This is a genomic window from Myroides marinus (assembly GCF_900109075.1).
GTDB classification, from domain to species: Bacteria; Bacteroidota; Bacteroidia; order Flavobacteriales; family Flavobacteriaceae; genus Flavobacterium; species Flavobacterium marinum_A.
The window spans coordinates 288,357-477,916 of record NZ_FNYS01000002.1 but is presented as its reverse complement, the minus strand read 5'-3'; the positions used below and the strand labels follow the sequence as shown (position 1 = coordinate 477,916).

The following is a 189,560-nucleotide window of genomic DNA, read 5'->3' as shown; positions in this document are numbered from 1 at the left end:
AGTACTTTTTAGGAGATAATGAGAATGCTATTAAAATACAGATATACTGTGTTTTGATAGTAAATTTACTCATATCTGTGATTAAGAAAAAGCTTACAAGAAGTTGGGCTTTCTCAAATTTGGTAAGTTTTTGTAAGATCCATCTGTTTAACTATATTAAACTATTACATTTCTTAGAAAATCCTGAACAAGATTGGATTATTGAGGTTCAAAAGATAAAACAACTCTCTTTGTTCTGAGAGCCTATTTCTAGGTTTAGTATGAAATTAAAAGTATATAAAACTGATTATCAATATAATATGATTGAAAATTCTATTGATAATAAGTTTTATCGGACACTAATGATTCAAAATATATATTTTTTCTATTTTTGATTTTTAAATCAACATCGAAATAATACATGAAAGTTATCTCATATAACGTAAACGGTATTCGCGCTGCTATAAACAAAGGTTTTATAGACTGGATACAAGAAGAAAATCCTGACATCATCTGTCTACAAGAAATAAAAGCTAAAGAGGATCAAGTACCTGTAGCGGATATCGCTGCTGCTGGATACCCATATCAGTACTACTACCCAGCCCAAAAAGCAGGATATAGTGGAGTAGCTATCTTATGTAAACAAGAACCTAAAAATGTAGTGTTCGGGACAGGTATAGACTATATGGACTTCGAAGGTAGAAATGTACGTGTAGATTACGACGGAGTATCAGTGATGTCACTATACTTACCATCTGCATCTAATATAGAAAGGCTAGATTTTAAATATAAGTATATGGATGACTTCTTTACTTATGTAGATAATCTGAAAAAAGAAATCCCTAATCTTATTATCTGTGGAGACTACAACATCTGTCACGAAGCTATAGACATTCACGATCCTATACGCAACGCTAAGGTATCAGGATTTTTGCCAGAAGAACGCGCGTGGTTAGACAAGTTTATCAACAACGGATTTATAGATAGCTTCCGTATGTTTAACCAAGAGCCACATAACTATAGCTGGTGGACATATAGAGCTAATGCTCGTAATAATAACAAAGGATGGAGGATAGACTATCACTTAGTGACAGAACCTCTAAGAGCTAAGATAAAACACGCTACTATACTACCTGATGTAAAGCACTCTGACCACTGCCCTATATTAGTAGAAATAGACGCATAATATATCCCCCTAAAAACCCCAATACTATGTCAATTAAAAGAATTTGCTTAGGATTGCTAGCGGTAACCCTGTTGTCTTCATGTGTGACTAGAAAATTATACAATGAACTAGACCAACAATACAAAGATACACTAGCAGAAAACGAAAAACTGAGTGGTGAACTAGATCTAATGAATAGTTCGAATACTGACTTAGAGAATATCAAACGCCAACTAGCTGATCAATTAAAAGAACTTCAACAAGAAAGAAGTAACCTTAATGCAGAAATAGCTGCTGCTCAGAACAAGTTAAAAGATCTAGAGAGTTCGTATAACAATCTAGAAAAGCACAGTGCTGAGACGCTAAAAGCTGAAGCAGCACGTCTAGCTAAGGCTAAGACTGAGCTAGAAGAGAAATCTAAACGAGTAGCAGAGCTAGAGAGTATCTTAGCAGCTAATGATAAACAGATGCGCACTCTAAAAGACAATCTATCTAAAGCACTAAATGCATTCGAAGGTAGAGGACTGACTATCGAGCAGAAAAATGGTCGTGTGTATGTATCTATGGAAAACAAACTCTTGTTCAAATCAGGTAGCTGGAATATCAGTGACGAAGGTAAAGATGCTGTAGTAGAATTAGGAAAAGTACTAGCAGACAACCCAGATATCACTGTACTAATAGAAGGGCATACTGATAACGATAAGATATTAGGTAATCTAGGTGATGGCGTGAAGACGAACTGGGATTTATCTACTAAGCGAGCACTGACTATAGTATCTATATTAGAGCAGACACCGAGCATAGATAAACGCAATCTAACAGCTGCAGGTAGAAGTGAGTTCGCTCCTCTAATGAGCAATAGCACTCCAGAAGGAAAAGCTAAAAACAGACGTATAGAAGTAATCTTGACTCCTAATCTAGACAAGATCAACTCTATGCTTAATCAGCTGTAAGACGGCATATAATAACATAAGAATCAAGAGACTATAACATATCTCCACATATACTAAAAGGTGAAGTACATCGTACTTCACCTTTTTTATTTTTCCTCCTTGCCTATTAATTACTCATAACAACCCTAATAAAAAAGTAAATAATCCTATTTTAGTTCATATCCTAACATACTTTTTCCACAATGTAAGTATAGTCTAAGTACAATATCACCGTATTTTGGTACTTGCACTATACTTACACTATACTAGCATTGTACTAGCACTCCCATTCGAATACGCAAAAAAGTAATTTCAATAAAAAGCTAAAAAAGTCAATAATAACTAGAGTGAACCTGTCTTGAACAAGCCCATTATTTCTCATTATGAACAACAATCAAACTGTATAAATAAGGTCAAGAAAACAATAAAAGTCCTGTATACTAAAAAAGCTCCTATTAAATCTCTCATAAAAACATCTTTAGTATGAGGTAAACTCTTTAAAAATATTTAATTTTCGCAGAGCAATGTAGCAGCCGATTTGCAGTTGTGCTACATTATCCTTATATTAATAAAAATCATCAACTCAAGTAGCATTCATATTATGAACAATGACTCTATAGTAAACAACATACAGGATATCTTAGATCCAGAGAACTACAGTGGCCTATATATGTGGTTCTTTAATCTGTTGGATTTTCTAAATCTATCAGAATATGGTACCCATGTAGTCACAGCTATACTACTAGTACTCTCATTCAGTATATGTATGTTCATACTAGATTATGTGCTGAAGAATTTCTTTATCGTATTAGTCAAAGCTTTTTCCAGTAAGACTAAGACTACGTTTGATGATTTGTTAGTAGACAATAAGTTTTTTCACAATGTCACTCACCTAATACCCGTGGCATTAGCTAAGATATTGTTCCCAATATTCTTTTTAGGGTTTCCACATTTGACTAATTTTATGATGTCTGTGACAGCTATTTTACTGACTGTGACGATAACCTTAGTACTGAGATCTCTTATCCGAAGTCTTAGAGATTATATGAAGACTAAACCTAAACTGATAGACAAACCATTAGACAGTTATGCACAGGTGTTTAGCATCTTCTTATACTTCTTCTCAGGAGTGACTATCTTCTCTATTGTCACAGGTACAGACCCAGTGAAGTTTTTGATATCTCTAGGAGCAGCATCAGCTATCTTAATCTTGGTATTTAAAGATACGATTATGGGGTTTGTGGCGAGTATACAGGTATCGTCTAATGATATGGTACGCGTAGGTGACTGGATAGAGATGGCTAAGTATGGTGCAGATGGTACAGTACTAGAGATGAACCTAAGTACAGTGAAGGTGCAAAACTTCGATAAGACCATCACCACTATCCCTACACACTTATTGATCAGTGATTCGTTTAAGAACTATAGAGGGATGCAAACTTCTGGAGGTAGAAGGATAAAGAGAAGCATTAATATCAAGATATCTTCTATACGATACTTAGAGAAAGATGAAATAGAACTATTAAAAAAGATACAGATACTGGCTCCTTATATAGAAGAACGTCAAAAAGAAATAGAGGAGTACAACGAGCTGACAGGTGCAGATCAGTCTATGCCTATTAATGGTAGAAGGATTACTAATATAGGTATGTTTAGAGCTTATGTAACTAGATATATACAGCAGAATCCGAATATACACAAAGAGTATCCACTGATGGTAAGACATCTACAGCCTACAGAACACGGATTACCGGTAGAGCTATACATGTTTACTAATACTACTGTATGGGCTGTATATGAGAATATTATGGCTGATATCTTTGACCACGTATTGGCAGCTGTAGATTACTTCCACTTAGATGTATTCGAGCTACCGTCATCTGATGATGTACGCCAGTTCATACACAATAGTGCATTAGGAGAGAATGTGAAGAATAAAAATCTTCACTTATAATATAAGGCATAATACATAGGTAGCTACTCAATAGACCTTGTCTTTCCTTAGACATGAAAGGAAAACTAAAAATTAGCAAACTACATACGACTAACGAGGCCTTTAGCATCTGCTAAAGTCCTCGTTTTTTATAGTCCTAATTTTTCTATAATACCTTCTACTTGTTGTTCTGTAGAAGTAAGTTTCTCTTTACAGAATACGATCAGTTTAGACGCACGTTCTACTTTACTCGCTAGTTCGTCTACTGTTACTTCATCGTTCTTTAAGTCATTTAGAATTTCTTCTAACTCTAATGCTGCTTTTTCGTAAGTAAGTTGTTCCATTGGTTGACTTCTTTTATTTCTGCTAATTTAATTATATACTTTTTATTATAAACCGCTATTTCTAGTTCATCACCTATCACTAGTGTACTGTCTTCGTTCAGAAGTTGACCATTGTGCATTACGATAGCGAAGCCTTTGCGAAGGATGGTACTTAGATCATAAGCTGTAGTTATCTCTTCATAAGTAGAGAGTTTGATCTGCTCTCTCTTTATTCTACCTTTAGTTTGGTACACTAATCGCTCTAGTGAAGTAGAGAGTTTGTGTTTATGTACCTCTATACTCTGCTGAGCTAAGAAGGTCACTAATCTAGCCTTCTCATTTATGGTCTGTTTCTCTTTATGCGTGATTCGTTGAGCTCGATAAGATACAGATTGGGTTGCCCCTTCTATAAATGATTCTTCTCTATTAATGTGTTTTCTGACTTCTGTTATCAGTCTATTAGACAGTGTATGTAGATATTCCTTTTTCTGCTTAGAATGAGCTAGTCCATATAAGCGTATCTCACGTTCAGATACTTCTATAAAGTGATTCTCTTCTCTGACTCTATTCTTATACAGCTGTAAGATATTATCATAAGTCTGACAGACATATACATAATACTGTGTAGTGCGTTCTACTATATAAGCTGCTACAGCACTAGGCGTTTTAAAAAAGAAAGCTGCTACATAATCAGCCAAGGTACTATCTGTCTCATGACCTATACCAGAGAATACAGGTGTATGACATGAAGCTATAGCTACTGCTAACTCATAGTTATTAAACACATCTAGGTCTAATGCTGATCCTCCTCCTCTAATAATTACGACGATATCATAAGTATTAGCAGGTATAGAGGCTAATGCTCCTAGAATAGATGATACAGCATTATCACCTTGTACTTGACAATTATAATGATCAATCGCAAACTGAAAGTTATTTTCGTTTACCTGTAGTTGTTTCATAAAGTCTGCATGGCCTGCTGTATTCTCAGAGCTCACTAAGCCGATACGTTGTAAAACTAGGGGGATTGTCAATTGCTTATTTAGATCTGTATAGCCTAGTTTGATAAGTTTATTTAGGTTCTCTTGTTTGATTCGTTCTACCTCTCCTAGTGAATAGGATAAATCTATCTGAACAATATTGATAGACATCCCGTACAGGATGCTATATGTCACTTCACAATAACACAAAATCTCTGACCCTTCTTTAAGGATGTCATCAGCATTATTGCCTAGTGTATTCTTAATAGCTCTGGCATTAGTCTGCCAGATATTCGCTCTACTTCTAGCTAATACTACTCCCTCCTCATTATCTACTAACTCTAAATAGATATGCCCCTTACGATCTTCTCTTATCTGAGCTATTTCTACCTTTAACCAGAAGTAGTGATTAGATATAGCTTCATCCACTAAAGTCTTTACCCTAGAGAGGATATTGCTAAGTCGATGATATTTATACTCTACATTCATAACTATTCGGTCAAAACTGTTTTGCCCAAAAATACAATCTTTCTGATAGATATGCACTTAAATATAGACTTCTATAAATGAAAAAAGAGAGCCTAAAGGTTCTCTTTTATTTATCATTATAATGTCCTATAGCTGCGATAATATAAACAGTCACTAGCTCTTCTCTAACAGAATAAACTAAACGATGTTTACTATTAATTCTCCTAGAATAACACTCTGCATAATCATACTTTAAAAGTTCTGGTTTTCCTGTACCTGAATATGGGTGTTCAGTCAACTCTCCTAACAGTTTCCTTAATTTTTTAAAGGCAATAGGGTCTGTCTTCTTTAGGCTGGAGATATCTCTATCTGCTCTCTTAGAAAATTCTAAACTATATTTCATAAAGAATCTAGATGGCGGTCTAATGCTTCAATACTTTCTATTCGCGTACTATTTCCTTCTTTTATTTCATCTAATGATTCTTTTATTCTTAACTCCATTTCAGCAGTTAATTGTAAGTCATCAATAGAAACTGGAGTTAGTATATAAGCCTTAGTACTACCTCTTTTTATAATTACTCTCTCACCTCTATCAGCTAGATCAAAATAATCTTTTTGTTTCTCTCTAAAATCTCTTGCTGTAATTTGTAAAACTGACATATCTTATGTTTTTAAATGTGTACACATAAATGTACACAAATATACTTATTAAATCGCTAAAACAATCAATATCAACAGTTTTAACTTCAAAATAACTAACATACAATTTCTTAGCATTAACCCTCTTGATAGAAACACTACTGTAGAAGTATTAAAATACTCAGTGCAATACAGTATATAGATAGTCTTATTAATTGCTCATAATCATTATATCTTTTTTATATTTGTTATCCAATAAAAAAGATATATGACTACTGTAAAAATCATCAATAAATCAAAGCATGCCTTACCTAACTATGAGACTAGTCAGTCTGCAGGTATGGACTTAAGAGCTAATATCAGTGAGCCTATCACCTTAAACTCGTTAGAAAGAGCAATAGTACCTACAGGTTTATTCATCGAACTAACGGACGGATATGAGGCACAGATAAGACCTAGAAGTGGGTTAGCTGCAAAAAAAGGAATTACCTTACTAAACAGTCCTGGTACTATTGATGCAGATTATAGAGGTGAAATCGGAGTTATCTTAGTGAATTTATCAAAAGATCCGTTCGTTATCGAGGATGGAGAGCGAATCGCTCAAATGGTAATAGCTAAATATGAACAGATCCAATGGCAACCAGTAGATACGCTTTCTGATACAGAGAGAGGTACAGGAGGTTTTGGAAGTACAGGAGTAAAATAGTGAACGAAATACAATAGAGAGTAATAAGATGAAAATTATCGTACCAATGGCAGGTCGTGGATCTAGACTACGTCCCCATACATTAACAGTACCTAAACCATTAATTCCTATCGCAGGGAAGCCTATCGTACATCGATTGGTAGAAGATATCGCAAAAGTACTTAATGATACAATTGAGGAAATCGCATTCATCATTCACGAAAGCTTTGGAAAACAAGTAGAAGAAGACTTAAAAGCTATCGCTACTAAGCTGGGAGCTAAAGGAACTATCTGCTACCAAAATGAAGCTTTAGGTACAGCTCATGCTATCTTATGTGCTAAAGAAGCGATGCAAGGGCCTATCGTAGTAGCTTATGCTGATACGCTATTCCGCGCTGACTTTAACTTAGAGAAAGATGCAGACAGTGTAATCTGGGTAAAACAAGTAGAAGATCCTAGTGCATTCGGTGTAGTACAATTAAATGAGAAGAACGACATCGTGGATTTCGTAGAGAAACCAAAAGAGTTCGTATCTGACTTAGCAATCATCGGTATCTACTACTTTAAAAGTGGAGAGACATTGCGCAAAGAATTAGAATATCTATTAGACAACAATATTATCAAAGGTGGTGAATACCAACTGACAGATGCTCTAGAAAACATGAAACAAAAAGGAATGCGTTTTGTTCCTGGTCAAGTAGATGAGTGGATGGATTGTGGTAATAAAAATGTTACTGTAGATACTAATAATAGAATGTTAGGATTCTTAGAACAAGATAAAGAGAACTATATCTCTGAGAATGTAGTGTTAGAAAACAGTACTATCATTCGTCCATGTTATATCGGAGAGAATGTAGTATTAGTAAATGCTACTGTAGGTCCTAATGTATCTCTAGGTGATAACTGTAAAGTAGAAAACGCTACAATCAAAAACAGTTTGATCCAAACAAACTCAACAATTAAGAATGCTAATCTAGATAATGCGATGGTAGGTAACCACGCTACTTATGATGGTAAACATACTAGTATCAGTATAGGTGACTATTCTGTATTAGACTAAAAAATTCCTAAATCCGTTTTAAACTTATTTAAAACGGATTTTTTTTATCTATCTTGCTCCTATAAATAGGTTTATAACAATTATGAAGAAGATATCTTTACTAATTCTATGCACATTATTCTTAGTAGTAGGGTGTAAAAAGAAAAACATAGACAATGTATTAGATGAGGGAGAAGCTAGTAATGCTAAGACTGTATTAACTATACTTAATAATCACAGCAAACAAAATCTAGACTTTCAGACTACTGCTATCCGTACTACATCAACTTATGATGACAATGGCGATACGAAGAAGGTGTCAATGGATATCTTTATAGAAAAAGACAAACAGATACTTCTTAACGTACGTTTTATAGGTATTCCTATCGCTAAGGTATATGTGACTCCTCAAGGAGTACAGTACTATGAGAAATGGAACAAGGTATACTTCGAAGGTGACTTCAGTATGCTGAGTAAGTGGGTAGGTACAGATCTAAATTTCAATAAATTTCAGAATATATTACTAGGACAAGCTTTAGACACTAAGTCTGAAGCTACTAAATATGTAGCTACTATCGAAGATGGATTACACAAAATAAAATCAAAGGTAGAAGAGGATATTCAGTCTGCTTACTTCTTCGAGGATCAGAATGGTTTACTTAAAAAAGAAGAGATTTCTCAACCTTCTAGTAACAGATTAGTAACTATATCTTATCCAGAATATAAAAAAGTGGGTAAATATACTGTTCCAAGTGAAATAAATGTGAATGCAAGACAAGAAAAAACCCTACATTTGAACATCCGTTATGACAATGTTACTTTTAATGAAAGTTTAAACTTTAATTACAAGGTACCAGCAGGTTATAAAAAAGTCGGAATCAAATAATAAGATCAAACAAGAAGTAATCTACCCATGAAAAAAGCGTATTTATCCTTATTTTTAATATGTACCTTTTTAGCCCACGGCCAAAAGAAAGAAACGCAAGAGCAACTGGAACGTAGAAAGCAACAGATACTTGTAGAAATTAATATTGTCCGAGACTTACTTAAAAAGGAAAAAACTAAGGAGCGTAATATCCTATCTGTCATCAGTGAAAACAACAGAAAGATTAACTTAAACAGACAGTTAATCAGCAATGTACAGAAGCAGATAGCAGTAACTAACGCTAATATCTCTAAAACTCAAAAAGAGGTAGATTCACTAGAAACTGAACTTGCTAAACTTAGAAAAGAATACGCTGATCTAGTACTGAAGTCTTATAAGACGAAGTCTAGTCAAAGTAAACTTATGTTCGTATTATCATCTGACAACTTCTTACAGGCTTATAAACGTGTGCAATATATGAAGCAATATGCTGACTATAGAAAATCACAAGCAGAGGAAGTAAAGGAGAAAGCAGAGGCTCTTAAAGCTGCTCTAAGTAAACTGAGCTCACAAAAAGCTACGCAACAAAAGCTATTAGTAGAGCAACAAAACAATGAGAAAGAATTACAAGAGGACTTAGGTGAACAACAAAACTTAATGTCTGTAGTACAACAAGATCAGAAGAAGTATAACGAACATATCAAAAAGAAACAGGAGGAGACTAAGGCTATCGATAGAAAGATTAAACAATTAATCAAAGAAGCTATCGAAGAGGCTAACCGTATCGCTAGAGAAAAAGCTGCTAGAGAAGGTAAAAAGACTACTAAGTCAACTACTTCATCTAGTAGTGCTACAGCATTCGAGCTTACTCCTGAAGGAAAAATAGTAGCTGATAACTTTAGATCTAATCAAGGTAAACTACCTTGGCCAGTAAGTAAGGGATATATATCTCTTCCTTATGGAGATCAGCCACACCCTGTACAAACGCAATTAACCATTCACAATAGTGGTGTAGAAATTACAACTGAAGCTGGTGCGAGAGCAAGAGCTGTATTCGGAGGAGAAGTACTACAAGTACAAGTACTGCCTGGAGGAAATAAAGCTGTATTAATACAACACGGAGATTACATCACTGTATACCAAAACTTAGCGGATGTATCTGTGAAAAAAGGAGACAAAGTAAGTCTAAAACAAGATATAGGCTCTATTAGTACGAATAGTACTGGACAGACTGTACTTAAGTTCTTACTGTCTCGTAATACAGATATATACAACCCACAAAGTTGGTTGAGCAGAAGTAATTAATTCATATAATAATCTATGGATACGAAATCATCTTTCAATATATTTAACTGGATAAAAGAAAACAAAGACTTATTAAAACCACCTGTAGGTAATAAAAATATCTATCCTGAGGCATCTGATTATATCATCATGGTAGTAGGAGGCCCTAATGCTAGAAAAGATTTTCATTATAATGAGGCGGAGGAGTTCTTCTTTCAATTAGAAGGAACTATATATATCGATATACAAGAAGATGGCGAACGCAAACGTATCACTTTAAACGAAGGAGATATTTACTTACTCCCTGCTAAAGTACCGCACTCTCCTATCCGCACAGAGAACTCTGTAGGGTTAGTAGTAGAGAAAAAAAGAAAAGACCCAAATGCAAAGGATGGGCTTATCTGGTATTGTGAAAACTGTAATCACAAGTTATATGAAGTATACTTCTTACTAACAGATATCGAAAAAGACTTCTTACCACACTTTAAACACTTCTATTCTTCAGAGAAATTGAGAACATGTGAGTGTTGTAATACTGTAATGCCTGCAGATGCTAAATTCATAGAATAGTAATACTCTGTACAATAGATAGCTCCACTGTCATATTTTTTTTTATATTAGCAAGTAACAATCAATTACAAACTATAAAAAATTAAAAATGACGACATCTAATAACCAATTTGGTATTTCGGAAGTACTAGAGAAGTTAGGACTAACAGCTGAGAACAATGGTTCTTCTACTGGTCTTAACTCTTTTTCTAATGGAAAGATTATCGAATCATATTCTCCTGTAGATGGTAAACTTATCGCTACGGTAAAAACTTCAACAAAAGAAGATTACCAAAAAGTAATGGCTACTGCTGAGGAGGCCTTTAAAAGCTGGCGATTAGTACCTGCTCCTAAAAGAGGAGAGCTGGTAAGACAAATAGGTGAAGAACTGAGAAACAAAAAAGAGTACTTAGGGAAACTAGTGTCTTATGAGATGGGGAAAAGCCTTCAAGAAGGTCTAGGTGAAGTACAAGAGATGATAGATATCTGTGACTTCGCTGTAGGACTATCACGTCAATTATATGGACTTACAATGCACTCTGAGCGTCCTATGCACAGAATGTATGAGCAATGGCATCCTTATGGTATCGTAGGTATTATCTCTGCGTTTAACTTCCCTGTAGCTGTATGGAGCTGGAATACTATGTTAGCTTGGGTATGTGGTGATGTATGTATCTGGAAACCTAGCTCTAAAACACCATTATGTGGTATAGCATGTCAAAATATTATAGCTGGCGTATTTAAAAAGAACAATATTCCTGAGGGGGTATGTAACCTAGTAACAGGTAACGAGTGTGGAGATCTTATCAACACTGACCCTAGAATTCCTTTAGTATCATTTACAGGTTCTACACGTATCGGAAGACACGTATCTAAAACTGTGGCAGAGCGCTTCGGTAATACTATCTTAGAATTAGGTGGTAATAATGCTATCATCGTATCAGAGCACGCGGATATCAATATGGTATTAGTAGGTGCTGTATTCGGTGCTGTGGGTACTGCAGGGCAACGTTGTACATCTACTAGAAGATTAATAGTACATGAGAGTGTGTATGACAAAACAATAGATGTACTACAAAAAGCTTATGCTCAACTAAAAATAGGCAATCCTCTAGATGCTGAAAACCACGTAGGACCACTTATCGATAAGGGTGCTGTACAAGATTACTTAAACGCTATCGAAAAAGCGAAGTCGGAGGGTGGAAAAATCATCGTGGAAGGTGGTGTATTAGAAGGTGCTGGATATGAAAGTGGATGCTACGTAAAACCATGTATCATAGAAGGTAAAAACAGTTTTGAAATCATACAAGCAGAAACTTTTGCTCCTATCTTATATGTAATGAAATACAAAGAGATCGAAGAGGCTATCGCTATGCAAAACGATGTTCCTCAAGGGTTGTCATCATCTATCTTTACAAATAATATGAGAGAGATGGAATTATTCTTATCACACGCTGGATCTGACTGTGGTATCGCTAACGTAAATATTGGTACTTCGGGTGCTGAGATTGGTGGTGCATTCGGTGGAGAAAAAGAAACTGGTGGTGGTAGAGAGTCTGGATCAGATGCGTGGAAAGCCTATATGAGAAGACAGACTAATACAATCAACTATGGTACTCAGTTACCGTTAGCTCAGGGTATTAAATTTGATTTTTAATAAGATTATACTCAAAATATAAATCATAAAAAAAGGTGCTTACTGATGTAAGCACCTTTTATATTTTATGTTTAAATCTCTTAGAATCTGTATCCTAAATTAACTCCAGCGTTAAACTCAATAGCTGAGAATCTATCATTCACTTCACTACTGAAGTTTCTAGAGATAGACGCAAATGGATTAATCGTAAATGAATCTCCTAAAGTCCACTTATACCCACCAGCAACACCGAAGATAAAGCTATCCATGTCAGTTTTATGAGTTATAGCTATGTTATCACCTGCACTCCAAAGATCTTCTTTAAAATCTCCAAAACGGTATTTTAAGAATGGTGATACTACATATCCACTTCCGTGTTCTCCATTCTTACCACCAAAATAATAATTGTAGTTAACTACTAAACTGTTAGTATTAAACTTTTGATTCTTTCCTCCTTTTTCTTTGTGATAAGAAAAACGATCATTGATATTAAAGTTTGCACCAATTGATTGGTTGTGTCCAATAAAGTGCTCGTAACCTAATTCTACAGAAGCTAAAGCTAAAGTATTAAATACGTTAATTTTTACCTCATTAACAGCTTGGGCTCTAGCCCCTATCGTACCTACAAGAAGTAATAGTACTAGACATAATTTTTTCATATAACCTTATTATTTTTGACAAATATAGTAAAAGCGTTTCTTATTTATGGTTCCTACCCTCCTCATTTGGGTATAGACTAGCTACTGAATCACTCTGCCAAAACTCTTTAGTAGCAACATCTAGAACAGATATACATCCAAAAAAAGCAGCTCCAGTATCTATGTTCCACACATTTGCAAAGTTCATAGGATGCTTAAACCCAAAATTAGTGACAGGAGTATGGCCTATATATATTTCACTGTGATGAAGTAATCTTCTAGGGTAACGTTTATCTTCTGTGTTAATCGTACTGTCTATCGACATTACCATCTCCCATAGTGTGCGGTCCCAATATAGATATTCCTCAAAGAATTCTGCTTTTACCCCTCTGGGATTAGTGAAACCTGCATGTACAAATAATCTATTCTGTTCGTCTATATGGTAGTTCTGTAATCCCTTAAAGAATGCTAAATGTGTATCTCTTTTCTCTTGTGTAATATTATCTAAAGAATAAGACTTGATAGAAGCGTCTCCTCCATTGCCTTCCCACAGTTTATTCTCTATTCCTGTTTCTAACCACTTTACTAATAGTGTCTCGTGATTACCTCTTAAAAAGATACAGTTATGTGTCTGTCTCAATTCTAATAAGTAATCTACTACTTTATCAGATTCACTCCATCCGTCTACATAATCTCCTAAGAATATTAAATGATCACTAGGGGTTACCTTAGCACGTTCCATCACTTGTAACAATGCTTTATACCCTCCGTGAATATCTCCAATAACTAATGTTCTACTCATCTACTTCTGTTTCGTATTTCAACTTACGCAAGATACGCATTACTTCTTTAAAGGCTATAAATAGCTGAGGGTCATCTGAGTATTTTAAATAATCTTTAACGGAGATTAGTTCATCTTTAGCATTCTCAAAACCATTAAGATAACATAGCATCATATTAAAACACAGCTTACCTAAGGTTCTTTCTTCTTTAGTCGAAAGTTTTAAGTCATTATGTAGTTTATAAATAACATTCAGACTACTTCCGTAGATATGCCCTAATATATTCTTATTATATGAGGGAGCCTTAAATAATACAGTATTAGTCATCGAGTAAGTACCGTTCTCTGAAAAGGAGATCATCACTTCTTCGAAAGGGTAATAACTAGTCTTATCATTTAATCCCAAATTTAAATACTCTGTAATCACAAACTTGTGTCCATTATATGCTATCGTCACTGAGTCTAGATCAGAGTAAAAAAGCTTAATATGCTCGTTAACAAACTCTACATCTACTCTTGAGTACAAAGGCATACCTCTGACCATCTTCTTATTACCTGCCCAACAAATGATGAATTGCTCTCTGAATACATTATACCTAGGCTTCATATCTCTATGAGAATCAGTCATAAAAGTAATCACGCTATCTAAAATACTTGCTAGGTCATTCTGTGAGTTTTTTTCTATACTCTTTACAATATCTCTATTAGTACTACGTGGTACCACTGCTTCAGGAACAGAGGTGCTACCTATGCGAACAAAATAGCTTCCTTCTGTTACTTCTCCAATATTGCGTTTAAAGGTGGTCAATCCATTAATAGAACGAATAGATACTAAGCCAACTACTTTATCTTTAGGAAGGTCATTAAAGGCGACGTTGTCATACGTAATAAATGGAGGATTGTCTAAATAGGCATTGACAAGATTCTGTATCTTGCTGTCATCGTAGAAGTCAACTCCAACTATTTCGTTATCTTCGTCTTCTATCCCAACTAATAAATAAGAGTTATTCTCTGGGTTAGAATTGGCTAAAGCGCATATATGCTTAAGAAATTTGGCTTTACCCGACTTACTATGCAAGTTTAATTGACGTTTCTTGTCGTAAAAACTGTTTTCATCATAATGTGCTAGTAAATTTTTGATAAGTAATCTCTTATTAATCACAACATTTTAGTTTTTGTTCTTAAAATTATAAAAAGAAACTCACAATTCAAGCCTAAATCAAAAATGCCTATGTTATATTTAACCATACATTAACAACTAGATACAGAATATTTTTTGAATTTGCGGTAAGAATCAAAAAAGTATATTACTTTAGAAAAAAACTATAATATGGACACAGCAGGATCTAATTATGATATCCGTGAATTAAACGAATTAATAGAAAAGGAAAGTGCCTTTATCGACATTCTAACAATGGAGATGAATAAAGTTATTGTTGGTCAGAAACATATGATCGATAGACTTCTGATTGGGTTATTAGGACAAGGACATATTCTGTTAGAAGGTGTTCCTGGTCTAGCAAAGACCTTAGCCATTAATACTTTATCTAAAGCTGTACACGGTTCTTTTAATCGTATCCAGTTTACTCCAGATTTATTACCTGCCGATGTAATCGGTACGATGATTTACAATGTAAAAGAAAATGACTTTTCGATTAGAAAAGGACCTATATTCGCTAACTTCATCTTAGCCGATGAGATTAACCGTGCTCCTGCTAAGGTACAGTCTGCATTACTAGAAGCAATGCAAGAAAAACAAGTTACTATCAGTGATGACACGTTCAAGTTAGACAAACCATTCTTAGTAATGGCAACTCAAAACCCAGTAGAACAAGAAGGAACTTATCCTCTACCAGAGGCTCAGATGGACCGTTTTATGCTAAAAACGGTTATCGACTATCCTAAATTAGAGGATGAGAGATTAGTAATCCGTCAAAACTTAGCTGGAGAAAAGCCTCAGGTTAATGCTGTGGTTACTTTAGAGCAGATACAAAGAGCTCAAGAAGCAGTTAAGAAAGTTTATATGGATGAGAAAATAGAGAAATATATCTTAGATATCATCTTCGCTACTCGTTATCCTGAACAATTTAAATTAGAAAAGCTTAAACCAATGATTAGCTTTGGAGCGTCTCCTCGTGGAAGTATTAACTTAGCTTTAGCTGCTAAATGTTATGCTTTTATCAAGAAGAGAGGTTATGTAATACCTGAAGATGTTAGAGCTGTAGTAATAGATGTACTACGTCACAGAATAGGTGTTACTTATGAAGCTGAAGCCGAAAATATTACTTCTGTAGATATCATTAACCAAATCGTAAACGAAATAGAAGTGCCTTAGTAGTAAGGAAACTTTATATACTCAAGACCTATTTATAAACTAATGTAAATAGGTTTTGATGATTTTGTTAATTAGAAAGCTGTATAGTCATGGAAACTAAGGACATCTTAAAGAAGGTCAAAAAGATTGAGATCAAAACAAAGCGCTTAAGCGACCATATTTTTTCAGGAGAGTATCACACTTCTTTTAAAGGGAGAGGTATGACCTTTTCTGAGGTTCGTCAATACCAATTCGGTGATGATGTAAGAGCTATAGACTGGAATGTAACTGCGCGCTATAACGAGCCTTATATCAAGGTATTCGAAGAGGAACGCGAGTTGACGATGATGCTTTTAGTAGATGTTAGTGGATCTGAAAATTTCGGTTCATCTGATCAGTTTAAAGAAGATATTGTATTAGAGATTGCTGCTACATTGGCTTTCTCTGCTACTCAAAACAATGATAAAATAGGGCTTATACTATTCTCTGACCAGATAGAGTTATTCATTCCTCCGAAAAAAGGAAAAACACATGTACTTAGAATTATAAGAGAGCTTATTGACTTCAAACCTAAAAGTAATAAGACAGATGTAGGCTTTGCTTTAGAGTATTTATCTAAAGTGCTAAAGAAGAAAGCTATTGTTTTCGTCTTATCTGACTTTATTACTCACTCTTTTGAACAGACACTTAAGATCTCGGCTAAGAAGCATGATATTACAGGAATAAGAATCTATGACAAAAGAGAAAAAGAGCTACCTAATGTAGGTCTAATCAATGTATTTGATGCTGAATCTCATACAGAACAACTAATAAATACCTCAGATGCTTCGGTAAGAAATGCTTATGCAGCTCACTTTAATAAGCACGAAGAGGACTTTAAAAAAGTATTTCAAAAATGTGGAGCAGGAACTATCAATATTGAGGTAAATGATAGTTATGTAAAGAAATTATTAGGATACTTTAAATCAAGATAAGTGACATGAAATCTAATTTTCTACATATCGTTATTGTTTGTTTAATAGCTACTTTTTCTTCTCTAGCACAACATAGAGTAGAAACACAGGTAGATACTACTGCTATTAAATTAGGAGATACATTCTTATACACTATAAAAACTCAAGGTAATGCTGGAAGCCGCGTTACATTTCCGGCTACAGAACAAATTGGTCATTTTAGTGTAGTGGAGTCATTACCTATCGATACGATTAACAGTGATAACACTCAGGAATTAATCAAAAAGTACTACTTAACACAGTTTGATCCTGGAGACTATACTATTCCAGCTGTACCTGTTATAGTAGACGCTAAGATGTTTCATACTGATTCTATACAGATACATGTACAAGATGTAGAGGTAGATACCATCAAAAAACCTTTGTTTGAGATTAAAAATATCTCTAAGGAAGGGGCTTCTTTCTCTACTTATTGGTATTACATTCTATTTGTTGTTTTTGCTATTATTCTTGGTATTGCTATCTATTGGTATATCAAAAGACAGCAGGATAAAAACTTAACTGAAGACGATAAGTATAAAACACCTTTTGAGAAGGCTGTAAAAAAACTTAAAAAGCTAGAAGAAAAGAAAAACTGGAATCGCGGTGATGCTAAGCCTTATTACTCAGATATGAGTATTATCACTAGAAGTTTTATAGAAGAGACTTTTGGTATATCAGCTAAGGAACTTACTACATTTGAGATTATTACGATTCTTAAGGCTACTTTAAATGATAAGAATATCAAGCTTGACCCTAATATCATTAAAGATTTAAAACGCGTACTAGAGGCGGCGGACTTAGTTAAATTCGCTAAATCACAACCTACGGAAGGTGAGATAACAGCAGATACGACTAAAATACAACAGATAGTAGATGGTATTAATACTGCTTACCCTATCTCTGCTGCTACACAGACAGAGTTAATCAGGCTAAGAGAGGAACGCAAAAAGAAAAAGAAAAGAATACGCATATGGATACCTACTATAGTAACTTCTGTACTAATATTAATAACTGGTATTGTATACTTAGTTAATATTACTTCAGAAGAAGATTATCACTGGTTTACATTTAATAATACTAAAAAGTTAATGAACAAGGAATGGATTACAAGTACTTATGGTACTGATCCTGGATTAACTATATCTACTCCTGATGTATTAACGCGTAAGAATGAGCCTGTACTAGAACAGACAAAACCTGATGGGGTAACTTCTATTAATCAGTTTAGATTTGGAGTACTAGAAGATCCTATCCACATCGTTGTAAACAATATCGTTACTACTAACGAATTTAAATATTCTCAAAAAGAATTAATCACTTATTCTATTTCGTTATTGACTCAGAACAATAAGACGGATAATATGGAATTTAAGGATGAGGAATTTGAGAATGCTAATGGTATTACAGGAACTAAGGTAAAAGGAAGCTTTACATTTAAAAACAGTGAGAACAAGAAGGAGGAGAAAATAGCATTCCAAGGAGTTCTAGTCGGTCATGGTGAGAACAAAGATCAAGCATGGGTATTCTACCTAGCAGATGATGAGAATGCACCTACATTAGTAGAGCGCATATTTGATTCTATACTTTATAAACAAGAGCAGAAATAATAATGATAAAGAATATAACTTTTGCAAACCCTGAGTTCTTTTGGCTGTTCATTCTATTGCCTATTGCAATATTTGTATGGATTAGAAATAGAAAGAAACAACGTGCTACAATCAAACTTAGCACTATAAAAGGAGTACAAGAGCATACTTCACTATTAGTAAAGTTACTGCCCTTATCTATCGTATTGAGAGTACTAGCTCTTAGTGCTATTATTATCGGGATGGCTAGACCTCAAACAGTCAATGTGAACTCTCAGATACACTCTACGCATGGTATAGATATCGTGATGGCGATGGACGTATCAGGTAGTATGCTGGCTAGAGACTTAAAACCAAACAGACTAGAGGCTTTAAAAACAGTAGCGGCTGACTTCGTATCTCAACGTATGACTGATCGTATAGGTACTGTTATCTACGCTGCAGAGGCTTATACAAAGACTCCTGTAACTAGTGATAAAATATTAATCTTAAACGATCTTAGAAGTATCAAATATGATAATGTACTAAGAGATGGTACTGCTATAGGTGTGGGATTAGCTACTGCTGTTAATAGACTAAAAGACAGTCCTGCTAAGAGTAAGGTGATCATCTTACTTACAGATGGGGTTAATAATACGGGTACAGTAGATCCTAAACTAGCTGCAGAAATTGCTAAAGAATACAATATCAAAGTATATACTATCGGTATCGGTACTAATGGGCTTGCAGAGTCTCCAGTAGGTATCAAAGAAAACGGAGAGATCGTATACGAAAGAGTACCTGTAGAACTAGATGAAGCGTTGATGAAATCAATAGCTAAGACTACAGGTGGTAAATATTTTAGAGCTACTGACACAAAGAAACTTAAAGATATTTACGAAGAAATCAACCAATTAGAAAAGACCAAAATAGATGAACAGAAGTTCGTTAATGCGAATGACCAATTTCAATTAATTGTACTTTTAGGATTTATTCTATTATGTATTGATTTCATTTTACAACGAACTATTTTCAGAGGATTTATATAATAGATTATGTGGGAGTTAGACAATAAAAAATATCTTTTTCTTTTACTTATAGTAGCAATACTAGTTCTAGTATTCGTTGCTGATATGTTGTGGAAGAAAAAGAAGCAACAATCTTTTGCTACTTATAAAGCAATGAAAGCTTTAGCACCTAATAGATCTAAAAACAAACCTATCATCAAGGCTACTATTTATCTTTTAGCGTTAGCTTCTATTGTGATAGCATTAGTTAATCCTAAAATTGGAACTAAGGTAGTTACTGTTAAGCGTCAGGGGGTAGATATTGTATTTACTTTAGACGTATCTAAGAGTATGTTAGCTCAGGATATGGCTCCAGATAGATTAAGCAAGATGAAACAGTTAGTTTCTCAAATCATCAATAATCTAGGACCTGATAGAATTGGTATAGTAGGGTATGCTGGAACAGCTTTCCCGATGTTACCTATTACGACAGATCACTATGTGGCTAAGATGTACTTACAGACGATGAACACTGATATGGTGTCTTCTCAAGGTACGGCATTCGAAGATGCTATCTATGTAGCTAGTAACTTCTATGACAACCCTAATACAAGTAAAGTAATGATCCTTATCTCTGATGGTGAAGACCACGGGGAAGAAATGGATAGTGCAATCAAGATAGCTAAAGAAAAAAACGTTAAGATTATCACTATTGGAGTTGGTACTGAAACTGGTGGGCCTATTCCTATTAAAACAGCTAAAGGGATAGAATACAAAAGAGATTGGGATAACGAGATAGTAACTACTAAACTTAATCCTTCTACGCTTAAGCATATCGCTGATGCTACTGGAGGTAAGTATTACTATGGTTCGAATACACAAGAGATTGTAGATCTAATTAAAAACGATCTTAGTAAAATAGAAAAAACAGACTTCGAGGATCAACAGATAGCTGAATACCAAGCTCAATATCAGTGGTTCTTAGGTTTTGCTTTCTTACTAATCTTTATTGATTTATTCATACTAGAAAGAAAGACGATTTGGATGAAGAAACTTAATCTGTTTAATGAAAAAGAATAGCATGCAACTAATTATGAAAAACTCATTATACGTACTACTTTTCTTATTATTCTCTCTTAGTACTTTCGCTCAATCAGCGGGTAGAGCATTAAGTAAAGGGAATGAAGGATACGAAGGCAAACACTATAGCCAAGCAGAGGCGTCTTACAGAATTGCAAATTCTAAGGATGCTAAATCTACTGCAGACTATAACTTAGGAAATACGATGTATAAACAGAAGCTAAATAAGGAGGCTGAAACTGCTTATTTAAGAGCTGCTCAAAAAGCAACTACTAAGGAGGCAAAACACATTGCTTACCACAACTTAGGAAATGCTTATATGAAGTCTAAAAATTATCAAGCTGCTGAACAGGCGTATAAGAATGCCTTACTAAACAATCCTAAAGATGATGAAACTCGTTATAACTATGCTGTAGCGAAAAAAATGAATAAGGATAATCCACAAGACAACAAGGATAATAAGGATCAAAACAAAGACCAAAACAAGGATAATAAAGATAATCAGGATCAGAATAAAGACAATAAAGATCAAGATAACAAAGACAATAAAGACAACCAGAAAGATCAGAAAGATAAGAACGATAAAGGAAAAGACGATCAGAAGGATAAAGACAATAAAGATCAGGATAAAAAAGACGGAGATAAGGACAAGGATAAAGGAGATAAAGACAATAAGGATAAAAATGACAAAGGAGATGGTGAACAACCTAAACAAAACAATCCTAATGCACCTAGTAAGGATCAAATAGATCGTATATTAGACGCGATGAATAAGGATGAGAAGGGTGTACAACAAAGATTGATAGACAAGAATCCTAAAGGTGGTGAGAAAGGCAAAGCTGCTGGACAAGCCGAGAAAAGAAAAAAAGACTGGTAGAATACAATGAAAACACTTCGTTACTACATATTATTAATAGCTTTAATCTGTACGCAAGCTATCTTAGCCCAAGTAAGCTTTGAAGCTGCTGTAAGTAGAGAGAACATACCGTTAAATGAGAATATCCGTGTTGACTTCGCTATGAATCAAGATGGAGACAACTTTGCCCCACCGCGTTTTGACAACTTTACCGTTGTAGGTGGGCCTAATCAGTCTGTGAGTTACTCATGGGTAAACGGCAAAAAATCATTTAATAAAACGTACTCTTACTTCTTACAAGCGAAGAAGAAGGGAACGTTTACCATTGGTGCTGCATCTATAGAAATAGAAGGACAGGTGTATAAGACTAAGCCTATCTCTGTAACTATTACTGATGCTGTAGTAAGACAAGATCCACGTCAACAACAATACAATCAAGTACAACAACAAGCATTAGCTGATATACATCTAGTAGCAGAAGTAAGTAATACTAATCCGTATATCAACGAACCTCTGACTATCACGTATAAGCTGTACTTTAATACTAACATTGCGGGCTTCACAGGACAGAAAATTCCTAACTATGAGAAGTTCTGGGTGCACAATGTAGAGCTACCTAAGAGGCCTGATGTTAAGGTAGGTAAGTTCAAAGGAAAGGAGACCAACTTCATTGTACTTAAACAAGATGTACTAATGCCACAAGAGGCAGGTACACTTACAATAGCCCCATTAGTATTATTAATCCAAGCTGAAATACCTACAGGACGTAGAGACTTCTTCGGTTACCCTGAGTTTGGGTATATGGAGAAAGACTATAGCACTGGTAAGATTACCATTCAAGCTAAAGATTTACCAGAAGCAGGTAAGCCAGCTAACTTCTCTGGGGGTGTAGGAACTTTTGACTTTAAGGTAACTCCTACTAAAACTAGTCTTAAAGCAGGTGAACAGTTAAACTTAAAACTAGAAGTATCTGGTAAGGGTAACTTGAATCTACTAACTATGCCTACCCCTACTGCACACTCAGCACTAGAGATGTATGATCCTACTACGGCAGATAAGATTACATCTGGTACTGGAGGTATGCAAGGTAGTAGAATAAGTAACTATACTATCATCCCACAGTATAAAGGAGACTATGCTATAGACCCAATGGAGTTTTCATACTTTGACTTGAATAGCAAGAAGTATAAGACTATCAATATCGACAGCTTAGCTATACATGTACTAGACGGACCGATGTTACCTAAAAATAACGAAGCTAAAAATACTACTGTAGTAGATAAGAATGAACTGTTCCAAGCAAATGCTACTAAAGCTTCTATTGTGAAGCCATACAGCAGTACTTATTGGGATACGACTCTATTCTATATTCTTACAGCATTACCATTTGTATTAATACCTTGTTTTATTCTGTTTATTACTATTCGTCGTAGATCAGCATCTGACTTAGATGGTATTAGATTGAGAAACAACAATAGATTAGCAAAGAAATACTTAGGTGAGGCTAAGAAGAATATAAATAACAAAGAGCTGTTCTATGAAGCTTTAGAACGATGTCTACACAATTTCTTAAAGGCAAAACTAGACATGGTAACAAGCGAAATGAGCAATGATAATATCACAGAGATACTAGTAGATAAAAATATAACAGAAGAAGCTATAAAAGGCTTTATGGACTTAAAGAACGCTTGTGAATGGGCTAGATATGCTCCGACTGATCAAGTAAATATCAACAAGGACTATGATACTGCTATAACAGTTATCTCTGAGTTAGAAAAACAATTCAAATAGAACCAAAATGAAACACATCATCACTCTTTTTATATTTGTTTTGAGCTTTCATACATGGGCACAAACGGATTCGTGGGAAAAGCAATTTGACAAAGCCAATGCTCTTTTCCAAAAAGAAAAATACAGAGATGCACTAGAGGCATATAAGGGTATAGAGGAACAGGGAATATCATCACCAGAAGTGTTCTTTAACCTTGGAAATACCTATTATAAAACACATGATTATGTCAATGCTGTTTATTATTACGAAAAGGCATTAAAGCTAACTCCAGAGAATAAAGCTATTGATACTAATCTTAACTATGCTCGAAAAGAACTAGTGGACGATATCACTATTATCAAAGAATATGATAACCAAGATATCTTACACCAGACCTTAGGCAAACTATCTGTAGATGGCTGGGCTACATTCGCTACAGTTATGGCCTTTGTAGTGTTGTTGTGTTTTATCGCATATTACTTAAGTAGTAGCAGTATGGTTAAACGTATAAGTTTTGTTTTAGTTATACTATCTTTAGTAATAATCGGAGGGTGTAGTTATGCTGCATCGTTTGAAAAGAAATATGCAACTAAGGAAGTAACAGCTATCTTATTTGATAAACAGGTAAACCTAAAAGAAGACGCAAAAAATACTTCTAAAACAGTCAAAGAGTTACATGCTGGTACTAAAGTGTATATCTTAGAAAAGAAAGCTCTTTGGGTAAAAATTAGATTAGACAATCAAGAAATAGGATGGGTAGAAGAGAGTACATTGAAGTATATCTAATCATCTTACATAAAAAAAGACCTGATTATACACATTGATATAATCAGGTCTTTTTTTATACAATTATTCACTCTTAAATACTTATGCTTGAACAGGCTCCTGTTCATTAGCTTCTTTAAGTAGGTCAATACTCTTACTGAATAGTGATTTAACCAAATCGTATAGACTAGGTAGAACAGACTCTGATAAGGTTAAATATATTTTATAACTAACAGAGTTCATCAATGTCTCGTGCTCCACAAACGTGAATATATTATTGATCTCATCAAAAATAGACAAGAATACACTACCTACTAATACAACAATCAATATCTGAAAAACTGCTCCGAAAACCCTATTAAAAAACCCTAAGAACACAGTCTCAAAAAACTTAGTAACTACTTTAGCTACAAATCTAGCTGCTAGTATGGCTAAAAAGAAAGCAACAACAAATGCTAAAAGTGGAATAGATGCAGACTCCCACCCTAGCGAATTCATCAAGAAGTTCTTAATAATATTTGAGAACTTTAATGCTCCTATCATCCCTATAAATAATGACAAGAAAGAAACTACAGAGATGAATAAACCATCTTTAGCCCCTGTAAATATGGCAAAACCAATAGCGATAAGAAAGATAAAATCAAAAAACATAATACTCTAAATCTGTTTAGAGTGCGAAGATATTATAAATCTATTAATTACAATAAAGCAATAATAGTATCTTTGCTACTATACAAATTACAATATGGCAAGAGACGAACAATTAAAAGGTAGATGGGACGCCGTGGTTCAGAAGGTATCAGACCGTTTTGGAGACGGAGAAACACTAGACTTAGAAGCTATCATATATTTAATCGGAGTACAAGAACTAGGTAAAATCAAAAAGAGATATAAGAAAGACGACAAAGTCAATCTAATGCACATCGCTATATGTCGCTTATTAGAACCTTATGGATATTACGAGTTTGACCACTTTGACCAAGATGGATGGCCTCACTACAACGTAAAGGAGAGCTTACCTAGTCTTAAAGCAGGTGAACAGTCTGTTTTAATGAAAGAAGCTATCGTAAATTACTTTTTAGAAAGTAAGTTTATTAACTAACTATAGTAACAATTAATAAAATTATAGGGCTTTATAATTTTGTGTCTAATTGAAAAGCAGTAAATTTGCTTTTTACTTTACTTAAGATGATAGATAAAATAAAAGAATATATCGGTGAAGCGGAACAGTTTAACACTGATAACAAAGAAACGCTTGAGACATTTAGAATAAAATTCTTATCTAAAAAAGGAATTTTAAACGACTTATTTGCACACTTTAAAACTGTGCCAAATGACCAAAAGAAAGAGTTTGGACAAGCTATCAATCTATTAAAAAGCACTGTCGAGAATAAAGTAAAATCTATTCAAGATGAACTAGAATCTAAAGATGTACAAGGTCTTTACGGAGACTTGACACGTCCTGGATATCCTTTAGAGATAGGATCTAGACACCCTATTTCATTAGTTAAGAACCAAATCGTTGATATCTTCAATAGCATTGGTTTTAATATTTCTGAAGGTCCAGAGATTGAAGATGATTGGCATAACTTCTCTGCATTGAACTTCCCTGAGTACCACCCAGCTCGTGATATGCAAGATACTTTCTTCGTTCAGACTAATCCTGAGCAGTTATTACGTACACATACCTCATCTGTACAGACTCGCTATATGGAGAAAAATACACCACCACTGAGAACTATATCTCCAGGACGTGTATTTAGAAACGAAGCTATTTCATCTCGTTCACACTGTATATTCCACCAGGTAGAAGGTCTTTACATTGATAAAGATGTGTCTTTCGCTGACTTAAAACAAACATTGTTATACTTCACGAAAGAGATGTTTGGTAAATCTAAGATTAGATTACGTCCATCATACTTCCCATTTACTGAGCCTAGTGCTGAGGTAGATATTTACTGGGGACTAAAAACAGAAACTGACTACCGTATCACTAAAGGTACTGGATGGTTAGAGATTATGGGTTGTGGTATGGTTGATCCTAACGTTCTTAAAAACTGTAATATCGATCCTACTGAGTACAGTGGTTTCGCGTTCGGTATGGGAATAGAGCGTATCGCTATGCTTTTATACCAAATCGGAGATATCCGTATGTTCTTTGAGAACGATGTTCGTTTCTTAGAACAATTTAAATCGAACTTCTAATAAGAATAAGATATATCATAAGCACCTCATCAAATACTGATGAGGTGTTTTTTTATGCCTTAACCCAAAATAAAAGGCTCTGCCATTACCACAGTAACAGCAGAGCCTTCATCATTACAGATTATCTATAACTATCTAAAATCCCTTCTTAATACCAATCATAATACCTTCCTTAGCAAATGCCCCTCCATTATATGAACGTACATAGTCTATACGGAAGAAATTAACCTTTCCGAAGCCGAAGTTAGACAACCCTGCTGTAAACTCCTGGTAAGGCTTATAATCACTCACCATAGCATTGTGATATCCTAATACTACATTCCATCCAGTCTGCCTAAGTAGTGGAATCTTATTAATCAAGAACCCTTTAAAGTCATACTCTAAATGTGTTTCTACATAAGACTTATTCGTACTCAATGCATAATAAGGCAATAGATTAAATGAAGCTAACCTATCGTTATTAATCGTTAAGTGTGTCTCATTACCTGTAAAATGCTTTCTATCTACATAAGAAATACCATCTGCACCGAAGTATTTCCCCATTAATATATTGTACTCGAATGTTCCTTTATTGCTTATTGTAAAGTCTTGAGTGAATCTAGCTTCCAACTTGTCATAATCAATGCCTTTCTCACTACCACTAAATCCCTTCTCGTAGTTCACTTCTATCAATGGATACTTGCGATTGCGCATATAGATACGCTTATCAGGATAAGTTACATAGTTCATCCCTAATAATAACTTAGTACCTAATCTAAACTTGTATAGATGATGATTATCTATAGGGCTGCTCTCCATGTCTAGAGGAGCTAGAGGATCATTAGAGGTATAAGCTCTACTCCCCTTATAAAACGAACCATTTGCATTATTATACAACGGGCTTCTATCTTCATACCCAATAGACGCATTTACTTTTAGAGCCTCGTTGATAAACTGACCTCTATATCCTACATACACATCATTGTGATTGTAATACTTTGCGTAATTCTTACGAGCTAATAGAGAGAATGCAGTATTTAATAGCTCAGGTATATTCTCTTTATTGTACTGATCTATCTTACTTCCCCCTTCTATAAACACAGCAGACTTAGTCTCTCCCTTAAACTGGTGTACTAATTTACCATATACTCTAAGTCTATCTGAAGCAAAGCCGTAGTCAAAACTTGCTTTACCAAATGTATATCCTTTCTTATCCTTGTCATTAATAGTAGCATATACATCAGCTTTCATATTAAAGCCTTGTACTGTATTAAACCCAGGTCTATCCAATCCTACTAATCCGCTATATCCAATACTGTACTTATCCTCTTTACCACGATAATTATACCCTCCAAAGATATCTCCTAAACCTAGCTTATTATGTTTCTGACGGATACTATCCTTATACGCAGGAGACTCTTTGACTAATCTGATACTATCCTTTACATGATAATCCTTTATTTCTTCTTCTGTCAAAGCAAACAATCTATTCTTCTCCCAGAACTCATCTTCTCTCTTATTAACATCCTTAGCGAATGACAATACCTCTTTATCAAAACTCGCTCTTGTAAAGTTAGGAGTGAAGTTATAGTTGTTAAACACACTTAAAAATACACCTTGTATCTGTACTCCAAATGCTCCGAAAGTCAGATCAAGGTTCTGCGAACGCTTGACCCAGCTCTTATTATTCTCATCATAACTAAAGTTCTGACTGATATTGACTTCCTCTATTAATGGCTGTTGTAGACTTACTCCTGTAGTCTTAAAGTCTACACCATAGATAGCACCTGTGCCATCTACTAGATACAGATCACCTGAGAATACAGGCTGTACAGAAGATTTAGGAGTTACCTTAATCTTATTAATCAGTACTCCTTGGTCTCTGAAGGTAGCCTCTAGTGTATATTTATAGTATGAAAATGCAGCATCTGCTATAGGTGATATTAATTTAGTATCCATCTCTCCTATCACCACATGGTTATCATAAAAGTCATAGAACGACTCATCAGCCGTATTAAAGCTATATCCATTATTATTACCACTCACCTTAGATGCTATGATATGTTCTTTTAGTTTATTTGGTTTTTGATACTTTAAGTTAGATACAGTCTCTGACAGATACACTATACCTCTACCTAGAGAATCAAGTCCAGATATTCCTCCTCCATTGACACTAACTTTACTTTGAATAAACTTAGACATCTTCAATGTCTTTAGCATTCCCTTAGAATAGAAGTCTGCATTGAAGGCAGACATTCCATCTGTATTCTTCTTTTTGTTCTTGATTGCATTTCGGATTAAATCATCAGCTGGATTCTTTCCAGCTGTTATCACGATATCCTCTAAAACGAACTCTTCAGTATCTAAGACTACATTGACCTCCTGAGGGGTACCAGCATAAGTGATATGCTTGCGTAAAGTTTTATATCCTAAGAACTGATATACGATAGTATACTCACCTTTATGTGGTAGAGCTAGCTCATACATACCTTGTTCGTTACTTATTGTATTCTGTTGGCTTTTCTCTACATATACCGTTGTATAGCTGATAGGCTTACCCGCCGTATCCTTGATACTTCCCTTTAGCTGGCCGAATACGACATAGCTAAACAGTAACATAGAGAGTGTAATAAAGTGTTTCATTGGGTGGTTTTTATTGTAATTATATCTATTAGTATATTAAGTTATTGTCTTGTTACACAAGCCTGTTATATAATTCTACAGATTATAAAACTTACACCTCATCACTAAAATCGAAGTACTGAATGTCCTAAAGCGTTAATTATCTGTAAAGAATTGCTGATTATAGTATTTAATGTGCTGTTAACTCAATCACTTTCGTATTTTTGTCCGTTCAAACTAAACTAACTATGTCAAGATTCAACCTATTAACTGTAAAAGAAGTTCGCAGAGAGACTCCTAATGCAGTATCTATAGTATTTGATATTCCGACTAATCTAAAAGAAGAATATCTATTTAAAGCGGGACAATACCTTAATATCAAATTTCAACACGAGGGTAAAGAGATTCGTAGAGCTTACTCTATCTGCTCTACTCCTACTAGTGGTGAGGTTCGTATAGCTGTAAAGAAAGTAGAACACGGTGTATTCTCTACTTATGCTAACGAGGTACTAAAGGCAGGTGACCAGCTAGAAGTAGATGCTCCAGAAGGAAGATTTACACTAGAACCTAATGCTACTACAGCTAATAACTATGCTGCATTCGCAGCAGGTAGTGGTATCACACCAGTGATGTCTATTCTTAAATCTGTATTAGAACAAGAACCTAATAGCAAGTTCGTATTAGTATATGGTAATAAGAATGCTGAGGAGACTATCTTCCACGACGAGTTATATAAACTACAGGAGCAATATGCAGACCGTCTATTTATCCATTTCGTATATTCTCGTATTAGAGAGAACGACTCTATCTTCGGACGTATAGATAAGGCAGCTATTAACTTCGTAGTTAATAATAAACATAAAGATACAGCATTCGAACAGTTCTACGTATGTGGTCCTGAGGACATGATTAATACAGTAAGTGCTACTCTACAAGACAGAGGTGTAGCAAAAGAGAAGATTTCGTTTGAGATCTTTACTCCTAACACAGATGGTGTTGACCCAGTACAGGCAGAAGGAGGTACTACTAAGGTAACTGCCCTAGTAGATGACGAAGAAGCTACTTTCGAAATGCCTAAAAGCGAAGTATTACTTAATGGTGTGCTTAAAGCAGGTATTGACGCTCCTTACTCATGTCAAGGAGGTATCTGTAGCTCATGTATGTGTAAGATCATCAAAGGATCTGCTGTCATGAAAAAGAACAGTATCCTATCAGATGATGAGATTGCTGATGGATTAATCCTATCATGTCAAGCTATCGTTACTTCTGACGAAATATACGTTGACTACGACGACGTTTAATAGATATACAATACTAAGGGCTGTCTCAATATTAAAAGAGACAGCTTTTTTATCTCTACCTTTCACTAACATACTTATTCCAGTAGTCTAGTACAAAATCCTGCACTGGCTTAGGGAGTTCCTTAAAGTTATCGCTAAAATAATTCTTCTTAAAGTCAGAATCTGCGCGTACAGTCACAGTGTATAACTGATATTTATAAAAGAGCAATCCTATCTCCTCATTAGGGTTATTAAGGTCATCTTTATCATGCTTTGCGTAGATGTAAAGTGCATCCACTTGACCATTCTTCTCTACATCCTTAAATGCTTTTCGATTATTATAAGTCACAGTGATTATCCCTTCATCTGCGACCTCCTCACTTACCTTTGACTCCCATTTACCATCTACCTTAGTAAACTGTTGTATATAGAGTCTATCCTGCTCAGAACCTTTCTTATTCTTAGCGAATACAAATATATTTTCCTCTTTACTTCCATCTATTTTGTCCACGATAAGCACTCTATCTCCTTTATAAGGGAAATCAGACTTCTCAAACTTATCTTTATTAACAGCTGTATCAGTAATCTGAGCTGATACCATCGTAGAAGCACACATAAACAATAGGCACAATAATCTCTTCATAGCATTCATTTTAAACACATTAAAGATAAACAATAAAAAAAGAGCAATACAAAAAACTATCTTTTGTACTGCTCTATTCGAATTATAGATGATATAGCGTGCTATATCGGATGTTAATAAATAGCAAGAGGCTCGACCACCGCGTGGAAGAACCTCTTTCAATCTATCACAACACTAAACTTACTAGTTTCTCATTTACTTGGTCAAAGCCAAATGACGCATATACACGGTCAAACTCAGCTTTGATTGCATCATTCATCAGGTTACCTACACTACCTTCGTGTGTATGGTTAACCTCTTTTGACGGTTGATAAGTACCTGCCTCTATAGACAGACCTATCTCTTTATACGCTTCTCTAAAAGGCATTCCCTTTAGTACGTAATCATTCACAACCTCAACACTAAACAAATAGTCATATTTTGGGTCGCTTAATATATCTTTATTTACCTCGATATTGTCTAACATCAACTTCAGAATGTCCAAACACTCCTTTAAAGAAGTAAAAGCTGGAAATAAATTCTCTTTCAACAATTGAAGATCCCTATGGTACCCAGAAGGCAAATTAGTAGTCATTAAAGCTATTTCGTTAGGCAAAGCTTGTATCTTATTACATCTTGAACGAATAAGCTCTAAAACGTCTGGATTCTTCTTATGAGGCATAATACTCGAACCTGTAGTCAAATGATCTGGGAATTTTATAAAACCCATATTTTGACTCACATATAGACATCCATCCATCGCGAACTTAGCTAAAGTAGCAGCTATAGAACTTAGCCCTTGTGCTAAGATACGCTCTGTCTTACCTCTCCCCATTTGAGCGTAGACTACATTGTAATTCATAGACTGAAAGCCCAATAAATCTGTAGTCATCTGTCTATTTAGAGGGAATGATGAACCATAACCAGCAGCTGATCCTAATGGATTCTTATTCGTCACCTTCCACGCTGATAACATCATCTCTAAGTCATCCACTAAACTCTCTGCATACGCCCCAAACCACAAGCCAAATGACGAAGGCATTGCGATCTGTAAATGCGTATAGCCAGGTAGTAAAACATCTTTATACTGGTTACTTAAACCTTGTAATGTCTCAAATACCTCTTTAGTTTTAACAACAATCTCTTCTATCTCATGGCGGAAATATAACTTAAGATCAACTAACACTTGGTCGTTTCTTGAACGTCCTGAATGTATCTTCTTACCAGCTTCACCAATTCTTCTTGTCAATAACAACTCTACTTGTGAATGAATATCTTCTACATCATCCTCTATTGTGAATTGTCCTGCTAATATCTCTTGGTAAATCTGTTTTAATTCTTTCTGTATGATTACTAAGTCTTCAGCCTCCAGTAATCCTATGCTTTCTAACATCTGTGTATGTGCCAGTGACCCCATAACGTCAAAAGCCGCTAAGTTCATATCTAACACTCTATCTTGTCCTACTGTGAACGTATCTACTGATTGATCCACTGTAGTATTCTTTTGCCATAATTTCATTTGCTACACGATTTGCGTTAACATCTCTATATACAAGGCTATTCCCTCTTTTATCTCCTCTACATAGACGAATTCGTCTGCTGTATGTGAGCGAGCAGAGTCGCCAGGTCCACACTTAAGCGATGGAATACTTAACAAGGCTTGGTCACTCGTAGTTGGTGATCCATAAGTCTCTCTTCCTAATGCTATACCAGCCTTTACGATTGGGTGGTCTTTTGCTATAGACGAAGGTTTTAATCGAGTAGAACGAGCATTAACATCACAGTCCACATGCTGTCTTACCATTTCTAATACTTCTTCGTTAGTATACGCATCTGTCACACGTACATCTACTACGAAGTCACATGTAGAAGGTACTACATTATGCTGTGTACCCGCATTAATCATCGTTACACTCATCTTAATAGGTCCAAACTCTTCAGATACCTTTGGGAACTGATATGTATTGAACCATTCTATATCTTTAATCGCTTTAAATATTGCATTATCTCCTTCGTTACGTGCTGCATGCCCAGAGCGTCCTTTAGCTACACAGTCTAAGACCATCAGTCCTCTCTCTGCCACAGCTAAATGCATTTGTGTAGGTTCTCCTACAATAGCGAATTCTAATTCTCCTAATTTAGGAATCACATACTCTAAACCATCATTACCAGATATCTCCTCTTCTGCTGTTGCTGCAATACAGAAGTTATATTTCATTCCTTCCTTATCATAAAAATAAAGGAATGTAGCAATAAGAGATACTAAACATCCTCCTGCATCATTACTCCCTAATCCAAAAAGCTTGCCAGCTATAATCTCTGGTTTAAAAGGATCACGTGTATAATCCTTATTCGGTCTCACTGTATCGTGATGAGAGTTTAACAGAATAGTAGGCTTACTTGGGTCATAGTGTTTATTGAAAGCCCATACATTGAATAACTCGCGGTGTATCGCCACTCCGTGTGACTCTAAATATGCAGCGATCAAATCAGATGTAAGATGCTCTTCCTTACTAAATGAAGGAGAAGCAATTAATCTTTCTAATAAAGCTATAGCCTCTTGTGTTAGGTTATCTTTCATGTCAGTGTTTATAGTTAAGTAGTATTGTGTCTTATTGTTTTATTATCGTTGAATAGTAGTACCAGCTTCTGCTTCTAATAAATCCTCTGCTTTCTTGATACATACTTTATCCACACCTTGGTCGATAGCAGCCAAAGCATTCTCTATCTTTGGCAACATACCATCTGCTATCACTCCTTGTTCTTTTAGTTGTGTAAAGTTCTCTCGATTAATGGTACTAATCACAGAGTCCTCATTGTTAATGTCCTGCAACACACCTTTGCGTTCAAAGCAATATATCAAAGCTACTTTATACTCTGTAGCCAGAGCCACTGCTAAGTTAGACGCTATAGTGTCTGCATTCGTGTTTAGTAATTGGCCTTCCTTATCCGCCGTAATGGCAGAGAACACAGGACTAAGTCCTATCTCTACCAATTGCTTTAATCGAACCACATTCACATCGCTTGCCTTAAAGTCTCCTACATATCCATAATCTATTGGTTCAGTAGGTCTTTTATGACTCTGTATCAGTTTAGCATCTGCTCCTGAGATTCCTATCGCGTCACAACCTCTTGACTGAAGTTGTGCAGTAATCTGTTTGTTGATTAATCCAGCATACACCATTACAGCTATAGGCAACATCGCTTCGTCAGTGATACGACGTCCATTGACCATCTGAGTCTCTATCCCTAACTGAGTAGCCATACGCGTAGCTAATTTACCTCCACCATGTACTAAGACCTTAGGTCCTTCTATACTTGCGTAAGTATCTAAAAAAGCTTGTAACGACGACTCATCATCTACGATATTACCCCCTATTTTAATAACTGTAAGGCTTTGCATAATCTATTGGTTTTTTAGCATTTCTTTTAATACTGCTTGGGCAGCCCAAACTCTGTTTCCTGCTTCTTGTACCACGATAGAGTGCTCACTATCTAATACCTCTGATGCTATCACTAAATCACGTCTTACGGGTAAGCAGTGCATCACTTTAGCATTATTAGTAGCCTCTAACTTATCAAGAGTCAGCATCCACGACTTATCAGTACAAGTAATCTGCCCATAGTCTTCATAACTTGACCAGTTCTTTACATATACGAAATCTGCATCAGCTAAAGCCTCATCTTGATTAGTAGTAACTGTAGCTCCAGTAGTAAACTCTTCTTTTAACGCATATCCTTCTGGATGTGTTACTACGAAATCTACCAATCCTTCTGCCTGTGCTCTACACATCCACTCTGCAAATGAATTAGGTACTGCCTGTGGCAATGCCTTAACGTGTGGAGCCCATGTCAATACTACTTTTGGTTTCTTACCTTGAGGTACTAACTTCTCTTGTACACTATCATACTGATAATCGAAGTGTTCTACTATTGTAATTAGATCTGTGAAACTCTGTAGTGGGTGTCTTGTAGCGCTCTCTAAACTCACTACTGGTTTACCACAGTACTTAGCGAACTTACCAAACAACTCCTCACTATAATCTTCATCAGCATCTTTTAACCCTGGGAAAGAACGCAATCCTAAAATATCACAGTATTCTCCCATCACAGCAGCAGCCTCTTTAATATGCTCTGCTGTATTTCCGTCCATCACTACACCGTCTTTAGTCTCTAAAGCCCAACCGTCTGATGTCATATTCATCACCATTACATTCATCCCTAAGTTCATAGCAGCCTTCTGTGTGCTCATCCTTGTACGTAAACTTGGGTTTAAGAATACTAAACCTATTGTCTTATGCTTACCAAGAGCCTCATCTGCAAAAGGGCTCTGTTTAGATGTCAATGCACTCTGTACTGCTTGAGATAGAGATGTTATATCGTTAACGGAAAAAAATTGTTTCATTGTTTAATCAAATTTAAAATTGTTGTAATCTATTGCTGAACTTGTCCAAGAATAAATCTGCATCTGCTTGACTCAGATTTAAAGCTGGCAACAGCCGAATTACATTAGGGCTTGCAGTCCCAGTGAAGATGTAATCTTTCACTAATAGTTCTTTACGAACATCCTTTAACTCAGGAGCAAGGTCTATACCAATCATCAATCCTTTACCTCTTACTTCCTGTATCTTGTCTAATTTCTTTAACTCGTTGATTAGATAGTTTCCTATCTGAGCTGTATGAGCCATTAAGTTATCCTGCTTCATCACTTCTAATACAGACAGCGCTGCAGCACATGCTAAGTGGTTTCCACCAAATGTAGTACCTAATTGTCCATGCCAAGGCTTAAACTGCTCTCCAATAGCAATAGCTCCAATAGGAAATCCATTCCCCATACCTTTAGCCATTGTATAAATATCAGCTTGTACTCCTCCATCATTTACTGCGTAGAATGAACCTGTACGACCATATCCACACTGAACTTCATCCGCGATAAATACTGCTCCATACTGTGTCGTTAGCGTTCTGATTTTTGCTAAGAAACTGTCTGTAGCTACCTGAATCCCTCCAACACCTTGTATTCCTTCGATAATCACTGCTGTTACTTCATCCCCATAAGAAGCGAAAGCTTGTTCTAAAGCCTGCTCATCATTAAAAGGTAAGAACACAATGTTATCAGTTTGATTAACTGGGGCAACTATCTTTGGGTTATCAGTAGCAGAAACCGCAAGAGATGTTCTTCCATGAAAAGCTTTATCAAAAGCTATTACTTTCTTCTTACCATTGTAAAAAGAAGCAAGCTTTAAAGCATTTTCATTGGCTTCTGCTCCTGAATTACACAAAAACAATTGATAATTGTCCAACCCAGCCACCTCTCCTAACAAAGCAGCTAACTGCTGTTGAAGAGGGATTTCTATAGAATTAGAATAAAATCCGATTTTATCAAGTTGGTCTTTTAATCTCGCTACATAGTGCGGATGAGTATGTCCGATAGAGATTACTGCGTGACCTCCATATAAATCTAAATACTCTTGACCATTGTTGTCATATACTTTACTCCCTATCCCTTTTACTATTTCGATAGGATTAAGTGGGTATACATCATATAATTTCATCATAATAAACTTTTTTAGAAAGCCGAAGCTTTTAGTTGTAAACCTGTTTTTTCGTCTAACCCGAATAACAAGTTCATATTTTGAACAGCCTGTCCACTTGCCCCTTTTAACAAGTTATCTATTGCACTTGTTATCAACACATCATTTCCATCCTTCACTATAGATACAAGACACTTATTTGTATTAACTACTTGTTTTAAATCTATTCCCTTAGCACTAACATGTGTAAATGGGTGTGACTCATAGTAAGTATTATACAGTCTGTATAACTCTTCTTCAGTCAATGTAGACTCAAACATTACACTTGCAAAAATTCCTCTACTAAAGTCTCCACGCTCAGGGATAAACTTAATGTTCTTAGCATACCCTGGTTGTAGCTGTGTTAAACTCTCTCCTATCTCATTAAGATGCTGATGAGTGAAAGCTTTATACACTGATATATTATTTGCTCTCCAACTAAAGTGAGAAGTAGTAGATAGGCTCTGTCCTGCTCCTGTAGATCCAGTCAAGGCATTGATATAAATAGACTCAGGTAATTTCCCAGCACTAGCTAATGGCAATAAAGCCAACTGTAGCGCTGTAGCAAAACAACCTGGGTTAGCGATATAACTTGCCTTCTTAATCTGCTCTCTATTTAGTTCTGGCAATCCATATACAAACTTTCCTGCTGTCTCTTTTAATCTAAAGTCTTGGCTGAGGTCGATAATCTTTATTTCACTATCTATCTCGTTCTCTGCTAAGAATACTTTAGAGTCACCATGTCCCATACACAAAAACAGAACATCAATATCTTGTGTCAATGACGCACTGAACTTAAGATCTGTATCACCAAAGAGATCAGTGTGTACCTCATATACTGGCTTGCCTGCACTACTATTAGAATGTACAAAGGCAATCTCTACTGCTGGATGAGGTAGTAATAATCTTAATAACTCTCCTCCAGTATAGCCAGCCCCTCCAACTATTCCTGCTTTAATTGTCTGCATATCTTATTGGTCTTGGTTATTTACTTTGTGCCAAATCATTACTTGGTTACCAAAGATTTTAGAGAACCCTTTTACATCTTCTCCTGTCCACGCATTGTTCATCTCTCCGTAGCTACCAAATTTATTAGACATTAAGTCGTGCTCTGACTCTATACCTATTACTACAAAACGGTGTGGGTGAAGCTCTACGATTACCTTACCACTCACAGTCTGCTGTGTGCTACTTAAGAATGCTTCCATATCTCTCATCACTGGATCGTGGAATTGTCCTTCATGTAGATAGTTACCATAGAATGATGCCAACTGTTCTTTCCAACTTAATTGCCATTTAGTCAATGTATGTTTCTCTAAAGTATGGTGAGCTTTTACCAAGATAATTGGACCAGCAGCTTCAAAACCAACTCTTCCCTTAATACCAATAATCGTATCTCCTACGTGGATATCTCTACCGATACCAAATGGTTGAGCTAAGTCTTGTAATTGTTGGATAACCTCAGTAGGTTTTAGTTTTTTACCGTTTAAAGCTACTGGCTCCCCTTTCTCAAAAACAATCTCCACTGTCTCAGGAGTTGTCTTAGTCACAGGCGTAGGCCAAGCCTCTTCTGGTAAATATAGATTAGAAGTTAGGGTTTCTTTTCCTCCTACTGAAGTACCCCACAAACCTTTATTAATTGAATACTTTGCTTTCTCTGCATTAATTTCGACACCGTGTTTCTGTAAGAACTCGATCTCTTCTTCTCTACTTAATTTTAAGTCTCTAATCGGTGTAATGATTTCTACATTAGGCACCAAAATATTAAAGATCATATCAAAACGCACTTGGTCATTACCTGCTCCTGTACTACCATGAGCAACTGCCTGTGCACCAATCTTCTTAGCATAATTAGCAATAGCTGTAGCCTGACATACACGCTCTGCACTTACTGATAATGGGTATGTCGCATTCTTTAATACGTTACCGAATATCAAGTACTTAACGCTATCGTTATAGTAATCTTCTGTCTCATCGATAGTCTTATGAGAAGCTACGCCTAAAGCATATGCTCTCTCCTCTATCGCTTTTACTTCTTCTGCATCAAATCCTCCTGTGTTTACTGCTACAGAGTGAACTTCATACCCTAATTCTTCTTTTAAATAAATTACACAGAAGCTAGTGTCTAATCCTCCGCTAAATGCTAATACAACTTTTTTATTATTCATGATTGATGTGTTTTAAAATTAAAATAGATGTGTTTTTTTGACTGTTTTTTTCAATTGCATTTGCAATCGTTTAAGCAAAGAGTACTTTTTCTGCATGTTTTTAAGACGCTCTTTTGCTTTGGTCTTTTGGTCTATTTTAGTACGAAGCTCTTTCTCTTTTTCTTCTGGATTCCAAAGCATTGCAGTACATAAGCAATTCTTTTTCTCCTTACTCTGTAAGATTTGGAAGTTCACACAACTCTCACACCCTTTCCAGAAACTCTCATCTTGAGTTAGTTCTGAGTAAGGTACAGGCTCATAACCTAAGTCTGAGTTGATCTTCATTACCGCGAACCCCGTAGTTAAACCGAATATCTTAGCCTTTGGATATTTCTCTCTCGATAATTCAAAAATGCGTTTTTTAATAGCTTTAGCCAGTCCCTCTTTTCTAAAAGTAGGGTTGACTATCAGTCCAGAGTTGGCTACATAATCACCGTGACTCCACGTCTCGATGTAACAAAAACCAGCCCAAGTACCATCTACGTGTAGAGCGATAACAGCCTTACCTTCAACCATTTTATTGGCAACGTACTCTGGTTTTCTTCTAGCGATACCAGTCCCTCTAGCAAGAGCCGACTGAGCCATCTCTTCACAAATTTGTTCCGCATATCCTACGTGTGATTCATTCGCAGGAATTACGATAAACTGTTTTGCATTCATTTCAAAAACAAATGATTAGAAATCAAACGAGCTAAAATACTGATACCGAATAGATACAATAATTCATAACTGTCTGAAAAGCATTAAAAAATTCAATGATATATACACAGATATAATGCCAAAAAAGCATTATAATCAAAAAAGGCTAAAAAAGATTAAGCCCGGACGCGAGTTACCCGCGATGTAGAAGTATAGAAAACCGCAACAGTTGCTAAAGCAATGTTGTTAGAGATAAAAGTAATATTTAAATCGGTTTTCTTCATAAGTTTATTATCTGCTTAAATAAGCATTGACAAAGTTTTCTAATTAAATTTGGATTATGCAAGCTTTTTTATAAAAAATAAAAACACCTCTCAAGACTTTATAGAATAAGACATTAACCCTTATTTTAGAATATATATTTTTTGGACATTTTAAAATTATCATCTTATAAACGTCAAATCATCCTTATAACCTCAGTTTTAGTTATGCAAAAATACACTCTAGATACAGTTCTATTTCTCTTCTATTTAAATGCTATTTTAAGAGAAGAGTTCTTCATTTTTATAGGCTAAACTTTATACTTCGAGCCAATTGCTCATTGCTATCAATACTAATATGATATCTGTGTTGATGCAGATCATAGCTATATAATTGCATAATTAGTACGTCATGACTCCGTTATAAACCTCATTTTGACGGACTCATAACGGACTCATAACGGACTTACAACGGACTCATCTTGGAGAAAACAAAAAAGAAACCCTATCAAAAGCCAACTAAAATTTGACCGTTGATAGGGTTTAAAAAAATAAAATAAATATGTTTAGTAGCTCATTAAGCTTTTTACTTCATACTGAGCTAACTTATCTCTACCGTGTAAGAAAGACAATTCCATCAAGAAATTTACCTGTACTATCTCTCCTCCTAAACGTTCTACCAGTTTACATACAGCTTCTGCAGTACCTCCTGTAGCTAGTACATCATCGTGAATAAGTACTTTCTCTCCAGGTTTGATCGCATCTACGTGCATCTCTAAGATATCTGTACCATACTCTAGGCTGTACTCCTGTGAGATCGTATCAAAAGGAAGCTTACCTGGTTTACGTACTGGTACAAATCCTGCACCTAACTTCTCTGCTAATAAAGTAGCAAAGAAATAACCTCTACTCTCCATCCCTACTACTCTATCTACCTTCTTATCTCCTACTAATGCCAATAACTGCTTAGTAGCTTCCATCATCGCTGCGTGGTCGTTTAAAAGAGGTGTGATATCTTTAAACCCAACACCTTCCTTCGGAAAGTCTTGTATATCTCTAATATAGTCTGCTATTCTCATAGTCAATATTTTATGTTGTAAAAATACGATTATTTATCTGAATTTATTATTTCTATTATCTTATCACACACTACTTGTGGATCTATTGTACGCATAGCGTCTTCATATCCTTCCACTATCTTATTACCATATACAGATGTAGGCAGTAATGGATACTTCGCTCTATCTGCTGTGATACAATAATCAGCTGGCTGATTAAATGGTGCAAAGCCTGCATAAGGATGCGTTGCTCCCCAAAGTGTCACAACTTTCTTGCCAAGCATGGCTGCTATATGAGCATTTCCAGAATCCATAGATAACATAACATCTAAATGCTGGATTAAATTGATTTCCGCATCAAACTTAACCTTACCTGCCATAACGATTACGTTATAGTTATCACGCTTTAATTGATTAAGCAATGCTATCTCTTTCTCTCCACCTCCAAACAAGAAAATAATAGACTTCTCACGTTCTGCTAATGAGTCTACTACTTGCTGCATTAAGTTAAGTGGATACACCTTAGTATCATATTGTGCAAAAGGGGCTATACCTATCCACACTGTATCTTTCTCCTTTACATACTGAAGTAGCTCAGGAGCTAATTCTGGTACAGCTGGAAACTGAGGATTAGCTAGATCAACCTTAAACCCTAAACGCGCTAAGGTCTGTTGGTGATTAGAAAACATAGTGGGTAGCTGCTTGAATACTTTATTCTCTACACGAGTAAGTTCTTTCTTTCCTTCTCTACCTTTGTCTAATGCTGCTACCTTAGTTCCTGTTAAGCTAAATAATGAACGGATGAGCTGAGAACGTAACACATTGTGAAAGTCTGCAAAATAGTCAACCTTAAGTTTCTTTAAATCTTTAAATAACTTAATCAGTCCTAAAAAGCCTTTGTGTCTTTTCTTTATATCTATAGAAAAGAACTCCACTCTATCTATATCTTTAAAAAACGGTTTGAAAAATGGACGAGATACTATAGTCACTCGAACATCAGGATGCTGTGCTATTAGAGCACGAACTACAGGAACAGTCATAGCGACATCTCCCATAGCAGACAATCTAAATACCAATATATGTTTCAACTGTGCCACAACGAGTTAAATTAGGTTATGAACAAGAAAAGCGTGAATACTCACGCTTTCTATATTTTTTATCAAAGATATGATTATTTCTTGTTTTGGTACAATACAGGGTTTAATTCCTCATCATTGTACATTTTCATTTGTTTGTACACTTTCATGTACTTATCTCCATTAGCGATGTCATTTAACAAATCATCAATCGCTGTTGTTAAGTCTTTCTTTTGTTCTAAAAGTACGTCTAATTTAGCTTGACATTTATCTCTGTGATCTTGAGTAGCTTCAGCTCTAGTAGCTTCCTCATTCATATGATAAATTTTAAGAGATAAAATAGAAAGTCTATCTATAGCCCAAGCTGGGCTTTCAGAGTTAATCTTAGCACCTGCTTTTACTTGCACATCTTTGTGTTTTTGTAAGAAGTAGCTATCGATATATTCTACCATATCCGTACGCTCTTGATTAGAAGCATCAATTCTTCTTTTCAATGTTAATGCTGCTACAGGATCAATCTGTGGGTCGCGGATAATATCTTCGAAATGCCATTGAACAGTGTCAATCCAATTCTTTAAATACAATAAATGTTTGATATCATCTTTTGGATATGGGTTGTTGATTGGTTGATCAACATTATCAAATTTATGATAGTCGCGAATACTCTCTTCGAATATTGGAAATGCTAATTCTGAAAACATACTAATTATTTTATTTACAAATATAGTTTTTATACCTTTATCGTACTAATTATACCGAGATGAAAATTCATTATATTTCCGCAGAAAACAGTATCCTAAACCACTTTTTAGCCCAACTACGCGACGTAAATATCCAAAAAGATAGTATGCGTTTTAGAAAAAACATCGAACGTATCGGTGAGATTATGGCGTATGAATTGAGTAAAAAGTTACCGTATAAGGATATTGCTGTACAAACTCCTCTAGGAGTAAAACATACAACATGTATCGAAGATAACGTAGTACTATGTTCTATCTTACGTGCTGGACTAGCTCTACACACTGGATTTATGAACTTCTATGACAATGCTGAGAATGGATTCGTATCAGCTTATCGCCGTCATGGAAAACATGGAGAGGCTAGTGAGATATTAGTTGAATATCAAGCAGCACCTTCATTTCAAGACAAAATACTAATTCTTATTGACCCAATGTTAGCAACAGGGCAGTCGTTAGTAGCTGTAATCAACAAGCTAATGGCTGAAGAAAAACCTAAAGAACTACATATAGCTGTAGTAATTGCTGCTCCAGAAGGAATTCAATATTTAGAAGAGAACCTTCCTGATAATGTGAACTTATGGGTAGCTACATTAGATGAGAAATTAGATGACCATAACTACATCGTACCAGGTCTAGGAGATGCTGGTGATCTAGCATACGGTCATAAATTATAAGATTAACTGCATGATATAGAAGAAGACTCCAAGTCCGAATACACTGTATACGACAGCTTCTCTTCTCCATCTCTGAGGTATAGCTTCTATGTAATTAGCTCCTAATACCGCTAATGGGAAGAAAGTAAATAATAGAGTTCCATTATTCTTATCTGCAGATACAATATATATTGCAACACCTATAAGGAAAGAAAGTATGATTTTCTTATAGGTTCCTTGCATATTAAATGGCTTAGATGATACTGTGAGTGCTTGACTCACAAAGAATAATAAAGCTATCGGTACAAAGACTGCTAGTGAAATGTTCTGATATATATTCTCAAAATACATAAAGTCAAAACTCACTCTACACTTATCCCAGAACCAATCGTAATAACTTTCGTTAGCCATTATTAGGTATAACTCTAAGAATATAGATACACAGAAAAAAGCTATAATAGGTATAAACCAGTTTCTGTAGTCTTTACTTCCAAAGAAAGTAATCGCAAAGAATAACAGTATAAAGAATAATACACTCCAGAAGTGGAATAAACTAGCTACAAATATCCATAAAGAGGTATCGAATATTTTCTCTTTTGACTGTTTTAATGAATGTAAAGCAAATATTCTTCTCAAAGCAAGCATAATAAAGTAATTAGATATAATTACTTTACTGTGAACTAAAACTGTTGGAAAAAACATTAAAAAAGAGACGAATAATAGAGGTACATAAGCGTTATCTCTTACAAGTCTATTCCTAGTAACGACGAACTGTGACAAAAACATCATTACCATTAACAAGCCTAGTAAAACTGTTCTTTTCCCAAATTCATAACTCGTCCAAACCAATTGGTCTTGATCTATAAACAAGTACAAAACACTAATCATTAAGATTAATATGGTCAGTATAATGTAATTAATTGGTTTTGTTTTACTAAAAATACTTGCTAACATTTATATATTTTATATTTTTGTACATATTAAAGCTAATCTCTCTCTTTTTAGAGAGAGCTAGCTTTAGTAAACGGATTGATAAAATAATTTTATTTAATTTAAAATAAAGTACGATGACTTCATTTTTTCTTGGATTAGGATTCCTATTTGAAAAAGTTCTATTTATTCCAATGGACCTTTTTGCAAAATTAGAATTAACAAACTGGTGGATTGCTAATATCATTACTTGGGCATTTATCCTTATTACTTGCTACTATTTCGTTTTTTGGTTAAAACAACTAAAAATCTTCAAAGCAAATAATGAAGATAACCAAGATACTACATCTCACTCGTTTTTAAAATAGTTTCGATTTTTACAAATCGAAACCTATATCTGAACGGTAATAAATCTTATCGAAATTTAGCTTAGCTATGTTTTGATAAGATTTTTTTAATGCCTCATCGTAACTATTACCATATGATGTAACTGCTAATACGCGACCTCCATTAGTAACTACTTCTCCATTTTTTAATGCTGTTCCAGCGTGGAATACGATAGAGTCTTTTACATCTTCTATACCAGTTATTACTTTTCCTTTCTCATAATCTTCTGGGTATCCACCAGACACTAACATTACAGTCGTAGCAGTACGCTCATCTAACTCTATATCCATAGTATCTAAAGTTTCATTAGCTACAGCTTCAAAAAGATCTACTAAATCAGTCTTAACTCTAGGCATTACTACTTCAGTCTCTGGATCTCCCATACGAACGTTATACTCAATTACGAATGGATCATCTCCTACCTTAATCAATCCAATAAACACGAATCCTTTAAAGTCAAGATTATCTTCTTGTAATCCTTTTACAGTAGGTATTACTACACGCTCTTCTACTTTCTTTAAGAAGTCTTCTGTAGCGAATGGCACTGGAGAAACTGCTCCCATACCTCCTGTATTTAATCCTTTATCACCTTCTCCAATACGCTTATAGTCTTTTGCAGTAGGTAATAATTTATATGACTTTCCATCTGTCAATACAAAACAACTAAGTTCTATACCTGATAAAAACTCTTCGATAACAACTTTAGAACTAGCATCACCAAACTTAGCATCTACTAGCATATTCTCTAACTCTGCCTTAGCTTCATTGATATCTTCCAATATAACTACTCCTTTACCTGCAGCTAATCCATCAGCTTTAAGTACATAAGGAGCTTTTACAGTCTCTAAGAATGCTTTACCTTCTTCTACTGTATCTTTTGTAAAAGTTGCATATGCAGCAGTTGGTATATTGTGCTTAAATAAGAACTCTTTAGCAAAGTCTTTACTTCCTTCTAATTGTGCTCCTTTCATTGAAGGACCTATAACAGGAATATGACTTACTTGTGCATCTTTCTTAAAGAAATCAACAATACCTTTTACAAGAGGGTCTTCTGGTCCTACTACCACCATATCAATACCCTTCTCTAAAACAGTAGCCTTTACTGCCTCAAAATCATTTGGGTTAACTGCGACATTCGTAGCTATCTTAGCTGTACCTGCATTTCCAGGACCTACAAATAGCTCTTCACATTTAGAACTTTGAAGCATTTTCCAAGCAAGTGCGTGCTCGCGTCCTCCTGAACCTAATAGTAAAATTTTCATTAATTGTGTTGTTTGTTATTAAGCATCAAAAATAAATATAATTAAGTCAATAAAGAAAGTATGTACAAATAAAAAAGCACCTAATTAAAATTAGGTGCTTTACAGTTATATTTCTTTAACAATATTGTAGTCAATACTATAAATAGACTAACAACTAGTTAGTCTTCTTAATAAATATACTTAGAAAAATCCTTATGTTCCTCTTTCAATAAATCAGTATCAGAAAAAGTTTTAAAGTACTCATAAGTCAACTTCATTCCTTCACTTCTTCCTACTTTAGGTTCCCATCCTAAGATATTCTTTGCTTTAGTAATATCAGGACATCTCTGCATAGGGTCATTAACTGGTAGATCTTTATAAATAATCTTTTGATCTGAATTAGTCAATGCTATAATCTCTTTTGCAAAATCAAGAATCGTAATTTCATCTGGATTACCAATATTTACTGGCATATGATAATCTGAAAGCAATAATCTATATATTCCTTCTACTTGATCATCTACATAACAAAAAGATCTAGTTTGGTTACCTTCTCCAAACACCGTTAAATCTTCTCCTCTTAAAGCTTGTCCAATAAATGCAGGTATTACACGGCCATCATTTAATCGCATACGAGGCCCATAAGTATTGAATATTCTCACTATTCTAGTCTCTACTCCATGGAATGTATGATAAGCCATCGTTATAGACTCCTGAAAGCGTTTAGCTTCATCATAAACACCTCTAGGTCCTATTGTATTAACGTTCCCATAGTACTCTTCTGTTTGAGGATGAACTAATGGATCTCCATAAATCTCAGAAGTCGAAGCAATTAATATTCTAGCTCCTTTAACACGAGCCAAACCTAATAAATTATGCGTTCCCAAAGAACCAACCTTTAAAGTCTGAATTGGAATCTTTAGATAATCAATAGGGCTTGCAGGAGAAGCAAAATGTAATATATAATCTAATTTCCCAGGAACATTTACAAACTTAGTTATATCATGATGATAAAACTCAAAATTCTCAAGCTTAAAAAGGTGTTCTATATTCTTTAAGTCACCAGTAATTAGGTTATCCATTCCTATTACGTGATAACCTTCTGCAATAAATCTATCACATAGATGAGACCCCAAAAAGCCCGCAGCTCCAGTTATTAATACTCTCTTCATTATATACTCTCTTTTAAATCTACTCCTTATACCTATCCCAACACACTATACTTAGGTCTCCTAGCTCTAGTAGGATACTCTTCAGTACTAATTGGGTTTACTTTTATACTTATATTATTCTCTTTAAATATCGATATAGCAAAGTCATACCAGGAACAAACTATTCCTCCACTAAAGTGATAAATCCCGTAAGCTTTACTTCCTTGTATCAAGGACAATAAGAAATGACATAAATCCATAGCATCAGTAGGACAACCTATCTGATCATTTACTACGCTAATCTCATTTCTTGTCTCTGCTAAACGAAGCATTGTCTTCTTAAAGTTGTGCCCATAATCAGAGTACACCCATGAAGTACGAACTATATAATAACGCTCCATATTCGCTTTTATATATAATTCACCTTGCAATTTTGACGCCCCATATACATTAATAGGGTTAGGGATATCACTAACAACATAAGGAACACGCTTCTCTCCATCAAAGACAAAATCTGTGGAAATATGCATTAAAACACAATTGTATTTATTACATACTTCTGCCAAGTACAATACAGCTTCGGCATTAACCTTAAACGCTAATTCTTTATCATCTTCTGCTTTATCAACTGCTGTATAAGCAGCCAAATTAACACAATAGTCAGGGCGTTCTAAGCCGAACACTTCATCTAACTTAAGTTTATCACTAATATCAAGGCTAGTTGAATCAAAAAAAACAAAACTTACATCACCATAATCATCTACGAGCGACTTCATACATTGCCCCGTCTGTCCTGCAGCACCAGTAACTAATACTTTTTTCATATAGGTAATGCATTTATAAATAAAGGAAGGTCTTTATCCTTATCAGAAACAATAACTTCATTTAAATCATATTCCCAATCAATCCCAAGACTTGGATCATTATAAATGATACCTCCTTCAGATTCTTTATTATAAACATTATCACACTTGTAAGAGAAAATAGCAGTTTCGCTTTTAACAATAAAACCATGTGCACATCCTCTCGGGATATAAACTTGAGTAAAGTTCTCATCAGATAATACTTGGGTAAAATGCTTACCATAAGTACTAGAGTCTTTACGTAAATCCAGCACTACATCTAACACTTCTCCTTGTAGAACACGTACTAACTTTGCTTGTTGATACTTCCCACGTTGATAGTGTAACCCTCTAAGAACTCCCTTAGAAGACTTCGACTGATTATCTTGAATAAAACGTACATTTAACCCTGTCTTTTCTTCAAAAACACGCTCATTAAAACTTTCAAAGAAATATCCTCTTTCATCAAAGAACACTTTAGGTTCTATCACGATACATTCATTTATTGGTGTATTGAATACTTTCATTTTTTACAAGTGATTTCTAGACTATAAAATTACGCTTAAAATAGCAATTTAACATATAAAAAAAACAAAAAGCCATAGTAAGAGATCTTACTATGGCCTTCTTATCTTAATCTATTTAGATTCTAATTACTTAATATTAAAGATTTGCTCTAATATCTTGATTGTGATTAGATATGTTGGTTTTACACCTGTTGTACCTAATCCTCCTGAAGCTAATGTACTACCCGTTTCTAATGGGTTATCTGATGCATAATATGCATATCTAACTTTTACATTAGGGTTAATACTCTTTCTAATCTTAGAGGCAGACTGGATTGCTTTTTGGTAATGCGCACCTTCCATCTCTAGACCTATAACTCCCCAAGTAGAATCGTGGAAGAACTTTAATAAATCCTTATTCTGAAGAGAAGTACCTAGCACAGTTACCATCGTACCTCCAAACACAGGAATATCATCATTCTTAAACATATCCACTGTCAACTCATTATCAAAAGGATAGTTATCCCCTGTTCCTTCATTAATATGAGCGAAAGGAATCATAATATCTCCTTTATCTCCCACTAAGATACCTGCTTTCCCCATGATAGATACAGACTCTACATCAATCATAGTTGTCTTTTTATAAGGCTTAAGAAGTTCATCGATAGTCTCATAAGCCTGCTCACCGAATGCATAATCCATTACGATGATTACAGGATATTGACCTTCTATTTGTTGAGCTTTAAAGTTAGTATCTGCAAAATTAATCTTAGCTGTATCAAATATCTGTACATCAATATTAGTACCTGACTCATCTTTTAAGAACACCATACCTTCATTCTCTGCACGCTCATTAACTAGCGTTCTTAGATGTTTGTTTTCAGGTTTACTTAACTCCTCATATACCTCAAGTTCAGACTCTACCTCAACCTCATTTTTCACTACTGATGGAGCAAATATAGAGTTCATCACACTGTGCATATTAGCACTGATAACATGAATAGGGCGATCTAATAAACCTTTATCAGTCAATACCTCTTTAATTCTATCAGACCACATCTCACCATAAATATGGTGACCTAAACGCTCTCTTAATAATGGGCTAAAAGTAATCGTACGTTTATCATTGTACACATCCTCTTCTATAGCCAATTTACCTAACCAGTAGATTACATCTAAGAAACGATCTGGATTCTCAGTTATAGCGAATTTCTCATATACATCTAGCACCTCTGCAAAAGAACGTCCTAATACATTAGCTAAGTGAGACATAATTACCTCTTTCTCTTCTAATTCTAATGGTTCTTTTTTATTAGCCGCAGTTTCTATTTTTTTCCAATCGCGAGTTACTTTACCTTCCTCTCCGATTAACACACGTTCTTTAATCTTGTGTGATTCAATGAAGATAAACGTCAAGTGAGTAAGCACGTCATAAATATCAGATCTACCTCTAGTAATCTCGATGTTCATTTGCTCCTCATCTATACGATAACAGTTTCTTCTTCTCTTAGGTGGTACGATAGCAGTAAAGTGAGAGAAAGAATATCCTTCATCTGATGTTAAGTTAATATAACGACACTCCTCTATTCCTATAGGAAGACGCTCTATAACGTATAACAAACCATTTAACTCTACTTTTTCCTCTGCGATTGTACCATATATTTCTGGACGCAATTCTAATAACGCTTCTCTTAACGTATCCCCTGACACTCCCATTGGTTTATAGAAACCACGGTTAAACAAATGGCGCATTGTTATATACATACGCTCCACAGCTGCAGACGATACTTGCGCTCTCGTTCTAGATATATTTTTTATCTCTTTCATATACTTCTCCTTTTTACGTCTTATTATTTCTTGTTACTAATATAATTTTAATCGATCAGCAATGTTTCTATCATTACTTAATCTAGGCAATTTATTTTGCCCACCCAGCTTTCCTATACTCTTCATATAATCCTGAAAGCCTTCTTGTTTTACTTTAGAGATTACTAATGTTCTTAATACTTTCCCTACAATTAAATCATCATAGTACATATTCTGTTTTCTAAGAGCATTATCTATCTTTAAAGCAAAAGTTTCTAAATCCTCCGGTTCATTGCCAAACTCTATCAACCATTCATGGTATGGCAATCCTTCCGTTGGGGTAATCTGTGGAGCCACTGTAAACTCATTCACAGTCACAGTAGTACCTTCCATCGCTTGCTGTATAGCAGATTCCACCTCTTTACCTATCACATGTTCTCCAAAAGCAGATATATAATGCTTAATACGGCCAGACACTACCACTCTATAAGGTTTTAAGTTAACGAACTGTACCGTATCCCCTATATTATACCCCCATAGACCAGCATTAGTAGAGATAATTAATACATAATTCACACCTAACTCTACCTCTCCTATTGTATATCTTCTAGCATTGTCAGAGAAGAACTCCTCTGCTTTTATAAACTCATAAAATATACCCGCATTTAGCAGCAATAGCATTCCTTTCTCTGTCTGTGTATCTTGATAGGCAAAGAAACCTTCTGAAGCAGGAAACAACTCAATAGAAGGTACTTTACGCCCTATCATCTGTTCAAACTTACTTCTATAAGGTTCGTAATTCACTCCTCCGTATATAAACAGATTAAAGTTCGGGAATATCTCTCCTATTGGCTTGCCCTTCTTTTCTTTCAGTTTCTCAAAGTACATCTGTACCCAACTTGGGATACCCGAAATCAAACTCATATTAAGATTTACAGTTTCCTCTACTACAGCATCTACTTTAGTTTCCCAATCCTCTATACAGTTAGTTTTATAACTAGGAAGTCTATTCTTTTGCAGATACGCAGGTACATAATGTGCCACAATACCAGATAACCTACCTAATTTTATGCCATTCTTTTCATCTAGTATAGGGCTTCCTTGTAAGAATATCATCTTGCCATCTACGAAGTCAGCTTTACCAGTCTCGTGTACATAAGCTAAGATAGCATTACGAGCTGCCTCTATGTGATACGGCATAGATTCTTTTGTTAGAGGTATGTATTTAGCACCAGACGTGGTTCCAGAAGTCTTAGCGAAGTACAGAGGTTTTCCCTTCCATAGTACATCGTTTTCTCCTGCTACTACTCTATCTACATAAGGCTTTAATTCCTCGTAATCTCTAACAGGCACATGCTTTACGAACTCCTCATGTGTGGTAATAGACTCAAAATTGTGGTCTTTACCAAAGGCAGTTTGTTTAGCCTCATTTATTAATTGTTCGAACACCCTTTTTTGGGTATTCACTGGGTCATTTGCCCATTTTTGTGTCTTCTTATGTATAATTGAAGCAAATATCTTAGCTCCAAATGATTTTATTGACATATTCTTTTATTCTAGATCTATAAATAATGAACTATCTAATGGATACGAATCCTTCCATAGTTCAAAGTGAAAATATTTAGTAGAAGCATTTAAAGCAGAAGCTTCACTACTTCCATCAAATAAACCGATAACCTCTCCAGATCTTACACTCTCATATTCTCCTTTAGTAAGAGAAGTCAAATGCTTATATACTGATATCAATCCTTCATCATGCAATAAGATGATTGTATATCCATCTTTTATAGTCCAATCTACAAAGAGTACTGTACCTCTACCGATTGCCTTAACAGGTGTATTAGCAGGAGCTCTAAAGTCAATACCAAAGTGCATAGATCGACTATCGTATTTCTTAACTATCTCTGCATTGATAGGGCTAAACAGTACTTGACTAACCTTAGGTTTACTTTCTTCGAAAATATTATACTTATCTTCAAGTCTAACCATTTCGCGTAACTTCAAATCTGTCTCACTAGGATCTTTATGCTCTATTTGATTTAATGGCTTCTGTGTCAAAGCTAGCGAATCTACACTTGCCTTAGTCACTTGGATCTCTCCTAGTAAAGCACTTTTAATAGCGGATAAATACTGTTGATTCATTCTAGACTCATTCTCTAGAGAGTCCACCTTTAAAGCGAGCTCTACTGCTCTCTGTTTAAGTTCAGCAGACGAATATCCAGGTATATATTCTTTAAGAGGAGTCAGTACTAATAATAATACTGTCGAGAGAATAAATAAAAACACCAATGTAGTACTAGCTCCAAAAACATTAAGCAGATTAAGCTTAAAAGACTTCACGTCTTCAAAAGTCTTATCATTAACTATAACAATACGATACTTACTTAGAAGTGTGCTTTTCCACTTTTTCCTTTTATGTCCCTTTCCTAACATCTATACATGTTTTACTACACAAATATAATAATTATAAAACTCAGCTTAAATTCTTTATATAAATATTCACAATATAAAAGAAAAATTTAGAACAATAAAAACGTTAAAAGTTAAATAAAACCTTTTATGAATAAACGATTTATATTTTTCTTCCTATATTTGTCGCTACTTAATGTTTCAAAAAGATTATTATGAACTCATTACACATATTTTTAGGAGTTGTAGGTCCATGGCAAATTATATTAATTATTGCTATTGTACTATTATTGTTCGGAGGTAAAAAAATACCTGAATTAATGAGAGGACTAGGGTCTGGTATCAAAGAATTCAAAGACGCTACTAGAGACGAGAACGCTCAACAAACTACTAAAAAAGAGAATACTCAAGACAATTCTAAGACAGAGTAACCTCTGATCTTATATCATATATAGACGCGTTATATAGCTATTTGCTGTATAACGCTTTTTTTATGCCCTTACTTCACATCGAGATAATAGGTTTGACTACTAACAATGCTTACAGTAAACATACTAGTCTTGTATAACTTACTCTTTTTAGGCCTTCTATAATTTAGAGATTACTATAATCTAACTTTAAGGCACAAAAAAAGAGCCTATCTTGACAATAAAAGATAGGCCCTTCACTTATAAAACATAATAAAAACACTACTTACCTGCTTGTTTTCTTTTTCAATAACAATGTATTGTTTCAAACTCAAGTTATTTATCTAAAAACAACTATCGTGCCAAAAACAAAAACCAAAGTAGTTTTTTTATATTAATCTCAATATTTTTTTAATCCCATATTATACAGTAGACCAATTGACTAGAATTGACTAAAAATACAAGCTTATTAATCTAAAATCATAGATAACTGTATTCTCTTTTTAGCCACATCTACATCAGTCACTTTAACTTGTACATGCTGATGAAGCTTCACTACTTCATTTACATCGGATACAAAGCCTGCCTTAAGTTGAGAGATATGCACTAATCCACTCTCCTTAATTCCCACATCAACAAAACAACCAAAGTTGGTAATATTATTTATAATACCAGGTAACACCTGCCCAATCTTTAGATCTGTAATTTGCTTCACATTAGGGTCAAACTCAAATACCTTAGCACTACGTCTAGGATCTAACCCTGGCTTCTCCAATTCTTTTAAAATATCTTGTAACGCTAGTACACCTACCTCTCCAGTAGTATATTTATTAGCCTCTACCTTAGCGATAAGCTCTTTATTAGAGATCATCTCACCGATAGACACCTTCATATCCTTAGCTATCTTTTCTACCACACCATAAGCCTCAGGGTGTACAGCCGAATCATCTAATGGATTCTTAGCATTCTTAATCCTAACAAAGGCTGCTGCCTGCTGAAAAGCCTTATCTCCTAATCTAGGTACCTTCTTAAGCTCTGTTCTACTCTCAAATGGCCCATTCTCCGTTCTATACTGCACAATATTCTCAGCCATCTTCTCCCCTATACCAGATACATAGCTCAATAGCGACTTACTAGCTGTATTCAGATTTACTCCCACAGAGTTTACACACTTCATCACTACATTATCCAGCTCTTTTTTAAGCAATGTCTGATCCACATCATGCTGATACTGTCCTACCCCAATAGACTTAGGATCTATCTTTACTAACTCTGCTAACGGATCAGATAATCGACGTCCTATAGACACAGCTCCTCTTACAGTCACATCATAAGTAGGAAACTCCTCTCTAGCTATCTTAGACGCAGAGTATACAGATGCCCCTGCCTCATTTACTACGAATACCTGTACTGGTTTATCGAACGCTATCTTTTTAATAAAGAACTCCGTCTCTCTTGATGCAGTACCATTACCTATCGCGATAGCCTCCACATTATACGCATTTACCATAGAGCGAATCTTCTTCATTGCCATAGTAGTATCCTTTTGAGGAGCGTGTGGAAATATAGTTTCATTATATAGCAAATCTCCTTGTTCATCTAGACACACTACTTTACACCCAGTCTTAAACCCAGGATCGATAGCTAATATACGTTTCTCACCTAATGGCGAACCTAACAATAGTTGAGTCAAATTATCAGCGAATACTTGAATAGAGTTTAAGTCAGCCTTTTCTTTAGCTTCAGCCAAAGCCTCGTTTGCTAATGCTGGCTCTAATAGACGTTTATAACTATCAGCTACTGCCTTCTCCACTATCTTACTACATTCTCCTTTGCCCTTTACTACATTGTCCTCTATAAAGTTTATAGCCTCTTCTTTTTCTATGCCCACATTAAACTTAATAAAACCTTCATTCTCCGCCCTAAGTATAGCTAACAGACGGTGTGCAGGAATCTTATATACAGGCTCAGCCCAATCAAAGTACTGCTCAAACTTCTGTGCAGCCTCATCGTCTTTCTTTGCTTTAACTACTTTTGTACTTACTACACCACTTCTCTGAAACTTACGTCTCAGTGATTTACGCACATACATATTCTCATTAATCCACTCTGCTATGATATCAGACGCCCCTTGTATAGCCTCCTCTTCACTTCCTATCTTGTCATTAATATATCTAGTAGCTATAGAGTCCACATCACTAGCATTCTGAGCCATAATCACCTTCGCTAGAGGTTCTAACCCATTTTCACGAGCTGTATCTGCCTTGGTCTTACGCGTCTTCTTATATGGCAAGTATAAATCTTCTATTTCAGTTAGGTCAAAGCTATTAGAAATCTTAGCCTTAAGCTCCTCAGTTAACTTTCCTTGCTCTTCTATTGAATTTAGTATAGACTCCTTTCTCTTCACTATTCCCTCGTACAGTTCACTATACTTCATTATCTTTTCGACAACTACTTCATCTAAGTTACCCGTTCTGTCTTTTCTATATCGAGCGATGAATGGTATAGTACACCCTTCTCCTAGTAGAGATAAAGTATTCTCTATACTCTTCGCACTTGCATTCACAGCCTGTTGAATAAACTCTATCAACGTCATATTTTATTATTTTAAGAATAGCTAAAATACTACCTTTGCGACAATAAATAAATCACATGAAGTTTTTATTACTATATCTATTCATTATTAACTACTTAGCCTTTACGATGTTTGCCTATGATAAAGAGCAAGCTCTTAAACATGGTCGTAGGGTATCTGAGAAAAATCTATTGACACTATGCTTCTTTGGTGGTAGTCTAGGTGGATGGTTTGCTATGAGAAAACTGAGACATAAGATATCTAAAGACTCTTTTAAAGTTAAGTTTTTTGCTATTGTAGCGATACAGGTAGCTGTATTCTTTATGGTCTTTAAGAGGTAACAATACAGTATATAACTAAAAAAAGACCTCTAACAGGTCTTTCCTTTTACTAAATGCTACCTATCCTCAAAAACTTTATACTTATTCTTGTCTTTAATCGTAACAGTAGAAGTCATTGCAACAGCCTCAATATTACCACATGCGCAACTATCCTTATACACAGGATAACTATACACCACTACCTCACAATTAGTACATTCATAGTATATATACTCTCCCACAATATACCCTATAGCATCCTCTGTAGATAAATACTTTCTCATTTAATTACTTATTAGAATTATTCCTCAAAATAAGCATACAACTGTGGGCATATCACTTGCATTGATTCATCATCATCTTCCTCCCAGTCAAAAGTAATATCATCATTGTACTCAATAAGGGAATCCTTATACTCAAATATTTCTTCACCTGTCTCCTTTTCAAATACATCCCATGCAACACTTTCAAAGCACTCAAAACTATAATACTCTCCCTCTCCAAAATTTACCTCGCTAATCAAGGTATCAGGATTATCTTTAGCTTTATAATACACCTCTTTACCACGAGATACTACCCAGTCTCTAAAGTCCATAAATCCATCATCAGAACAACCACTATTCATGATATAACCTGCACACCACATATGAGAACTATATATCTCATTCGTTAAGTGACTTGTAGTTAAACTAAAACCTATAATCTCTTCTAAAGTCAGTTTTTCTAACACTTTAGTAATATACTCAGATTGTCCACTCTGATCTTTACTATTCTCTAATGAAGCTTCTATTATAGCCCAGTATTGCTCCTCATTCATCAAAGTAGAGTAAGGTTTAAGGTCTTTTACTAATTCCTTCTTATTCATAGTTTCATTAGTTTTCTAACAGTAATACAAACTATTTTTTATTATAAAATTCATCCTTTTCTACAGATCTTATATCCAGATATACCATTGTTCCAGGAGAACTAGCTGATAATTTAGTGTCCAGTACAGAGAACATATCATTCTTAGACTTACTCCACTGGCTAGGATTTAATACAGTAAAACTTGCATTATCTAATATCTTACCATATTCCCCACCGATATTTACATTGCCATTCGCTCTATAGTAATCATAAGCAGTAATCATAGCCCCTTTTAAGTCATCATAGTCAGCCTTACTCTCTACAGCGATATATGTAACTGGTGTTCCTCTAGTAACTCTCTTGATATAATAAAGGTTCTTTACATCTATAGAATCCTTAAAGATACCATCAGAAGAAGTTTCAAAAAACTCATCATAAAACACCTTCCCTACTCTCATTAAGTAAATAGACTTATATCTATTATTACCAGCATTCTCTTTCATCTTTTTGACAAAGACCTCTCCTAACTTCTTATTATTACTAAACGACTTCACAACATCGTTATAAGTATAACATTCAGTGAAATATGAATATTCAGACCCTTTACTATTTCTAGCTACTTCAGATCTAAACTCTTCGCTATCTACAGACTGATTAAACACTCTATTATAAGTTACGATGCCACTCTTAGCCGCAATATCATTTACAATAAGAGGTCTATAATACATAAACATCAGATCATACGGGTTCCTTTCAGCCCTAATCTCAGCATCATATTTACTCTCATCAATACTCTCTTTAGGAAAAACCGCTCCAGGATATGCCAGAACAGAACCACTATAATTAACTATATCTCCATCTACTAAGTACTTGCTATCATCGATATAACGCATATCTCTTTTTAAATGAGAACTCCAATCCCATGTAAAAGCAGTTTTATCAAATCTACCTTCTCTCTGTTCTACAGGTTTGATATTATCCTTATTATCATCATTACTACATGAAGTTATAAATACTCCAAGCATAGCTATTGCGATGCCATATACATATTTTTTCATAGTTTTTTTTCAAAACTACGTATATTAAAAATAATAACGGTGTCCAAAAAAGTCACTTTTGACCTCATTTGGTGATAATGGTCTAATTATCCCTTTTTGATCAATTATGACCATTCAAAAAACACACAAAACACTATAAATCAGTACACAACAAATAATTATTTTTATTTTGTTTTGATACTGTTCGGTAATTCCCTGTGTTTACTTGGGATAAGAGGCTGTTTTCAAAACGATACCAAACTCGTACCCAAACAATCTACTAACTAAACAAATAGAAACTAACTCAAAATAGGGTATAAGTACCCAATAAAAAAGGTTAGACTTTCATCTAACCTTATAATTATGCCACTACATACCAAAATCCAAGATGCATACTACTCTCATCAATTAAACTCAATAGAGAAAGACAAGCCTCATTGCCAAAATAACCATAGCAAATCTCCTTAGTATATCCCAATGTCTGACCAATGACTATTTCTGAATACAGATTCTCTCCACGAGTAGTGATAAAGTGTCCTTTAGTATTGTCATATAGATTTAAGTATTGATCTTCTACTGCATCAGAAGCGAGAAGGAGAGTGCTGTGCTGTGTAGCATCTTTAAGCGAGAACTTTCCATTCTCTATACAGCCGAAATGCTCTGGTAGGATAAAATCTGGCTTCGTAATCTGGTGATACTCTACCTGTACAGAGCTCATCTCTACCATATTAAAGAACTCTTGTGTCTCAATAGTATTCCCTATAATCTCTGTTAATGATTTAATCGCCTCCATTGAGGTAGCGAATAGTACATTAGCATATTCGTTGTCATAATTGCGAACCAACGTATGGTAAACAATTCCTTCTACTTGTATCAATTGACGTTCGAATCGCAATACCGCGAATAACAATTCGTCGTCACTCACATATTCTTTTTTCTTAAAACTGGTAAACTCCATTGCACCTACAGATGCATTACTAATGCGTATCATAATCGCTATTTTTATTGTTATAGTGCAAAAGTAGAGTGGAGGACTGACAGCCTTTTGTCAGGGGTAAAGAAGAAGTATTAATTTTTATTTTTTGACTTTTGGATACACTTTCATAATATCAAAATAAGAATTTCTAAATGCGACTAGGCTCTTATACCCAATCTTATAGGCTATCTCGCTAAGAGTTAATTCGCCCGTATCTAAGAGTTCTATACTCTTCAGAATACGAAAGACCTGTAGATATTTCTGCAGGGTAATACCTGTTTCTTGCTTAAACAGTCGTTGTAAATTGCGCACAGACATGGTTGATCTCAAAGCTAGTTCGTCCAAATCTAAATTAGAAGTAAAGTGCTCATTGATATACGCACATACAGGAACTAATCTATGATCTACAGGCACAGGAAGCTGTAGAGATTGATTCTCGTCACAAAATGATTTTAAACTAACCAATATTGCTTGTAAGAACTGCTCTTTTTCTTCTTCATTACCCACCATTCTATTCCACTTACTAGCATACTGTAGCATCTCTCTCAGCACAGTAGGAGCAGGGAAGATATGTACTCGCTCATAAAATTCATCTTTAGGAACATCTCTATACAGAAGTACTTTCAGATTAATATCTTTTGCGGTAGATGTCGTTGCATGTTGTTGTCCAGACGGAATCCACGCTACGTGATATTGAGGTACTAAATATATACAGTTATCCACATGTAGGTACTGGTATCCTTGCTCTACATAAGTGAGTTGATAGCGCTGATGAGCGTGCTGATATTCATCGTGTACATAGTTGTTTTCATACCACACATAAGCCTGTACTTCAGTAGTATCTTCATACACTCCAAGCAACTTCTCTGTTAAACCACATTTGATATTGGCGTTCTGCATATATTTTTTGACAAATATAATATAAACGTCAATAATACATTTGTATAAATAATAAATCATAACAATGAGAAAACTATATACTCTAGTAATCGCTTCGATAGCCTTACTAATTACATCTTCTATTATGGCAAAAGAACAACCTACGCAGATACTAGTACTTATCCATTCTGACAATGGAGGAACGTATAAAATGGCTAAAGAATTAGCCAAAGGAATAGAAAGTCAGCCCAATACTAAGGCGACAATAAAATTAGTTACTACTTCGTCTAACTCATCTTTATCTACACTCCCTGTCGCTACTGTAGAGGAGTTACCTACTTATGATGGGATCGCCTGGGGATCACCTGTATACTTTGGCAATATTAGTACTCCTATGAGTGCATTTATGAGCAAAACAGTAGACTTATGGACAGCGCATGCCTTAGAAGGAATACCTGCTACTGTATTTATGTCTGCAGGAAGTGGAGCAGGTAGAGAACTCGCATTACAAGCCTTTGCTAACAGTCTATCTGTTCATGGTATGATATTAGTTCCTAATGGCATAAGAGCTACAGAGATGATAGATAATAGTGTGCCACAGGGCAATAGTGTATTAGGTGCGAGTAGCTTAGCCTCAAACAAAACAGTAGAACGCCCAAGTAAGAGTGAATTAGCTATCGTTTACGCTCAAGGGGCTAACTTCGCTAAAGTTAGTACTGCTCTTAAAGGTACATTCGTTAAACAAGATATACCTGATAATAAGACTACTGCTGTAGATATAGAAACTGTCTTAAAACAAAAAAATATCACACTTCCTATAGCGCCAAATCCTGTAGGAAATTACACTCCATACTCACAGGCGGGTAACTTAATATTTATCAATCAGGTAGCTCTAAAAGATGGCAAAATACTTTATCCAGGTAAAGTAGGAGTAGATATCACTGAAGAGCAAGCAAAAAAAGCTACTGAACAAACCATGCTAAACGTCATCGCTGTGCTAAAAACCGCAGTAGGAGGGGACCTTAATAGAGTAAAGAAAACGGTACAACTAACAGGGATATTTAATACTACTCCTGACTACTCACAGCACGCTAACCTAATGAATGTAGCTTCTGATTTATCTGTGGAGATATTCGGAGAGAAAGGTAAGCATGCTAGAGGTACATTAGGGGCTACATCTATTCCTGTAAATTCCGCAGTAGAGATACAAGCTATATTTGAAATAGAGTAAACATAAAAAAACTATTCAAAAAGAGGCAAAAAAATAATAGGGTGCCCTTTTGGGCACCCTATTATTTTATAATAAAATACTTGTTATTAAGAACAAGCAATCTTGTTAACTCTATTCTGATGTCTTCCACCTTCGAAAGCTGTGTTTAAGAAAGCTTCTACCATCGCTACAGCTTGTTCTATAGATGTGTAACGCGCAGGAATACTAATCACATTAGCATCATTATGCTGTCTAGCTAACTCTGCAATCTCTTTAGTCCAACACAATGCACAGCGTACACCTTGATGTTTATTAGCTGTCATAGCTATACCATTTCCACTACCACAGATTACTATACCAAAGTCTGCTTTACCTTCTTCGATATCAGTACCTACCTTATGAGCAAAGTCAGGGTAATCTACTGAGTCAAAAGTATCAGTACCGTAATTAGTCACTGTATGTCCTTTTTCTTCTAAATACTTCACGATAGCCTTTTTATACTCTGGTCCAGCGTGGTCGTTTCCAATTGATATTTTCATGATGTGTTGTGTTGAATAATTTGTACAAAGTTAAGAATAATTCCTTTTTACAACCCTAATTCTTCTACAGCTATTTGTCTCATTTCTACTTTTCTCACTTTTCCAGAAATAGTCATCGGGAACTCAGTCACGAACTTCCAGTACTTCGGTATTCTGAAGTGTGCTATCTTCTCGTTGCAGAATGCCTTTAACTCATCTCCTGTGACACTAACTCCTGGTTTAAGAATTACCCAAGCCATAATCTCTTCTCCATACTTCTCATCTGGTACACCTATTACTTGTACATCAGCTATATGTGGATGTGTGTATAAGAAGTCTTCTATCCACTTAGGTGAGATATTCTCTCCACCGCGAATGATAAGGTCTTTAATACGGCCTGTGATAGAGATATACCCCTCGTTATCCATAGTAGCTAAGTCTCCTGTATGCATCCATCTGTTCTCGTCTAGTACTTCACTCGTTAGCGTACGATTATTCCAATATTTAAGCATTACCGAATAACCACGTGTACACAGTTCTCCTGCTTCTCCTCTAGGTACTATTCTACCTGTTTCGGGGTCTATAATCTTTATTTCTAGGTGATCTTGTACAGTTCCTACAGTTGTGGTTTGTTTCGTTATATCTATACCTATATGTGTCTGTGTAGATACAGGAGAGGTCTCTGTCATACCATAGCAGATACTTACTTCTTCCATATGCATCTCTGTCTTCACTCGACGCATTACTTGTTCTGGACATAATGAACCTGCCATAACTCCCGTTCTAAGTGAAGTAAGGTTATACTCTTTAAAGTTTGGCAATTGTAGCTCTGCGATAAACATAGTAGGTACGCCATAAAGTGAAGTACACTTTTCATCTTGTACTACCTGTAGTGTCTTCGCTGGATCAAAGCCATCGTTAGGAATTACAATGGTAGCTCCGTGTGAAGTACAACACAAATTACCTATAACCATTCCAAAACAGTGGTAAAACGGCACTGGAATACACACTCTATCTGCAGTAGTATATTTTAAACGTTTACCGATGAAGTATCCGTTGTTTAATATGTTGTGATGAGTCAATGTTACTCCTTTAGGAAAACCAGTAGTTCCTGATGTATACTGTATATTAACTGCTTCGCCAAACTGTACAGAATCTTCGATAATAGCTAACTCATTATCGGTAATCAGATCGCTATCTGATAAGAAAATATCCCATTCTTCCCCTAAGAATACTACTTCTTTTAATGAAGGACAATCCTCAAAGATGAGAGAGATAATCTTTCTATAATCGCTACTCTTAAAGCTAGGTGCGGATACGATTAGAGCTATTTCTGACTGATTGACAGCGAACTCTATCTCATGTGCTCGATAAGCTGGGTTAATATTCACTAAGATTACACCAATTCGCGCTGTAGCGTACTGCATTAGTACCCACTCATAGCAGTTAGGTGCCCATATGCCTACTCGATCTCCTTTCTGTATATTATGTGCTAATAATGCTTTGGCCACCTTAGTAGTCAGGTCATAAAACTGTCTATAAGTAGCTCTAAACCCTTGATGAACGCTTACTAATGCTTCGTGTTCTGGGTGCTTATCTGTAATTCTCTTTAGATTCTGTCCAATGGTTTCTCCTAACAATGGTGTGTTAGACGCACCATGTACATAAGAAATAGTGTTCATAAATTATAGTTTTTTGTTGGTTTTCCTAAATTACAAAATTTTAAATACAATTAGAATTATATAAGCATTTGTCAGAAATATTATCTAATTATAATAAAAAAGCATGCAGACAGTATGAGGTTAACAACAAAATCAGCACTTTAAAAAAACATCTAAATAAAATAGAGAGTGTAATCAGAACAGCCATTGGTTCATATAATAAAGCGCAAGACTAGAGTAGAAGATAGGTAACATGTATGTTATTACTTTTTTTTTCTATTTTTTATGGAAGCTTTTGGTTGACTTTTTGGAAAATAACTTTGAGCTACATAACTTTGCACTACCAAAAGTACCGAATACTCTAAGGTACAAAACATTCAATGAGAAAAGAAAAATAGTAACTCCACCTTCCTCCATGTAAGGAGTTATTTAAATAAATATTCCTTCGGAACTTAGCTAAAATTGAAGAAATAACATCATTGAAGTAAGACAATCAAATTAAAATATTGCTAAAAATAGGATAAAACAGTTAGTAATTCGTACATTTAAGGATAATTACCAACCCTATTTTAGGTAAACAAACGAATTAGAAAATGGCAAAAAAAATCAAACATAAAAAAAGTAAAGCTTTTGACTTTGCGCCGAAAATATTAAAGTTCTTATCAAAGAACACAACAAAATCATTTAACTATAAACAAATAGCAGGTCAGCTAGAAGTAAATGATACACAAGGTAGAAATGAAATTATCAAAGAACTAAAATACTTAGTATCTAAAGAAAAAATAGAAGAGGTAGAAACTGGTAAATACCGCTTTATCCCTAAAGCTAATTATGTGGAAGGTTATATCGATATGACCGCTCGTAAAACTGCTTATCTAGTAGTAGAAGGAGTGGACGAGGATGTATTTATCCCTACTAATAACTTAAACAAGGCGCTAGATGGTGACTTAGTTAAGGCTTATATCTACAACAAACGTAAAGGTAAAAAACCTGAAGGTGAGGTAGTAGAAATTATCGAGAGACACAAAAAACAGTTTGTAGGAGTTATAGAGATACAAAAGAATTTCGCATTCGTATCTACTGCTGATGCTAAGATGTATACAGATATCTTTATTCCTAAAGAAAAAGTGGGTGATGCTCGTGATGGTGATGTAGTAGTGGTAGAACTAGAAGATTGGCCAGAGAAAGCAGATAGCCCATTCGGTAAGGTTATGAAAGTCCTTGGTAAACAAGGAGAACACAATACTGAGATACACGCTATCTTAGCTGAATATGGTCTTACTGCAGAATTCCCAAAAGAAGTGGATGACTATGCTAATCACTTAGATACGTCTATCACTGAAGAAGAAATAGCTAAACGTAGAGATATGAGAGATATCTTGACTTTTACTATTGACCCTAAGGATGCAAAAGACTTTGACGATGCCTTATCTTTCCGTCAATTAGAGAATGGATTCTACGAAATCGGTGTTCATATTGCTGACGTATCTCACTATGTAAAAGAAGGAACTATCTTAGACGAGGAAGCTTATAATAGAGCTACTTCTGTATATCTAGTAGATAGAACAGTACCAATGTTACCAGAGGTGCTATCTAACTTTGCATGTTCATTAAGGCCTAATGAAGATAAATATACGTTCTCAGCAGTCTTTGAACTTGATGATAAAGCTGAGATTAGAAACAAATGGTTCGGACGTACTGTAACGCACTCTGACCAACGTATGGCGTATGAAGAAGCGCAGTATATCATAGATTCTAAAGACAGAGTTATACCTGCTGATATCTCTCTTACAGGAGAAGATCAGGAGATAAGTGAAGAAGTAGCTAACGCAGTACTTAAACTAAACGAACTAGCAACTATTATGCGTAAAAACCGTATGAATGATGGGGCTATCTCGTTTGATAAAGTAGAAGTTAAGTTTAACTTAAACGAAGAAGCAGAACCAGTAGGGGTATTCTTCAAACAGTCTAAAGAGGCGAATCACTTAATTGAAGAATTTATGCTTCTTGCAAATAGAAAAGTATCTGAGTTTATCGGTAAACAAAAGAAAACATTCGTTTACCGTATTCACGATGAACCAGATCAAGAGAAGTTATTTGCTCTTCAAAATGTTATTTCTCGTTTTGGGCATAGTATTAACTTTAAATCTAAATCTAGTATTTCTAAATCAATCAACAAATTACTAAAAGATGTTGAAGGAAAAAGAGAACAAAACTTAGTAGATACTTTAGCCATTAGATCGATGAGTAAAGCAAGTTATTCTACGAATAATATTGGTCACTATGGATTGGCATTTGACTACTATTCACACTTTACTTCTCCTATTCGTCGTTATCCTGACGTAATGGCTCATAGATTACTACAACACTATCTAGATAATGGTGCTAATGTTAATCCAGAGTTGTTTGAGGTAAAATGTTCTCACTGTTCTTCAAGAGAGAACTTAGCCGCTAATGCAGAGAGAGATAGTATCAAGTACATGCAGGTTAAGTACATGCAAGACCAAAAGGATACAGAGTTCTTAGGTGTTATCTCAGGTGTTACTGAGTGGGGTATCTACGTAGAGATAGTAGATAACAAATGTGAAGGTATGGTACGTATCAGAGAGATAAAAGAAGACTACTACGTATTCGATGAAAAGCAATATGCTTTAGTAGGACAAGCTACTAAAAAGATATTACAACTAGGAGACGAGGTTATCGTTACTGTAAAAAATGCAGACCTAGTTAAGAAGCAATTAGACTTTAACTATATCAAAAAAGTAAACTAATACATGAGAAAACTAGCTTTATTCATAGCGTTAGTAATGAGTACGATTACTTTCGCTCAAACGACAAAGACAGTAGGTAACTTTTCTAAAGTAATCGTCTTTGACCAAATAGCATTAACCTTAGTTCCTGGAGAAGAAGGAAAAATGGAAATAGAAGGGGATAAAGAAGGCTATGTATATGTGGTAAACAAAAATGGTCTGCTAAAAGTAAAGATGAACCTTACGAAAAGCTTCCAAGGTGAAGATATCAAAGTGAAACTGTACTATAAAGATCTTGCAGAGATAGTTGCTGAACAAGGTGCTGGTATCACTGCTGATAATGCTATTAAAGCAACTTCACTTATCGTGAATGCAAAAACAGGTGGAGTTATAACTGCTAAAGTAGATACAGATAAACTAATCGTAAAATCTAGTGCAGGATCAATAGTAACACTAACTGGTAAAACAAATGTACAGGATGTACTAAACAGTTCTGGTGCAAAGGTTAAGAATAAAGATCTTGACTCTAACCAAGCTATTGTAACAGTAAATGCTGGGGGTGTAGCTGAGGTTAAAGCTACAGAACTAGTAGAAGCTAAAGTGAGAGCAGGAGGAGAAATTAGAATATTCGGAAACCCTAAAACAATCAATGAAAAGAATGTTTTAGGAGGCGTAATCACGAAAGTAAGTGAGTAATAGTACTTATATTATTTAAAAATAATGTATCTTGCAAAAGATTATGAATAAATGCCAATTCTAGAATTGGCATTTTTTAATTATATGAGATGTTTGATGGTTTGTTAACAGGTATCACTCTTGGATTCTTTCTAAGTTTTATGATAGGCCCTGTTTTTTTTATCCTTATTGAGACAAGTATAACTAGAGGTTTTAAAGCTGCTATCGCCTTTGATATGGGCGTAATACTAGCTGATGCCTTATTTTTTGCTATTGCCTTTTTCAGTAGCTTTAGATTAATCAATGCAATAAAAGACGACCCTGCTTTATTTATCTTTGGTGGTATCATCATGTTAACCTATGGTATCATTTCCTTTATTAAGCTCAAAAAAGTACAAGTACAAACGCTACAATTAGCTCCTCCAAATCTAAGAAGGGAGTACTTAAATCTCTTCGCTAAAGGGTTCTTATTAAACTTTATCAATGTGGGAGTACTAGGCTTTTGGTTAGGTATAATAATCACTCTAGGCCCTCAAATGGACATGAACCCGAATAAGATGTTTACTTTCTTTGGTTTCTGTATTTTAGCTTACTTTATTACAGATTTATTCAAAATATTCTTGGCTAAACAATTGCGTAAGAAATTAACTCCTCACAATATCTTAAAGGTCAAAAAGATTAGTAGTATCGTGATTATGGTCTTTGGTCTAGTGATAATGATTAAGGGAGTATTACCTAAATCAGCAGATAACAAAATAAATATTCCTCTCCCTAATATGGAGAATACGAAATAAACAAAATAGGCTTAGTGAATCACTAAGCCTATTTTGTTTTATATAACTCCGTTGAGTTTATTCCATAAAAAAAGGATAGTGAAATCACTATCCTTTAGTTTGAGGCTTCGAGCGGATTCGAACCGCTGTAGACGGTTTTGCAGACCGCTTCCTAGCCACTCGGACACGAAGCCTTGTCCTTGAATTGGATTGCAAACTTACTAATAATTTTGATATTTCAAAACCATTTGATGTACTTTTTTACAACAATTCAAGTAAGTTTTATCTAACTCCCTGCATTTCAACAGTTACATATTCTACATCTCCGCCAACAGGAGGGTTAATTTTTGAAACAAGTACAGTAATTTCTTCAACCATTGTAATTTCTAACAATACTCTATCAATAATTCGTTGCGCTACATGCTCTAATAATTTAGATCTGATAGCCATTTCTTCCTTGACAATAGTATTTAAAGTAACATAGTCTATAGAATACTTCAAATCATCTGTAGCAGCAGCCATAGTAAAGTCACCTTTAGCTATTAAATCTACACGATAGTCTGATCCTATTTTAGCTTCTTCATCCATGCAACCGTGGAAAGAAAAAGTTCTGATATTATTTAATTTAATTATTCCCATAACACATCCGTTTGTTTTAATAATGGCTAAAAGTACAAATAATTTGAGTGCATTTATTCATAAACTACTAAAAGACTATCAGCTTTTGATTACTTTTTTGATACCTTTGTAGTTATAATAATTATTTCCATGTCAACAAAAGAGAAATCATTAAACTTTATTGAGCAAATCATTGAAGAAGATATCAAGAATGGTTTGCCAACAGAAAAACTTCATTTCCGTTTTCCGCCTGAGCCTAATGGTTATTTACATTTAGGTCACGCGAGTTCTATTTGTTTAAACTTTGGATTAGGTATTAAATATAATGCGCCTGTTAACCTGCGCTTCGATGATACCAACCCATCTAAAGAAGAACAGGAGTTTGTTGACGCAATCAAACATGACGTAGAATGGCTTGGGTACAAATGGGCAAATGAAGTTTATGCATCTGACTATTTCCAGCAGCTATACGACTGGGCTGTCCAAATGATTAAGGATGGTAAAGCATACGTAGATAGCCAATCTTCTGAAGAAATGGCTCAACAAAAAGGTACTCCATCTACAGTAGGTGTAGATAGTCCATATAGAAATCGCTCTGTAGAAGAAAACCTAGACTTATTCGAAAGAATGAAGAATGGAGAATTCGAAGAGGGAACTCATATTTTACGTGCTAAGATAGATATGGCACATACTAATATGCTTATGCGTGATCCTATCATGTATAGAATTATGAAAAAGGCACACCACAGAACACAAAATGACTGGTGTATCTATCCTATGTATGACTGGGCACACGGAGAAAGTGACTATTTAGAAAGTATCTCTCACTCATTCTGTACATTAGAGTTCTTACCTCATAGAGAATTATATGATTGGTTCTTAGATCAAGTTGTTACTGATGAAAACATTAGACCTAAACAACGTGAGTTTGCAAGAAGAAACTTATCTCATACTGTAGTAAGTAAACGTAAACTAGCTCGTCTAGTGAACGAAGGGTTTGTAACAGGATGGGATGACCCACGTATGTCTACTATCTCTGGATTGAGAAGAAGAGGTTATACAGCTGCATCTATCAGAAACTATGCTGATACTATTGGTATTGCTAAACGTGATAACTTAATTGATGTTTCTTTATTAGAGTTCTGTGTTAGAGAAGATCTAAACAAAATTACACCTCGTGTAATGGCTGTATTGGATCCAGTAAAACTTGTAATCACTAACTATCCAGAAGGGCAAGAAGAGTGGTTAGATGCAGAGAACAATCCAGAAGAAGAAGTAATGACTTTCCGTAAAGTTCCTTTCTCTAAAGAGCTTTATATCGAAAGAGAAGACTTCAAAGAAGAAGCTAATAGCAAGTTCTTTAGATTGACTTTAGGAAAAGAAGTACGTCTTAAGAATGCATATATCATCAAAGGAGAGAGTGTTGTAAAAGATGAGAATGGAAACATTACTGAAATACACGCAACTTATGATGCTGATAGTAGAAGTGGAAGTGGAAGTGAAGCTAGTAAGCGAAAAGTAAAAGGTACTATTCACTGGGTATCTGTACCTCACGCTGTAGAAGCTGAAGTTCGTATCTATGATCGTTTATTTGTAGATGAAAATCCTGACGGTAACAAAGAAGTTGATTTTATAGACTTTATCAATCCAAACTCATTAGAAGTAGTAAAAGGGTACTTAGAACCAAGCTTAAGCACTGCTGTAGAAGGTGATAAGTTCCAGTTCCAAAGATTAGGATACTTCTGTGTAGATAAAGAAAGTTCAGCTAATGCATTAGTGTTTAATAAAACTGTTGGTTTAAGAGATACTTGGGCAAAAGTTGAACAGAAATAGAATATTTCTGTTTAAAATATAATTAATAAACGGCATTTTAACTAAGCATTAACGGTTAAAATGCCGTTTTTTCTTTAAATTTAAAGTATTATTCATTTTAAAAAAACAATTGTTATGGCAAAAAATTTAGGAAATACAGCTATTGCAGTATTAGCTGGAGTAGTAGTAGGAGCAGGTTTAGGAATTTTATTTGCTCCAGATGAAGGAAAGAAAACACGTAAGAAAATTAAAAAAACATTTAATGATTCTAAAGATGATTTAAGTGATAAAATTGATGAACTAAAAAAACAAGTTCGCAATACAGTAGCAAAAAAAAAGCATGATTTCGAAACAGGATTCAATGAATTCTTAGCAAATACAGATGACAAAAAAGACGATGTAATTGCTAACTTAGAAAAGAAATTAGCTGAATTAAAAGCTAAAGCTGATTCAATAGCTGATAGCGTTAAAAAATAATAAGTGTAGATAATGGCATTTGAGGATATTAAAGACAATCTGAGTGATATTAAACAGAACTCTGAAGAACTAATCAATACTACTATTGATTACTATCGTCTGTGGGGGTTTAAGGTTACTGCAAAGGCAGGTAGTAAGTTTATGACATTATTACTTGTTTCCATCTTTATTATGATGTCTCTTTTTTTGTTCTCACTAGCTGCTGCTTATGCCTTAGCTGTATATTTTGATAGTACTGCTCTTGGTTTTCTATTAATGGGATTATTCTATTTGGTTATCGCCTTATTAGCCTATTTATTTAGAACATCATTAGTTGAAAGACCTTTCATTAAGAAACTATCTGAAATCATTTTTAACGACTAAATATTTATTTGATGAAGAAGTCTTATTCCTCTATTGAAGAGATTAATGCTGATTTAGAGATTCTAAAAGTTCAGAGAGACATACACTACTATAAGATTACTCAATCTTTAGACAGTATTAAATCCGAACTAACACCAAATAATCTCGTTAGAAATACCTTCGGATCAGTTACCTCATTTGTAAAAGGTTCTAACAATGTTCAGGCCTTTCTAATATCAGCAGTAATGAAATACTTTTTTAAGAAAGTAAGAAAAAGAAATACTGATAATCTATAAAAAAAAGCTCCAGTAATACTGGAGCTTTTTTTATGCTATTTATTCATCTTCTAAGGCGCTATCGTACCCTTGATGACTATCATTATAATTTCTAGAAGAAACATCATCAGAACGCTTAGAAATAACTTCTGAAGCACTCATCTCCTTTATCTTACTACTCGCTGCGAATGAAGCAACCATATTTGTCAACATATCACTTGCTGCAGACGGAGCATTAGGTAGTAAAATCAAGTTAGATCTACTATCAGCACCTACTGACTGTAATGTATCATAATGTTGAGTAACTACAATTAGAGCAGACGCTTCTTGTGAATTGATACCTACTTTATTTAGTACATCAACACTCTCTACTAACCCCTGAGCAATCTCTCTACGTTGATCTGCAATACCTTGTCCTTGTAAACGTTTAGACTCAGCCTCAGCTTTTGCTTTCGCCACAATACGTATTCTACTTGCTTCTGCTTCGTACTCAGCAGCTACTTTCTCTCTATCCGCCGCATTAATACGGTTCATTGCATTCTTCACTTGAATATCTGGATCAATATCTGTAATCAATGTATTGATAATATCGTATCCATAAGTAGTCATCGCTTCGTTCAATTCACGCTTTACAGCTACAGCAATATTGTCTTTTCTTTCGAATACATCATCTAAGATTAATTTAGGAACTTCAGCACGCACCACATCAAATACATACGATGTAATCTGATCATGCGGATATTCTAATTTATAGAAAGCATCTTCAACTCTGTCTTGGATAACTTTAAATTGAATAGACACTTTTAATTTAACGAAAACGTTGTCCTTCGTTTTCGTTTCGATTAAAACATCTAATTGTTGGATACGAAGATTTACCACTCCTGCTTTTCTATCTACAAGAGGAATCTTTATTTGCAGTCCAGAATGTCTAATACTGTTAAACTTACCGAAACGCTCAATAATAACAGCAGACTGCTGCTTTACTGTAAAAAAACCTAATAGAAGTAATACAATTAATACCCCTACTATAATATACATTGGTGTCATAGTGCAATTTTTATGATTTATTCTGTTAAAAATAAATATAATTTCGCGTATTTAAAAATTCTGTACGAACTTCTTATTTTACAAGTGTAATATTAGCAAAAAGCAAATTCAATTGACTCTCTTCTATATACTCAATCTGAGGAAAAAGAGGAATCAAATATTGCTTAACTGCTTTAGCTGGTACAGCAAGTACTAATACTTTCTCAGATTTCTTTAATAAGATCATTGGTATATCAGTACCATTCTCTAGTTTAAAACTAAGTTCTCCTAATCTGTGATTCCATTTAAAATTAGTTGCTCCCATCTGACATCCTTGTACATAGTGATTAAAGTTTCCTGTAAAGTCATTCTTAAGCACTAATAAGTCTTTATTACAGCTAGGTGTATGTGGATAAGGAGAACTAAATACAGCCTCACCAATGATAGGTTTGACATCTATCTGGTATGGTGTCCATTCACCTATTAAGTGTTTCTGCACGAACTTTATCCATTCTTGTTCGGCCTTAGAACTACCATTATCATCACTTGAACATCCCGTAAAGAACAAACCAGTAAATAGGATTAATACGATACAACTTAACTTTTTCATAGAATTAGGTTTTAATTGAGTAATAAAATTAATCAATTTATTCAAAACAGAGGTAGTATTCTACTAAAGAAGCTACCCAATAAAAAAGCCCTGAGTAATACTCAGGGCTTCTGTTTATATTATTTATTAGCCTCTACTGCGATAGCTAATCTTTCTACTGTTTCATCCTTACCAATCATCTCGATGATATCGAATAAGTCTGGACCTTTTACTGCACCTACAAGGCTTAAACGCAATGGTTGCATTACTTTCCCCATTCCGATACCTTGTTCATTAATCCATCCTTTTACAATTTCCTCGATGTTTTTAGCTTCGAATAGCTCGATACCCTTAATCACCTCAGATACTTGCTTCATAATATCAGATGTATCCTCTTTCCAGTTCTTTAATGCCTTAGCATCATACTCTGTTGGTTTCACGAAGAAGAAATCACTTAATTCATAGAAGTCTGCCACGAATGTAGCTCTCTCTTTAATTAATCCCACTACTTTCTCTACATAAGCATCAGCAGCATTAATACCTTTCTCTTTCAAGATTACTTGGTACGCTTTAGCTAAGTCAGCATCACTTTGTAGTTTTAAATAATGTTGGTTAAACCACTTGTTCTTCTCAGGGTCAAACTTAGCTCCTGCTTTGTGTACACGAGTTAAATCAAACTTCTCAACTAACTCTTCTAAAGAGAAAATCTCTTGATCAGTACCGTCATTCCATCCTAATAAAGCAAGGAAGTTCACTACTGTCTCAGGGTAGAATCCTCTCTCTCTGTATCCAGAAGATTTCTCTCCAGATGTAGGATCTTGCCAATCTAATGGGAACACAGGGAACCCTAATTTATCTCCATCACGCTTAGATAACTTACCGTTACCAACTGGCTTTAAGATTAAAGGTAAGTGAGCGAACTCAGGAGCTTCCCATCCGAATGCTTTATAAAGCAATTCGTGTAATGGAAGAGAAGGCAACCACTCTTCACCTCTAATTACATGAGACGTTTCCATTAAATGGTCGTCCACGATATTAGCTAAGTGATATGTTGGCATACCATCACTTTTGTACAATACTTTATCGTCTAATAAACTTGTTTCGAACTTAATATCTCCTCTGATGATATCTTTTAAGTGCAATGTCTCTCCCACAGGAGTTTTAAAGCGTATTACATAAGCATCACCATTAGCAATCTTATCAGCTACCTCTTCTTTACTTAAATGAAGAGAAGTGCTTAATTGCTCTCTATTTGTATGATTGTAGATAAATGTCTTTCCTTCAGCTTCAGCCTCGCTTCTCAATTTATCTAATTCTTCAGCAGTATCAAATGCGTAATATGCCCAACCGTTCTCGATTAATTGATCAGCATATTGTTTGTATAACTCCTTGCGTTCACTCTGTCTATAAGGTCCGAATTTCTCATTCTTACCAATAGTTTCATCAGGTGAAATCCCTAACCATTCAAGAGCTTCTAAAATATAAGCTTCTGCTCCTGGTACAAAGCGATTTTGGTCAGTATCCTCAATTCTGATATAAAATACTCCATTGTGCTTTTTAGCGAATAAATAATTGAATAACGCGGTTCTTACGCCACCAATGTGTAATGGTCCTGTTGGACTTGGTGCAAAACGCACACGAACTTGCTTAGCCATTTTGTTTAAAATTTTTTACAAAGATAAATACTCAGCGTATTTATCTACTGTATTTTAATATAATATTTTCATTGTTTCCCCTTAGTAGGAGACTACACTCTCTTATCTATAAATGTAATTGGTTTGCGACTCATCGGATTAAACACAATAGGTTGTAATACCTCAACGCTTTCTATCACCACCTTAGGAGCCACTCGTAACTTTGCTCTAAAAGTATCTTTGATATTCTTAGAGAACTCTTGACTATCATCCTCCGTCACTATTCTGATTACTATCTCATCCGTACCGATTTCATTTGTACTCACTTCGATTAAGTGCATCTTAATCTGTGGAAACGAATTCAATAGATCTACAATAGCAGGCGGATACAGCGTTGTCCCTTTATACTTTATCATATGGCGTTTACGCCCCTCTACAGGTCCTAATCTATAAGTATGTCTACCACAGCTACAGGTAGAAGTATGTTTGCGTACCATATCACCAGTTTTAAAGCGTATCAATGGCAATGCCTCCACACCTAAAGTAGTCACTGTAAGCTCTCCTAATTCTCCATCAGCCACTACATTATTCTCTTCATCCAATACCTCAGTGATAATCAACTCTGGGTTTACATGCCCCCCTTGGTGGTACTCACATTCTGTAAAGGCAGCTCCCATCTCTGTAGAAGCATAAGTAGAGAATAGCTTTATATCCCATTTCTCTGTAATTCGATCTGCTAAGATAGACGGAGTCAAATCTGCTTGACGCAATGCCTCACCGATACAGATTACCCCTTTCACACTACAGTTATTATAATCTATACCATTCTTCTCAGCATAGTCGATTAACTTTAGTAAGAATGAAGGTACAGCTATCAGATACTTTGGTTGATACTGTAAGATAGAGTCCCATTGTAGTTGTGGAATTCCAGCACCTACACGAATTACCCCAGCACCAAGCTTTCTCAGTCCTAAGAAATAAGCTAATCCTGCCATAAACCTTCTATCGATAGTAGTCATCAGTTGTACCACATCACCCTCTTGTACACCAGCACACTTAAACGATTGATACTCGTTCTCCGCTAATCGATCCAAATCACTATCAGTCAACCCAAAAGTAACAGGATCACCAAGCGTTCCAGAAGTAGTAGCATAGTCAATGATTGATGTTTTAGGGACACAAAAGAATGCATCATTCTGCCTTTGTAAATCATCTTTAGTTGTCAATGGAAGACTTTTCAAATCCTCAATTGTTCTAATCGTACTAACATCAATTCCTCTTTCAGCGAATAACGTTTTGTAAAAAGGAGAATGCTCATCTACATAAGCCAAGACTTCTTGTAGTCTTTGCTCCTGATAAGTCATTATTTCTTCTGTCGATTGATAATCTATTCGTGAGAACCCCATTACTTATTTCTTATTTTCTTTAAATACTTATTTATCTTTTTCTCCGCAGGTACCGTTGTCACCTCCTTAGTCAAGGCAAGGTTAAACTGTTCTTTAGCTTCCTTATACTTCTTCATTTGCATATAGTACAGACCAGCTCTGTAATAGACTACCCAGTACTCTGGATTGAGCTTTTGGTACATCGCTATATACTCTTGAGATACCTCTTCTTTTTCTTTTATCTTTTTCTGAAAGATATGATCTTCCTTTCTATAGCGTTCATAATCTATAAACGCTTTTGTATCTATAAACGTGTCTTTCGCTATCGTAAGGCTGTCAACACCTAAGTGATGCTCTGCGTTTTTCTCTTTGAATATCTTATTCAAATCATAGGCTACGAACTCTCCTAATTGGTACGGATTAGACGATACCCAGACCATTCTCTTCTCTGGTTGAAAGACAATACCATGATGTGCCAACAGTTGATTTAAAGCCTTCTCATTGCCATATCCGATATCTTTTCCGTTCAGCCCTTTCGTATCCCTCAGTATATCCACCATCTTCTCAGGAGTCAGTACCTCAGCATTATTCACATACTCATTGACTTTATCCCATCTGTATTGTGAGTGACTCTCTTCTATTTGTTTTTGATTGCGTTTATCACTTTGGAATGCCTCGCTTTGAAAGTGGTTCGAGCAGATAAGTGCACTGCTATTTGCCACCTCGTATACCCCAAAGTTTTTAGGTGCTATCTCAATCAGTACCGCTTTTCTATCTGCCGCACTACCCACCATAATAGACTCAGACACGAATACCTTCTTAGTTTTTGCTATACTAATTGCCTGTTCTATATTATCCGCATATTGCAGTATTTCGCGTGCCACTACAGAGATAGGTGTCTTTGCTTTTAGAGGAATAGAAGACTTACCAGCATTTAGCGTTACTGTAAGCCCCTTCTCATTCATTCCTGATACCACACCAGTCATACCTCCCCAAGTCACAGACATAAATGCATTTCCTTTCTCTGGCTGTATAAAAGCGATTATCTTATTCTCTGCAAAGTCATCCCCCACATAGAAGTCAAAGTTTCGTCCTATCAGCAATCCTCCATCTGCAGAATTCTCACCCCATACTGCCAACGAAGTACACCCAACTAAAGCTAAGTCTTGAAAGGCGTGCCCAATATCATGTGCTCCGTGTAAATACAGACTGCGTTGATAAGCAGGTCCTAAAAAATCAAATCGATTAGTAGCATACTTACTCAGACCATAGATTTCAGCTTTATACTCATTTGGGATATACTGATATAAATCTCTATTGTAGTATTTCAATAGTTTAATAAGCATCTTCTGCTTAAACCCAGAAGGAACGAACTCTTCTACTTTAGAGAAAAATACAGTCTCTTGTTTCTGATACAATGACTCTGTTAGAGCCCCTGTATTCAGTCCTATTTGATAAGGATCACCAGTTACATATAATTCCCATAACTGTTGCTTATTCTTGCTTAAAAAGCCCTTATCTGTAGTGCGTACACTATCACTAAGTATATTTACCTGAGGTATTGTAGTATCCCATGCAGTCAAGTTAGGTACATCCTTTAGTCCTTTCTTTACTCCACAGCTCGCCATCACAGCACATACTACTAGAACCCCAATATATCTATACCAGCACCTCATCATCTCTAAATTTGTTTAGTTTAGTCATCAGAGACTCCTTGTCTACCATCTCCAGACAAGTCACAAATGCTCCTATAGTCACTCCCATCACCCCATGCATACGCACGTTCTGACCAGAGAAAAACAAGTTACCTATCTTAGATCGAGGCGAGATAAAAGTCTTCATAGGACTATTAGCATCTTTGACAAAGCCATACATATTACCTCCCTCAGAACCGATAAAATCTCGATAAGAAAGGGGAGTAGATGAGTGAACACTCTGTATAGCGTCACAGATACCAGGATACTTACTCTCTAATTTAGCGAGTAGTAACCTTTCTTTTTCTTTTTTAAATATCTCATAACTTTCTCCTCTACTGCCTAAATGTTTTATCGTAGATACGTTATAAGTATCTTTCCACTGCTTCACCTCTTCATAATCCATATAAGTCATCACAGTCATACTATCAGCCCACTTCTGCGTAGGAGTAGTACAGTTCATAGACGCCACTAATAAATTGGGCCATCTACCTTCAGACTTACTATGCGTATCCCATACATCATCAAGGCTGTTATAGTGATATATATTGCTATTCTGATAAGGATAAGCATCCTTTTTAAATACTATATAAAGCGAAAATACAGAAGGTACTTCCTCTAAACTCATAATACGCTTCACGAATGGCTTAGAGAAACTCTCTGCACCCACCATGCGTATAGTATGTTTTAGATTGATATTAGAGACGAACTGTTCTCCGTAATAATGTTCTCCTTCTGAAGTATAACACGAGGCTAACTGTTGATTATCGAAGGTAAAACCAACTACTTCCTTGTGTTTATATATCTCTCCTCCATAACTCTTAAGCACCTTAATCAGTGCTCTACTAATCTGGCTACCGCCATGTACACATCTCCACGCACTCTGTATATAAGAGTTAATTGTCAATGCGTGTACATACAGAGGAGTTCTCTCCTTATCTGCTACATATAAGAAGTTAGACCCGATAAGTACTGCCTTTAACTTCTCATCAGTAGTAATCTCATCTAAAAAATCACTCAGCTTAATACTGACTATACTGTCATCATATCCTTTACCATCTTCAAGATTATACATTGGAAATCTATGACAGATATCGTTTATCTTATCACAGTATTTACGCAGTACTTCTTCTTCATTAGGGAAGTGTATTAATAGTTGCTGTACGAAGTTTTCATACCCTTGAGCATGCGGATACTCTATTCCTTCTCCTTCAAAAGAAATCATATCATACCCATCACTATCCAGTCTGTGTAGCTTAAGCATATCCATAATCTCAAGGTAAGAGAAGTACTTGTATAAGTTCTCTCCTTTATCTAATCCTCCGATATAATGCACCCCTGTATCGAATACAGACTTATCACGAGAGAACGTCTGTAGGTTACCTCCATACTGAGTATTCTTCTCCAGTACACAGACCTTCTTTCCTTCTTTCGCTAAGATTACAGCAGAAGCTAATCCCCCAAGACCACTTCCTATCACCACAACATCATACTTCTTCTCCATTCACTTATTTTCTTAAATATACACTGATATACTCATTCTCTACAGCTAGGTCAAACCCATGTTCAGGTTCATAGCCATTCGTCTTGCGTCTCAGTACTACTATCTTATTGATATGTTCGCCTACACTATGCTCTACAGCAGCAGACACTAATAGCGTAGTTACACTACTATCCACAGCATCTATATCCTCCACATACACCACAGATCTACACTTAGTCACATAGTTAGTCTGAGCTACACTACGTTTATAACTATCACTTAAATAAGCATATACTTTTCGCTTGCTTTGCTGTAAAGTTACTAAGAAATTTATTTGTCCATAGTCATCTCCTAGATGCACTATCTTCTCTTTATCACTCAAGTGATTATTAAGTTCATAATAATCATCTGCATATTGTTTAAAGTCTTCTTTGACCTCCTTCAGTATATTCCCCTCTTTATAGTAGTAACTTAGAAGCAGCTTGCGTCTGAAGTAATTCTTATCCTCTAGCTCAGTTCTAATCTCCTTAAACTGCTCTTTAAAGAATCTACTGATTTTTTTCGTTCTCTCCGCATAGTTACTGCCATAGCTACTATCATCATAAGCGATACGCTCACCTACAGTAGTGATGATATGTCCTCCATAGATTACATAATCTCCCTTAGGTATTACCTCAGAGTTACCGTGTATATACATTGGTAATATATCTAACTTTAAAGTCTCTGCTAAGAAGAATGCCCCTTTGTGAAAACGTTGTACGTCATTAGTCATAGAACGTGTCCCTTCAGGGAATATCATTAGAGAGAACCCCTGTTTTACTCGTTCTTCTAAGTGAGCTACACTGTTATCTACACCATTCGATACAGGGTAAAAGCCCGCCATCTGTACAGCCCTACCAAATATAGGAGACTTATACACCCAGTCATTGACTAGATATACGATATTCGAATTAACCATTCCTATCGTCAGTGAGTCTAAGAATGAAGTATGATTAGCTATGATAATAGCAGGTTTTTTAAAATCTTCTTTGTGTTTATTAATTATACCTTTTTTCACGAATGGATTAAGGTATAACACAGAAGTCTGATACAACGACATCCCTTTGCCAAACCATCTTAACTTCACCACTTTTGGCATTGGCAATATCAACATCAATACTCTCGCGATACACGAATACAGTATACCAAATAACCCAAAATAGGTAAATGATACAACACTAAACAGTGTAAGACGCAACGTGATAGGAGATAACCCCTTGCGCTGTCTATTCGTAAAGCAGAATCTGTATAATCTAGGATATAACACGAAGGCTACTATAGCAGATACAGATAACCCTATCAGCGATACCATAGAGATAGAACGCAGTGCAGGATGCTTAGCGAATATCAGTGTACCGATAGCTAATAATGTAGTCAATACTGCTAAGATAATAGACGAACGGTACATCACACTTTCGTCTTTACCTGTGGTATATTCCTTCTGTAATGCGTTAGTCATAAAGATCGTAAAGTCTACGCCCTGACCGAATACTAATGTACACACGATAGAACTAAAGATATTAAACTCTATCTGGAACAGCCCCATCAGTCCTGTAGTGATAAACCCAGTAATCATAATCGGTATCATACTCACGATCACCATCTCAGCACGTCTAAAGAAAAACCACAGAATCAATAATACTGCTATAAAAGAATAGTTGACTAAGCTAGTGAAGTCATTCACTAAGTTGCTTAAGAACGTTTCGTTTATAGCCTTTCTATCGATCACTAAGTACTCTTTAGGTCCTTTAAGAGCATTGACAAATGTAGCCCTATCACTCTCTTTTACTTTTACTAGAGTATTGATTGTGTAGAACCCATCTTTCTCTATAAAGAATTCGTCCATAATCTGAGGGTTTAGCTTTACATATTCCTGAATAGGAATTACACTAAAGCTAGTTGCTAACAGATTGTAGAACCCTGTATAAGTACTCTCCATAAAGTCATACTTAAGTCCCTCTCTGATCAGTGTACTCTTTAAGGCTGTTATATCTTGTTTTGCCCAGAACTCATTCCAGCGCTTTATCTTCTGCTCCTGTTGACTCTTAGACAACACTATATTTCCTAGAGAGCTATACTGTAGTATATTTCCCTCTGATTGTTCTAATTGTAAGTGCTGAGCTAGTCTAGCGTTATCCTCTACTACCTCATCTACATCCTCCCCATAACAAGTAATATACAGTGATTTACTATTGCTATCTAAGGTATTGTTTAGTTTCTCTTCTGCCTGCTTTAATTCCTCTGGGAAATAGTTCATCGAAGACAGATCTTTATTAAAAATAGTGTGATTAAAAGCGAAACAACTAACCACAATCGCTAATAGACACAACCCTAATAACCACTTACTCTTGTCAAAAGGATACTTAGCTACCTTATCTAACACAGTACTAGATTCACCTACTAAGTCTTTAGCAGATGGTTTATACAGATGAGGAATAAATAGTAGTGAGAATATCCCTGCAGCCATCACAGTGATAGAAGCAAATATTCCCAAATCCTTTAATGCCTCAGAGTGTACGAATACTAGACATAAGAATGCTATAGCTGTAGTAGCACAGCTCATAATGATAGGTCTAGTGATCTCTCTATACACCTCCTTAATATCACCACTGTGCTTATAATGCGTCATAATGTGTAAGGCATAGTCTATAGTAATTCCTATCAGGATAGCACCTACACTCAATGAAATAGCAGATATAGAATCCTTAATAAAATACAAGACAAACAGCGCTACTAATGCAGCAAAAACAGTAGGTATAAATAAAATAATAGGAATAAACAGCTTGCGGTAAAACGCTATTAATAGCAACATTAATACCGTCACTGATATCGCTACAGTCTTTTGTATATCGCTCTTGATCTGTTTTGCGTTAGCTACAGCTACGAACGAGGCACCGAAGTAATCTACACTCACCTTATCTAGATAAGTCTTATTTAGGTCTTCTTTTACACCATTTAAGTAATTGACGAATATTGTATTGTGCTCCGTCTCTGTTCCGTCATATACAGGATCTATAAACAGGAGCAGCTTATCTTCGTCCTTATTCATAATATACCCATCTACTAGATGAAAATCATCACCGATATTGAGCTGTTGTAATTTTTGTAATGCCATAAACCCGATACCCATCGGATCACGTTGAATAAACTGCTTAGCTACCATCCCAGTAGGAGAGATAAGCGTTTTATAGTTGCCCTCTACTACTTGCTTCAGGCTATCGTTATTAAGCTTAGTCGCTATCTTATCATAATCGGTCTCTTCTAAGAATAAAGGCAAATGATCATATACAAAGCTGATTGCTTCATTAATATTCTCATCATCTACCTTGCCCTGTATAGACTTGACATATTCATTCTTTACTGCTAATGAATCTAAGAACTGATTAGCCAGCTCTACCATATCATCAGTAGTTCCATCCTTTTGTTTTTCTATGATAACAGATACTTTATCCGAAAATCTCAGTTGACCTAGTATTTTAGAAGTAATACTCGTCTTTTCATTTTTAGGCAATATACGTGTGATATCTTCTTCGAACTTAATGTTCAAAGCTCCATAGGCAGTCAGTACTACAAAGAGTATTGACAGAATAAAGAAGATTACCTTGTTCTTCTCTCCCCATTTATAGATATGATAGAATACACTAGACATTACTTTTCTTTTTTATTAAATACAGATAATAATATATAACTCCCGACACCAAATAATACACTCATCACACTCGCTAATACTATGCTCCCCACTAGATACTGTACTAAGTGAGCTGACATCGACTCTATGGTATACTCATCTAAGATAATATCTTTAGTCCCATGTGGCACTAGGTAATATCCTGTCCTTAATGATGCGAATACGATAATAGGTATCATAGGAGGTATACTGACATTAGAGAATGTAAAGGCTAATACCTTATTTAACCTAAATGTGATGGCTAAGAATATAGATAAGAACGACTGTAGCCCCCACAGTGGAGCTATCCCGATGAATACTCCTAATCCTATAGATACAGCCTTGACCTTATTAGAATCATCACTTCCTAAGATATCCTCTCTCAAGAAATCTTTAAAACTTTTTTTTTTAAATCGTCTAAAGAAGTTTCTAGGAATAATATATAATAACAGCAAGGTTACTAATACCGTATTCAATATACTAATACGGGTAAAATCCTTAAATGGTCTGAAGTGAGATACGCGTTCTGACTCATCGTATAATACCTGTATAGGTACATTCTGCACAGCCACATCATTCCACGCTGCACGTACGATAACCTCTATCTCAAATTCAAATTTATTAGTAAAATATCTCTTTGCTAAAGACTTTAATGGATATAGTCTGTATCCAGATTGAGTATCTGTCAACTTAATCCCTGTCTCAAACCAAAACCAAAAGTTAGAGAACTTATTACCGAAGCTACTTTTCTTCGGTATGCCGTCTTGCTCCATATTACGAGAGCCGATAAGTAATAGGTTTTTCTCTTCACTCTGCATTAGAGCTTCGACGAATACAGGTATATCACTAGGGTAGTGCTGCCCGTCGCTATCTATGGTAATGGCATATTGATACCCTAACTGTATAGCTTCCCTAAATCCGACAGTTAGTGCATTACCTTTACCTTTATTCTCAGGTAAATTAATGATATGTACACTAGAGCTATACTCCTCTAATATCGCTGAGGTAGCATCTGTAGAACCGTCATTAATGATAATCACCTTATCTGTATAAGACAGTACTCCGTCTATCACACGTCTTAAGGTCCGGTGGTTATTATAAGTAGGAATTAAGACACAAATGCCCAATTCGTCAATGGTATTATGTATGTTTAGTAAGGTAAGGTTGTCTTTCATTTATTTGTCTTCCATTACAGAAGTTTTTTTCTCTCTTTGGCAGTAAATGCTTTTGACTCTTTCGCATAGCTGCTTATCCATTTCTTTATATCAGCAGACTGACTGCTGTAATTCTCTATTATTACCTTTTTATCCTCTTGTATATTTGATTTATACTTAACGATATTTGGTACGTGTTCCTGTATAATTAGTCTCACGAGTCTAATCTCTATATCCTTAGGCTTATTAGCCACAGATGCGTCTAATAATCCAGCTCCTTTTACGATAAGAGCTTTCTTGTTCTTAACTCCTTTTTCGAACTTTGCTTTAGTGATTAAGGCTCCTCCTACATAAGCATTTGCCAAGTCTGAGTCACCTAGTTTAAGCGTTTGATTATAGAACGCCTCTGCTTGTTCTACAGAGTTCCCCGCATGCTCAAAGCTCTCTCTAATCCCCTTAGTAGAGGTCTGAAAGAACATCATCATACTCGCGAAAAATACAGTTAAAAACTTCATTGCTATTTCTTTTTATACGTACTACTCATCTTTAATGCTACTGCTCCTTCAAAGTCGATCGCACTCTTCACCTTCACAGCTCCGTCTACCTCATCTATTTGTAGCGAAAAAGTAAGTTCGTTACACTTCTCAGGATTGATTAGCGTCATAAACTTAACATTAAGTACTTGCTCCATAAAAAGCTCATACTTTAAGATCTCCTCTGACAATTCTTTAATAATCTGAATCATACATATACCAGGCATTACTGGATTATTTGGGAAGTGCCCCTTAAACACATCATGAGAAGTATTTAATCTTACTAAAGCGGTATGTTGATTAGTGTTAGCTGTCTCCAGGCTAACTACTTCATAAAAATTGTCGATAAGCATAAATACCTATATTATTTCTTAAAAATATTTAATGCAAAACTAATTAAAAAAAACATATTCTTATTTAAACGCCATTTAACTTATTTACAAAAAACACAGTACTTCAGCCAACTATTTTCTTATATATCTGTTTATTATCTTCTTTTTATAAAAGAATTTCTCAATCCATTAGGTTAATTTTTAATTATAGCCCCTGCTATATAATAATACATGGAAACTCTTTTTTTAATTTTTATTCTTTATAGAGCTGTAATATCTACTAATAAACAGTGTAATGTTACACTACATTCCTCTAGTACTGAATCTCTACCGAATCTTAATTCTCTCTTTATTCCCGCTTTACCTATTAGTTCTTTCTGCTTTATTGCTTATTAACCAAATCATTACTACACGATTATCACCTACTTACTCTCTGTTTTCTCTCTCTTTCCCACCCCTGTACCTACTAAACACGACCTCCTTTCTCTCTCCTTTCTACCTCTTTAAATCATTTAAAACATTCGCAGTATATACTATTTATCATTAATACTATTCCATTGATTTCATAGCATTTTATATACATTGCTAGTATAGTCCTAGTATAATGCAAGTATAGTGGAAGTACCAAAACACTGTAAAATGGTACTTAGACTACCCTAGCATTATACTAATGCTATACTTACATATGCACGCAAATAGCGATTATATGAAAAGAAAAATCCAACCTTGATATAAGGTTGGATTTGCTGTAAGGATGAGGTATAAAAAAAGGTTTAGATAGCTCTCTCAAGCCCTCTAAACCTTAATCAATATTTTATTATACTAGATTAGAACTTAAAGTAAGCTCCAATCTGGAATGTGTTATTACGCATATAATCGTCATAGATGTACTGTACCCCGTTATAATATGTATCTGCTCCATTATTAATACTAACAACTCCAGGCATCCATCTAGCTTCTACTCCTAGACGACTAGTTATATCTAATCCGAGACCAAAGTTAAATGTTAAGTCTATAGGAGTGATGTTCTTATTACTACTATTAGTTGCAATTGCTAATCCAGGTCCTACTTGCAAGTTAACTCTACCAAAATGGAATTTATTAATCACGTTAATATCCACATAATCTAACTGTAAATTACTTCCACTGCGGTCATAATTATAGTTTACTAGTGATGGGTTTATATTATCTGCCCCCTGACGAGAGTATACTAACTCAGGTTGTAACTCATAGAACTTTGCTAATCTAATAGGAAGTTGTACCCCTAGATAAAAATTAGTACGATAATCTCCTTCTGTACCAGTCACGGTACTCATATTCCATCCTCCACGGATACCAGGATTGATTCTTCTCGTTTTCTCTTTAGCATAAGTCTGGCTTATACCTGCAAGTAATAATAGGGCTAGTAATAGTTTTTTCATAGTAATAGTGTGTTTGTATTTGGTTACTTATATTTATTCATCAGTCATAGGTGTAAGCTTTATACTCATCGGGAAGTTATAGTGTTCTATGGATAAGATAGGCTTGCCTTCCTCTGATTTAGTATAATTATATGATGCCTTAGCTTTATTAGGTGTTCCATAGATTAAACGCGATACACGCTCTAATGGAGTGTCCCATATCACTACAGTCTTTAGCTTATTATAACTCCCTAAGTATACGACCTGCTGTCCATCTGCTATCTTCTTAGATACAGGTAGATGCGCAGCTGTAAACAACTGAAAATCTTTAGCTAAAATATTCAAAATAAACTTCTTATTTATATCACTCATCACATAATTAGCTACGTATTTATCCTTATAAATAGAGAAATCAAATAATGTGTTACCGAAGTCTGAGGTAAGTACTACTCTGTGTAGCTGATCATCTATGCGCTTAACGACTAATAGACCACTAAGCTCGTTCTTAAACACAGTGATATTAGCTCTAAAGATGTGTTCTTCTCCTATTGTTGCAAAATAAGTATTCTTTACTACAGCCTCATTCGACACATAGTTGTCCTTAGGAATATCATCTATCTTGATACTCTTACACGAAAAAGCTAATAAAGAGAAAATACTAATTATTAAAACTCGAATCATTTAGCTTGATATTAGTTTTCTTATTCTTAAACACGATACGGGTATAGTCAGCCGATGGTTCTACTAACTTTACTTCTGATACTGTACTCTGTCCTTCGTCGAAGTATAGTTCTATCTGAGAGATGTACTGAGAGATATCCTTACTCTGAGGGATTAGTTTGGCTATACTGCGTTTACCATTTTTAAAATAAGATATTTTAAACTCTTTCTCATCAAACATATTGCCGCTAATACTACCTACTATTAAGTTGTTAATCTTAGCGAACTTCTTGTTATTTCCTATGTCTACCTTGTTTTTCTTTCCTTGGTCATTGATGCTAATCTTATTGTCTTTAAAGGCAATACTGTATTCAAATGGCGTACTGTACTTCCACAGCAATTTATTAGGCACCTGTAACAGCATTTCGCCTTTAGACTCGATGTCTTTAGACATAAAGCTCATGTGCTTATACTGTGTAAAATCTGTAGATAGACTTGTTATTTCTTTTGTTTTAGAGATAACTTCTTTCTTAAACGAAGTTATTTCTGATTGAGTCATTGCTTTCTCTTGTGCCAATGATATAGTAGTCACAACTAACATTAACAATGCACTTAATATCTTTTTCATACGCTTAATGATTTAATAATTCATCTAGAGTTACCATTTCATAGCCTTGTTTAGTCAGTTCTATCAATAGTAATTCTAATGCCTGTACACTTCTCTCTGTCGTATCGTGTAGCAGGATTATAGCTCCAGGTTTAATCTTGTGTTTTATACGTTCAAAAATACGTTGTTCTTTTTCAATAACGGTATCTAAAGACCTAATATTCCATCCTGCTATTTTATAATCTGTCTTAGACAAAGCTTTCGCTATCTTAGGATTAGTCACCCCAAACGGTGGTCTATACCACATCGGTCTAATGCCTGTGGTATTCTGAATTGTCTGTTCTGCTAATATTATCTCTTGATATACCTCATCTGCCGAGAGAAACCCCATACGTGTAGTGTGTGTCTGTGTATGGTTGCCGATAAGATGCCCTTCTGCTAAGGTCTGTTGAAGTATAGAAGGGTATTGTTGTACTTGATTTCCGATACAAAAGAAAGTCGCTTTCGCATTGTATTTACTCAAAAGTTCGAGCACCATCGGAGTGAATAGAGTAGGACCATCATCAAAGGTAATAGCGATGCGCTTTTGACGCTCATTTCTTTTAGAAGAAATAGCCTTCACAAATATATTCAAACGAATATCAAATGCTCCCCAAGCTAACATACCTACCCAAAGTAGTCCGCCTAAAACGAGCCACCATGCGCTAATATGATGTGTGTAAATAAGAATAACAACTGCTGTGAAATACAAGATTCCAAAGGAGTTGATTACTTTAAATCTCAACATTTTTTAAGTAAAGTTAAACTGTGGTCTTTTCCGTCAAACTGATTATATACTAAGATGTACTCTATCGACTTAGATTCTCCTGTGCTAAATAGTTGTTGGTATTTAAGCATTTCGCAGGCGTTTAAAAGACCAAAAGCCGAAGCAGTATGATATTCTCCACTAAACTCTTTAAACGTCTCTACAACGCTATTAGAGCATATATTCTGAGCTTCTGAATAATAAGTTCCATCGTTAGCAGTCTGGTTGCTACCTACTACTAACACCTCTATCTGATTAGGGGTTAGTGATTGTCTAGCTAAGAATGTCTTTATATAGTCAGGTACGGAATCTATTCTATTGCTAATATCAGTATCGACTACCTCAGCATAAGACTGAGCTGTTAGTCTATTCTCAAGAACCATAAAAGTAGCTCCCTCTCCATAGTTAACTCCTTTAGTGAATACTTCGTCTGTAGTATTAATCTTCTTCGCTAGTTGAAGGAAGTGCATTGTCATATCACCTATCTCATCTACGCCTCCAATTAAAGCATTGTCTAGTTCTCCTGCCTGTACTTGTAGAAGTGCGTCTAATAATGCTGATTCAAAAGAAGTATTTTGGTGTACATAAGTAAAGTTATATCCCATACATTGTAACTGTAGAGCTATTTGTCCTCCCACAGTATTATGCGTAGACTGGATAAAAGAAGTAGGAGTAAGGTAACTCTCATTGTTCTCTAACATCGCACATAAGAACTTCTCAGAATCTATTAAACATCCAAGTCCTGTACCTGTAATTACAGCGTCAGGCACTGTTATATTCGCCTCTTCTAAAGCAGAATGAGAAGCATATATCCCCATCTTAACTCCCTTAGCCATACGTCTAAGCATCCCAGCTGGGATAAGATCTTTATACGAAGGTTGAGTTGCCTGGTTTAAACCTTGAGAAACTTTAGTCAAATCTGCAGATTTAAAGTTTCTAGTTCCCTCTTGACATGAGACAGAACCAAGTCCATTTATATAAACTTTCATAGCTTAGAATTTAGAAAATATAACTGTTGAACAATTTCCTCCAAAACCAAAAGAGTTAGATAATACAGTGTTTATCTCTTTGTGTACTAAAGTAGTCTGAGGTCTAATAGATAACTCCTCCATCGGAGTCACAAAGTTCTTATTCGGGAACACTACACCGTGCTGTATAGCTAGTAAACTATATACAGCCTCGATAGCACCTGCTGCTGCAAGTGTATGCCCTGTATATGGTTTAGTAGAGCTAAAGAGAGGCATCTGATCTGTGAAGATACGCTGCATAGCTCTCCCTTCTGACAAATCATTATTAGGAGTAGCTGTACCGTGAGCATTGACATAATCAACTTGATTAGAAGACAGATTAGCCATCTTCAATGCTTTTTGCATAGCTAGATAAGCACCTTCACCATTCTCAGATGAGGCTGTCTGGTGGTATGCGTCATTTGCGTTGGCATATCCACTCACTACGCCTAGTATAGTTCTCCCATCAGCAATAGCAATATCTTCGCATTCTAATACTAAATAAGCTGCAGCTTCACCTAGATTTAATCCTTTTCTATTTTGATCAAATGGTGTGTTATACCCATCCGTAAGAATCATCAGTGTATTAAATCCATTGACTGTAAACTTAGACAAAGCATCTGTACCTCCAACGATAACACGATCTAGCTTACCTGCTTTTAACAGTCTAGCTCCCATCATTACCGCATTAGCCGCAGATGAGCACGCTGTACTAATCGTAGTCACAAAGCCCTTAAGCCCTATGTAATCCGCTATCTTATCTGTAGAATCTCCAGCTCCTTGTGCATCTATATATTTTCGACTAGCTTCTGTAGTCTCGTACTCAAAGAAGTACTTCTCTGTGTAATCCATACCTCCTACAGAAGTAGAAGATATCAATCCCGTCTTGCGGTCATTGATATCTCGTATTCCTGCATTAGCAATTGCTTCTTTAGCTGCATAAGCACCTAATAGAGCTGTACGCGTATAATTATTATCACTGCTCAATTCTAGTTCTGCTATTAATTGTTCAGTCGTCTTTTTGACTTGTCCAACTTTAATAGTTTCGCGGTGAATAGACTCAAATAATGTCAATTCTCCCACACCAGATTGACCTGATAGTAGAGCATTATAGTTCTCTTCGACAGTGTTACCTATCGCAGAGATAATTCCCATACCTGTAATAACGATACGCTCTTGCATAGTATATTATTTTGTTCTGTTAGCAGCAATATAAGTTGCCATTGTTTCAACTGATTGGAAGATACTACGTCCTTCTTTTGGATCACTTAATTTAATACCGTAATCTTTATCCATCAATACAATTAGTTCTAAAGCATCGATAGAGTCTAACCCTAGACCATCACCGAATAGAGGATCGTTATCCTGAATATCCTCGATTGTGATATCTTCTAAATTCAACACTTCAATGATTTTTCCTTTTAATTCAATCTTTAAATCTTCCATTACCTTTTATATATATTTTTAATATTCTCTCTTGTGTGTTCTACTTCACCTTGTTTATACGGGCTTACCATATAGCCAAAAAATTGATATGTTCCCTCTAGGTATTCCACCCAAGCACAAAGTACTTGCTTTGCTCTATTGGTCTCTAGAATATAACTAGCTTGAGCGTACATCAAATCAATATCGAAACGAGGTGAAACAAAAAACGTATTCTCTGACTGTAACTTATGTTTAATACTTACCTCAGCTAAGCATATATTCGCTAATGTATATACAAAAACTGCTGGACTAGGGTAGAAGCTTTCTTTTTCAACTATCGACTCACAGTGCTTCAAATCTGTATCTAAACTAGAACTAGCATTGCTAAATAACAAAGCGATATCACTGCTAGGCTTCTCGAACTCTTCATCCATCAGTAAGCACTCTGAACCAATAAAGGCAAGCTTACTCAATGCATCCATTTTAAAGAACTTCGGATAGTCTATTTCATTTGCTTTATAATAAGCTTTAGCAAAGGCTGCAAAGTCTCCCTTCTCACCTTCGAACACTACCTGGTCTAAACGACTAACCGTCTCGTCTGATACAGTACACCATTTGCTGATGCTATATTTGTGCTGTTCCATCTTACTTAATTTCGTTTAGCGATTAATAATGCAGTATTTGATCCACCAAAACCTGACGCTGTCTTTAAGGCTATGTTTAGAGAGAGTTCACTAGGTGTTGTTATTATATTCAACGGTCTAGAGACACCTGATACTTCATATCCCTTAGAAACGACTAATTGATTGTGAAGCATACTCTCTATCACTACCACTAATTCTAATAGTCCTGCCGCACCTAATGTATGTCCAAAGTATCCTTTTAAACTATGTGTAGGTACAGAAGCTAGTTCACATCTATCAAAAGCGATAGACTCCATCTCATCGTTATAGTTAGTGGCTGTTCCGTGAGCTGATACTAAATCTATTTGCTCTGCAGTGATACCTGATTCTCTAAGTGCTCCTTGTATACTCTGATATAGCCCTTCTCCTGTACGAGATGGTCCTGATATATGATTGGCATCTGCAATAGACGCTTCTCCTATCACTTCGAATACAGTATCACCTTCTAATCGGTTGGCAGATAAATGTACAGCAGCTGTTGCTTCACCTAAAGTTACTCCTTTGCGATTAGCATCAAAAGGCTTACACGGTTCGTCACTCATTGCCTGAAAACTATTAAACCCAGACACAACGAATGGCGTCAATTCATCACCTGCTATTACATATGCATCTTCACATACTCCCATCTGTATCATACGCTTCCCGACTGACACAGCTAAGATACCCGATACACAAGCATTACACACCACAATAGGTGTAGTCTTAAAGCCAAACAAGTCTGCTATACGCTGTATCATATCATTGATATTCGCTCCTTTAGCTCCTGTATTAGCTAGGTCATTTATATTTCCTTTGGTTGTCGCTAGTATTAACTGAGATGTATCAGTAGGTTTATTCTGATCAATCAACGGCTTAAGTGCTATAATAAGCATCTTCTCTAGTCGTGTAAACACTCCTGAGATATTTAGCTTATTCCACTGAGTATCTATTACCTCATCAGCTATCTGACCTGCATAGATGTCCTCTATAAAACCGAGTTGTCTTACTTTCTTTATTCCTGACTGCCCTTCTTGTATCCCTTGCCAAGTAAGATGCTTATCAGCTCCTACACTGCTCAAACAAGAAGTAGATGTGATATATACTTTCTTCATACTACAACAAACCAACTGTTCTTTTCCATTCTTCGTAAAAAGCAGGTAACTGTAAACACAGATTCCCCTCTTTATCTAAAAATACCTGTACAGTCTCACCTGTACAGACTACTTCATCTTTCTGATTATATATCTTAAACTTAAAGATAATCTTAGCCGCTTGCGTATTGATATAACTAGTCTCTACTCTCAATACATCTCCGTACTTAACTGTCACTTTATGCGAGCAAGATGAAGATACAATAGGAGTAACGTATCCGTTATCTATGGCGTCTAAGTAAGATATCTTATACTTACGACCAAATGCTTCTCTACCATCTTCAAAGTAAGTTAGGTAGTTACCGTGCCATACTATCCCTAATGCATCCGTCTCATTAAAACGAACCCTTACTTCTGTGACCTCCACTAGCGGAGATACCTCTTTATAAAGATCTTTTTTTCTTATCATAAAACAGTGCAATTAATAGTATTAGTAATGAAAACAAAAGTAGCAAAATAATCATATAGCGCGTTTGCCATATACCTCCATCCCTTAACAGGATAGTGTAGTACCCCTCTAATGCCCAATTCATCGGCGAAGCTTTAGCGATGTACTGCATAAAGCTAGGCATTGCAAATGTAGGTACCCATACACCACTCACTGCGGCTAGGATAACTACAAATGTAGCACCGAAAGGTGATGACTGTTCTTGTGTCTTAGCTATTGTTCCTAATAGCACTCCTAAAGACACAGCTGCTAACCCTGAAAACAGAGTCACAATAGTAAGCCCTAATAGGTTACTACTAAACTCAAATGAAGCTAAACCTATCAAAGGGAATACAAACTTCCCTACTAAAATGATTAGATAGAACTGCAATAGACAAATCACTAAATAAGTAATTACCTTACCTCCTAAAGTAATGATAGGAGAAGTGGGCATTGTATATAATCTAATATTTGTTCCTTGATTCTTTTCTTTGACAATATTCATCGATAGAGGTACGATGATAAAAAAGATTGCAAACAAGCTCCACGCAGGTACATTGTGTTGTACTGCATTTGGTATCTTGTTATACTCTTCGTCTTTAGGTGCTATCTCTTTAAAACTAATTAAGTTCTCCTGAGCGAATAACTCCTGAGGTTCATCACTCTCACTTAATTGAGAAGCAAAAGCACTGTAAATCGTCTTATTCTCTATCGTGGCTACTATCTTATCAATAGCACCTTTTATCCCTTCCTTAAACGAAGTCTGTAAGGCAGGATCAAAGTATAACTTTACTTCCTTAGGTGTAAATGGGGTAGTAGTACTCAAAGTATCTCCATCTACAAAGTGAGCTAATACACGATTAACATTACCATCTATACGCTCCGTAAGGCTACTACTTAAATGCTCTGGGATAACGATAGCTAACTGATACTGTCCTTTTCGCACAGCTTCTTTGGCTGTTTGTTCTGTTAGAGGGTTATTGTCTAATGTATTTATAAACTCGAATGTTCCTGAACCCCTTACTTCAGAGACTAACTTATTCGCTATCTCACCGCAATCAAGATCTACTAAGAGTATCTCCATCTTCTGGTTTGTGATATTCTCATACGTATTGTTCTGTATTAGCGTAACAGTGATTACTAGAAATACAGGCATAACAAAAAGTATCGCCAATCCACCAAAGTCGCGAATTAACAACAAGAACTCTTTGCGTATGTTCATCCACAATTTATACATCATCTCTTAGATTAGTACCGGTAAGAGCTAAGAATGCTTGTTCTAAAGTCTCTTTTCCAGTTTGTATTTTTAATTCTTCACTTGTACCCAACGCATAGATAGTACCTCTGTCTATAATAGCTATTTGCGTACACAGTTCTTCTACTTCAGCCAAATGGTGTGAAGTATATATAATCGTTGTTCCCTTTTGGTATAATTGCTTTAAGAAGTCAACAATAACTAACCTTGACTGCAAATCAACACCAACGGTAGGTTCGTCTAAAAACAAGAGACTAGGTTCGTGTAATATACCTGCGATAAGGTTCACTCGTCGCTTCATACCACCAGAATATGTCTCTATCTTTTTGTGCTTAAAGGCTTCTAACCCCAAATAATCTAAATAATGATTGACTCTCTCTTTCAGTATTTTTCCTTTAAGTCCATACATACTTCCCAAGAAACACAAGTTCTCATAAGCAGTAAGAGTAGGATATAAGGCATACTCTTGAGGAACCACACCTATCTGTTGTTTGATTGTATAAGCATGCGTGCTATAAGGCATCTCATTTACTAAAAGCTTACCTGAAGTTGGCTTAATCAAACCACATAACATAGATATCAATGTCGTCTTTCCTGCACCATTAGGTCCTAAGATGCCAAAGAACGTTCCTCTATCAATACAAAGTGATAAGTCCTTCACAGAAAAGAACTCACTTCCTTCATACTTCTTATAAAGGCATTCGATATCTATTATTTTATCTTGCATTATATAGCTCTTTTCAGTTTTTTAAAGAATTGTTCTTCCCTATCAGCTAAACTCATTAGCTCTTTAGATAAGGCGATGTACACATCCTCACCATTCTTTCTTTTCTTATATACTCTAGCTGCATTAACAGCGAAGTCACGCCAGCTATCACCTATTGTAGTCATTTCTTTAGACAGGTCTATTAATCTAGTATTTCCTATCTTGTTACCAGCCTCTTGTAAGAACGCAGCATAGATAAATCTAAAACCACCTCCACCAGTACCGATCTCTTCCTGCATACGCACCATCTGTGCTAGATAGTGATTAGCTTTAGGCACACCTACTTTCTTCGGCCACTTCACTATTGCTCGAGCTACCATACGCATCCCTTTTACACCCACTATAGGCACAGGAGCTAACATATCTGTACAGGTTTTCTTTATTGCTTTCCTGATTGCTACTTCCCAATCTATAGACTGAGGTAATTCTATCGGATAATATATCTGTCCTTTAGGAGCAAAAGCCCCTTGAGCAAAGCGCACACGCTCTAACTCAGCCGGAGTTAATGTAGTAGTAATTTCCATTACAGGATCACTCACTAAGAAATTATCTCCCTCTTTACCATACACCACTAAGTTATGGGCGTTAAAGTGAAATCTATACTCCTCTGGGAAATATGGTAAGTGATACACACCTACTTGTAATCCACAAGGTATTCCTTCTGCAATCTTCTGTTCTAGTACTTGCTGAGCTTTCACTCGATTAGAGAACTTGATACGCTTAACTTTTAATCCTAATCTCTTAGCCAAACGATTAAATATCAATCCAGGTAAAGGACGATAACTAATCGCAGGTGCGTGATTTACCTTCACAAAAGGCAAATACACATAGAACAACCCTGATCCTAACCCAAAAGCCATTGGCTCACTAATAGGTAGTCCTTGATTAATTAATAAATTAGAAGCAACACCATTTTCACAATGTGCTGATTGATGATGTTTAAAATCTACTATCATACTTTATTCCTTTCCCGTAAATGCTTTTAATTCCACTACCGTGATCCCAAAAGCATCTGCATATCTCTGTAATACTTTATCATTAAGTTTATTATATACTGAAGGTTTGAAGTGTCTTTTGACTCTCCATTTCCACATAGACACATATGCACATAGCGTCTGCATATCCATTCTATTTACCTCCATGAAGTAAACTATAGGGCTATAAATACCATCACTTACCTGCTGCTTCGCTTCGCGTATGCGCTCTTCTATTTGACTAAGTGTTGCTTCTTGCACAATAGTTTTAGTCTCCCAACCCGAACTAAGTGCAGTCACATACTCACCATCATCATTTACAGCATAGCACAGTTCTTTTATATCGTTCTCCTTTAGACTACTCTTGTCTTGTGGTACTTCAGACTCTTTCATAATAATCTTATTGTTTTTGTAAGAATAGATTTAACTCAGCATTCATAATCTCTATATCTCCTAGTAGTGTACTTACCTGCATCACACAGATTACAGTCTCACCACTATCTACTTTAGAAACCAATATACCTTTAGTCACAATCTCTTCACCTACTTTAGGCAATCTCTTTATACTAACTCGCTTTATTGAACTAATAAAACCTAGTACCCTGACATTTTCCCTTTCATTATCATTCTCATCAAAGAAGAATGATTGTCCTACTATAGCTGCACAAGTCTGTGCTGCATTTTCTATCAATGCAACCTCTTGTAACTCTCCTTTAGAAACGAAAATATTATCCTCCTCAATTAGAAAAGTCGTACTTACAGCCTCATTAGATATCTCGCTAATGATATCTACCATCAACATCGGATCTCGATGAGGTAGATAGTTCTGTATCGCTATAGATCTACTAGAACGTCCCATCTATTCTTCTTTAGCTAGAACAGTCTTCATCGAACCTGAAGCTATTATTACTTCGTCACAATATGTAGTTAACTCCACTAAAGTGACTCCCATAAACTCTTGTAATATATTTACTTTAGTATAAATCGTATCACCTACTTTAGGTAACCCATTTATATCTATCTTTTTTATAGAACCTATATAACCTACAGGAGCAGGCTCTTGGCGTAAATAAAACTGGTATCCTGTATGCAGTGCTACAGACTGAGCCATATGCTCTATCAGTCCTACCTCTCTCATGATACCATTACTCACACACAGATTATCATCTGCTATCGTTAGTCCTGCTGTTATCGTAGTCTCTGTATACTCATATAAGGCATCTACCATCACTATAGGTTCTCGTTGAGGTATCAACCCCTTGACTAGACTTCGATCTATTATATCTACTAATTTCATCATCTATACTACTTTTAAATAAGCATACGCATAAGAGAATCGTCCACTCTCTGGAACAGATAACATAATGCGATCACCTGATTTTAGTTTACCTGAATTCATCAGTTCTTCTAACATTAGATAGATAGAAGCAGAACCCACGTTACCTACGCGCTTAAGATTCATAAACCATTTATCCTTTGTTATTTCTAGACCTGCTTCAGCAAACTTAGTATATAAATTGTCCACAAAATAATGAGATGACACATGTGGTAGAAAATAGTCGATTTCACTTGTTTTGACCTTATGTTTTTCCATTGCACGCTTCATACTATCCACACCTCTCTCTAAGATATTTTCGTTTAATACCTTTACATCTTGCTTCAGAGAGAACACAGATTCAGTCAACCATTCACTAGCATTATAATCACTCCACGGCTTGATAGAACCATCCTCTAGTTTATCTCCACCAGCATACATACAAGCTTCTAGCTCATAAGCATAAGAGTAAGCATCCATCCACAATATCTCTAAAGAAGTCGTGTCTCTAGGTTTATCTTCTAGTAATAGTGCTGCCGCACCATCAGATAACATCCATCTCAAGAAATCCTTTTTAAACGCGATAATAGGAGTTTGTTCTAACTCTTTAAGGTTGTCTACTTCTGCTTCAAAACGATCTGCCTTCATCCACGAAGACACACGCTCAGAACCTGTACATACTGCATTAGCAGAGTTTCCAGATTTCACAGACATATATCCATACTTAAGCGCACTCATACCAGAACAACACACTCCAGAAGCAGAGTTAAGCTCTACAGACTTAGTCTTCATCAGACCGTGTACCATAGCAGCATGAGAAGGCAATAAATGATCTGGTGTAGAAGTACCACACGACAATACCTCCATATCTGATAAAGCGAATTGCTCATCACATAATCCCTTAATTGACTCGAAGGTAAGATCACTATTATTATGCGTCACATTACCACTATTATCGATAGCATAGTATCGTTGTTCGATACCATTATTGCGCAATACGATACGTCTAGCTTTTGATTCTTTATTGTCTATCTTACCTAATTTAGCTTCCATCTCATCGTTGCTAACAGCTTCATTCGGTAAAAACTTTGCACTCTTGGTTATATATACTTTATTCATAGTAGTAACTAATCTATTCCTTGAAAATACTTTTCTTCTCTCTTAATTCTTCTGTAGTTTAGAGGATATAAGAGCAGATGAATAATATGCACGATAGGCGACACAAGCCATATCGCTATAAATAAATAATAATTAAATATTTTTAGTAATGTTCTTCTATTCTTACTTTTATAGATCAACGTTGACCACACTTTAAATATTCTATTGGCCTTCTTATCCATAGATACTAAAAAGTGACGTACTTCTACTGCTCCAGAAGCAACTAACTCTGTCTGCATACCCTGATAACTGTCTTTCAATAAATAATCTCTTAAAACAACTCCAAAACGATTGCTATTCGCTATTTCTTCTTCGGAGATACCTGGCTTAGGCAAAAAGCCCCAGACTTTGCGTTGTTGACCACTGAACATCCAGTCAACGATGGTAATCACACTCACTAAATTAATATGTCGATCTACTAGAGCTATATTACCTACTAGCTTAGCATTGACTTCTTTTAGCAGTGTTTTAATCTTTTGTTGAGCCATTACCCACATATTACGACTACCACTCACTGTTACTACAGGAGTATCATTAAAGATAGTCTGAGCATAAGGGCCCTTTAAAAACGAATTAATTGGAATAGATGGGGATAAATACCAAACTTGGTATCCTAAAATAATTAAATCATACTTAGTATTCAGTACTTCAGCAGGAGGGGATAAGACAGTCTGAGGTACCTGTTTATACGATTCAGGGAAAGCATTAAAAAAAGCTTCTTTCTTCCAAGGAAACAAAAACTCGTGTTCTAACTGTATCTCACAGTAAGTCACTTCTACATTACCCTCTTGCCGTATAGGCTCAGTAAGACGGTCTAAGACCCGCTTAAGCTGTCCCGACTGAGAATAATATAAAACAAGTACTTTCTTCATTTCTTTTTACTTACTATCTGAATCCCAAAAATCATAATAGTTAAACCACTGTAACGGATACTTCTTCACAATCCGAGTAACACTATCACAGTAGGATCTCAATAGATGCTGAGCATCTCTATGCTTAACCTCTGCACGTCGCGTGTAAAGGTGGTAATGCAAATTAGATTCCTTCATCACATACACGTATGCAACAGGAACTTTCATGCGAGAAGCAATACTAAATGGACCAGCTGGAAATACAGCTTGCTCACCTAAAAACTCCTCAGTTAAGACCTTTATTCCTGGAAAATATCTATCTCCAGTAAAACAAATAATCTCATTATTAGACAAACAATTATTAATCTCAAAGATATGAGACATATCATCCTTCACTATGATAAAGTTAAGGTTTGTCTTAATAGATATACTCTCAAAGTACTCCTTGATAAACGAGTGTTCTCTATCGGTTGTCACTAGATTAATCTGACAGTCAAAATCAATATCAGCAAAGAAATACTCAGCTACCTCAAAGTTCCCAACATGAGCACTTATCAGTATAGCACCTTTCTTCTCTTCTAATAATTGTTTTAATATTTCGATACCATCAAACTCATATGTAAAACGGTTGCGTAAACCTAAAGAAATAGCTGTTTTATCTATCAGAACCTGCCCAAATCTAAAGTAACTCATATACATCATACCCCAAGTCTTCAGTACTGAGTACCCCTGTCTATTATGTAAATAATAGTACAGAGAACGATTAGATTTCCACGCAGTGATTAAATAATAAAAAGCTACAAATACTAAAACGCTATAAGCAGTCCTAATACCTAGCTTCTTTATACAAAAAACAAATATTCTATATCCTAAAAGCGTTCCTTTAGATTTACCTTGCCATTGTGTCATTTGAACTACTTTGCTGCAACTTTTGTTTCTATCAGTGTATAGAAATCATTAAATGTTACAATATTAGCAAAATCAGCTTCTACTAATTTTACTCCAAAGTTTGACTCTATTAATACAACTAAGTCTACGTAATCTAAACTATCCAAATCAAGACTTTCTTTCAGATTATTGTCATTAGCAATAACATCCGCATCTACTTCAAATTCTTCAATTAAAATTTGATTAATCTTTTCTAAAATCTCTTCGTGGTTCATTTTTTATTTATATTTTTTTAACTACTAATGCTGAATTTGTTCCACCAAATCCAAAAGAATTAGACAAATATATATCAAATTTTTTATCTAGGGTTTGGTTAATTAGATTTAATCTACTCGAATCCTCATCCGCATTTTCGAAGTTTAAATTAGGAGCAATAAAATCGTTATTCATCATCAAGGTAGAATATACAATCTCTGATGCACCCGCCATCCAACACTCATGTCCTGTCAATGACTTAGTAGAACTAACTGCTGGCGAATAGCCTTTAAACACTTCATAAATAGCTTTAGCCTCATTAGCATCTCCAAGTGGAGTAGAGGTAGCATGTGCATTAATATAGCCTATCTCATCTATAGCAACACCTGACTGTATAATAGCTCTACGCATAGCTGTAGCTGGTCCTTCTACATTAGGAGTAGAGATATGCCCTCCATTAGAAGAGAAACTATATCCTACTACTTCTGCTAAAATAGTAGCACCGCGCTTCATAGCAGACTCATAACTTTCTAATATTACTGTAGCACCACCACCACTAGGTACCAACCCGTTTCGGTTAGCGTCAAATGGTCTAGATGCCTTATCTGGAGACACTCCCTCTTCAGCGAATACTCCTAAACCATCAAAACTAGCCATCGCATAAGGATTAATCTCCTGTGCACCACCACATATTACGATGTCTTGTAGTCCTCCTTTTATCATTAGATATCCTAAACCTATAGCGTGTGAGCCACTAGCGCATGCAGCACTAATAGTCATATTGATCCCTCTAAGTTTAAATATAGTAGATAGATTCATCGTTACAGTAGAATTCATTGACTTAAAGATAGCCCCCGAACCGATTAACGCTGTATCCTTCTTCTCTCTAAAGATATCTGTAGCCTCTATGACAGCATTAGATACACTATCATTACCATACAGAATACCTACTTCATGCTGTTCTAAATAAGCATCACTAATACCTGCATTCTTAAGCGCTTCTACAGTAGCTACATAAGCATACTCAGTCTCTTCACCTATAGATATACGTTGTCTTCTACTTAATTCACTCTTTAAATCAGGACGAGGTACCATACCTGTATAAGCAGATCTAAATCCCATATCATGACGCTGTTGGTCATAGATGATACCAGACTTACCTGTATAAAGAGATTGTTTTACCTCGTCTAAGTTCAGCCCTAGACAAGAGTAAATCCCCATACCTGTGATAACTACTCTATTCTCCATATATTATGAATATATACCTCCGTTAATATTAATCACTTCTCCTGTGATATACCCAGCCTTATCAGATGCTAAAAACCCAACTAAATCAGCTACTTCTTCTGCTTTACCAAAACGGTTAGCAGGTATCATCTTTACTAATTCTTTCTGATCTAACTCTGCAGTCATATCTGACTCTATAAATCCTGGAGCTACCGCATTCACCGTAATATTTCTCTTCGCTACCTCTTGGGCTAATGCCTTAGTAGCACCTATCACACCTGCCTTAGCAGCCGAATAATTCGTTTGTCCAGGTGTACCTTTTACTCCTGATACAGATACGATATTAATTACACGGCCATATCTATTGCGCAACATCTTTTGCATAAAGAACTGAGTCACGTTATAGAATCCATTTAGACTCGTCTGTAATACCTTATTCCAATCTTCTAAAGGCATCCACATAAACAGTCCGTCACTAGTGATACCTGCATTATTAACAATAACCTCTACCACAGCTGACGGATTAGCCTCAGTCCACTGTGTTAATGTAGTGACTACATTCTCGTGATTACTCACATCAAAAGAGATGATCTCTCCTGTAGCACCTAATTTTTGTACTTCAGCTAATGTATCTAGAGCTGCCTCTTTATTAGACTGATAATTGATTAATATATGATACTTCTGATCTGCTGCTAGACGCATACATATCGCTCTACCTATTCCTCTTGATCCACCTGTTACTATAGCAGTTTTCATATACTTATTGCTTATTAAATAATTCTAAATTGTCATACCAAGTATTTCCTAATACGTTTCCTTGCGTATCTATATATCCCCACTTCTTATCTTTCTTTACCCTCGCTAAGCCATTGATAAAGCCTTTCACCTGTATTTCTGCAGAAAAATTTAAAGCAGTAATCTCGTATTCAAAAGGTATTACTACAACACCTTTCTCATCTATAAAGCCCCATTTTTTACTCTTGACTGCTGCTAATCCATCTTTAGAGAATCCAATAGCATCATCGTATTTAAATGGAACAATAGTTTCGTTCTTAGCATTGATAAATCCCCATTTACCACCAGTTCTAGCAGCTAATAAGTCACCATTGCCTTGACGTATATTCTCATATATAGAAGGTATAATCCACTCTTGTTTCTCATTAACCAATCCCCAAGTCTTCCCTATTCTAGCGATTACTCGATTAGGATTAACGATATCCTGTATCTTATCTGCTCCTTCTATAGCCTTAAACTCTTCATTATAGATCACTCCAAAAGCACCTTTATACTTAGCCCAAGCATATCCATCAATATAGTTACCGATCTCTTCATACTTAGTAGGTATAACCTCGTTTCCCTTAGTATCTATAATACCCCAACATTTATTGACCGCCACTTTAGCATAGCCATTAACGAATGGTCTTATCACATCATATTTTGGCTCTACTACTACCTGTCCTTTAGCATCTATAAGCCCTACTTTAGTATTGCTCTTATAGATAGCTACTCCTTCTGGGGTAAACTCATATAACTTATCTGCTCCAGCTATTCTCACCTTGCGGCCATCTCTATCTATATACGAATGAATACCTTCTTTAGTCACTATAGCTATACCACCTCTAAACTCATTCGCACCTTTAAAATTAGGTTGGATAACGAACTCTCCAGAGGTATTAATATACCCATAATCTTTACCAGAATATGCTACTGCAGCCAACCCTTCAGAGAAACTAGTTCCCTTATTAAACACTGGTTTTATAACTACTTCACCTTTTTTATTGATAAAACCTATCTTCCCATTTTGTTTAAACAAAGCCAACTCCTGTGCATAACTACATAAAGCTAAACCTGATATACCTAATGTTATAATAAACCTTCTCATACATTATCTTATTTACTAAACAGTTCAGCATTGCTAAACCATTTATTTGCTAATACTTTACCCTGGGTATTAATAAATCCCCACTTATTCTTGTATTTAACTCGCGCAAAACCACTAACAAAACCTTTCTCTTGCTTCTTAAAACTAAAATCTAAAGCAGTGATATCATAAACGAATGGAACTATTAGTTGTGCTTCTTTATTAATAAATCCCCACTTCTTATCCTTAACTGCTGCTAAACCATCATCACTAAATGGCAAAGCATCATTATACTTAAAGTCTATGATTACCTCATTACTCTCATTGACATATCCCCACATCCACTTATCTTTCACAGGTATTAATCCATGGTTATACTCGCGTACATCGCTGTATGTAAAAGGTAATAATACTTTTCCTTCTGCATTAATCATTCCTTTTCCTTGCCAACCTTTAACGATAATATGCTGGCTATCTAAATTAGAGATAACATCTGTTACGTTAGGTAAATGTAGTTCTATCCCATTATTTAATAAATAGAAACTTCCTTCCTTAAATACCCAAGTAACACCCTCTACATAATCTCCTATATTATCATACTTAACTTCTATGACAACCTCTCCTTTTGTATTAATAATCCCCCACTTATTACCCAGTTTTACCTTAGCATAGCCATTATTAAACGGTTTTATAATATCATAAGTAGGAGGTAGTATCATCTCTCCATCCGTATTAATAAGTCCTAACTTACTCATCGGCTTATATAATGCTACTCCTTCATTAAAGTCGTATGCTTTACTACCTACATTAATATTAGATAAGGCTTGTCCCTTATCATTGATATATTGCCACTCTTTACCTGTATTTACAAGCGCTATACCAGAGCTAAAATCTCTGGCTTTAGCGAATGTAGGTTTTATCACCCATTCTCCTTTTAAGTCTATATATCCCCAGTTAGTACCATCATATACGGCCGCTAACCCTTCAGAGAATGGTCTAGCATCCTTAAACTGAGTATCTATTACTATCTTACCTTCTTTAGACATAAATCCTTTGCCATAGCTGTTTCTTACCACTGCTAACTCCTGAGCAAAGCAACCTATGCTTAACATAATAAAACTGATACTCAAATAAAGGGCTTTCATATATCTATGCTTTTAAATAATCTTTTACTTTCTGTAAGTATGGATACATAACTACATCTTCTGCAAATGTAGGAATGATAGCACGTACTTCATTATACCACTCTTGTGTAGGTAAAGATAACTTTTCTTTACAATCAAGAGCATCTATAGCCTGAGCTAATGTTATCATCTGTATAGATAATACCTCAAAGCTGTTCTCAATCACCTTATCACACAGTACAGCAGCATTAGTCCCCATACTCACGATATCTTGATTATCGTTATTATTAGGTATACTGTGTACATACATAGAGGTAGATAATGTCTGACACTCTGCTGTAGTAGAGGTAGCAGTAAACTGTACTCCCTGCATACCGAAGTTAAACCCAAGTTTACCAAGGTTTACGAATGGTGGTAACAGTTCATTAATCTTAGCATTTAGCAGATAATTTAGCTGTCTCTCAGATAACATAGTCAGTCTAGTCATCACTAACTTTAACTTATCCATCTCTAGAGAAACGTAGTCACCGTGGAAGTTACCACCGTGATATACCTGCTTAGTTTCCATATCTACGATAGGGTTGTCATTAGCAGAGTTAATCTCATTCTCTAATACCTTCTTCACCTCCTGTATAGTATCGTATACTGGTCCTAGTATCTGAGGTACACATCTGATAGAATAGTACTCCTGTACTTTATCCTTAAAGATGCTCTCTTGATTCTCACCTGTATATAAATGTTCTTCTCTTTTGCGTACCATCTTACTAGACTCTAGCGTATCTCTCATCGCTCTAGCGATATACTGCTGTCCTACGTGTAGCTTAGCCTGATTAAGCTCTACAGAATAGTGGTCATCATATGCACTTACTATCTCATTAATAGCACAAGACATCTTAATAGACCAGTCTAATAATCTATTAGCATTACTCCAGTTTAATATACCTATACCGGTCATCACAGAAGTACCATTCATAAGTGATATTCCCTCTCTAATGCGTATTTCTATAGGTTGTAATCCTTCTATTTCGAATACTTCTTTAGTACTTCTACGCTCACCTTTATAGAACACCTCTCCTTCACCGATAAGCACTAAAGCTAAATGCGCTAACTGCACTAAATCACCACTAGCCCCAACGCTACCATGAGCGAATATAAGTGGAGTGATCTCACGATCTAGTAGCTCTTTCATCAGTGTGATGACAGATAGATTTACTCCTGAATATCCTAGTGATAGGGTATTAAGTCTAGCTAATATAGCTGCTCTCACCTGTGCTACTGATAGAGGAGTACCTATACCTGAAGCGTGACTTCTAATCAAGTTATACTGTAGTTGAATACATTCTTCTTCTTGTATTCTATATTGAGCCATCGGCCCAAAACCAGTATTCACTCCATAGATTACTTTGTTTTTAGAAAAATCAAGTAAAAAGGAGAAGCTATTCTCTACACGTGTTACTAACTCATTAGATAGAACTATATTCTCTTTATCACTTAAGATAGTTATAAAATTCTCTAGGGTTAAGAAGTCTTTTAAGATATTCATTATAAGTCTATTAATATTTTTTGTTTAAATCCTTTCAAGTATTGAATAATGTCAATAACTTTGATAGTCATAATTTTAAGGCAAATTTAATACTATTAACAAAATAACAATATAAAATGTTAATTGAAAATGTAGATGTTCTAGTCATTGGCGCTGGACCGTCTGGTAGCGTAGCTGCAAGTTATCTACACAAGATGGGGGTGAGCGTAAAAGTAGTAGAGAAAACTAAGTTTCCTCGAATAGTTGTAGGAGAAAGCCTTATACCTAGAGTGATGGATCACTTCGCAGAAGCTGATCTATTCCCATCACTAGACAGTATGGGGTTTCAGAAGAAACCAGGGGCACGTTTTATACGTGGCAATGAGATCTGTATTTTTGACTTTAGCGATAAGTTTTCGGAAGGATGGGACTGGACTTGGCAAATTCCTCGAGCTGACTTCGACTTAGCTATAGCTAACGAAATGATAAGAAAAGGAGTAGATCTAGAATTCGAAACAGAAGTAACTAATATCGAATTTAATGGTACTGACTCTATCACTACGGTAGTAGATAAGAATAAACAGGACAAACAGATACACGCTAAGTTTCTGATAGATGCTAGTGGATATGGACGTGTATTACCTCGACTATTAAAGCTAGATGCGGCGTCTAAATTAAGTCCACACTCAGCTATATTCAGCCATATTAAAGATGTAAGAAGACCAGATGGAGTAGAGGGTACTCAGATATCTTTTGATATACTAGAGACTAAAGTATGGCTATGGGTAATCCCGTTCTCTAATGGTAATACTAGTGTAGGTATAGTAGGACCTACTGACTTTATAGAATCACTATCTACTAATAATTCGACTAAAGAAGCACTAGAGAAAGCAATTACCTTATCTGACTTCTACATTAAACGCTTCGGTAATTTGCCTTTTGAGTTTGATCCTATAAAGCTATCTAATTACTCTATTAGCGTTCAAAAAATGTTCGGAGAAGGATATGTATTAACAGGTAATAGTACAGAATTCTTAGATCCAGTGTTCTCCTCTGGAGTGTGTTTTGCTACAGAGTCTGGTATGTTAGCAGCTAAACTAGCGCTTAAACAGATCAATGGTGAAACTGTAGACTGGCAAGAGAAATATAGTGATCATATGAATAAAGGGATAGATGTATTCACTACTTATATACAAGAATGGTATACTGGAAATCTACAAGAACTATTCTTTCACCAACCCGAAAATCCAGATGTAAAACGTAAGATATGTTCTGTATTAGCTGGATATGTATGGGATGATGAAAATCCATTCGTGAAGAAACATGACAATGTAATCCGCAATATGGCTCACCTAATCAAGATGGAAAAAGAGAGCAAAAACGCTTAAAAATATAGAATATCATTAGCCACTCTGTACAGAGTGGCTATTTTTTTGTACCTATATATATGTATATAGAGAACTCTATTATCATTAAATATGATCATAATGACCTCCTATGGAGATAATGCCTCTATTTGGTCAAAATGCCCTTAAATGAAGCTTTAAAATAAATATAAAATACTGATAAACAACAATATACAACTTATCATTTTCTTTTTGTTTGGATAGTGTTCGGTAATTTCTAGTGTTTACTTGGGATAGAAGGCTGTTTTCAAAACCGTAGCAAACTCGTACCCAAACCATCTACTAAGAAAACTAATAAAATACCTCCAATTTATAAAACAAAAAGAGGTCAATATTCTTGATAATATTGACCCCTAATCTCTCTTATAAAAAGGATTTATACTAATAATATAACAACTTAAATTAAGTAGATATATACAGTATCTATCCTATTATTTTAACTGTTTAGACATTATTTTCCCTAATGTTTTACCAGTTTTAGCAAAGCTTTCTGCTATACGTGTCTCATTATTAAAGTTACTACCATACTGATTACCTGGCGCATTTAAGAATGTATAAGTAGCTAATACTTCCTCAGGTTTACTTCTCTCTGTTAGGTTTACGACAGTATTTAGTTTAGCAGGTTGACGCATAACAGCTGCATCCCATCCTGGATATATCCATACTACATGAACAGTGATAATATACTTAGAATTGGTTATGCTCTTACCGAAATTCATCTTTTGTACTTCACTAGTATATTTATTTAATAAAGTTAGAAATTTAGGTTCCCAAAAAGATTCCTTACTCACCTCCCAAGTCTTCTTCCAGTTATCACCTGACTCGAATTGTTTCTCATTCATTTTTCTAACTTTCTCTGTTACATAATCTGTTTCAGTCAGATTATCATTCATCAATTTTAGTTTGTCATAAACGAATACAACTTGTACATTTTCTTCTCCATTTAGAGCTTTAAAAGTACCTGTTTTTGACGATATTTTTTGTCCAAAACTTGTCCCAAAAGACAGTAATAAAAAGACAAAAAAAGTAAATATTTTTTCATTTTATAAGGTTTATTTTATCTGCTAAAACAAGTTTTAGCTAAGGTTTTTATTGTGTTAAAAGTAGAGCAAATAAAGATAAATAACTACAGAAATGCATCTTTTAAAACTATAGAAATTGAAATATAATAGGTCGAAAAATATCAAAAATCCTCAATTTATATACAGCCTTAGATCCATAAATAAGAACAAAGTTATGAGGAAAAAAACTGTAAATCATTAATCGAAACTCTGTTTATAACCTTAAATATAGGTCAAAAACTACTCAAAAATGAGATAGTAACCAAATTTACTATATTCCATAATAGCTTAAAATACAATGATTTATATCTATGATACCCAATGTTAATAAGAAACAGTATAATGCTGATATTAAACAAACTAAGAACTAACACTTTCTGTTGATAACTGTAAAAAGTTTGAAAAAACTTTTTTTTGTTTATTTCGAAAAAATAACAATACAGCTCATCTACACATATTTGCAAATTTATTTTCTAAAACATATTGTATGGATATTAAGATCAAAAGTATAGGTTGTTCACAGTTTTACACACCCTCATTTATCTAAAAATAGCTGTTGATAACCAAAATAACCATTGTTGATAACCATTCTAAACTATTTATTTTAAATGAATTATGAATTAACAACGTGTTGATAAGTATTAATAATCAACTTTAGAGAATTTATAGAGAAAAGTTATTGTACATATTAACAGACAATACTATACTATTAGTTTATTTTAAAATTTTAAAAAATCTATTTATATATATTATAGTTGTTAATAACGTTGATAACTGAATTTGTTTTTTATATTTGGTATTATGTATTGTTGAGTGTGAAATATCGAAATTATAAGGCGTTGTTTTTTTTGAAGATTTATGTAAAGTGTATATTTAGTTTTTTTGAAGCTTCTGAGATTCTCGTATTTTTTTTGGCCTTGGGGTTTGTTCGATATATGAAAAATATAAGACGTTCTTTTTTTTAAAAGTACGATTGTTCCTCGTGGAACATTTTAAAATATCGGGCTGTAGTTTGCGTATTTTTTTTGGTGTTAGGACTCGGTCAAAATATGCGAAATATGGACGGTGATTTTTATTCGTTTTTACCTGTTATTTAGGTGGATCTTTTTAGCTTCTTTTTTAAGCTTTTTGTTTTTCGTTTTTTCTTTTTTTAGATTTTAAATATGAGAAGTTGATGAGGATAATTTTTTGATTAGATTTTTGAAAATCTCCGTTTCATTGATCCTATGTATTTTTTGGTTTGGCCTTTGATTATTTTCTAATATTTATTTCTTGATTTGCTAATGGGAAGAGAGGGTTTTTAATATTGATGCAAAAGACCAATTTCTATTTTTAGAAATAAGCTTGAATATTTTGCTTATTTATCTTTTGATTTGATGTTTTGTTTAATATCAAAAATTTCAAGGTTTGTTTTAAAAAGGTAGAATTGTTCCTCGTGGAACATTTTTGGATTTTTGTTTTCTGAATTTTAGTAGAAGTTATTTTTCCTTGAATAAATATTTTGGCTTTTATTTTTTGTGATATTATTTTTAGGTTTTTCTTTGGGGTGAAATTCTTTTTGCTGTTTGATTCATTTTTTTGTCTTTTCTCTTTTTTTTGAACGCCCTGAGATTTGCGTATATTTTTTTTCCTGGAGGATAGTTCGTTTTATCGAAAATATGCGTGTTGTATTTTGTTACCTTTTTTTGAATGTATTTTAGCTTAATCTTATGCTTTTGAGATTTTAGAACATTTTGTTGTTTTATCTTTTTTTTGAACGGCTGAGATTTGCGTATATTTTTTTTTCTGGAGGATAGTTTGTTTTATCAAAAATATGTGCGTTGTATTTTTTTGTCTGTTTTTGAGCTAGTCTTATATTTTTGGGATTTTGGAGTAGCTTGTTGTTTTCTATTTTTTAATTTACTGATGCAAAATATGAGAGTAGTGCACTGATGTTTTTTGTGGAACATTAATTTGTAGTGAGAGTTTGAGATTTTATCTAGTGAGTACGATTGGTTTTGTTTAACTTTGCTCCAGAATTAGAATGATTATTTGTATATCTAATTTTTTTACTTTTATCATCGCATTATAGTTTCGGTATTTTGTTTTGTACTTAAATAATTTAGGAATATCGAAAGCTAAGAGCGTTGTTTTGTTTTGAGGAACGTATTTTAAGTGTTTTTAAGAGCACTAAAAGCTAAATGATTAACTATCTGAGTTTTTAGTGTATTAGATTGATATTTTAAGGGCTTTTTAAGTCTATTTTTTATTTTTCCGTGTACCTTTGCAACAATTATTTTTAATAGAGAAAAAGTATGATATTTTTTAACTATGAAACTGATTTTCAATTAGTTGATGAAGCTAAGTATGAAGATTGGATTGAAGAGATAGTAACTTCAGAAGGGTTGATCGCTGGAGATATCAGTTATATATTTTGTGATGATGAGTATTTACACGAGATAAATGTGAAGTATTTAGATCATGATACATTGACAGATATTATCAGTTTTGACTACTGTGAGGGGAAGATCGTCTCTGGAGATATCTTTTTGTCTATAGAGAGAGTTCGTGAGAATGCAAAGGAATTCAATGTATCTTTTGATACTGAATTACTGAGAGTTATGTCTCATGGAGTATTACATTACTGTGGTTATAAAGATAAATCTGCAGAGGATGAGCGCATAATGCGTAGTAAAGAAGAGGAGAAAATGGCAATGTTCCACGTGGAACAATAGTCATTTTTGATTAAATTAATTTTAATGTTTCACGTGGAACAATGAGTATATTCGCTGATAAATATGATGTAATAGTAGTAGGTGGTGGGCACGCTGGTTCGGAAGCTGCTGCTGCTGCTGCAAATATGGGTTCTAAAACTTTATTGATTACAATGAGTTTACAGAACATCGCTCAGATGTCGTGTAATCCTGCTATGGGAGGTATCGCTAAAGGGCAAATCGTAAGAGAGATAGATGCGTTAGGTGGATATTCTGGTATCGTGTCTGATAAGACTGCTATCCAGTTTAAAATGCTTAATAAATCTAAAGGTCCTGCTATGTGGTCACCTCGTGTACAGTCTGACCGTATGCGTTTTGCTGAGACTTGGAGACTAATGTTAGAGGGAACTCCTAACCTTGATTTTTATCAAGATATGGTTCGTTCTTTAATCATAAAGAACCACAAGATAGAAGGTGTGGTGACTAGTTTAGGAATAGAGATTAAAGCTAAGACTGTTATTTTAACTAATGGTACATTCTTAAATGGGCTTATCCATATCGGAGAAAAACAGTTCGGTGGTGGTAGAGCTGGTGAGGGTGCTGCTTATGGTATTACAGAAGATCTAGTAAAAGCTGGATTTACTTCTGGAAGAATGAAGACAGGAACTCCTCCTAGAGTTGATGGTCGTTCTTTAGACTATAGTAAAATGGAAGTACAAGGCGGTGATGTTAATCCTGCTAAGTTTTCTTATCTGGATGTAACGCAACCTTTAGTACAACAGAGAGACTGTTATATGACATATACTTCGCCTGAAGTACATGACTTATTACGTGAAGGTTTTGATCGTTCTCCTATGTTTACTGGTAGAATTAAAAGTATAGGACCTCGTTATTGTCCTTCGATAGAAGATAAGATTAACCGTTTTGCTGATAAGGATAGACATCAGATTTTTGTAGAACCAGAGGGATGGAATACATGTGAGATCTATGTAAATGGTTTTTCTACTTCACTACCAGAGGAGGTACAGTTTAAAGCTTTACGTTCTGTAGCAGGTTTTGAGAATGCTAAGATATTTAGACCTGGTTATGCTATCGAGTATGACTATTTTCCACCTACACAACTTAAGCATACTTTAGAGACTAAGTTAGTAGATGGTCTATTCTTTGCAGGACAGATTAATGGTACTACAGGGTATGAAGAGGCAGCTGCTCAAGGGTTAATGGCTGGTATGAATGCACACTTAAAAGTACATGATAAAGGTGAATTGATTCTTAGAAGAGACGAAGCTTATATAGGTGTTCTTATAGATGATTTGATTACTAAAGGTACAGAAGAGCCTTACAGAATGTTTACTTCTCGTGCTGAGTATCGTACATTACTTCGTCAAGATAATGCTGATTTTAGACTTACACCTATGTCTTATGAGTTAGGTTTAGCATCTGAAAAACGTATGAGAAGAATGGAACATAAACAGGTAGAGTCAGAAAACTTCGTTCAGTTCTTTAAAGAAACTAGCGTTAAAACAGAGGAGGCAAATCCTATTTTAGAAGAGAAAGGATCGTCTTTAATGAGTCAACCTGATAAGATGTTTAAGGTGTTCTCTCGCCCTCAAATAGAGTTAGAAGATATCCTTAAATTTGAAAAAGTTAAGACTTATATTGAAGAACATAATTTGGATCAAGAGATACTAGAGCAAGCTGAAATACAAGTTAAGTACTCTGGTTATATCGAGAAGGAGAAGAATAATGCTGATAAATTAACTAGGTTAGAGGACGTAAGAATTCCTGAGAATTTTGACTATGATAAGATAGTTTCTTTGTCTTTCGAGTCTCGTGAGAAGCTTAAAAATATTAGACCAATTACGATATCTCAAGCATCTCGTATCAGTGGGGTTACACCTACAGATATATCTATACTGCTTATACATATGGGTAGATAGAAGCTTATATATCGAATATATATAGAACGGTGATTTGTTCCACGTGGAACAAATCACCATTTTTTTTATGTAGTATGGTGAGAGGTATATTGATATTTATACTAGATAATAAGGAGAAGGAAAGAAGGTGTTTTAGTCTTAAAAAAGTTTATCTTTAATAGTAGTGGATAGATAATCTGTTAAGTAGTATTTATAGTATTAGATTAATTTTGTGTGGTTTCGTTTTCGTTTTGTAGAGCTTATAAAAACAGTTTTTTGACGTTGCAGAAATAGTGTTGTATGAAACGTAAAAGTTATATTATAGATTAATTTTCAGGAATTAGATTTTACTCAGAATACTATATTTTAGAAATAGGTGTAGGTAATTATTGAAGAGTGTTATTGTTTGGTTTTCTTCTTTAGAAAGAAAATGTTAGTTACTTTTATTGAATGATTTTTTATTTTAATGTAATAAGATCTTAGCTGTTTTTTCTTTGTGTTGTTATTTTATACTGCTATTATTTTTAGGTTCGTTTTTTGTTTTTTATTTTGTTATTAGTTTACAGTTAGGGGTTAGCTTGAAGTTGTTTTCTGTAATATTTTAGTATTTAAAGTAGTTTATGTAAACTGTTATTTTTTTGTTGTTTTGAGATTGTGCCCCATTAATGTTGTTTATATTTGTGAGGCTTTTAAAACTTCATTGATGAGAATAAATGCAAATATTAAATATATAGAGGTAGAGGATTTCTCCGTGTCAAAAGAGAAGTTTGAACTTTATATGGATGAGAATTATCAATTGCTAAAAACAGAACCTTTTCCTGAATTAGATAAATTGGGTTCGTATTATGAAAGTCCTGATTACATTTCTCATACTGATAGTAAGAAAACTTTTTTCGATAAAGTATATCAAGCTGTCAAATCTAAAGCGATACAAAATAAGTATAAGATATTAGAAGATATCAATATTACTAAAGGTGTACTTTTAGATATAGGATGTGGCACTGGTGAATTTTTAGTTGAGGGAAATAACAGAGGTTGGAACGTGCTAGGATATGAACCTAATGAAGGAGCTAGAAAATTAAGTATAGAGAAAGGAATTTCTATAGTTAATGAATTAAGTGAAGTAGAGGATCACTCTGTAGATGTGATTACGATGTGGCATGTACTAGAGCATGTAGTCGATTTGGATGAACAGATTAGTACACTTAAACGTATATTAAAAAAAGGAGGTACTCTTATAATTGCTGTTCCTAATTATAATTCTTATGATGCTAAGTATTATGGTAAGTATTGGGCAGCTTATGATGTTCCACGACACCTTTGGCATTTTTCTCAAATGTCTATTCCTTTACTTTTTAATCCTTATGGTTTTGAACTTGTAGAGAAGTACCCAATGTTGTTTGATAGTTTTTATGTTTCGCTTTTATCTGAGCAATATAAAACTGGAAAGAAGAATTGGTTTAAAGCTTTTCGCGTTGGATTAAAATCAAATATTGAGGCTAGAACTAATTTAGAGTACTCTTCTCTTATTTATTACTTAAAAAAGAATTAGTCGGTATTTTATATAAAGGAAGGGCATTTAAAGCGCTTAAAACTGATTAATATGTATTTTAAAGCGTTTTAAGACATTATCTGATATATAGTGGGGTGTTTGTATTCAATATTTTAGATAATAGTTCTTTTATAGCTTAAAAAAAGACACTTTTTATTAGGTTTATCTATTTAGTTAAAGAGTAACTATAGATTTTTATTATATCATAATTATTTTTATTTTACTGTAAAAAGTTTATTACATTTACAACTGGTTTAAAAAAGCGAAAATGAAAAAAACTATTTTAATGCTAGGTTTAGCTGGGTTATTATTTTCTTGTAATGGAAATAGTGATGCTAATGCTGCTGCTGAATTCAAAACTGCTTACGTTGATTCTGCAAAATTGATGAAGGAGTATGAAGAGATGAAAGACATGGAATCTAAATATAAGATTCAATCAGAGGAGAAAAGCAAAAGCTTAGAAGCTGAAGTTGCTAAGTTCCAACAAGAGGTTCAATACTTCCAAGCTAATGCTCGTCAAAAAGGTCAAGCTTGGGCTGAACAAACTGCTGCTGGACTTCAAAAGAAAGAGCAAGAATTACAGTTTAAACAACAATCTTTAATGCAATCTTTACAAAAAGATAGCGGTGAAGAAATGGAAGCTGTAGTGAAAAAAGTAAAAGAGCACATCGCTGATTATGCTAAGAAAAACAAGTTAGATTATGTATTTAATACTGAAGATGCTTCTACAGTAATCTACGGTAAAGAAGGTACAGATATCACTGAGTTAATGCTTAAAGAATTAAACGCTAAGTATAAAGGTAGTGCTACTCCTGCTAAATTAGAGGAGACTAAGCCTGCTGAAAAAGCTGAAGATAAAAAGTAATCTCTTTGATTTACTTTAGAAAAAGCCTCTGTTTTGCAGGGGCTTTTTTCGTATAGTACAGTTTTATTATCGTATTTTGTAAAAAAAAACAAGGATGAACAATTTTTCAGAAGAGGCAGAGTATGTGCTTAAGTTTATAAATGAGACGAACAGGTCTATATTTCTAACAGGTAAGGCAGGTACTGGTAAGACTACACTGTTAAAAGAAATAATCAATACTACCCATAAAAATGCTGTGATTGTAGCTCCAACGGGTATTGCTGCTCTTAATGCAGGTGGTGTAACGATACATTCTTTCTTTCATTTGCCTTTTGCTGCGTTTGTTCCTGATACTAAAAATCCTCCAATCTTTAGCGATACAATCAAGTTTGAAAATAGAGTTTCTCTAAAACGTCATATGCTCATGAGCAATGCACGTAGAGCATTGTTTTTAAACATGGATTTATTGATTATAGACGAGGTAAGTATGCTACGTGCTGATGTACTAGATGCAATGAACTTTATGCTGCAAACAGTGCGTAAAAGTCAGCAACCTTTTGGTGGTGTACAGGTATTGTTCATTGGTGATTTATTGCAACTACCTCCTGTGGTAAAGAACCAAGAGTGGGATGTGCTTAAACGTTATTATGACGGGGTATATTTCTTCCACTCGGAAGTAGTGAGACAGTATCCTCCTCTTTATATTGAGCTAGAGAAAGTGTATAGACAGTCTGATGATGTGTTTATTAATCTACTTAATAACCTTAGAAATAATCGTGTGTCTAGAGAAGATGTAGCTCTACTTAATCAGTATACTAATCCTACATTTAATATAAAGGATCACCCAGGGTATATTATGTTGAGTACACATAATGCAAAGGCAGATAAGATTAATGAGGATGCTCTGAGAGGTCTGTTTACTAAAGAGTTTAGTTTTATGCCAGAAGTAGTAGGAGACTTCCCAGAGAAGATTTATCCTATAGAGGCTAAAATGACATTAAAGGAGGGAGCTCAAGTTATCTTTATTAAGAATGATATATCACCAGAAAAACGCTTCTATAATGGTAAAATGGGGATAGTAAAGACACTTACTAAACACGAGATTTTTATTGAGTTTGAGAATAAAGAAGTGATAGAAGTAGAGCGATATGAATGGCAGAATATCAAATATACAGTTGATCCAAATACTAAAGAGATAGTAGAGGAGGTTATGGGAACATTTAGCCACTATCCGCTTAAACTAGCTTGGGCTATAACTGTACATAAAAGCCAAGGATTGACTTTTGATAAAGCTGTTTTAGACGTTTCTAGAGTGTTTTTACCTGGTCAGGCATATGTAGCACTATCTAGACTTCGTTCGTTAGAAGGATTAGTCTTATTATCGCCTATTCAGATGAATGGATTAGTCAATGATGAAGACGTGATGAGTTATGCGGAGAATAAGGCTGGTTCTGAAGAGTTAAATCTGCAACTGCGCCTTGAGACTAAGAATTTTCTTAGAAATTATCTGATACAGACTTATTCATGGTTTAATCTAAGTACACAGTGGCATACGCATTTGTACAGTTATCAAGCAGAGACAGAGCGAAGCAAGAAAGGTGCTTTTATGGGATGGGCACAGAAGATGACTAACAATCTTGATGATATGGTAGTGCATTCAGAGAAGTTTGTTAATCAGTTAAGAGCTTTGTTTGAGGAAGAACCTTTTAGGTTTGAGTTTGTGAAGGAACGTGTGATAAAGGCTTATGATTACTTCTTTCCGCGTATGGATCACATGGTGTTCGAATTGTTATTTACTATTGCTCAGGTTAAGACTGCTAAGAAATCTAAGGCTTTTTACGAGGAATTAGTACCGCTAGAAGAGTCATTGTTAAAGACAGTAATACAGATGAAAAAAGCGTGTATTATGCTTAAACTTATCGAAGAGGACAAGAAAATATGCAAAGAGAATCTGCGTTCACTAGAGATTAGTGAGTATAAGATAAATCACTTAGTGAATATAGCTAACCTCATCAGAAGTACTAAGTTAGGAGTAGAAGAGGAGGAAGACATTGAGGTGTATTCTTCAAGCCCTAAGAATAAGACGAAAGAGAAGAAGAAGTCGACATTCCTAATCACATTAGAGATGTGGCAGGATAAGAAGAGTGTAGAGGATATCGCTCTTACACGTAAACTGACAGTGACGACTATTTATTCTCATTTAGGTAAGTTGATCATGGATGGACAAATAACTTTAGATGAAGTACTGCCTAAAGAAAGAGTAAGTGAGTTAGATGCATTATTTGAGAGGAGTAGAGGTATGACGCTATCTGAGATTAAAGCGTATACAGAAGAGGAATTCTCGTGGGAGGAATTAAAGTTGTATCAACGTGCTATGACTGCTAAAGAAGTAGAATAGTGATAGGTAGTGTTAAGATATGTGCGTGAAATGAAGTATGAGATAGATAGTGGTATCTATGTAGCATTCTTGTAAAAGGGATGTTTTGGTACTATAAACCTTAGAATACTCTTAGTAATCTTCTAGCAAGTAGCAGGCATATAACGTAGTAATAAATATAAAAATAAGGGCTGTCTTACGCGTAAGACAGCCCTTATTTTATTTCTTATGGATTAATCTAGTTAGTTTAATAGAGAGATCTGTAAATATCATTTTAGCATTACCATTTCGTTCTATATGGTAAGTTGCATCACTTAACTCTTGATAGATTTCAGTAATATTACTTCCATTTACAAAAGGAGCAAATTTCTCTAGCTTAAAGTTGTCTACAGTTGTTTTATAATATACTAAATCAGGAGTCTGATAGTTAAGTAACAATGCTTGTCTAAACATTTCAATACAGAACTCAATGAATTGTTTCTGTTGTTCACGACCTAGAGCTGCAAGTTCTTCACTCCATTCTATTAGTTCCTGTATTACAGCTGCATTACCTTTAGCTCTAAAGGCCGCCCTTACCCATTGTACAAACCATTTCTCGTAAGGCAGTGCGTTAGCCTTATTGTGTAATAGCTTTAATGCTTTATTATAACTTCCTTGAGCTTGATTAGCTATCATGATCGCTTCTTGAGGATCACATTGTTCACGTTGTATCAAAGCTTCTTGAATCTCACTAGTGTTAAGTGGAGGGAATTTTAATACTTGACATCTTGATAGGATAGTCTGTAGTATATTCTTCTCGTTCTCTGCAATTAGGATGAATACAGTCTTTGCAGGTGGTTCTTCTAGTAGTTTTAGCAACTTATTAGATGCTTCTGTGTTCAACTTATCAGCCATCCAAATAATCATAATCTTATATCCTCCTTCGAATGATTTAAGTGCTAGTTTCTTCAGTACTTCACTTGCTTCATCAACACCTATTTGACCTTGTTTATTTTGAATATCTATATGCGTATACCAATCGAATAGATTACCATATCTGTTAGTCTTTAAGAAAGAACGCCATTGTTCTGCAAATAGATCACTAGTAGCATTCTTTTTGACAGCTTCAGTAGTCGCTACCGGATATACGAAGTGTAGATCAGGGTGTGATAGATTAGCGAATTTGATATTACACGCTTCGTTACCACCAGTATTTTCATTTCCTACATTCTTACATAGTAGATACTGTGCGTATGCTATAGCCATCGGTAGTGTACCTGTACCTTCTGCTCCGATAAATAGCTGTGCATGAGGTACTCGACCAGATGCAGCAGACTGTATTAAGTGATTCTTTAAAAAGGATTGCCCTATGATATCTGAGTATTGCATAAGGCAAAGATAAAGTAATTATCAAGTGATTAAAATATTAGCAATTATTATTGTGGAAGTATTTTCTGTCTTTTTAAGTATCTTTTGTATCAAGATATAGCTGTGCAATTATTAAAAAGTACCAGTAGTTAATCTGTATTTGTGGTGATATTGTTATTTCTATTTATTCCTGCTAATCTTACTTTATACTGTTTTATTGACTTTGTTGTGTGATAAACGTGAATGTGCTACAAAAAGAGTGTATTGAATACGAATTAATTTAAATATTTACTTATTATGTATATTTTATGTTTATGTGTGTAAATGTTGTAATTATGAAATTTAAATTCATAGAACTCGTTTAATTATTGATTAATATTTTGTTTATTGGCTTTTTTACAATAGAGTAGTGAGTGTAATATGTTAAAATTATTGCTTAACATTATAGAAATCAAGTAGTCTGATATCGAAAAAGATTTATATTTGTGTATCTTATAGTAAAATAAATAAAAAAGTAAAGATGAAATCTATTGATAGCTTTGATTTTAAAAATCAAAAGGTACTAGTACGTGTTGACTTTAATGTTCCATTAGATGAGAACTTTAATGTTACAGATACGAATAGAATAGAAGCTGCTAAACCTACTATTGACAAAATTGTTAATGATGGTGGTGTAGCTATTCTAATGTCACATTTAGGGAGACCTAAAGGAGAGCGAAATGATAAGTATTCACTACGTCATATCGTTAGTAAGACAGAAGAAATCTTAGGTAAGAAAGTTACGTTCGTAACTGACTGCGTTGGAGCTACAGCTGAAACAGCTGTTGCAGCTAGCAAGCCTGGAGATATCATCTTATTAGAGAATTTGCGTTTCTACGCAGAGGAAGAAAAAGGAGTCGAGGCATTTTCAAAACAATTAGCTGACTTAGCTGATTTTTATGTGAATGATGCTTTTGGTACTGCACACAGAGCTCATGCTTCTACTACGATTGTTGCGAAGTACTTCGGAGAGAAAAAATGCTTCGGATATTTGTTAGCAAAAGAGATTGAGAGTTTAAACAAAGTACTTAACAGTACTGAGAAACCTGTTACAGCAGTGTTAGGAGGATCTAAAGTATCTTCTAAAATCACTATTATAGAGAATATTCTAGATAAAATAGACCACATGATTATCGGTGGAGGTATGACGTTTACGTTTATCAAAGCTTTAGGTGGTAAGATAGGTAATTCTATCTGTGAAGATGATAAGTTAGAATTAGCTTTAGACATCTTGAAAAAAGCAAAAGAGAAAAATGTACAGATACATTTGCCTGTGGATATATTAGCAGCCGATGCATTTGCAGCTGATGCTAATGTACAGATTGTACCTGCTAACGAAATACCAGATGGATGGCAAGGACTAGACGTAGGACCTAAGACTTTAGAGAGTCTTAAACCTGTGGTAGCTGAGTCTAAAATTATCTTATGGAATGGTCCATTAGGAGTATTCGAAATGGAGAAATTTGCAAATGGTACAATAGAGCTTGGGAACTTCATTGCTGAAGCTACTAAGAACGGTACTTTTTCATTAGTTGGAGGTGGAGATTCTGTAGCTGCAGTTAAGCAGTTTGGTCTAGCACCTAAGATGAGTTATGTTTCTACTGGAGGTGGAGCAATGTTAGAAATGCTTGAAGGACAAGTATTACCTGGAATTAAAGCAATACAAGAATAGTTATATATTACCTATGGCCATACTATGGTCATAGGTCTTTTTTTTATAAAACATAGCGCAAAATGAATTACAAAGTATTAACCTTATTGGCGTGTGGGTTGTTTTCGTACTCAGTGATGGGACAAAATCAACCAACAACGCAGACCGAGACCTTAAAGAAGGAGATGGATCCAGCTGTATATCTGGACTCTATCAAAAAGACATTTGTTAACCATGCTAGTAGTGCTTCTATAGAGAAGCGTTGGTTGAATGAGTTAATGAATCAAGATTTGTTTAATGATTTAGAAGCAGAGTTAGCTGATGCAAACTTCGATGACGAAGATATTCGTTTAGATGAGTTACCTACTGAGCTTTTAAAAGAACGTTTAAAACGATTAAATGAGAAGACTCCTTTTAATGTTGAATACAATGAAACATTAGAAAAGGTGATCAAATCATTCCTTAAGAAGAGAAAACGTTCTTTTGAGAGGTTAATAGGTTTATCTGAATACTATTTCCCAATGTTCGAAGAGCAATTAGCTAAACAGAATGTTCCTTTAGAAGTTAAATACCTTTCTATTGTTGAATCAGCACTTAATCCTACTGCTAAATCAAGAGTAGGTGCAACGGGATTATGGCAATTTATGTATCCTACAGGGAAGCAATATAACTTAGAGGTGACATCATATACAGATGATCGTATAGATCCATTAAAATCTTCTGAAGCAGCTGCTAAGTTTCTGTCAGATCTTTATGGAATGTTTGGTGATTGGGATTTAGTTTTAGCATCATATAATGCTGGACCTGGTAACGTAAGTAAAGCTATCCGTCGTTCTAATGGATATACTAACTATTGGAACATAAGACCTAATCTTCCACGTGAAACACAGAACTATTTACCTGCATTCTATGCTACGATGTATATCTTTGAATATGCAAAAGAGCATGGTATAGCATCTAAGAAATCACCAATAAAAGTTGTAGAGACTGATACTATCGCAGTTAAAAAGACTATGTCTTTTGACCAAATAGCTAGTTTGTTAGATGTATCTAAAGAAGAGATTACTTTCTTAAACCCTACTTATAAGTTAGGAGTTATTCCTTATGATAGTGGTAAACAGAACTTCTTACGTCTTCCTATTAAAAAGATTGGTCTAATGGCGTCTAATGAAGCTAAGATGTACGCTTATGTTGATTATGTTGATTCTAGAAAAGAGCAACCTAATTATAATATTGTTGCTGAATCTATTGTGGAGACAGCTTCTGTTAACCCTAGATATCATACTATTAAGAAGGGTGAGAGCTTAGGAACTATTGCTAATAAGTATGGTCTTTCACAGACTGAGCTTAAGAAGTTAAACAATATGAAGAGCAGCGTTATCTACCCTGGTAAAAAGCTAGTAGTAGGTAAGACAGCAGTAGCTCAGGCTTCTAGCAAAGGAAGTAAGAGTAACTTCTATACAGTACAGAGAGGAGATTCTTTATCTTCTATCAGTAAGAAGTTTGCAGGTGTGACTGTATCTAAATTGAAATCATTAAACAATATGAAAGACGCTGATGCTATCCGTCCAGGAATGAAGCTAAGAGTTAATTAAATTGTTGTTTAAAACCAGAATAAAAGTGAAGCGTTTAGGTTATTTTATCATATTACTTTTTATGTTGTTTAGCTGTAAAGAAAGAACAGCTAATGATAAAGAAATTAATAGTACAGAAGAACCTTGCCAAGTATTGATAGTTATAAACGATAGACTTTGGTCAGGTTCAGTAGGAGATAGTATTAGAGAGTATCTAGCTACACCTATCGAAGGGATTACGCCGCCAGAAGCGAAGTTTTTAATATCGCAGATATCTCCCAATCTTTTTTCATCTAGGACAAAGGGTAGGAGAAATATCATTGTCTTTTCTGATAATTATAATAATAATGGTTTTCAGTTAGAGAAGAATAAGTTTGCTAATACTCAACTATATTTTACTGTCAGTGGTGATTCTAAAGCTGGTCTGGTAAACGAGTTAAGAAAGAATGCAGATTCTATAGTCAATACTATACTGACGTCAGAGTTTGAGGTTATAACTAATAAGTTATTAAAAGGTAGCTTAGTAGATGCTAACTTCTTTCAAGATAAGTTTAGAGTTAACCTTACTTTACCGACTACTTATAAATTAGTTAGTAACAGTGATCACTTTGTATGGTATAAGAAAGATGTGGCCTCGGGTAGTAGTAATGTACTTATCTATGATATTCCCATCGAGAGAATAGAGAATACAGATAATACTGTTATAAATAACCTTTTAGCGGTTAAAGATTCAGTCAATGGTAAGTATATACATTCTATAGAAGATAATTCATTTTTGAGCCCTAATGAAGGTAATATGCCTACTAATAAACAGTTTGTTCGACAAGGGAGAACAGTTTATGAGTTTAATGGTGACTGGGATATGCAGAATAGCTTTATGAGTGGCCCATATATGAGTTATGCTTTTAGAGACGAAAAAGCTAAAAGATATTTATTCATCGAAGCATTAGTGTACAATCCATCTATGGGAAAACGCGCTATACTGATGGAAATGGAAGCAATAGTCAATACACTTACATTTAAATAAGAAGTTAATACTTAACAATAAAAAAGAGTCCTTAATATAATTATTAAGGACTCTTTTTGTTTTATTCTCTTCTTGTAAGAGGAAGTTCTTCGATAGGATTTATCACCATCGGGAACCTTTCTACAGTGACAGAGCTACTATCTAGACCAAAAGCTTTCTCTTCTGACAGAGCTAGTTTTTTTAGCCATTCATAAAGCATTAATATTATCTTTTCGTGAGCAGGTAATTCATTGTCATAAGACAACTCTTTCTCTATGATTACGTATTCGAAGTCAGTGTATATATTGTTCTTTTGTAGAGAAGCGTATTTACTAATAACATCTATTTCACCAGTGCTAACAAGTTCTTTTAACACCTGTTTTAATAGTACACTAATCTTTTGATCATTTCTAAAACCTAAGTAAAAGTCCACACGTATTAAGTTGTCAGCTCCCATCTTTTGGATCTTGTATTCTAGATTATAAGGTTGGTCACTTACGTGTACATGAACGAACCAATAGTTATCAGCGCGTTTAGGTCTTCTCTGAGTAATAGAGTACAGTATTTTGTATTCTATCTTAGAACAAGTATTAGAGTTCGTAAGGTAGATCAAGTTAGACGCAAATTTAGGAATACTAGTATCAGTACTAATATCCTGTAATACATCTTTATACTGTTCTATATTTACGAATTCGGTATAGTTCTTTCTAATTTTCTTTGCTAAGTAATTAATAACCATAGTACCAGCTAATAAGGAAGCAATAAATACAGTCACATATCCTCCGTGAGTAAACTTCTGAACATTAGCAATAAAGAACGAAACTTCTAAACTTAGGTAAGCTATTTCCACTATAGCTATGATAATGATATGTACACGTTTTAGATACATATAGTACCCTAACAGAATCGTAGTCATAATCATACACAGTGTAATGGCTAAACCATAAGCAGCCTCCATATTACCTGATTCTTCGAAGTGTAGTACTACGAATACACATCCTAAGAATAACAACCAATTAATAGAAGGGATGTATAATTGTCCTTTTACATTAGTAGGGAATTTAACCATTACCTTAGGCCATAAGTTAAGGCGTATAGCCTCATTGATTAAGGTAAATGACCCACTGATTAATGCTTGAGAAGCAATAACAGCAGCTATGGTAGCTATTGCAATACCAAATGGTAAGAACCACTCAGGCATAACTAAAAAGAAGGGATTTACGGGATTAACTTTATCTGGAGAAAGGGTAAGTAGGGTTTCACCAGAATAATTGATTAAATAAGCTCCCTGACCGAAATAACATAATACTAACATTGTTTTTACGAATGCCCATGTTATTCTGATATTTTTTATACCACAGTGACCTAGATCACTATATAATGCCTCAGCCCCTGTTGTACACAGAAATACAAAACCTAATACAAAGTATCCTTCTGAGTGTATAGACAGTAGGTGCATTGCGTAGTAAGGGTTGATAGCTTTTAGTACTGCTAGATTACCTAATAAGTGAGATAATCCAATAACACCAATCATTAAGAACCAAAGCGTCATCATTGGCCCAAAGAATTTACCAATTGTCTTAGTACCAAACTGCTGGATTACGAATAAGATAAAGATAATACCTATAACGATAGGGATAGTCTTCAGGTTTGGTTCGTAAATTCTAAGACCTTCTATAGCAGAAGATATAGAGATAGGAGGGGTGATGATACCATCTGCTAACAGCGCACTTCCACCTATAATAGCAGGTATTAATAACCAACGTTTTTTTAGTTTCTTGACTAAAGTGTATAGAGAGAATATTCCCCCTTCCCCGTTATTGTCTGCCTTTAGCGTTAAGAATACATATTTAATTGTGGTTTGTAAAGTAAGGGTCCAGAACACACATGAGATAGCACCTAGTACGATATCCTCACGTATTATTTCTTTACCTATAATCGCCTTCATTACATAAAGAGGGGATGTACCAATATCTCCATAAATGATACCTAAGGTCACTAATAGTGTACCTAAAGTAATTTTACTTAGTTGAGAATGGTTACCATGCGATGAACTTGCTTGCATAAAATGTGTGTAATTTAAAACTTATTATTTGTAACTATATGGTTACTAAAAGTCAGTAGTCAGAGAGAGTACATTTACATCTTAGTGGCTAATCTTACTCTAGTAAAGATATTTCGATTTTAATAAAGCGATATCTACCTCTAAAGCATCAGTTAAGAAGTTCTCAACCGTGTTATAATGTTGTTCGATAGTGCTTAGGGCTTTATCTAGATACTGTTCTTTCACAGTAAATAATGTTAGTAACACATTTGCCTGATCGTCGTTCAGGTCAAATTGTTCTTGTATATTCAGTGTATTTAAACTTACACAGTGGTTAGTCAGTAGGTAATCTTCTCTTACTGTTTCTTTATCCACACCTAGAGCTGTTAGTAGTAGAGCAGCAGCTAACCCTGTTCTGTCCTTTCCTGCTGTACAGTTAAACATTAGAGGAGCGTCAGCTCTTTCCACTTCTTTAAAGAAAGCTTTATATTCATCTTGGTTATGCAGTACGAGTTGTTCGTTGATATCTACTAATAGCTTATTCGCTAAGACATCATTCGCATCCATCACTATCTGCATTACATTATTTTTACTAAGGTTACCAGGTTTGATAGGTAGTAATACCTCATTAGACACAGTAGGAGGTAATAGAGTTACCTGTTCTTTACTCTCTTCTTCACTTCTAAAATCTATGATAGTCTTCAGTGGTATAGTACTTAGGTAATGTAAATCTTTATCTGTAAGATTGCTCAATTGTCCGGAGCGGAATAGTTGTCCCCATTTTACAGTCTTTTGATCTACTGTTTTATACCCACCTAGATCTCTAAAGTTAGACTGTCCATCTAGAGGAAGTTGACGCAGACCTTTTACCGTTGTTTCTGTATCTGTTTTAGAGATATAAAGTTCGAAGGAATTCTGATTTTTCTCTGAGCTAATCACATTTCCTTGAGTACCACAATTGTCTTTCTTTAAATTTTGCATAGAGCTACCACTATATTATCTCTAAAAAATCTTAGAGTGATTTACCACAATATTTTCTAAGTATTTACGACTTATTGATTGTTTTAAGGTATCTAATACTAACTATATATCACTATACCTATATATATCATAACTATTAAAAAGGCTGTATCGTACATAATATTATGCCTATTTAATAGATAATAATAAATAAACCTCAGAAAACTATCAAGTTAAGTGTTATTCTGATATACTGCAAATATATTGTGGAAAAAGAAAACTATTGAGAATCTTCTTCTTTTTTTTCAGGGCTAGTTGCATCAATGAACTTTTCGAATAGCTTAACCATTTTATAATTAACTTCTTGAAAAGTAAGTCTATCCTTTGATTGATAGAACAGCATCATCGCATAAGGTTGATCGACATGATCTAATAGCATATGCTTATTCAGTCTGTATGCTTCACGTAACAGTCTTTTGAAGTAGTTTCTATCAACTGCTTTTTTAAAGTGACGTTTAGATACAGAAACACCTACTTTAAGAGGTAGGTTATCATCATTAGCTATCTGTACATAGACCATCCTTAACGGATATTTACTCACAGTCTTACCAGTTGTAAATAATTCGTCGATAGCTATCTTACTTTTAAGCTTTTCCTTTTTAGGATAATTGTATTTCTTTTGTTCCATATCTGCGACAAAGGTAACAAAGGAATATGAAATATTTATAAATAAATGTACAGATTGAACAGAGCTGTAAGAGTAGGAGGTAAGTACCCTTTATATTTAGATGATACCTATAGATAAATAAAAAAGGGCTGTCTCACATCTGAGACAGCCCTTGGTATATTATTTCTTATAAATACTATTTTCTTGATTTACATCAGCCATAAATTGGCTAGGATCTATCATAATAGTTTTAATAGAACTCTTTGGTTTATTGATTGTAAACTTGTATTCTGGTTGAGCCCATCCCCATCCAGCTAATACAGTTCTTTCGTATTTAACATATGGATTAGGTTTAGTCCAGTGCATAGAAGTATATGGTACATAGAACGTCTCTATAGAACCATCTTCATATTCTACTAAGATATCTAGAGGCATTCCCATTCTACCTAATCTACCTAAAGTCACCAATGTTTGATCTTTTTGTAACTCTTCTACGAATAAGATAGAGTAGTCTATCGTATTATTAGTTTGAGTCCAGTCGATCATATATTGGTCTAACACAGCTCCAGATACTTTCTCCGCTACGCGTTTAAAGTCATTAGGAGTAGGGTGAGTTAATTTGTACTCACTGTAGAACGTTTGTAATGTTTTCATCATGTTATCCCATCCGATTAAGTAAGATAACTGAGTTAAGAATATAGATCCTCTACTGTAAGCAGATGTAGAGTAAGCTCTATTCGTTAAGTAGTGATCAGCATGAGTACTTAAAGGCTCTTGCATTCCTTTAGCCACTAAGTTATAATAACTCTTATATGTAGATCCAAAAGGATTTTCGTCTTCTTGTTGGTCTTTAGGCATAATCTTAAGCAACGCTAAGTCAGCTATAAAAGAAGTAAATCCTTCGTCCATCCACTCATGTTTAGTCTCATTAGTAGCTAACGCATGTTGGAACCAGCTGTGACCTAACTCATGTGCAGTAACACCTACTAAGCTAGGGAATGATCTCTCACCTGTGATAAGTGTACACATAGAATATTCCATACCACCATCTCCACCTTGGATTACAGAGTATCTGTCATAAGGATAAGGTCCTACATTCTCATTGATAAACTTGATAATCTCAGCAGTTACTGGCTGTAGTTTTTTCCAGTTATCTATGATTTTAGGATTGTTTTTATATAAGAAGTGAAGCTTGATACCATCAGGTCCATCAAATGTATCGTGGATATAATCAGGATCTGCAGCCCATGTAAAGTCTAATACATTTTTAGCTTTAAAGTTCCATGTAAGCTCTTTACCTTTTTTGATAGAACTATCTTCGATACCAGCATCTTGATATCCATATCCTATTTCATTTCTATTTACTAATTCTCCAGTACCTCCTAAGATGTAGTTTTTGTCGATAGTGATTTTCACATCGAAGTCACCCCATACACTGTGGAACTCTCTACCTAAGTACTGCTCAGCATGCCATCCTTCGAAGTCATATTCAGCGATTTTAGGGAACCATTGAGACATAGATAATGCCACACCCTCTTTAGAGTTTCTACCTGCTCTACGGATCATCACAGGAGCTTGTCCGTTAAAGTTCAGATTAAATACTGTAGAAGATTTAGGAGCGATAGGTTTATTAAGAGTCACCTCTAGGATCGTACCTACCTCTTTAGTATCTACAGGCTGACCATCTTGAGTCATTTTAGATACCTTCATGTATCCTATTTCGTTGTCTTTAAGTTTAGTAATTCTGCTTTCATAAACTTTTTGACCTCTAACAGTTTTAGTATCTACCATACGACCATCAGGATCAGCGATATTAGATAATAACGCATTCATATCACTGCTAGGTTGGAAGGCATTGTAGTATAAGTGGAAGTAAACTACCTTTAACGTATCAGGAGAGTTGTTAGTGTAAGTAAGTTTTTGTGTACCTTGATACTGGTATTTTTTTACATCCATCTTTACGTCCATCTTATAGTCAACGTGCTGTTGCCAATAACCTGGATTAGGATTGTTTTGAGCTAATGCTTCTACAAGTGAAATAGAGCAAATAGCTAGTGCTAGTAAAATTTTTTTCATAATGTGTTTGAAATCAAAACTCCACAAATATGTAGATAAATGTGGAGTTTTTATATTAAGGGTTACTTAGTTACAAGTTTTTATTTCTTAGCTTTTGATAATTTTTCAGCCAATAATAATGCATTGTATGCATTCACGAACTTACCTGAAGTAGAGATTGACTTAAAGTTTCTCAACTCTTTTTTGTCACCTACTACTACATCGAAGTTAACTGCTACACCTGAGTCCATGATAATCTTCTTAACCTCACCAGCTGTAAACTCTGGGTAGTAAGCTCTCACTAGAGCAGCTACACCAGCCACGTTAGGCGATGCCATAGAAGTACCCTGTAAGTACTCATAAGTATTATTAGGTACTGTAGCATAGATCTTCACTCCAGGAGCGAATACGTCTACATCATAGTGACCGTAGTTAGAGAAACGAGCCACCATGTTTTTACCAAATTCTGGGTTAAGAGCTCCTACTACTAAGAAGTTATTAGAAATCTCAGGCCCCATATTTACGTTATCATTAGGGTAACGCTCTACACCACCAGGGATGTTTAAGTCTTTAGCATCATTACCAGCAGCTACTACGATAAGTACATCTTTCTCCTCTGCGTATACGATAGCATCGCGTACCCATTGGCTATTTTCTTCAAAGTATTTACCGAAACTTCCGTTGATTACTTTAGCCCCATTATCTACAGCATATCTGATACCTAATGCGATATCTTTATCATACTCATCACCATCTGGTACAGCTCTTACAGCCATAATCTCAACTACGCTAGATGCTACACCATCACCTCCTAAGTCATTACCACGAGTCTGAGCGATGATACCAGCTACGTGAGTACCGTGTTTAGCCTCGTCTCTTACAGGACCTAGTACGTTGTTATCACCATAGATTCTATCGTTGATATCAGAAGAATTGTCACCTACTAATTTTCTAGCATCTAGATCTAAGTTTAAGTGATTTTTTCTCTTGCTTTCTACGCTATTTTTATAAGCTTCTAACCAAGATAATTCTCTACCACCTGCTAAGATGTTATAAATAACATTTTTAGAATGAGTGATTTCCTCAGGAGCGTCTAATGGAATCTTGTTTAAGTCATCCATTGTATAATCTTTCTTATCTAGATATTTAGCTAAGCGCTCATTAGCACGTAGTAACATATCTACTCTGATCTGACTCTCTTGATTATCTTTAATTTCTTTTTCGTATTCTTTTACTGCTCTTTTATATTGAGCTGATCCGTCATCACCTCTACGGATAACACGTACCATCTCTACGTTCTCATGTACAGATTTACCTAAGAAGTTCCATCCGTGCATATCGTCGATGTATCCATTGTTATCATCATCGATACCATTACCAGCTACTTCTTTAGGATTCGTCCACACTTGAGGTTTTAAATCATCGTGATCAATCTCGATACCTGAATCTACTACCCCTACTATTACTTTTTTAGGTAATTTTTTTCCTTTCAGAATTTCTTCATAAGCTCTATCAACAGACATACCAGGCACAGTATCATTAATGATATCTAAGTGACTCCATCTCTTTAGTTGTTCGTCTGTTAGTTTAGTAGTTCTTTTTGGTAAATTATCCACTCCACCTATAGGAGTACTCACCACCTTACTAGCAGTACCACAGCTAGTCAAAGCTAGTGCTAAAGCAGCTGATAGGTATAAAGGTTTAATCAATCGCATTATAGTTAAATTTAAATTATCAATGTTATTCGTGCTAAAAATATAAATAAGTTACATCTTAGAGAGGTACTTAACACTAAATTAAGATATCATTAGCTTTTAAATTCTCATTTAGTCTCACACCTTTTTCAGTATGTTGTACTGTGATTATCTCGTTATAAGCATCGTGTTCTAAGAATAAATACCAATTCTCATCAGCTGCAGTTTTCAGAAATTTCTCTTTCTCATCTAGTGTAAGTAGTGGTCTAGTATCATATCCCATAACATATGGAAGTGGGATGTGACCTACAGTAGGCAGTAAGTCTGCAGTATATGCTATCTTCTTGCCCTTATAGTCTATGATTGGTATCATTTGCTTCTCAGTATGTCCATCGGCGAAGAAGATGTCGAATCCTAATTCTGAGTTATGTAGTATATTTCCTTCAGGTCTTTGGATAAAGTTAAGAGCACCACTTTCTTGTATTGGGATAATGTTCTCTGGTAAGAACGACGCTTTCTCACGAGCATTAGGTTTAGTAGCCCATTCCCAGTGATTTTCGTTCGTCCAGTATTTCGCATTTTTAAAGGCATTTACATACCCTGTACGATCCGAGTTCCAATTAACTGCTCCACCTACGTGGTCAAAGTGAAGGTGTGTTAAGAATACATCAGTAATGTCATCTCTGTGAAATCCGTGCTTTGCTAAGGAAGCGTCTAGACTGTGATCACCCCATAAATTATAATACCCAAAGAACTTCTCAGACTGTTTATTACCCATACCTGTATCGATAAGTATCAGTTTATTACCTTCTTCTATTAGTAGTAATCTGGCACCTAGATCTATTAAGTTATTGTCATCTGCAGGATTTGTTTTGTTCCATATCACTTTAGGTACAACTCCAAACATAGCACCACCGTCTAGTTTAAAATTGCCACTCTCTATAGCATATAATTTCATAATTGTTTTAGTTTATTTGAGTTAGGTGCAAATTACTAAAATTATTTATCTCATACTCCCTTTTTTGAAAAAGACTGTCACTCTTATTCTTCAGATATGCTACTGTTGTACTAGTGTTTATTATGTAGATGGTTTGGGTACGAGTTTGGTATGGTTTTGAAAACAGCCTTTCATCCCAAGTAAACACTAGTAATTACCGAACAGTATCAAAACAAACTTAATTTTATTGTTTATAAATTATTGACATTTAGTTGTTTATGTGTTTTCGGCTAGCCATATTAGGTCAAAAAGGGATTATGGAGCCAAAAAGAGCAAATGAGGGCATTATTCAATGAAGAATTTAAAATGAAGAATTAGGAATGTTTGTCTTCGACATTTGGTGTTGGTGGTTTGTTTATCTCCTTTGATGCTGTTGTTTATCTATTAGATTTTTTGAATGTTTATGTTATCTAATGTGTTAAAACCCTCAAATGTTCAATACATTCTTTTAAATGTCCTTGAATTTTAGCGTTAAAGTTGCAATCTTTGCGTCATAGATAAAAATGATGCAATTCAAACATAAATAACTGTTTAGTTTTCAGTAGTTTTTTTACTAAAGTACTACGTAAAGAATAGGGAAAAAGGAGTTCTAACGATAGTTTTTATTGATATTAGTATTAAAACTTCTAATCGTTATAAATATGTTAGTTAGTGTTAGAAACCATTTTTTTATAATACCTTTGTAAATCAAATTTTAGAACTAATCTATTTTAAAAGAAGGTATGATAAAAGTTTCAGATATAGCGTGTAAACGCGTGGCCCTTTTGATGGAAGATGAAGGGTTTGACCATACTACAGATTATGTACGTGTAGGTGTTACTAGCGGAGGATGTTCAGGACTTTCGTATCAATTAAAATTTGATCGTGAGATAGGCGAAGATGACAAAGTTTTTGAAGACAATGGTGTTAGAATCGCTGTTGATAAAAAGAGCTTCTTGTACCTAGTAGGAACTACTTTAGAGTATTCTGGAGGATTGAACGGAAAAGGCTTTTACTTTAACAACCCTAATGCAAGTAGAACTTGCGGTTGTGGAGAGAGCTTTTCATTATAAGACCTCAAGGTAGAAGGACGGATGTAGGTCCGTCTTTCTCTCCTTTTGATAATTAGTTAAAAATAAAGAAGCGTACGAGAAAGTAGTGGCTTTTAAGTATAAATATATGAGTAAGTATACAGAAGAAGATTTAAAGAAAGAATTAGAGACCAAGGAGTATGAGTACGGGTTCTATACAGATATAGAGTCTGAGACATTTCCTGTTGGTTTAAATGAAGATATTGTTAGAGCTATCTCTGCTAAAAAAGGTGAACCTGAATGGATGACTGAATGGAGACTAGAGGCATTCCGTATATGGGAGTCTATGGTAGAGCCAGAGTGGGCTAATGTGAACTATACTAAGCCTGATTTTCAAGCTATTTCGTATTACTCAGCTCCTAAGAAGAAGGACGAGTATAAGAGCTTAGATGAGGTGGATCCAGAATTAATTGAGACTTTTAATAAGTTAGGAATCTCGTTAAATGAGCAAAAAAGATTAAGTGGTGTGGCGATGGATATCGTGATGGACTCTGTGTCTGTAGCGACTACATTTAAAGAAACACTTGCTGAGAAAGGTATTATTTTCTGTTCTATTTCTGAAGCGATTAAGACGCACCCAGAATTAGTGAAGAAATATTTAGGTACTGTAGTACCACAGACTGATAACTTCTATGCAGCATTAAACTCTGCTGTATTCTCTGATGGATCATTCTGTTATATTCCTAAAGGAGTTCGTTGTCCTATGGAGTTATCTACTTACTTCCGTATTAACCAGGCTGGTACAGGTCAGTTTGAGCGTACATTAGTAGTAGCTGATGAGGGTAGTTATGTATCTTACCTTGAGGGATGTACTGCTCCATCACGTGATGAGAACCAATTACACGCTGCTGTAGTAGAGCTTATCGCTATGGATGACGCTGAGATTAAATATTCTACTGTACAAAACTGGTTCCCTGGAGACAGTGAAGGTAAAGGTGGTGTATTTAACTTCGTGACTAAACGTGGTCTATGTGAGAAAAATGCTAAAATATCTTGGACTCAAGTAGAGACAGGATCTGCTGTAACATGGAAATATCCTTCATGTGTGTTAAAAGGAGATAACTCTATCGGAGAGTTTTACTCTATCGCTGTGACTAATAACTTCCAACAGGCAGATACTGGTACTAAAATGATTCACTTAGGTAAGAATACAAAGTCGACTATTATTTCGAAAGGTATTTCTGCTGGTAAATCTCAAAATAGTTATAGAGGATTGGTTCAGATGGGACCTAGAGCTGAGAACGCTCGTAACTTCTCTCAGTGTGACTCTTTATTAATGGGTAATGAGTGTGGTGCTCATACATTCCCTTATATCGAGGCTAAGAATACTACTGCTCAGATCGAGCACGAGGCGACTACTAGTAAGATTGGTGAAGATCAAATCTTCTACTGTAATCAACGTGGTATTCCAACAGAGAAAGCTATTGCACTTATCGTTAACGGATTCTCTAAAGAGGTGTTAAACAAGTTGCCAATGGAGTTCGCTGTAGAAGCACAAAAATTATTAGAGATTTCTTTAGAAGGAAGTGTGGGTTAATCTACCACTGGACTAAAGAATTAAAAAATCAGATTACCTCAACAAAATTTAAAAGACAATTTTTATGTTACAGATAAAGAATTTACACGCAAGTGTTGAAGATAAAGAAATATTAAAAGGAATTAACTTAGAAGTGAAAGCTGGTGAAGTACACGCTATTATGGGACCTAATGGTGCTGGTAAGAGTACTTTATCATCTGTGATTACTGGTAATGAGGCTTTCGAAGTAACGGAAGGTGAAATTATCTTAGAAGGTGAAGAGTTAAACGAATTAGGACCAGAAGAAAGAGCTCATAAAGGTGTGTTCTTATCATTCCAATATCCTGTTGAGATTCCTGGTGTTTCTGTAACTAACTTTATGAAAACTGCTATCAACGAATCTCGTAAAGCGCAAGGTCTTGAAGAAATGCCTGCTAATGAGATGTTGAAAAAAATTAAAGAGAAAGCTGAGTTATTAGAGATTGATAGAAAATTCTTATCTCGTTCTCTTAACGAAGGATTCTCTGGTGGTGAGAAAAAACGTAATGAGATCTTCCAGATGGCTATGTTAGAGCCTAAGTTAGCAATCTTAGATGAGACTGACTCAGGATTAGATATCGATGCTCTACGTATCGTAGCTAATGGGGTGAATAAATTAAAAAGCAAGGATAACGCTGTAGTGTTAATTACACACTACCAACGTTTGTTAGACTATATCGTGCCTGATTATGTACACGTTTTATACGATGGAAAAATCGTTATGACTGGTGGTAAAGAATTGGCATTGGAATTAGAAGAAAAAGGATACGACTGGATCAAAGCTTCTTTAGAGAAGTAATCAGCAGAATCAATCATTTTAATCTAATTGCAAAGAAATAATTATGGAGCTTAAAGATAAATTAATTACGTCTTTTGTAGCTTTCGAACAAGGGTTGAAAGGTGAACATGATGGTTTACACGATATCCGTTTAGAAGCATTAAAGACATTCGAAGATAAAGGTTTTCCTACTAAGAAGGATGAAGCGTGGAAATACACATCATTAAATTCTATTTTAAAGAATGAGTTTCGCGTACTTCAAAAAGAGGAAACAGCTATAGAATATAAAGAGGTTAAGAAGTATTTCTTAAGTGATTCTGATACTTATAAATTGGTATTTATCAATGGAGTATTTAGTTCTCACTTATCTTCTACTACACATGATGGATTAGATGTATGTCTGATGTCATCTGCGTTTACTAAGCCTAAGTATAAAATGGTTATCGACGCATTTTATAACAATACGGCTGATAAGTCTGATAGTCTTACTGCTTTAAATACTGCATTCGCTACTGAAGGAGCTTTTATTAATGTTCCGAAGAGTAAAGTAGTGGCTAAGCCTATTGAGATTATCTACTTATCTACAGTAGAAGACAAAGCTTTATTAGTACAACCTCGTAACTTAATCGTAGTAGGAGAGAATGCTCATGTACAAATCGTAGAGAGACACCAGTCTCTTAATGATGCTGTAGTATTCACTAATGCGGTGACTGAAATCGTAGCTCATAAACGTGCTATCGTTGACTTCTATAAGTTACAAAATGATAAAGAGAACGCGAACTTAGTAGATAATACTTACGTGACTCAAAAACAAGAGAGTAGAGTATCTGTACATACATTCTCATTCGGTGGTAAGTTAACTAGAAATAACTTAAACTTCTACCAAGATGGTGAGCGTATCGATAGTACTCTAAAAGGGATTACTCTTATTAGTGATAAACAACACGTAGATCACTATACTTTAGTATCTCACAATCAACCTAACTGTGAAAGCCACCAAAACTATAAAGGTATCTATGATGGTAACTCTACTGGTGTGTTTAACGGGAAGATATACGTAGATAAGATCGCTCAGAAGACTGACGGTTTCCAACAGAATAACAATATTCTGTTAAGTGAGAAAGCAACTATTTATGCTAAACCACAATTAGAAATCTTCGCTGATGATGTGAAGTGTTCTCATGGATGTACTATCGGACAGCTTAATGAGGATGCTATGTTCTACATGCGTCAAAGAGGTATTCCGAAGAAAGAAGCTAAGGCTTTACTTATGTATGCATTTACAGATGAAGTAATGGAGTCTGTAAAAGTGCCAGAGCTTAAAGCTAAGATAGCTAAGGTTATCGCTGGTAAACTAGGAGTATCTATGGGATTTGAAATTTAATTTCACGTTTTTTATACTTGGTCAAATATAAAAGAGACTGCCTTTCGGTAGTCTCTTTTTGCATTTATAAATGCATTGGTTGTTATGGTGTGGTGTATATATCTTATGTACGTTACATCTGTTTTTAAAGTAAAGCGACCTAGCTACTTGGGGATAGTTAGGTCGCTTAAGAAAAAGAAAGTTTGTTGTTTTTGTTGTACATGCTATAATACATATACCGTGCCAAAAAATATAACACCTTCTTTTTTAGAATGTAAGGGTATAAAATACCCTGTTTTTAATAAAAATTTAAGAATACTGTATTTTTGATTTACTTTTTTTATGGTTTTTTTGATTACGTAGAGTAAATAAAGCTAAGCGGTAATTGTTTTTGTATTATGGAATACTGAGTTTAGAATAATAAATATACCAGTTGTATTTGCTTGTTTTTATTGGTTTTAAGACAGTAAGTTCGCATTTGTTGGTAAATGTACTGAATGAGCAAAAGGAAGGCTTAAAAGCTTTTAATTAATAGTGTTCCATTTTATGCGACCATAATTAACTAAAATAGGGTAGAAGTGGTCAAAAAGAGCAGCTTTGAGAATAGAGAATGTGTGAATGTATAGTTTTGGAGTAGAATTATAGTTCATACGTTCTTTGACATATTGGTATATCTACTGGAGCAAACAGGGATAAATAAAAAAGAGAACCTCTAGGTGAGGTCCTCTTTCATAGTTATAATAAGGTAATAATCGTTACTTACGATTCACAACTGCTACAAGTAACTAAGTTAGTTACCATTTCTTTAGATACACTTTGACTACGTTGGTAGTAAAGTGTTTTTACTCCTAGTTTCCACGCCTCAATCATTAATTGATTCACATCCTTAATAGGAAGACTAGAAGGAATATTTAGATTTAAACTTTGAGCCTGATCAACGTATTTTTGTCTTACAGCTGCTTGCTGTATGATCTCTAACTGACTGATCTCTTTAAATGTTTTAAATACTGCTTTTTCTTCTTCAGTAAGCCCTTCTATTGTCTGTACACTACCACCGTTAAGCATGATAGTTCTCCATGTTTCTTCGTTGTCTAGACCTTTCTCTTCTAATAGTTGAGTTAGGTATTTATTCTTACGCATGAAGTTACCTTTAGACAGTCCTGCTTTATAGTAGTTACTACTAAATGGCTCGATACCTGGAGATGTTTGACCTAAGATAGCTGATGATGATGTAGTAGGAGCGATGGCCATAGTCGTACTATTACGTCTACCATATCCTTTCATAATTTCCGGTTCTCCATAGATACGAGCTAGCTCTTGAGAAGCTTTATCTGCTTTAGTACTTATGTTTTGGAAGATAGAGTTAGTTAGCATTTTAGCTTGTAACCCTTCGAAAGGGATCATGTTTTTCTGTAAGTATGAGTGCCATCCTAATACACCTAGACCTAGTGCTCTGTGACGCTTAGCGAAGCGGTTAGCTGCAGCTAAGTAGTAGTTGCCTTCTGTCTTTTCGATAAACTCTTGTAATACTGCATCTAAGAAGAAGATAGCTAGCTTTACAGCTTCTGTATCTTTCCACTCATCGTATAGTTCTAAGTTCATCGAAGATAAACAGCAGATAAATGATTCATCATCTGATGAAGGTAACATAATCTCTGAACAAAGGTTACTTGCGTTAACACGCATGTTTAAATCTTTGTATACTTGAGGTTTATGCCCATTAACGTTATCAGAGAAGAATAAATATGGCATACCTTTTTGTTGGCGGCTTTCTAAGACCTTAGCCCATAGTTGTCTTTTCTCTCTATCACCATCTATCATCTCTTGCATCCAGTAGTCTGGTATACAAACTCCGTAGAACAAGTTCTGGATAGGGTTACCGATGTTTTTAATATTTAAGAATTCTTCACAGTCTGGGTGGTCTATGTCTAAGTATGCAGCAAAAGCACCACGGCGTACACCTCCCTGTGAGATTGTGTCCATAGCTGTATCAAACAATTTCATAAAGCTAACAGCACCACTACTTTTACCATTATCTGTAACAGCACTTCCTCTCTCACGTAGCGCCCCAAAATAACCTGATGTACCTCCACCGATTTTAGTTTGCATAATCACTTCACCTAGCTTGTGTGTAATGCCTTCTATTCCATCAGGAATATGAACGTTAAAACAAGATATAGGCAACCCTCTCTCAGTACCCATATTAGCCCAGATAGGAGAACTAAGACTCATCCATCCACGTTCGATCATCTCTTGGAATGATTCCTTTAATTCAGGTTTATATAAACGTTTAGCAGCTGCAGTAGTAATACGGTCTATAGCCCCTTCTACTGTTTCTCCTTTAAGTAAGTATCCTCTATTAAGGATTTGCTCGCTTTCAGAGTTCTTCCACCATAGTTTTGGTGTTTGGATATCTTTATCTTCTGTCTGTAATGGTAATGAGAAATTGTTCATAGAATTCTTTTGTATTTTTTTGAGGTAATGTGTTTATTAGAATAGGTCGTCAGCAGAGAAACTCTTATCGTGTTTCGTATAATCCACTGGTCTTTTAGCGAAGAAATCGTCTAAACTATTAGCGAATACTTCTTCTTCAAACCACGCCATTGGTTTATATTGTTCTGTAGTGATGTTATATACTTTCTTAAGTCCAATTTTTTCCATACTCTCATCTACTCTGAACTTCATGAAGTTTAATAAATCTGCTTTGTTTACAGTCTCTATATCTCCAGAACTAAAGATCCAATCTAGTATTCTGCTTTCAATATCGATTGATTTATGAATTACTTCATTTACATGGTTGATTAAATCTTCATCGAAGAAATCTGGGAACTCTTTTCTAATAATATTTACGATGTAGATACCAGCATTAGCATGTACTTGTTCATCTACTGATGTCCATGCAATGATGTTACTCACGTTCTTCATTAACCCTTTAAAACGAGTAAATGATAAGATGATAGCAAACTGACTAAATAGAGAAACGTTCTCAATCAATAAAGAGAATAGAATAAGAGATACAACATATTTCTTACGGTCTGTATAGTTACTAGAGTTCTCTAATACTTGAGATAAGTATTCTACTCTTTCTTTAATAACAGGAACAGTTAATAAGTTCTCAAACTCGTCATTATATCCTAGTACGTCTAATAATCTAGAGTAAGCCTCTGAGTGTCTAAATTCACATTCTGCAAACGTACTTCCTAATCCGTTAAACTCAGGTTTTGGGAAATGTTGATATAAGTTCCCCCAAAACGTTTTAACTGCTACTTCAATCTGTGCGATGGCTAATAAACTGTGTTTAATAGCTAGCTGTTCATCTTTAGTTAAGTGAGAATGGAAGTCTTGTGTGTCTGCTGTGAAGTCAACTTCACTGTGAACCCAAAAAGATTTATTAATGGCATCTGTGAATTGGTAGATACCTGGATACTCAAATGGTTTGTAGTTTACTCTTTTATCAAAAATCGACATAGCTATATTTTATTAAGTTAATAAGGTTTTGTCTTGTTTTATCTAATTAAAACATCTCAAAAAGAACAGTGCTTAATCTCTGAAAGTAGCTAAAACACTGTGTTAGATGCGTAATGAGACGATAAAATCTGACAAAGTTATCTTAGCTAATTTACTGTTTACTAAGCAGTAAATCAATATAAAATATTTGAAATGCGTAATTAGTTATTAAACATCTGTTGATAACTATTGTTAGAATATTTTTTGGGATTATCGATTTTAAAGTATGAACGTTTATATTCTTGTTTATTGTTGTCCGTTCGGCTTATGGATGTTTTGCTATTCCTAATTATTAAGGAATACCTCTAAAAAATATGTAATTTTTGATTTGTGTTAGGATAGAAGTTGGCCTTCTTAAAACAAAAAAAGCAGAAGATATTTCTTCTGCTTTTATATAATTAAGCTTGTTTAGCTACTAATTCTCTCCACTCTTCTAACTCAGGAATACCTGGTTTTCTCTTACCGAAGAATTGTACTATAATTTCACCTATTTCATTAAATACTTCGATAGATGTTACGATACCGTCTTCTGTAGGTTTGCGTACTATCCATGTCTGTGCTATCTTATCCATGTCTAAGTGCATATTAAAGTCAGGATCTAATACGTTATACCAGTTTTGGTGCCACATTACTCTCTTTACTTCACCTGTATGAATCTGAATGTTACCTCTGTTACCCACAAATACCATGATAGGCGTTTGAGATTCTGAAGCTCCTTCTAATAAAGAAACAATAGCTTCTTTAGAGATTTGTTTAGCATAGTATTCATCTGGAGCTAGACGCAATGCCTGCGTACGTGTTAGGTTGTATTTTTTTAGAAGAGAGAAGAAGTTATGTGTGTCTTTTAACTCTCTCCAGTCGTTTCTGAATGATTCTACATTTATCTCTTCGTCTAATCTTTCGTCAAGGTTGTGTAGATAAGGCTCAGTTGTTTCTTCTGGTGCCTGGTTTTCAGATGTATATTTTTTCACTAATGCGTGAAATGCTTCTTCGTTGCTTTGTGGTACTAAATATATCTTGTGAATAGCTTCTCCATCAATACCAAAGAATTGTAAGCTAAGTCTATCTTTATCTCCAGCTTTTTCTACTACAGCGAAGACTTTCTTCCAGTGGCTTAAGAATATTCTTAAGTCGATGTCTGGATTAACGAATAAACCTGCGTGTGGATTGCTAAAATCAGCATTAGCATATACACCTTTTCTTTCGTGTACACATTCGTCATTACGTGTTAATGCCATCACTTTACCTAGAGATTCTACTTCAGAAAGTATTTCTTTGAATTCAGGTCTTAATCTAGTAACAGTATCTCCTATTTGAGTTGCTAATAGCTCCATTTCGCTTGCATTAAGCTCTTTGGCAGCATTGCGTATTCTAGTATGTGGATTGGTAGCTTTAAGAGCTTCCCAACGTTCTTTCAATGTTTGTGTGTTTGTACTCATAATCGTTGTTTTAAATACCAAATATGATTAAAGGATTGTTGCTTACGGGGTTTTTAGTAACTACACAAGGGAAGTTGTATACTTTAGTAATGATCTCTTGTGTTAGTACTTGCTCAGGGATGTCGTATATTACTTTCTTTCCTTTTTCTAGAAGTAATATTTTATCTGCATACTGAGCTGCTAGGTTTAAATCGTGTAATACTACTATAGCAGTATTACCTTTAGATGTAAACTCTTTGATAATATCCATTATACGGTGTTGATGGAGTACATCAAGATTGTTTAATGGTTCGTCTAAGAATAACAATTTATTCTCAACATTATTGTTTAACTGTGAAAGAACCCTTGCTAAATGGACTCTTTGTTTTTCTCCACCAGATAGGTGATTATATTCACGGTGTTGCAATGGGCATATATCTATACAGTCCATGCTCTGCTGTACAGCACTTTTATCTTCTTCTGTAGGAATGTGATCAAAGTAAGGGTATCGTCCCATCATTACTACATCTTCTACGTTTAAAGGGATATCACCATTGTGATGTTGTGAGAACTTAGCTTTGTGTTTAGGCAGTTCTTTTGTACACCATTTAGGGTATTCACATGATTTAAGAAGTACTTTATTTCCTTTTTCATGTATTTCATCTGCAAGTATACTTAAGAATGTTGATTTACCAGCTCCATTAGGACCAAGGATAGCGATAAACTCTCCCTCGTTACATGTGAAATCAATATCGTTAATGATATAGTTTCCCTTGGCTAAGTAGTTTATTTTATATGCTTCAATCATGATTAGAGTGATTTTTTGAACTTAATTAATATCGCTATAAATACTGGTGCTCCCATAATAGAGGTTAGTATTCCAATCGGTATTTCTGATGGAGGTACTAGTGTTCTACTAATTGTATCTGCTACTAGGAGTAGGATACTACCACATAGTGTGGATAGAGGGAGAATGAAGTAATAGTTAGATTTAAAGATCAAACGAAGTATGTACGGTACAATAAGACCTACAAATCCAATAGTTCCTGTGAAGGCTACGATAGTTCCTACCATTAGTGCTGATAGTAGTACGATAAGTTTCTTCGTTCTTTCTACAGGAATACCTAAGTGAGTAGCATCGCGTTCACCTAGCATCATTGCATTCAAAGCTTTTCCTTTATTGATTAAGATAGCTATTGAAGTAATTACTACTACTGCCAGTATTGTAACTTTAGTCCATGTCGCTCCAGCTAAACTCCCTAAGGTCCAGAAAGTAAGATTTCTCAGTTCTTCGTCACTTGACAAATAGGTTAGGAGGCCTGTGGCAGCACCTGTTAGTGAAGTAATTGCTACACCTGATAGAAGTAATACACTTACGTTAGTCTTACCAGCAACAGTTGACATTTTATAGACAAAGGACATCGTCATTATCGCTCCTACAAAACTCATAATACTCAACAAAGAGTAATGGACAGCTTCAGGGATTAACGACTTAATATGTGCGCCTAATACGATAGTCACTGCAGCGAACAGCACTGACCCCGCAGTGATACCGATTAAATCAGGAGATGCTAAGGGGTTCTTGAACATTCCTTGTAAAGTTGTTCCTGCAAGAGATAGCCCAGCTCCCGTTAAGATTGCCATTAGAACTCTGGGAAGTCGAACATCAAAAAATACATAATGGTCGCTAGGATTTATCTCTTGCGTTGTGAACAATATATTGTATAAAGTCTGAAACGTACCCGCTTCAAATTTGTAAACTCCTATGAATATAGACGCAACCGCTATTATTATTAAAATGATAGATAGTAGTATTGCGTAAAAAGAGAGTTTGGTTTTCATTATTGATTATTCTGATAATAGTTGGTTTAATTCTTTAGCAGCTTGTCCTACTCTAGGTCCAAATCCATTAAGTAATTGACCATCCATAGCGATTACTTTCTTGTTTTTACCAGCGTTAGTTTGGTTGATACCCTCTATTTTAAGGACACCATCTACACCACCCATGCTTTCTAAACCAGTAGTGAACATTAAGATATAGTCAGGATTGCTGTTTAATAAAGATTCTGGAGTAAGAGGTTTGAAATCTTCAAATTCAGTTACTGCATTTTGAGCTCCTGCTACATTGATAATGCTATTAGCTGGAGTTTTGTCACCAGCTACTAGTAATGTAGCTGCTCCACGTGCATAGATAAACAATACTTTAGGTTTGTTATCAAATGCTTTAAGACCTTGTAAATCTTGATCTATTTTATCTTGTAGTTCCTTGTAATTATCTTTGTTAAGAGATTTAGCTACAGTCTCGATTAATTGCTTAGATCCTTCTATAGTAAACTCTTGTTTAATGATTTCAAGTCTGATTTTAGCTTTTTCAAGCTGTGCTTTAAAGTCGTCTTTGATATCTTTATCAGTAGCATAAATTACAGTTGGGTTTAGAGACATAATACTTTCAACAGATATTTTAGAAGTATGCCCTAAGTCTTGAGCTGTTTCTTTGATATCTGTAGGGTATGTACTAGTAACATCTACACCAACAATATTTTCTTTTTCTCCTAAGGCAACTAATGTCTCTGTGATAGAACCATTAAGAGATATAATTCTTTCTTTTACTGTAGTATTTTCTACAGTAGTTGTGTCTTGTTCTTTTTTGTTGTTACAACTTACCATTGCTGTAACAATCAGAAATAAAGCGAATACTTTTTTCATAAAGGTTGATTATTTGAAATAGTTCTAAATTATGGCAAAAATAGAATCTTTTTTATGCGATACAAAACATATTTAGATTAATTTTAAATTATTATTTAGTAGGCTAAAGTATACTATTGCGTATCTTTGCTATTAAATTTGTCGAGTAAAGAAGCGACAGATATTTTTTTAATTAAATGAAAAGTAATATGTTAGATATAAAGGCGATACGTCAGGATTTCCCTATCCTTACACAAACAGTAAATGGCAAACCTTTAGTTTATTTTGACAATGCTGCGACTGCACAAAAACCTAGAGTAGTAGAGGAAGCAATAGTTAAATATTACGAAACTATCAATGCAAATATCCATAGAGGAGTACATACATTAAGCCAATTGGCGACTGATGCATACGAAGAAGCTCGTAAAAAGGTGCAAACGCATATGAATGCAAAGCACGATTATGAAGTGTTATTCACTGCAGGAACTACGTTCGGGATTAATCTTGTAGCTAGCGGTTTTGGTTCATTGCTTAAGGCTGGTGATGAAGTTCTTATTTCTGCTATGGAGCACCACTCTAATATCGTGCCTTGGCAGTTTGCATGCGAACGTTCTGGAGCAACTCTTAAAGTGATTCCTATGAATCAAAATGGTGAGTTGATCATGGAAGAGTTTGATAAATTGTTAACTCCAAATACTAAGGTCGTTGCAGTAACGCATATTTCTAATGCTTTAGGAACGATCAATCCAATTAAAGAAATTATTGAGAAAGCACACAAGGTTGGAGCTGCTGTTTTAATTGATGGAGCTCAAGCAACTCCTCATATTAAACCTGATGTACAGGATCTAGATTGTGATTTTTACGTGTTCTCGGGACATAAGGTATGTGGTCCGACAGGTACAGGAGTGCTTTATGGTAAAGAAGAATGGCTTAATAAATTACCTCCTTATCAAGGTGGAGGAGAGATGATTAAGACGGTTACTTTTGAGAAGACGACTTATGCTTGTCTACCTCATAAGTTCGAGGCAGGAACTCCAAATATTGCAGGAGGAATTGTATTAGGTGTTGCTTTAGATTATCTAAATGAGGTTGGCTTTGATAATATTGCTGCCTACGAACATGAACTTCTAGAGTACGGAACAAAACGTTTGTCTGAAATAGAAGGGCTTAAAATTATTGGTACAGCTAAAGAGAAAACATCTGTAATTTCATTCAATTTAGAAGGGATTCACCCTTATGACGTTGGTGTTATTGTAGATAAGTTAGGGGTAGCTGTACGAACTGGACATCACTGTACTCAGCCTATTATGGACTTCTTCGGAATTCCAGGTACGATTAGAGCTTCTTTCTCATTCTATAATACAAAAGAGGAGATAGATGTACTAGTAGAAGCTGTTAAGAAAGCACAAATGATGTTAGCATAAATTGTAAATAAGAAAATTATAACGATATGACAATTAAAGAAATTCAAGAAGAGATTATTGACGATTTTTCAATGTTCGACGATTGGATGCAACGTTATGAATACATTATAGAATTAGGGAAGTCGCTTCCGTTAATAGACCCTCAGTATCAGGTGGAAGAGAACCTTATCAAAGGATGTCAGTCACAAGTGTGGTTACACGCTGATCTACAAGGAGAGAGTATTGTGTTCACTGCTAATAGTGATGCAATCTTGACTAAGGGAATTATCGCTATTTTAATTAGAGTTTTTTCTGGTCAAAAAGCTGAAGATATTCTGAATGCAGATATGTCTTTTATAGACGAAATAGGTCTTAAAGAGCATTTATCCCCAACTAGAGCTAATGGTCTAGTATCTATGATTAAGCAAATAAAAATGTATGCTTTAGCTTACCAAGCAAAGCAATAATAAAACAACAACAATATGGAAGAAATAGATGTACAACAATTAGGAGAGAATATAGTTAAAGTACTTAAAACTATATATGACCCTGAAATACCTGTTGATATATATGAATTAGGTCTTATTTATGACGTATTCGTAAATGAGAATAATGATGTGAAGATTTTAATGACATTAACTTCTCCTAACTGTCCTGTAGCAGAGACTTTACCAATGGAAGTAGAAGAAAAAGTTAGAGCTATCGACAATGTAAAAGGAGTGGAGATAGAATTGACTTTCGAACCTTCTTGGACAAAAGATCTAATGAGTGAAGAAGCTAAGTTAGAGCTTGGAATGCTATAATTATGGAAGGAGAAATAGTAAATAAAGTAGCCAATAGTGCATTAAAAGTATTTGATTTAGAGGATATGTATCCTACTAATCCTCGTATGGATGTAGATATTGCACAGTGGTTATACGAAGGTTTTGTTCTTAGAGAAAAAGACTTTAGAGCTGCGTTAAAAGATATTGATTGGTCTATTTACCAAGATGCTTATGTTGGGTTATTTTGTTCAACAGATGCTATTCTACCTGGATGGGCTTACATGTTATTGACGAGTCATTTACAACCTTTTGCTAAGCGAATTTTCTTAGGTGATAGAGCTCATTTAGAAAAATCTATCTATCAAGAGTTGTTATTTTCACTTGACTATTCTCAATATGTAGATTTGCCTGTTATTATTAAAGGGTGTTCAAAGAAAGAAATACCAGAAGAAGCATATGTTTTAGCGACCCAATTAATGATGAATCACGCGCGTTCAGTGATGTTTGGGGAAGCATGTTCAGCTGTACCTGTTTATAAACGATCTATTAAAAAGTAGTTCAAATTTTGCAATTTTAACCTTTTGTTATTATTTTTGATTAAAATTTTAACATTATGAAGAAACTATTAGTAGGATTATTTACTGTTTGTGCGGTGTATTCAACTCAGGCTCAGGAAACTGAGGCAACTGCAACAACTGAAGCTGTTAGCCCATGGACTAAAACAGGAAACTTTACTTTTTTGCTTAACCAATCTAGTTTTTCTAACTGGCAAGCAGGTGGAGATAACAATATCTCTGGTAACCTTAAAGTAAACTATGATTTCAATTACAAAGAAGGTGATTGGAACTGGGATAACAAAGTAATGGCTAGTTATGGTTTAACTAAGTTGCAAGGTCAAGATCAAAAGAAAACTGATGATAGACTTGAGTTCAACTCTTTACTAGGTAAACAAGCAACTGGAAATTGGTTCTATTCTGCATTCTTAAACTTTAAGACGCAAATGGATAGAGGAATTGATAAGCATGGTAACTATAACTCACACTTTATGTCTCCAGCTTATTTACAAGTAGGACCTGGTTTATTGTGGAAGAAGAGTGATAACTTAAAAGTTAACATCGCTCCAGCTACTTCACGTTTCATCTTTGTTCACGACCATTTCACTGAACTAGGTGATGCTTTTGGTGTTGAAAAAGGTAAATCAATGAAGTACCAACTGGGGATGTCTATTAACGGATACTATAAATTCGACGTTATGGAGAATGTATCTGTTGAGAACATTTTAAACTTATACTCTAACTATTTGAAAAAACCAGAGAATGTTGTTATAGATTATCAATTGAACATAGTTATGAAGATCAATAAGTATCTTTCTACTAACTTCACGTTCCAAACAATCTATGATGATTTAGCATTCAAAGGATTCCAAATCAGAGAAATGGTTGGTGTAGGAGTAAATTATAATTTCTAATTATAATATAAATACATAAATAGAAAAGGCTCAGCATAACGCTGAGCCTTTTCTATTTATAGTAAGTTGATACCTTCTAATTCTGCTTGTTTTCTAACTTCTTCAGGCCAGATGCTAGCTTGTACTTCACCAATGTGTTTTTTGCGCAATAGGAACATACATATTCTTGACTGCCCTAATCCACCTCCTATACATAAAGGTAATTTGTCAGCTAGTAATAAGCTGTGATATAACAAGGACTTTTTATCTAATGCACCTGCTAATGTAAGCTGATGTTCTAATGCTTCCTTGTCTACACGGATTCCCATAGACGATAACTCTAAAGCCTTATCGTGTACAGGGTTCCAAACTAGTAAATCACCATTTAGCCCTTTGTATCCTTCTTCTGTTGGAGTAGTCCAATCGTCATAGTCTGCTGATCTACTATCATGAGGTTCACCATTAGATAATTTACCACCAATACCAATAATAAATACAGCTCCATAATCCTTCGCTATTGTGTGTTCTCTTTCTTTTGGAGTTAGAGTAGGGTAAAGCTGTAAAAGTTGCTCAGAGTGAATAAAAGATAGCTTTTTAGGCAAGATTGGTTCTATTCCTAACTCTTCATATACTTTTTGCTCTGTGTCTAATAGGTTCTGATAGATTTTGCGGACAATGTTTTTCAAATAACTTAATGTTCTATCTGATTTATCTATGTGTAACTCCCAATCCCATTGATCAACATAGATAGAGTGGATAGGGCTACTGTCTTCATCAGGACGCAATGCTTTCATATCCGTTAAGATACCTTCATGAGCATCAAGTTCGAGTTCTTGTAGTCTGATTCTTTTCCATTTCGCTAACGAGTGAACTACTACACCACGATTGTTATTTAGAAATTTTACTGGGAATGAAACTGGACGTTCTATACCATTTAGATCATCGTTAATACCTGTACCCTCGTTTACGATCATCGGAGATGATATAGGGTATAAGTTAAGTGCATTGCACAGTCCTTTAGAGAATTGTTCTTTGACTAATGCAATGGATTTTTCTGCCTGTAAAATTTCTTTTTTGCTCATGATTTTTTGTTTTTGAAATTGTTTTAAAATAAAAAAGGCTCCTCAGAGAGGAGCCTTTAAACGGATAATGAAATAATATATAATTAACTTAAATCAATGCCAATAGGATTCCTCTTCGAGTCGTAGAAACGATTCAAATTATTATTAGAGAAATTATTGTTCATTGATAAATACATATAATCAGCTTTTTAGCTATAGTGTAAAAGTAGAAAAAATATTATTATCTACAGTTCTTTTGTTAATTAATTTATGAACAATTATTTATTCGTCGTCTGACGCTTCCATTAAATGTTCGTAATCTGGGAACAAAAAGTTGTTGTACGGGAATCGTGTAATATGGATTTCTCGCACAGCTTCGTATACCTTTTTTCTAAACTCTTCGAAGTTTTCTTTATTCGTAGCAGAGATAAATATAGCATTGTCTTCACCTACTTTACTCATCCAAGTCTTTTTCCATTCTTCAATAGAGTAGTGTTTAGATGTGCGCTCTGTTATTAGATCATCTTCAGCTATTCTTTCTGGTACATACGCATCGATCTTGTTAAAGATCATGATCGTTGGCTTATCGTTACTCTTGATATCTTTTAAGATGTCATTTACAGATTCGATGTGATCTTCGAAGTCGTGGTGAGAGATATCTACTACGTGTAATAATAAATCAGCTTCTCTAACCTCGTCTAAAGTACTCTTAAATGATTCTACTAGCTGAGTAGGTAGTTTACGGATAAACCCAACTGTATCTGATAACAAGAATGGCAAGTTGCCAATTACTATCTTACGTACAGTAGTGTCAAGTGTAGCAAACAGTTTATTCTCTACGAATACCTCACTCTTACCTACAGCATTCATCAATGTAGACTTACCTACGTTAGTGTATCCTACTAAAGCTACACGTACCATAGCACCGCGATTACCTCTCTGAGAAGCCATTTGTTTATCTATCACTTTTAGCTTATCTCTAAGAAGAGAGATACGGTCACGTACTATACGTCTATCTGTCTCAATTTCTGTCTCTCCAGGTCCTCTCATCCCGATACCACCACGTTGTCTCTCTAAGTGAGTCCACATCCCCGATAGTCTTGGTAATAAGTATTGGAACTGTGCCAACTCTACCTGCGTTCTTGCATAAGAAGTCTGTGCTCTCTGTGCGAAGATGTCTAAGATTAAGTTAGTACGGTCTAGTACTTTACAGTTTAGTTCTCTAGAAATATTCTTTTGTTGTGCAGGTGTTAGCTCATCATCGAATATTACTGTATGTATATCGTTTTCTACTATATAGTTATGAATTTCTTCCATTTTCCCAGTACCTACGAAGGTCTTAGGATTAGGCTTGTCCATTTTCTGTGTAAAACGTTTATAAACTTGTCCTCCTGCTGTAAATGTCAAGAACTCTAGCTCGTCTAAATACTCACTAAGTTTTGATTCATCTTGGTCTTGTGTAATTATTCCAACGATTACAGAACGTTCAAAATTTATGTCTTCTCTTTCAATCATATAAACCTATATTATAGCACAAAATTAATAAAATTGTCAGACTTAATATGAAGATAGAGTAAATAACTGTTTGTTAATTTGTTATCTATCGGTTTAAAATAGTAAATATTAAGAAAACATTTGCTTTTTTTATCAGTTTCGATCAGTTTTAATCCTTGTTTTTCAGTACCTTGCTATAAGATTGTTCTGGTACGTTTATTGCCAATATAAAGGAGAAATAACTTTTTTACAATTAGAAAGAAATGAAAGTATTACAATATATATCAATTATTATTTTATCATTTTTTAGTACGTTCAGTTTTGCTCAGAGAGCAGTAGTGACGGCTAATAGCTATGATATTAGTGATAACTTAGACCTTCAGGCAGTAGCATCTATATTTGGAGAATCTAAGGATTTGCCTGATTTCGAATTTAGGTTAAATGATCCTAATTTGAGAATTAATAACCTAGATTTAAACAGAGATGGTTATGTAGATTATCTACGAGTTGTGGAATTAGTGGAGGGTAGAACACACCTTATCGTTATCCAAGCAGTATTAGGTAAAGATTTATTTCAAGATGTTGCTACTATTGAAGTAGAAAAAGATACAAGACAGAATGTAGTCTTAATGCAAGTAGTTGGAAATTCATATCTGTATGGGCCTAACTATATTTATGAGCCTGTGTATATCACTAGACCACCTATGTTTACATTGTTTTGGACTAACAACTATAGAGCATATCACTCTTCATGGAGTTGGGGATATTACCCAGATTATTACTACTATTACTCACCGTATGCTACAGATAGATACATGAGTCATATTCACGTACAGATTAACCATTATAATAACTACTATTACTCTAGTAGTAGATACAGTACACGTGCTCAACGTATGTATTATGATGTACACCAAGATTACTATGAGCGTCAGAATCCTAATCAATCTTTTAGAACGAGATATGGAGAAGATAACTACTATAATAGAAAGGATTTAACAAGTTCTAGAGGAGATTATGCTTCATCTAGTAATAGTGGATCGTCATACAGTCGTGGTGATTCTTACTCAGGTACTAATAGCTCTCGTAGTAGTTATAGCAGAGGAGATTACTCTTCGACGAGCACTAATGGGGCATCGTATAGTCGTGGTGACTCTAGTTCTAATACAAATGGATCTCGTAGTAGTTATAGCAGAGGAGACGCATCTACGTCTAGTACTAGTAGCTCATCATATAGTCGTGGTGATGCTAACTCTGGTAACAACAACAGTTCTCGTAGTAGTTATAGTAGAAGTGGGAATTCTGGTAATACTAGTTCTAGCAATAATTCGTCTTATTCAAGATCTAACTATAGTTCAGGTAATTCATCATATCCTAGCAGTAGTAATTCATCGTATTCGAGATCTAACTATAGCTCAGGTAGCTCATCATATCCTAGTAGTAGCAATTCATCTTACTCAAGATCGAATTATAGTTCAGGAAGCTCTTCATACCCAAGTAGCTCTAACAGTAGCTACAGTAGATCATCAGGTAGTAGCAGTTACTCTAGCGGTTCTAGCGGATACAGTAGAGGAGGAGGCTCATCCTCATCGTCTTCATCATCAAGATCAAGTTACAGTAGATAAATATCAAAAGCGAAGTGTACAGCACTTCGCTTTTTTTTTATGTCTTTTTATTTCTAAGCTATAATCTTTCATTGTTTTGAGAGTGCACTGTTGTAGAGTGCAGTTTGTACTGAGACAGTCTTTTATCAGTTTCTTACTGTTATTTATCTATAGATATTTTACTTCTTTATTTTATAGCGATAGATGTATACTGCGTTTTGATTTTTAGAGAGTATGAAGACTTATTTTTTCTTTAACCTATCTTCTTGTCTCTTTCTTGTTTTCTTTGATTAGAAGTCCTGTAATTTCGTTTTAAAGGTGTGTTAGGATATTATCGACATGATAGTATATCCTATCTATTTGTGTTTCTGTTTGCGTTATAGTGTGAGTATAATTTTATAATAATGCTAGTATAGTTTTAGTACTATTTACCGGGGTTTTGGTACTTGCACTATACTTACACTATACTAGCATTGTACTAGCACTAGGTAAATAATACTATAAGAATTTGTCTTGAGAATGTATTGAAGATATATTGTGAATTGCCTTAGTTAGGATGGTTAATTTACAAGAGTTGTCGATTTTGGGAAGGATAAAAACAAAAAAAAGGAGAAGTACATCGTACTTCTCCTTTTGTATATGATTAGAGTATTTCTTATTTAAAGATGTCGTTTAAGATTGTAGCTAATCTTAATCCTCCTTTTAATAATTGGTTCTCTACGTTGTCTTTGTGATTAAAGTGGTATTTGTAGCTTAATGACTCTTCTGCTTCTACGCTGTCGTAGATTTTATTAGCCATTGTGTATGAGTCGAATAACCAATCTTCTAAAGTACCATTGGTAATTTTTTGGTTATAATCTTTACCGTGAACGTCTAGTACAGTAGCATATTCAGTATAACTGTATTTATCGAAGTCCACTAAAGATGAATCCCATAGACTGTGTAAGTTAGTTCCTTTTTTGAACCACTCTACTTTTACTCTATTTCCTCCTAAGTCATCTGCTCTACCAATGTGTAATGGCTGATGAGCATCTCCGATGATATGAATTAAGAAGTATAAGTTTTCTTGTTTCTTAGCTAGAGGAAGATTTTTATCTTTTAACTCTTCGATTAAGATTTGAGCTCTTTTGTATAGATTCTTATCTGTAGAATCAGCTAACTCTTTATCAAAAGCTGCTCTGTCTAGATTACCTGGTAAGTTAATGTAATGCCAGCTATCAGAGAATTTCCAAGCAGGATCTGACTTTAAGAAGTCTGGCCAGTTAGCCCAATATGCTAATTGTTGTTGACCGATGATTTCTTTTAATTGTTTCTTTGCTTTTTTAGACAGATTTCTTTCTGCTAATTCAGCGATAACTCTGTGTCCTGTAGTTCCCCACGCCAATACATTCATCGATTGTAATGCGAAGAAAGCAACTACTAATAGTGAAAATAGTTTCTTCATATTCTTATTCGTTAAATAACGCTATAAGTTCTGTAGCGTCACTTGGTTTCATTTTTCCTGCGATAACTAAGCTAAGTTGTTTACGTCTTAATGCTCCGATATATCTTTCTTTCTCTAAGTCTGTTTCAGGGATAAGTTCTGGGATACATACAGGATGTCCTGTATCGTCTACAGCTACGAATGTATAGATAGCTTCGTTAGCTTTTTTCTTAATTCCTGATTCTCTGTCCTCAATCCATACATCTAGGTATACTTCCATAGATGTGTTAAAAGAGCGTGATATTTTTGCCTCTACAGTTACTACACTTCCTAGAGGAATAGGTCTGTTAAAAGCGACGTGGTTAACTGAAGCCGTTACACATACTCTACGAGAGTGTCTTCTAGCCGCTATACCAGCAGCTCTATCCATACGAGCTAATAATTCTCCACCAAACATATTATTAAGTGGGTTAGTCTCTCCTGGTAGAACTAAGTCTGTCATTAAAGTAGCTGATTCAGATACTAATTTTGCTTCCATTGTGAATATTTTCGGCAAATATAGAGACATTCAACAAAAAATCCCGAACTTTTAGAGTTCGGGATTGATGTTTAACTATTTATTGTACTAAAATCCATGCATCAATATTGATTGTATTATGGATAGTTCTCATTTCTTTTTGTGCTTCACCTTGTGTGCTGTATCCGCCGTATGATACTGGATATACACCATATTTAGTACGCGGAAGAGCTATAGCATTCTCAAAACCTTTCTTTTTAAGTTTCTCTGCTTCAGATTTAGATGTGTTTTCAGATCTAAAAGCACATGCGATGATATGGTAAGGTTTAACATCTACTGGAGCAACTTCTTCTACTATTTCTTCTGCTTTTACAGGTATAGAAATGGTTGTAGCAGCTGGTTCGATGATAAAAGTAGCTTGTTGTATCTTGTTTTGAACTTGAGCTTGTACATTCTTTTGGACAGTATATGATTCATCGTTTAGATAAGCTTCATATCCTTTATTCACGAATACACTAGCTGTACTCGCTAATACAGTTACTACAGCTGCATACTTTAAGAAAGTATATGCTTTATTTCTCTTAACTGTAGGTACTTCTACAGTCTCGATAAGAGGGATGATAGGAGCGCGCTCCACTGTACTAGCTATTACTGTAGACAGACCGAAAGATGTCTTTAAGTAATTGCTTTCAGATACAGGTTCGAACACTAGTCCACCTTCTTCATTAGTAGTGAATATACCAACATTAGCTACTTCTAGTCTACCTATATTGCTTATCTCTAAGTCCCACCCTTTTACCTCAGTATTGATTTGTTCTACTGCTTGGTCATAAGTGATTTTTTCTTCAGTAGCTATATGATTAGCTAGTAATCCATCATTGTGTTTGATGTTTACATTAAAAGAAAGACTCTTCTGTGGAGGGAAAAAGCATTGCTTCTCCTCACTGTAATAAGAGGACTTAATCTCAGTCAAGAAGGCTCCGAAACCAGGAATGATTACACACTGGTATCTGTAAAGTAAAGCTGATATGTATTTTTCGATCTTCATAAAGACAAAATTACATTAAACAATATGTGAATCAAAAAAATATTCACAATTATTTTTAATAACTCCTAAGTTTTTTATGCATAGGTAGTTATATTACTAAAAGAATTGAAAGAATAACGCGGGTTACGACGTTATTGGATAGGTTTTTGAGGTCTATTTTTAAAGATACAAATTGTTGTTGAAAGTATCAATTTAAGTATATGGAAGAAGAAGATTTGTTATATATGTTAGCTCTGCAGACCACTTCAGGTATTGGACCGATTACTGCTAAGCGACTTTTAGAGTACTTTGGGTCTGCTAAAGCTGTTTTTCAGGCAAAAGAAAAAGAAGTTAGTGCTGTACATAGAATAGGATACTTGCTATGGAAGAATATTCAAGATGTAACAGTCTTAAAGCGTGCTGAGCAAGAGATCAAGAATATTCAAACTTATAATTTGTCTTGTTTTAGTTATAAGGATAGTATGTATCCATCACTTTTAAGAGAGTGTGAAGATAGTCCTATATTGTTTTTTAGCACTTCAGATAAGCTTAATTTGAATAATCGAAAGGTGATCAGTTTTATTGGTACACGTAATCCAAGTAAGAGAGGTATAGACCTCTGTAAAGAGTTTATAGAAGAACTAAAACCGTATAATCCTGTTATCATTAGTGGACTAGCTTATGGAGTAGACGTTACTGCGCATTTAGCTGCTCTAGAGAATGGGTTGGATACTTATGCAGTGCTTGGTCATGGGCTTAATAGAGTATATCCTGATATCCATACTAGTGTAGCAAATAAAATAAATGAGAGCGGAGGAGCATGTATTTCTGAGTTTTGGGTGAACAGTAGAGTAGATAGAGAAAACTTCATTCAACGCAATCGTATAGTCGCTGGTATGTCGCAGGCTACAATAGTAATCGAAAGTGCAATAAAGGGAGGTTCTATGAGTACGATTAACTTTGCTAATGATTATAACAGAGATGTATTTGCCGTACCTGGTCGTGTAGGTGATATTATGAGCGAAGGGTGTAATAATGTTATCAAAAAGAATAGAGCACAACTGCTTACTTCAGCTAGTGACATCATAGAGGCACTAAGTTGGGATAGTGTATCTAAAGCACCTAAGATTATTCAGCCCCAGCTGTTTGTTGATTTGAGTGGAGAGGAGGAGCTAGTAGTTTCTATCTTAGGTAAGTGTGATCGTGAGTTGTTAGATATTATTGCATTGAGCTGTTCTCTGCCGATATACAAGGTTAGTAGTATTCTGCTAAACCTTGAAATGATAGGTTTGGTTAGACCTCTGCCAGGTAAGTATTTTGAGTTGGTAAGATAGGAGATAGTCTAATAAAAAAGCCTCGTACATCGTACGAGGCTTAGTATATTTATGTTTGACTAGATAGGATTACTTAGTTCCGTATCCTAGTTTTTCTCTTACTTTATTTAAAGTACCTGTAGCGATTACAGATGCTTTCTTAGCACCGATACCTAATAAACGATCTACTTCTTCTAGGTTGTTGATGTAGTATTCGTATTTCTCACGTATATCTTTAAACTTCTCTACGATAAGTTCGAATAACTCTTGTTTAGCGTGCCCATATCCATAGTTACCACCTAAGTATTTCGCTCTCATTGCTTCTACTTGTTCAGGAGTAGCTAGTAATTTATAGATAGTAAATACATTACATGTATCTGGGTTTTTAGGTTCTTCTAGAGGAGTACTGTCTGTTTCTATAGACATTACCTCTTTTCTAAGTACTTTATCTGTTTGGAAGATATTGATAGTATTGTGTCTAGATTTAGACATCTTGTTTCCATCAGTACCAGGTACTACCATTACTTCCTCTTGAATCTTTACTTCTGGCAATACGAATGTCTCTCCCATCTGGTGGTTAAAACGAGAAGCTACGTCACGAGTAATCTCTAAGTGTTGCATTTGGTCTTTACCTACTGGTACGAATTCAGCATCGTATAGTAAGATATCCGCAGCCATAAGCATAGGGTAAGTAAATAGTCCTGCATTAACATCAGATAAAACATCTGCTTTATCTTTAAACGAATGAGCTAATGTTAGACGTTGGTATGGAAAGAAGCAACTTAGGTACCAAGTAAGTTCAGTTGTTTGCGGTACATCTGACTGGCGGTAAAAAGTTACATGATTAACGTCTACACCACAAGCAAGCCAAGTAGCCGCAACACTATAGGTATTTTCTTGTAAAGTTTTAGCGTCTTTAATTTGCGTTGCAGAGTGCAAGTTCGCAATAAAAATAAAAGACTCATTCTCTTTTTTGTTTGCCATTTCTACCGCTGGTAGAATAGCTCCTAAAAGATTCCCTAAGTGTGGAGTTCCTGTACTTTGAACTCCTGTTAGAATTTTAGCCATTGCGTGATATTAATTATTTTTAAAGAAGCAAAGATAAGTGAATTCAAGTTTACTTGCCTTGTTTTTATAGCTTAATATGCTTGTATGGCGTTAGAATTGTTTATTTTTGAAGTTAGTATAAGAAAGAATTTGAACAACATAATATGAAAATTATTAGCGTGTTTTTTAGCTCACTATGGCGACTGTGGTTTTATATCTGGATGGTAGTAGTGATAATATTGTTATCTCCATTTTTATTGTGGACGATTAGGTCAGAGAAGACTTATCCACAGTTCTTTAAAGTTGCTAGAGTATGGGCTATCCTTGTGTTCTATGGTATAGGGATGAGGTATCGCATCGAGGAGCAACATCATTTAGAGAAAGGAAAGAGTTATATGTTTATCGCTAATCATACTTCTATGCTAGATATTATGATGATGTTGATATTGGTTAAAGATAATCCCTTCGTTTTTGTTGGTAAAAAGGAATTAGCGAAGTTACCCGTGTTTGGATTCTTCTATAAACGCACTTGTATTCTAGTGGATAGAAAGGACGCAATGAGTAAGAAACAGGTATTCGAAAGTGCACAAGAACGATTGAGTAGAGGATTGAGCATATGTATTTTTCCAGAAGGAGGAGTTACAGATGATAGAACTATTATATTAGACAGTTTTAAAGATGGCGCTTTTAGATTAGCTATTGATCATCAGATTCCGATAGCTTCTTTAGCATTAGGTAAATTGAGACATTTCTTTCCTTTTGTATGGGGAATTGGTCATCCTGGTGTTGTACCTGTTAAGATATATGAACCCATAGTTACTGAAGGACTAACAATGGACAGTAAGAAGCAACTAAAGGAACAAGCTTATAATTTGATATATACTCCTGTAGAACAATGGGAGATGGAGTATAATAAGAATTAATGTACAAAGCAAAAAGCGATGAGATACGAATACCTCACCGCTTTTTTAGTTATATATGGTTTATGGATTCTCCCCATATTGTTCAATAGCCCGCTACTGTGAGCTAATTATACTTCATATTTCTATTACTTCTCTTAAAACCATACGATAGTATGCTTTTCTATAAGTTCAGAGCTATCTCGTATAATTTACTCTGATTAATGAGCCTATTGCATAATCAGAGTTTATAGTTGAATAATCCCTGCTCCTGAGATTCGACCACTAGCGTGAACAAAGTCATTCATTGACTGGTTTTGTTCAGTAGTCAGCTTGCTATAATTAATATCTAGTTTAGAACGACTCATCGCTAAGTCAAATAGTTCTTTTTGGATATCCTTTTGTCTTCCAGCATCAGTTGAATTTTTAAATTCAGCTACTAATTCCATCTCTTTTTTATATGATGCGATAACATCTTCTTGAGGTACATCTGGTAATACTATTTCTAGAGCAGTTGGTTCAGTAATGGTACATTCACCTCCAGCTGTTTTATTCTTTTCGTGAAAACCTTTGTTTTCCGCTGGTAGATCCTCGTCATAGAAAGCTATAAATTCATTCTTAGTAAAGAATTTATTGTAAAAGTTACCAACGGCTTTCTTGTCGTGAGTAATTTGTTCTTCTGGGTATTCTTCTCCTAAGAAATAAGTACATCTATAAAGGTTGTTGTCAATGAATAAAGCATTTGTTGACTTGATATTATCTTCATATAAAACATCATCAATTATTACTTCTCTTGCTGTAGAACCAAATTTGTCAAAGTTACCTTCTGTAGCATATACCATTGAGAAGATATAGTGAGGTTCTAATGTAGGGTTGATAATTCCACCAGAGTTTTGTTTGAATACGTTGAAACTGTTTTTTTGTCCATTGTATGTTAACTCGTGAATGCCATTGTTAAGTTTTAGTACTTCGAATGCGTTAGGAGCTACTTTGTACTCTTTGTCGTCTATTGATACTGTGATTTCTTTATCAGTAGGATTAGACAAGTAGAAGTCTTGTCTTTTAAATGGATCATCACAACTAATTAAAGTCATAATTGTTAGCATGAATGCTAATAATCGTAATTTCATAGGTAGTGTTTATATGTAAATGAATTAATGTACAAAATTAAGGCATTCGCTATAACAAGCCTAGTGGAACACAATTTTTATATAAAAGGCGTTTGTGTTCTTGTTATAATATTTGGAGTGTAATTAGCGTTATTATGGTTTGTATATGAGAGTATTATGATGAGTAAAACAAAAATAAATATCTATACTACTTTAGGATTGTTATTATTTATATTTCCTTGGGTTATTGCATATCTAGGATTTTATGGAGTTATTGATTTTGAAGGACCTTCTTATGAAGTACCACTTGAGATTATATTTTTAATGCTCCTTTTTACATTGATATTAATTGTGTTTAAGATTAGCAATACGAAAACAAGGGTTATTAGTGAAGATTGGACTACTGTGTTTAATGGAGTATTTTATTTCTATTTATTTATTGTATCGGCTATGGTTGTTATATCCATATTTGATTTAATAGGGCGTATGTCTTGATACTTTTTCTGTTGTTAGTTATGTTATTTGTAATTTAAATATATGAGGTTTTTTGAGTCTTTCTGGGTAAAGCTTGTTTTGCTCTTAGTTTTTTTGACTTTACCCTACATCTTAGCTTTGGCTGTGTTTGATCAGCAGGACCAATGGGGTAGAGCTTTGTTAGCAGTTTATACTCTGTTTGGGATGGTTGTAGGTGATATTATATATCTTTTTTTCTATTCAGTGTTTAAAGACAATGAACAAGAGAGAAAGTTGTTTTGGTTCGGTTTTGTATATATCGTTTTCTTGACAAGTTTATATGCAGAGTTACACCTTAAATAGGAATTAAGTTTATTCTATAAGAAGTTATTAATAACAAGCTAAAAAAAATCCCTTACAACATAAGTTATAAGGGATTCTTATTAAGGATAGAAACAATTAAGCTTCTTTAGATTTAATTTCGTCCTTGATTAATTGTTCAAGTTCTTCCATTAGTTCAGGATTGTCTTTGATTACTGATTTAACAGCGTCACGACCTTGACCTAATTTAGTATCACCATAGCTAAACCAAGAACCGCTTTTCTTCACGATATCATAGTCAACAGCCATATCTAATACTTCACCTACTTTAGAGATACCTTCACCATACATAATATCAAACTCTGCAGTACGGAAAGGAGGTGCTACTTTATTCTTAACGATTTTTACTTTAGTTCTGTTACCGATAACGTTCTCACCATCTTTAATTTGAGTAGATTTACGGATATCTAAACGTACAGAAGCATAGAATTTCAATGCGTTACCTCCAGTAGTAGTTTCAGGGTTACCAAACATTACACCAATTTTATCACGCAACTGGTTAATGAAGAATACAGTACAGTTAGTTTTGCTAATTGTAGACGTTAGTTTTCTCAATGCTTGAGACATTAAACGAGCGTGTAATCCCATTTTAGAGTCACCCATTTCCCCTTCGATTTCACTCTTAGGAGTTAAGGCAGCTACAGAATCGACTACTACTAAGTCAATAGCTCCAGAGCGGATTAAGTTTTCAGCAATTTCTAATGCTTGTTCTCCGTTGTCTGGTTGAGATATAATTAAATTATCGATATCTACACCTAATTTTTGTGCATAGAAACGGTCAAATGCATGTTCCGCATCAATGAATGCTGCAATACCACCTGCCTTTTGTGCTTCTGCGATAGCGTGTAAAGTTAAAGTCGTTTTACCAGAAGATTCAGGACCATAGATCTCTATAATTCTTCCTCTTGGGAACCCTCCAACACCTAAAGCAAGGTCAATACCTAATGATCCAGAAGAAATAACTTCTACCTCTTCTACAGCAGTATCTCCCAACTTCATCACTGTTCCTTTACCATAAGTTTTGTCTAACTTATCAAGTGTAAGTTGTAACGCTTTTAATTTTGCTTCTTTATCTGCACTCATTTTTTTAAAAATTAGATTCTTACTGATGTAAAAGTAATATAATTTATTTAGAGTCCAAGAGCGGGACTGTATTATGCTATGAATTATAGCAGTATGACGAGTTGCCTTTGCTATGATATAATTTATAGCAACTGAGTAGCTTGTGATCTGTAAATGTTCTGTACCTTTGTTATTGATAATTAGAGTTATAGATGGGACATATCAAGGAGTTTTACGAGCGTATATTTGATATCACTGATAAAGAATGGGCGTTTATATCAAGTTTTTTTGAACGTAAAGTGTATCGTAAAGGTGAGATAATCACAGCATATGGAGAAGTAGAGGAGTATTTATTCTTTATAGAGAGTGGTATGTTGAGGTTCTTTATTCCGAATGAAGATTCAGAGTTGACTTTTAACTTTAGTTTTGAGAAACAGTTTACCTGTGCCTATGATTCTTTCTTGAGTCGCAATCCGTCCTTATATAGTTTAGAAGCTTTAGGAGAGATGGTAGTTTGGCAAATCTCACATGAGAATTTACAGAAAGTATATGCACATACAGCAGCAGGACATTATTTGGGTCGTTTTGTAGCAGAACAGATGTACTTAGACAAGAGTAAGCGCGAGTTAAGTTTATTAAAGTACAATGCCACAGAACGTTATTTGAAACTGTTTGATGAGCAACCTCAGATCATTCATCAAATACCCTTAAAGTACATAGCTTCTTACATTGGTATCACACCGCAAGCACTTAGTCGTATTCGCAGACAAATTAATTAACCTATGTTCATTGTATAGTATTGAACTAATCTTGAACTTTGTACCAAATATAGAACAACAATGAAATTAGCAATATTAGCATACGGAAATAACACACTTAAAGTTGACTGTGATACTGTAGAGAGTAATTCAGAGGATTTAAGTAAACTAATTGATAATATGTGGGAGACTATGGAACACGCTTATGGGTGTGGATTAGCAGCTCCACAAATAGGCGAGACTAAGCAGCTATTCGTAGTAGATAGTATAGTGATGTATGAGAATGCAGATGAGAATGAGCGCAAGGCAAACTTCGTAGAGGGGGATACTGGAATGAGAGAGACTTTTATCAATGCTCGTATTATTGGTAAATCTGATGAGACTTGGGATGAGATAGAGGGATGCTTAAGTATTCCAGATATTTTTAAGAGAGTTACACGTCCTTGGTCGATTACGATAGAGTACTTAGATAGAGATTTCCAACCACATACTAAGACATTCTATGGAACTACAGCACGTATCATACAGCACGAGTATGATCATACTAGAGGTGTATTATTCATAGATCGCTTGAGCTCTTTAACAAGAAAGCTAATTGGTACTAAACTAAATAAGATTATGAATGGTAAAGTATTTACTGATTATAAGATGAAACAATAATAAACAAAAGGGATAGTCTACTAGGCTACCCCTTTTAAGTTTCTTTATTTATCTAGTTTTCTAAACGTTCTGTAGCATATCAGTGCTATCACTAGTCCTACTACTATGATTACTGCCCAAAGTATATTATTCAACGTATTATCCATTTTTTTAACTTTCTCTGGATCTGTTTTTTGTAAATGATCAAAGTAGAAATCTTGTGTCTGAACTATTGGTAAAGTACTAGGAATATCATTTTTAAAATGCTGTATATCATAGTCAGGCATATCCTTAGTAATGTTATCTACTCTTATTGTATAGTTTGTATTAGCATTTAAATAAGCAGTTGCATAACGAGTTAATGAATAAGTCTTGACAGATTTTATTGTCAGAGGTGTATTATCTCCATTATAGATCTCTATATAAGGGTTATGCACCAATATATCGTCTAATATGAATTCATTGCTATTCTTAGAAGAGAGGATAAATGGTATTAAAACTTTGCTTATAGTGTCTTTTAATATCGCTTTGCGATAGTAGTCTTTTGGAGTATCGATTTCTATAGCTAATTTACTCAGTTTATATTGTAGTTTCTGTTTAGTAAACGAAACAATACTTGTTTTATCTTTTTTATTGTTTTTTGTATTTGCTAACTCCAGAAGTGTAGGTTGGAACTGTCCATAAATCTTTGTGTCAATTGCTGTTGTCACCTTATTTATCTTTAAAGGTGAAGACTGATTATTGACTAACTCTATTTCGTAATACTTATACTGCCCTTCAGGTATAGAAACGAATAGTGTAATTTCATTCTTATCAGTTGAAGTATATTTATAGATTGGCTTTTTTTGCTTGACAATAAACCAACTCTTGTTATCATTACTACCTCTTACAGCAGCATTGATGGATACATCTGCTTTATTTATAGTTATGTAGAAGTCAGAGATTTTTTTGGCCTCTTCATTGTGTACTATAAAACGATTAATACTATCTCGTTCTATACTATTCAATATTTTGTAATCTATAATCTTTGTTTCCTTTGCAGTAGGTTGTGCATTTCTGATAAAGTAAGGCACTTCAGCAACACCAGTACTATCTTTCTGTAAAATACGGAGATTAGAGAAACCTGAGTTAGCTGCTCCTATTAGTCTAGTATCTAACTCTATATTGTAGTATCCACTTTCTGTAATCGGATTAATTGATACAGTATATATTTTAGGTTGAGCATAACCTATTTGAGTACCTAGGAGATAGGTACTCAATAGAGCTAAGGTTATTTGATATAATGTTTTCATTTATGAGTCTTATTTAATGCATTTTGGTCAAGTATATTATTCTTCTGTAGAGGAAGTATCCTTGTTTGCTTCTTTGTCCTTTAAAAGCAATTTAATGCGTTCTAGAAGGAATGATACCACTAGAAGTATAATACCTAATACTACGAAAGAAGCTATTTTACCTCCTTGTGACATTCCCCATACATCGTATAGATAGAATTTTAGTATAATTACACCAAAGCTAATTAGAGATAACTTTCTCAACTCAGTCTTTTGCTTATTAATACCCAATACCATTAAAAGCATTGCCATGAGCCCCCATAATATAGGATAACCATATGAGTGTACATTAGAGAGTGTATAATAGTAAGTCTCTGGTAGATTGTTAATCCATACCATCATATTATCTAGTTCTATGGAGAACATGACTACTAAGGAGATAAATAGTACACCATTTAGCCATAAAGTAACTTGTTCAGTAACGATACTTAGATGTTTATACAGCCAGTAATAGATGTACAGTAGTGTTGCAAAAGTTATCCAATGTAAAAAGAATGAAGCTTGTATATAATCAGCGTTATAGAATATTGCATACCTGAATGATGTAACTGTAACACTAAATATAAATAGTATTAAGATAGAAAATATAAATGACAACGTGTAGAACGATTGAGTAGGTTTCTTTTTACTCAAGAATAAATACGTTGCTATATAAACAATCGTGTAAGTTGCTAATGCAAAGCTTCGCATAGCTCCACTTATAAAGCCATCTGCAGAGTATTCTACACGACTAGACATTTGGAAAGATATTTCTAGATACCCTACTAAGAATGATATTAATATTGTTAGTACATAGTACACACGTTGAAGAACTATTTGGGTAGGTAGAGGTAGCTGTTTTAATCCTATTGTACTTTCTTCCTCTATCTTATTTTTGTTTAATGTAAAGTATGCAAATATTAAAGATAGCAATACCACTATACCAGTGATTGTATATCTATTAATCAGTATAGGCAAGCTATTTAGTAGTACTGTTTTGTTTGTTTGTGTATCAATCTCATAGACTACTCTAAAGTCAGCAATGTCCATTAGATAAGATAAGACAGTCAATACAGCTAGTATTATAGCCCCCGCTCTAAATAAATTAGCTTTAGTACGAGTCCATATCCATAATAATACGCTCATCTCTATAGCCCATACTACTGTGATATACACTTTGCTTAGTTGTACTGGAATTGAAAGTGAAACTAGTCCTATTGTAACAGCTAGTAGTGTATATACAAAATCTTTATTTATAGGTTTACCTCCTCGAGTTGTTACAATGATAAACATAGCATTAACCAACGCCATACCAATAATAATAGCCCCTAAGTAGTTAGTTCCAGGACTTTCATTATGGATTATAGCAAAACATAATAAAGCAATGAAGTTAGTTGTAACTATATATATTAAATGTTGCCAATCTGACTTTTCTTTTGAAGAGTTAATATAGCGTAACACTAATAATACCATGAATTGTAGGTAGAATAAAGCAATAAATATATTAGCTGATAATTGGTGCGCTACTTGATATTTAGAGAATATCCAAGAGAGTAGATAGAGAAAGGTTAGTACATAACTAAATTTGTCGACTACTAACCACTTCTGACGAATAGCAACAAATAACACCCCTATATTTAATAATAAAATATAAGAGAATAACACAACATGATCACCAGCACCTGTGCTAACTAATAGCGGTGATAACATACCTCCAATAAAAGCAAATATCGCTAGCTCTTGTCTCTTATACGCGATAGATAAGAGTACTGCTAATATTGTTATTACTATTAAAAGAATAAATGCAGTAGTCTGATTAAATATTTCGTATTCTCTAAAGGCTAAGGTAATAGTCGTGTAGAATGTAGCGAATCCTCCTCCCATAAGTATAGAAGAAAACACATGATACTTACTACTAAGTTTATGAGCTATTCCTACTATGATACCACCTACAGCTATACCTAATGCCACACGACCTACTTCATTAATCCAATCTTGGTCAATAGCGTATTTTACAAAGAAACCTATCCCTAGCACTAAAGTGATTATACCGATAGCATTTAGCCAGTTTACTTCTTTTAACTTTTTCATAAACTTACTCTCATAAGAAGACGCTGTATTGTAGTCTACAGTTTGTTGTCTGTGGTTTTCTTCTGGAGTATGCTGTATTTCACTTGTTGGTAGGGGAGGAGGGGTATTAGTGTCTTCTATAGGATCTATAGATTCTAATACAGGTTGTTCTATAGTTTCAGGAACTATACTTATAGATTCAACAGGTGAAGGACTTACCTCGGCAGGAGGGATTGGTGCTGTTACAGCTTGTTCTACCTCACTTGTGATAGGTTTATCTACTGTGTGTACTCCATTCTTCTTAAGAGAATCTACGCTCTCGTGTAGATCCTTTAGCATTTGATAGAGTACATCTATTTTTTGCTCAGTCGTATTAAGTTTTGTACTGACTTTACTAGACTTTTGAGAGTTACTTATTAGGAATATAAAGATGATTACTAATAAAAGGAAGATTAAGTATTCCATAATTGATTAGTTTTAGTGTTGTGTAATATCTTTTTTAAATAAGATTTTTACTAAACTTAATAGTAAAAATAGCAAAAAAAAGAATGCTTTAACATTTAATAGGTGCCTGATACTAATGATGCACTTTCTTTATGTTATTTTACTTATAGAGGTAACTTAAAAAAGAGTATTTCATATCTAATTATTGTATGAAAGTTTCATATTGGTATTATTCTTTTTTATCCTTGTATTACTTCACAAGAATATTTTTAAAATGGCTGTGTTATTTTTTAACTAAAAAACGGATTTTATTCAAAAAGTTTATTTGTAATTAATTGTTTTACTGTTTGTTATAAGCTTGGTTAAATTGTTCTTAAAATAATTTTTTCACACTTCGCTTGCATACATTTGGTCTATCAAAATCAATGATTTATACAGCTATGAAATTAACAAAAATGACTTTAGCTATCGCATTTATGGCTATCGCTTTTGCTTCTTGTAAACAACAACCAGAAGCTCCTGTAACAGAAGAAACAACAACTACTGAAGTAGTAGAAGAGACTGCAGCACCTGTAGCTGTAGACACTAAAGTATTAGTTGGTTCTTGGACTCAACCAAACCCTATTAATGACAAAGAGGTTCAAGGTTTCGAATTAAAAGAAGACGGAACTGCTACTTCTATTAATATGGCTACGCTTAAAACAAACAAATGGTGGGTAGACGGAGACAAATTGTTCTTAGAACAAGAGAGCATCGGTAACGGTACATCTGCTGTAGATACTGTGTCATATCAGTTTGAGGTGGTTGATGGTACAACATTAAACCTAGTTAATGGTGAGTCTAAAGACTCTTTCACTAAGAAGTAATCTTTTTCGGATTAAACAAATGAAAATTAAACAAACAGTTCTTGCTTTAGCTTTAGTAGCTATCGCTTTCGCTTCTTGTAAACAACAGACAGAAGCTCCAGTAGTAGAAGAAACTACACCAACAGAGACAGTAGCGGAGTCTACTCCTGTAATTCTTGACATGAAACATTTGGTAGGTGAGTGGACACAACCAAATGGTGCTGATGCAAGTTTATTACAAGGATTTGAATTAAAAGAAGACGGAACAATGTCTTCTATTAAAGACCAAGCTAATCAGTACACTAAATGGAAAATGGTGGATAACACTATTACCTTTGAGACTACTATGGTTGGTACAGATTCTACTTCTGTGAAATCTGCTACTTATACTTACGAGATCGTGGATCAGAATGTATTAAAGCTTACTGCTAATGGTGTAACTGAAGAGTTCACTAAAAAGTAAGGACTAACACTTTCATATAATTTTAGAGCTACTCTTCGGAGTAGCTTTTTTTATGTTTTTATCATAGTATCTATTATTTTTGTTAGTGTATGGTGATTTAATAATTAGAACTAATGAAACAGAATACACTTGATTTAGCTATAATCGATCTAAAGCCTTTCATTCCTTGTAAGGACTTTGAAACATCTATATCATTCTATACCGCTTTAGGATTTGATACTTTATGGCAGAGTGATGAACTATGTCTATTAGCATGTGGTACACAGAAGTTCTTTCTACAGAACTTTTATAATCAAGAAGCATCAGAGAATATGATGTTTCACTTACAAGTAGAGAATGCTGATGACTGGTACACCCATATAGTTAATCTTGATTTACAGACTAAGTATTCTATTAGACTTACTGATGTAGAAGATCGTGAGTGGGGTATGAGAGACTTTGTACTCATAGACCCTTCAGGTGTTCTTTGGCGTATAGCCCATAATATCTAATTTTGTCAGACGCACTCCGTATAATTATCAGCTACCTATAGGGGGGCTTTTTTTACTTTTACTTTAAATTGATTAAACAATATGAAAACATCAGACCTTAGTAAATTACAGTATTATATAGATACCTTACCCAGTAAACTAAACGCGTTTACAGAAGAAGAGTTTGCTCATAAAACAGCTCCAGACAAATGGAGTAAGAAAGAGCTAGTAGGACATCTAATAGACAGTGCTACTAATAACCATCACCGTTTTGTGAGAGGGCAGTTTGAAGCTAATCCTGTTATTTCTTACGCACAAAATGAGTGGGTATTAGCCACGTCATATCAGCAGATGTCACAAGAATTAGTGATAGATACGTGGAAGATGTACAATGCTTTTTTGCTAAACCTTATTTGTACTATTTCTCCAGAGGTCTTAGATAAGCATACGGCCAATGGTCATACATTATCGTTTCTGTTTGCTGACTATGTTTCTCATTTGGAACATCACTTAGAGCAAATCTTTGAGGATTTTGACTTTAAAGCCTAAGTATAGTAAAGGGGGTATCACAGTACCCCCTTTTATAAGTATACTATTTAATAAATGAGAACGTCTTATCTGACCATTGTCCGATAATAGGCAATGGTTTTTGTTTTTCACCTGCTGCGTTAAGAATACCGATTACCATATATCCAATTGAGATAAGGTATAATACTGAGCTTATTAGCATAGCCATAGCTGGCAGTATTCTAGCTACTACTTGTATTACTATTCCTAAAGCGAAACTTAGAACCACTACACCTAGAGCTTGTCTAAGGTGATACTTTAGTAAGTTATCTGCTTTTTCTTTGCCTAAAAAGAAGGCTACTATCCATCCTATTACAGTGATGTACGATACGATTGATAAAGTTTTATTATCCATTTTTACAATTTTAGTTCAAACAAATATCTGTATAAATGTTTTATATATAACTACTTAAGTGTATTTGTAGTACTAAAATGGCTGTTTATAGGGATATTTTAAGGAGTTTTTAGAAGATGCATTTATTCTAATATAAGTGAAATTGCCAGACTGTATTTATTCCATTTATTTTGAGGAGATTATTCATTATCGAATTAATGTTTTAGAAGCTGAGGTTATAAAAATAACCTAGAATAGTTTGATATTTAGTTATTTATGCAATTTTTATGATGTTTAATTCTCCATTATTGAGCAAAATATTATCTTTGCACCGAAATTCTTCCATTTAGGATTTCAAACATATATAATCTACACTTAAAAGTATATAGCATGCAACTGTATAACACATTAAGCGCAGAAGAAAGAGCAGAACTTATCGAACAAGCGGGAGAGAACCGTTTGACTTTATCTTTCTATGCGTACGCCAAAATAGAAAACCCACAACAATTTAGAGACGATTTATTCCGTGCTTGGGATGCATTAGACGCTTTAGGACGTACTTATGTAGCTCATGAGGGTATTAATGCTCAGATGTCTGTACCTGCATCACAGTTTGATGCATTTAGAGATACGTTAGAGCAGTATGACTTTATGAAAGGAATCCGTCTGAATGTAGCGGTAGAACAAGACGACTTATCATTCTTAAAACTAACAGTAAAGGTTAGAAATAAGATTGTAGCAGACGGATTAAACGACGATACATTCGATGTTACTAATAAGGGAATTCACTTAAAGGCAAAAGAATTCAATGAATTATTAGAGGATCCTAACACAGTAGTAGTGGACTTTAGAAACCACTACGAGAGTGAAGTAGGACACTTCGTAGGAGCGATCACTCCAGACGTGGACACTTTCCGTGAATCACTGCCAATCATTAAAGACCAATTAGAGGATATCAAAGAGGAGAAAAACTTATTGATGTACTGTACAGGAGGTATCCGTTGTGAGAAAGCATCAGCTTACTTTAAACACAATGGGTTTAAGAATGTATACCAATTAGAAGGAGGTATTATCGAGTACACTCGTCAGGTAAAAGCAGAAGGATTAGAGAGTAAGTTCATTGGTAAAAACTTCGTGTTTGACCACCGTCTTGGAGAGCGTATCACTGACGATATTATCTCTAACTGCCACCAATGTGGTAAACCATGTGATACTCACGTAAACTGTGCTAATGAAGCATGTCACTTATTGTTCATTCAGTGTGATGAGTGTGCTGAGAAGATGCACGGATGTTGTTCTGATGAGTGTTTAGACATCATTCAATTACCAGAGGATGAACAAAAACGCTTACGTCAAGGAGTACAAAAAGGAAACTTAGTGTTCAAAAAAGGGCGTTCAGAAGCATTAAAGTTCCAAGGAGAACGCAGTGCTACTGATGAGATCAAGGCAGTGAAGGTAAGTGCAGTAACACAAATCCGCAAGAAACAAGTAGAACGAAAAGTACTTATCGGTACAGCTCAGCACTACTTTACTAAAGCGAGTGTAGGGCAGTTTATTGTTGACAGAGAGTTAAACGTTGGAGATAAAATAGCTATCGTAGGACCTACTACAGGTGATGAGAGACTAACTATAGAGAAGATGATGGTGAATGGAGCTGAGGTTAGTACAGCTAATAATGGAGATAAGATGACTATGGAGTTAAACTTCCGTATTCGTAAGAATGACCAATTGTATAAAATAATAGACTAAGATAAAGAATATGACAGTTTCAGGAAGAGTAGAGCTAATGGCTCCTGCAGGTAACTTCGAGTCTTTACAGGCCGCATTAGATAACGGTGCAGACTCAGTATATTTCGGAGTAGACCAATTGAATATGCGTGCGCGTTCTACAGTGAACTTTTCTATTGACGATTTAGAAGAGATCGCGAGAAGATGTAAAGAGAAGAATGTACGTACTTATTTGACATTAAACACTATCGTTTATGACCATGACTTATCAGTGGTTAAGACCTTATTGAATAAAGCAAAAGAGGCAGGGCTTACAGCTGTTATTGCATCTGACCAGGCAGTTATCGCATCTGCGAGAGCTATTGGGTTAGAAGTGCATATCTCTACTCAGCTAAATGTGACAAACATTGAGACTGTTAAGTTCTACAGTTTATTCGCTGATACTATTGTTCTTTCGCGTGAGCTGAGCTTACGCCAAGTGAAGAAGATTACTGAAGCGATCGAAAGAGAGCAAGTTAAGGGACCATCTGGTAACTTAATAGAGATAGAAATCTTCGGTCACGGAGCATTGTGTATGGCAGTATCTGGTAAATGTTACTTAAGCTTACACTCACATAACTCATCTGCTAACAGAGGAGCGTGTAAACAAAACTGTCGTAAGAAATACACCGTTATAGACCAAGAAACTGGTTTTGAGATAGAGATAGATAACGAGTATATGATGTCTCCTAAAGACTTGTGTACGTTAGACTTCTTAGATCAAGTAATCGATGCAGGTACTAAGGTACTGAAGATAGAGGGTAGAGGTAGAGCTCCTGAGTATGTAGCTACAGTGATACATACTTACCGCGAGGCTATTGACTCTATCGCTGATGGTACTTATTCTCAAGAGAAAGTAGCGGAGTGGATGAAGGCTTTAGAGACGGTGTATAACCGTGGATTCTGGAGTGGATACTACTTAGGACAGAAATTAGGTGAGTGGAGTGATAATCCAGGTAGTAACGCTACGCAGAAGAAAGTGTATGTAGGTAAAGCGGCACACTACTTCCAAAAGGCATCTATCGGAGAGTTTAAAATCGAGGCTTATGATATCAAGATAGGAGATAAGATCCTTATCACTGGGCCGAGTACAGGAGCACAGGAGTTAATCGTAGATGAGCTATTCGTAAACGAACAGAAGGTAGAGAAAGCCACTAAAGGAGATGATTGTACTATTAAGATACCTTTTAGAATACGTCTATCAGATAAACTGTATAAAATAGTAGAAGCATAATGGTCATAGTTACTCTACAACGAGATAAGTGTATCGGATGTAATTACTGTGTAGAGGTAGCCCCTCAACAGTTTCAGATGTCTAAGAAAGATGGTAAGACGGTTCTGTTGAAATCAGTTAATAATAAAGGATTTCATACGCTAAAGTCACCAGATTATACTATTTTAGAGGCATGTGAACAAGCAGAGAAAGTTTGTCCAGTACACATCATTACCGTAAAAGACGTATAATATGAGAAAGATATATTACCTAAGTACTTGTGGTACATGTAAGCGTATCTTAGCAGAGATGCCAGAGATAGAGAGTTTCGAACTACAAGAGATTAAGAAGAATCCTGTGACTGCACCGCAGTTAGATGAGATGTATAAGTTAGTAGGTAGCTACGAAAAGCTATTTAATAAACGTGCTCAACTATACAAGAGTGAAGGACTAAAGGATAAGAACCTTCAAGAAGAAGACTTCAAAAAACTGATCTTGGAGCAATACACTTTCCTTAACCGCCCTGTGATGTTTATCGATGGTAACATCTATGTGGGGAACAGTAAGAAAGTAGTTGAAGCTGCTATAGAACAAGTGAAAAATAAGTAAATAGATGAAAAGGGTGTCCTTCTGGGACACCCTTTTTGTTTTCTGTATTTTTAATCGTACCCTTTCACTAGAATAGTAGGCCAATATTCAAAATCTTAGATAAATCAATTACCATAGTAAACATCTTCTTTTGTTGTTTGAACTAATATCTGCACTATTCTGATGGATTAGATATTATGTACTGTAGTTCTAAGCAATGGTATGTTTCGTTACTGTTTCTTCTGAAGAAATAGAGCGTTAAAAAATATACCTGCTGGTATAACTAAAGGGATCAATGGTAAGAAATCTTTATATGAGATAGCTCCTGTATGTCTATATAATATGATGAGGTCATACGTATGTACTCCTGTAAAGAAGAGAACGAGTACAAAGCAAGTCGAGATGACTTTTCTCTTAATAGTTACCATAGTTTTAGCGATTTAGTTATGTTGTGTAGTTATAGTCTAAAGATAAGATATATAGATAGATAAAGTCTGTATGTGTACAGACATTGTTTGAAGTATTACACTATTATTGATTTATGTTTGATTGATTGTCTTTAGTTAGGAGTGTTTATATTGAGGATACTTAGGCCGCTGTATTTTGATTAGTGTACTTTACTACTTGACGGATAGGGTATTTATTTTCTTTTGTTCTAGTATTCAATAGAGAGAGGCTACGTTTCAGTCGCTGTTTTATCCGTTTTGAACAAGTTTATCCCATAAGATGGAATTATTTAAAGACTTTTGGAAGAGTAACCTGAGAGTAAGAGATATAATCAATGATGAGTAATCTCATTCTGGAGGGAGTTACAACTATGATCTGATATAAATAGAATAAGATATATACTGAGCAATTACTTCGCCCCACAGCTCTAAAATAAAACAGAGAACTTTAAGTAATTAAAGTTTGTGTTTGTGTAAGTTGACTTTTTTGGCTTTCAAAAAATCAATTAATTAGGTTTTTATTTAATGTTTTGAGCTAAGGCACCTAGTGCCTTAGCTTATTTTTTTACTTTTTATTTAGTTGGTTTTCATTGTGTTATATTTTTTTTGTAATTTTTTTTAAAAAAATGTGTGACCAAATGTGATGTTCGGTGTCTTAATAATGAAAACGAAAGGGAAGAATTGCTATAATTCCTTTATAAAAGAAAAGAAAGAAAAAGTTTTAAGTGCTTGGGGATTAAATTAAAACAGAAGGTTTAGGTTAGGTTGTTCAGTTTTGATTACAAAATTTAATTCACATAGTTTCATCGTCGATACTAAACTATTGCTGACTTTGTAGATTGTGGTGGTCTAAATAAGGACTTAGAAGGCGTAGTTCATAGTTATGGTTGTTTTGGTTATCTCCTATGGTAACGATGAAACGAAAAAATTGTAGGAGAATACAACATAAAAGAGAGCTTTATAGCTCTCTTTTTTTATGCTTATATCTGATGTCAGTAAGCAGTGATTAATTTGGTCACTTATGGTTATATTGACCTGTTTTGGCTGTCTTGTTTTAGAGATTCATCTCTTTGTTAGTCTAAGTTGGTTAGTAGATTGTTTGGGTACGGGTTTGGTGTCGTTTTGAAAACAGCCTCTTAACCCAAGTAAATACGGGGATGTTCCAAACAGTATCAAAACAAATCAAAATTAAAATTACGTATAGTATTGATTGTTAATTGATTGATGGTTTTTTAAATCTTCATTCTCGACCAAAAAGAGCATGCGTGACCATTATCGTCAAATGAGGTCAAAAGTGGCCAATTGTTGTGTATACTTCTTATATATATTATCTATTCCTCTTTATCTATTTATGTTTAAAGCATACTTATTGTTCTCTTTGAGTAGTTAACGAATGAGATGTTCGAATTGCTGTATATGTTAGTAGATATAGTGTACGCCGATGGAATTCGTTGATAATGAGAAAAGAAATTGTGAGGAGTGTAGGATTTTGTGCTATTTATAAGCTAGTTAGTAATGATTTTCATACCTTTGCACCTATTATTTTTTAATATATGATACAATCGATGACAGGGTTTGGTAAAGCATGTTTGCAGTTACCAACAAAGAAAATCACAGTAGAAGTAAAATCACTAAACAGCAAAAGCTTAGACTTAAATGTTAGATTGCCTTTGACATATAGAGAGAAAGAGTTACCACTGCGCAACCTTATCGCTCAAGAGTTAGAGCGTGGAAAAGTTGATTTTTCGTTATACAGCGAGATCACAGCAGAAGAAACTTCTAACAAGATTAATGGACCTATCGTGATGGCATATATTGATCAGATGAAAGCGATCATTCCAGATGCTGATGCTACAGAATTAATGAAGATGGCTGTACGTATGCCAGACGCACTTAAGGTGGAGCGTGCCGAACTAGACGAGAATGAATGGAAGGAGATAGAGAAAGTTATCACTGAGGCTATCGCTAATATGAAAGAGTTCAGAGCTAGTGAAGGATCTTCGTTAGAGAATGACTTTAGACTTCGTATCGGTAACATTCGCAAGTATATGGATGAGGTGTCTGTATTGGATAAAGAGCGTATCGTGACTGTAAAAGAGAGATTACGTGCTAATCTAGTAGAGCTACAACTTAATATCGATGAGAATAGATATGAACAAGAGGTAATCTACTACCTAGAGAAAATGGATATCACGGAGGAGAAAGTACGTCTTAGTAAACACTTAGATTACTTTATCGAAACATTAGAAGGAGCTGAAGCTAATGGTCGTAAACTTGGGTTTATCGGTCAAGAGATGGGGCGTGAGATCAATACAATGGGATCTAAATCTAACCATGCTGAGATGCAAAAGATAGTGGTGAAGATGAAAGATGAGTTAGAGAAAATAAAAGAGCAAGTGTTAAACGTGCTTTAATCCATATATACAACACGACAGAATATTATTATGCAAAGAGGTAAATTAATCGTTTTCTCTGCACCGTCTGGTTCAGGTAAAACTACAATAGTAAAACATTTATTAGAACAAGAAGATCTGAACCTAGCGTTCTCTATTTCTTGTACATCTCGTGCACCTAGAGGTGAAGAAGAAAACGGTAAAGATTACTATTTTATTTCTCTTGAAGAGTTTAAACAAAATATAAAAGGAGAGAAGTTCTTAGAATGGGAAGAAGTGTATAGAGATAACTTCTACGGAACGCTAAGCAGTGAAGTAGAGCGTCTATGGGCTGAAGGTAAGAATGTGATCTTCGATATTGATGTGGCTGGAGGATTGCGTATTAAGCGCAAATTCCCTGAGGAGACTTTAGCAGTATTCGTAAAACCACCTAGTATAGATGAACTTAAGATTCGTCTTAAGAAACGTTCTACAGAGAGTGAAGACAAGATCAATATGCGTATCGCTAAGGCTTCTGTAGAGTTAGCTACTGCTCCACAGTTTGACATGATTATTAAGAATTATGACTTAGATACAGCTAAGAATGAAGCTGTAGAGTTAGTAAAGAACTTTATAAAATAAGAGAATACTATGAAGGTCGGATTGTATTTCGGGACATTTAATCCTATTCACATCGGGCATTTAGTGATTGCTAACCATATGGTGCAGTACACTGATCTCGATGAGGTATGGATGGTGGTGACTCCTCATAGTCCACTGAAAAAGAAGAAGGGACTGCTAGAGGACTTTCACAGAATACATATGGTCAACTTAGCTACGGCTGACTATGACTATATCAAACCTTCTGATATAGAGTTTAATCTTCCACAACCTAACTATACAGTGAATACAATGGCGCATCTTCACGAGCGCTACCCTAAGCATGAGTTTTCTCTGCTAATGGGGCAGGATAACCTGGATAGTCTGCCGAAGTGGAAGAATTATGAGATACTACTAGAGCGATATGCTATCTATGTGTATCCGCGTATATTTATGGATAAGCAGGAGGACAATCCTCTACTTAGTCACCCGAATATTCACTTAGTAGATAATGCTCCTATCATGGAGATATCAGCTACGTTTATTAGGGATTCTATTAAAGAAGGAAAAAATATTATGCCATTATTAGATAAAGAGGTGTGGAAATATATTGACCACAACCTATTTTATAAGAAATAATTAAGAGTGAAAAAGGAATGCGATAGCATTCCTTTTTTTACTTTTATAAGGTAATTACAGATAAAAGAAAGAGATTATGTTGAATTTTGAATTATATAACCCTACCCGTTTATTATACGGTAAGGGGCAGATAGCTGAGATCAATAAGTATATAGATAAGAAGAGTAAAGTGCTTATCGTATACGGAGGAGGTAGCATACTTAAGAATGGTGTGCACGCTCAGGTAATAGAGGCATTAGTAGGGTATGATGTAGTAGAGTTTAGTGGTGTGGAGCCTAATCCTAAGTACGAGACTTTAGTAAAGGCTGTAGAGGTTATAAAGAGAGAAAAGGTTGACTTTATCTTAGGTGTAGGAGGTGGTAGTGTGATAGATGGGGTGAAGTTTATCTCTGCCGCGGTACACTATGAAGGAAACTCTATAGATATTGTTCAAAAGAAATTAAATGTGAACTGGAAGGCGATGCCTTACGGAGCTATATTAACGCTACCTGCTACGGGAAGTGAGATGAATTGTGGTGCAGTGGTGACAATCGAGGCGACTCAGGAGAAGCTCTCTTTCTCAGGAGAGGTATTATATCCTGTGTTCTCTGTGTGTGACCCTATGGTGATAGCTTCTCTACCGCAGAAGCAGATTGCTAATGGTATCACGGATGCGTTTATCCATGTGTTAGAGCAGTATGTTACTTATCCACAGAATGCTCCAGTACAAGACAGATTTGCAGAAGGTATCCTTCAGACACTTATAGAGGTAGCTCCTAAGGTACTAAAAGATCCTACAGACTACGATGCAGCCATGAACTATATGTGGTGCTGTACAATGGCTCTAAATGGGCTTATCTCGAAGGGTGTACACGAGGACTGGGTGACGCATGCTATTGGTCATGAGCTTACAGCACTTTATGGCATAGACCATGGTAGAACGTTAGCTATCATAGGGCCTAACTTATATAGGGTGATGCTGGAGACTAAGAAGGAGAAACTAAGTCAGCTAGGACGTAGAGTGTTTAACCTTAATGGTAGTGATGATGAGGTAGCTAGAGAGGCTATTGATAAGATGGTAGAGTTTTTCCATTCGTTAGGGGTACAGACTAAGTTAAGTGATTATACAGATGATGGTAATCGCGCTGTAGAATGGATCGTTAATAGATTTGAAGAACGTGGCTGGGTAGCTATGGGTGAAAAGAAAAATATCACTCCTGCTAAAGTGCGAGAAATAGTAAAAATGAGTTTATAGAGATATTAAATAAGTTCTTAAGCACACTGTCTGTCAGACTAGTGTGCTTTTTTATTATGGTCTGTTTTAGGGGATTAGATTAGCAGTATGCATTTTTTACTGTTAATTTAATCTAAAAGTGATGGTTTAAAGTGTTTTTATATGCTTTGTCGTTAATTAAACTAAAATGTGGATACGTAAACAAAAGTGTTTTTTAAGAGCTGTTATTTGATTAAAAGTTAGATATATTTCAATTTTTGTTGAATAAATTATGTAATCTTTCATCATAAGCTATTAAGTATGTAATTGTTTGCAATGTGTTTTTTACTTACTTTTGACCAACTAATAAACTTAGTGTATGAATGAATATCCAAAAATTGCAGTTATAGGTGGTGGGAGCTGGGCTACTGCTATAGTAAAAATGTTGAGCGAGAACCTAACTGAGATTGCATGGTATATGCGAAATGAGTCTGCATTAGAAGAGATAAAAGTAAATTACCACAATCCGAACTATCTTAGTTCTGTGGAGTTTGATGTAGATCAACTAAGACTTACTAATGATATCAATAAGGCTATCTCTTATGCTGATTATGTGATATTCGCTATTCCGTCTGCTTTTTTATCACAAGAGATGACTAATCTACATGTGAGCTTAGAGGGAAAGGTAATTGTCTCTGCTATTAAAGGGATTATTCCTGAAACTAGTCTTATCGTGGGAGAACACTTCCACCAAACATATAATGTACCTTATGAGAATATAGCTGTTCTAACTGGACCTTGTCATGCTGAGGAGGTTGCTTTAGAGCGTTTGTCTTATTTGACTATCGCATGTCAAACGGAGGAGTATGCTAAGGTAATTTCTAACTGTGTAAGTAGTCATTATATCAAGGCTAAGACTACTGATGATATCATCGGTACTGAGTATGCTGCTGTACTTAAGAATATCTATGCTGTGGCATGTGGTATAGCTCATGGATTAGGGTATGGCGATAACTTCCAGGCTCTGCTAATGAGTAATGCTATTCGCGAGATGAAGAAGTTTATCAAGAAAGTACACCGTATGAAGCGTAATATTAATAATTCGGCTTATCTAGGAGATTTATTAGTGACAGGATACTCTCTGTTCTCTCGTAATCGTATGTTCGGTAATATGATAGGAAAGGGATATACAGTAAAGTCTGCTCAGATGGAGATGAATATGATAGCGGAAGGGTACTACGCGACTAAGAGTGCGTATGAACTGAATAAACAGTATGGTGCTAAAACTCCGATAATCAATGCTGTATATGAAATATTATACAACGGAAAAGATCCTAAAAAGGTATTTAGAAAACTAACTGAGAAATTAGATTAAAAAAAATATCTAATTGACCGTGTTTTGTTTTTTGAAAAAATATAGTCAATAACCTATTGAAATTCAATAGGTTATTTTTTTACTCTGTTTTTTGGCTGTTTAAAAGTAAGTTTGTAATTTGTTGATTTAATGTTAGTTAAGAGGGTTTCTCTTGGGGGAGAATATTACTTTTAGTTTTGTCGAGTTAAAAAATAGAACATGGATCATTTAATTAATCACCCTGGTTTATTAGGGGTATTCGGAGTAGTAGTTATTATTATGCTACTTCTTGACTTAGGAGTATTTAATAGACATAGTCACACAGTATCGACTAAAGAAGCGTTGATATGGACTGTAGTATGGATTGGTCTAGCGATGTGTTTTAGTGGAGTGATATATTATTATATGGACTTCGAGAACTTCGCACGATTCCAATCAGCTTATTGGATAGAAAAGGCTCTCTCTGTAGATAATTTATTTGTATTCATATTAGTATTTACTTTCTTTAAAGTACCTAAGGAGTTACATCACAGAGTTTTGTTTTGGGGGATAATTGGAGCTTTAGTATTTAGAGCGATCTTTATTTTCGCTGGTGTTGAGATCATTAATATGACTTATCTACCTGCTATGGAGATCTTTGGTCAGACAGTAGAGATTAATGCTGTATTAACTGTATTCGGGGTATTCTTACTTATCTCTGGTATTAAATCGTGGTTCGCTAAGGATGAGCACGATGAGAATGAAGACTTGTCTAAGAATTTTGCTGTGCGTATGGTACACAAGTTCTTTAAGGTAAGTGATGAATATGATGGAGAGAAGTTCTTCACTGTTAAGAATGGAGTGCGTATGGTAACCCCATTGTTCGTTGCTCTTATGGTAATTGAATTTACGGATGTGATCTTTGCAGTAGATAGTATTCCAGCTATTTTCGCTATTGCACCTGATGATCCATTCATCTTATATACATCTAATATTTTCGCTATATTAGGTTTGAGATCACTTTATTTCTTGTTGGCTAACTTTATGGATAAGTTCTCTAAACTGAAATATGGTTTAGCAATTATACTTGCGTTTATTGGTACTAAGATGATAATATCACCATTCTACCACGTAGACTCTATGGTGTCGTTATCTGTTATCGGTGGTGTATTAACTTTATCAGTAATAGCATCATTTATGTTTCCTCCTAAAAAAGAGGTTAGCACTAAGTAAAAAACTAATTATATAATATAAGAAAGCCCCTCTAGTACCTAGAGGGGCTTTTGTGTTATGAATTGTGTAGACTGTGTACTCTGAACTTAGTAATGTCTATTCTACCTTCTTCTACTGATAGCTGTAGGCTATTATAAGGTTCTGAAGGAAAGATAAGGTTAGTCATAACTGTTTTTCCCTTGTTTAAGAACAGTTCTGCTGAGCATTTATCTACATACAATTTGAATTTATATTTCTTTTCGACTTGTAGAGGCGCGGTGATTAGCTTCTTGCTAAATCGCTTAGAGAATGAGCAATCTCCGCTCTCAGATCGATCTACTAAGAGTAAACCTTTTGTTAGATCTAAGGTGTATTGCAGTCTTTCGCCTTCAGTGTTGAGTAAACTAAACTTTACTCTCTGTGTCTTAGTATCAACGATGTCAAACTCTAGTATAATCTCATAGGCTCCCTGATTATCATCTAGGAAGTACTGTATATTTAGTGATTTGTCTAATAACTGAGTTTGGAACTCAGAGACTTCTTCACGTATCTTCTTTAGCTCTTTGACTGGGTAGCTTTTGAGTACGATTTGTTCTCCATTAGTTCCAAGCTCTAAGTTACGAGGTATAGTCATTGCGTTCTTAAATGCCTTAGACGGAAGGTTCTTAGTATATTCCCAGTTACTCATCCATGCTATATAGGTTACTTTATCTTTAGGAGTATTATGCCATATCATACTCGAAGTGTGATCCTTGCCATAGTCGAGCCATAAAGCAGTAGAGGTGTTATCTGCAGTGAAGGTCTTTCCGTCAAACTCACCTATAAAGTACTGTGTACCGCTACCTCCATTAGGAGCACCTGTTTTTGTGTCTAGCAGGAGTACCCATTTTGTGGTTTTGCCATACGGAAGTTCGAATAAGTCAGGTGAGTGCCATGTTCCTTTATTAGAGCTTATACCAACGCCAAAATCACTTAGTTTATTCCAATCTTTAAGATTGCTAGAGTTATAGATAGAGATAGTAGGTGAAGTGGGTATAACCATGACCCAACTCTTAGAAGCATCATGCCAGAAGACTTTAGGATCGTTGATCTCTTGGTCTGTATTGTAAGCTAGGATAGGATTATTTGTATATGAGGTAAAGGTTTTGCCTTTATTAGAGCTATAAGCTAGGTGTATGCTATAAGGAGACATACAGGAAGTATAAAATGCGAGGATAGCATTCTTACCAAAACCAGCTATATTCTCTTTGTCTATAACGATACTCTTATTGTGAGTTTCGTTTATGTTGCCTATATGTGTTGGGGTGTTTTTAGTATGCCAGTCGATCATATTATCTGAGACAGCATGTGTGGAGATGATGTTCTCATATTTGTTGCCATAGGCATTGTGTTGATAATATAGGTGGTAGTTTCCTTTTTTATAGAATAGTCCATTAGGAGAGCTTAACCATCCTGTAGGAGCTGTAAAGTGGTATACTGGTCTGAAGTCGTCTAGAGTGGTAGGGTCGGGATCACTAGACTGTTTGATAATATCTGTAACACTGTTTAGTGGAAGATCTGTTACTATCGAAAGTACTACTGTAGTATGGAGCAGTTCGGCACTATCAAACTTTATGTAATACAATGGAGGCTTATCTGTGATACGGGTATGGAATTGCCTTATTACATTCCCTTTGTTGTCTAAAATGCTTATTTGACTTTCGTCGCTCTTATCGTGATAAGGAAAAAGCAAATATTTATCCGTTACAGATACTTGGAACCTATGCGTGTGTTTCATATTCTTCATTTTAAGTATTAAAACTTTGATTGTAGTACGTTTTAGCATATTCGTACTTAAATGTAAGAAAATAACACATTGGTTTGAATAAAGGGTATAAAAAAAGCAGTGTTTTTATTAAAACACTGCTTATCTATGGTTTACTTTTTTAAAGTCTTGCTCGGATTAGTTGTGCCTCGGTGACACATGGTACAGCTAACTACATCAATAGTTTCTGGGTTAGGGTGATTATCCCAGTTAAAGTTTTCTGCATTGATCTTATGAGTCATCGTAATCATATGTCTAGCGAACTCTTTTTCTTTCTTAGTGTCAGCTGCAAAGTCTAGTTTATCTGTTCCTTCTATAGAAGTATGGCAGTAACTACACTTTACACCTAGTGCATCATTATACCCTCTCATTAGTCCTTTAAGACTATCATTAGAGATGTCTTTAGGTAGTACTTTTAAGTTTTTCCACTCTGTATCTCCTTTTTTACTAAACGTGTTGGTATTGAAAGAAAACAGTGTGATAAGTACAGTAAGGCATGCTACTATACTCAATACATTCTTCATTTTCATAATAATCTAGTTTTAAGTTATATGTAGCAAATTAAGCAAACTAACTTTTGGATTGATTATAAATTAGAGTGTATGTAGCAAGCTGTCAGACTACTTAATTACAATTCCTTTTTTAGTAGTAAAAGGAAGCGTAGTTAAATGTGCATCACCTAAAGAATCTTGGATGAACGTAAATGTTTTGTCATATAGTTTACCTCCTTGGAAGAAAGTAAGCATAAATGTATTGCTTAGTTTGAATACTGATTCGTCTAGTAATTCGATTTTGATGTTCTCTTTAGGAGCTAGAGATTTAAAAGCATGTCTAAATACTCCTGTTCCTCTCACTTCGCCATTAATTTCACCTACGGCTTGTGATACCACTAAGATAGCTTCGATCTCTTGGTCTGAGTTATTAAATAGGTATGCATACCATGAGTCCGCTAAGAACTCTTCATTGTATTCTTTTATAATAGCAATCTCTATGTCCTTTACTACAGGAATCTCAATGTCTTTTTTCATCTTTTGTAATTTGTGTCAAAGATAATTTATTTTGATATAAATAACGAAAATGGGGTGTAAGTGATTTTCGGCATCGTTTTTGAATATAATTAGTTGAAGGTTAATTTTATAGTTTTTTAGTTTTTAGGTTTAAAGAAGCTGTTCTTGTTTATTGAAGAATAGCTTCTTTTTTTATTACTTCCCTTTACTTAAGAATTTCTCAAATGTTAGAGAATATTGAAAATTAGAGTTTTGCTTATTTGTACTTTTTATAATAATGAAGAAAATTAAAAATAATTGTAATTAAGTTGTAACAAAATGTAATAAATGATACTAATATATCACTATTACATTTTGAACTATGAATAAATTATTTGTTTTTCTTGAAAAGAAAAGACTATTGAGAAACAAGAACCAAGACATGAATACTGTATTAACAGTGTTTAAGTGGTTGGCTATTGTTTACTTTGGTTTAATGTTTTTGCTTTTAGGTATTGGTGGCTACTTTAGCATCGAGAAGGCGGGTCTAGGTATGGGATCTCCTATACAAGTTATTAGCCGATTTTGGATGTATTATATGGTGGCTGAGATGATGATGAGATTTATGTTGCAAAAATTGCCTACTGCTAGTATAAAACCTTTACTCGTATTACCAATTCCGAAACTTAAGATAGTTAAGTTCTATGTCAGTAGTTCTTTTGTTAGTGCATTTAACTTTGTACAACTACTGTTTATTATCCCTTTTACTATTGTCTGTCTGAGTAAAGGATATTCTATAATAGGTGTGTTAGCATGGGTGGTAGCTGTATACTTATGCGTGTGTACAATGCACTTCGTCAATATCTTAATTGAATCTTATAAATCTGTATTTATAGCTGTAATAGTAGTATTCGGTTCTTTAGCTGCGATACAATATTTTAATTTATTTGACAGCACAGAATATACTCAGTACTTACTGTATAGTGTATATGAGTATCCTGTATTAGTATTAGCGTATGCATTAATATTAGCCGCTTCTATCTGGCTGACTATTCGCTATTATGTGACTAATATGTATATGGATGACTTACTAAAGACTAAGGTAGAAGTAGGTACAACTCAAGAGATGAAGTGGCTAGATGGGTTCGGTACTTATGCTTCGTTCTTAAAGAATGATTTGAGACTGATTATGCGTAATAAGCGTGCACGTACTACTGTGTTGATGAGTATTTTATTTATGTTTTATGGATTTTTAGTACTTACGCCAGGTCATAATGGTGAGTATCCTATGTTTATGATGATTTTCGTAGCATTCTTTGTATCTGGAGGTTTTTTGATGATGTTCGGTCAGTATGTTCCTAGTTGGGACTCTTCGTATTATCCACTAATGATGACGCAGAATATTACTTATAAAAATTACTTGAAGTCTAAGTGGCTTATCATTGCTCTAGGTACTGCTATATCTATGTTAGGAGCTGTCCTGTATATAAACAAGAGTATGGAGTTAGTATATCTAATTTTGGCTATGGGAATGTTTAACATTGGTGTTAATGGGTATATCGTGTTATGGGGTGGTGCATATCTAAAAAGCCCTGTGGATTTAACTGCTAATAAGAATGTGTTCGGCGATAAGAATGCTTTTAATCTTAGGGTAATGTTAATCTCATTGCCTAAGTTATTCTTGCCTGTGATATTTTATTATATAGGAGCTGCAATATGTGGATTCTGGGGCGGTGTTGTGACATTAGCAATAGTTGGTATTATTGGTATGTTCTTTCAGGCTCCAGTGTTTAAATTCATTGAGAAAATTTATAAAAAAGAAAAGTACAGCACATTAGATGCTTTTAAATCTAAGTAATATGATAGTAGTAAATAATTTAGTGAAATCTTACGGTCAACAGACTGTATTGAATATTCCATCTTTAGAGATCACAAAAGGACAAAGTGTAGGACTAGTAGGTAATAATGGTGCTGGAAAAACTACTTTTTTTAGCTTATTACTTGATTTGATACAACCTTCTCAAGGGAATATCAGCTCTAAGGGCAATGTGGTAAATGAAACTGAGGAATGGAAGAAGTATACTGGATCGTTCTTTGACGATTCGTTTTTAATAGGATACTTGACTCCTGAGGAATATTTCTATTTCGTTGGAGAACTTAGAGGGATGAATAGAGCAGATATAGAGTCTTATCTAAATGAATATGGAAACTTCTTTAACGGAGAGGTGTTAAAGCAACGTAAGTATTTACGCGACTTCTCAAAAGGAAATCAGAAGAAGGTGGGGATTATAGCTGCTTTTATGGGGAACCCTGAGTTGGTAGTACTGGATGAGCCCTTCGCTAATCTAGATCCTACGACCCAATTGAGATTAAAGGAGTTAGTAAAACAGAAGATGCAGAGTAGAGAGACGACAATTATTATCTCTAGTCACGATTTACAACATACTTATGAAGTGTCTGATCGTATCATAGCATTGGATAAAGGTGAGGTACAGAAGGATGTGATGACTACGGATATTACGTTCGAGGCTTTAGAAGCATTCTTTCAGATATAAAAATTTAAACAATAATGTTCGCCGCTATAGTTTTCCATAATAGGCTATAGTCGAATAGTGTTTACATTGATTAGTTAGCGGAACCCTAGTTAGACTTGTTCTTTCTAGGGTTTTATTTTTAGATTAGTAGGGATGTAATAGAAGTAGAAATATTGTAATCTTTAGGAATAAGTTGCTGTAGATAATGTGTTATTACTGATGAATATTTTATGTATAGTCTAATTTATTAGATGGTAGTGTCGAGATATTTAATTAGAATCTCTTTTATCTGTTGACTTGTGAGAGAAGTTCAAAAACTTTTGAAATACTGCCTTAGTATTTCTAAAAGTAGTGTATTTTTACGTTTTGTTATATACTAAATTAAAGAAATAGTAGTTTTTAAGTAAAGCTCATTGTGTTGAAAAATCGTATAAAATATGTAATCTTTTTGGCTGTACTTCTTCTAGGAGCCGCTTGTTCTGTGAAACAGGATAGACTTCTTAATCGAGGATATCACGCTATGACTACGAGATATAACATATTGTATAATGGTGAATTGGCTTATGATGATGCATTGATTTCCTTAAAGAAAGATTATTTTGACGACTTCTGGGAGATACTTCCGGTGGAACGTATTGATATTAAAATAGACTCAACTAGAGAGTTTGATAGAGGTAGATCTCTGGAATCTAAAAAAGGTTCTATTCTCGAGAATATACAAGTGGATGGTGATCAATTAGGAGGAGCGCAAGAACAAGGTGAGCAGGGATTTAGACGTGCTGAAGATAAAGCAGCTAAAGCGATACAGAAGCACTCAATGTATATCAAAGGACGTGAGAGAAACTTTCAGATAGATGATGCTTATTTGATGCTCGGACAGGCTAGATATTACGATGGTAGATTTGTACCTGCGTTGGAAGCGTTTAATTATATCTTATATAAATATCCTGATGGTAGCTTAGCTAATGAAGCTAGTATCTGGCGTGAAAAGACTAATGTACGTCTTACTTATGACGATATTGCTATAAAGAATTTAAATCTATTACTTAGGGATAAAAAGAAAGAGCTGAGTAAACAGCAGATGGCGGATGCTAATGCTACGCTAACACAAGCATATATCAATATAGAAGAATATCAACAGGCTATAGCACCACTAAAAATTGCTATAGAGAATACAAAAGATAAGGAAGAAAGAGCTAGGTATACATTTATATTGGGACAGCTCTATGGTAAACTGGGTAGAAAAGGAGAAGCTGCTACTGCATTTACTACAGTTATCGAAATGAACAGAAAGAGTCCTCGCTCTTATGTGATACAGTCACACGCTCAACAGTATGGGCTAAACTTTGAGTCTATCAAAGACTCTGTGGCTTTCTTAAAAAAATATAAAAAACTTATTAAAGACCGTGAGAATAGGGCATACTTAGATGTGTTACACAGACAGGTAGGATTGTTCTATGAGCATAATGGAAATACAAAAGAAGCTCTTAATTCTCTTAAGAAAGCGGTAAAACTTAGTAAAGGAGATAAGCAGCTGAAGGCTCAGAATTATTTGAGTATAGCTGAGATTTACTTTAATGAGGCTGGGTATGCATTAGCAGGGCAGTATTATGATAGTGTATTAGCTATTATGCCTCCAAAAGCGAAAGAAAGATTTAGAATTACTAAGAGACGTGATGCATTAAGAGATGTTGTGGCATTCGAAAAAGTGGCTCATGTGAATGATAGTATTCTTCGATTAGTAGCAATGAGTGACGATCAGAGAATAAGTTATTTCCAAAAATATGTAGATGATCTTAGAAAAGAGGATTTTAGAAAGCTTCAGGCTAATCTGAAAGGTAAGAAAGCAGGTAATCAAAATTACTTTAACATGGCTAATTTTGGTGATGCTATTGCATCTGCATTTGATGTGAATGCTCCTACAGGGCAAGGGAATAGAACATTCTATTTCTACTCAGCACAAGCTACGTCTAATGGTAAGATGGACTTTAGAAGAAGATGGGGGAATAGACCACTAGTAGATAACTGGAGATGGGCAAGTGATATACAAGATGCGCAAAGTAATGCGTCAAATCAAGAGGCAACTACAAGTGCGAATAGCAATACAAATAGTGGTACAACAGAACAATTTAACGATGCTAGATATGATATCAATGCGTATATAGCTAAGATTCCTACGGATGAAATGGAGATAGCTTCTCTGAAGAAAGATAGGGATTTCGCCTATTTCCAATTGGGGTCTATGTATGCTGATCGTTTTAAAAAGTATGATTTGGCTAGTAGCCGTTTAGAAGCTCTATTGACTTTTGATCCAACTGAACGTCTGGTCTTGCCAAGTATGTATAAGTTGTATAAGATTTATCTAGAGATAGATATGGCTAAGGCTGTAGCAATGAAAGATCGTATAATTAGCCAATATCCTAATTCGAGATATGCTAAATTACTACAGAATATGTCTGTGGATAAGATAGATGATTTATCTCCAGAACAGATTTATGCACAAGCTTATAAAGTGTATGCGCAAGGAGGAGATTATAATAATGCTCTTAGAGCTATAGACAGCGCATTAGAGCGTTTTGATGATGATGGTTATGTGAGTAAGTTAGAATTGCTTAAAGCTCATGTAATCGGTAAATTAAAGGGTATTACAGCTTATAAAGAAGCACTGAACTTTGTAGCTTTAACTTATAGTTCATCTAAAGAAGGAAAAGAGGCTGAGAACTTGTTGAAAACAACTATTCCGTCTTTAGAAAGTAGAAACTTTACAAATGGGGATTCTAAAAACTGGAAAGTTGTTATCTTCGTGAATGATAAACAATCTTCTGATAGTCAAATGTTAAGTCGTAGTTTTATACAGTTTTCGACAAATAATAGCAGTAGAGGTATTAAGTATTCTGAGGATATGTATTTAGATAGCAAGGAATTCTTAGTATTACACGGATTTAAGACAAAAGAGGAGGCAGAGAAGGCAGCACATAGTATGAATAATAATGCTGTAGTGATTAGTGCTGAGAACTATATTATAGTTCAGATTAAGAAGAATTGGGAAGAGTATCTCACTCCCAAAGAAGGTTAGAGAATAAGGTTGAAAAAAAATAAATATTATGTTTCAAAAGAGTAAAGAAGGCGGGCCTATAGACCAGTTAGGTAAAACAAACAGAATTATTGAGGCTACAATAATTAAAGGGGATATAGAGGCAGTAACAGATTTGCGTTTAGATGGAGAGTTACACGGTAATCTAAAAGTAGCAGGTAGAGTGGTCGTAGGACCTAAGGCTAAGATTATTGGTAATGTTGATTGTGAAAATGCAGATATTGAAGGTATAGTGGAAGGTGTATTGAAGGTTAAAGATTTACTACATATCAAAGAAACGGCTGATGTAAAGGGTGATTTACTTGTAGGAAGACTTTCTGTAGTACCTGGTGCTAAAATTCAGGTGAAATGTGATATGACTATCACTGGTGATAGCAATAATAAAAGCAGTAAATAGTAGTGAGTAAAAACTCTAAACCTAATCGTTGGTTAAGCTTGATAAATATACCTATACAGATGGGTGTAACTATTTATTTGTTTCACTTGTTAGGTACTTGGTTAGACAATAAGTATAATTTAGTTGACGGATTAGCAAATAAAATTTGTACGTTACTCGGAGTAGGATTAGCTTTGTACCAAGTTATAAAACAAGTAAATCAATTAAATAAAGATTAATGGATAAAGAAACGATAGGTTTAGGATTAAAGCTTTTAGGAGCTTTAGTAGTTATATTTGCATTGCATTTTGTTGCATTTACATTTACTGATTTTGGTCAGTCATTTGTAGATTTAGGTTATTCGTTAGTTGGATTTTATGGTTTTGAGTTTTTGTTTTCTATAGGTATTTTATTAGCTATGGTAGGGATAAAAACAAGTATGCCGAATAGTTTAGGTTATGTTTTTTTAGGATTTATTACAGTTCGTTTATTGGCAAGTTATCTTTTTGTTCGTGAGGGCTTAGATAGCGAGAATGTTGACGAACTTTTTAAATATAATTTTCTGATAGTAGTCTTGATTTATTTAGGAGGAGATGCGTTTGTAGCATATCATATTTTAAATAAGAAGGTTAGTTAGAAGAAAGATAATAAAAAAAAGTTTCATTAGAAAGTATGATTATCTAAGATTTATTGTACTTTTGCACAAAATTTTAAGAACCATAAATATTCAAGAAGTTAAGGTATGGTGACTCTGAAGAAATCACTGAATTTATTAG

General features: G+C 34.9%; 179 protein-coding genes, 1 tRNA gene and 1 pseudogene (1 of these 181 only partly in view). 79 read left to right on the top strand and 102 right to left on the bottom strand.

Annotated features, from left to right (window positions below):
* The 4 genes and pseudogenes from BMX53_RS19175 to BMX53_RS04505 all read left to right on the top strand — a co-directional run.
* Window positions 1-239, top strand: a pseudogene (locus BMX53_RS19175) (IS4 family transposase); the annotation flags it as partial.
* Window positions 240-400: 161 nt separating this feature from the next.
* Window positions 401-1,165, top strand: a complete 765-nt coding sequence (locus tag BMX53_RS04515; protein ID WP_038987598.1) for an exodeoxyribonuclease III — start codon at window positions 401-403, stop codon at window positions 1,163-1,165.
* A gap of 26 nt (window positions 1,166-1,191) precedes the next feature.
* On the top strand, window positions 1,192-2,097 hold the full coding sequence (locus BMX53_RS04510; RefSeq protein ID WP_038987597.1) for an OmpA/MotB family protein: 906 nt from the start codon (window positions 1,192-1,194) through the stop codon (window positions 2,095-2,097).
* 580 nt (window positions 2,098-2,677) lie between these two features.
* Window positions 2,678-4,030, top strand: a complete 1,353-nt coding sequence (locus tag BMX53_RS04505; RefSeq protein ID WP_240485467.1) for a mechanosensitive ion channel family protein — start codon at window positions 2,678-2,680, stop codon at window positions 4,028-4,030.
* A gap of 128 nt (window positions 4,031-4,158) precedes the next feature.
* On the opposite strand, the gene xseB is transcribed toward BMX53_RS04505, so the two are convergent.
* From xseB to BMX53_RS04485, 4 genes are all read right to left on the bottom strand, one after another.
* The gene (gene xseB, locus BMX53_RS04500) at window positions 4,159-4,353 is read right to left on the bottom strand and encodes an exodeoxyribonuclease VII small subunit (protein ID WP_038987596.1); all 195 of its coding nucleotides are present in this window, start codon (window positions 4,351-4,353) and stop codon (window positions 4,159-4,161) included.
* Complete coding sequence (gene xseA / locus BMX53_RS04495; RefSeq protein ID WP_038987595.1) at window positions 4,320-5,801, bottom strand: exodeoxyribonuclease VII large subunit; 1,482 nt, start codon at window positions 5,799-5,801, stop codon at window positions 4,320-4,322. The genes xseB and xseA overlap by 34 nt, the downstream gene beginning before the upstream one ends.
* A 106-nt stretch (window positions 5,802-5,907) precedes the next feature.
* Window positions 5,908-6,183 (bottom strand): Txe/YoeB family addiction module toxin, encoded by a 276-nt coding sequence (locus BMX53_RS04490; protein ID WP_038987594.1) that lies wholly within the window; start codon window positions 6,181-6,183, stop codon window positions 5,908-5,910.
* Window positions 6,180-6,440, bottom strand: a complete 261-nt coding sequence (locus BMX53_RS04485) for a hypothetical protein (protein ID WP_038987593.1) — start codon at window positions 6,438-6,440, stop codon at window positions 6,180-6,182. The genes BMX53_RS04490 and BMX53_RS04485 overlap by 4 nt, the downstream gene beginning before the upstream one ends.
* 247 nt (window positions 6,441-6,687) lie before the next feature.
* Between BMX53_RS04485 and dut the strand changes: the two genes are divergently transcribed.
* The 6 genes from dut (at window position 6,688) to amaB (ending at window position 12,498) form a co-directional block, all read left to right on the top strand.
* On the top strand, window positions 6,688-7,125 hold the full coding sequence (gene dut, locus BMX53_RS04480) for a dUTP diphosphatase (protein ID WP_038987592.1): 438 nt from the start codon (window positions 6,688-6,690) through the stop codon (window positions 7,123-7,125).
* Between the two features lie 28 nt (window positions 7,126-7,153).
* On the top strand, window positions 7,154-8,164 hold the full coding sequence (locus BMX53_RS04475) for a sugar phosphate nucleotidyltransferase (protein ID WP_038987591.1): 1,011 nt from the start codon (window positions 7,154-7,156) through the stop codon (window positions 8,162-8,164).
* 82 nt (window positions 8,165-8,246) lie between these two features.
* On the top strand, window positions 8,247-9,029 hold the full coding sequence (locus BMX53_RS04470; RefSeq protein ID WP_038987590.1) for a lipoprotein insertase outer membrane protein LolB1: 783 nt from the start codon (window positions 8,247-8,249) through the stop codon (window positions 9,027-9,029).
* A gap of 27 nt (window positions 9,030-9,056) precedes the next feature.
* Window positions 9,057-10,313, top strand: coding sequence for a murein hydrolase activator EnvC family protein (locus BMX53_RS04465; RefSeq protein WP_038987589.1), 1,257 nt, complete (start codon window positions 9,057-9,059; stop codon window positions 10,311-10,313).
* A gap of 15 nt (window positions 10,314-10,328) precedes the next feature.
* Complete coding sequence (locus BMX53_RS04460; protein WP_038987588.1) at window positions 10,329-10,862, top strand: 3-hydroxyanthranilate 3,4-dioxygenase; 534 nt, start codon at window positions 10,329-10,331, stop codon at window positions 10,860-10,862.
* A gap of 88 nt (window positions 10,863-10,950) precedes the next feature.
* Window positions 10,951-12,498: an L-piperidine-6-carboxylate dehydrogenase gene (amaB, locus tag BMX53_RS04455; protein ID WP_038987587.1), complete on the top strand. Its 1,548-nt coding sequence runs from the start codon at window positions 10,951-10,953 to the stop codon at window positions 12,496-12,498.
* An 80-nt stretch (window positions 12,499-12,578) separates the two neighbouring features.
* Here the strand turns inward: amaB and BMX53_RS04450 are convergent, their stop codons facing one another.
* From BMX53_RS04450 to BMX53_RS04440, 3 genes are read right to left on the bottom strand one after another with little or no spacing between them, the layout of a single operon-like run.
* Complete coding sequence (locus BMX53_RS04450) at window positions 12,579-13,136, bottom strand: DUF3575 domain-containing protein (RefSeq protein ID WP_038987586.1); 558 nt, start codon at window positions 13,134-13,136, stop codon at window positions 12,579-12,581.
* A 40-nt stretch (window positions 13,137-13,176) separates the two neighbouring features.
* A complete protein-coding gene (locus tag BMX53_RS04445; protein ID WP_038987585.1) occupies window positions 13,177-13,917 on the bottom strand; it encodes a metallophosphoesterase family protein in 741 nt (246 codons plus the stop codon).
* Window positions 13,910-15,058, bottom strand: a complete 1,149-nt coding sequence (locus tag BMX53_RS04440; RefSeq protein WP_038987584.1) for a DUF5929 domain-containing protein — start codon at window positions 15,056-15,058, stop codon at window positions 13,910-13,912. The genes BMX53_RS04445 and BMX53_RS04440 overlap by 8 nt, the downstream gene beginning before the upstream one ends.
* A 168-nt stretch (window positions 15,059-15,226) precedes the next feature.
* Here BMX53_RS04440 and BMX53_RS04435 point away from each other — a divergent pair, with 168 nt between their 5' ends.
* The 8 genes from BMX53_RS04435 (at window position 15,227) to BMX53_RS04400 (ending at window position 24,270) form a co-directional block, all read left to right on the top strand.
* On the top strand, window positions 15,227-16,231 hold the full coding sequence (locus tag BMX53_RS04435; RefSeq protein ID WP_038987583.1) for an AAA family ATPase: 1,005 nt from the start codon (window positions 15,227-15,229) through the stop codon (window positions 16,229-16,231).
* Between the two features lie 89 nt (window positions 16,232-16,320).
* Window positions 16,321-17,184 (top strand): DUF58 domain-containing protein, encoded by an 864-nt coding sequence (locus tag BMX53_RS04430; protein ID WP_038987582.1) that lies wholly within the window; start codon window positions 16,321-16,323, stop codon window positions 17,182-17,184.
* 5 nt (window positions 17,185-17,189) lie between these two features.
* Window positions 17,190-18,812: a BatD family protein gene (locus BMX53_RS04425; protein WP_038987581.1), complete on the top strand. Its 1,623-nt coding sequence runs from the start codon at window positions 17,190-17,192 to the stop codon at window positions 18,810-18,812.
* 2 nt (window positions 18,813-18,814) lie between these two features.
* Window positions 18,815-19,819 (top strand): vWA domain-containing protein, encoded by a 1,005-nt coding sequence (locus tag BMX53_RS04420; protein WP_038987580.1) that lies wholly within the window; start codon window positions 18,815-18,817, stop codon window positions 19,817-19,819.
* Window positions 19,820-19,825: 6 nt separating this feature from the next.
* Window positions 19,826-20,857, top strand: a complete 1,032-nt coding sequence (locus tag BMX53_RS04415) for a VWA domain-containing protein (RefSeq protein ID WP_038987579.1) — start codon at window positions 19,826-19,828, stop codon at window positions 20,855-20,857.
* Between the two features lies 1 nt (window position 20,858).
* The gene (locus BMX53_RS04410; RefSeq protein ID WP_038987606.1) at window positions 20,859-21,734 is read left to right on the top strand and encodes a tetratricopeptide repeat protein; all 876 of its coding nucleotides are present in this window, start codon (window positions 20,859-20,861) and stop codon (window positions 21,732-21,734) included.
* A gap of 6 nt (window positions 21,735-21,740) precedes the next feature.
* Complete coding sequence (locus tag BMX53_RS04405) at window positions 21,741-23,504, top strand: BatD family protein (RefSeq protein WP_038987578.1); 1,764 nt, start codon at window positions 21,741-21,743, stop codon at window positions 23,502-23,504.
* A gap of 7 nt (window positions 23,505-23,511) precedes the next feature.
* Window positions 23,512-24,270, top strand: a complete 759-nt coding sequence (locus BMX53_RS04400; protein ID WP_038987577.1) for a tetratricopeptide repeat protein — start codon at window positions 23,512-23,514, stop codon at window positions 24,268-24,270.
* An 81-nt stretch (window positions 24,271-24,351) separates the two neighbouring features.
* Here BMX53_RS04400 and BMX53_RS04395 read toward each other — a convergent pair whose 3' ends face one another.
* Window positions 24,352-24,900 (bottom strand): CvpA family protein, encoded by a 549-nt coding sequence (locus tag BMX53_RS04395; RefSeq protein WP_038985479.1) that lies wholly within the window; start codon window positions 24,898-24,900, stop codon window positions 24,352-24,354.
* 94 nt (window positions 24,901-24,994) lie between these two features.
* On the opposite strand from BMX53_RS04395, the gene BMX53_RS04390 reads away from it, so the two are divergent.
* Together BMX53_RS04390 and pheS are read left to right on the top strand one after the other, a co-directional pair.
* On the top strand, window positions 24,995-25,351 hold the full coding sequence (locus BMX53_RS04390; RefSeq protein ID WP_038985480.1) for a hypothetical protein: 357 nt from the start codon (window positions 24,995-24,997) through the stop codon (window positions 25,349-25,351).
* A gap of 86 nt (window positions 25,352-25,437) precedes the next feature.
* Window positions 25,438-26,454, top strand: coding sequence for a phenylalanine--tRNA ligase subunit alpha (gene pheS / locus BMX53_RS04385; protein ID WP_038985482.1), 1,017 nt, complete (start codon window positions 25,438-25,440; stop codon window positions 26,452-26,454).
* 135 nt (window positions 26,455-26,589) lie between these two features.
* On the opposite strand, the gene BMX53_RS04380 is transcribed toward pheS, so the two are convergent.
* A complete protein-coding gene (locus BMX53_RS04380) occupies window positions 26,590-29,076 on the bottom strand; it encodes a DUF5686 and carboxypeptidase regulatory-like domain-containing protein (RefSeq protein WP_074744783.1) in 2,487 nt (828 codons plus the stop codon).
* A 227-nt stretch (window positions 29,077-29,303) separates the two neighbouring features.
* On the opposite strand from BMX53_RS04380, the gene BMX53_RS04375 reads away from it, so the two are divergent.
* Window positions 29,304-30,356, top strand: coding sequence for a ferredoxin--NADP reductase (locus BMX53_RS04375; RefSeq protein WP_038985485.1), 1,053 nt, complete (start codon window positions 29,304-29,306; stop codon window positions 30,354-30,356).
* 55 nt (window positions 30,357-30,411) lie between these two features.
* Here the strand turns inward: BMX53_RS04375 and BMX53_RS04370 are convergent, their stop codons facing one another.
* The 12 genes from BMX53_RS04370 to BMX53_RS04315 all read right to left on the bottom strand — a co-directional run bounded on the left by BMX53_RS04370 (window position 30,412) and on the right by BMX53_RS04315 (window position 42,471).
* Window positions 30,412-30,978 (bottom strand): hypothetical protein, encoded by a 567-nt coding sequence (locus tag BMX53_RS04370; RefSeq protein ID WP_123766458.1) that lies wholly within the window; start codon window positions 30,976-30,978, stop codon window positions 30,412-30,414.
* 166 nt (window positions 30,979-31,144) lie between these two features.
* Complete coding sequence (argH, locus tag BMX53_RS04365) at window positions 31,145-32,476, bottom strand: argininosuccinate lyase (RefSeq protein ID WP_038985489.1); 1,332 nt, start codon at window positions 32,474-32,476, stop codon at window positions 31,145-31,147.
* Window positions 32,477-32,479: 3 nt separating this feature from the next.
* Window positions 32,480-33,538 (bottom strand): M20 family metallo-hydrolase, encoded by a 1,059-nt coding sequence (locus tag BMX53_RS04360; protein ID WP_038985491.1) that lies wholly within the window; start codon window positions 33,536-33,538, stop codon window positions 32,480-32,482.
* Between the two features lie 42 nt (window positions 33,539-33,580).
* Window positions 33,581-34,360, bottom strand: a complete 780-nt coding sequence (argB, locus tag BMX53_RS04355) for an acetylglutamate kinase (RefSeq protein WP_038985493.1) — start codon at window positions 34,358-34,360, stop codon at window positions 33,581-33,583.
* A 3-nt stretch (window positions 34,361-34,363) separates the two neighbouring features.
* Window positions 34,364-35,362 carry a Rossmann-fold NAD(P)-binding domain-containing protein gene (locus BMX53_RS04350; RefSeq protein ID WP_038985495.1) on the bottom strand — a complete coding sequence of 333 codons (999 nt, stop codon included), beginning with the start codon at window positions 35,360-35,362 and terminating at the stop codon, window positions 34,364-34,366.
* Window positions 35,363-35,375: 13 nt separating this feature from the next.
* Window positions 35,376-36,515, bottom strand: coding sequence for an aspartate aminotransferase family protein (locus BMX53_RS04345; RefSeq protein WP_038985497.1), 1,140 nt, complete (start codon window positions 36,513-36,515; stop codon window positions 35,376-35,378).
* Between the two features lie 11 nt (window positions 36,516-36,526).
* Complete coding sequence (argC, locus tag BMX53_RS04340) at window positions 36,527-37,498, bottom strand: N-acetyl-gamma-glutamyl-phosphate reductase (protein WP_038985499.1); 972 nt, start codon at window positions 37,496-37,498, stop codon at window positions 36,527-36,529.
* A gap of 3 nt (window positions 37,499-37,501) precedes the next feature.
* Window positions 37,502-38,698, bottom strand: coding sequence for an argininosuccinate synthase (gene argG / locus BMX53_RS04335; RefSeq protein ID WP_038985501.1), 1,197 nt, complete (start codon window positions 38,696-38,698; stop codon window positions 37,502-37,504).
* An 18-nt stretch (window positions 38,699-38,716) separates the two neighbouring features.
* Window positions 38,717-39,397 (bottom strand): N-acetyltransferase, encoded by a 681-nt coding sequence (locus BMX53_RS04330; RefSeq protein WP_038985503.1) that lies wholly within the window; start codon window positions 39,395-39,397, stop codon window positions 38,717-38,719.
* 805 nt (window positions 39,398-40,202) lie between these two features.
* Window positions 40,203-40,715: an adenine phosphoribosyltransferase gene (locus BMX53_RS04325; RefSeq protein WP_038985505.1), complete on the bottom strand. Its 513-nt coding sequence runs from the start codon at window positions 40,713-40,715 to the stop codon at window positions 40,203-40,205.
* A gap of 29 nt (window positions 40,716-40,744) precedes the next feature.
* Window positions 40,745-41,791 (bottom strand): glycosyltransferase family 9 protein, encoded by a 1,047-nt coding sequence (locus BMX53_RS04320; protein WP_038985506.1) that lies wholly within the window; start codon window positions 41,789-41,791, stop codon window positions 40,745-40,747.
* A 74-nt stretch (window positions 41,792-41,865) separates the two neighbouring features.
* The gene (locus BMX53_RS04315) at window positions 41,866-42,471 is read right to left on the bottom strand and encodes a DUF4254 domain-containing protein (RefSeq protein WP_038985507.1); all 606 of its coding nucleotides are present in this window, start codon (window positions 42,469-42,471) and stop codon (window positions 41,866-41,868) included.
* A 59-nt stretch (window positions 42,472-42,530) separates the two neighbouring features.
* On the opposite strand from BMX53_RS04315, the gene upp reads away from it, so the two are divergent.
* Window positions 42,531-43,184: a uracil phosphoribosyltransferase gene (gene upp, locus BMX53_RS04310; RefSeq protein ID WP_038985508.1), complete on the top strand. Its 654-nt coding sequence runs from the start codon at window positions 42,531-42,533 to the stop codon at window positions 43,182-43,184.
* On the opposite strand, the gene BMX53_RS04305 is transcribed toward upp, so the two are convergent.
* Window positions 43,179-44,117 carry a DUF6427 family protein gene (locus BMX53_RS04305; RefSeq protein ID WP_038985509.1) on the bottom strand — a complete coding sequence of 313 codons (939 nt, stop codon included), beginning with the start codon at window positions 44,115-44,117 and terminating at the stop codon, window positions 43,179-43,181. The genes upp and BMX53_RS04305 overlap by 6 nt on opposite strands.
* Window positions 44,118-44,230: 113 nt before the next feature.
* Between BMX53_RS04305 and BMX53_RS04300 the strand changes: the two genes are divergently transcribed.
* The gene (locus tag BMX53_RS04300; RefSeq protein WP_038985510.1) at window positions 44,231-44,461 is read left to right on the top strand and encodes a DUF6341 family protein; all 231 of its coding nucleotides are present in this window, start codon (window positions 44,231-44,233) and stop codon (window positions 44,459-44,461) included.
* Window positions 44,462-44,470: 9 nt separating this feature from the next.
* On the opposite strand, the gene purD is transcribed toward BMX53_RS04300, so the two are convergent.
* The 7 genes from purD to BMX53_RS04265 all read right to left on the bottom strand — a co-directional run bounded on the left by purD (window position 44,471) and on the right by BMX53_RS04265 (window position 52,459).
* Window positions 44,471-45,742: a phosphoribosylamine--glycine ligase gene (purD, locus tag BMX53_RS04295; protein WP_038985511.1), complete on the bottom strand. Its 1,272-nt coding sequence runs from the start codon at window positions 45,740-45,742 to the stop codon at window positions 44,471-44,473.
* Window positions 45,743-45,909: 167 nt separating this feature from the next.
* A complete protein-coding gene (locus BMX53_RS04290; protein ID WP_038985512.1) occupies window positions 45,910-46,893 on the bottom strand; it encodes a UDP-glucuronic acid decarboxylase family protein in 984 nt (327 codons plus the stop codon).
* A 32-nt stretch (window positions 46,894-46,925) separates the two neighbouring features.
* A complete protein-coding gene (rfbD, locus tag BMX53_RS04285; RefSeq protein WP_038985513.1) occupies window positions 46,926-47,696 on the bottom strand; it encodes a dTDP-4-dehydrorhamnose reductase in 771 nt (256 codons plus the stop codon).
* Complete coding sequence (rfbC, locus tag BMX53_RS04280; RefSeq protein ID WP_038985515.1) at window positions 47,693-48,241, bottom strand: dTDP-4-dehydrorhamnose 3,5-epimerase; 549 nt, start codon at window positions 48,239-48,241, stop codon at window positions 47,693-47,695. The genes rfbD and rfbC overlap by 4 nt, the downstream gene beginning before the upstream one ends.
* 126 nt (window positions 48,242-48,367) lie before the next feature.
* The gene (locus tag BMX53_RS04275; RefSeq protein WP_038985516.1) at window positions 48,368-50,047 is read right to left on the bottom strand and encodes a DUF6909 family protein; all 1,680 of its coding nucleotides are present in this window, start codon (window positions 50,045-50,047) and stop codon (window positions 48,368-48,370) included.
* 36 nt (window positions 50,048-50,083) lie between these two features.
* On the bottom strand, window positions 50,084-51,571 hold the full coding sequence (locus BMX53_RS04270; RefSeq protein WP_038985517.1) for a GH3 auxin-responsive promoter family protein: 1,488 nt from the start codon (window positions 51,569-51,571) through the stop codon (window positions 50,084-50,086).
* A gap of 6 nt (window positions 51,572-51,577) precedes the next feature.
* Window positions 51,578-52,459, bottom strand: coding sequence for a murein hydrolase activator EnvC family protein (locus tag BMX53_RS04265; protein ID WP_038985519.1), 882 nt, complete (start codon window positions 52,457-52,459; stop codon window positions 51,578-51,580).
* A 191-nt stretch (window positions 52,460-52,650) separates the two neighbouring features.
* Between BMX53_RS04265 and BMX53_RS04260 the strand changes: the two genes are divergently transcribed.
* Window positions 52,651-52,866, top strand: coding sequence for a twin-arginine translocase TatA/TatE family subunit (locus BMX53_RS04260; protein WP_038985520.1), 216 nt, complete (start codon window positions 52,651-52,653; stop codon window positions 52,864-52,866).
* A gap of 445 nt (window positions 52,867-53,311) precedes the next feature.
* Here BMX53_RS04260 and BMX53_RS04255 read toward each other — a convergent pair whose 3' ends face one another.
* Complete coding sequence (locus tag BMX53_RS04255) at window positions 53,312-55,438, bottom strand: Tex family protein (RefSeq protein ID WP_038985521.1); 2,127 nt, start codon at window positions 55,436-55,438, stop codon at window positions 53,312-53,314.
* A gap of 56 nt (window positions 55,439-55,494) precedes the next feature.
* Between BMX53_RS04255 and BMX53_RS04250 the strand changes: the two genes are divergently transcribed.
* The gene (locus tag BMX53_RS04250) at window positions 55,495-55,758 is read left to right on the top strand and encodes a DUF1294 domain-containing protein (protein WP_038985523.1); all 264 of its coding nucleotides are present in this window, start codon (window positions 55,495-55,497) and stop codon (window positions 55,756-55,758) included.
* Window positions 55,759-55,814: 56 nt separating this feature from the next.
* Here BMX53_RS04250 and BMX53_RS04245 read toward each other — a convergent pair whose 3' ends face one another.
* From BMX53_RS04245 to BMX53_RS04225, 5 genes are all read right to left on the bottom strand, one after another.
* Window positions 55,815-56,021, bottom strand: coding sequence for a hypothetical protein (locus tag BMX53_RS04245; protein WP_038985524.1), 207 nt, complete (start codon window positions 56,019-56,021; stop codon window positions 55,815-55,817).
* 17 nt (window positions 56,022-56,038) lie between these two features.
* Complete coding sequence (locus BMX53_RS04240) at window positions 56,039-56,602, bottom strand: DUF4240 domain-containing protein (RefSeq protein WP_038985526.1); 564 nt, start codon at window positions 56,600-56,602, stop codon at window positions 56,039-56,041.
* A gap of 31 nt (window positions 56,603-56,633) precedes the next feature.
* On the bottom strand, window positions 56,634-57,641 hold the full coding sequence (locus BMX53_RS04235) for a hypothetical protein (protein ID WP_038985528.1): 1,008 nt from the start codon (window positions 57,639-57,641) through the stop codon (window positions 56,634-56,636).
* Between the two features lie 340 nt (window positions 57,642-57,981).
* Complete coding sequence (locus BMX53_RS04230; RefSeq protein WP_038985530.1) at window positions 57,982-58,611, bottom strand: hypothetical protein; 630 nt, start codon at window positions 58,609-58,611, stop codon at window positions 57,982-57,984.
* An 84-nt stretch (window positions 58,612-58,695) separates the two neighbouring features.
* Window positions 58,696-59,496 carry an AraC family transcriptional regulator gene (locus BMX53_RS04225; RefSeq protein WP_038985532.1) on the bottom strand — a complete coding sequence of 267 codons (801 nt, stop codon included), beginning with the start codon at window positions 59,494-59,496 and terminating at the stop codon, window positions 58,696-58,698.
* Window positions 59,497-59,560: 64 nt separating this feature from the next.
* Here BMX53_RS04225 and BMX53_RS04220 point away from each other — a divergent pair, with 64 nt between their 5' ends.
* A complete protein-coding gene (locus BMX53_RS04220; protein ID WP_038985533.1) occupies window positions 59,561-60,706 on the top strand; it encodes an NAD(P)H:quinone oxidoreductase in 1,146 nt (381 codons plus the stop codon).
* Between the two features lie 86 nt (window positions 60,707-60,792).
* On the opposite strand, the gene rpiB is transcribed toward BMX53_RS04220, so the two are convergent.
* Together rpiB and BMX53_RS04210 are read right to left on the bottom strand one after the other, a co-directional pair.
* On the bottom strand, window positions 60,793-61,224 hold the full coding sequence (rpiB, locus tag BMX53_RS04215; RefSeq protein ID WP_038985534.1) for a ribose 5-phosphate isomerase B: 432 nt from the start codon (window positions 61,222-61,224) through the stop codon (window positions 60,793-60,795).
* A gap of 47 nt (window positions 61,225-61,271) precedes the next feature.
* Window positions 61,272-62,885 (bottom strand): AMP-binding protein, encoded by a 1,614-nt coding sequence (locus BMX53_RS04210; RefSeq protein ID WP_074744781.1) that lies wholly within the window; start codon window positions 62,883-62,885, stop codon window positions 61,272-61,274.
* A gap of 572 nt (window positions 62,886-63,457) precedes the next feature.
* Between BMX53_RS04210 and rnr the strand changes: the two genes are divergently transcribed.
* From rnr to BMX53_RS04195, 3 genes are all read left to right on the top strand, one after another.
* Complete coding sequence (gene rnr / locus BMX53_RS04205) at window positions 63,458-65,635, top strand: ribonuclease R (protein ID WP_074744779.1); 2,178 nt, start codon at window positions 63,458-63,460, stop codon at window positions 65,633-65,635.
* A 3-nt stretch (window positions 65,636-65,638) separates the two neighbouring features.
* Window positions 65,639-66,310, top strand: a complete 672-nt coding sequence (locus BMX53_RS04200) for a head GIN domain-containing protein (protein ID WP_074744777.1) — start codon at window positions 65,639-65,641, stop codon at window positions 66,308-66,310.
* An 89-nt stretch (window positions 66,311-66,399) separates the two neighbouring features.
* On the top strand, window positions 66,400-67,083 hold the full coding sequence (locus BMX53_RS04195; protein ID WP_038985540.1) for a LysE family translocator: 684 nt from the start codon (window positions 66,400-66,402) through the stop codon (window positions 67,081-67,083).
* A gap of 102 nt (window positions 67,084-67,185) precedes the next feature.
* Here the strand turns inward: BMX53_RS04195 and BMX53_RS04190 are convergent.
* Window positions 67,186-67,256 (bottom strand) — tRNA-Cys (locus BMX53_RS04190).
* Between the two features lie 88 nt (window positions 67,257-67,344).
* The gene (gene folB / locus BMX53_RS04185) at window positions 67,345-67,701 is read right to left on the bottom strand and encodes a dihydroneopterin aldolase (RefSeq protein ID WP_074744775.1); all 357 of its coding nucleotides are present in this window, start codon (window positions 67,699-67,701) and stop codon (window positions 67,345-67,347) included.
* Between the two features lie 129 nt (window positions 67,702-67,830).
* Here folB and BMX53_RS04180 point away from each other — a divergent pair, with 129 nt between their 5' ends.
* From BMX53_RS04180 to BMX53_RS04165, 4 genes are all read left to right on the top strand, one after another.
* Complete coding sequence (locus BMX53_RS04180) at window positions 67,831-69,513, top strand: glutamine--tRNA ligase/YqeY domain fusion protein (protein ID WP_074744773.1); 1,683 nt, start codon at window positions 67,831-67,833, stop codon at window positions 69,511-69,513.
* 114 nt (window positions 69,514-69,627) lie between these two features.
* Window positions 69,628-69,969 (top strand): YtxH domain-containing protein, encoded by a 342-nt coding sequence (locus tag BMX53_RS04175; protein ID WP_038985546.1) that lies wholly within the window; start codon window positions 69,628-69,630, stop codon window positions 69,967-69,969.
* 12 nt (window positions 69,970-69,981) lie between these two features.
* The gene (locus tag BMX53_RS04170; protein ID WP_038985548.1) at window positions 69,982-70,332 is read left to right on the top strand and encodes a phage holin family protein; all 351 of its coding nucleotides are present in this window, start codon (window positions 69,982-69,984) and stop codon (window positions 70,330-70,332) included.
* A gap of 11 nt (window positions 70,333-70,343) precedes the next feature.
* Window positions 70,344-70,607, top strand: a complete 264-nt coding sequence (locus BMX53_RS04165) for a DUF6327 family protein (RefSeq protein WP_038985549.1) — start codon at window positions 70,344-70,346, stop codon at window positions 70,605-70,607.
* Window positions 70,608-70,646: 39 nt separating this feature from the next.
* On the opposite strand, the gene BMX53_RS04160 is transcribed toward BMX53_RS04165, so the two are convergent.
* The 35 genes from BMX53_RS04160 to BMX53_RS03990 form a co-directional block, all read right to left on the bottom strand.
* Window positions 70,647-71,633, bottom strand: a complete 987-nt coding sequence (locus tag BMX53_RS04160) for an SPFH domain-containing protein (protein ID WP_038985551.1) — start codon at window positions 71,631-71,633, stop codon at window positions 70,647-70,649.
* A gap of 73 nt (window positions 71,634-71,706) precedes the next feature.
* Window positions 71,707-72,222: a hypothetical protein gene (locus tag BMX53_RS04155; RefSeq protein WP_038985553.1), complete on the bottom strand. Its 516-nt coding sequence runs from the start codon at window positions 72,220-72,222 to the stop codon at window positions 71,707-71,709.
* A 119-nt stretch (window positions 72,223-72,341) separates the two neighbouring features.
* Entirely contained in the window at window positions 72,342-73,856 is a 1,515-nt protein-coding gene (gene gltX / locus BMX53_RS04150) for a glutamate--tRNA ligase (RefSeq protein WP_038985555.1), read from the bottom strand.
* 92 nt (window positions 73,857-73,948) lie between these two features.
* Window positions 73,949-75,241 (bottom strand): flexirubin biosynthesis putative acyl-CoA ligase FlxY, encoded by a 1,293-nt coding sequence (locus BMX53_RS04145; RefSeq protein ID WP_038985557.1) that lies wholly within the window; start codon window positions 75,239-75,241, stop codon window positions 73,949-73,951.
* Window positions 75,241-76,896: an acyl-CoA--6-aminopenicillanic acid acyl-transferase gene (locus tag BMX53_RS04140; RefSeq protein WP_038985666.1), complete on the bottom strand. Its 1,656-nt coding sequence runs from the start codon at window positions 76,894-76,896 to the stop codon at window positions 75,241-75,243. The genes BMX53_RS04145 and BMX53_RS04140 overlap by 1 nt, the downstream gene beginning before the upstream one ends.
* Window positions 76,880-78,418, bottom strand: a complete 1,539-nt coding sequence (locus BMX53_RS04135; RefSeq protein ID WP_038985559.1) for a phytoene desaturase family protein — start codon at window positions 78,416-78,418, stop codon at window positions 76,880-76,882. The genes BMX53_RS04140 and BMX53_RS04135 overlap by 17 nt, the downstream gene beginning before the upstream one ends.
* A gap of 4 nt (window positions 78,419-78,422) precedes the next feature.
* The gene (locus BMX53_RS04130; protein WP_038985562.1) at window positions 78,423-82,085 is read right to left on the bottom strand and encodes a 1-acyl-sn-glycerol-3-phosphate acyltransferase; all 3,663 of its coding nucleotides are present in this window, start codon (window positions 82,083-82,085) and stop codon (window positions 78,423-78,425) included.
* Window positions 82,085-83,278, bottom strand: coding sequence for a DUF2062 domain-containing protein (locus BMX53_RS04125; protein ID WP_038985563.1), 1,194 nt, complete (start codon window positions 83,276-83,278; stop codon window positions 82,085-82,087). Before BMX53_RS04125 ends, BMX53_RS04130 begins: the two co-directional genes overlap by 1 nt.
* A 14-nt stretch (window positions 83,279-83,292) precedes the next feature.
* Entirely contained in the window at window positions 83,293-83,772 is a 480-nt protein-coding gene (locus BMX53_RS04120; protein ID WP_038985565.1) for a hypothetical protein, read from the bottom strand.
* Between the two features lie 2 nt (window positions 83,773-83,774).
* Window positions 83,775-84,143, bottom strand: coding sequence for an ApeI family dehydratase (locus tag BMX53_RS04115; protein ID WP_038985567.1), 369 nt, complete (start codon window positions 84,141-84,143; stop codon window positions 83,775-83,777).
* An 806-nt stretch (window positions 84,144-84,949) separates the two neighbouring features.
* Entirely contained in the window at window positions 84,950-85,543 is a 594-nt protein-coding gene (locus tag BMX53_RS04110; RefSeq protein WP_038985569.1) for an outer membrane beta-barrel protein, read from the bottom strand.
* A 33-nt stretch (window positions 85,544-85,576) separates the two neighbouring features.
* Complete coding sequence (locus BMX53_RS04105) at window positions 85,577-86,203, bottom strand: flexirubin biosynthesis protein LolB2 (RefSeq protein ID WP_038985571.1); 627 nt, start codon at window positions 86,201-86,203, stop codon at window positions 85,577-85,579.
* Window positions 86,181-86,810 (bottom strand): flexirubin biosynthesis/transport protein LolA2, encoded by a 630-nt coding sequence (locus BMX53_RS04100; RefSeq protein WP_038985573.1) that lies wholly within the window; start codon window positions 86,808-86,810, stop codon window positions 86,181-86,183. Before BMX53_RS04100 ends, BMX53_RS04105 begins: the two co-directional genes overlap by 23 nt.
* A 4-nt stretch (window positions 86,811-86,814) precedes the next feature.
* Complete coding sequence (locus BMX53_RS04095) at window positions 86,815-87,576, bottom strand: polysaccharide deacetylase family protein (RefSeq protein WP_038985575.1); 762 nt, start codon at window positions 87,574-87,576, stop codon at window positions 86,815-86,817.
* Window positions 87,570-88,583: a beta-ketoacyl synthase N-terminal-like domain-containing protein gene (locus BMX53_RS04090; RefSeq protein WP_038985576.1), complete on the bottom strand. Its 1,014-nt coding sequence runs from the start codon at window positions 88,581-88,583 to the stop codon at window positions 87,570-87,572. Before BMX53_RS04090 ends, BMX53_RS04095 begins: the two co-directional genes overlap by 7 nt.
* 3 nt (window positions 88,584-88,586) lie before the next feature.
* Window positions 88,587-89,783 (bottom strand): beta-ketoacyl-[acyl-carrier-protein] synthase family protein, encoded by a 1,197-nt coding sequence (locus BMX53_RS04085; protein WP_038985578.1) that lies wholly within the window; start codon window positions 89,781-89,783, stop codon window positions 88,587-88,589.
* 6 nt (window positions 89,784-89,789) lie between these two features.
* Window positions 89,790-90,047: a phosphopantetheine-binding protein gene (locus tag BMX53_RS04080; RefSeq protein ID WP_038985579.1), complete on the bottom strand. Its 258-nt coding sequence runs from the start codon at window positions 90,045-90,047 to the stop codon at window positions 89,790-89,792.
* Complete coding sequence (locus BMX53_RS04075; protein WP_038985581.1) at window positions 90,047-90,670, bottom strand: hypothetical protein; 624 nt, start codon at window positions 90,668-90,670, stop codon at window positions 90,047-90,049. Before BMX53_RS04075 ends, BMX53_RS04080 begins: the two co-directional genes overlap by 1 nt.
* 5 nt (window positions 90,671-90,675) lie before the next feature.
* Complete coding sequence (locus BMX53_RS04070) at window positions 90,676-91,800, bottom strand: beta-ketoacyl synthase N-terminal-like domain-containing protein (RefSeq protein ID WP_038985583.1); 1,125 nt, start codon at window positions 91,798-91,800, stop codon at window positions 90,676-90,678.
* 1 nt (window position 91,801) lies between these two features.
* Complete coding sequence (locus BMX53_RS04065; protein ID WP_038985585.1) at window positions 91,802-92,248, bottom strand: acyl-CoA thioesterase; 447 nt, start codon at window positions 92,246-92,248, stop codon at window positions 91,802-91,804.
* On the bottom strand, window positions 92,223-93,488 hold the full coding sequence (locus BMX53_RS04060; RefSeq protein WP_080752484.1) for an ABC transporter permease: 1,266 nt from the start codon (window positions 93,486-93,488) through the stop codon (window positions 92,223-92,225). Before BMX53_RS04060 ends, BMX53_RS04065 begins: the two co-directional genes overlap by 26 nt.
* 7 nt (window positions 93,489-93,495) lie before the next feature.
* The gene (locus BMX53_RS04055; RefSeq protein ID WP_038985586.1) at window positions 93,496-94,248 is read right to left on the bottom strand and encodes an ABC transporter ATP-binding protein; all 753 of its coding nucleotides are present in this window, start codon (window positions 94,246-94,248) and stop codon (window positions 93,496-93,498) included.
* A complete protein-coding gene (locus BMX53_RS04050) occupies window positions 94,248-95,243 on the bottom strand; it encodes a BtrH-related acyltransferase DarH (RefSeq protein WP_038985587.1) in 996 nt (331 codons plus the stop codon). Before BMX53_RS04050 ends, BMX53_RS04055 begins: the two co-directional genes overlap by 1 nt.
* A gap of 3 nt (window positions 95,244-95,246) precedes the next feature.
* Window positions 95,247-95,654 carry a flexirubin biosynthesis protein DarG gene (locus BMX53_RS04045; RefSeq protein WP_038985588.1) on the bottom strand — a complete coding sequence of 136 codons (408 nt, stop codon included), beginning with the start codon at window positions 95,652-95,654 and terminating at the stop codon, window positions 95,247-95,249.
* Between the two features lie 7 nt (window positions 95,655-95,661).
* Window positions 95,662-96,120: a hotdog family protein gene (locus tag BMX53_RS04040; protein WP_038985589.1), complete on the bottom strand. Its 459-nt coding sequence runs from the start codon at window positions 96,118-96,120 to the stop codon at window positions 95,662-95,664.
* On the bottom strand, window positions 96,121-96,561 hold the full coding sequence (locus tag BMX53_RS04035; protein ID WP_080752482.1) for a hotdog family protein: 441 nt from the start codon (window positions 96,559-96,561) through the stop codon (window positions 96,121-96,123). It abuts the gene before it with no gap.
* Window positions 96,562-97,695, bottom strand: a complete 1,134-nt coding sequence (locus BMX53_RS04030) for a dialkylresorcinol biosynthesis protein DarB (protein WP_038985590.1) — start codon at window positions 97,693-97,695, stop codon at window positions 96,562-96,564.
* Between the two features lie 8 nt (window positions 97,696-97,703).
* On the bottom strand, window positions 97,704-98,606 hold the full coding sequence (locus tag BMX53_RS04025; RefSeq protein WP_038985591.1) for a hypothetical protein: 903 nt from the start codon (window positions 98,604-98,606) through the stop codon (window positions 97,704-97,706).
* 6 nt (window positions 98,607-98,612) lie between these two features.
* A complete protein-coding gene (locus BMX53_RS04020; RefSeq protein ID WP_038985592.1) occupies window positions 98,613-99,494 on the bottom strand; it encodes an LpxL/LpxP family acyltransferase in 882 nt (293 codons plus the stop codon).
* A gap of 5 nt (window positions 99,495-99,499) precedes the next feature.
* Complete coding sequence (locus BMX53_RS04015) at window positions 99,500-99,748, bottom strand: phosphopantetheine-binding protein (protein ID WP_038985593.1); 249 nt, start codon at window positions 99,746-99,748, stop codon at window positions 99,500-99,502.
* Between the two features lie 7 nt (window positions 99,749-99,755).
* Complete coding sequence (locus BMX53_RS04010; RefSeq protein WP_038985594.1) at window positions 99,756-100,976, bottom strand: beta-ketoacyl-[acyl-carrier-protein] synthase family protein; 1,221 nt, start codon at window positions 100,974-100,976, stop codon at window positions 99,756-99,758.
* Between the two features lie 3 nt (window positions 100,977-100,979).
* Window positions 100,980-101,711, bottom strand: a complete 732-nt coding sequence (gene fabG, locus BMX53_RS04005; protein WP_038985596.1) for a flexirubin biosynthesis SDR family reductase FlxB — start codon at window positions 101,709-101,711, stop codon at window positions 100,980-100,982.
* A gap of 4 nt (window positions 101,712-101,715) precedes the next feature.
* Window positions 101,716-102,837 (bottom strand): WG repeat-containing protein, encoded by a 1,122-nt coding sequence (locus BMX53_RS04000; protein WP_038985597.1) that lies wholly within the window; start codon window positions 102,835-102,837, stop codon window positions 101,716-101,718.
* An 8-nt stretch (window positions 102,838-102,845) separates the two neighbouring features.
* Complete coding sequence (locus tag BMX53_RS03995; RefSeq protein WP_038985599.1) at window positions 102,846-103,961, bottom strand: WG repeat-containing protein; 1,116 nt, start codon at window positions 103,959-103,961, stop codon at window positions 102,846-102,848.
* Window positions 103,962-103,965: 4 nt separating this feature from the next.
* Window positions 103,966-105,483 (bottom strand): flexirubin biosynthesis tyrosine ammonia-lyase FlxA, encoded by a 1,518-nt coding sequence (locus BMX53_RS03990; protein WP_038985601.1) that lies wholly within the window; start codon window positions 105,481-105,483, stop codon window positions 103,966-103,968.
* A gap of 116 nt (window positions 105,484-105,599) precedes the next feature.
* On the opposite strand from BMX53_RS03990, the gene BMX53_RS03985 reads away from it, so the two are divergent.
* The gene (locus BMX53_RS03985; protein WP_074744771.1) at window positions 105,600-106,850 is read left to right on the top strand and encodes an NAD(P)/FAD-dependent oxidoreductase; all 1,251 of its coding nucleotides are present in this window, start codon (window positions 105,600-105,602) and stop codon (window positions 106,848-106,850) included.
* A 449-nt stretch (window positions 106,851-107,299) separates the two neighbouring features.
* Here the strand turns inward: BMX53_RS03985 and BMX53_RS03980 are convergent, their stop codons facing one another.
* A complete protein-coding gene (locus BMX53_RS03980) occupies window positions 107,300-107,761 on the bottom strand; it encodes a hypothetical protein (protein ID WP_052243514.1) in 462 nt (153 codons plus the stop codon).
* A gap of 2,462 nt (window positions 107,762-110,223) precedes the next feature.
* Between BMX53_RS03980 and ybeY the strand changes: the two genes are divergently transcribed.
* The 5 genes from ybeY to BMX53_RS03955 all read left to right on the top strand — a co-directional run bounded on the left by ybeY (window position 110,224) and on the right by BMX53_RS03955 (window position 117,335).
* On the top strand, window positions 110,224-110,643 hold the full coding sequence (ybeY, locus tag BMX53_RS03975; protein ID WP_038985605.1) for an rRNA maturation RNase YbeY: 420 nt from the start codon (window positions 110,224-110,226) through the stop codon (window positions 110,641-110,643).
* Window positions 110,644-110,684: 41 nt separating this feature from the next.
* Entirely contained in the window at window positions 110,685-112,562 is a 1,878-nt protein-coding gene (mnmG, locus tag BMX53_RS03970) for a tRNA uridine-5-carboxymethylaminomethyl(34) synthesis enzyme MnmG (RefSeq protein ID WP_205627543.1), read from the top strand.
* Between the two features lie 682 nt (window positions 112,563-113,244).
* On the top strand, window positions 113,245-114,093 hold the full coding sequence (locus tag BMX53_RS03965) for a class I SAM-dependent methyltransferase (protein ID WP_038985606.1): 849 nt from the start codon (window positions 113,245-113,247) through the stop codon (window positions 114,091-114,093).
* Between the two features lie 268 nt (window positions 114,094-114,361).
* Window positions 114,362-114,958 carry an OmpH/Skp family outer membrane protein gene (locus BMX53_RS03960; protein WP_038985607.1) on the top strand — a complete coding sequence of 199 codons (597 nt, stop codon included), beginning with the start codon at window positions 114,362-114,364 and terminating at the stop codon, window positions 114,956-114,958.
* A gap of 94 nt (window positions 114,959-115,052) precedes the next feature.
* On the top strand, window positions 115,053-117,335 hold the full coding sequence (locus BMX53_RS03955) for a helix-turn-helix domain-containing protein (protein ID WP_074744769.1): 2,283 nt from the start codon (window positions 115,053-115,055) through the stop codon (window positions 117,333-117,335).
* A 198-nt stretch (window positions 117,336-117,533) separates the two neighbouring features.
* Here the strand turns inward: BMX53_RS03955 and BMX53_RS03950 are convergent, their stop codons facing one another.
* Entirely contained in the window at window positions 117,534-118,682 is a 1,149-nt protein-coding gene (locus BMX53_RS03950) for a DNA polymerase III subunit (RefSeq protein ID WP_038985611.1), read from the bottom strand.
* Between the two features lie 499 nt (window positions 118,683-119,181).
* On the opposite strand from BMX53_RS03950, the gene BMX53_RS03945 reads away from it, so the two are divergent.
* The 3 genes from BMX53_RS03945 to BMX53_RS03935 all read left to right on the top strand — a co-directional run bounded on the left by BMX53_RS03945 (window position 119,182) and on the right by BMX53_RS03935 (window position 122,952).
* Window positions 119,182-120,372, top strand: a complete 1,191-nt coding sequence (locus BMX53_RS03945; protein ID WP_038985612.1) for a phosphoglycerate kinase — start codon at window positions 119,182-119,184, stop codon at window positions 120,370-120,372.
* A 62-nt stretch (window positions 120,373-120,434) separates the two neighbouring features.
* The gene (locus tag BMX53_RS03940) at window positions 120,435-121,946 is read left to right on the top strand and encodes a lytic transglycosylase domain-containing protein (RefSeq protein ID WP_074744767.1); all 1,512 of its coding nucleotides are present in this window, start codon (window positions 120,435-120,437) and stop codon (window positions 121,944-121,946) included.
* Between the two features lie 25 nt (window positions 121,947-121,971).
* The gene (locus tag BMX53_RS03935; protein WP_240485466.1) at window positions 121,972-122,952 is read left to right on the top strand and encodes a DUF4837 family protein; all 981 of its coding nucleotides are present in this window, start codon (window positions 121,972-121,974) and stop codon (window positions 122,950-122,952) included.
* Window positions 122,953-123,013: 61 nt separating this feature from the next.
* Here the strand turns inward: BMX53_RS03935 and BMX53_RS03930 are convergent, their stop codons facing one another.
* The 6 genes from BMX53_RS03930 to BMX53_RS03905 all read right to left on the bottom strand — a co-directional run bounded on the left by BMX53_RS03930 (window position 123,014) and on the right by BMX53_RS03905 (window position 131,309).
* Window positions 123,014-124,996, bottom strand: coding sequence for a KUP/HAK/KT family potassium transporter (locus BMX53_RS03930; protein WP_038985614.1), 1,983 nt, complete (start codon window positions 124,994-124,996; stop codon window positions 123,014-123,016).
* Between the two features lie 99 nt (window positions 124,997-125,095).
* Complete coding sequence (locus BMX53_RS03925) at window positions 125,096-125,956, bottom strand: tyrosine-protein phosphatase (protein WP_038985615.1); 861 nt, start codon at window positions 125,954-125,956, stop codon at window positions 125,096-125,098.
* Between the two features lie 259 nt (window positions 125,957-126,215).
* Entirely contained in the window at window positions 126,216-126,623 is a 408-nt protein-coding gene (rnpA, locus tag BMX53_RS03920) for a ribonuclease P protein component (protein WP_038985616.1), read from the bottom strand.
* A gap of 159 nt (window positions 126,624-126,782) precedes the next feature.
* A complete protein-coding gene (locus tag BMX53_RS03915; protein ID WP_038985618.1) occupies window positions 126,783-128,678 on the bottom strand; it encodes a M1 family metallopeptidase in 1,896 nt (631 codons plus the stop codon).
* A gap of 80 nt (window positions 128,679-128,758) precedes the next feature.
* Window positions 128,759-130,372, bottom strand: coding sequence for a S8 family peptidase (locus BMX53_RS03910; RefSeq protein ID WP_038985619.1), 1,614 nt, complete (start codon window positions 130,370-130,372; stop codon window positions 128,759-128,761).
* A gap of 76 nt (window positions 130,373-130,448) precedes the next feature.
* Complete coding sequence (locus BMX53_RS03905; RefSeq protein WP_074744765.1) at window positions 130,449-131,309, bottom strand: MBL fold metallo-hydrolase; 861 nt, start codon at window positions 131,307-131,309, stop codon at window positions 130,449-130,451.
* A 761-nt stretch (window positions 131,310-132,070) separates the two neighbouring features.
* Here BMX53_RS03905 and BMX53_RS03900 point away from each other — a divergent pair.
* The 4 genes from BMX53_RS03900 to sufD all read left to right on the top strand — a co-directional run bounded on the left by BMX53_RS03900 (window position 132,071) and on the right by sufD (window position 136,135).
* Complete coding sequence (locus BMX53_RS03900) at window positions 132,071-132,400, top strand: HesB/IscA family protein (RefSeq protein ID WP_038985622.1); 330 nt, start codon at window positions 132,071-132,073, stop codon at window positions 132,398-132,400.
* A gap of 106 nt (window positions 132,401-132,506) precedes the next feature.
* Window positions 132,507-133,955 (top strand): Fe-S cluster assembly protein SufB, encoded by a 1,449-nt coding sequence (gene sufB / locus BMX53_RS03895; RefSeq protein ID WP_038985680.1) that lies wholly within the window; start codon window positions 132,507-132,509, stop codon window positions 133,953-133,955.
* A 64-nt stretch (window positions 133,956-134,019) separates the two neighbouring features.
* Window positions 134,020-134,772, top strand: a complete 753-nt coding sequence (gene sufC, locus BMX53_RS03890; protein ID WP_038985624.1) for a Fe-S cluster assembly ATPase SufC — start codon at window positions 134,020-134,022, stop codon at window positions 134,770-134,772.
* A gap of 43 nt (window positions 134,773-134,815) precedes the next feature.
* Window positions 134,816-136,135, top strand: a complete 1,320-nt coding sequence (gene sufD, locus BMX53_RS03885) for a Fe-S cluster assembly protein SufD (protein ID WP_038985626.1) — start codon at window positions 134,816-134,818, stop codon at window positions 136,133-136,135.
* A gap of 738 nt (window positions 136,136-136,873) precedes the next feature.
* Here the strand turns inward: sufD and BMX53_RS03880 are convergent.
* The 6 genes from BMX53_RS03880 to BMX53_RS03855 form a co-directional block, all read right to left on the bottom strand.
* Window positions 136,874-138,568 (bottom strand): ribonucleoside-diphosphate reductase subunit alpha, encoded by a 1,695-nt coding sequence (locus BMX53_RS03880; protein ID WP_038985628.1) that lies wholly within the window; start codon window positions 138,566-138,568, stop codon window positions 136,874-136,876.
* Window positions 138,569-138,604: 36 nt separating this feature from the next.
* Window positions 138,605-139,582 carry a ribonucleotide-diphosphate reductase subunit beta gene (locus BMX53_RS03875; RefSeq protein ID WP_063175327.1) on the bottom strand — a complete coding sequence of 326 codons (978 nt, stop codon included), beginning with the start codon at window positions 139,580-139,582 and terminating at the stop codon, window positions 138,605-138,607.
* A 437-nt stretch (window positions 139,583-140,019) separates the two neighbouring features.
* Window positions 140,020-141,060 carry a hemin-degrading factor gene (locus tag BMX53_RS03870; RefSeq protein ID WP_074744763.1) on the bottom strand — a complete coding sequence of 347 codons (1,041 nt, stop codon included), beginning with the start codon at window positions 141,058-141,060 and terminating at the stop codon, window positions 140,020-140,022.
* A 10-nt stretch (window positions 141,061-141,070) separates the two neighbouring features.
* Window positions 141,071-141,847 (bottom strand): heme ABC transporter ATP-binding protein, encoded by a 777-nt coding sequence (locus BMX53_RS03865; RefSeq protein WP_074744761.1) that lies wholly within the window; start codon window positions 141,845-141,847, stop codon window positions 141,071-141,073.
* A 2-nt stretch (window positions 141,848-141,849) separates the two neighbouring features.
* Complete coding sequence (locus BMX53_RS03860; RefSeq protein WP_038985635.1) at window positions 141,850-142,881, bottom strand: FecCD family ABC transporter permease; 1,032 nt, start codon at window positions 142,879-142,881, stop codon at window positions 141,850-141,852.
* A 6-nt stretch (window positions 142,882-142,887) separates the two neighbouring features.
* Window positions 142,888-143,745, bottom strand: a complete 858-nt coding sequence (locus BMX53_RS03855) for a heme/hemin ABC transporter substrate-binding protein (RefSeq protein ID WP_038985636.1) — start codon at window positions 143,743-143,745, stop codon at window positions 142,888-142,890.
* 188 nt (window positions 143,746-143,933) lie between these two features.
* On the opposite strand from BMX53_RS03855, the gene BMX53_RS03850 reads away from it, so the two are divergent.
* The 5 genes from BMX53_RS03850 to BMX53_RS03830 are packed head-to-tail and all read left to right on the top strand — an operon-like array spanning window position 143,934 to window position 147,359.
* Window positions 143,934-145,148 carry an aminotransferase class V-fold PLP-dependent enzyme gene (locus BMX53_RS03850; protein ID WP_038985681.1) on the top strand — a complete coding sequence of 405 codons (1,215 nt, stop codon included), beginning with the start codon at window positions 143,934-143,936 and terminating at the stop codon, window positions 145,146-145,148.
* Window positions 145,149-145,174: 26 nt separating this feature from the next.
* The gene (locus BMX53_RS03845; protein ID WP_038985638.1) at window positions 145,175-145,594 is read left to right on the top strand and encodes a SufE family protein; all 420 of its coding nucleotides are present in this window, start codon (window positions 145,175-145,177) and stop codon (window positions 145,592-145,594) included.
* Between the two features lie 15 nt (window positions 145,595-145,609).
* Window positions 145,610-145,930 carry an iron-sulfur cluster assembly protein gene (locus BMX53_RS03840; RefSeq protein WP_038985640.1) on the top strand — a complete coding sequence of 107 codons (321 nt, stop codon included), beginning with the start codon at window positions 145,610-145,612 and terminating at the stop codon, window positions 145,928-145,930.
* 2 nt (window positions 145,931-145,932) lie between these two features.
* Entirely contained in the window at window positions 145,933-146,448 is a 516-nt protein-coding gene (locus BMX53_RS03835; RefSeq protein ID WP_038985642.1) for a DUF2480 family protein, read from the top strand.
* A gap of 56 nt (window positions 146,449-146,504) precedes the next feature.
* Window positions 146,505-147,359, top strand: a complete 855-nt coding sequence (locus BMX53_RS03830) for a DUF3078 domain-containing protein (RefSeq protein WP_038985644.1) — start codon at window positions 146,505-146,507, stop codon at window positions 147,357-147,359.
* A 56-nt stretch (window positions 147,360-147,415) separates the two neighbouring features.
* Here the strand turns inward: BMX53_RS03830 and asnA are convergent, their stop codons facing one another.
* Window positions 147,416-148,420, bottom strand: a complete 1,005-nt coding sequence (gene asnA, locus BMX53_RS03825; protein ID WP_038985646.1) for an aspartate--ammonia ligase — start codon at window positions 148,418-148,420, stop codon at window positions 147,416-147,418.
* 261 nt (window positions 148,421-148,681) lie between these two features.
* Window positions 148,682-149,914 carry a GTPase HflX gene (gene hflX, locus BMX53_RS03820; protein WP_038985648.1) on the bottom strand — a complete coding sequence of 411 codons (1,233 nt, stop codon included), beginning with the start codon at window positions 149,912-149,914 and terminating at the stop codon, window positions 148,682-148,684.
* Window positions 149,915-150,156: 242 nt separating this feature from the next.
* Here hflX and BMX53_RS03815 point away from each other — a divergent pair, with 242 nt between their 5' ends.
* Window positions 150,157-151,518, top strand: coding sequence for a hypothetical protein (locus BMX53_RS03815; RefSeq protein ID WP_038985650.1), 1,362 nt, complete (start codon window positions 150,157-150,159; stop codon window positions 151,516-151,518).
* Window positions 151,519-152,152: 634 nt separating this feature from the next.
* On the opposite strand, the gene BMX53_RS03810 is transcribed toward BMX53_RS03815, so the two are convergent.
* From BMX53_RS03810 to BMX53_RS03800, 3 genes are all read right to left on the bottom strand, one after another.
* Window positions 152,153-152,941 carry a S1/P1 nuclease gene (locus BMX53_RS03810; RefSeq protein WP_038985651.1) on the bottom strand — a complete coding sequence of 263 codons (789 nt, stop codon included), beginning with the start codon at window positions 152,939-152,941 and terminating at the stop codon, window positions 152,153-152,155.
* A 4-nt stretch (window positions 152,942-152,945) separates the two neighbouring features.
* Window positions 152,946-153,458, bottom strand: a complete 513-nt coding sequence (locus tag BMX53_RS03805; RefSeq protein WP_038985652.1) for an acyl-CoA thioesterase — start codon at window positions 153,456-153,458, stop codon at window positions 152,946-152,948.
* Window positions 153,459-153,537: 79 nt separating this feature from the next.
* On the bottom strand, window positions 153,538-154,485 hold the full coding sequence (locus BMX53_RS03800; protein ID WP_063175335.1) for an HU domain-containing protein: 948 nt from the start codon (window positions 154,483-154,485) through the stop codon (window positions 153,538-153,540).
* A 200-nt stretch (window positions 154,486-154,685) separates the two neighbouring features.
* On the opposite strand from BMX53_RS03800, the gene BMX53_RS03795 reads away from it, so the two are divergent.
* Complete coding sequence (locus BMX53_RS03795; protein WP_449406549.1) at window positions 154,686-155,798, top strand: DNA-processing protein DprA; 1,113 nt, start codon at window positions 154,686-154,688, stop codon at window positions 155,796-155,798.
* A 69-nt stretch (window positions 155,799-155,867) separates the two neighbouring features.
* Here BMX53_RS03795 and trpS read toward each other — a convergent pair whose 3' ends face one another.
* Window positions 155,868-156,845 carry a tryptophan--tRNA ligase gene (trpS, locus tag BMX53_RS03790; RefSeq protein WP_074744759.1) on the bottom strand — a complete coding sequence of 326 codons (978 nt, stop codon included), beginning with the start codon at window positions 156,843-156,845 and terminating at the stop codon, window positions 155,868-155,870.
* Between the two features lie 143 nt (window positions 156,846-156,988).
* Here trpS and BMX53_RS03785 point away from each other — a divergent pair, with 143 nt between their 5' ends.
* Complete coding sequence (locus BMX53_RS03785) at window positions 156,989-157,747, top strand: lysophospholipid acyltransferase family protein (RefSeq protein WP_074744757.1); 759 nt, start codon at window positions 156,989-156,991, stop codon at window positions 157,745-157,747.
* Between the two features lie 224 nt (window positions 157,748-157,971).
* Here BMX53_RS03785 and BMX53_RS03780 read toward each other — a convergent pair whose 3' ends face one another.
* Window positions 157,972-158,853 (bottom strand): hypothetical protein, encoded by an 882-nt coding sequence (locus BMX53_RS03780; protein WP_074744755.1) that lies wholly within the window; start codon window positions 158,851-158,853, stop codon window positions 157,972-157,974.
* Window positions 158,854-159,009: 156 nt separating this feature from the next.
* Here BMX53_RS03780 and BMX53_RS03775 point away from each other — a divergent pair, with 156 nt between their 5' ends.
* Both BMX53_RS03775 and BMX53_RS03770 read left to right on the top strand, forming a co-directional pair.
* Window positions 159,010-159,327 carry a hypothetical protein gene (locus tag BMX53_RS03775; protein ID WP_143061404.1) on the top strand — a complete coding sequence of 106 codons (318 nt, stop codon included), beginning with the start codon at window positions 159,010-159,012 and terminating at the stop codon, window positions 159,325-159,327.
* 42 nt (window positions 159,328-159,369) lie between these two features.
* A complete protein-coding gene (locus BMX53_RS03770; RefSeq protein WP_074744751.1) occupies window positions 159,370-159,648 on the top strand; it encodes a hypothetical protein in 279 nt (92 codons plus the stop codon).
* 96 nt (window positions 159,649-159,744) lie between these two features.
* On the opposite strand, the gene recA is transcribed toward BMX53_RS03770, so the two are convergent.
* Window positions 159,745-160,749 carry a recombinase RecA gene (recA, locus tag BMX53_RS03765; protein WP_038985662.1) on the bottom strand — a complete coding sequence of 335 codons (1,005 nt, stop codon included), beginning with the start codon at window positions 160,747-160,749 and terminating at the stop codon, window positions 159,745-159,747.
* A gap of 191 nt (window positions 160,750-160,940) precedes the next feature.
* Between recA and BMX53_RS03760 the strand changes: the two genes are divergently transcribed.
* Together BMX53_RS03760 and def are read left to right on the top strand one after the other, a co-directional pair.
* Window positions 160,941-161,507 carry a Crp/Fnr family transcriptional regulator gene (locus BMX53_RS03760; protein ID WP_074744749.1) on the top strand — a complete coding sequence of 189 codons (567 nt, stop codon included), beginning with the start codon at window positions 160,941-160,943 and terminating at the stop codon, window positions 161,505-161,507.
* 60 nt (window positions 161,508-161,567) lie between these two features.
* Window positions 161,568-162,146, top strand: coding sequence for a peptide deformylase (def, locus tag BMX53_RS03755; RefSeq protein WP_074744747.1), 579 nt, complete (start codon window positions 161,568-161,570; stop codon window positions 162,144-162,146).
* A gap of 44 nt (window positions 162,147-162,190) precedes the next feature.
* Here def and BMX53_RS03750 read toward each other — a convergent pair whose 3' ends face one another.
* Window positions 162,191-163,417 carry a hypothetical protein gene (locus BMX53_RS03750; RefSeq protein ID WP_074744745.1) on the bottom strand — a complete coding sequence of 409 codons (1,227 nt, stop codon included), beginning with the start codon at window positions 163,415-163,417 and terminating at the stop codon, window positions 162,191-162,193.
* A 36-nt stretch (window positions 163,418-163,453) separates the two neighbouring features.
* Window positions 163,454-165,970, bottom strand: coding sequence for a DUF2339 domain-containing protein (locus tag BMX53_RS03745; RefSeq protein WP_074744743.1), 2,517 nt, complete (start codon window positions 165,968-165,970; stop codon window positions 163,454-163,456).
* Window positions 165,971-166,389: 419 nt separating this feature from the next.
* On the opposite strand from BMX53_RS03745, the gene BMX53_RS03740 reads away from it, so the two are divergent.
* The 4 genes from BMX53_RS03740 to BMX53_RS03725 all read left to right on the top strand — a co-directional run bounded on the left by BMX53_RS03740 (window position 166,390) and on the right by BMX53_RS03725 (window position 168,276).
* Window positions 166,390-166,815, top strand: coding sequence for a lipocalin-like domain-containing protein (locus BMX53_RS03740; protein ID WP_038985287.1), 426 nt, complete (start codon window positions 166,390-166,392; stop codon window positions 166,813-166,815).
* Between the two features lie 19 nt (window positions 166,816-166,834).
* Complete coding sequence (locus BMX53_RS03735; protein ID WP_074744741.1) at window positions 166,835-167,257, top strand: lipocalin family protein; 423 nt, start codon at window positions 166,835-166,837, stop codon at window positions 167,255-167,257.
* 113 nt (window positions 167,258-167,370) lie between these two features.
* Entirely contained in the window at window positions 167,371-167,748 is a 378-nt protein-coding gene (locus BMX53_RS03730; RefSeq protein WP_074744739.1) for a VOC family protein, read from the top strand.
* Window positions 167,749-167,829: 81 nt separating this feature from the next.
* Window positions 167,830-168,276, top strand: coding sequence for a DinB family protein (locus BMX53_RS03725; protein ID WP_074744737.1), 447 nt, complete (start codon window positions 167,830-167,832; stop codon window positions 168,274-168,276).
* 43 nt (window positions 168,277-168,319) lie between these two features.
* On the opposite strand, the gene BMX53_RS03720 is transcribed toward BMX53_RS03725, so the two are convergent.
* A complete protein-coding gene (locus BMX53_RS03720; protein WP_038985197.1) occupies window positions 168,320-168,649 on the bottom strand; it encodes a magnetosome magnetite crystal formation protein family in 330 nt (109 codons plus the stop codon).
* Between the two features lie 369 nt (window positions 168,650-169,018).
* Between BMX53_RS03720 and trhO the strand changes: the two genes are divergently transcribed.
* From trhO to BMX53_RS03670, 10 genes are all read left to right on the top strand, one after another.
* Window positions 169,019-170,377 carry an oxygen-dependent tRNA uridine(34) hydroxylase TrhO gene (gene trhO / locus BMX53_RS03715; protein ID WP_074744735.1) on the top strand — a complete coding sequence of 453 codons (1,359 nt, stop codon included), beginning with the start codon at window positions 169,019-169,021 and terminating at the stop codon, window positions 170,375-170,377.
* 10 nt (window positions 170,378-170,387) lie between these two features.
* Entirely contained in the window at window positions 170,388-171,629 is a 1,242-nt protein-coding gene (locus tag BMX53_RS03710; protein ID WP_038985201.1) for a peptidase U32 family protein, read from the top strand.
* The gene (locus BMX53_RS03705) at window positions 171,629-171,859 is read left to right on the top strand and encodes a ferredoxin (protein ID WP_006257855.1); all 231 of its coding nucleotides are present in this window, start codon (window positions 171,629-171,631) and stop codon (window positions 171,857-171,859) included. The genes BMX53_RS03710 and BMX53_RS03705 overlap by 1 nt, the downstream gene beginning before the upstream one ends.
* 1 nt (window position 171,860) lies before the next feature.
* Window positions 171,861-172,217: an arsenate reductase family protein gene (locus tag BMX53_RS03700; RefSeq protein ID WP_038985204.1), complete on the top strand. Its 357-nt coding sequence runs from the start codon at window positions 171,861-171,863 to the stop codon at window positions 172,215-172,217.
* A 1,990-nt stretch (window positions 172,218-174,207) separates the two neighbouring features.
* Complete coding sequence (locus tag BMX53_RS03695) at window positions 174,208-175,056, top strand: YicC/YloC family endoribonuclease (protein WP_080752478.1); 849 nt, start codon at window positions 174,208-174,210, stop codon at window positions 175,054-175,056.
* 30 nt (window positions 175,057-175,086) lie between these two features.
* Entirely contained in the window at window positions 175,087-175,656 is a 570-nt protein-coding gene (gmk, locus tag BMX53_RS03690; protein ID WP_038985207.1) for a guanylate kinase, read from the top strand.
* A 9-nt stretch (window positions 175,657-175,665) separates the two neighbouring features.
* Window positions 175,666-176,253, top strand: a complete 588-nt coding sequence (gene nadD, locus BMX53_RS03685) for a nicotinate (nicotinamide) nucleotide adenylyltransferase (RefSeq protein WP_038985209.1) — start codon at window positions 175,666-175,668, stop codon at window positions 176,251-176,253.
* A gap of 76 nt (window positions 176,254-176,329) precedes the next feature.
* Window positions 176,330-177,487, top strand: coding sequence for an iron-containing alcohol dehydrogenase (locus tag BMX53_RS03680; RefSeq protein WP_074744733.1), 1,158 nt, complete (start codon window positions 176,330-176,332; stop codon window positions 177,485-177,487).
* A 337-nt stretch (window positions 177,488-177,824) separates the two neighbouring features.
* Complete coding sequence (locus tag BMX53_RS03675) at window positions 177,825-178,820, top strand: NAD(P)H-dependent glycerol-3-phosphate dehydrogenase (protein ID WP_038985213.1); 996 nt, start codon at window positions 177,825-177,827, stop codon at window positions 178,818-178,820.
* 198 nt (window positions 178,821-179,018) lie between these two features.
* The gene (locus BMX53_RS03670; RefSeq protein ID WP_074744731.1) at window positions 179,019-180,011 is read left to right on the top strand and encodes a TerC family protein; all 993 of its coding nucleotides are present in this window, start codon (window positions 179,019-179,021) and stop codon (window positions 180,009-180,011) included.
* A 55-nt stretch (window positions 180,012-180,066) separates the two neighbouring features.
* Here BMX53_RS03670 and BMX53_RS03665 read toward each other — a convergent pair whose 3' ends face one another.
* The 3 genes from BMX53_RS03665 to BMX53_RS03655 all read right to left on the bottom strand — a co-directional run bounded on the left by BMX53_RS03665 (window position 180,067) and on the right by BMX53_RS03655 (window position 182,822).
* On the bottom strand, window positions 180,067-181,767 hold the full coding sequence (locus BMX53_RS03665; RefSeq protein WP_167357237.1) for a glycoside hydrolase family 32 protein: 1,701 nt from the start codon (window positions 181,765-181,767) through the stop codon (window positions 180,067-180,069).
* A 140-nt stretch (window positions 181,768-181,907) separates the two neighbouring features.
* Window positions 181,908-182,324 carry a c-type cytochrome gene (locus BMX53_RS03660; protein ID WP_074744727.1) on the bottom strand — a complete coding sequence of 139 codons (417 nt, stop codon included), beginning with the start codon at window positions 182,322-182,324 and terminating at the stop codon, window positions 181,908-181,910.
* A gap of 90 nt (window positions 182,325-182,414) precedes the next feature.
* The gene (locus tag BMX53_RS03655) at window positions 182,415-182,822 is read right to left on the bottom strand and encodes a hypothetical protein (RefSeq protein ID WP_038985219.1); all 408 of its coding nucleotides are present in this window, start codon (window positions 182,820-182,822) and stop codon (window positions 182,415-182,417) included.
* Window positions 182,823-183,162: 340 nt separating this feature from the next.
* Here BMX53_RS03655 and BMX53_RS03650 point away from each other — a divergent pair, with 340 nt between their 5' ends.
* From BMX53_RS03650 to atpB, 7 genes are all read left to right on the top strand, one after another.
* Window positions 183,163-184,638: a DUF5687 family protein gene (locus BMX53_RS03650; protein ID WP_074744725.1), complete on the top strand. Its 1,476-nt coding sequence runs from the start codon at window positions 183,163-183,165 to the stop codon at window positions 184,636-184,638.
* Window position 184,639: 1 nt separating this feature from the next.
* The gene (locus tag BMX53_RS03645; protein ID WP_074744802.1) at window positions 184,640-185,335 is read left to right on the top strand and encodes an ABC transporter ATP-binding protein; all 696 of its coding nucleotides are present in this window, start codon (window positions 184,640-184,642) and stop codon (window positions 185,333-185,335) included.
* 394 nt (window positions 185,336-185,729) lie between these two features.
* Window positions 185,730-188,390 (top strand): type IX secretion system periplasmic lipoprotein PorW/SprE, encoded by a 2,661-nt coding sequence (gene porW, locus BMX53_RS03640; RefSeq protein ID WP_074744723.1) that lies wholly within the window; start codon window positions 185,730-185,732, stop codon window positions 188,388-188,390.
* 28 nt (window positions 188,391-188,418) lie between these two features.
* Window positions 188,419-188,805 carry a bactofilin family protein gene (locus BMX53_RS03635; RefSeq protein WP_063175344.1) on the top strand — a complete coding sequence of 129 codons (387 nt, stop codon included), beginning with the start codon at window positions 188,419-188,421 and terminating at the stop codon, window positions 188,803-188,805.
* 2 nt (window positions 188,806-188,807) lie between these two features.
* Window positions 188,808-189,023, top strand: coding sequence for an AtpZ/AtpI family protein (locus BMX53_RS03630; protein ID WP_038985224.1), 216 nt, complete (start codon window positions 188,808-188,810; stop codon window positions 189,021-189,023).
* Window positions 189,023-189,421 carry a hypothetical protein gene (locus BMX53_RS03625; protein ID WP_074744721.1) on the top strand — a complete coding sequence of 133 codons (399 nt, stop codon included), beginning with the start codon at window positions 189,023-189,025 and terminating at the stop codon, window positions 189,419-189,421. The genes BMX53_RS03630 and BMX53_RS03625 overlap by 1 nt, the downstream gene beginning before the upstream one ends.
* A 105-nt stretch (window positions 189,422-189,526) precedes the next feature.
* Window positions 189,527-189,560, top strand: the 5' portion of a protein-coding gene (gene atpB / locus BMX53_RS03620) for a F0F1 ATP synthase subunit A (RefSeq protein WP_038985227.1). It continues 1,169 nt past the right edge of the window; the window shows 34 of its 1,203 coding nt (coding positions 1-34); it begins with the start codon at window positions 189,527-189,529; its stop codon lies beyond the right edge, outside the window.

Excerpts from the sequence above, each read along its gene's own strand:
- BMX53_RS04515 (WP_038987598.1), top strand. The coding sequence starts at position 401 with ATGAAAGTTATCTCATATAACGTAAACGGTATTCGCGCTGCTATAAAC.
- BMX53_RS04510 (WP_038987597.1), top strand. The coding sequence starts at position 1,192 with ATGTCAATTAAAAGAATTTGCTTAGGATTGCTAGCGGTAACCCTGTTG.
- BMX53_RS04505 (WP_240485467.1), top strand. The coding sequence starts at position 2,678 with ATGAACAATGACTCTATAGTAAACAACATACAGGATATCTTAGATCCA.
- xseB (WP_038987596.1), bottom strand. The coding sequence starts at position 4,353 with ATGGAACAACTTACTTACGAAAAAGCAGCATTAGAGTTAGAAGAAATT.
- xseA (WP_038987595.1), bottom strand. The coding sequence starts at position 5,801 with ATGAATGTAGAGTATAAATATCATCGACTTAGCAATATCCTCTCTAGG.
- BMX53_RS04490 (WP_038987594.1), bottom strand. The coding sequence starts at position 6,183 with ATGAAATATAGTTTAGAATTTTCTAAGAGAGCAGATAGAGATATCTCC.
- BMX53_RS04485 (WP_038987593.1), bottom strand. The coding sequence starts at position 6,440 with ATGTCAGTTTTACAAATTACAGCAAGAGATTTTAGAGAGAAACAAAAA.
- dut (WP_038987592.1), top strand. The coding sequence starts at position 6,688 with ATGACTACTGTAAAAATCATCAATAAATCAAAGCATGCCTTACCTAAC.
- BMX53_RS04475 (WP_038987591.1), top strand. The coding sequence starts at position 7,154 with ATGAAAATTATCGTACCAATGGCAGGTCGTGGATCTAGACTACGTCCC.
- BMX53_RS04470 (WP_038987590.1), top strand. The coding sequence starts at position 8,247 with ATGAAGAAGATATCTTTACTAATTCTATGCACATTATTCTTAGTAGTA.
- BMX53_RS04465 (WP_038987589.1), top strand. The coding sequence starts at position 9,057 with ATGAAAAAAGCGTATTTATCCTTATTTTTAATATGTACCTTTTTAGCC.
- BMX53_RS04460 (WP_038987588.1), top strand. The coding sequence starts at position 10,329 with ATGGATACGAAATCATCTTTCAATATATTTAACTGGATAAAAGAAAAC.
- amaB (WP_038987587.1), top strand. The coding sequence starts at position 10,951 with ATGACGACATCTAATAACCAATTTGGTATTTCGGAAGTACTAGAGAAG.
- BMX53_RS04450 (WP_038987586.1), bottom strand. The coding sequence starts at position 13,136 with ATGAAAAAATTATGTCTAGTACTATTACTTCTTGTAGGTACGATAGGG.
- BMX53_RS04445 (WP_038987585.1), bottom strand. The coding sequence starts at position 13,917 with ATGAGTAGAACATTAGTTATTGGAGATATTCACGGAGGGTATAAAGCA.
- BMX53_RS04435 (WP_038987583.1), top strand. The coding sequence starts at position 15,227 with ATGGACACAGCAGGATCTAATTATGATATCCGTGAATTAAACGAATTA.
- BMX53_RS04430 (WP_038987582.1), top strand. The coding sequence starts at position 16,321 with ATGGAAACTAAGGACATCTTAAAGAAGGTCAAAAAGATTGAGATCAAA.
- BMX53_RS04425 (WP_038987581.1), top strand. The coding sequence starts at position 17,190 with ATGAAATCTAATTTTCTACATATCGTTATTGTTTGTTTAATAGCTACT.
- BMX53_RS04420 (WP_038987580.1), top strand. The coding sequence starts at position 18,815 with ATGATAAAGAATATAACTTTTGCAAACCCTGAGTTCTTTTGGCTGTTC.
- BMX53_RS04415 (WP_038987579.1), top strand. The coding sequence starts at position 19,826 with ATGTGGGAGTTAGACAATAAAAAATATCTTTTTCTTTTACTTATAGTA.
- BMX53_RS04410 (WP_038987606.1), top strand. The coding sequence starts at position 20,859 with ATGCAACTAATTATGAAAAACTCATTATACGTACTACTTTTCTTATTA.
- BMX53_RS04405 (WP_038987578.1), top strand. The coding sequence starts at position 21,741 with ATGAAAACACTTCGTTACTACATATTATTAATAGCTTTAATCTGTACG.
- BMX53_RS04400 (WP_038987577.1), top strand. The coding sequence starts at position 23,512 with ATGAAACACATCATCACTCTTTTTATATTTGTTTTGAGCTTTCATACA.
- BMX53_RS04395 (WP_038985479.1), bottom strand. The coding sequence starts at position 24,900 with ATGTTTTTTGATTTTATCTTTCTTATCGCTATTGGTTTTGCCATATTT.
- BMX53_RS04390 (WP_038985480.1), top strand. The coding sequence starts at position 24,995 with ATGGCAAGAGACGAACAATTAAAAGGTAGATGGGACGCCGTGGTTCAG.
- pheS (WP_038985482.1), top strand. The coding sequence starts at position 25,438 with ATGATAGATAAAATAAAAGAATATATCGGTGAAGCGGAACAGTTTAAC.
- BMX53_RS04380 (WP_074744783.1), bottom strand. The coding sequence starts at position 29,076 with ATGAAACACTTTATTACACTCTCTATGTTACTGTTTAGCTATGTCGTA.
- BMX53_RS04375 (WP_038985485.1), top strand. The coding sequence starts at position 29,304 with ATGTCAAGATTCAACCTATTAACTGTAAAAGAAGTTCGCAGAGAGACT.
- BMX53_RS04370 (WP_123766458.1), bottom strand. The coding sequence starts at position 30,978 with ATGAAGAGATTATTGTGCCTATTGTTTATGTGTGCTTCTACGATGGTA.
- argH (WP_038985489.1), bottom strand. The coding sequence starts at position 32,476 with ATGAAATTATGGCAAAAGAATACTACAGTGGATCAATCAGTAGATACG.
- BMX53_RS04360 (WP_038985491.1), bottom strand. The coding sequence starts at position 33,538 with ATGAAAGATAACCTAACACAAGAGGCTATAGCTTTATTAGAAAGATTA.
- argB (WP_038985493.1), bottom strand. The coding sequence starts at position 34,360 with ATGCAAAGCCTTACAGTTATTAAAATAGGGGGTAATATCGTAGATGAT.
- BMX53_RS04350 (WP_038985495.1), bottom strand. The coding sequence starts at position 35,362 with ATGAAACAATTTTTTTCCGTTAACGATATAACATCTCTATCTCAAGCA.
- BMX53_RS04345 (WP_038985497.1), bottom strand. The coding sequence starts at position 36,515 with ATGATGAAATTATATGATGTATACCCACTTAATCCTATCGAAATAGTA.
- argC (WP_038985499.1), bottom strand. The coding sequence starts at position 37,498 with ATGCAGACAATTAAAGCAGGAATAGTTGGAGGGGCTGGCTATACTGGA.
- argG (WP_038985501.1), bottom strand. The coding sequence starts at position 38,698 with ATGAATAATAAAAAAGTTGTATTAGCATTTAGCGGAGGATTAGACACT.
- BMX53_RS04330 (WP_038985503.1), bottom strand. The coding sequence starts at position 39,397 with ATGAATGCAAAACAGTTTATCGTAATTCCTGCGAATGAATCACACGTA.
- BMX53_RS04325 (WP_038985505.1), bottom strand. The coding sequence starts at position 40,715 with ATGAGAATAGCAGACTATATTAGAGATATACAAGACTTTCCGAAGGAA.
- BMX53_RS04315 (WP_038985507.1), bottom strand. The coding sequence starts at position 42,471 with ATGTTTTCAGAATTAGCATTTCCAATATTCGAAGAGAGTATTCGCGAC.
- upp (WP_038985508.1), top strand. The coding sequence starts at position 42,531 with ATGAAAATTCATTATATTTCCGCAGAAAACAGTATCCTAAACCACTTT.
- BMX53_RS04305 (WP_038985509.1), bottom strand. The coding sequence starts at position 44,117 with ATGTTAGCAAGTATTTTTAGTAAAACAAAACCAATTAATTACATTATA.
- BMX53_RS04300 (WP_038985510.1), top strand. The coding sequence starts at position 44,231 with ATGACTTCATTTTTTCTTGGATTAGGATTCCTATTTGAAAAAGTTCTA.
- purD (WP_038985511.1), bottom strand. The coding sequence starts at position 45,742 with ATGAAAATTTTACTATTAGGTTCAGGAGGACGCGAGCACGCACTTGCT.
- BMX53_RS04290 (WP_038985512.1), bottom strand. The coding sequence starts at position 46,893 with ATGAAGAGAGTATTAATAACTGGAGCTGCGGGCTTTTTGGGGTCTCAT.
- rfbD (WP_038985513.1), bottom strand. The coding sequence starts at position 47,696 with ATGAAAAAAGTATTAGTTACTGGTGCTGCAGGACAGACGGGGCAATGT.
- rfbC (WP_038985515.1), bottom strand. The coding sequence starts at position 48,241 with ATGAAAGTATTCAATACACCAATAAATGAATGTATCGTGATAGAACCT.
- BMX53_RS04275 (WP_038985516.1), bottom strand. The coding sequence starts at position 50,047 with ATGAAAGAGATAAAAAATATATCTAGAACGAGAGCGCAAGTATCGTCT.
- BMX53_RS04270 (WP_038985517.1), bottom strand. The coding sequence starts at position 51,571 with ATGTCAATAAAATCATTTGGAGCTAAGATATTTGCTTCAATTATACAT.
- BMX53_RS04265 (WP_038985519.1), bottom strand. The coding sequence starts at position 52,459 with ATGTTAGGAAAGGGACATAAAAGGAAAAAGTGGAAAAGCACACTTCTA.
- BMX53_RS04260 (WP_038985520.1), top strand. The coding sequence starts at position 52,651 with ATGAACTCATTACACATATTTTTAGGAGTTGTAGGTCCATGGCAAATT.
- BMX53_RS04255 (WP_038985521.1), bottom strand. The coding sequence starts at position 55,438 with ATGACGTTGATAGAGTTTATTCAACAGGCTGTGAATGCAAGTGCGAAG.
- BMX53_RS04250 (WP_038985523.1), top strand. The coding sequence starts at position 55,495 with ATGAAGTTTTTATTACTATATCTATTCATTATTAACTACTTAGCCTTT.
- BMX53_RS04245 (WP_038985524.1), bottom strand. The coding sequence starts at position 56,021 with ATGAGAAAGTATTTATCTACAGAGGATGCTATAGGGTATATTGTGGGA.
- BMX53_RS04240 (WP_038985526.1), bottom strand. The coding sequence starts at position 56,602 with ATGAATAAGAAGGAATTAGTAAAAGACCTTAAACCTTACTCTACTTTG.
- BMX53_RS04235 (WP_038985528.1), bottom strand. The coding sequence starts at position 57,641 with ATGAAAAAATATGTATATGGCATCGCAATAGCTATGCTTGGAGTATTT.
- BMX53_RS04230 (WP_038985530.1), bottom strand. The coding sequence starts at position 58,611 with ATGATACGCATTAGTAATGCATCTGTAGGTGCAATGGAGTTTACCAGT.
- BMX53_RS04225 (WP_038985532.1), bottom strand. The coding sequence starts at position 59,496 with ATGCAGAACGCCAATATCAAATGTGGTTTAACAGAGAAGTTGCTTGGA.
- BMX53_RS04220 (WP_038985533.1), top strand. The coding sequence starts at position 59,561 with ATGAGAAAACTATATACTCTAGTAATCGCTTCGATAGCCTTACTAATT.
- rpiB (WP_038985534.1), bottom strand. The coding sequence starts at position 61,224 with ATGAAAATATCAATTGGAAACGACCACGCTGGACCAGAGTATAAAAAG.
- BMX53_RS04210 (WP_074744781.1), bottom strand. The coding sequence starts at position 62,885 with ATGAACACTATTTCTTATGTACATGGTGCGTCTAACACACCATTGTTA.
- rnr (WP_074744779.1), top strand. The coding sequence starts at position 63,458 with ATGGCAAAAAAAATCAAACATAAAAAAAGTAAAGCTTTTGACTTTGCG.
- BMX53_RS04200 (WP_074744777.1), top strand. The coding sequence starts at position 65,639 with ATGAGAAAACTAGCTTTATTCATAGCGTTAGTAATGAGTACGATTACT.
- BMX53_RS04195 (WP_038985540.1), top strand. The coding sequence starts at position 66,400 with ATGTTTGATGGTTTGTTAACAGGTATCACTCTTGGATTCTTTCTAAGT.
- folB (WP_074744775.1), bottom strand. The coding sequence starts at position 67,701 with ATGGGAATAATTAAATTAAATAATATCAGAACTTTTTCTTTCCACGGT.
- BMX53_RS04180 (WP_074744773.1), top strand. The coding sequence starts at position 67,831 with ATGTCAACAAAAGAGAAATCATTAAACTTTATTGAGCAAATCATTGAA.
- BMX53_RS04175 (WP_038985546.1), top strand. The coding sequence starts at position 69,628 with ATGGCAAAAAATTTAGGAAATACAGCTATTGCAGTATTAGCTGGAGTA.
- BMX53_RS04170 (WP_038985548.1), top strand. The coding sequence starts at position 69,982 with ATGGCATTTGAGGATATTAAAGACAATCTGAGTGATATTAAACAGAAC.
- BMX53_RS04165 (WP_038985549.1), top strand. The coding sequence starts at position 70,344 with ATGAAGAAGTCTTATTCCTCTATTGAAGAGATTAATGCTGATTTAGAG.
- BMX53_RS04160 (WP_038985551.1), bottom strand. The coding sequence starts at position 71,633 with ATGACACCAATGTATATTATAGTAGGGGTATTAATTGTATTACTTCTA.
- BMX53_RS04155 (WP_038985553.1), bottom strand. The coding sequence starts at position 72,222 with ATGAAAAAGTTAAGTTGTATCGTATTAATCCTATTTACTGGTTTGTTC.
- gltX (WP_038985555.1), bottom strand. The coding sequence starts at position 73,856 with ATGGCTAAGCAAGTTCGTGTGCGTTTTGCACCAAGTCCAACAGGACCA.
- BMX53_RS04145 (WP_038985557.1), bottom strand. The coding sequence starts at position 75,241 with ATGGGGTTCTCACGAATAGATTATCAATCGACAGAAGAAATAATGACT.
- BMX53_RS04140 (WP_038985666.1), bottom strand. The coding sequence starts at position 76,896 with ATGAGGTGCTGGTATAGATATATTGGGGTTCTAGTAGTATGTGCTGTG.
- BMX53_RS04135 (WP_038985559.1), bottom strand. The coding sequence starts at position 78,418 with ATGGAGAAGAAGTATGATGTTGTGGTGATAGGAAGTGGTCTTGGGGGA.
- BMX53_RS04130 (WP_038985562.1), bottom strand. The coding sequence starts at position 82,085 with ATGTCTAGTGTATTCTATCATATCTATAAATGGGGAGAGAAGAACAAG.
- BMX53_RS04125 (WP_038985563.1), bottom strand. The coding sequence starts at position 83,278 with ATGAAAGACAACCTTACCTTACTAAACATACATAATACCATTGACGAA.
- BMX53_RS04120 (WP_038985565.1), bottom strand. The coding sequence starts at position 83,772 with ATGAAGTTTTTAACTGTATTTTTCGCGAGTATGATGATGTTCTTTCAG.
- BMX53_RS04115 (WP_038985567.1), bottom strand. The coding sequence starts at position 84,143 with ATGCTTATCGACAATTTTTATGAAGTAGTTAGCCTGGAGACAGCTAAC.
- BMX53_RS04110 (WP_038985569.1), bottom strand. The coding sequence starts at position 85,543 with ATGAAAAAACTATTACTAGCCCTATTATTACTTGCAGGTATAAGCCAG.
- BMX53_RS04105 (WP_038985571.1), bottom strand. The coding sequence starts at position 86,203 with ATGATTCGAGTTTTAATAATTAGTATTTTCTCTTTATTAGCTTTTTCG.
- BMX53_RS04100 (WP_038985573.1), bottom strand. The coding sequence starts at position 86,810 with ATGAAAAAGATATTAAGTGCATTGTTAATGTTAGTTGTGACTACTATA.
- BMX53_RS04095 (WP_038985575.1), bottom strand. The coding sequence starts at position 87,576 with ATGTTGAGATTTAAAGTAATCAACTCCTTTGGAATCTTGTATTTCACA.
- BMX53_RS04090 (WP_038985576.1), bottom strand. The coding sequence starts at position 88,583 with ATGAAAGTTTATATAAATGGACTTGGTTCTGTCTCATGTCAAGAGGGA.
- BMX53_RS04085 (WP_038985578.1), bottom strand. The coding sequence starts at position 89,783 with ATGCAAGAGCGTATCGTTATTACAGGTATGGGAATTATCTCTGCGATA.
- BMX53_RS04080 (WP_038985579.1), bottom strand. The coding sequence starts at position 90,047 with ATGGAAGATTTAAAGATTGAATTAAAAGGAAAAATCATTGAAGTGTTG.
- BMX53_RS04075 (WP_038985581.1), bottom strand. The coding sequence starts at position 90,670 with ATGGAACAGCACAAATATAGCATCAGCAAATGGTGTACTGTATCAGAC.
- BMX53_RS04070 (WP_038985583.1), bottom strand. The coding sequence starts at position 91,800 with ATGAAGAAAGTATATATCACATCTACTTCTTGTTTGAGCAGTGTAGGA.
- BMX53_RS04065 (WP_038985585.1), bottom strand. The coding sequence starts at position 92,248 with ATGATAAGAAAAAAAGATCTTTATAAAGAGGTATCTCCGCTAGTGGAG.
- BMX53_RS04060 (WP_080752484.1), bottom strand. The coding sequence starts at position 93,488 with ATGAACATACGCAAAGAGTTCTTGTTGTTAATTCGCGACTTTGGTGGA.
- BMX53_RS04055 (WP_038985586.1), bottom strand. The coding sequence starts at position 94,248 with ATGCAAGATAAAATAATAGATATCGAATGCCTTTATAAGAAGTATGAA.
- BMX53_RS04050 (WP_038985587.1), bottom strand. The coding sequence starts at position 95,243 with ATGATAGTAGATTTTAAACATCATCAATCAGCACATTGTGAAAATGGT.
- BMX53_RS04045 (WP_038985588.1), bottom strand. The coding sequence starts at position 95,654 with ATGAAAGAGTCTGAAGTACCACAAGACAAGAGTAGTCTAAAGGAGAAC.
- BMX53_RS04040 (WP_038985589.1), bottom strand. The coding sequence starts at position 96,120 with ATGGGACGTTCTAGTAGATCTATAGCGATACAGAACTATCTACCTCAT.
- BMX53_RS04035 (WP_080752482.1), bottom strand. The coding sequence starts at position 96,561 with ATGATGAAATTAGTAGATATAATAGATCGAAGTCTAGTCAAGGGGTTG.
- BMX53_RS04030 (WP_038985590.1), bottom strand. The coding sequence starts at position 97,695 with ATGAATAAAGTATATATAACCAAGAGTGCAAAGTTTTTACCGAATGAA.
- BMX53_RS04025 (WP_038985591.1), bottom strand. The coding sequence starts at position 98,606 with ATGAAGAAAGTACTTGTTTTATATTATTCTCAGTCGGGACAGCTTAAG.
- BMX53_RS04020 (WP_038985592.1), bottom strand. The coding sequence starts at position 99,494 with ATGACACAATGGCAAGGTAAATCTAAAGGAACGCTTTTAGGATATAGA.
- BMX53_RS04015 (WP_038985593.1), bottom strand. The coding sequence starts at position 99,748 with ATGAACCACGAAGAGATTTTAGAAAAGATTAATCAAATTTTAATTGAA.
- BMX53_RS04010 (WP_038985594.1), bottom strand. The coding sequence starts at position 100,976 with ATGGAGAATAGAGTAGTTATCACAGGTATGGGGATTTACTCTTGTCTA.
- fabG (WP_038985596.1), bottom strand. The coding sequence starts at position 101,711 with ATGAAAACTGCTATAGTAACAGGTGGATCAAGAGGAATAGGTAGAGCG.
- BMX53_RS04000 (WP_038985597.1), bottom strand. The coding sequence starts at position 102,837 with ATGAGAAGGTTTATTATAACATTAGGTATATCAGGTTTAGCTTTATGT.
- BMX53_RS03995 (WP_038985599.1), bottom strand. The coding sequence starts at position 103,961 with ATGAAAGCCCTTTATTTGAGTATCAGTTTTATTATGTTAAGCATAGGT.
- BMX53_RS03990 (WP_038985601.1), bottom strand. The coding sequence starts at position 105,483 with ATGAATATCTTAAAAGACTTCTTAACCCTAGAGAATTTTATAACTATC.
- BMX53_RS03985 (WP_074744771.1), top strand. The coding sequence starts at position 105,600 with ATGTTAATTGAAAATGTAGATGTTCTAGTCATTGGCGCTGGACCGTCT.
- BMX53_RS03980 (WP_052243514.1), bottom strand. The coding sequence starts at position 107,761 with ATGAATGATAATCTGACTGAAACAGATTATGTAACAGAGAAAGTTAGA.
- ybeY (WP_038985605.1), top strand. The coding sequence starts at position 110,224 with ATGATATTTTTTAACTATGAAACTGATTTTCAATTAGTTGATGAAGCT.
- mnmG (WP_205627543.1), top strand. The coding sequence starts at position 110,685 with ATGAGTATATTCGCTGATAAATATGATGTAATAGTAGTAGGTGGTGGG.
- BMX53_RS03965 (WP_038985606.1), top strand. The coding sequence starts at position 113,245 with ATGAGAATAAATGCAAATATTAAATATATAGAGGTAGAGGATTTCTCC.
- BMX53_RS03960 (WP_038985607.1), top strand. The coding sequence starts at position 114,362 with ATGAAAAAAACTATTTTAATGCTAGGTTTAGCTGGGTTATTATTTTCT.
- BMX53_RS03955 (WP_074744769.1), top strand. The coding sequence starts at position 115,053 with ATGAACAATTTTTCAGAAGAGGCAGAGTATGTGCTTAAGTTTATAAAT.
- BMX53_RS03950 (WP_038985611.1), bottom strand. The coding sequence starts at position 118,682 with ATGCAATACTCAGATATCATAGGGCAATCCTTTTTAAAGAATCACTTA.
- BMX53_RS03945 (WP_038985612.1), top strand. The coding sequence starts at position 119,182 with ATGAAATCTATTGATAGCTTTGATTTTAAAAATCAAAAGGTACTAGTA.
- BMX53_RS03940 (WP_074744767.1), top strand. The coding sequence starts at position 120,435 with ATGAATTACAAAGTATTAACCTTATTGGCGTGTGGGTTGTTTTCGTAC.
- BMX53_RS03930 (WP_038985614.1), bottom strand. The coding sequence starts at position 124,996 with ATGCAAGCAAGTTCATCGCATGGTAACCATTCTCAACTAAGTAAAATT.
- BMX53_RS03925 (WP_038985615.1), bottom strand. The coding sequence starts at position 125,956 with ATGCAAAATTTAAAGAAAGACAATTGTGGTACTCAAGGAAATGTGATT.
- rnpA (WP_038985616.1), bottom strand. The coding sequence starts at position 126,623 with ATGGAACAAAAGAAATACAATTATCCTAAAAAGGAAAAGCTTAAAAGT.
- BMX53_RS03915 (WP_038985618.1), bottom strand. The coding sequence starts at position 128,678 with ATGAAAAAAATTTTACTAGCACTAGCTATTTGCTCTATTTCACTTGTA.
- BMX53_RS03910 (WP_038985619.1), bottom strand. The coding sequence starts at position 130,372 with ATGCGATTGATTAAACCTTTATACCTATCAGCTGCTTTAGCACTAGCT.
- BMX53_RS03905 (WP_074744765.1), bottom strand. The coding sequence starts at position 131,309 with ATGAAATTATATGCTATAGAGAGTGGCAATTTTAAACTAGACGGTGGT.
- BMX53_RS03900 (WP_038985622.1), top strand. The coding sequence starts at position 132,071 with ATGATAAAAGTTTCAGATATAGCGTGTAAACGCGTGGCCCTTTTGATG.
- sufB (WP_038985680.1), top strand. The coding sequence starts at position 132,507 with ATGAGTAAGTATACAGAAGAAGATTTAAAGAAAGAATTAGAGACCAAG.
- sufC (WP_038985624.1), top strand. The coding sequence starts at position 134,020 with ATGTTACAGATAAAGAATTTACACGCAAGTGTTGAAGATAAAGAAATA.
- sufD (WP_038985626.1), top strand. The coding sequence starts at position 134,816 with ATGGAGCTTAAAGATAAATTAATTACGTCTTTTGTAGCTTTCGAACAA.
- BMX53_RS03880 (WP_038985628.1), bottom strand. The coding sequence starts at position 138,568 with ATGAACAATTTCTCATTACCATTACAGACAGAAGATAAAGATATCCAA.
- BMX53_RS03875 (WP_063175327.1), bottom strand. The coding sequence starts at position 139,582 with ATGTCGATTTTTGATAAAAGAGTAAACTACAAACCATTTGAGTATCCA.
- BMX53_RS03870 (WP_074744763.1), bottom strand. The coding sequence starts at position 141,060 with ATGAGTACAAACACACAAACATTGAAAGAACGTTGGGAAGCTCTTAAA.
- BMX53_RS03865 (WP_074744761.1), bottom strand. The coding sequence starts at position 141,847 with ATGATTGAAGCATATAAAATAAACTACTTAGCCAAGGGAAACTATATC.
- BMX53_RS03860 (WP_038985635.1), bottom strand. The coding sequence starts at position 142,881 with ATGAAAACCAAACTCTCTTTTTACGCAATACTACTATCTATCATTTTA.
- BMX53_RS03855 (WP_038985636.1), bottom strand. The coding sequence starts at position 143,745 with ATGAAAAAAGTATTCGCTTTATTTCTGATTGTTACAGCAATGGTAAGT.
- BMX53_RS03850 (WP_038985681.1), top strand. The coding sequence starts at position 143,934 with ATGTTAGATATAAAGGCGATACGTCAGGATTTCCCTATCCTTACACAA.
- BMX53_RS03845 (WP_038985638.1), top strand. The coding sequence starts at position 145,175 with ATGACAATTAAAGAAATTCAAGAAGAGATTATTGACGATTTTTCAATG.
- BMX53_RS03840 (WP_038985640.1), top strand. The coding sequence starts at position 145,610 with ATGGAAGAAATAGATGTACAACAATTAGGAGAGAATATAGTTAAAGTA.
- BMX53_RS03835 (WP_038985642.1), top strand. The coding sequence starts at position 145,933 with ATGGAAGGAGAAATAGTAAATAAAGTAGCCAATAGTGCATTAAAAGTA.
- BMX53_RS03830 (WP_038985644.1), top strand. The coding sequence starts at position 146,505 with ATGAAGAAACTATTAGTAGGATTATTTACTGTTTGTGCGGTGTATTCA.
- asnA (WP_038985646.1), bottom strand. The coding sequence starts at position 148,420 with ATGAGCAAAAAAGAAATTTTACAGGCAGAAAAATCCATTGCATTAGTC.
- hflX (WP_038985648.1), bottom strand. The coding sequence starts at position 149,914 with ATGATTGAAAGAGAAGACATAAATTTTGAACGTTCTGTAATCGTTGGA.
- BMX53_RS03815 (WP_038985650.1), top strand. The coding sequence starts at position 150,157 with ATGAAAGTATTACAATATATATCAATTATTATTTTATCATTTTTTAGT.
- BMX53_RS03810 (WP_038985651.1), bottom strand. The coding sequence starts at position 152,941 with ATGAAGAAACTATTTTCACTATTAGTAGTTGCTTTCTTCGCATTACAA.
- BMX53_RS03805 (WP_038985652.1), bottom strand. The coding sequence starts at position 153,458 with ATGGAAGCAAAATTAGTATCTGAATCAGCTACTTTAATGACAGACTTA.
- BMX53_RS03800 (WP_063175335.1), bottom strand. The coding sequence starts at position 154,485 with ATGAAGATCGAAAAATACATATCAGCTTTACTTTACAGATACCAGTGT.
- BMX53_RS03795 (WP_449406549.1), top strand. The coding sequence starts at position 154,686 with ATGGAAGAAGAAGATTTGTTATATATGTTAGCTCTGCAGACCACTTCA.
- trpS (WP_074744759.1), bottom strand. The coding sequence starts at position 156,845 with ATGGCTAAAATTCTAACAGGAGTTCAAAGTACAGGAACTCCACACTTA.
- BMX53_RS03785 (WP_074744757.1), top strand. The coding sequence starts at position 156,989 with ATGAAAATTATTAGCGTGTTTTTTAGCTCACTATGGCGACTGTGGTTT.
- BMX53_RS03780 (WP_074744755.1), bottom strand. The coding sequence starts at position 158,853 with ATGAAATTACGATTATTAGCATTCATGCTAACAATTATGACTTTAATT.
- BMX53_RS03775 (WP_143061404.1), top strand. The coding sequence starts at position 159,010 with ATGATGAGTAAAACAAAAATAAATATCTATACTACTTTAGGATTGTTA.
- BMX53_RS03770 (WP_074744751.1), top strand. The coding sequence starts at position 159,370 with ATGAGGTTTTTTGAGTCTTTCTGGGTAAAGCTTGTTTTGCTCTTAGTT.
- recA (WP_038985662.1), bottom strand. The coding sequence starts at position 160,749 with ATGAGTGCAGATAAAGAAGCAAAATTAAAAGCGTTACAACTTACACTT.
- BMX53_RS03760 (WP_074744749.1), top strand. The coding sequence starts at position 160,941 with ATGGGACATATCAAGGAGTTTTACGAGCGTATATTTGATATCACTGAT.
- def (WP_074744747.1), top strand. The coding sequence starts at position 161,568 with ATGAAATTAGCAATATTAGCATACGGAAATAACACACTTAAAGTTGAC.
- BMX53_RS03750 (WP_074744745.1), bottom strand. The coding sequence starts at position 163,417 with ATGAAAACATTATATCAAATAACCTTAGCTCTATTGAGTACCTATCTC.
- BMX53_RS03745 (WP_074744743.1), bottom strand. The coding sequence starts at position 165,970 with ATGGAATACTTAATCTTCCTTTTATTAGTAATCATCTTTATATTCCTA.
- BMX53_RS03740 (WP_038985287.1), top strand. The coding sequence starts at position 166,390 with ATGAAATTAACAAAAATGACTTTAGCTATCGCATTTATGGCTATCGCT.
- BMX53_RS03735 (WP_074744741.1), top strand. The coding sequence starts at position 166,835 with ATGAAAATTAAACAAACAGTTCTTGCTTTAGCTTTAGTAGCTATCGCT.
- BMX53_RS03730 (WP_074744739.1), top strand. The coding sequence starts at position 167,371 with ATGAAACAGAATACACTTGATTTAGCTATAATCGATCTAAAGCCTTTC.
- BMX53_RS03725 (WP_074744737.1), top strand. The coding sequence starts at position 167,830 with ATGAAAACATCAGACCTTAGTAAATTACAGTATTATATAGATACCTTA.
- BMX53_RS03720 (WP_038985197.1), bottom strand. The coding sequence starts at position 168,649 with ATGGATAATAAAACTTTATCAATCGTATCGTACATCACTGTAATAGGA.
- trhO (WP_074744735.1), top strand. The coding sequence starts at position 169,019 with ATGCAACTGTATAACACATTAAGCGCAGAAGAAAGAGCAGAACTTATC.
- BMX53_RS03710 (WP_038985201.1), top strand. The coding sequence starts at position 170,388 with ATGACAGTTTCAGGAAGAGTAGAGCTAATGGCTCCTGCAGGTAACTTC.
- BMX53_RS03705 (WP_006257855.1), top strand. The coding sequence starts at position 171,629 with ATGGTCATAGTTACTCTACAACGAGATAAGTGTATCGGATGTAATTAC.
- BMX53_RS03700 (WP_038985204.1), top strand. The coding sequence starts at position 171,861 with ATGAGAAAGATATATTACCTAAGTACTTGTGGTACATGTAAGCGTATC.
- BMX53_RS03695 (WP_080752478.1), top strand. The coding sequence starts at position 174,208 with ATGACAGGGTTTGGTAAAGCATGTTTGCAGTTACCAACAAAGAAAATC.
- gmk (WP_038985207.1), top strand. The coding sequence starts at position 175,087 with ATGCAAAGAGGTAAATTAATCGTTTTCTCTGCACCGTCTGGTTCAGGT.
- nadD (WP_038985209.1), top strand. The coding sequence starts at position 175,666 with ATGAAGGTCGGATTGTATTTCGGGACATTTAATCCTATTCACATCGGG.
- BMX53_RS03680 (WP_074744733.1), top strand. The coding sequence starts at position 176,330 with ATGTTGAATTTTGAATTATATAACCCTACCCGTTTATTATACGGTAAG.
- BMX53_RS03675 (WP_038985213.1), top strand. The coding sequence starts at position 177,825 with ATGAATGAATATCCAAAAATTGCAGTTATAGGTGGTGGGAGCTGGGCT.
- BMX53_RS03670 (WP_074744731.1), top strand. The coding sequence starts at position 179,019 with ATGGATCATTTAATTAATCACCCTGGTTTATTAGGGGTATTCGGAGTA.
- BMX53_RS03665 (WP_167357237.1), bottom strand. The coding sequence starts at position 181,767 with ATGAAACACACGCATAGGTTCCAAGTATCTGTAACGGATAAATATTTG.
- BMX53_RS03660 (WP_074744727.1), bottom strand. The coding sequence starts at position 182,324 with ATGAAAATGAAGAATGTATTGAGTATAGTAGCATGCCTTACTGTACTT.
- BMX53_RS03655 (WP_038985219.1), bottom strand. The coding sequence starts at position 182,822 with ATGAAAAAAGACATTGAGATTCCTGTAGTAAAGGACATAGAGATTGCT.
- BMX53_RS03650 (WP_074744725.1), top strand. The coding sequence starts at position 183,163 with ATGAATAAATTATTTGTTTTTCTTGAAAAGAAAAGACTATTGAGAAAC.
- BMX53_RS03645 (WP_074744802.1), top strand. The coding sequence starts at position 184,640 with ATGATAGTAGTAAATAATTTAGTGAAATCTTACGGTCAACAGACTGTA.
- BMX53_RS03635 (WP_063175344.1), top strand. The coding sequence starts at position 188,419 with ATGTTTCAAAAGAGTAAAGAAGGCGGGCCTATAGACCAGTTAGGTAAA.
- BMX53_RS03625 (WP_074744721.1), top strand. The coding sequence starts at position 189,023 with ATGGATAAAGAAACGATAGGTTTAGGATTAAAGCTTTTAGGAGCTTTA.